The 205089-nt window shown below is 58.0% G+C and carries 198 protein-coding genes, 4 tRNA genes, 2 pseudogenes and 1 riboswitch; of the genes and pseudogenes, 137 read left to right on the forward strand and 67 right to left on the reverse strand.

Features of this window, described 5'->3' with window-relative positions; all coding sequences use genetic code 11:
• From tuf to VL130_RS10210, 40 genes and pseudogenes are all read left to right on the forward strand, one after another.
• Nucleotides 1–142, forward strand: a pseudogene (gene tuf / locus VL130_RS10015) (elongation factor Tu); the annotation flags it as partial.
• A 363-nt stretch (nucleotides 143–505) separates the two neighbouring features.
• Nucleotides 506–1147, forward strand: a complete 642-nt coding sequence (locus tag VL130_RS10020; RefSeq protein WP_325362738.1) for a glutathione S-transferase family protein — start codon at nucleotides 506–508, stop codon at nucleotides 1145–1147.
• Between the two features lie 82 nt (nucleotides 1148–1229).
• Nucleotides 1230–2396 (forward strand): GNAT family N-acetyltransferase, encoded by a 1167-nt coding sequence (locus tag VL130_RS10025; protein ID WP_325362739.1) that lies wholly within the window; start codon nucleotides 1230–1232, stop codon nucleotides 2394–2396.
• Nucleotides 2397–2791: 395 nt separating this feature from the next.
• The gene (rpsJ, locus tag VL130_RS10030) at nucleotides 2792–3100 is read left to right on the forward strand and encodes a 30S ribosomal protein S10 (protein WP_006273890.1); all 309 of its coding nucleotides are present in this window, start codon (nucleotides 2792–2794) and stop codon (nucleotides 3098–3100) included.
• A gap of 11 nt (nucleotides 3101–3111) precedes the next feature.
• Complete coding sequence (rplC, locus tag VL130_RS10035; RefSeq protein ID WP_325362741.1) at nucleotides 3112–3855, forward strand: 50S ribosomal protein L3; 744 nt, start codon at nucleotides 3112–3114, stop codon at nucleotides 3853–3855.
• A 2-nt stretch (nucleotides 3856–3857) separates the two neighbouring features.
• Nucleotides 3858–4490, forward strand: a complete 633-nt coding sequence (gene rplD, locus VL130_RS10040) for a 50S ribosomal protein L4 (RefSeq protein ID WP_325362742.1) — start codon at nucleotides 3858–3860, stop codon at nucleotides 4488–4490.
• Nucleotides 4491–4492: 2 nt separating this feature from the next.
• Complete coding sequence (locus VL130_RS10045; protein ID WP_325362743.1) at nucleotides 4493–4789, forward strand: 50S ribosomal protein L23; 297 nt, start codon at nucleotides 4493–4495, stop codon at nucleotides 4787–4789.
• Nucleotides 4790–4805: 16 nt separating this feature from the next.
• Nucleotides 4806–5642, forward strand: coding sequence for a 50S ribosomal protein L2 (gene rplB / locus VL130_RS10050; RefSeq protein ID WP_325362744.1), 837 nt, complete (start codon nucleotides 4806–4808; stop codon nucleotides 5640–5642).
• Nucleotides 5643–5644: 2 nt separating this feature from the next.
• On the forward strand, nucleotides 5645–5923 hold the full coding sequence (gene rpsS / locus VL130_RS10055) for a 30S ribosomal protein S19 (RefSeq protein ID WP_325362745.1): 279 nt from the start codon (nucleotides 5645–5647) through the stop codon (nucleotides 5921–5923).
• Between the two features lie 2 nt (nucleotides 5924–5925).
• Nucleotides 5926–6318: a 50S ribosomal protein L22 gene (gene rplV / locus VL130_RS10060; RefSeq protein WP_325362746.1), complete on the forward strand. Its 393-nt coding sequence runs from the start codon at nucleotides 5926–5928 to the stop codon at nucleotides 6316–6318.
• Nucleotides 6318–7073, forward strand: a complete 756-nt coding sequence (rpsC, locus tag VL130_RS10065) for a 30S ribosomal protein S3 (RefSeq protein WP_325362747.1) — start codon at nucleotides 6318–6320, stop codon at nucleotides 7071–7073. Before rplV ends, rpsC begins: the two co-directional genes overlap by 1 nt.
• A gap of 5 nt (nucleotides 7074–7078) precedes the next feature.
• Nucleotides 7079–7513, forward strand: a complete 435-nt coding sequence (gene rplP, locus VL130_RS10070) for a 50S ribosomal protein L16 (protein ID WP_018083969.1) — start codon at nucleotides 7079–7081, stop codon at nucleotides 7511–7513.
• A 5-nt stretch (nucleotides 7514–7518) separates the two neighbouring features.
• Nucleotides 7519–7728, forward strand: coding sequence for a 50S ribosomal protein L29 (gene rpmC, locus VL130_RS10075; RefSeq protein ID WP_325362748.1), 210 nt, complete (start codon nucleotides 7519–7521; stop codon nucleotides 7726–7728).
• A 12-nt stretch (nucleotides 7729–7740) separates the two neighbouring features.
• The gene (rpsQ, locus tag VL130_RS10080) at nucleotides 7741–7980 is read left to right on the forward strand and encodes a 30S ribosomal protein S17 (RefSeq protein ID WP_325362749.1); all 240 of its coding nucleotides are present in this window, start codon (nucleotides 7741–7743) and stop codon (nucleotides 7978–7980) included.
• A gap of 17 nt (nucleotides 7981–7997) precedes the next feature.
• A complete protein-coding gene (gene rplN / locus VL130_RS10085) occupies nucleotides 7998–8366 on the forward strand; it encodes a 50S ribosomal protein L14 (protein ID WP_325362750.1) in 369 nt (122 codons plus the stop codon).
• 2 nt (nucleotides 8367–8368) lie between these two features.
• A complete protein-coding gene (gene rplX / locus VL130_RS10090) occupies nucleotides 8369–8692 on the forward strand; it encodes a 50S ribosomal protein L24 (RefSeq protein ID WP_325362751.1) in 324 nt (107 codons plus the stop codon).
• Nucleotides 8685–9245 carry a 50S ribosomal protein L5 gene (gene rplE / locus VL130_RS10095; RefSeq protein WP_325362752.1) on the forward strand — a complete coding sequence of 187 codons (561 nt, stop codon included), beginning with the start codon at nucleotides 8685–8687 and terminating at the stop codon, nucleotides 9243–9245. Before rplX ends, rplE begins: the two co-directional genes overlap by 8 nt.
• Nucleotides 9246–9262: 17 nt before the next feature.
• Nucleotides 9263–9568: a 30S ribosomal protein S14 gene (gene rpsN, locus VL130_RS10100; protein ID WP_325362753.1), complete on the forward strand. Its 306-nt coding sequence runs from the start codon at nucleotides 9263–9265 to the stop codon at nucleotides 9566–9568.
• 16 nt (nucleotides 9569–9584) lie between these two features.
• Nucleotides 9585–9983, forward strand: coding sequence for a 30S ribosomal protein S8 (rpsH, locus tag VL130_RS10105; RefSeq protein WP_325362754.1), 399 nt, complete (start codon nucleotides 9585–9587; stop codon nucleotides 9981–9983).
• Nucleotides 9984–10027: 44 nt separating this feature from the next.
• Nucleotides 10028–10561, forward strand: coding sequence for a 50S ribosomal protein L6 (rplF, locus tag VL130_RS10110; protein WP_325362755.1), 534 nt, complete (start codon nucleotides 10028–10030; stop codon nucleotides 10559–10561).
• A gap of 3 nt (nucleotides 10562–10564) precedes the next feature.
• Complete coding sequence (gene rplR / locus VL130_RS10115; protein WP_325362757.1) at nucleotides 10565–10918, forward strand: 50S ribosomal protein L18; 354 nt, start codon at nucleotides 10565–10567, stop codon at nucleotides 10916–10918.
• Between the two features lie 11 nt (nucleotides 10919–10929).
• On the forward strand, nucleotides 10930–11499 hold the full coding sequence (rpsE, locus tag VL130_RS10120) for a 30S ribosomal protein S5 (RefSeq protein WP_325362758.1): 570 nt from the start codon (nucleotides 10930–10932) through the stop codon (nucleotides 11497–11499).
• 3 nt (nucleotides 11500–11502) lie between these two features.
• Nucleotides 11503–11706 (forward strand): 50S ribosomal protein L30, encoded by a 204-nt coding sequence (gene rpmD, locus VL130_RS10125; RefSeq protein ID WP_325362759.1) that lies wholly within the window; start codon nucleotides 11503–11505, stop codon nucleotides 11704–11706.
• Nucleotides 11707–11837: 131 nt separating this feature from the next.
• Nucleotides 11838–12368, forward strand: a complete 531-nt coding sequence (rplO, locus tag VL130_RS10130) for a 50S ribosomal protein L15 (RefSeq protein ID WP_325362760.1) — start codon at nucleotides 11838–11840, stop codon at nucleotides 12366–12368.
• Nucleotides 12369–12525: 157 nt separating this feature from the next.
• Nucleotides 12526–13911, forward strand: a complete 1386-nt coding sequence (gene secY, locus VL130_RS10135; RefSeq protein WP_325362761.1) for a preprotein translocase subunit SecY — start codon at nucleotides 12526–12528, stop codon at nucleotides 13909–13911.
• On the forward strand, nucleotides 13908–14468 hold the full coding sequence (locus tag VL130_RS10140; RefSeq protein ID WP_325362762.1) for an adenylate kinase: 561 nt from the start codon (nucleotides 13908–13910) through the stop codon (nucleotides 14466–14468). The genes secY and VL130_RS10140 overlap by 4 nt, the downstream gene beginning before the upstream one ends.
• 303 nt (nucleotides 14469–14771) lie before the next feature.
• The gene (gene rpsM, locus VL130_RS10145) at nucleotides 14772–15140 is read left to right on the forward strand and encodes a 30S ribosomal protein S13 (protein WP_325362763.1); all 369 of its coding nucleotides are present in this window, start codon (nucleotides 14772–14774) and stop codon (nucleotides 15138–15140) included.
• Between the two features lie 15 nt (nucleotides 15141–15155).
• Complete coding sequence (gene rpsK, locus VL130_RS10150; protein ID WP_023459532.1) at nucleotides 15156–15545, forward strand: 30S ribosomal protein S11; 390 nt, start codon at nucleotides 15156–15158, stop codon at nucleotides 15543–15545.
• 84 nt (nucleotides 15546–15629) lie between these two features.
• Entirely contained in the window at nucleotides 15630–16646 is a 1017-nt protein-coding gene (locus VL130_RS10155) for a DNA-directed RNA polymerase subunit alpha (RefSeq protein WP_325362764.1), read from the forward strand.
• A 243-nt stretch (nucleotides 16647–16889) separates the two neighbouring features.
• The gene (gene rplQ / locus VL130_RS10160) at nucleotides 16890–17306 is read left to right on the forward strand and encodes a 50S ribosomal protein L17 (RefSeq protein ID WP_325362766.1); all 417 of its coding nucleotides are present in this window, start codon (nucleotides 16890–16892) and stop codon (nucleotides 17304–17306) included.
• A 201-nt stretch (nucleotides 17307–17507) separates the two neighbouring features.
• Nucleotides 17508–17660, forward strand: a complete 153-nt coding sequence (locus VL130_RS10165) for a hypothetical protein (protein ID WP_325362767.1) — start codon at nucleotides 17508–17510, stop codon at nucleotides 17658–17660.
• Nucleotides 17661–17766: 106 nt separating this feature from the next.
• Complete coding sequence (locus VL130_RS10170) at nucleotides 17767–19026, forward strand: ectonucleotide pyrophosphatase/phosphodiesterase (RefSeq protein WP_325362768.1); 1260 nt, start codon at nucleotides 17767–17769, stop codon at nucleotides 19024–19026.
• 88 nt (nucleotides 19027–19114) lie between these two features.
• Nucleotides 19115–20395: a TCR/Tet family MFS transporter gene (locus VL130_RS10175; RefSeq protein WP_325362769.1), complete on the forward strand. Its 1281-nt coding sequence runs from the start codon at nucleotides 19115–19117 to the stop codon at nucleotides 20393–20395.
• Nucleotides 20396–20488: 93 nt separating this feature from the next.
• Nucleotides 20489–21913: a Do family serine endopeptidase gene (locus VL130_RS10180; protein WP_325362770.1), complete on the forward strand. Its 1425-nt coding sequence runs from the start codon at nucleotides 20489–20491 to the stop codon at nucleotides 21911–21913.
• Nucleotides 21914–21996: 83 nt separating this feature from the next.
• Entirely contained in the window at nucleotides 21997–23952 is a 1956-nt protein-coding gene (locus tag VL130_RS10185; protein WP_325362771.1) for a peptidase M61, read from the forward strand.
• A 160-nt stretch (nucleotides 23953–24112) separates the two neighbouring features.
• Complete coding sequence (locus VL130_RS10190; RefSeq protein WP_325362772.1) at nucleotides 24113–24250, forward strand: hypothetical protein; 138 nt, start codon at nucleotides 24113–24115, stop codon at nucleotides 24248–24250.
• A 102-nt stretch (nucleotides 24251–24352) separates the two neighbouring features.
• Entirely contained in the window at nucleotides 24353–25642 is a 1290-nt protein-coding gene (locus VL130_RS10195; RefSeq protein ID WP_325362773.1) for a replication-associated recombination protein A, read from the forward strand.
• 3 nt (nucleotides 25643–25645) lie between these two features.
• Nucleotides 25646–26134: a DUF805 domain-containing protein gene (locus VL130_RS10200; protein ID WP_325362774.1), complete on the forward strand. Its 489-nt coding sequence runs from the start codon at nucleotides 25646–25648 to the stop codon at nucleotides 26132–26134.
• A 36-nt stretch (nucleotides 26135–26170) separates the two neighbouring features.
• A complete protein-coding gene (locus tag VL130_RS10205) occupies nucleotides 26171–26989 on the forward strand; it encodes an RluA family pseudouridine synthase (RefSeq protein ID WP_325362775.1) in 819 nt (272 codons plus the stop codon).
• A 63-nt stretch (nucleotides 26990–27052) separates the two neighbouring features.
• Nucleotides 27053–27460 carry a DUF805 domain-containing protein gene (locus VL130_RS10210; protein WP_325362776.1) on the forward strand — a complete coding sequence of 136 codons (408 nt, stop codon included), beginning with the start codon at nucleotides 27053–27055 and terminating at the stop codon, nucleotides 27458–27460.
• Nucleotides 27461–27637: 177 nt separating this feature from the next.
• Here the strand turns inward: VL130_RS10210 and lipB are convergent, their stop codons facing one another.
• Nucleotides 27638–28342 (reverse strand): lipoyl(octanoyl) transferase LipB, encoded by a 705-nt coding sequence (gene lipB / locus VL130_RS10215; protein ID WP_325362777.1) that lies wholly within the window; start codon nucleotides 28340–28342, stop codon nucleotides 27638–27640.
• A gap of 62 nt (nucleotides 28343–28404) precedes the next feature.
• Here lipB and VL130_RS10220 point away from each other — a divergent pair, with 62 nt between their 5' ends.
• The 4 genes from VL130_RS10220 to VL130_RS10235 all read left to right on the forward strand — a co-directional run bounded on the left by VL130_RS10220 (nucleotide 28405) and on the right by VL130_RS10235 (nucleotide 32598).
• Nucleotides 28405–28686 carry a FliM/FliN family flagellar motor switch protein gene (locus VL130_RS10220; RefSeq protein ID WP_325362778.1) on the forward strand — a complete coding sequence of 94 codons (282 nt, stop codon included), beginning with the start codon at nucleotides 28405–28407 and terminating at the stop codon, nucleotides 28684–28686.
• Nucleotides 28687–28762: 76 nt separating this feature from the next.
• Nucleotides 28763–28847 (forward strand) — tRNA-Leu (locus VL130_RS10225).
• Between the two features lie 104 nt (nucleotides 28848–28951).
• A complete protein-coding gene (gene mgtE, locus VL130_RS10230) occupies nucleotides 28952–30445 on the forward strand; it encodes a magnesium transporter (RefSeq protein ID WP_325362779.1) in 1494 nt (497 codons plus the stop codon).
• Nucleotides 30446–30573: 128 nt separating this feature from the next.
• A complete protein-coding gene (locus VL130_RS10235; RefSeq protein ID WP_325362780.1) occupies nucleotides 30574–32598 on the forward strand; it encodes a glycoside hydrolase family protein in 2025 nt (674 codons plus the stop codon).
• On the opposite strand, the gene VL130_RS10240 is transcribed toward VL130_RS10235, so the two are convergent.
• Complete coding sequence (locus tag VL130_RS10240) at nucleotides 32595–34406, reverse strand: patatin-like phospholipase family protein (protein ID WP_325362781.1); 1812 nt, start codon at nucleotides 34404–34406, stop codon at nucleotides 32595–32597. The two genes, VL130_RS10235 and VL130_RS10240, sit on opposite strands and share 4 nt — an antisense overlap.
• Nucleotides 34407–34525: 119 nt before the next feature.
• On the opposite strand from VL130_RS10240, the gene VL130_RS10245 reads away from it, so the two are divergent.
• Nucleotides 34526–34915: a DUF1489 domain-containing protein gene (locus VL130_RS10245; RefSeq protein WP_325362782.1), complete on the forward strand. Its 390-nt coding sequence runs from the start codon at nucleotides 34526–34528 to the stop codon at nucleotides 34913–34915.
• Between the two features lie 86 nt (nucleotides 34916–35001).
• Here the strand turns inward: VL130_RS10245 and panC are convergent, their stop codons facing one another.
• Nucleotides 35002–35841, reverse strand: a complete 840-nt coding sequence (gene panC, locus VL130_RS10250) for a pantoate--beta-alanine ligase (protein ID WP_325362783.1) — start codon at nucleotides 35839–35841, stop codon at nucleotides 35002–35004.
• 251 nt (nucleotides 35842–36092) lie between these two features.
• On the opposite strand from panC, the gene VL130_RS10255 reads away from it, so the two are divergent.
• Together VL130_RS10255 and VL130_RS10260 are read left to right on the forward strand one after the other, a co-directional pair.
• Entirely contained in the window at nucleotides 36093–36683 is a 591-nt protein-coding gene (locus tag VL130_RS10255) for an SPOR domain-containing protein (protein ID WP_325362784.1), read from the forward strand.
• A gap of 33 nt (nucleotides 36684–36716) precedes the next feature.
• Complete coding sequence (locus VL130_RS10260) at nucleotides 36717–38345, forward strand: phosphatidylglycerol lysyltransferase domain-containing protein (protein WP_325362785.1); 1629 nt, start codon at nucleotides 36717–36719, stop codon at nucleotides 38343–38345.
• A 3-nt stretch (nucleotides 38346–38348) separates the two neighbouring features.
• On the opposite strand, the gene sfsA is transcribed toward VL130_RS10260, so the two are convergent.
• The gene (gene sfsA / locus VL130_RS10265) at nucleotides 38349–39065 is read right to left on the reverse strand and encodes a DNA/RNA nuclease SfsA (RefSeq protein WP_325362786.1); all 717 of its coding nucleotides are present in this window, start codon (nucleotides 39063–39065) and stop codon (nucleotides 38349–38351) included.
• A gap of 15 nt (nucleotides 39066–39080) precedes the next feature.
• Here sfsA and VL130_RS10270 point away from each other — a divergent pair, with 15 nt between their 5' ends.
• The 3 genes from VL130_RS10270 (at nucleotide 39081) to VL130_RS10280 (ending at nucleotide 41567) form a co-directional block, all read left to right on the forward strand.
• On the forward strand, nucleotides 39081–39872 hold the full coding sequence (locus tag VL130_RS10270) for a competence/damage-inducible protein A (RefSeq protein ID WP_325362787.1): 792 nt from the start codon (nucleotides 39081–39083) through the stop codon (nucleotides 39870–39872).
• A gap of 14 nt (nucleotides 39873–39886) precedes the next feature.
• Nucleotides 39887–41332 carry a M20/M25/M40 family metallo-hydrolase gene (locus VL130_RS10275; protein ID WP_325362788.1) on the forward strand — a complete coding sequence of 482 codons (1446 nt, stop codon included), beginning with the start codon at nucleotides 39887–39889 and terminating at the stop codon, nucleotides 41330–41332.
• A gap of 148 nt (nucleotides 41333–41480) precedes the next feature.
• Nucleotides 41481–41567: transfer RNA gene (locus VL130_RS10280), tRNA-Leu, on the forward strand.
• A gap of 56 nt (nucleotides 41568–41623) precedes the next feature.
• On the opposite strand, the gene VL130_RS10285 is transcribed toward VL130_RS10280, so the two are convergent.
• Nucleotides 41624–42400: a class II glutamine amidotransferase gene (locus VL130_RS10285; protein ID WP_325362789.1), complete on the reverse strand. Its 777-nt coding sequence runs from the start codon at nucleotides 42398–42400 to the stop codon at nucleotides 41624–41626.
• A 124-nt stretch (nucleotides 42401–42524) separates the two neighbouring features.
• Here VL130_RS10285 and VL130_RS10290 point away from each other — a divergent pair, with 124 nt between their 5' ends.
• Nucleotides 42525–43106 carry an alpha-ketoglutarate-dependent dioxygenase AlkB gene (locus VL130_RS10290; RefSeq protein WP_325362790.1) on the forward strand — a complete coding sequence of 194 codons (582 nt, stop codon included), beginning with the start codon at nucleotides 42525–42527 and terminating at the stop codon, nucleotides 43104–43106.
• On the opposite strand, the gene VL130_RS10295 is transcribed toward VL130_RS10290, so the two are convergent.
• Entirely contained in the window at nucleotides 43096–43857 is a 762-nt protein-coding gene (locus VL130_RS10295; RefSeq protein WP_325362791.1) for a pseudouridine synthase, read from the reverse strand. The two genes, VL130_RS10290 and VL130_RS10295, sit on opposite strands and share 11 nt — an antisense overlap.
• Nucleotides 43858–43913: 56 nt before the next feature.
• On the opposite strand from VL130_RS10295, the gene VL130_RS10300 reads away from it, so the two are divergent.
• From VL130_RS10300 to VL130_RS10310, 3 genes are all read left to right on the forward strand, one after another.
• Entirely contained in the window at nucleotides 43914–44567 is a 654-nt protein-coding gene (locus tag VL130_RS10300) for a peptidoglycan DD-metalloendopeptidase family protein (protein ID WP_325362792.1), read from the forward strand.
• Nucleotides 44564–46225 carry a PQQ-dependent sugar dehydrogenase gene (locus tag VL130_RS10305; RefSeq protein ID WP_325362793.1) on the forward strand — a complete coding sequence of 554 codons (1662 nt, stop codon included), beginning with the start codon at nucleotides 44564–44566 and terminating at the stop codon, nucleotides 46223–46225. Before VL130_RS10300 ends, VL130_RS10305 begins: the two co-directional genes overlap by 4 nt.
• Nucleotides 46226–46320: 95 nt before the next feature.
• Nucleotides 46321–46815, forward strand: coding sequence for an Hpt domain-containing protein (locus tag VL130_RS10310; protein ID WP_325362794.1), 495 nt, complete (start codon nucleotides 46321–46323; stop codon nucleotides 46813–46815).
• 73 nt (nucleotides 46816–46888) lie between these two features.
• Here the strand turns inward: VL130_RS10310 and VL130_RS10315 are convergent, their stop codons facing one another.
• Complete coding sequence (locus tag VL130_RS10315; RefSeq protein ID WP_325362796.1) at nucleotides 46889–48454, reverse strand: alpha-N-arabinofuranosidase; 1566 nt, start codon at nucleotides 48452–48454, stop codon at nucleotides 46889–46891.
• Between the two features lie 84 nt (nucleotides 48455–48538).
• A complete protein-coding gene (locus VL130_RS10320) occupies nucleotides 48539–48982 on the reverse strand; it encodes a MarR family transcriptional regulator (RefSeq protein WP_325362797.1) in 444 nt (147 codons plus the stop codon).
• A gap of 87 nt (nucleotides 48983–49069) precedes the next feature.
• Between VL130_RS10320 and VL130_RS10325 the strand changes: the two genes are divergently transcribed.
• A complete protein-coding gene (locus VL130_RS10325; protein WP_325362798.1) occupies nucleotides 49070–49492 on the forward strand; it encodes an organic hydroperoxide resistance protein in 423 nt (140 codons plus the stop codon).
• Nucleotides 49493–49544: 52 nt separating this feature from the next.
• Here the strand turns inward: VL130_RS10325 and VL130_RS10330 are convergent, their stop codons facing one another.
• From VL130_RS10330 to VL130_RS10350, 5 genes are all read right to left on the reverse strand, one after another.
• Nucleotides 49545–50435 (reverse strand): hypothetical protein, encoded by an 891-nt coding sequence (locus VL130_RS10330; protein ID WP_325362799.1) that lies wholly within the window; start codon nucleotides 50433–50435, stop codon nucleotides 49545–49547.
• 80 nt (nucleotides 50436–50515) lie between these two features.
• Nucleotides 50516–51406, reverse strand: a complete 891-nt coding sequence (locus tag VL130_RS10335; RefSeq protein ID WP_325362800.1) for a TIM barrel protein — start codon at nucleotides 51404–51406, stop codon at nucleotides 50516–50518.
• A gap of 85 nt (nucleotides 51407–51491) precedes the next feature.
• The gene (gene metB, locus VL130_RS10340; protein ID WP_325362801.1) at nucleotides 51492–52661 is read right to left on the reverse strand and encodes a cystathionine gamma-synthase; all 1170 of its coding nucleotides are present in this window, start codon (nucleotides 52659–52661) and stop codon (nucleotides 51492–51494) included.
• A gap of 1 nt (nucleotide 52662) precedes the next feature.
• Nucleotides 52663–53646 carry a homoserine O-succinyltransferase MetX gene (gene metX, locus VL130_RS10345; protein ID WP_325362802.1) on the reverse strand — a complete coding sequence of 328 codons (984 nt, stop codon included), beginning with the start codon at nucleotides 53644–53646 and terminating at the stop codon, nucleotides 52663–52665.
• An 85-nt stretch (nucleotides 53647–53731) separates the two neighbouring features.
• Nucleotides 53732–53838, reverse strand: a riboswitch (SAM riboswitch).
• 4 nt (nucleotides 53839–53842) lie between these two features.
• Nucleotides 53843–55246: a PLP-dependent aminotransferase family protein gene (locus VL130_RS10350; protein WP_325362804.1), complete on the reverse strand. Its 1404-nt coding sequence runs from the start codon at nucleotides 55244–55246 to the stop codon at nucleotides 53843–53845.
• Nucleotides 55247–55356: 110 nt separating this feature from the next.
• Here VL130_RS10350 and VL130_RS10355 point away from each other — a divergent pair, with 110 nt between their 5' ends.
• The gene (locus VL130_RS10355) at nucleotides 55357–56220 is read left to right on the forward strand and encodes a DMT family transporter (protein ID WP_325362805.1); all 864 of its coding nucleotides are present in this window, start codon (nucleotides 55357–55359) and stop codon (nucleotides 56218–56220) included.
• Here the strand turns inward: VL130_RS10355 and VL130_RS10360 are convergent.
• The gene (locus VL130_RS10360; RefSeq protein WP_325362806.1) at nucleotides 56217–57125 is read right to left on the reverse strand and encodes a DMT family transporter; all 909 of its coding nucleotides are present in this window, start codon (nucleotides 57123–57125) and stop codon (nucleotides 56217–56219) included. The genes VL130_RS10355 and VL130_RS10360 overlap by 4 nt on opposite strands.
• Before the next feature lie 155 nt (nucleotides 57126–57280).
• Between VL130_RS10360 and VL130_RS10365 the strand changes: the two genes are divergently transcribed.
• The 4 genes from VL130_RS10365 to VL130_RS10380 all read left to right on the forward strand — a co-directional run bounded on the left by VL130_RS10365 (nucleotide 57281) and on the right by VL130_RS10380 (nucleotide 60747).
• Nucleotides 57281–58951: a homoserine dehydrogenase gene (locus VL130_RS10365; protein WP_325362807.1), complete on the forward strand. Its 1671-nt coding sequence runs from the start codon at nucleotides 57281–57283 to the stop codon at nucleotides 58949–58951.
• A 1-nt stretch (nucleotide 58952) separates the two neighbouring features.
• Nucleotides 58953–59303 carry an MmcQ/YjbR family DNA-binding protein gene (locus tag VL130_RS10370; RefSeq protein WP_325362808.1) on the forward strand — a complete coding sequence of 117 codons (351 nt, stop codon included), beginning with the start codon at nucleotides 58953–58955 and terminating at the stop codon, nucleotides 59301–59303.
• Nucleotides 59300–60133 carry a 23S rRNA (adenine(2030)-N(6))-methyltransferase RlmJ gene (gene rlmJ / locus VL130_RS10375; protein WP_325362809.1) on the forward strand — a complete coding sequence of 278 codons (834 nt, stop codon included), beginning with the start codon at nucleotides 59300–59302 and terminating at the stop codon, nucleotides 60131–60133. The genes VL130_RS10370 and rlmJ overlap by 4 nt, the downstream gene beginning before the upstream one ends.
• 89 nt (nucleotides 60134–60222) lie before the next feature.
• Entirely contained in the window at nucleotides 60223–60747 is a 525-nt protein-coding gene (locus VL130_RS10380; RefSeq protein WP_325362810.1) for a hypothetical protein, read from the forward strand.
• Here the strand turns inward: VL130_RS10380 and VL130_RS10385 are convergent.
• Entirely contained in the window at nucleotides 60744–61670 is a 927-nt protein-coding gene (locus VL130_RS10385; protein ID WP_325362812.1) for an endonuclease/exonuclease/phosphatase family protein, read from the reverse strand. The two genes, VL130_RS10380 and VL130_RS10385, sit on opposite strands and share 4 nt — an antisense overlap.
• Before the next feature lie 105 nt (nucleotides 61671–61775).
• Here VL130_RS10385 and VL130_RS10390 point away from each other — a divergent pair, with 105 nt between their 5' ends.
• The 4 genes from VL130_RS10390 to VL130_RS10405 all read left to right on the forward strand — a co-directional run bounded on the left by VL130_RS10390 (nucleotide 61776) and on the right by VL130_RS10405 (nucleotide 65219).
• Complete coding sequence (locus tag VL130_RS10390; protein WP_325362813.1) at nucleotides 61776–62255, forward strand: DUF4112 domain-containing protein; 480 nt, start codon at nucleotides 61776–61778, stop codon at nucleotides 62253–62255.
• Nucleotides 62256–62321: 66 nt separating this feature from the next.
• Nucleotides 62322–63977 carry a DUF2793 domain-containing protein gene (locus tag VL130_RS10395; RefSeq protein WP_325362815.1) on the forward strand — a complete coding sequence of 552 codons (1656 nt, stop codon included), beginning with the start codon at nucleotides 62322–62324 and terminating at the stop codon, nucleotides 63975–63977.
• A gap of 4 nt (nucleotides 63978–63981) precedes the next feature.
• On the forward strand, nucleotides 63982–64191 hold the full coding sequence (locus VL130_RS10400) for a hypothetical protein (protein ID WP_325362816.1): 210 nt from the start codon (nucleotides 63982–63984) through the stop codon (nucleotides 64189–64191).
• A gap of 116 nt (nucleotides 64192–64307) precedes the next feature.
• On the forward strand, nucleotides 64308–65219 hold the full coding sequence (locus VL130_RS10405; RefSeq protein ID WP_325362817.1) for a toll/interleukin-1 receptor domain-containing protein: 912 nt from the start codon (nucleotides 64308–64310) through the stop codon (nucleotides 65217–65219).
• A gap of 305 nt (nucleotides 65220–65524) precedes the next feature.
• Here the strand turns inward: VL130_RS10405 and VL130_RS10410 are convergent.
• Nucleotides 65525–65599: transfer RNA gene (locus tag VL130_RS10410), tRNA-Thr, on the reverse strand.
• 141 nt (nucleotides 65600–65740) lie between these two features.
• Here VL130_RS10410 and VL130_RS10415 point away from each other — a divergent pair.
• The 13 genes from VL130_RS10415 (at nucleotide 65741) to VL130_RS10475 (ending at nucleotide 74948) form a co-directional block, all read left to right on the forward strand.
• Nucleotides 65741–65920 (forward strand): hypothetical protein, encoded by a 180-nt coding sequence (locus VL130_RS10415; RefSeq protein WP_325362819.1) that lies wholly within the window; start codon nucleotides 65741–65743, stop codon nucleotides 65918–65920.
• Between the two features lie 89 nt (nucleotides 65921–66009).
• Nucleotides 66010–67302 (forward strand): UDP-N-acetylglucosamine 1-carboxyvinyltransferase, encoded by a 1293-nt coding sequence (gene murA, locus VL130_RS10420; RefSeq protein ID WP_325362820.1) that lies wholly within the window; start codon nucleotides 66010–66012, stop codon nucleotides 67300–67302.
• Entirely contained in the window at nucleotides 67303–67758 is a 456-nt protein-coding gene (locus VL130_RS10425) for a DUF2948 family protein (RefSeq protein ID WP_325362821.1), read from the forward strand.
• 167 nt (nucleotides 67759–67925) lie between these two features.
• Nucleotides 67926–68384, forward strand: a complete 459-nt coding sequence (locus tag VL130_RS10430) for a UPF0262 family protein (protein WP_325362822.1) — start codon at nucleotides 67926–67928, stop codon at nucleotides 68382–68384.
• 288 nt (nucleotides 68385–68672) lie between these two features.
• The gene (locus VL130_RS10435; RefSeq protein WP_325362823.1) at nucleotides 68673–69194 is read left to right on the forward strand and encodes a porin family protein; all 522 of its coding nucleotides are present in this window, start codon (nucleotides 68673–68675) and stop codon (nucleotides 69192–69194) included.
• A gap of 255 nt (nucleotides 69195–69449) precedes the next feature.
• On the forward strand, nucleotides 69450–69671 hold the full coding sequence (gene infA, locus VL130_RS10440) for a translation initiation factor IF-1 (protein ID WP_023450735.1): 222 nt from the start codon (nucleotides 69450–69452) through the stop codon (nucleotides 69669–69671).
• Nucleotides 69672–69680: 9 nt separating this feature from the next.
• Nucleotides 69681–70259 carry a Maf family protein gene (locus tag VL130_RS10445; RefSeq protein ID WP_325362824.1) on the forward strand — a complete coding sequence of 193 codons (579 nt, stop codon included), beginning with the start codon at nucleotides 69681–69683 and terminating at the stop codon, nucleotides 70257–70259.
• Nucleotides 70256–71263: a ribonuclease E/G gene (locus VL130_RS10450; protein WP_325362825.1), complete on the forward strand. Its 1008-nt coding sequence runs from the start codon at nucleotides 70256–70258 to the stop codon at nucleotides 71261–71263. Before VL130_RS10445 ends, VL130_RS10450 begins: the two co-directional genes overlap by 4 nt.
• A complete protein-coding gene (locus tag VL130_RS10455) occupies nucleotides 71260–71496 on the forward strand; it encodes a DNA gyrase inhibitor YacG (RefSeq protein ID WP_325362826.1) in 237 nt (78 codons plus the stop codon). The genes VL130_RS10450 and VL130_RS10455 overlap by 4 nt, the downstream gene beginning before the upstream one ends.
• Nucleotides 71497–71615: 119 nt before the next feature.
• Nucleotides 71616–71691: transfer RNA gene (locus tag VL130_RS10460), tRNA-Phe, on the forward strand.
• A 150-nt stretch (nucleotides 71692–71841) separates the two neighbouring features.
• The gene (locus VL130_RS10465; protein ID WP_325362827.1) at nucleotides 71842–73068 is read left to right on the forward strand and encodes a tyrosine-type recombinase/integrase; all 1227 of its coding nucleotides are present in this window, start codon (nucleotides 71842–71844) and stop codon (nucleotides 73066–73068) included.
• 192 nt (nucleotides 73069–73260) lie between these two features.
• Nucleotides 73261–73620 (forward strand): helix-turn-helix domain-containing protein, encoded by a 360-nt coding sequence (locus tag VL130_RS10470; protein ID WP_325362828.1) that lies wholly within the window; start codon nucleotides 73261–73263, stop codon nucleotides 73618–73620.
• Nucleotides 73617–74948 carry a type II toxin-antitoxin system HipA family toxin gene (locus VL130_RS10475; protein ID WP_325362829.1) on the forward strand — a complete coding sequence of 444 codons (1332 nt, stop codon included), beginning with the start codon at nucleotides 73617–73619 and terminating at the stop codon, nucleotides 74946–74948. The genes VL130_RS10470 and VL130_RS10475 overlap by 4 nt, the downstream gene beginning before the upstream one ends.
• Nucleotides 74949–75123: 175 nt before the next feature.
• Here the strand turns inward: VL130_RS10475 and VL130_RS10480 are convergent, their stop codons facing one another.
• Both VL130_RS10480 and VL130_RS10485 read right to left on the reverse strand, forming a co-directional pair.
• Nucleotides 75124–76551, reverse strand: a complete 1428-nt coding sequence (locus VL130_RS10480; protein WP_325362831.1) for a mannitol dehydrogenase family protein — start codon at nucleotides 76549–76551, stop codon at nucleotides 75124–75126.
• A 73-nt stretch (nucleotides 76552–76624) separates the two neighbouring features.
• Nucleotides 76625–79024 (reverse strand): glycoside hydrolase family 3 N-terminal domain-containing protein, encoded by a 2400-nt coding sequence (locus VL130_RS10485; RefSeq protein WP_325362832.1) that lies wholly within the window; start codon nucleotides 79022–79024, stop codon nucleotides 76625–76627.
• A gap of 556 nt (nucleotides 79025–79580) precedes the next feature.
• Here VL130_RS10485 and VL130_RS10490 point away from each other — a divergent pair.
• From VL130_RS10490 to manD, 4 genes are all read left to right on the forward strand, one after another.
• Nucleotides 79581–82871, forward strand: a complete 3291-nt coding sequence (locus VL130_RS10490) for a TonB-dependent receptor (protein WP_325362834.1) — start codon at nucleotides 79581–79583, stop codon at nucleotides 82869–82871.
• A gap of 78 nt (nucleotides 82872–82949) precedes the next feature.
• Entirely contained in the window at nucleotides 82950–84569 is a 1620-nt protein-coding gene (locus tag VL130_RS10495) for a sodium:solute symporter (RefSeq protein ID WP_325362835.1), read from the forward strand.
• Nucleotides 84570–84573: 4 nt separating this feature from the next.
• A complete protein-coding gene (locus tag VL130_RS10500; protein WP_325362836.1) occupies nucleotides 84574–85413 on the forward strand; it encodes an amidohydrolase family protein in 840 nt (279 codons plus the stop codon).
• Nucleotides 85414–85433: 20 nt separating this feature from the next.
• Complete coding sequence (gene manD, locus VL130_RS10505; protein ID WP_325362837.1) at nucleotides 85434–86702, forward strand: D-mannonate dehydratase ManD; 1269 nt, start codon at nucleotides 85434–85436, stop codon at nucleotides 86700–86702.
• Nucleotides 86703–86813: 111 nt separating this feature from the next.
• On the opposite strand, the gene VL130_RS10510 is transcribed toward manD, so the two are convergent.
• Genes VL130_RS10510 through VL130_RS10520 form a run of 3 tightly spaced genes read right to left on the reverse strand, consistent with a single transcriptional unit; the run spans nucleotide 86814 to nucleotide 89774 of the window.
• Nucleotides 86814–87824 carry a zinc-binding alcohol dehydrogenase family protein gene (locus tag VL130_RS10510; protein ID WP_325362838.1) on the reverse strand — a complete coding sequence of 337 codons (1011 nt, stop codon included), beginning with the start codon at nucleotides 87822–87824 and terminating at the stop codon, nucleotides 86814–86816.
• A 16-nt stretch (nucleotides 87825–87840) separates the two neighbouring features.
• The gene (locus VL130_RS10515) at nucleotides 87841–88863 is read right to left on the reverse strand and encodes an aldo/keto reductase (protein WP_325362839.1); all 1023 of its coding nucleotides are present in this window, start codon (nucleotides 88861–88863) and stop codon (nucleotides 87841–87843) included.
• The gene (locus VL130_RS10520) at nucleotides 88860–89774 is read right to left on the reverse strand and encodes an SMP-30/gluconolactonase/LRE family protein (protein WP_325362840.1); all 915 of its coding nucleotides are present in this window, start codon (nucleotides 89772–89774) and stop codon (nucleotides 88860–88862) included. Before VL130_RS10520 ends, VL130_RS10515 begins: the two co-directional genes overlap by 4 nt.
• A 72-nt stretch (nucleotides 89775–89846) precedes the next feature.
• Here VL130_RS10520 and VL130_RS10525 point away from each other — a divergent pair, with 72 nt between their 5' ends.
• The 5 genes from VL130_RS10525 (at nucleotide 89847) to VL130_RS10545 (ending at nucleotide 95875) form a co-directional block, all read left to right on the forward strand.
• Nucleotides 89847–91061 carry a mandelate racemase/muconate lactonizing enzyme family protein gene (locus VL130_RS10525; RefSeq protein ID WP_325362841.1) on the forward strand — a complete coding sequence of 405 codons (1215 nt, stop codon included), beginning with the start codon at nucleotides 89847–89849 and terminating at the stop codon, nucleotides 91059–91061.
• Between the two features lie 4 nt (nucleotides 91062–91065).
• Complete coding sequence (locus VL130_RS10530) at nucleotides 91066–91827, forward strand: SDR family oxidoreductase (RefSeq protein WP_325362842.1); 762 nt, start codon at nucleotides 91066–91068, stop codon at nucleotides 91825–91827.
• Between the two features lie 78 nt (nucleotides 91828–91905).
• Nucleotides 91906–92634, forward strand: coding sequence for a FadR/GntR family transcriptional regulator (locus tag VL130_RS10535; RefSeq protein ID WP_325362843.1), 729 nt, complete (start codon nucleotides 91906–91908; stop codon nucleotides 92632–92634).
• 64 nt (nucleotides 92635–92698) lie between these two features.
• Complete coding sequence (locus VL130_RS10540; protein ID WP_325362844.1) at nucleotides 92699–95182, forward strand: hypothetical protein; 2484 nt, start codon at nucleotides 92699–92701, stop codon at nucleotides 95180–95182.
• 3 nt (nucleotides 95183–95185) lie between these two features.
• Complete coding sequence (locus VL130_RS10545) at nucleotides 95186–95875, forward strand: DUF6445 family protein (protein ID WP_325362845.1); 690 nt, start codon at nucleotides 95186–95188, stop codon at nucleotides 95873–95875.
• 159 nt (nucleotides 95876–96034) lie between these two features.
• Here the strand turns inward: VL130_RS10545 and VL130_RS10550 are convergent, their stop codons facing one another.
• Nucleotides 96035–98161: a LamG domain-containing protein gene (locus VL130_RS10550; RefSeq protein ID WP_325362846.1), complete on the reverse strand. Its 2127-nt coding sequence runs from the start codon at nucleotides 98159–98161 to the stop codon at nucleotides 96035–96037.
• Nucleotides 98162–98456: 295 nt separating this feature from the next.
• On the opposite strand from VL130_RS10550, the gene VL130_RS10555 reads away from it, so the two are divergent.
• Both VL130_RS10555 and VL130_RS10560 read left to right on the forward strand, forming a co-directional pair.
• Nucleotides 98457–100721 (forward strand): hypothetical protein, encoded by a 2265-nt coding sequence (locus VL130_RS10555; protein WP_325362847.1) that lies wholly within the window; start codon nucleotides 98457–98459, stop codon nucleotides 100719–100721.
• A 26-nt stretch (nucleotides 100722–100747) separates the two neighbouring features.
• Complete coding sequence (locus tag VL130_RS10560) at nucleotides 100748–101779, forward strand: LacI family DNA-binding transcriptional regulator (RefSeq protein ID WP_325362848.1); 1032 nt, start codon at nucleotides 100748–100750, stop codon at nucleotides 101777–101779.
• A gap of 1 nt (nucleotide 101780) precedes the next feature.
• Here VL130_RS10560 and VL130_RS10565 read toward each other — a convergent pair whose 3' ends face one another.
• From VL130_RS10565 to VL130_RS10605, 9 genes are all read right to left on the reverse strand, one after another.
• A complete protein-coding gene (locus VL130_RS10565; RefSeq protein ID WP_325362849.1) occupies nucleotides 101781–102551 on the reverse strand; it encodes an enoyl-CoA hydratase/isomerase family protein in 771 nt (256 codons plus the stop codon).
• Complete coding sequence (locus VL130_RS10570; protein WP_325362850.1) at nucleotides 102551–103642, reverse strand: carbohydrate ABC transporter substrate-binding protein; 1092 nt, start codon at nucleotides 103640–103642, stop codon at nucleotides 102551–102553. The genes VL130_RS10565 and VL130_RS10570 overlap by 1 nt, the downstream gene beginning before the upstream one ends.
• Nucleotides 103635–104828 carry a CoA transferase gene (locus tag VL130_RS10575; protein ID WP_325362851.1) on the reverse strand — a complete coding sequence of 398 codons (1194 nt, stop codon included), beginning with the start codon at nucleotides 104826–104828 and terminating at the stop codon, nucleotides 103635–103637. The genes VL130_RS10570 and VL130_RS10575 overlap by 8 nt, the downstream gene beginning before the upstream one ends.
• Nucleotides 104829–104855: 27 nt before the next feature.
• The gene (locus VL130_RS10580; protein ID WP_325362852.1) at nucleotides 104856–105602 is read right to left on the reverse strand and encodes an SDR family NAD(P)-dependent oxidoreductase; all 747 of its coding nucleotides are present in this window, start codon (nucleotides 105600–105602) and stop codon (nucleotides 104856–104858) included.
• Between the two features lie 4 nt (nucleotides 105603–105606).
• Nucleotides 105607–106782, reverse strand: a complete 1176-nt coding sequence (locus tag VL130_RS10585) for an aldose 1-epimerase family protein (RefSeq protein ID WP_325362853.1) — start codon at nucleotides 106780–106782, stop codon at nucleotides 105607–105609.
• Nucleotides 106779–108170 carry a sugar porter family MFS transporter gene (locus VL130_RS10590; protein ID WP_325362854.1) on the reverse strand — a complete coding sequence of 464 codons (1392 nt, stop codon included), beginning with the start codon at nucleotides 108168–108170 and terminating at the stop codon, nucleotides 106779–106781. Before VL130_RS10590 ends, VL130_RS10585 begins: the two co-directional genes overlap by 4 nt.
• A 626-nt stretch (nucleotides 108171–108796) precedes the next feature.
• Entirely contained in the window at nucleotides 108797–110320 is a 1524-nt protein-coding gene (locus VL130_RS10595; protein ID WP_325362937.1) for a tryptophan halogenase family protein, read from the reverse strand.
• A 5-nt stretch (nucleotides 110321–110325) separates the two neighbouring features.
• Nucleotides 110326–111834: a tryptophan halogenase family protein gene (locus tag VL130_RS10600; protein ID WP_325362855.1), complete on the reverse strand. Its 1509-nt coding sequence runs from the start codon at nucleotides 111832–111834 to the stop codon at nucleotides 110326–110328.
• A complete protein-coding gene (locus VL130_RS10605) occupies nucleotides 111831–113369 on the reverse strand; it encodes a tryptophan halogenase family protein (RefSeq protein ID WP_325362856.1) in 1539 nt (512 codons plus the stop codon). Before VL130_RS10605 ends, VL130_RS10600 begins: the two co-directional genes overlap by 4 nt.
• A gap of 325 nt (nucleotides 113370–113694) precedes the next feature.
• Here VL130_RS10605 and VL130_RS10610 point away from each other — a divergent pair, with 325 nt between their 5' ends.
• The 11 genes from VL130_RS10610 to VL130_RS10655 all read left to right on the forward strand — a co-directional run bounded on the left by VL130_RS10610 (nucleotide 113695) and on the right by VL130_RS10655 (nucleotide 125228).
• Complete coding sequence (locus tag VL130_RS10610) at nucleotides 113695–115236, forward strand: family 43 glycosylhydrolase (protein ID WP_325362857.1); 1542 nt, start codon at nucleotides 113695–113697, stop codon at nucleotides 115234–115236.
• 99 nt (nucleotides 115237–115335) lie between these two features.
• On the forward strand, nucleotides 115336–116775 hold the full coding sequence (locus tag VL130_RS10615; RefSeq protein ID WP_325362858.1) for a sugar porter family MFS transporter: 1440 nt from the start codon (nucleotides 115336–115338) through the stop codon (nucleotides 116773–116775).
• Nucleotides 116776–116959: 184 nt separating this feature from the next.
• The gene (gene dgoD, locus VL130_RS10620) at nucleotides 116960–118138 is read left to right on the forward strand and encodes a galactonate dehydratase (RefSeq protein ID WP_325362859.1); all 1179 of its coding nucleotides are present in this window, start codon (nucleotides 116960–116962) and stop codon (nucleotides 118136–118138) included.
• Between the two features lie 8 nt (nucleotides 118139–118146).
• Nucleotides 118147–118917, forward strand: a complete 771-nt coding sequence (locus VL130_RS10625) for an SDR family oxidoreductase (protein ID WP_325362860.1) — start codon at nucleotides 118147–118149, stop codon at nucleotides 118915–118917.
• A gap of 469 nt (nucleotides 118918–119386) precedes the next feature.
• On the forward strand, nucleotides 119387–120151 hold the full coding sequence (locus VL130_RS10630) for a helix-turn-helix transcriptional regulator (RefSeq protein ID WP_325362861.1): 765 nt from the start codon (nucleotides 119387–119389) through the stop codon (nucleotides 120149–120151).
• A 53-nt stretch (nucleotides 120152–120204) separates the two neighbouring features.
• The gene (locus VL130_RS10635; protein ID WP_325362862.1) at nucleotides 120205–120834 is read left to right on the forward strand and encodes an acyl-homoserine-lactone synthase; all 630 of its coding nucleotides are present in this window, start codon (nucleotides 120205–120207) and stop codon (nucleotides 120832–120834) included.
• Nucleotides 120827–121081, forward strand: a complete 255-nt coding sequence (locus VL130_RS10640; protein ID WP_325362863.1) for a hypothetical protein — start codon at nucleotides 120827–120829, stop codon at nucleotides 121079–121081. The genes VL130_RS10635 and VL130_RS10640 overlap by 8 nt, the downstream gene beginning before the upstream one ends.
• A gap of 127 nt (nucleotides 121082–121208) precedes the next feature.
• Nucleotides 121209–121436, forward strand: coding sequence for a transcriptional regulator domain-containing protein (locus tag VL130_RS19505; RefSeq protein WP_414636255.1), 228 nt, complete (start codon nucleotides 121209–121211; stop codon nucleotides 121434–121436).
• Entirely contained in the window at nucleotides 121400–122032 is a 633-nt protein-coding gene (locus VL130_RS10645) for a DUF2285 domain-containing protein (RefSeq protein ID WP_325362864.1), read from the forward strand. The genes VL130_RS19505 and VL130_RS10645 overlap by 37 nt, the downstream gene beginning before the upstream one ends.
• Complete coding sequence (locus VL130_RS10650) at nucleotides 122004–123764, forward strand: ABC transporter ATP-binding protein (protein WP_325362865.1); 1761 nt, start codon at nucleotides 122004–122006, stop codon at nucleotides 123762–123764. Before VL130_RS10645 ends, VL130_RS10650 begins: the two co-directional genes overlap by 29 nt.
• A 159-nt stretch (nucleotides 123765–123923) precedes the next feature.
• Entirely contained in the window at nucleotides 123924–125228 is a 1305-nt protein-coding gene (locus VL130_RS10655) for an SIR2 family protein (protein ID WP_325362866.1), read from the forward strand.
• Here VL130_RS10655 and VL130_RS10660 read toward each other — a convergent pair.
• The 3 genes from VL130_RS10660 to VL130_RS10670 form a co-directional block, all read right to left on the reverse strand.
• Complete coding sequence (locus VL130_RS10660; RefSeq protein ID WP_325362867.1) at nucleotides 125225–125557, reverse strand: hypothetical protein; 333 nt, start codon at nucleotides 125555–125557, stop codon at nucleotides 125225–125227. The genes VL130_RS10655 and VL130_RS10660 overlap by 4 nt on opposite strands.
• A 92-nt stretch (nucleotides 125558–125649) precedes the next feature.
• Nucleotides 125650–125985: a helix-turn-helix transcriptional regulator gene (locus VL130_RS10665; protein WP_325362868.1), complete on the reverse strand. Its 336-nt coding sequence runs from the start codon at nucleotides 125983–125985 to the stop codon at nucleotides 125650–125652.
• Nucleotides 125986–126133: 148 nt separating this feature from the next.
• The gene (locus tag VL130_RS10670; protein ID WP_325362869.1) at nucleotides 126134–126499 is read right to left on the reverse strand and encodes a helix-turn-helix transcriptional regulator; all 366 of its coding nucleotides are present in this window, start codon (nucleotides 126497–126499) and stop codon (nucleotides 126134–126136) included.
• A gap of 173 nt (nucleotides 126500–126672) precedes the next feature.
• On the opposite strand from VL130_RS10670, the gene VL130_RS10675 reads away from it, so the two are divergent.
• From VL130_RS10675 to VL130_RS10690, 4 genes are all read left to right on the forward strand, one after another.
• Nucleotides 126673–127512 (forward strand): RNA polymerase sigma factor, encoded by an 840-nt coding sequence (locus tag VL130_RS10675; protein WP_325362870.1) that lies wholly within the window; start codon nucleotides 126673–126675, stop codon nucleotides 127510–127512.
• Complete coding sequence (locus VL130_RS10680) at nucleotides 127509–128456, forward strand: FecR family protein (RefSeq protein ID WP_325362871.1); 948 nt, start codon at nucleotides 127509–127511, stop codon at nucleotides 128454–128456. Before VL130_RS10675 ends, VL130_RS10680 begins: the two co-directional genes overlap by 4 nt.
• Before the next feature lie 95 nt (nucleotides 128457–128551).
• A complete protein-coding gene (locus VL130_RS10685; protein WP_325362872.1) occupies nucleotides 128552–131098 on the forward strand; it encodes a TonB-dependent receptor in 2547 nt (848 codons plus the stop codon).
• A 3-nt stretch (nucleotides 131099–131101) separates the two neighbouring features.
• Complete coding sequence (locus tag VL130_RS10690) at nucleotides 131102–133198, forward strand: Atxe2 family lasso peptide isopeptidase (RefSeq protein ID WP_325362873.1); 2097 nt, start codon at nucleotides 131102–131104, stop codon at nucleotides 133196–133198.
• Nucleotides 133199–133276: 78 nt separating this feature from the next.
• Here the strand turns inward: VL130_RS10690 and VL130_RS10695 are convergent, their stop codons facing one another.
• The 6 genes from VL130_RS10695 to VL130_RS10720 form a co-directional block, all read right to left on the reverse strand.
• Nucleotides 133277–135022 (reverse strand): asparagine synthase-related protein, encoded by a 1746-nt coding sequence (locus tag VL130_RS10695; protein WP_325362874.1) that lies wholly within the window; start codon nucleotides 135020–135022, stop codon nucleotides 133277–133279.
• A gap of 3 nt (nucleotides 135023–135025) precedes the next feature.
• Nucleotides 135026–135688 (reverse strand): lasso peptide biosynthesis B2 protein, encoded by a 663-nt coding sequence (locus VL130_RS10700; protein ID WP_325362875.1) that lies wholly within the window; start codon nucleotides 135686–135688, stop codon nucleotides 135026–135028.
• Between the two features lie 69 nt (nucleotides 135689–135757).
• A complete protein-coding gene (locus VL130_RS10705) occupies nucleotides 135758–135901 on the reverse strand; it encodes a benenodin family lasso peptide (RefSeq protein ID WP_325362876.1) in 144 nt (47 codons plus the stop codon).
• A 187-nt stretch (nucleotides 135902–136088) separates the two neighbouring features.
• The gene (locus VL130_RS10710) at nucleotides 136089–136712 is read right to left on the reverse strand and encodes a GntR family transcriptional regulator (RefSeq protein ID WP_325362877.1); all 624 of its coding nucleotides are present in this window, start codon (nucleotides 136710–136712) and stop codon (nucleotides 136089–136091) included.
• Nucleotides 136713–136892: 180 nt separating this feature from the next.
• Nucleotides 136893–137225, reverse strand: a complete 333-nt coding sequence (locus VL130_RS10715; protein WP_325362878.1) for a hypothetical protein — start codon at nucleotides 137223–137225, stop codon at nucleotides 136893–136895.
• Between the two features lie 153 nt (nucleotides 137226–137378).
• Nucleotides 137379–138155 (reverse strand): hypothetical protein, encoded by a 777-nt coding sequence (locus VL130_RS10720; RefSeq protein WP_325362879.1) that lies wholly within the window; start codon nucleotides 138153–138155, stop codon nucleotides 137379–137381.
• Between the two features lie 417 nt (nucleotides 138156–138572).
• Between VL130_RS10720 and VL130_RS10725 the strand changes: the two genes are divergently transcribed.
• The gene (locus VL130_RS10725; protein WP_325362880.1) at nucleotides 138573–140600 is read left to right on the forward strand and encodes a ParB/RepB/Spo0J family partition protein; all 2028 of its coding nucleotides are present in this window, start codon (nucleotides 138573–138575) and stop codon (nucleotides 140598–140600) included.
• A gap of 64 nt (nucleotides 140601–140664) precedes the next feature.
• The gene (locus VL130_RS10730) at nucleotides 140665–141063 is read left to right on the forward strand and encodes a hypothetical protein (protein ID WP_325362881.1); all 399 of its coding nucleotides are present in this window, start codon (nucleotides 140665–140667) and stop codon (nucleotides 141061–141063) included.
• Between the two features lie 126 nt (nucleotides 141064–141189).
• Here the strand turns inward: VL130_RS10730 and VL130_RS19510 are convergent.
• Nucleotides 141190–141321 (reverse strand): annotated as a pseudogene (locus VL130_RS19510) (DUF736 family protein); the annotation flags it as partial.
• A gap of 377 nt (nucleotides 141322–141698) precedes the next feature.
• On the opposite strand from VL130_RS19510, the gene VL130_RS10735 reads away from it, so the two are divergent.
• The 6 genes from VL130_RS10735 to rlxS all read left to right on the forward strand — a co-directional run bounded on the left by VL130_RS10735 (nucleotide 141699) and on the right by rlxS (nucleotide 147402).
• Nucleotides 141699–142007 carry a DUF736 domain-containing protein gene (locus VL130_RS10735; protein ID WP_325362882.1) on the forward strand — a complete coding sequence of 103 codons (309 nt, stop codon included), beginning with the start codon at nucleotides 141699–141701 and terminating at the stop codon, nucleotides 142005–142007.
• A gap of 369 nt (nucleotides 142008–142376) precedes the next feature.
• Nucleotides 142377–143576 carry a DUF932 domain-containing protein gene (locus tag VL130_RS10740; protein WP_325362883.1) on the forward strand — a complete coding sequence of 400 codons (1200 nt, stop codon included), beginning with the start codon at nucleotides 142377–142379 and terminating at the stop codon, nucleotides 143574–143576.
• Between the two features lie 247 nt (nucleotides 143577–143823).
• Nucleotides 143824–144060, forward strand: coding sequence for a helix-turn-helix domain-containing protein (locus tag VL130_RS10745; protein WP_325362884.1), 237 nt, complete (start codon nucleotides 143824–143826; stop codon nucleotides 144058–144060).
• Entirely contained in the window at nucleotides 144057–144599 is a 543-nt protein-coding gene (locus VL130_RS10750) for a S26 family signal peptidase (RefSeq protein WP_325362885.1), read from the forward strand. Before VL130_RS10745 ends, VL130_RS10750 begins: the two co-directional genes overlap by 4 nt.
• Complete coding sequence (locus VL130_RS10755) at nucleotides 144596–145183, forward strand: lytic transglycosylase domain-containing protein (protein ID WP_325362886.1); 588 nt, start codon at nucleotides 144596–144598, stop codon at nucleotides 145181–145183. The genes VL130_RS10750 and VL130_RS10755 overlap by 4 nt, the downstream gene beginning before the upstream one ends.
• A gap of 224 nt (nucleotides 145184–145407) precedes the next feature.
• On the forward strand, nucleotides 145408–147402 hold the full coding sequence (rlxS, locus tag VL130_RS10760) for a relaxase/mobilization nuclease RlxS (protein WP_325362887.1): 1995 nt from the start codon (nucleotides 145408–145410) through the stop codon (nucleotides 147400–147402).
• A 134-nt stretch (nucleotides 147403–147536) separates the two neighbouring features.
• Here rlxS and VL130_RS10765 read toward each other — a convergent pair whose 3' ends face one another.
• Complete coding sequence (locus VL130_RS10765) at nucleotides 147537–147935, reverse strand: hypothetical protein (protein WP_325362888.1); 399 nt, start codon at nucleotides 147933–147935, stop codon at nucleotides 147537–147539.
• A 241-nt stretch (nucleotides 147936–148176) separates the two neighbouring features.
• Here VL130_RS10765 and VL130_RS10770 point away from each other — a divergent pair, with 241 nt between their 5' ends.
• Entirely contained in the window at nucleotides 148177–148353 is a 177-nt protein-coding gene (locus VL130_RS10770; RefSeq protein WP_325362889.1) for a hypothetical protein, read from the forward strand.
• Nucleotides 148354–148786: 433 nt separating this feature from the next.
• On the opposite strand, the gene VL130_RS10775 is transcribed toward VL130_RS10770, so the two are convergent.
• From VL130_RS10775 to VL130_RS10785, 3 genes are read right to left on the reverse strand one after another with little or no spacing between them, the layout of a single operon-like run.
• Nucleotides 148787–149383, reverse strand: a complete 597-nt coding sequence (locus tag VL130_RS10775) for a hypothetical protein (protein WP_325362890.1) — start codon at nucleotides 149381–149383, stop codon at nucleotides 148787–148789.
• Nucleotides 149384–149385: 2 nt separating this feature from the next.
• A complete protein-coding gene (locus VL130_RS10780; RefSeq protein WP_325362891.1) occupies nucleotides 149386–150069 on the reverse strand; it encodes a HupE/UreJ family protein in 684 nt (227 codons plus the stop codon).
• A gap of 11 nt (nucleotides 150070–150080) precedes the next feature.
• Nucleotides 150081–152114 carry a TonB-dependent receptor gene (locus VL130_RS10785; RefSeq protein ID WP_325362892.1) on the reverse strand — a complete coding sequence of 678 codons (2034 nt, stop codon included), beginning with the start codon at nucleotides 152112–152114 and terminating at the stop codon, nucleotides 150081–150083.
• Nucleotides 152115–152282: 168 nt separating this feature from the next.
• Between VL130_RS10785 and VL130_RS10790 the strand changes: the two genes are divergently transcribed.
• Complete coding sequence (locus VL130_RS10790; protein WP_325362893.1) at nucleotides 152283–153539, forward strand: hypothetical protein; 1257 nt, start codon at nucleotides 152283–152285, stop codon at nucleotides 153537–153539.
• A gap of 15 nt (nucleotides 153540–153554) precedes the next feature.
• On the opposite strand, the gene VL130_RS10795 is transcribed toward VL130_RS10790, so the two are convergent.
• The 14 genes from VL130_RS10795 to VL130_RS10860 form a co-directional block, all read right to left on the reverse strand.
• On the reverse strand, nucleotides 153555–154529 hold the full coding sequence (locus VL130_RS10795; RefSeq protein ID WP_325362894.1) for a 2-dehydropantoate 2-reductase: 975 nt from the start codon (nucleotides 154527–154529) through the stop codon (nucleotides 153555–153557).
• A gap of 34 nt (nucleotides 154530–154563) precedes the next feature.
• Nucleotides 154564–155040, reverse strand: a complete 477-nt coding sequence (locus tag VL130_RS10800; protein WP_325362895.1) for a MarR family winged helix-turn-helix transcriptional regulator — start codon at nucleotides 155038–155040, stop codon at nucleotides 154564–154566.
• Between the two features lie 11 nt (nucleotides 155041–155051).
• Nucleotides 155052–155414, reverse strand: a complete 363-nt coding sequence (locus VL130_RS10805) for a Rieske (2Fe-2S) protein (RefSeq protein WP_325362896.1) — start codon at nucleotides 155412–155414, stop codon at nucleotides 155052–155054.
• A 1-nt stretch (nucleotide 155415) separates the two neighbouring features.
• On the reverse strand, nucleotides 155416–156066 hold the full coding sequence (maiA, locus tag VL130_RS10810; protein WP_325362897.1) for a maleylacetoacetate isomerase: 651 nt from the start codon (nucleotides 156064–156066) through the stop codon (nucleotides 155416–155418).
• Nucleotides 156063–157367, reverse strand: a complete 1305-nt coding sequence (gene fahA, locus VL130_RS10815) for a fumarylacetoacetase (protein WP_325362898.1) — start codon at nucleotides 157365–157367, stop codon at nucleotides 156063–156065. Before fahA ends, maiA begins: the two co-directional genes overlap by 4 nt.
• On the reverse strand, nucleotides 157364–158656 hold the full coding sequence (hmgA, locus tag VL130_RS10820) for a homogentisate 1,2-dioxygenase (protein WP_414636258.1): 1293 nt from the start codon (nucleotides 158654–158656) through the stop codon (nucleotides 157364–157366). The genes fahA and hmgA overlap by 4 nt, the downstream gene beginning before the upstream one ends.
• A 53-nt stretch (nucleotides 158657–158709) precedes the next feature.
• The gene (gene hppD, locus VL130_RS10825; protein ID WP_325362899.1) at nucleotides 158710–159768 is read right to left on the reverse strand and encodes a 4-hydroxyphenylpyruvate dioxygenase; all 1059 of its coding nucleotides are present in this window, start codon (nucleotides 159766–159768) and stop codon (nucleotides 158710–158712) included.
• A gap of 78 nt (nucleotides 159769–159846) precedes the next feature.
• Complete coding sequence (locus VL130_RS10830; RefSeq protein WP_325362900.1) at nucleotides 159847–160350, reverse strand: DUF6644 family protein; 504 nt, start codon at nucleotides 160348–160350, stop codon at nucleotides 159847–159849.
• A 14-nt stretch (nucleotides 160351–160364) separates the two neighbouring features.
• Nucleotides 160365–160829, reverse strand: coding sequence for a hypothetical protein (locus tag VL130_RS10835; protein ID WP_325362901.1), 465 nt, complete (start codon nucleotides 160827–160829; stop codon nucleotides 160365–160367).
• A gap of 75 nt (nucleotides 160830–160904) precedes the next feature.
• A complete protein-coding gene (locus tag VL130_RS10840) occupies nucleotides 160905–162245 on the reverse strand; it encodes an MFS transporter (protein WP_325362902.1) in 1341 nt (446 codons plus the stop codon).
• A gap of 37 nt (nucleotides 162246–162282) precedes the next feature.
• On the reverse strand, nucleotides 162283–164325 hold the full coding sequence (locus tag VL130_RS10845) for a PHB depolymerase family esterase (RefSeq protein ID WP_325362903.1): 2043 nt from the start codon (nucleotides 164323–164325) through the stop codon (nucleotides 162283–162285).
• A 68-nt stretch (nucleotides 164326–164393) separates the two neighbouring features.
• The gene (locus VL130_RS10850) at nucleotides 164394–164687 is read right to left on the reverse strand and encodes a hypothetical protein (RefSeq protein WP_325362904.1); all 294 of its coding nucleotides are present in this window, start codon (nucleotides 164685–164687) and stop codon (nucleotides 164394–164396) included.
• Between the two features lie 23 nt (nucleotides 164688–164710).
• The gene (locus VL130_RS10855; protein ID WP_325362905.1) at nucleotides 164711–165457 is read right to left on the reverse strand and encodes a hypothetical protein; all 747 of its coding nucleotides are present in this window, start codon (nucleotides 165455–165457) and stop codon (nucleotides 164711–164713) included.
• A gap of 51 nt (nucleotides 165458–165508) precedes the next feature.
• Entirely contained in the window at nucleotides 165509–165946 is a 438-nt protein-coding gene (locus VL130_RS10860; protein ID WP_325362906.1) for a DUF6152 family protein, read from the reverse strand.
• A gap of 334 nt (nucleotides 165947–166280) precedes the next feature.
• On the opposite strand from VL130_RS10860, the gene VL130_RS10865 reads away from it, so the two are divergent.
• Both VL130_RS10865 and VL130_RS10870 read left to right on the forward strand, forming a co-directional pair.
• Nucleotides 166281–167012 carry a response regulator transcription factor gene (locus VL130_RS10865; RefSeq protein ID WP_325362907.1) on the forward strand — a complete coding sequence of 244 codons (732 nt, stop codon included), beginning with the start codon at nucleotides 166281–166283 and terminating at the stop codon, nucleotides 167010–167012.
• Nucleotides 167009–168382, forward strand: a complete 1374-nt coding sequence (locus VL130_RS10870; protein ID WP_325362908.1) for an ATP-binding protein — start codon at nucleotides 167009–167011, stop codon at nucleotides 168380–168382. Before VL130_RS10865 ends, VL130_RS10870 begins: the two co-directional genes overlap by 4 nt.
• Here VL130_RS10870 and VL130_RS10875 read toward each other — a convergent pair.
• The 4 genes from VL130_RS10875 to VL130_RS10890 form a co-directional block, all read right to left on the reverse strand.
• The gene (locus VL130_RS10875) at nucleotides 168379–169584 is read right to left on the reverse strand and encodes a HupE/UreJ family protein (RefSeq protein WP_325362909.1); all 1206 of its coding nucleotides are present in this window, start codon (nucleotides 169582–169584) and stop codon (nucleotides 168379–168381) included. The two genes, VL130_RS10870 and VL130_RS10875, sit on opposite strands and share 4 nt — an antisense overlap.
• Complete coding sequence (locus VL130_RS10880; RefSeq protein WP_325362910.1) at nucleotides 169584–170468, reverse strand: peptidylprolyl isomerase; 885 nt, start codon at nucleotides 170466–170468, stop codon at nucleotides 169584–169586. Before VL130_RS10880 ends, VL130_RS10875 begins: the two co-directional genes overlap by 1 nt.
• Nucleotides 170465–171124 carry a c-type cytochrome gene (locus tag VL130_RS10885; protein WP_325362911.1) on the reverse strand — a complete coding sequence of 220 codons (660 nt, stop codon included), beginning with the start codon at nucleotides 171122–171124 and terminating at the stop codon, nucleotides 170465–170467. Before VL130_RS10885 ends, VL130_RS10880 begins: the two co-directional genes overlap by 4 nt.
• A 198-nt stretch (nucleotides 171125–171322) precedes the next feature.
• The gene (locus VL130_RS10890) at nucleotides 171323–174136 is read right to left on the reverse strand and encodes a TonB-dependent receptor plug domain-containing protein (RefSeq protein WP_325362912.1); all 2814 of its coding nucleotides are present in this window, start codon (nucleotides 174134–174136) and stop codon (nucleotides 171323–171325) included.
• Nucleotides 174137–174754: 618 nt separating this feature from the next.
• Between VL130_RS10890 and VL130_RS10895 the strand changes: the two genes are divergently transcribed.
• Genes VL130_RS10895 through VL130_RS10910 form a run of 4 tightly spaced genes read left to right on the forward strand, consistent with a single transcriptional unit; the run spans nucleotide 174755 to nucleotide 177427 of the window.
• Complete coding sequence (locus VL130_RS10895; RefSeq protein ID WP_325362913.1) at nucleotides 174755–175198, forward strand: heme-binding protein; 444 nt, start codon at nucleotides 174755–174757, stop codon at nucleotides 175196–175198.
• Nucleotides 175199–175211: 13 nt separating this feature from the next.
• On the forward strand, nucleotides 175212–176075 hold the full coding sequence (locus VL130_RS10900) for a fumarylacetoacetate hydrolase family protein (protein WP_325362914.1): 864 nt from the start codon (nucleotides 175212–175214) through the stop codon (nucleotides 176073–176075).
• Between the two features lie 8 nt (nucleotides 176076–176083).
• Nucleotides 176084–176785 carry a CoA transferase subunit A gene (locus VL130_RS10905; protein WP_325362915.1) on the forward strand — a complete coding sequence of 234 codons (702 nt, stop codon included), beginning with the start codon at nucleotides 176084–176086 and terminating at the stop codon, nucleotides 176783–176785.
• On the forward strand, nucleotides 176786–177427 hold the full coding sequence (locus tag VL130_RS10910) for a 3-oxoacid CoA-transferase subunit B (RefSeq protein WP_325362916.1): 642 nt from the start codon (nucleotides 176786–176788) through the stop codon (nucleotides 177425–177427).
• Nucleotides 177428–177557: 130 nt separating this feature from the next.
• Here VL130_RS10910 and VL130_RS10915 read toward each other — a convergent pair whose 3' ends face one another.
• The 3 genes from VL130_RS10915 to VL130_RS10925 all read right to left on the reverse strand — a co-directional run bounded on the left by VL130_RS10915 (nucleotide 177558) and on the right by VL130_RS10925 (nucleotide 180248).
• Complete coding sequence (locus tag VL130_RS10915) at nucleotides 177558–178040, reverse strand: SRPBCC family protein (RefSeq protein ID WP_325362917.1); 483 nt, start codon at nucleotides 178038–178040, stop codon at nucleotides 177558–177560.
• Nucleotides 178041–178236: 196 nt separating this feature from the next.
• Nucleotides 178237–178755, reverse strand: a complete 519-nt coding sequence (locus tag VL130_RS10920) for a hypothetical protein (RefSeq protein WP_325362918.1) — start codon at nucleotides 178753–178755, stop codon at nucleotides 178237–178239.
• Nucleotides 178756–178886: 131 nt separating this feature from the next.
• Nucleotides 178887–180248, reverse strand: coding sequence for a hypothetical protein (locus VL130_RS10925; RefSeq protein WP_325362919.1), 1362 nt, complete (start codon nucleotides 180246–180248; stop codon nucleotides 178887–178889).
• A gap of 316 nt (nucleotides 180249–180564) precedes the next feature.
• Here VL130_RS10925 and VL130_RS10930 point away from each other — a divergent pair, with 316 nt between their 5' ends.
• The 13 genes from VL130_RS10930 (at nucleotide 180565) to VL130_RS10990 (ending at nucleotide 197610) form a co-directional block, all read left to right on the forward strand.
• On the forward strand, nucleotides 180565–182619 hold the full coding sequence (locus VL130_RS10930; RefSeq protein ID WP_325362920.1) for a conjugal transfer protein TraG: 2055 nt from the start codon (nucleotides 180565–180567) through the stop codon (nucleotides 182617–182619).
• 3 nt (nucleotides 182620–182622) lie between these two features.
• Nucleotides 182623–183045: a CopG family transcriptional regulator gene (locus VL130_RS10935; RefSeq protein ID WP_325362921.1), complete on the forward strand. Its 423-nt coding sequence runs from the start codon at nucleotides 182623–182625 to the stop codon at nucleotides 183043–183045.
• Nucleotides 183038–184030 (forward strand): P-type conjugative transfer ATPase TrbB, encoded by a 993-nt coding sequence (gene trbB, locus VL130_RS10940; RefSeq protein ID WP_325362922.1) that lies wholly within the window; start codon nucleotides 183038–183040, stop codon nucleotides 184028–184030. The genes VL130_RS10935 and trbB overlap by 8 nt, the downstream gene beginning before the upstream one ends.
• 29 nt (nucleotides 184031–184059) lie before the next feature.
• The gene (locus VL130_RS10945; RefSeq protein ID WP_414636257.1) at nucleotides 184060–184440 is read left to right on the forward strand and encodes a TrbC/VirB2 family protein; all 381 of its coding nucleotides are present in this window, start codon (nucleotides 184060–184062) and stop codon (nucleotides 184438–184440) included.
• The gene (locus VL130_RS10950) at nucleotides 184440–184703 is read left to right on the forward strand and encodes a VirB3 family type IV secretion system protein (protein WP_325362923.1); all 264 of its coding nucleotides are present in this window, start codon (nucleotides 184440–184442) and stop codon (nucleotides 184701–184703) included. The genes VL130_RS10945 and VL130_RS10950 overlap by 1 nt, the downstream gene beginning before the upstream one ends.
• Nucleotides 184697–187111 carry a conjugal transfer protein TrbE gene (gene trbE / locus VL130_RS10955; protein WP_325362924.1) on the forward strand — a complete coding sequence of 805 codons (2415 nt, stop codon included), beginning with the start codon at nucleotides 184697–184699 and terminating at the stop codon, nucleotides 187109–187111. The genes VL130_RS10950 and trbE overlap by 7 nt, the downstream gene beginning before the upstream one ends.
• 200 nt (nucleotides 187112–187311) lie before the next feature.
• Nucleotides 187312–188832, forward strand: coding sequence for an IS21 family transposase (gene istA / locus VL130_RS10960; RefSeq protein ID WP_325362925.1), 1521 nt, complete (start codon nucleotides 187312–187314; stop codon nucleotides 188830–188832).
• Nucleotides 188822–189601 (forward strand): IS21-like element helper ATPase IstB, encoded by a 780-nt coding sequence (gene istB / locus VL130_RS10965; protein ID WP_325362926.1) that lies wholly within the window; start codon nucleotides 188822–188824, stop codon nucleotides 189599–189601. The genes istA and istB overlap by 11 nt, the downstream gene beginning before the upstream one ends.
• Before the next feature lie 982 nt (nucleotides 189602–190583).
• Complete coding sequence (locus tag VL130_RS10970) at nucleotides 190584–193439, forward strand: TonB-dependent receptor (RefSeq protein ID WP_325362927.1); 2856 nt, start codon at nucleotides 190584–190586, stop codon at nucleotides 193437–193439.
• Nucleotides 193440–193811: 372 nt separating this feature from the next.
• On the forward strand, nucleotides 193812–195023 hold the full coding sequence (dgoD, locus tag VL130_RS10975; RefSeq protein ID WP_325362928.1) for a galactonate dehydratase: 1212 nt from the start codon (nucleotides 193812–193814) through the stop codon (nucleotides 195021–195023).
• A 6-nt stretch (nucleotides 195024–195029) separates the two neighbouring features.
• Entirely contained in the window at nucleotides 195030–195767 is a 738-nt protein-coding gene (locus VL130_RS10980) for an SDR family NAD(P)-dependent oxidoreductase (RefSeq protein ID WP_325362929.1), read from the forward strand.
• Nucleotides 195764–196771: an aldose epimerase family protein gene (locus VL130_RS10985; RefSeq protein WP_325362930.1), complete on the forward strand. Its 1008-nt coding sequence runs from the start codon at nucleotides 195764–195766 to the stop codon at nucleotides 196769–196771. The genes VL130_RS10980 and VL130_RS10985 overlap by 4 nt, the downstream gene beginning before the upstream one ends.
• A gap of 110 nt (nucleotides 196772–196881) precedes the next feature.
• Nucleotides 196882–197610 (forward strand): FadR/GntR family transcriptional regulator, encoded by a 729-nt coding sequence (locus tag VL130_RS10990; protein ID WP_325362931.1) that lies wholly within the window; start codon nucleotides 196882–196884, stop codon nucleotides 197608–197610.
• Between the two features lie 23 nt (nucleotides 197611–197633).
• On the opposite strand, the gene VL130_RS10995 is transcribed toward VL130_RS10990, so the two are convergent.
• Nucleotides 197634–199073: a sugar porter family MFS transporter gene (locus VL130_RS10995; RefSeq protein WP_325362932.1), complete on the reverse strand. Its 1440-nt coding sequence runs from the start codon at nucleotides 199071–199073 to the stop codon at nucleotides 197634–197636.
• 332 nt (nucleotides 199074–199405) lie between these two features.
• Here VL130_RS10995 and VL130_RS11000 point away from each other — a divergent pair, with 332 nt between their 5' ends.
• The 5 genes from VL130_RS11000 to VL130_RS11020 all read left to right on the forward strand — a co-directional run.
• Nucleotides 199406–201577, forward strand: coding sequence for an alpha-galactosidase (locus VL130_RS11000; protein WP_325362939.1), 2172 nt, complete (start codon nucleotides 199406–199408; stop codon nucleotides 201575–201577).
• A gap of 56 nt (nucleotides 201578–201633) precedes the next feature.
• Complete coding sequence (locus VL130_RS11005) at nucleotides 201634–202644, forward strand: SIS domain-containing protein (protein WP_325362933.1); 1011 nt, start codon at nucleotides 201634–201636, stop codon at nucleotides 202642–202644.
• A 98-nt stretch (nucleotides 202645–202742) separates the two neighbouring features.
• Nucleotides 202743–203276, forward strand: coding sequence for a sigma-70 family RNA polymerase sigma factor (locus tag VL130_RS11010; protein ID WP_325362934.1), 534 nt, complete (start codon nucleotides 202743–202745; stop codon nucleotides 203274–203276).
• A 3-nt stretch (nucleotides 203277–203279) separates the two neighbouring features.
• Complete coding sequence (locus VL130_RS11015) at nucleotides 203280–204287, forward strand: FecR family protein (protein ID WP_325362935.1); 1008 nt, start codon at nucleotides 203280–203282, stop codon at nucleotides 204285–204287.
• 160 nt (nucleotides 204288–204447) lie between these two features.
• Nucleotides 204448–205089: STN domain-containing protein (locus tag VL130_RS11020; protein ID WP_325362936.1), on the forward strand; the 642-nt coding region annotated here is incomplete at its 3' end.

Here is a 205089-nt window from a genome sequence, read left to right on the forward strand (position 1 = left end):
TGAAATGATCATGCCTGGCGACAACGCCGAGCTGGACGTCGAGCTGATCACCCCGATCGCCATGGAAGAGAAGCTGCGCTTCGCTATCCGTGAAGGCGGCCGCACCGTCGGCGCCGGCGTCGTCTCCAAGATCGTCGAGTAGGTTGAAGGCGAGGGGCCGCAGGCCCCTCGACCCCGATACGCGACCGTGGTTAGATAACGAACGATAAAACTAAAAAACCCTCCGGCCCAAAAGCCGGAGGGTTTTTTAGTTTTGCAGGCTGTCATTTAGCCACTTCCGAGTATGGTATCAAAGGGCCATGTTACGTATCTTGGGGTCCTTTGTCTTCAATCTTGCTTTGACAGCCTAACCTCTCGCGACCATCATGCCGTCGGCGGGCTGCCGGAGATAAGACATGCGGATAATAGTCATCCTGATCAGTGCACTCCTGTGTACAGCCTGCGCCAATATGTATGGCGGCGTGGGTGTCAGTAACGCCGTGCCAAAAAGCCAGGAGCCCGCGCGATGATCCTTATCGGCCAGTATGATTCCCCTTATGTCAGGCGCGTCGGCATTGCGCTCACGCTCTATGGTTATACCTTCGAGCATCGCCCGTGGTCGACCTTTGGTGACGGCGACAAGATCGCGCCTTTCAATCCGCTCCGCCGTGTGCCGACCCTGGTGCTTGATAATGGCGAGATTGTCCTGGAAAGCGCCTATGCACTCGATTGGCTGGATGAACGGGCAAGGGCGCTTGATGATATCGCGCCGCTCATCGCCGCTTCAGGCCCTGACCGGCAAAAAGCACTCTATTATATTGCTCTCAGCATGGGGTTTTCCGATAAGGCGATCGCCCTGTTTTATGAGCAGGTATTGCATAAGGAAAAGTCGCCGATCTGGCTGGAGCGTTGCCAGACACAGATCGCCGCTGTGCTGGACGTGCTGGAAAATATTCGCGCCGGCGCCAAATCGCAATGGCTGCTGGGAGGCGCCATGACCCATGCCGATATCGCTCTGGCGTGCAGTCTGCGTCACGCGCGTGAGGCGCATCCCGCGATCGATTTCGGTCAATGGCCGGCTCTGGCTTTCCATAGTGCGCAATGTGAACAGATGGACGTTTTCAAGCTGATTTCGCAGCCGTTTATCGGGCCGAAAACGGAGGATTAACGGGGCGCTAACCGTGACGCTTAGGGGGGTATAAACCCTGTCGTGGTAGGGTCTCGGCTCAAAACCGATATTGCGAGATCCCATGCCCCTGAAACGTTCGACCCAAGTCAGTACGCTGAACAGAATTGAGATCGTCCGGATCAGTGACCTGACGGCGCGTGACGCCAGCCAGTGGACGCAGTGGCGGGCGCAGCGTCCGGAACTGGTTGGGCCGTATTTTGATGTCCGCTATGTTCAGGCCATCGGCGCCGATGTGCCGGGCGCCCGCGTGGCCAGGCTTTATAATGAAGGCCGGGTCGTTGGCTATTTCGCCTATCAGATTCGCGCCGGCGTTCTCCAGCCGCTAGGCGCGCCGCTTAGCGATTATCACGCATTGATCAGCGCGCCGGGCTATGTGCCGGACCTCAATGCCCTGTTGAAAGCGACCAAGGCGAAGCGCCTCGATTTCCAGGGCTGGGTGGGGCCGATGGACGCCCAGGGGCAGATCGTGCCGCTACAACGTCGCGCCGCCCTGACGCCGGATGGCTTCGACGCCTGGTATGAAAAGCAGGACCACGAGCACCACAAGTTCTTCAAGAATGTCGGCCGTTGCGAGCGCAACATCGTCAAGGATTTCGGCGGTTTCGATTTTACCTGGGAGCGTGTGACGCCTGAGGTGATGGACTGGATTATCGATCTCAAACGCGAACAATATAAAAAGTCCGGCCTGCACGACATTTTTAACTGTGGCTGGACACGCGAGCTGCTGGTCAATCTCGCTAATCTGCACGACGAAGGCTACGGTTTGCGCGCCGGCGTCTTCCGTCATGAAGGCAAGCTGGTGGCGGCTGAGATCAGCCTGGTGGACAAGGAGAGTGTCCATCTATGGTTCCCGGCCTACGATCCGGCCTATTATCGCTATACGGTGGGGATCGTGCTGACCCTCGCGATCATCCGTCATCTGGCGCCGCTCGGTTACAAAAGCTTCGACTTTGGCACCGGCGGCGAGGATTACAAGTCGCCGATGACCACAGCCGGCGGGGAATGTCTTGAAGGCAGCGTGCAATACGCGCCGGCGCTTGGCAGCCGCATGATGGATATGGCTGTGGCTGTCCTGCCGGCGCGACGGAAGCTGGAGCAGGCGCGTCTGTCGCTGCGCCGCCGCGTCAATGTCATCCGTTCGACCGAGGTCAGCCTGGCGGGATGGAGCCGCGCCCTGATTCTGATGGCGCAGCGTGGCCTGATGCGTCTGAAGCCCGCGAAGGCCTGACTTTTACGGATATTGTGTGGTAAAGGTCGCCGATCCGGTAGTCGGAGCGGTGATATCCGCGCGTCTGGCGCAAAATAATCCCCGTCGCTTATTTTTTCACGCTTTGCGCCAATTGCCGCTTGACGAAAGCGAGTCGTTTAGGCATAAGCGCCACTCTGTTAGATCGGCTGTGGCGTCTTAGGCGCCAAACGCGGTCTGCAAGCATAAAGCAAGGCAGGTCTTGCATCCTCTTCTAAGAGGCTTTGACCTGCTTGTTCAACGGCCCGCGCTGGGAAACCTGCGAGGGCTTTGTTTTTGCGGATATCGCGTTCGTGCTCAGGTTACTGAGGACGAGTTGGTCTTTGAAATGGTTCACTGGACGCGTTAAACGCACCTTCTTTGGGAATACGAGCGATATGGATCGTCAAAATATCCGCATCCGCCTAAAGGCCTTCGATCACCGCGTCCTGGATCATTCCACACGCGAGATCGTCAATACGGCCAAGCGCACGGGTGCTACCGTCCGGGGACCGATCCCCTTGCCCACGCTGATCGAGCGTTTCACCGTCAACCGCTCGCCGCACGTCGATAAGAAGTCGCGCGAACAGTTTGAAATCCGCACGCACAAGCGTGTCCTCGATATCGTCGATCCGACCCCGCAAACCGTGGACGCGCTCATGAAGCTCGACCTGTCGGCCGGCGTCGACGTCGAAATCAAGATTTAAGGGCGCGGACAATGAGTCAGACTCAAAGAACAGGCCTTCTCGCCAAAAAGCTCGGCATGACCCGCTTCTTCGATGAAGCCGGCGTCCATGTGCCGGTGACTGTGCTTTCGCTCGAAGGCTGCCAGGTCGTCGCCCAGCGCACCAAGGACAAGGACGGCTATGTCGCCCTGCAACTCGGCGCCGGGACGCGCAAGGCCAAGAACGTTTCCAATCCCGAACGCGTCCGTTTCGCCAAGGCTCAGGTTGAGCCCAAGGCTATCCTGACCGAGTTCCGCGTCACGGAAGACGCCCTGATCGAAATTGGCGCCGAGCTTTCGGCCGACCACTTCCTCGAAGGTCAGCGCGTCGATATCCAGGGCACGACGATCGGTAAGGGTTTTGCCGGCGCCATGAAGCGCTGGAACTTCGGCGGTATGCGCGCCACTCACGGTGTTTCGGTCTCTCACCGTGCTCACGGTTCGACCGGTCAACGCCAGGATCCGGGCAAGGTCTTCAAGGGTAAGAAGATGGCCGGTCATCTGGGTGTCGAAACGGTCACCACGCTGAACCTCACTGTCGCTCGCATCGATGCCGAACGTGGCCTTGTCTTCATCCGTGGCGCTGTCCCCGGTGCGGAAGGTTCCTACGTCAAGATCCGCGACGCCGTTAAGAAGGCGGCTCCGGCTGGCCTGCCTTTCCCTGCTGGCATCAAGAAGGCGGCCTCGGCTGCTGTTGAAGCCGCTCCGGAAGCGCCGGCAGCAGAGGGAGCTGAATAATCATGAAACTCGCAGTCATTAAACTCGACGCCTCCAAGGCTGGTTCGGTTGATGTGTCCGATCTCGTTTTCGGGATTGAAGACATCCGCTCGGACATCCTGTCGCGCGTCGTCAACTGGCAGTTGGCTAAGCGCCGCGCCGGTACGCACAAGGTGCAGACCCGCAACGAGAATTCTCGTACGGGTAAGAAGATGTACAAGCAAAAAGGCTCCGGCGGCGCGCGTCACGGTTCGCGCCGTGCTCCGCAATTCGTCGGCGGTTCGCGCGCCTTCGGTCCGGTCGTTCGCTCACATGCGTTCGATCTGCCCAAGAAGGTTCGTGCGCTCGGTCTTCGCCATGCGCTGTCGTCCAAGATCAAGACTGGCTCGCTGATCGTTCTCGATCAGGCTGTGGTCGAAACCCCGAAGACGCAAACCTTGCTGGCTTCTTTCGAGAAGTTGGGCCTGAAGAACGCTCTGTTCATCACCGGCACTGAGGTTGACGCAAACTTCGCTCTCGCTTCGCGCAACATCCCCAATATCGACGTCCTGCCGACGGCCGGTCTGAATGTTTATGACATTCTGCGCCGCCATACGCTGGTACTGACGAAATCGGCGGTTGAGGCCATCGAAGCTCGCTTTGCAGTGGAGGCATAATCGTGGCCGCTACCATACGTAATTTCGACGTTCTGCTGTCGCCGCACATCACGGAAAAGGCCACTCTGCTCTCCGAGCAGAACAAGGTCGTTTTCAAGATCGCGCTCGACGCGTCCAAGGATGAAGTCGCCTCCGCCGTTGAAGCCATCTACAACGTCAAAGTCACCAAGGTGAACACTATGGTCACCAAGGGTAAGACCAAGCGTTTCAAGGGCATCATGGGGCGTCGCGTCGACGTCAAAAAAGCCATCGTGACCCTGGCCGAAGGCCAGACGATCGACATCACAACCGGTCTGTAAGGGAAGGGCATAGCAAATGGCATTAAAGCATTTTAATCCGACTTCGCCCGGCCGTCGTAGCCTGGTGCTCATCGACCGTTCGGAACTCTTCAAGGGCAAGCCGCAAAAGGCTCTGACCGAAGGTTTGACCAAATCGGGCGGTCGTGGTGCGCAAGGTCGCATCGCTGTTCGTTTCCGTGGCGGCGGCGCCAAGCGCCTCTATCGCATCGTCGATTTCAAGCGTCGCAAGTTCGACGTGCCGGCGACGGTCGATCACCTGGAATACGATCCGAACCGCACGGCGTTCATCGCGCTGATCACCTATGCTGACGGCGAAAAGGCCTATATCCTGGCCCCGCAACGCCTGAAGGCCGGTGATACGGTCATCGCGTCCGAAAAGGTCGATGTGAAGCCCGGCAACGCGGCGCCGCTGCGCTCGATGCCAATCGGCACGATCATCCACAACATTGAACTGAAGCCCCTCAAGGGCGGCCAACTGGCCCGCTCGGCCGGCGCCTATGCTCAACTGGTCGGTCGTGACAACGGCTACGCTCAGATCCGTCTGGGTTCGGGCGAACTTCGCATGGTTCTCGATGGCTGCATGGCTACGGTCGGCGCGGTTTCCAACCAGGACCACATGAACCAAAGCCTCGGCAAGGCCGGCCGCGTCCGTCACATGGGCTTCCGTCCGCACGTTCGCGGCGTCGCCATGAACCCGGTCGACCACCCGCACGGTGGTGGTGAAGGCAAGACCTCCGGTGGTCGTAACCCTGTGACACCTTGGGGCGTTCCCACCAAGGGCCGCAAGACTCGTACTAACAAAGCGACGGACAAGTACATCATCCGCTCGCGTCACGTTAAGAAGGCTCGCTAATTATGGCACGCTCCGTATGGAAAGGCCCCTTCGTGGATGGCCACCTTCTCAAGAAGGCGGAAACCGCGTTGAACAGTGGCCGCAAAGAGGTCATCAAGACCTGGTCGCGTCGTTCGACCATCATGCCGCAATTCGTGGGTATCACGTTCGGCGTCTACAATGGTCAGAAGCACGTGCCGGTGCTCGTGTCGGAAGACATGGTCGGCATGAAGTTCGGTGAATTTTCGCCTACGCGGAACTTCCCCGGCCACGCCGCCGACAAGAAGGCGAAGAAGAGGTAATCATGTCGCAGACTAAGAACCCTCGCCGCGTTAACGCCAATGAAGCCCGCGTGAAGCTGGTCTCGATCCGTATCAGCCCGCAAAAGCTGAACCTGGTCGCCGCCTCGATCCGTGGTCTGAAGGTGCAACGCGCGCTCAACGAACTGGAATTTTCGCGCAAGCGCATCGCCAAGGACGTCCGCAAGGCGCTCTATTCGGCGATCTCCAACGCGGAAAACAACCATAACCTCGACATCGACAACCTGATCGTTGCCGAATCGTACGTCGGCAAGGGCATTGTCATGAAGCGCTTCGCTTCACGTGCCCGCGGCCGTTCGTCGCGTATCATCAAGCCGTTCTCGGAACTGACCATCGTCGTCCGTGAACTCGGCGCAGAATCTCAAGAGGCTGCATAATGGGTCAGAAAGCTAATCCGATCGGTTTGCGCCTCGGCATCAACCGTACCTGGGACTCGCGCTGGTTCGCCGCGCGTCAGGAATACGCCAAGCTGCTTCATCAAGACCTGAAGATCCGCAAGGTTCTGAAGGAAAAGCTGAACGCTGCCGGCGTGTCGCGCATCATCATCGAGCGCCCCCACAAGAAGTGCCGCATCACCATTTACGCCGCCCGTCCGGGTGTCGTGATCGGTAAAAAGGGCCAGGACATCGACAAGCTGCGCAAGGATGTTTCCGTCCTGACCGAAGGCGAAGTCTTCCTGAACCTGGTTGAAGTGCGCAAGCCCGAAGTCGACGCCCAACTGGTCGCCGAATCGATCACGCAGCAGCTCGAACGCCGTATCGCGTTCCGCCGCGCCATGAAGCGTTCGATCCAGTCGGCCATGCGTCTCGGCGCCAAGGGCATCCGCATGAACCTGTCGGGTCGTCTCGGCGGCGCGGAAATCGCCCGTATGGAATGGTATCGTGAAGGCCGCGTGCCTTTGCACACCCTCCGTGCCGATATCGACACCGGCTTTGCTGAAGCCCTGACCACCTACGGCATCATCGGTGTCAAGGTGTGGATCTTCAAGGGTGAAGTGCTCGAACACGATCCGATGTCGCAAGACAAGCGCTGGGCCGCGGAAGCTGCCGGCCCTTCGTCGAACGAGCGTGCGGAACGTGGTGACCGTAACAACCGTGGCCCGCGCCGCGATCGCAACAATAAGGAGGCGTAACTCCAATGATGCTTCCCAAGCGTACAAAATACCGGAAGGCCTTCAAGGGCCGTATCCACGGTAACGCCAAGGGTGGTTACACACTGAACTTCGGTTCGTATGGTCTGAAGACCGTCGAGCCGGAGCGTCTGACCGCTCGCCAGATCGAAGCCGCCCGCCGGGCCATCACGCGTCAAATGAAGCGTCAAGGCCGCGTGTGGATCCGCATCTTCCCTGACCTGCCCGTCACGGGCAAGCCCGCCGAAGTCCGTATGGGTAAAGGCAAGGGCGCTGTTGACCATTGGGCTGCCCGCGTGGCTCCTGGCCGCATCCTGTTTGAAATCGACGGCGTGCCGGACGACATCGCGCGTGAAGCGCTCCGTCTCGGCGCCGCCAAGCTGCCTGTATCCACCCGCGTCGTTACCCGTATCGACGCCGGCGTGGCGATGGCGGCGGAGTAGGAATTATGAGCAAGATCGAATCCCTGCGGAGCCTCACCTCCGATCAACTGCACGAAGAGCTTCTGAAGCTCAAGAAAGAGCAGTTCAACCTGCGTTTCCAGAAGGCGACCGGCCAGTTTGAAAAGACACACCGCGTCTCGGAAATCCGCAAAACTGTCGCCCGCATCCAGACTTTGCTGACCGCGCAACGCGCCGCCAGCAAGTCGGCCGCTTAAAGGAAATAGACCATGCCCAAGCGCATACTTGAAGGTCTGGTTGTCTCCGATAAGGGTGACAAGACCGTGGTTGTGAAGGTGGAACGCACCGTTCTGCACCCCGTCATGAAAAAGACGATCCGGGTGTCGAAGCGTTACCACGCTCATGACGAAACCAATGATTTCAAGGCTGGCGAGAAGATTCGTATCATCGAATGTGCGCCCAAGTCGAAGCTGAAAACGTGGGAAGTCCTCCCGCGCGAAGCCAACTAACTAGGAAAGTTTGAACCATGATTCAGATGCAAACTAACCTGGAAGTGGCCGATAATTCCGGCGCACGTCGGGTCATGTGCATCAAGGTGTTGGGCGGCTCGAAGCGCCGCTACGCCTCGGTGGGTGACCTGATCGTCGTGTCGGTCAAGGAAGCCATTCCTCGTGGTCGCGTGAAGAAGGGTGACGTCTTGCGCGCCATCGTCGTCCGCACCGCCAAGGATATCCAGCGCAAAGACGGTTCGGTGATCCGTTTCGACACCAACGCCGCCGTCATCGTCAACAAGTCGAGCGAGCCGATCGGCACGCGTATCTTCGGTCCCGTGCCGCGCGAACTGCGCGCCAAGAACCACATGAAGATCATCTCGCTTGCTCCGGAGGTCATTTAATCATGGCTGCGAAGATTAAGAAGGGCGACTCGGTCGTTCTGCTGACCGGCAAGGACAAGGGCCGCAAGGGCACTGTCACCAAGGTTGTCACCAAGGATGGCCTGGCTGAGCGCGTGCTCGTCCAGGGCCTTAACATGGTTCAGCGCCACACCCGTCCGTCGCAGGGCAACCCGCAAGGCGGCATCATCAACAAGGAAGCGTCTGTACACGTTTCCAACGTGTCCCACGTTGACTCGAACGGCAAGCCGACCCGCGTCGGTTTCCGCATCGAGGCCGACAAGAAGGTCCGTTACGCCAAGACGACGGGAGATGTCATCAATGGCTAATGCTGAAAAATACGTCCCTCGCGCCAAGCAGGTCTACCTGGATACCATCCGGGACGCCCTGAAGGCCGAGTTCGGCTATACCAACGAAATGCAGGTTCCCAAGCTCGACAAGATCGTCGTGAACATGGGTATCGGTGAAGCGACCGCCGACTCCAAGAAGGTCAAGACGGCCATCAAGGATCTGGAAGCGATCACCGGCCAGAAGGCCGCCGAAACGCGCGCCCGCAATTCCATCGCCGGCTTCAAGCTGCGCGAAGGCATGGTGGTCGGCGCCAAGGTGACCCTGCGCAAGGATCGTATGTACGAATTCCTCGACCGCCTGATCACCATCGCCCTGCCGCGCGTGAAGGACTTCCGTGGTCTGAACGGCAACAGCTTCGATGGTCGTGGCAACTATGCCATGGGTCTGCGCGAACACATCGTGTTCCCGGAAATCAATTACGATCAGATCGATCAAATGTGGGGCATGGACATTGTTGTCTGCACCACGGCTCCGAATGACAAGGAAGCTAAGGCGCTTCTGAAGCATTTCCAATTCCCGTTCACGTCCTAAGCGGGTAGAGAGATAACATGGCAAAGAAAAGCGCTGTAAACCGCAACGAGATGGTCAAGAAGCTGGTGGCTCAATACGCCCCCAAGCGCGAAGCCCTCAAGGCGACCGCTAACAATGAAAGCCTGCCCCTGGAAGAGCGCTTCGCTGCGCGTCTCGCCCTGGCCAAGCTGCCCCGTAACTCGAACGCGACCCGCATTCGCAACCGCTGCGAAATCACCGGCCGTCCGCGTGCCTACTATCGCAAGCTTCACATGAGCCGGATCGCGCTCCGTGAACTGGCCAATAAAGGTCAGATTCCGGGCATGACCAAGGCCAGTTGGTAAGGGAGGATATACACAAATGTTCGTTAATGATCCTCTGAGCGATATGATCGCCCGCATCAAGAACGCCGCCATGCGCAAGCGTTCCAAGGTGCTCACCCCGGCCTCCAAGCTGCGTGCCCACGTGCTCGACGTCCTGAAGGACGAAGGCTATATCCGGGGTTACGAAGTGCTGGAAGTTCCCGGTGAATTCCCGCAGTTCGAAATCGAACTGAAGTATTTCGACGGCGCGCCGGTCATCGCGGAAATCTCCCGCGTGTCCAAGCCCGGTCGTCGTGTCTATTCGTCGATCAAGGACCTGAAGCCGGTAAAGAACGGCCTGGGTATCTCGATCCTGTCGACGCCGAAGGGCGTCATGTCTGACAACAACGCCCGCGACAATAACGTGGGTGGTGAAGTTCTCTGCCGCGTCTATTAATTTAGACACGGCCGAGGACACTTAAGGCATTAGAAAGTTTTAAAATGTCCCGGATTGGTAAAAAAGCCATCGCAGTCCCGGCCGGCGTGACCATCACGCTGAACGGGCAAGACATTTCGGTAAAGGGTCCCAAGGGGTCGCTGAACTGGACTGTCGTTGAAGAAATCGAAGTCAAGCACGAAGGTGCGAATCTCAATGTCACGCCCCGTGGCGAGACGGCCCGCCACAACTCGATGTGGGGCCTGTCGCGCACGCTGATCGCCAATATGGTGAAGGGCGTCACCGAGGGCTTCGAGCAGTCGCTCGAAATGGTCGGCGTTGGTTACCGCGCCGCCATGCAGGGCCAGAAGCTGGAGCTGCTGCTCGGTTTCTCGCACCCGGTCATCATCGATCCGCCTGCCGGCATCACTTTTGTGGTTCCCAAGCAGACGGAAGTGAAGATCCAGGGCATCGACAAGCAACTGGTCGGTGAACTGGCTGCCAAGATCCGCAAGATTCGTCCCCCTGAGCCTTATAAGGGCAAGGGCGTCAAATATGCCGGCGAAAAGGTTCGCCGCAAGGAAGGCAAGAAGAAGTAAGTCATGGCTCTGTCTCCTCGTGAACAATTGGCTCGTCGCGCGCAACGTAATCGTACGCGCCTCAAGAAGCTCTCCAACGGCCGCCCGCGTTTGTCGGTCTTCCGTTCGGACAAAAACATCTACGCCCAGGTCATTGATGACCTCAGCGGCGTGACCATCGTGTCGGCTTCGTCGCTGGAAGGCGACAAGAAGCAAGGCTCAACGGCTGCCGTCGCTTCGGAAGTCGGTAAGCTGGTCGCGCAACGCGCAATCGAAAAAGGCGTCAAGGACGTCGTGTTCGATCGCGGTGGCTACATCTATCACGGTCGGGTGAAGGCGCTGGCGGAAGCCGCGCGTGAAGCCGGTCTTAACTTCTAAGGGAATCGTTCATGGCCCGTCCTAGCGAAAACCGCTCCCGCGACCGCAACGAAGAACCTTCGGAATTCGTTGAAAAGCTGGTCGCTATCAACCGCGTCGCCGCCACCGTCAAGGGTGGCCGCCGCTTCTCGTTTGCAGCTCTGATGGTCGTTGGTGACCAAAAAGGCCGCGTCGGCTACGGTCATGGCAAGGCGCGTGAAGTGCCCGAAGCCATCCGTAAGGCGACTGAAGAAGCCAAGAAGCAACTGATCCGCGTGCCTTTGCGCGAATCCCGCACCCTGCACCACGACGGTTACGGCCGTTGGGGCGCCGGCAAGATTCAGATGCGCGCCGCCCCTCCGGGCACCGGCGTCATCGCGGGTGGTCCGATGCGCGCCGTTCTGGAAACCCTTGGGATTTCGGACGTCGTCGCCAAGTCGCTCGGTTCGTCGAACCCCTACAACATGGTGCGCGCCACCTTTGAAGCGCTGAAGGTGCAATCCTCGCCCCGTCAGATCGCTGCGAAGCGCGGCAAGAAGGTCGGCGATCTTCTGAAGTCGCGTGCCGATGGCGCTTCGTCGCCCGAATCTCTGGAGGGCTAACTCATGGCTAAGGCTCCTGCAAAAACGGAAGCGAAGACCGTCACGGTCAAGCAAACCGGTTCTCCGATCCGCCGCACCAAGGACCAGCGCGCCACGCTCGCCGGTCTGGGCCTGAACAAGATGGGCCGTGTCTCCGTACTGGAAGATACCCCTTCGGTTCGCGGCATGATCGCCAAGGTCGCCCACATGGTTGCGATCGTCGAGTAAGACATAAGCAAGCCCGCGAATTCCGGTTCGCGGGCTTGCTTATTTTAGAAGCGTGCTGTAACAGGCGCGCTTCATGTTTTTAGCCGAGTTGGTTGTATGACCAGCGCACCTGTCATTGAAAGGCATTACAAATGACCAAACTTAACGAACTTCGCGACAATCCCGGCGCCGTCAAGGAACGCATGCGCGTTGGCCGTGGTCCTGGCTCCGGCAAGGGCAAGACTGCCGGTCGCGGTGTCAAGGGCCAGAAGTCCCGTTCGGGCGTCTCGCTCCTGGGCTTTGAAGGCGGCCAGATGCCGCTGTACATGCGTATGCCCAAGCGCGGTTTCAACAATCCTTTCGCCCTCAAGCTCGCCGAAGTGAACCTGTGGCGCCTGCAACAGGCGATCGACGCTGGTAAGCTCGACGCCAAGGGTGATATCGACGCCGCTGCCCTGATCGCCGCCGGCGTCATCCGTCGTGAACTCGACGGCGTGCGCCTCCTCGGTGAAGGCGAACTGACCGCCAAGCTCAACCTCAAGGTCTGGTCGGCTTCGGCCGGCGCCATCAAGGCTGTCGAAGCCGCCGGTGGTTCGGTCGCTCAGGCGCGTATCGAAAAAGAAGCCAAGGTCGCCGCCCGCCAGGAAAAGATCGCCGCTGCCAAGGCTGCCCGCAAGGGTTAAGCCGACAGCCGGTATCACGCGCATTTGACGTTTCAATATGCGTACCCCATATGGGTTGGATTGGGTGAGGGTGCGGTCTTCGAATCGCGTATAAACCTAGTCCGCCCTTTGGGGGTGATCACAAGGGCGCCCGCGCCCGCGCGAATTTGAGGACTTTATGGCTTCTGCTGCTGAACAACTCGCCGCCAATATGAATTTCGGCGCCTTTGCCAAGGCGACCGATCTGCACAAGCGTCTGCTTTTTACGCTCGGCGCCCTGATCATTTACCGCCTCGGCACCTATGTGCCGTTGCCGGGCATCAACATGCTCGAATTTACCAGGGCCTTCTCGGGTCAGTCGAACGGTATCTTCGGCATGATGAACATGTTCGCCGGGGGCGCCGTCGAGCGCATGGCTGTGTTCGCGCTGAACCTGATGCCTTATATTTCGGCCTCGATCATCGTCCAGCTCATGGGGTCCGTCTACGCGCCGTGGGAAAAGCTGCGCAAGGAAGGCGGCGAGGCCGGCCGCAAGCAGCTTAACCAGTATACCCGTTACCTGACCGTCATTCTGGCCCTGATCCAGTCGTTCGGTATCTCCGCCGCCATGCAGTCTTCGGGCCTGGCCCTGCAATCCGGACCGTTTTTCATTATTTCCTCGATGGCGACGCTGACCGGTGGCACCCTGTTCCTGATGTGGCTGGGCGAGCAGATCACTTCGCGCGGCATCGGCAACGGCTCTTCCATGATCATTTTCGCCGGTATCGTGGCGGTTCTGCCGCGCACCGTCGGCACCCTGCTGTCGATGGGATCGACGGGCGACATCAATCCCGCCATGCTGATCATCATTGTGGGCGTGCTTATCGCCACTATTGTTTTCATCGTCTTCATGGAGCGGGCACAGCGCCGCCTGCTGGTGCAGTATCCCAAGCGCCAGGTGGGTAACCGCATCATGGGCGGCGAATCGTCGTTCATGCCGTTGAAGGTCAATACGGCCGGCGTTATTCCGCCGATCTTCGCGTCATCCCTTTTGCTGATGCCGACCTCGGTCCTGACATTTGTGGGGCAGAACCCGGACAAGATACCGAGCTGGCTGAACTGGCTGCCGATGCTCAGCACGCAACTGACTCACGGCCATCCGGTCTTCATGATCCTCTATGCGGGCATGATCATCTTCTTTACCTTCCTCTATACCTCGCTGGTCTTCAATCCGGACGAAACGGCGGAAAACCTGCGTAAGTATGGCGGCTTCCTGCCCGGTATTCGTCCTGGCAAGCGCACGGCGGAATATCTCGATTTCGTATTGACGCGCATCACGGTGCTCGGCGCGGCCTATATCACCATCGTCTGTCTGCTGCCGGAACTGCTGATCGCCCAGATGGGCAACAGCTTCTATTTCGGCGGCACCTCGATCCTGATCGTCGTGACCGTGACCATGGATACCGTGGCGCAGATCCAGTCGCACCTGCTGGCGCACCAGTATGACGGACTGATCAAGAAATCCAAACTCAAGACCGGCAGCAAGGGGGCTGCATCCACCACGCGCGGAAGGATCGGCCGATGAACATAATCCTGTTTGGACCCCCAGCGGCGGGCAAGGGTACACAGGCAAAGCGTCTGGTGACGACGCGCGGCATGGTTCAGCTCTCGACGGGCGACATGTTGCGGGCGGCCATCGCGGCGGGTTCTGAGCTGGGCCTCAAGGTCAAGGATATCCTGGCGACGGGCGGACTGGTTTCGGACGAGATCGTCATCGACCTGATCAAGGAAAACCTGCCGGCGGCGGAAGCGGCTGGCGGCGCTATTTTCGATGGTTTCCCGCGCACTGTAGCCCAGGCCGAGGCGCTCGACGCCATGCTGGGTGAGCGCGGCGCGAAGATCGACAAGGTGGTTCGCCTGAAGGTGGATGAAGCCGCTCTGGTGACGCGTATCGAAAAGCGTTTCGCCGAAGAGGGCCGGTCGGATGACAACCCGGAAGCCTACAAGGTGCGCCTGGCGGCCTACAATGCCCAGACCGCGCCGCTGCTGCCTTACTATGCGGCGCAGGGCAAGCTTTACGAAGTCGATGGCATGGGCGCGGTGGAAGATGTCGCCGCCCATATCGACAGCGCCCTGACTTAAACTATTCGCCGAAAACCGTGAAAGCGGTAACCGGCAAGGACATTTCGTCCGGATACCCCTGATGCGAAGTGCCTTTCAGTGCGGATCATCTGAGTAAACTTAAAAAAGCATTACCGAATTAATTTTGGCTTGCTTTTTTAAAACTAAACCATTGACGGAAGTTAAAAGCCTTCTATAAGGGCAGCTTCCGCGAAATCACGCGTACGGACCACGGCTGAAGGTCAAATCTTAGCCGTGTGGCGTACGTGTCACCTTTCGTTTTATGAATGCGTTCTTCGGGACGCGTCGCAGGAGATACCTCAAGTGGCCCGTATTGCTGGCGTCAACATACCGACCAACAAGCGCGTAGTGATCGCGCTCCAATATATTCACGGCATCGGCGCTCACCACGCCGTAGAGATTGTTAAGAAGGTCGGCATCGAAGATGCACGCCGCGTCAATCAGCTTTCGGATGCCGAAGTGTTGCAAATCCGCGAAACGATCGATCGTGACTATACGGTCGAGGGCGATCTGCGCCGTGAAGTTTCGATGAATATCAAGCGCCTTATGGACCTAGCCTGCTATCGCGGCCTGCGTCACCGTAAGGGTCTGCCTGTGCGCGGTCAGCGTACGCACACCAATGCGCGCACGCGCAAAGGCCCGGCGAAGCCTATCGCCGGCAAGAAGAAGTAAGGAATAGTCTGACCAATGGCTAAAGAACCTTCCCGCGTTAAAAAGCGCGAACGCAAGAACATCACTTCGGGTGTGGCGCACGTCAACGCCTCGTTTAACAACACCATGATCACGATCACCGACGCGCAGGGTAATGCCGTGTCGTGGTCGTCGGCCGGCGCTATGGGCTTCAAGGGTTCGCGCAAGTCGACCCCTTACGCCGCCCAGGTGGCTGCCGAAGACGCTGGCAAGAAGGCCATCGAACACGGTGTCAAGACTCTCGAAGTCAGCGTCGCCGGTCCGGGTTCGGGCCGTGAATCGGCCCTGCGCGCCCTGCAGGCGGTTGGCTTCACCATCACCACCATTCGTGATGTGACTCCGATCCCGCACAACGGCTGTCGTCCGCCGAAGCGTCGTCGCGTTTAATTTTATTTTCCCTATTTTTTCAGTCGCTCTGCCGGGCTTATTTGGTCTGGGGCAGGGCGACCTTTCCTGTCTTGAGGGACGTAAATGATCGAAAGAAACTGGCAACAGCTTATTCGTCCCGAGAAGCCACAAGTCGAAGCGGGTTCCGATCCTTCGCGCAAGATGCGTCTTGTCGCGGAGCCTTTGGAGCGCGGTTTCGGCGTGACCCTCGGTAACGCGCTGCGTCGCGTACTCCTGTCCTCGCTGCAAGGCGCGGCTGTCACCTCCGTCCAGATCGACGGTGTGGTGCACGAGTTTTCCTCTATCGAAGGCGTCCGCGAAGACGTCGTTGATATCATCCTGAACATCAAGCAACTGGCGTTGCGTATGCACGCCGAAGGCCCGAAGCGTATGGTTCTGCGCGCGTCGGGCGCCGGTCCGGTAACGGCTGGCCAGATTGATGCGCCTGCCGATATCGAAGTTCTCAACCCCGACCACGTGATCTGTACGCTGGACGAGGGCGCTTCTGTGCGCATGGAATTCACCATCCAGAACGGCAAGGGTTATGTCCCCGCCGATCAGAACCGTCCGGAAGACGCCCCGATCGGCCTGATCGCCGTCGATGCGCTCTATTCGCCGGTCAAGAAGGTGGCTTACCGCGTCGAACCGACCCGTCACGGTCAATGGCTCGACAAGGACAAGCTGATCCTTGATGTCGAAACCAATGCGGCCATCACGCCGGTTGACGCTGTCGCTTTCGCGGCGCGCATCCTGCAGGATCAACTGCAGATCTTCATCACCTTCGAAGAGCCGAAGGCCCCGGTCGTTGAAGAAGGCAAGCCTGAACTGCCGTTCAATCCGGCCCTGCTCAAGAAGGTCGACGAACTGGAACTCAGCGTCCGTTCGGCGAACTGCCTGAAGAACGACAACATCGTCTACATTGGCGACCTGATCCTGAAGACGGAATCCGAAATGCTGCGCACGCCGAACTTCGGCCGCAAGTCGCTGAACGAGATCAAGGAAGTGCTCGCTTCCATGAACCTCTCGCTTGGCATGGATATCCCGAACTGGCCACCGGAAAACGTTGAAGACCTGGCCAAGAAATTCGAAGACCAGATCTAGGATTTCTGCTATAAAAATGAGTGGCCCGGGTGAGCGATCATCCGGGCTTCCTATTTTTAGGAACTGTTTTTTCGGTTCTGCTTACCGCGAAAGACCAAAACCTTGTCGCGGTAATTTCCTTCCTGAACGGGAAGGACGTTTGAAACGGGCAGGGGCCATTCGGGCATCCCGCTTTTGTTTTCAGGCTCGCTTTTGGGAGATCGGTCTTGCCCGTGTGGCCGCCGGTCTTTTGGAGATTTTATTATGCGTCACGGTTCAGGCCATCGTAAACTCGGTCGTACTTCGGCACACCGTACCGCCATGTTCGCCAACATGGCCGCTTCCATCATCAAGCACGAACAGATCGTCACCACCCTGCCGAAGGCCAAGGAACTGCGTCCCTTCGTCGAAAAGCTGGTGACCCTGGCCAAGTCGGGCACCCTGCATGATCGCCGCATCGCCATCTCGCGCGTGCGTGACGTGACGCAGGTCGGCAAGCTGTTTGGCGTGCTTGGCCCGCGCTACAAGGACCGCGAAGGCGGCTATATCCGCATCATGAAGGCCGGCTTCCGCCACGGTGATAACGCCGCTATGGCCATCATCGAATTCGTTGACCGCGACGAAGCCGCCAAGGGCCTGGATTCGGGTCCGGTCTTCGAAACCGCCGGTGACGAAGAATAGGAACGGGCTTTATTGCCAATTCAAAAGCCGTCGGAGCGATCCGGCGGCTTTTTTAATGCTTTGGTGACATTGGTTAACGAAAGCGTGATCAAACGGCATGAAGCGTTATTTCGCATTTGCGGTATTTCCGGTTAATGTGCGCACCGTAGGCAAGGTCCTGTGCGCCGCGTCTGCATTCCATCGCAACATTAGGAGGGCAATATGATTGACGATCTTACCATCGCCGACCCAGCCGAAGAGACGCAGGAAGTGTCCGGCGATACAAGCTTCAACCTGTCGGAAGACAGTGGCGATACTGAGGCCGCGCAATTGTTCTGCGCACCCGTGCTGGATCGCATCCGCACCAGCGACTGATAGTAAACGTCATTTAGTAAAAGAAGCCCCCGGTCCACGCCGGGGGCTTCTTTTTTGTGTCACGTATGCTGGCTAGGGTAGTCACGATCAGTCGGTGGAGTGCGTGATGTTGCAAAAGCGTTTGAGTGTATTGGCCGCCCTGGCTGTTTTCGGTTTGGCGGCGTGCAGCCATATTCCAGCCAATCCGCCAATCGCCGAAAGCGCCGGCCCGTCAGAGGCGCCCCGGCTTATCCTGATCTCGATTGATGGTTTCCGTGCCGACTATCTCAAGACAGGCATCACGCCCAACTTGCAGGCCCTGGCCGATGGCGGCGCCCGTGCGGCGATGCGGCCATCCTTTCCCAGCCTGACTTTCCCTAATCATTACACGCTGGTCACTGGGTTGCGTCCCGATCATCATGGCATCGTCAACAACACCATGCGCGATCCGCAAAAGCCGGATGTCACCTTCAAGCTGTCTAACAGGGAAGCCGTGGCCGATGAGTTCTGGTGGGACGACGCCAAACCGTTGTGGGTGACGGCACAGGCGCAAGGCGTCAAGGTGGCGACCCTGTTCTGGCCGGGTTCGGAAGCGGTCAATCACGGCACGCGTCCGGCCTACTGGCTGCCTTATGATGAAGCGATGCCGGCGTCTGATCGTGTAAAACAGGTGCTGGACTGGATCGACCTGCCGGCGGCGGATCGCCCCGGCGCCATTACGCTCTATTACTCGACGGTCGATCACCAGGGCCATGATTTCGGTCCCGGCAGCCCGGAGGTTGATGCCGCCCTGCGCGATGTCGATGCCTCGATCGGCCAACTGGTCGATGGCCTCAAGGCGCGCGGTCTTTATGGCAAGGTCAATATCATCGTGGTGGCCGATCATGGCATGGCCAAACACAGGCCGGAGCGCTTTATCCGCCTGGCTGACCTGTTGCCGGCGGATAGCTATGATCTGGTGACGGGCGGACAGGTGGCCGGCCTCAAAGCCAAACCGGGACACGAAACGGAAGTGGACAAGGCCCTGATCGCTACGAAACACGACTATATGCAGTGCTGGCACAAGGCGAAGATCCCGGCGCGCTTCCATTATGGCCATCATCGCCGGGTGCCCGAAATCACCTGCCTGGCCGCTGTCGGCGGCTATATTGTCAGCCAGTCGAAGGATAACTGGATGCCGAAACCGAATGGCGGCAGCCACGGTTACGATCCGGCCGCCCCGGAAATGCAGGCGCTATTCATCGCCAATGGCCCGGCTATTCGCCCTGGCGTGAAACTGCCGGCTTTCGATAATGTCGATGTCTACTCGCTGGAAGCAAAGCTGCTCGGCATCAGGGGCGAACCGAACGATGGCAGCCTGCGCGCTTTGAAGCCGGCGCTCTACTGACAGAAACCGGCAACAGGTCTTATAGAGGCATGTCTGGCAGAACGCGGTAATTTCGCGTACAGACAGGCCATAACAAGAAAGACCGAACATGCCGGAAACGCCCGCTGCCCCTCGCAAAGCCGCCGCTGCTTTTATCCTGGTGACGGTCTTCCTCGACATGCTGTCGATCGGGGTCATCATCCCGGTCCTGCCAAACCTCATCAAGGCTTTCCTCGGCGGTTCGGTCTCCGAGGCCGGACTATGGACAGGGATATTCGGTGCTGCCTGGGGGCTGGCGCAATTCATTTTTTCGCCGATCCAGGGCGGCCTGTCCGATGCTATTGGCCGGCGACCGGTCGTGCTGGCGTCGAACTTCGGCACCGGCGTCGATTTCCTGTTCATGGCGCTGGCGCCGGGATTGTGGTGGCTGCTGATCGGACGGATCATCTCTGGCATGACCTCGGCCAGCATCTCGACTGCCTATGCCTATATGAGCGACGTGACCGCGCCGGAAAAGCGCGCCGGCGTCTATGGCCTGATGGGCGCAGCCTTCGGTGTCGGTTTTGTGGTCGGGCCAAGCCTCGGCGGCATTCTCGGCGGTGGGCTGCACTGGGGAATGATCCAGTTCAACGGCGACCACCACTATCCGTTCTTCTTCGCCGCGGGCTTAAGCCTGTGCAACTTCTTCTACGGCTTGTTCGTCCTGCCGGAATCGCTGCCGAAGGAAAAGCGCAAGCCGTTCAGCTTCCATACGTCCAATCCCCTCGGCGCCTTCAAATTCCTGGCGCGGTCGGCGCAGGTGCTGCGCCTGTCGTTCATGTACTTCCTGCTGATGTTCGGCCAGAGCGTATTCCCGACGACGATGGTGCTCTATGCCGGTTATCGCTTCGGCTGGGGACCGACCGAGGTCGGGCTGATGCTGGCCGTGGTCGGCATCCTGTCGGCGGTGGTTCAGGGCGGCCTGACCGGGGTGATCACCAAATGGATCGGTGAGCGCAAGGCCATGTATATCGGCGTGATCGCCTCCCTGATCGCCTATACCGCCTATGGGTTGGCGCCGAACTGGATGGTTTTTGTCGGCTTTATCTGCATCGGCTGTTTTGGCGGGCTGGCCATGCCCAACATCCAGTCGCTGATGAGCAGCAAGGTCGATCCGAAAGAGCAGGGCACCTTGCAGGGCGCCAATATGAGCCTGACCACCATGGGCAACATCGTCTCGCCGCTAATCTTCGGCTATGTGCTGTCCGTGGTTACCAAACCGGGCGTAGCTACGCTGTGGAGCGGCGCAGCCTTCCTGGTGGCGGCTTTCTGCACGTTGCTATGCCTGTGGCTGGCGACCGGCGTAACGCAATCGCTGAAAATCGAAAAGGCCTATGGCGGCGAGCATTGAGATTATGGCGCAATCTCGTCGCGGTACAGCCTTGATACCGCCGCAATAGTTTTTACATTTAAGGCCTTGAGATCAAAAAGCTGGGATTGCTAAATGAACCTGCGCGCACCTGTTTTAATATCCGCCGCCGCCCTGCTGATGGCCTGTTCGCCATCGCACTCACAGGACGCCCAGAAATACTCCGGCAGCTTCAACGACACCCTGACTCAGCCGTCGAAAGTGCCGGATAGCGCCATCGGCATGAAGGCCTCATTTGCGCCCGTGGTGAAAATGGTCGCGCCGGCCGTGGTCAATGTCTATGCGCGTGGCGTGGTGCGCCAGCAGGTCGATCCGTTCTGGCAGATGTTCGGCGCTGTGCCGCGGCAGCAGGTGCAGCAATCGCTGGGGTCCGGCGTTATCGTGCGCAAGGACGGCATCGTCGTCACCAACAACCACGTTGTGGCCGGCGGGCAGCAGTTCATGGTGGTGCTGAATGACCGCCGTGAATATCCTGCCAAGCTGTTGCTGGCTGATGAGCGCACCGACCTGGCCGTGTTGCAGATCGATTCCAAGGAAAGTTTCCCGACACTCGAAATGGACGACGATCGTAATCTGGAGGTTGGCGATCTGGTACTGGCCATCGGCAACCCCTTCGGCATTGGCCAGACCGTCACCAATGGCATCATCTCGGCGCTCAACCGCACCGAGGTTGGCCCCGGCGGTGGTTCCTATATCCAGACCGACGCCGCCATCAATCCCGGTAATTCCGGCGGCGCGCTGGTCGATATGAATGGCCGCCTGATCGGCGTCAATTCGATGATCGTCTCCGGCTCCGGCTCCTCCGCCGGTGTGGGCTTCGCCATCCCGTCTGCCCTGGTGCGCCGGGTGGTCGAAAGCGCTGCGGGCGGCGCCACCCATCTCCAGCGCCCGTGGCTCGGCGCCAAGGGTGATACAGTGACCAGCGATATCGCCAAGTCGCTTGGTATGGATCGCCCCGAAGGCGTGCTGGTGTCGGACGTCTATGCCGGTGGACCGGCGGATCAGGCCGGGCTGAAAACCGGCGATGTCATCCTGAATATAGATGGCCAGCCGATCAATGATGCCTCGTCCATGCGCTACCGTATCGATCTGATGACGCTTGGCGCATCGGCCAATGTGCAGGGGCTGCGCAATGGCAAGCCTTTCGCGCTTAAAATCAAGGCCCAGGCGCCATCGGCCTCGCCGGCGCGGGATGAACGCACCATCTCTGGCAATAATCCTTTTTCCGGCGCCAAGGTGGTCAATCTGTCGCCTGCCGTGGCCGAAGAGATTGGTGTCGATCCGTTTGACGCGCCAAAAGGGGTGATGGTCTATTCCATCGATTCCTCGCGCAGCTATGCGGCGGGGATCGGTCTGCGTCCGGGCGATATCATCCGGTCGGTCAACGGCAAGGCGATCGCCACCACCGCCGATCTCGACGCCGCCACCAAGGCCGGCGCTCGGCGCTGGCAGATCAGCATCATGCGCAATGGCCAACTGATAACGGCGACGTTTAGCTAGGTAGCTGCCAGGTATCTGGCGTAACCACTTTACAGGCCGCGATTCCCCGCCAATAGTGCCGCCTTCACTTCGGGAGGCGTATGATGTTGAAGGTATCCGGCCTGGCTTTGGCGCTGGCTTTGATGGCGAACGGAGCCGTCGCGCAACAGCCTTTACCGCTGCCCGCGGCGGAAACGCCTGCGCTGCCGGCGCCGCAGGATATCGACTATCCCGGCGCGATACAGCTTCATGTTGATGCCACCGATCTCGACCGGCATATCATCACTATCCGAGAAATTATTCCGGTCAGCAAGGCGGGGCGTCTGACCTTGCTGGTGCCGAAATGGCTTCCGGGCCACCATTCGCCGGGCGACAGCGACCTTACCAAGATCGCCGGTCTGCACATCACGGCCGGTGGAAAAGAGTTGCAGTGGCGGCGTGACGATGTGTCTGTCCATGCCTTCCATGTCGAGGTGCCGGAAGGCGTCAGCGAGGTCACGGCCGATTTCCAGTACCTGGCGCCGGTGCAGGAAAAGGACGGCGTCATCGTTCACACGCGCCATATGCTGGACATGCAGTGGGAGAAAGAAAGTCTTTACCCGGCTGGCTACTTTACCCGCCGCATCCCCATTCAACTGACCCTGACCCTGCCGCAGGGCTGGCAATATGGCTCGGCTCTGGAAACGGAAAAGCGCGAGGGCGATATCGTCACCTTCAAGCCGATTTCCTATGACAATTTCGTAGATTCACCGCTGATCGCGGGGCGGTATTTCAAGCGCTACGATATGGACCCCGGCGCGAAAGTGCCGGTATGGATGGACCTGGTGGCCGATGATCCGAAGGAACTGGAAGTATCGGACGACGTGCTGAAGATACATCGCAAGGTCGTGCAGGAAGCTTACAAACTATTCGGCGGCCAGCACTATGATCATTATAACTGGCTGGTGGCGGTCTCCGATGAGATGGGCGGTATCGGCCTTGAGCATCACCGCTCTTCGGAAATCGGTATCGAACCCGGTTATTTCGCTAATGTCGCCGGCAAGGGTTTCGGCCGCAATATCATCGCCCATGAATATATCCATTCCTGGGACGGCAAGTTCCGCCGTCCGGCCGGGCAATTCAACGCCACCTTTGAAGAACCGATGCGCAACGCGCTTCTGTGGGTTTATGAAGGCGGCACGACCTACTGGACCGATGTGCTGGAAAGCCGCGCCGGCCTCTACAATTTCGACCAGCGCCTGCAAATGCTGGCGGTGACGGCGGCGGGTTATGACATGTTGCCGGCGCGGCAATGGCGTGATTTGCAGGACACGACCTATGATCCGATTATCTCGAACCGCGGCCCGAAATCGTGGCCGACCTGGCAGCGCTCGGAGGACTATTACGCCGAGGGCGGGTTGATCTGGCTGGATGCCGATACCTTGATCCGCGAAAAGACCGGCGGGAAAAAGTCGCTCGATGGTTTCGCGCGCGGATTTTTCGGCGTGGATAATGGTTCGTATTTGCCGGCGCCCTATACCTTCGACGACGTGGTGAAGGCGCTGAATGACGTCTACGGCTACGACTGGGCGACTTTCCTCAATGCCCGCTTGAACCGGACCGGCAAAGGGGCGCCACTCGATGGGCTGGCGCGCGCGGGTTACAGGCTGGTTTATGACGATACGCCGTCGGACTATATCAAGAGCGGGGAAGCCCGGCGCGGCATTAGTTTCGGTTACAGCCTGGGCCTGAGCATCGCCAAGGATGGCACCCTGCGCGATGTGCTGTGGGATGGCCTGGGCTTCAAGGCCGGCCTGACGGCGGGCATGAAGGTGATCGCGGTCAATGACCGCGCCTATGACGGCGGTCGACTGAAGGATCTGATCATCGCCGCGCACAAGCCGGGCAACAGCGACAAGATCACCCTGCTGGTGCAGGCGGGAGACTATTTCCGCACCATCACCTTCGATTATCATGACGGCCTGCGCTATCCGCATCTGGAACGGATTGACGGCACGAAGGATTTGCTCCGGCCGATCTATGGCGGCGACGACAAGCCTGTGAAGAACGCCCGCAAATAGCTGGCGAAAAGTCTTAACGCGCGTTAACCTGTTCCGGAGCGGAGAGTCGGTCTCCGCCGCGGAGGTTCGGGTGTTATTTGCAGGCGCAGGACAGGTTGAGACAACGGCGAGCGCCTATTGGCGCCAGCGCGTTCAAGCCGTTGCGCCCGCGGCTGGCCGCATGACGCGTCAGGCTTTCCCGGAACAACACCATGAGCCGGTGCATGGCCCGGCTGTCTATGTCACTCTGTCACCGGCCGCGCAGGCCCGACTGGATGGCCTGCGCAGAGACCTGGCCGGACAACGGGTAAATCGTTAATTTCGCCTTCCCACGTCGGGAAGGATGTTCTATATTTGTTTCATGTCAAAAGCCCCTGTTGCCGACCTGTTTGGCGCTCCCGAAACCTCATTAAAGAATACAATGCCGCAGGTCGATGAGGCTTCAAAGCCGCTGGCCGACCGTTTGCGGCCGAAAACGCTCGCCGAAGTGGTGGGGCAGGATCATGTGCTGGGGGCGGAAGGGGCGATTGCCCGCGTCATCGAGCGCGGTTTTCTGCCGAGCCTGATCCTGTGGGGACCGCCGGGTGTCGGCAAGACCACGATCGCACGTTTGCTGGCCGAGGCCGCCGGTTATGAATTCCAGCAGATTTCGGCTGTGTTTTCCGGTGTCGCTGATCTGAAAAAGGCCTTCGAGCAGGCGCAGTTCCGCCATTCCCAGGGCGCACGTACCGTCCTGTTCGTCGATGAAATCCATCGTTTCAACCGGGCCCAGCAGGATAGCTTCCTGCCCTATGTCGAAGCCGGCGTGGTGACGCTGATCGGCGCCACCACCGAGAACCCGTCCTTTGAACTGAATGGCGCTTTGCTGTCACGCTGTCAGGTGTTCGTGCTCAAGCGACTGGATGACGCGGCGCTCGATCTGTTGATGGTGCGCGCCGAGGCACATCTGGGCCACGGCCTGCCACTGACGCCGGAAGCGCGCGACACGCTGAAACTGCTGAGCGATGGCGATGGCCGCTATATCCTCAGCCTGATCGAGTCGCTCGATCATATGGGCTTTGATGCCCCGATCGATTCCGACGGCCTGCTGGCGCATCTGCAAAAGCGCCGGCCCAATCACGACAAGGACCGGGAAGGGCACTACAACCTCATTTCGGCCCTGCACAAGTCGGTGCGCGGCTCCGATCCGGACGCGGCGCTGTACTGGCTGGCACGGATGCTCAATGGCGGCGACGACCCGCTATTTATCGCCCGCCGCATGATCCGCATGGCGTCGGAAGATATCGGTAATGCCGATCCGATGTCACTGTTGATGTGCCATGCCGCGCGCGACACCTACGAAGTGCTTGGCTCGCCGGAGGGGGAACTGGCTCTGGCGCAGGCCGTGGTCCATATGGCGTCGGCGCCGAAATCCAACAGCGTCTATACGGCCTTCAAGGCGGCGCAGAAGGCGGCCAAGGAAACCGGCCATCTCGATCCGCCGGCGGTCATCCTCAATGCGCCCACCAGACTGATGAAGGATATCGGCTATGGCGCCGGTTATATCTATGACCCGGACGATCCGGATGGCTTCTCCGGCCAGAACTATTTCCCCGACGGTATGAAACGCCCGAAATTCTACGATCCCAAGGGGGATGGCCACGAGGGCAAGACAAAGCAGCGGCTTGAATTCTTGAGCGAACTTCGGAAACAAAAGCAGAAAAAGGACTGATGAATGTTGCCGAGTGGTTACGCCGTTCCGGATGAATTTCTTTTCTTTATGGCGCTCGTTTATGGATTACCGCCTTTGTTGCTTATGGCCGGATTGGCCTTCAAGAAACCGGGTGCCCCCGGTCAGTTTGGACCTCCGCCCCAGGGAAAATCGATTGCCAGCGCTGTGCTGACAGTCCTGCGCAAAACGCCTGTGTGGCAGGGGCGAGCCACGCGTTCGGAGTTCTGGTGGTATTTTCTGTTTGGCATGACTGTAATTATGGCCTTGGTATCGATTGTCTTGGGGTGGAACAATACAGCCGGTTTGATCGTCTGGTTTATACTCTCCATTCCCGGCTTTGCTGTTGGTACGCGGCGGCTACATGATATTGGCCGTAGTGGATGGTGGCAGGTGTTTGGTGTGACTGGCACCGGCATAATAGTTCTGCTGGTCCTATGGATGCTGCCGTCTGTCCGGCAAGTCGAGGTTTCACAAGCAGACGTTTTCGAATGATTTGACCTTCGCGGTTCATCCGGTTAGGCATCGCCTATGTCCAAGCATTCCCATCATCATCAGAAAGCCCTTGAAAGCGGTCGCAGTCGTCCGCCGCAGAAAAGCAAGAGCGATAATCCGCGCAAGGCGCCAAAAGCCATTCCGGAAGCCGATCAGGCGTGGGTGAAGTCGATGATCGTCTATGAGGACGCCGATATCATGGGTTTCAACAAACCGTCGGGACTTTCCTCGCAGGGTGGTCGCGGCGGCGGCAATAATCTCGACGACATGATGTGGACCTTCGTCAAGCCGAGCGGCCGGCGGCCCATGCTGATCCATCGCCTTGACCGCGATACATCGGGTATACTGCTGGTGGCGAAAACCCAGCCGGCGACTTCGTATCTCGGCAAGGCGATGATCCGCCGCGCCTTCGCCAAGACCTACCTGGCCGTGGTTTCCAATCCGCAAAACCTGCCGGAGTCGGGCGTCATCACCTTTCCGCTTTGCCGTGAAGAGATCGGCCGGGAAGCCTATAGCCGTGTCTGTGCCGCGGATCATCCGGACGCCCAGAGCGCCGAGACGGCCTTCCAGGTATTGGGTCGCACCGATGACGCGGCGCTGGTGCGCTGTGAACCCCATACCGGCCGAATGCACCAGATTCGCGTTCATCTGGCGGAAATGGGTTCGCCGATTGCCGGTGATGTGCGTTATGGCGGGGCGTTGTCACTCGGTGGCGCGGCTGTGACACGGCTTATGCTGCATGCCCTGCGTCTGACCTTTCCGCATCCGGACGGGCGCGGCGAGTTTATGCTCGAAGCAACGGTGCCGGATGATATAGGCAAGCTCTGTCGTGAAATTGGCCTCGACCTGCCTTGAGCCTTTTTGCTTTTCGCCTGTGTTATCATGGTATAAGGGCAGGGAAACGGATTGGAGCCGCCTATGAATTCGAAGATCGACTGGAGCGAACTGTTTTTCTCGTCCACGGGCCGGGCCGGGCAGATGCCTTCGATCATCGCGGCGGCGGTGCTGTTGCTGTTCCTGGCGGTTTATGAGTCGGTGGTGACGGGCGCCTTGTCGTTTCTCAACTGGGTCGTCTATCCGGTCTTGTTCTATTGCGGCGCCTGCGTGCTGTCCAAGCGCCTGCATGACCGTGGCCGCTCCGGCTGGTGGGCGGCGGTGATCCTGCTGGCGGTGGTGATGGTGTGGCCACGTCCGCAGGGCTTTTTCGATTTTATTGCTGTGGTGGTGTTGGCCTGGGCGGTCATCGACCTGTGCGTCATGCCCGGTGAGCGCGGTGATAATCGCTATGGCCGGACATTGTTTCGCCTGACGCCGCGCGAAGGTTAAGGGCGAAAGTTAAGCAAGAACCCCCACCACCACGCCTCAAGCGAGGCGCGGTCCCCCTCCCAACCAGAGGTGGGAAGGTACGAGAAGAGCTACTCAGTTTGTACCTCCCTGGCTTTGCCGGGGGGGGGGGCGCACGAAGACAGCGCTTGCGCTGGCGAGATGTGGTGGTGGGGTTTCTTACTTTTCTTCCACCGGCCCGAAGATCGCTTCGAAGCTCGATTTCAGTGCATAATCCACCTCATCCATCGTCACCGGCAGACCGAGGTCGAGCAGGCTGGTGACGCCATGTTCAGTGATGCCGCACGGCACTATGCCGTCGAAATGTGACAGGTCGGGTTCGACGTTCAGGCTGATGCCGTGGAAGCTGATCCAGCGGCGCAGCTTGATGCCGATGGCGGCGATTTTATCTTCGGTCAGCGGCTCGTAACCCTTGTCCCTGCGCTCAACCCAGACACCGACGCGGCCGTTGCGGATATGTCCCTCGACATTGAAGCGCCATAGTGTAGCGATGATCCACTGTTCCAGCGCTTCCACAAAGGCGCGGACATCCTTGCGTCGCTGATTCAGGTCGAGCATGACATAGACGACGCGCTGGCCGGGACCATGATAGGTATATTGCCCGCCGCGTCCGGCATCGAAAACCTCAAAACGATCCGGCGCGATCAGGTCTTCCTTTTTCGCCGAAACGCCGGCGGTATAGAGCGGCGGATGCTCGACCAGCCAGACCATTTCGCGCGCCTCTCCGGCAGCAATGGCGGCCACACGCGCCTCCATAAAGGCCAGCGCCTCCGGATAAGGGACGGCTGAGGGCGCCACGATCCATTCGGGCGGCGCGCCGTCTTTTTTGGCAAAGGGCGGAGGGTTTAACGTCTCGGAAAGCATGTCGCTTCAATGTGTCATAAGTTGTTAAGAGGCAAGGGCCTAATATAGGGCTTCCCTCTGAGATGTGTGGGTTTAAGGGGCTTTTTTTCGTGTCAAATCAGGTGGGCGCTGTTCCCGTCGAAATTTCGGTTCTGCTCGGGCGTTCGGTTCTGCCGATGGCGCAACTGCTGCGCATGGGCCGGGGCGCGGTGATTCCGCTCGATGCCCACGAGCATGACGAGGTGTGGATTCTGGCCAATAACCATCCGGTGGCGCGCGGCGAAATCCAGATTTTCGAGGAGAAAATCTCGATCGTGGTGACCCGTCAGGCCAATGTTTATGATTTCATGGCGATCGGAAGCTAATATTTTGGGATAGTTGCGATTAAGGGCTTCCCAAAGCGCTCAAGTGTTGCTATCTGCGCCCCTCTCCGGATGGCTTGCGGTCATGGCGGAATTGGTAGACGCGCAGCGTTGAGGTCGCTGTGGGGCAACCCGTGGAAGTTCGAGTCTTCTTGACCGCACCAGCCTTCGCTCAGTGAGCTATATCAGGCCAATACCAGGGCCGGGTAGACGGACGGCAGGTTAAATTTTTGAGGTATGCGCATTCGCATTAAGGGGAGGCTGAGCCATGAGCCAGAAATCCGAAACCCCTCAAAAAGCATCCGACGCCCTGCAAAATGATATGGTCGTTTCTGAGGCGCCCCTGCGTGAAGCAGCGCGTGACCGCGATGCGGACCTCCTGACGCCGGAGCAGATCGAAGATTTCGCCCTAAAGGACGATTACGCCCTTAATCCGCAATATATCTCGTTGGTCATCGACGCCGCCGATCGCGGCGACGGCCTGCGCCTGCGCGAATTGCTCGACGCCCTGCATTACGCCGACATCGCCGACTTGCTCGGCTTCCTGTCGGAAGATTACCGCGAGGAGGTCATCCCGTGGATTCCCTCCGACGCCCTGGCCGATATCCTGCCGGAACTCGATGACGATATCCGCGAGGAAGTCATCGAGAGTATGCACACGGCGGACATCGCCGAGGTGTTGCAGGAACTCGATTCCGATGACGCCGCGGCGGTTTTTGAAGACCTTGAGGAAGACCAGCAAAGGGCTGTTCTGGCCGCCATGCCGGAAAGCGAACGCGAGGCCATCGTCACCTTTATGGCCTACGAAGAGGAATCCGCCGGCCGCCTGATGCAGCGCGAGGTTATGGCCGCGCCGGCGTTCTGGACGGTGGGCCATACCATCGACCATATGCGCGAAAACGGCGATGACCTGCCGGAGCTGTTCTTCGACATCTATGTCATTGACCCCAGCCACAAGCCGGTTGGCGCTGTGCCGGTATCGGTGCTGATGCGCACCAAGCGCGACCTGCCGCTGTCGCAACTCATGGAACCGATTACCGAAATAACGGTCGATCAGGACCAGGAAGAGGTCGCCTATGTCTTCGAAAAATATCACCTGATCTCGGCGCCGGTGGTCGATGCCTCTGGCCGTCTGGTCGGGCAGATCACGGTCGATGATATCGTGAATATCATCCAGGCAGAAAACCGCGAAGATATTCTGGCCCTCGGTGGTGTGTCGGATATCGAAGGCCGCGATACCGGCATCATGGGCATGGTCAAGTCGCGCCTGCCGTGGTTGCTGATTAATCTCGCTACCGCCTTCGCTTCGGTGACGGTGATCAACGCTTTCCAGACCGAGATTGTCAAGATGGTGGTTCTGGCCAGCCTGATGCCGGTGGTGGCCTCGATCGGCGGCAATTTCGGCACCCAGGCCCTGACCGTTTCGGTGCGGGCCTTGTCCGCCCGCGAACTGACGGCCGCCAATGCCACCCGCACCCTGTGGCGCGAAGTGGTCTCCGGCTGGCTGGTGGGCGCGTGCGTGGCGGCGGGCCTTGCGGCGGTGACCTTTATCTTCTGGCATGATCTCAAGCTGGCCGGCGTGATCGCCGGCGCCATACTGATCAACTTCACCATGGCGGCGCTGGCCGGTACACTGATCCCTATGGGCGCGGCGAAAATGGGGGTTGATCCGGCGGGGGCGTCGCCGATCTTCGTGACGCTCGTCACCGATTTTTGTGGCTTTTTCAGTTTCCTCGGCCTGGCGGCCATAATACTCTTGTAATGCTTAAATGGTCTGTGGTTTGCTAGAAAAGGACACAAGGCCCGAAAACTGTCTTGTTTTGGGGCAATCAGGCGTATTGCGCCTGTCGTGTTCGGCCTTGGGGCCAGGTTCAGGGACTGGGATTACGGATGAGAGCGCGTCAAAAAGTTTCCCGCGCGGGGGTCGAACTCATCAAGAGTTTTGAAGGGCTGCGCACCGCCGCTGCCCGTTTGCCCGATGGTCGCTGGACCCTGGGTTACGGCCATACGTTTTCCGCCCGTGAAGGGGCCAAAGTCACCCAGGAAGACGCCGACGCCCTGCTGCGTTTTGACCTGCTTCCGGTGGTGGATTCGATCAATAATCTGATCCTCGTGCCGCTGAACCAGAACCAGTTCGATGCGCTTGTGTCATTCTGCTTCAATATCGGGGCTGAGAATTTCGCTCACTCAACCGTGCTCAAGCGCATCAATGAAGGCCGTTTCGCCGAGGCGGCGCTGGCCATGGATAGCTGGCGCTCGGCTGAATTCAACGGCCAGACCTATGTGCTGGCCCCGCTGATCCGCCGCCGGGCCGCCGAAAAGAACCTGTTCCTGACACCAGAGGAGATCAGTCATCAGGCCGCTATGCTTGGGCGTCCGGTTGAGGATCTGGCGGGCAATGATCAGGTGGCTGAGGCTGCGCCTGACGCCGGCTACATCAATCCGTATGCGTCGGCGGCGAAGCGCCAGGTTATTGATTTGAATGCGCCGCAGGAAGCGGTTGTGGAAAGCTTGCCGCAAGGATTTGCCGCCGCGCAGGAGGCACAAAGACGGCTAGAAGACTCCCGCCGGGCAGAAGTCGAACGTCTTGACGCACAGCGGGAGGCCGAGGCGGCGCGTCTGCGCGAAGAGGCGCGCGTGCAGGAACAGCAACGTCTTGACGTTGAACGTCTTGAGCAGGCCAGACTAGAGCAGGCCAGACTAGAGCAGGCCAAATTAGAGCAGGCACGTATCGAGGCTGAGGCGGCCGAGGCGGCCCGTCTTGTCTCGATCCGTGCTGAAGCTGCCCGCCAGGAACAGATCCGTTTCGAGCAGGCCAGACTTGAGCAGGCCAGACTTGAGCAAGTGCGCATCGAAGCCGAACGCCTGGAGCGCGAGCGCCAGGCCGCCGAGAAGGCGCAGGCCGAACAGGCGCATCTGGAGCAGGTGCAACGCAAGCAGGAAGAGGCCGCGCCCTCTCAGGCGCCCCAGGCCGATGACGAAGCGGAAAAAACGCGTAAGGCCGAAGCGGCCGCTGCCTTGATGCGACTTTATTCACCCTATGGCGGCGGCAATCTCGGTCGCCCGCTGGGGGGGACTTTAAGCCGGAAAGCCGTGCCCGAACCGCAGCCAGCGCCTCCGGAAAATACCGTCTCGACGCCATCGCCCATAGCGCAGTCTGATCTCGAATTTACCAATCACAGCGTCATTTCACCTTCCACTGTCGAATCGACGCCGTTTGAGATTTCCTCGCGTGCGGAAGCCCTATCGCCAGAACCAGAACCCGAAACGGTCGTTGATTTCAGCCCGACCGGTTCGGCCTCGACCATGCCGGCGCCGGTGATCACGGCGCTGAACCCTTACGCGAAGCCAATCCCGGCGGCTACAATGGCTGCGGCGGAGACAGAGGCGCTCGTCGAAGTGCCGCGTCCCGCACCGGTCGATTTCTCTGCCCCCTCCAATGCGCCGATCGCGGCCGAAATCAGCGGCCTGCATTGGCGCGACCAACTCCAGCGTCCGCTACCGCAAGATTATCAAGCGCCACAAGCCGCCCGGCCTGAGCCGGAACAGCCTTTCCTGCGCGCCGGCCCGTCATCGAACTTCCAGACCGCGACCTATGAGGACGACAACGACACGTGGATGACGAATGGTGACCGCATCGCCCTGTCTTCGGAAAACACCGAAGAGGAACACGACAGCCTGTGGCAGATGATCGTCAAGACCCTATGGTGGATCATTATTAGCGCTATCGGACTGGGGTGTCTTGGCATCGCCACCGGCGCGTGGTGGCAGGCGACACATGATCAGACGGTGATCCGCAATGGCATGGTCGACAGCTATACCTTTATTTCCATTGGTACGGCTGCGCTCGGCATCCTGTTCGTGTCGATTTCGGTCTGGCTGATCATGAAGCGGCTGGGTGGTCTTAAAGACTAGGTTCGGCCCAACCTGTCCGGTGGTTCGACCGCGGTCGCCATATAGCTGTCGTCAGGCGTGAAGGCTGGAATGTTCGGATGGACGCTCTTGCCCATCTTGCGCAGGGTCGTCACCGGCGAATCGAGCTGGGCCAGGGTCGCCACTGTCGTCTGGTAACCGCTCTCCACCGCCTTGTCATAGGCCTTCCAGTCACGGATCTCGACACCTTCCGGCTCCGGAATGATCAAAAGATCCGTGGCCGCGCGTGACAGCGCCAGGTCGGCGGCGGTGGTGATGGTGGCCGAGCGCATCATGACTGAGACGATCGGCGGTCCGCGCCGCCATTCGCCCCGTGCGAACCATGAAGTCAGGCTTTTCGGCATACTCAGCGCCCGCGGATCAAGCCCACGCGCCCGCGTTACATCGACGCCGATGACGGTGCCGAGGTGGGTATTGCGCATCATGGTGGCCGGGAAGGAGCGCATCACCGCGCCATCGACCAGCACCTGGCCATCCTCCACCACCGGGGGCAGGACGCCGGGCAGGGAGATAGACGCCCGCAACGCCTGACGCAACACACCGGTCTTGTGGACCTTGAGCACACCGGTCGTCAGGTTGGACGACAGGCAGAAATAGGGGATCGGCATATCCTCGATCTGGATGTCGCCGAAATGCTTTTCCAGCCGCTTGTCGACCTTGGCGCCGGAAACCATCGAGATGAACGGCATGACCACATCATCGAGCGGCGATGTATTCACGAAGGCGTCGCGGATGCGCCAGTCGATCTCGGCCTCGTCCCAACCGAGCGCCAGACTGGCGGCGAGGATCGCCCCCATAGAGGAGCCGCAGACGAAATCGATCGGAATGTGGGCTTCGCGCAGGGCCTGGATAGCGCCGATTTCGGCGAAGGCGCGCGCCCCGCCACCGGAAAAGACAACACCGACGCTGTGACCGGTAACGATACGCGCCAGCCGGGCGGCGTCATTGACATTATCAGGATGGGTATGAAACCAGCGAGTCGGCTCGATGACATCGAGCCAGGCCTTTGTGCGGCCTGGGATGTGGGGCCTGATACTATCCGGATACATCAGCACCAGGTCGGGCGCGCGGTGAAGGAGCGATTTTTCCCAGCCACTGGCAATGGCGTCGGGCGGGCGCTCGGCATTGGCCAGCAGGAAGACGTGATCGACCTGGCGGGCGCTCAGCAGCCGCCAGTGGCTTTCGTGGCATTCGGCGACATGCAGCACATAGTCGTTTTCGGCCTCTATCCGGGTAAAGGCTTCCGGCGAGGTGCCGTGGAAGGTCTTGTCGATGACGGCGACCTTATAACCCAGCGCCCGCACCTGCACCGCCACGCGATCGACCAGCGGACGGATCGGCTGGTCGCAGATGGCGTAAAAGGCGAAGACGTTGGGCGTGACATTGGGCACTTCGCGCTTGGCGCGCTCGATCATCTTCTTGGCCAGGGCGAGGGTCAGTTCCGGGCGTGATTCCATGGCGGCGAAGAAGGCGTCACGCGGCATGGCCAGCAGATCGGAATCGCGCAGGGCCATGACGGTCGAGGTGTGCGAGGTGCCGGCGATCAACGACATTTCACCGACGGGTTCGCCGGGGCGGATAATGCCGATCAGGGACAGCTCGTCGTGGTCCTCGTCATGACGGAACGCGCCGAGGCGTCCGGAACTCAGCAGATAGAGGTGATCCGATTCATCGCCGGCGCTGAACAGGCGCGAGCCGCCGGGCAGGGAGATCAGGCTGGCGCTCTGGCCCAGGGCCGTGCCGAACAGGCTTTCCAATGTCGCTTGCAGGGAGGGGGTGTCTTTAGCCATACCTTTTATGCGAAACCGCTTCCTCATGACACAAAAGCACACTTTTGATATAGAAGTGCGCCTGATTTGCTTCTAAATATTTAAGCTTCTTTTTTAACGCTGTTAAGGCCTCAGTCCGTTTGAGTGATATTCATCTGGTAAAATTATGCGTTGGGGCGGACAGCCTCGATGACCTGCTGCGCTGGGAAAAGGCGCGCGGGGAGATTTCCTACATCCATACGCGCAATCGCCCGACGCGCTGGGAAGAACTGCTCGATGGCGGTTCGCTCTACTGGGTGATCAAGGGCGTGATCCTGTGCCGGCGCGAAATCGCTTCATTCGACGAAGAGGCCGATCACTGGCGGGTCGGCCTGCGGACGAAGAATATTCTGACCGAGGCCCAGCCGCGCCGCGCCTTCCAGGGCTGGCGTTACCTCAAGCCGGAAGACGCGCCGCGCGATATTATCGAAGGTGAGACCGACCTGCCGCCGGACATGATGAAGGCGCTGAAGGAGGCGGGCGTTTGGTGATTCTCCATTTGCATAAGATTGCAAATGGCAAGGCCAAAGGCCGTCGCGCCCGTTTGTGCGTCGAGCCATGCGGCGATTGAGCTAAATCAAGCTTGAATATTATCGATCAAACGAGTCTTGCCGAGCCATAGGGCGGCGAGCAGGCGGCGGGATTGGGTCTCTGGCGTGATGTCGCCCAGCGTATCGGCATCGCGCAGGGCGATATAGTCGATCTGGCCGAAACCGGCGCCTTGCAGATCGGTTTTCGCCTGTTCGATATCGGCACCATCGCGGATGGCCTCAAGCGCCTGGTGCAGCTTCGGCGCTATGGCGCGTTCTTCAGGCGTCAGATAGGCATTGCGCGAGGAGAGGGCGAGGCCGTCGGCTTCACGCACGGTCGGCATCCCCACAACGTCTATCCCCATGTCGAAATCGCGCACCAGGGCGCGAACGACGGCCAGTTGCTGGAAATCCTTCTCGCCGAAGACCGCCACATCCGGACGTACCTGGTTGAACAGCTTCGACACCACGGTGGCGACGCCGGAGAAGAACTGCGGGCGGAAGTTGGTTTCCAGGCCCAGCGCCGGACCGTTCATCTCGATGCGGCTGACGAAAGTTTTCGGATAGAGCACATCGACGGTCGGCAGATAGACAAGATCGCAGCCGACGCTTTGCAGGCGGGCGATATCACCGGCCTCATCGCGCGGGTAACGGTCGAGGTCCTCGGTCGGGGCGAATTGCAGCGGATTCACGAAGATCGACACCACCACCTTGTCGCACAACGATTTGGCGTGGCGGACCAGCGCCAGATGACCGTCGTGCAGGGCGCCCATTGTAGGGACGAAACCGACAGTGGCCCCGCCGGCGCGCAAGGCGACAAGCTCAGCCTTCAGGGCGGGCAGGGTGCGGACGCGGGCGGTTTCAAAGGGGTGGGCGGTATCCGGCATAAGCGCTTTCCGAAAAGTGTAATGTACCGCGCCGGCGATCCGGTTTTCGGACTAAAAAGCGCGTAAACTAAAAAGATTAGAGCGTTTCAGATATGGTGATCAGATAAGAAACGCTCTAATCAACTGTCCGTTATTAACCATGTTCGCTAACCCTATTTTTGCGGGTCTGGTGCATAATCGGCCTTATGACCGATCTTGCCCCCCTTCGTAAAGTCTTCATTTTGTGCGCTGCGGCGACGCTGGCGCTTAGCATGTCTTTGGGTCTGACCGCCTGCGATAATCAGAACCTCAAGGAATCCCTTGCCAGGATCAAGGAAATCCCCGTCGATGACAACGGTAAGCCGGCCGATCATGCAGATGCGAAAAGCCTCAATAGGGAAGACGTCGAACTGGTCGTCAATACGGCCAAGGAACTGACGGTCGGCAAGGGCGGCCTGCTGCGCGATGGCGACGGCCCGATTGCCCGTCCGAAATTCAAGATCGCCATTGTCGATCCGCTCAAGATGCCGACGGAAGTCAATGCGCCGCTCAAGACGGGCGTTGTAAATGCGGCCCCAGCTCCGGCAGCGATACCGGTGGCGACGACCATTACCCCCCGTAGCGATCGCCTGATCCAGGTCGGCTCATTCGGCTCGACCGATGCCGCGCAAAATGCCTGGCTGGGCTTGCAGGCCCGCTATCCCGGCGTCGAGCAGTACCATCCGGTCTATCAGAAAATCACCACCGCCGCCGGCAAGCCGATGGTGCGATTGAAGGTCGGCCCGGTCACTGGCGACGATCAGGCGCAGTCGCTATGCCTGCAACTGGATATCCGCGACAACTGGTGCAGCAAGTCCAGCTAGACCGCATCACCGAACTGTGGTGAATAGCCACATATGACGGCTAGGGTTAATCTCAATCATATTCTGTTCGATTTCGCCACGCGGATGATCCCGGCGGCGTTTGCGACCGTAATGTTCGCGGCCGGCACCCTGCTGCTGCTGTCGATCCTGACGCCTATCGATCCCGCTGTCATGCCGATGGTGCAGAAGTGGCTGCCCCTGGGTCTGGTTGAATTCTCGCATATTATTGGTCTTGTCATCGGGGTCATGATGATCTTCCTGGCGCGCGCGCTGTGGGAGCGCATCGAGACGGCGTGGTATATGGCGCTGATGCTTTTTTGTGCAGGCGCCGTGTTCTCGCTGACCCGTGAGCTGGCCCTGATCAACGCCGTATTGCTGACCATCTGCGCCCTGCTGCTGATTCCGTGCAAGAGCGCCTTCAACCGCCGGTCAAACCTGTTCAGCCTGTCGATCAACCCGTTATGGGGCCTGGTCAGTCTGTTCACCCTGGGCCTGGTCGTTTGGGGGGGCTTCTATGTCTACAAGCATCACCCGTACGCCCATTCGATGTGGGTCGATTTCTCCTATCGCGCCAATACCTCGCGCTTCCTGCGCGGCGTCGTCGTCATTATCGTCACCATCACCCTGATCACGCTTTACCGCCTGTTCGGCATCGCGCGTCAGACGCCGCCAATGCCGGATGTAGAGGATATGGAACCACTGAAAGCGGTTGTTTCCGGTGCGTCTAATCCCCAGGCCTGGCTGGCTCTGTTGCGTGACAAGCAGATACTATGGAATGACGCCCGCACCGCCTTCATCATGTATGGCGTATCCGGCAATCAGTGGGTGGTGATGGGCGAACCTGCCGGCCCGCAGGCAGAAGCGACGGCGCTTTGCTGGGCGTTAAAGGAAATGGCCGCTATGGCCAATGCCCGCCTCAGCTTCTACCAGGTCAGCCCGGCGCTGCTGCCGCTCGTGCTCGACCTTGGCCTGTGGCCCTATAAAATCGGCGAGGAGGCCCTGGTCGATGTCCGTTGCTTCGATCTGGCTGGCAAGAAGGGCTATGGCTTTCGTCAGACTCTCAAGCGCTTCGAGGGACTGAAGGCCACCTTCGAGGTCATCGCGCCGGCAGATCTGGAGCCGCATATGCCGCGGCTGAAAGCGGTCTCTGACGCCTGGCTGAAAACCAAATCGGCCAGGGAAAAAAGCTATTCGCTCGGCTCCTTCAAGGCCGATTACATGCGCCTGACGCCGGTGGCGGTGGTGCGGCTCGACGGCGAGATCATGGCCTTCGCCAACCTGTGGCCAACGCAAGATAAGGCGCTGCTGACGCTCGACCTGATGCGCTACGATCCGGCCTCACCGCCGAGCATCATGGAATATCTGTTCCTGCAACTGATCGCCTACAGCCGCGAACAGGGCTATGGTCATTTCTCGCTCGGCATGGCGCCGCTGGCCGGGCTGGAGGCCAAGCCCCTCAGCCGGGCCTGGTACAAGATCGCTTCGGTCATCTATCAGTTCGGCGGCGATTTTTACAATTTCGAGGGCCTGCGCGCCTACAAGGAAAAGTTCAAGCCGGACTGGCAGCCGCGCTATTTCGCCGTGCCCGGCCAGGAAGCCGCCTTGATGCCGGCCCTGCTGGCGGTGGTGGCACTCGGTTCCAAGCGGCCTAAAAAGGCGTAGATATCAGGCGATTTCCAGAACATGAGCCAGTCGCAGACCTTCCATTGAAAAACCAAAACTGACGGCGATAAATTCCACGCCGGCTTCGCGGGCGGCGTCATAGGCGCGGCCGAAGCCCGGATCGCAGTCGCGGGCGATATCGAAACGCTGGCAATCATCGCGCTGGACGCAGAAAACCACCACGGCGCGGTAGCCGACCCTCACCATCTCGATCAGTTCGTACAAATGCTTGGCGCCGCGTTCCGTCACGCAATCGGGAAACTCCGCCAGACCTTTTTGACGTGAGAAATGGACGTTCTTGATCTCGATATAGGCGTCGGCAAAGAAGGTGTGACCGCTGGCGTATAGGTCGATGCGCGAATTATGACCGTATTTTTTCTCCAGCTGGATCGCGCCGTAGCCCGTCAGTTCCGGCAGCAGATCCTGTGCAATGGCCTTATGGATCAGGCGGTTGGGCCATTGGGTATTGACGCCGACCCAGATGCCGTTTTCTTCCAGCGCTTCCAGCCGGTATTGCAGCTTCCTTTTCGGATCGTTGAAGTGCGTCACCAGGGCCGGCGTGCCGGAATCGAGCAGGCCCGGCATCTTGCCGGGGTTGGGACAGTGTGCTGTAATGGTTTCCCCGGTATCCAGTTCGATATCGGCGAAGAATCGCTTGTATCTGGTGACGAGCCGCCCTTTTATGAGGCCGCTAAAGCCGATAAGCGAGTCTGATACCACAGGAGTCCTTTCCTCATGACGACCAATCCAACCGCCGCTATCGTGATTATCGGTGATGAGATCCTGTCGGGGCGTACCACCGACAGCAATATCAACACAATCGCCAAATTCCTCGGCGCGCTCGGTATCGACCTGTGCGAAGTGCGCGTAGTCCATGACGATGAAGCGCAGATCGTCGCTACGGTCAACGCGGTGCGCAATACCTATGAATATGTCTTCACCACTGGCGGTATCGGCCCGACGCACGACGACATCACCGCCGACTGCATGGCGAAGGCCTTTGGCGTCGATATCAGCGAACATCCGGCGGCGCTGAAGCTGCTGACGGATCGGTCGGTCGTTATGGGCTGGACGCTCAACGAGAACAGCCGCCGCATGGCGCGCATTCCGCATGGCGCCGACCTCATCAAAAATCCGGTTTCAGCGGCACCCGGTTTCCAGATTGGCAATGTCTTCGTCATGGCCGGGGTGCCCAAGATCATGGAGGCCATGCTGGAAGACGTGGCGCCGCGTCTGCGCACCGGCGCCCGTGTGCTGTCACGTACGGTCAAGCTGTCCTATGTCGGGGAAAGCGCCGCGGCCGACGCGCTGCGCGAGATCAACGGGCGTTATCCCGACCTGTCGCTGGGCAGTTATCCTTACGGCCTGTCGCTCAATGGTGAATTCGGCACCCAACTGGTCGTGCGAGGACGGGATGCCGGGCAGGTCGATGCTGCCACGAACGAGCTAAAGGCCGCTTTAGTCTCTGTCGTTGAGGCCGGTAAGGCGCGCAACGCCCTGGCCAGTTTTGAAGAAATAACCGCGTAGTCTGAGGAATAATCATGAAATTTGCCGCTACGGGCCTTGCTGCCGTGCTCGCCCTGACTGCCGTGCCTGTTATGGCGAAACCAAAGCCGGCCCCTGTGGCGGCGGCCATGCCGGTGGAAGACCAGGCCGCGGCCTTGCGTGATGACGCGCTGAAATCCAATGTCGCCTATGACTTCCTTTCCGAACTGACGACGCGCTTCGGGCCGCGCCCGGCCGGCAGTGACCGCGAGAGGCAGGCGGCCGAATGGTCGGCGACGCAATTGAAAGCGCTGGGCTTCCAGAACGTCCATATCGAAACCTTCCCGCTGCATGTCTGGGCGCGCGGCGGCCCGGAAACCATCGCCATTACCGGTGAATTTGCCCAGCCGCTGGTCGGCGTGTCGCTCGGTGGCTCGACCGCTGGTTCGGTCGAAGGCGAGGCGGTGATGTATGATACCTGGCAGGCATTTCTCGATTCCAAGGCCGACGTAACCGGCAAGATTGTTGTCATCCTTCAGTCGATGGCCAAGGCCAGCAATGGCTCCGGCTATGGCCGCATGTCGGGCACGGTGCGTGCCAAGGGGCCGGTCGAGGCGCAGAAGCGGGGTGCAGTTGGGTTCGTCATGCGGTCATTGAGCACGGATGGGGATCGTTTCGCCCACGCCGGCGCTTCCATATGGTCAGATGGCAAGGGCATCCCTGCTATGGCGATCAGCGCGCCGGACGCCTCGCAGCTCGGCCGTATCGAGGCCTTGCAGAAGGCGGGAAAGGCCGGGCCGCTCCGCCTGCAAATGACGACTACAGGGCAGTTCCTCGGTCTCAGGACCTCCCAGAACGTGGTGGCCGATCTCGTTGGGACGGAAAAGCCGGAGGAGGTCATCGTCGTCGGCGGCCATCTCGATAGCTGGGACCAGGGCACCGGCGCTATCGATGACGGCGCGGGCATCGCCATCACCATGGCAGCGGCAAAGGTGATGATCGATCACAATTTCAAGCCAAAGCGCACCATCCGTGTCGTCTTCTGGGGGTCTGAAGAGGTGTCGCAACCGGCCGGCGATACGACGGAAACCGGCGGCGGCGCCTTCCGTGAGGCGCACAAGTCCGAGTTGGCCAATTATGTCGCCCACGCCGAATCCGATTTCGGTGCGGACAAGATCAATAATTTCTCACTGTCGCCGACCGATGATGCCGCCTTTGTCACCAAACTCGGCAACCTGCTCTATCCGCTCGGTATCTATAACGACGCCAAGGCGACGCCGGAAGGCGGCGAGGATTCCGGCGCCATGAACGGTTTCGTGCCGGCCTTCGACCTCAATCAGGATGGTTATCGTTACTTCGATACCCACCATACGCCCAATGACACGCTGGATCGGGTCGATCCGCAGCAGCTAAACCAGAACGTCGCCGCCTGGACGGCCACCCTGTGGCTGATGGCCAATACGGATATCCGCTTCAAACTGCCGCTAAAGGACGAGAAGTAGGGGACATCTTGTACCTCCCCACCTCTGGTGGGGAGTGGGACCGCCGGCCTCTGGCCGGTGGTGGTGGGGTTTCTTGCTTTCTTGAGCTTCTGCGTCTTTACGACTCCTTCCATTTCAGGCAGAAGCATCCCCCTGCCTGCCTGGACATGCGGCCATGGCGAAATTGGTAGACGCAGCAGACTTAAAATCTGCCAGGAGCAATCCTATGCCGGTTCGACCCCGGCTGGCCGCACCAGGGGGCAAGCCCCCTGGACCCTGATCGTTGAAAAGGTGTGGGGCAACGTCAGCGGTTTATCGCCGGAATGTTTTGACGATAGTTCCTTTGCGGGCCACCAGTGTCGTTTGTGGCGGCACATGGATCCATATCTCATTGCGTGTCAAAGGCGTTGACGCCACCACCACCACGCGATCGTCCGGCGTGGTTTCCTTGGCGAAATCGACCTCCATATCTTCATCGATAAGCGTAGCGGGGCCGAAAGGTGCGCGGCGCTCGACGTAGCACAGCTTGGTCGAGCAACTGGCATAGAGCGAACGGCCGTCACTCAGCAGGGCATTGAAAACCCCCAGGCCGCGCAGGTCCGCGAACAGGTCCGCTATGGCGCGGGCCAGGGTCTGGTCGGACGGTCGTTTCGGGTACAGGATGCGCAGGCGATCGAGCAGCCAGCAGAAAGCATGTTCGCTATCGGTGGTGCCGATTGGCGCATAGAAGGTCAGGGGCCGCTTCTTGATCCCCTTTAACTGGCCGTTGTGAGCGAAACTCCAGGCGCTGCCCCACAGTTCGCGGCTGAACGGATGCGTGTTTTCCAGCGCCACACGCCCGCGGTTGGCCTTGCGCACATGGGCAATGACGATCAGGCTCTTGATCGGATAGGATTTGATGAAGCGCGCCAGTTCCGAATGCGCGCTTGGATTGGGATCGTGGATGCTGCGGCAGCCCTTGTGCTCGTAAAAACTGATGCCCCAGCCGTCGGTATGTTTGCCGGTGGCGCCGCCACGCTGCGACAAAGCAGCGAAGCTGAAACGCACGTCGGTCGGGACATTGGCGCTCATCGCCAGAAGTTCGCACATAAGGTTTCTCGTTCGCTATATCTCACGACTGTAGAAGCATAAATGCGTCGCTTAGGCCACAAAAGCCCTGTTGATTCCGGCTTAAATAAATGTTCTTATTTTGTTCCGTAAATGAGATCGTAAAATGTCCGCAAGTCTGTCACTGTTTGAAGAAGAGGCCATCGATGGTTTGAGCTATCTGGACGACTATATCACTCCGGAAGAAGAGGCTGGGTTGATTGCGGAGATAGACAAACAACCGTGGTCGATGGAGCTTTTGCGCCGCCGGCAATGGTACGGCTGGTCGCCGGACGATACCACCTATGGCGCGCTGGGCGAATATAAACCGCAGCCGATGCCTGACTGGCTGTGCTGGTTGGGGGAGCGCTTGCACCGGGATGGTGTTTTCGCAGGTGTGCCAGCGCGGGCGCTGATCAACGAATATCATCCGGGGCAGGGGATTGGCGACCACAAGGACCGCGATACGGAGCGCATCAAGTCCGTGGCCATTATCAGCCTGGGTTCGCCGATCATGATGGAATTTACCCGCATGGATCATGCCACGCGCAGCCAGTATCTTTATCCCCGCAGTCGACTGATCATGCAGGGCGAGGCGCGCGACAAATGGATGCATGGTATTACCGGCCGCAAGACGGATAAGGTGGGTGGGCTGATCCTGCCGCGCCAGCGACGGTTGTCCGTCACTTTCCGTTATGTCAGCCCTTAACGAGTTCGGCGCGCTCTTCCGGAGTCATAAAGCGCCATTGGCCTTCGGGCAGGTTGCCGATGCGCAAACTACCGATGCGGACACGGTAAAGGTCGGTGACGCGCAGTTCGCACATATCGCACATGCGGCGGATCTGGCGGTTGCGGCCTTCTTTCAGGATGAAGGTCAGGGTCTGGTCGCCCGTCTGGACCACCTTGGCGGGCTTGAGCTTGCGGCCGTCGAGTTCGAGGCCGTGGCGCAGCCATTTCAGCTTTTCCTCGAAAATTGGCCCGCGCACGACGACGCGGTATTCCTTTTCTAGGTCGCTTTCCGGCCCGATAATCGCCTTGGCCAGCACGCCGTCTTCCGACAGGATCAGCAGGCCGCGCGAATCCTTGTCGAGCCGCCCGACCGGCGCCAGCCTGGTCTCGAAGCCGGGATAGACATCCGCCGGTCCGAAAACATTGGCGCGGCGGATCATGCGGATGGCCGGAGTTTCGCCCGGTTCCGGCTGGCCTGACACGATGCCGACTGGTTTGTGATAAAGGATGGTCATGCGGGCGTCGAGCGCCGCGGCGCCATCCTGATCGAGCGTCAGGGTCTGGCCGGGTTCGATCCTGTGGCCGGCCGAGGTCACGGTTTCGCCGTCGATGCGCACAAGGCCCTGTTCGATCAGGGCATCGGCCTCGCGCCGCGAACACACGCCGCTCTGCGCCAGCCATTTGTTGACCCGTACCGGCTCGTCGCCGTCATATGTTTTTGTTACACTCATGCGGGTGTCCTACAGCGTGATTGCCGGGCGGGCAAGTCTGCGATAGGCTCAACCAGATGACATATGATCTCTATTCCGACTGGCTGAAAACCGCCCCGCCGCGTGCCGAGATCATGGCTGGCCTGCATACGCATTTCGAGCCGATCCGTCTTGATGCCGAAGGGGCACAAGCCCTGGGTCTGAAAAATGGCCTGCCGGGGGATGCGGTTCTGGCGAAAGGTCTGCTTGTCGGCGGCTATGACGAAGAACGCGCCATCTATTCCGGGCCGGTTTTCGCGGCGCCGGACGGGGCTGAACCGCGCACCGTTCACCTTGGCATCGATCTTTTCGAGGCCGCCGGCGCGCCGGTTTTCGCGCCTCTGGCTGGGGTCGTGCACAGTTTTCAGGACAACGCTAACCCGAAGGACTATGGCCCGACGATTATTCTGGCGCACGCGGTTACCTCACAACTGACTTTTTACACGCTTTATGGTCACCTCAGCCGTGACAGCCTCTATGGCCTGGCTATTGGAAAGCCCGTGGCGGCGGGAGAAGAGGTTGCACGACTGGGCGCAGCGGCGGTAAATGGTGACTGGCCGCCACACCTGCATTTCCAGCTTATCCTCGATATGCAGGACAAGCGGGGCGATTATCCCGGGGTTTTCAAGAAGAGCGAGCGTGAACAATGGAAACGTATCTGTCCCGATCCCGCCCCCTTGCTGGGGATTTGATAAAGCCGTTATTTGCGGGCGTATGCCTGCTGCTGGCCCTGAGCCTGCCGGCCTGTTCCAGGGCGGCGTCGCCGGAGCAAATTGCGGCGGGTAAAGCGGTTTTCGCCGCCAATTGCGCCCTCTGCCATGACGCCAGCCCGGCGATGGGCGCCTTCCAGGGACCGCCCCTCTTCGGCGTGGCCGGGCGCAAGGTCGGCGGTGTGGCGGGCTTTGATTATTCGGATGCGCTGAAAACGGCCCACGACCGCGGCGAAACCTGGAACGACAGTAATCTCGACGCCTTCCTCGCCGATCCGCAACAGGCCATGCCGGGCACGCAGATGCCGGTCAATGTGCCGGACGCCACAGACCGCCGCAACCTGATCGCCTATCTGACAAGCCTGACCGGCAAGACGGCTGCTGCTGCCAAAACGGCTGAACCGGTGAGCGGACCCATAAGTGGAAATGACAATCTGGATTGGCGCAAGGACGCGCCGGGCGTGCTGCACCGGGTGACGGTGGCTGATCTGCCAAAGCCCTTCGCCACCGATTCGGCGGGCAACAGTGCACGTTATGTAGCGCCCGGCGATGATTTCCTGCCGCAGGCGCCGGCCGGCTTTACCGTGTCGCTGTTCTCGAAAGATCTCGATGGCCCGCGCAATATGCGCACGGGGCTGAACGGCGACCTCTATGTCGTTGAATCCGGCAAGGGGCGCATCAGCGTTTTCCGTAACCAGGGCGGCAAGCTCAGCGCCACGCGTGAAACCTTTGCAGAAGGGCTGAAAGAACCGTTCGGTATCGCCTTCCTGGGGCCATATGTCTATGTTGCCAATGTCGGATCGGTGGTGCGGATTCCCGTCGCCGGTGGCAAGGCCGAAACGGTGGTGGCCAATCTCTCGACCACCGGCGGGCATTCGACGCGCGATATCGCCTTTTCGGCCGATGGCCAATATATGTATGTCAGCGTGGGTTCGGCGAGCAATGTCGCGGAAGGCACAGGTAAACCGCCCGCCGGATTTGTGGCAGGTCACGCGCTCGGCGAAAGCTGGGGCAGCGAGGCAGGTCGGGCGCTGGTGTTGCGTTTCAAGCCTGACGGCAGCGACCGGCATGTCTTCGCCACCGGGATCCGCAACTGTGTCGGCCTGGCCTTCAAGCCGGGGACGAACGACCTCTATTGCACGACCAATGAGCGCGATATGCTGGGTGACAATCTTGTGCCCGACTATTTCACGCGCATAGCCGATGGCCAGTTCTACGGCTGGCCGTGGTATTATCTCGGCGACCACGAAGATCCACGCCAGGCCGGCGTTCGTCCTGATCTCAAGGGCAAGGTCAGTTTGCCGGACACGCTGTTCGTCTCGCATTCGGCGCCGCTCGGGTTCACCTTCTATCAGACGCCGGTGGGGGCGGCCTCGGCCTTTCCGGCGCAATATGCCGGCAATGCCTTCATTGCCCTGCATGGCTCGTGGAACCGCTCGGCACGGACCGGATCAAAGGTGGTCATCGCCCATATTAAAGACGGCAAACCCACGGGCGAATATGAGGATTTCCTGACCGGCTTCATCCTCGATGACAAGCGCGTTTCGGGGCGTCCGGTTGGCGTGGCGGTCGGGCCGGAAGGCGCCCTGTATGTGTCGGATGACGCGGGCAATCGCATCTGGCGGGTGGCGCCTGAGTAGGGTTATAATAATTTCGGCCGCATTAGCGCTTCTTAAATGACCTTCGTGTAATCTGGCTTCATTATATTTGCGTAGAAGGTTTCCCCAGAATGGCCATGCCGGAAAAAGCTCAAATTATTCAAGTGCCCAATACCCTGCGCGCCAAGGTCGGCGGACGGATGGCGGCTGTGGACCCGCAGGCCATCGCCAGGGCGGAAGCGGCGCTGGCTGATCTGTCGAGCCACTTCCAGGACTGGCTGATGGATGAAATCAAGAAGCTGGAAGACGTGCAGGCCCTGATCAAGGAAGAGGGCCTGAACATGGTCAACGCTGATCAGCTCTTCTATCGCGCCCATGACCTCAAGGGCCTGGGCACGACCTATGGGTTTCCGTTGATCACACGCGTCGCCGGTTCGCTGTGCAAGATGCTTGACGAAGATGAAAAGCGCATGATCGCGCCGTGGAAGCTGGTGGAGGCGCATCTTGATGCGATCCGCGCCATCGTCCGTGGCCAGATCAAGGCCGTGGATCACCCGACGGGCCTCATGCTGTCCGAAACGCTGGAAGCCCGCGTCAAGGAACACCTGGAAAAAGCCGGCCTGTATACCTGAACCTCGCCGCAACGGCCTAAAAATAAGCCCCCGCCGGCAAGACCGGCGGGGGCTTTTGTTCGTGTTGCCGGAGTTAATCCAGTGAGACGACCGTCACCGATTCCGGCGCAACCTTCAGAATCAGGCCACCATTTTTCGCGGTGGCGGAGATAGCTTTCGGTGCGACGGTATTCGGCTTGTCGAAGGTGTTGATGCTGTCGATCTTCGGCGCCGTCAGGGTTTGGCCAGAGGCAGATTTCGCTTTCAGGCCGAGCGCTGACAGATCGATTTCAAGCGGCTGGGTCGGGTCGATATTGGTGATCGAAACATAGACCTTGCCGTCCTTGGCTTTCGCGGCGGTGATATCGGCGCGTGGCAGGGTGACGCCGCCGTGGCTGTAGGCGCCGGCGTCATAGCTGACGGGGATGAAGGTCGCGTCCTGCCACGGCACGTACATCTTGAAGACGTGGTAGGTCGGAGTCAGCACCATCTTGTCGCCGTCGGTCAGGATCATGGCCTGGAGGACATTGATCATCTGGGCGATATTGGCCATGCGCACGCGATCGGCGTGGCGGGTGAAGATATTGATCGACACGGCGGCCAGCACGGCGTCACGCTGGGAATTCTGCTGGTAGAGAAAGCCCGGATTGGTGCCAGGTTCGTTCTTCAGCCAGGCGCCCCATTCATCGACCACGAGCGCGACCTTCTTTTCCGGGTCGTACTTGTCCATGATGGCCGAGTGCTTAGTGATCAGTTCGTCCATGCGCAGGGCGGTCTTGATCACCTTGGCGTACTCGGTTTCGTCAAAACCGGAGGCTGGTTGATAAGGCGGCCAGTTCTCAAAGCCCGAATAGTAGTGCAGTGACAGGCCATCGACATCGTTCGACTTGTTCTTCATGAACACTTCGGTCCAGTTGTAGTCGTCGACATTGGCGCCGGAAGCGATCTTGAGCATACGCTTGTCGCCCACCTGCTCCGGGTTGTAGTTCTTGGCGTAGGTGGAGAACTGGCGATATTCGTCGGTATAGTGTTCAGGCGTCATGTTGCCGCCGCAGCCCCAGCTTTCATTGCCGATGCCGAGGAAATGGACGGCGTAGGGGGCGGGGTGGCCGTTTTCGCGGCGCGCCTGGGCCAGGCTGGTTTCCTTTTCCGAGGTCATGTATTCCAGCCATTCGGCGGTTTCACGCGGATTGGACGAGCCGACATTGGCCGAAACATAGGCATCGGCGCCGACCTGGCTGAGGAAGTCCATATATTCATCGGTGCCGAAGGTGTTCGGCTCGATCACGCCGCCCCAGTTGGAATTGAGCGTGACGGGGCGCTTGCCTGTGCCGATGCCTTTTTCCCAGTGATATTCGTCGGCGAAGCAGCCGCCGGGCCAGCGCACGTTGGGCACCTTGATCGCTTTCAGGGCGGCGACGACATCATTGCGGATACCGCGGGTATTGGGGATGGGCGAATCCTTGCCGACCCAGATGCCGCCATAGACGCCGGTGCCGAGATGTTCGGCGAATTGTCCGAAGATTTGACGGCTGATTTCAGCGCCGGGCTTGGTGGTGTCGATCGTCGCCTTGGTGACCGGCGTGGCGGCGGCGGCCATAGCCGTCCAGCCGAAGGCCAGCAAACCGAGCGCGGTTAAAGAAATCGCGTAATGACGCATGAAAAGTCTCCCTGAAGTGTCCGGTATTATTGTTGACGGTATTTGTAGGACAATTGAAACGGACTGACAAGGCGTCTTTTTCGACTATTTTTCGCGCAGGTTCCGGCCGAGCGCCTTGACTTCTTCATGCAAAGCCATGAGGCCCTCCAGTTCCAGGCCTGAGGCGCACAGCATGGCCGGCGGGATGGCGCGGGCACGCTCGCGTAAGGCGCGGCCATGATCGGTCAGATGGATGCGCATGATGCGCTCGTCCTTCGCGTCGCGCTGGCGGGTGACCAGGCCGGCCTTTTCCATGCGCTTGAGCAGGGGGGTGAGGGTGCCGGAATCGAGATGCAGGGGCTGGCCCAGTGCGTTGACCGAGCGGCCGTCCTGTTCCCACAGCAACAGCATGACGAGATATTGCGGATAGGTCAGGCCCATCGGGTCAAGGTGCGGCTTGTAAGCCTGCGCGAAGGCGTGCGCCGCCGAATAGACGGCGAAGCAGATCTGGTTTTCGAGCAAAAGCTCAGGAGGCGATGAATTAGACATAAAAAATTATATAGCGCACAATTTAATTGACATCAAATTGTGCACAATATAATTGTGCATTATCGAACTTAACCAAGGAGACTAAAAATGACCGAAGTTGTAACCGTATTGTATACCGCCCACGGCAAGGCCACCGGCGGCCGCGAAGGCGCCGCCACGGCGGGCAATCAAAACCTCAAGCTGTCGACGCCGAAGGAACTGGGCGGCGCCGGTGGTGACGGCACCAATCCCGAAGAACTGTTCGCTATGGGCTATGCCGCCTGCTTCATCGGTGCGCTGAAGGCGGTGGGCGCCGGTCAGAAGATCGCCGTGCCGGCCGACACCAGCATCGAATCAAGCGTCGGCATCGGCAAGATCAGCCACGGTTTCGGCATCACGGTCGAGCTGAAAATCTCGCTGCCGGGCCTGGCTCCGGAAGTCGCCGACAAGCTGATCGCCGACGCGCACCAGGTCTGTCCATATTCAAACGCCACGCGCGGTAATATCGATGTGAAGCTGTCGCGGGTCTAGGTTTCGGCCCAGACGCCAGGATGAAGCCCTCCGGTTCGCCGGAGGGCTTTTCTTATGCGGCCGGTTTGGCCGCATGGTAGATATCGGCGATGATGTGCCAGTCGGAAGCGCTGGGCCCGTCCTTGCGCCAGACGCGGATATAGTAGCCCTGTACAATAGCATCGTGATTGTCGGTGGCGGCATGGCCCCAAGTATAGCCGAAATCACCGGCCTGCGAGATGCCCTGGCCTTCGGGTGCCCAAGTGAGGCCTTGGGGCCGAGCGTCGAGAATCGGCTGGCGGGCGTCCAGGGTCTGGGCCGGGGCGCCGTCGTCCTGCGTCACGATGGAGGGGGGAACGAGAAAGCCATTATAGGCCGTGGCGGCGGCTTGCAGGTTCAGCGCCTTGTTGAGCATGACATCGGCCGCCATCATTTCGCCGGCGGCGGTGCCGGGGCTGTCGCTTGTGCCATGCGGAATGAAATCGGTATAGGTCGGTGATTTCGCGGGCAGGGCGTCGACCGCTCCCTTGCCGGCGCGGGTATCGATCAGCCATTTCCATGTGCCATCGGCCCGTTTTTGCCAGACGGTGAAGAACCATCCGCCATCCGGGTTGTCGCCATAGGTCCAGCCGCCGAGGTCATAGGCGAGGTCGCCGGAGGACGAGATGCCAATACGTGACGGCCACCATCTGAGCAGTGAGGCTGTTTCGGAGGGATCGGCGGCGATGGCTGTGGCTGTCTTGCCGTGCGTGCGTTCAGGCGCGGGGGCGAAGGTCAGGGCATTGGGCGCCGAATATTCGTGAAAGCCCTTATTGAAGCCGTGTGCGAAGGTGAAGGCATCAAAGGCGCGTTCGGCAGCGATCACCTGCTCCGCAGGCGTCGGCACCGGCGGGGCCTTTTTGGCAAAGGCCGGCGCCGTCAGCGCCAAACCGGTGAACAGAAGACCCACGACAACGCGTTTCATGCCGACCCCCATCATAACCCATGCGGATTATAATGCGCCGCAATATGAATTTTGCAAGAGGCGCACACCTGAAAAGCGAATCAGGTCAATCCGGCGGCTACCGACAAGGCCACGGCTTCGCTGACGGCGCGGCTGTGGTCATTGTCGAGCGGGAAATATTCCAGCCCCATTGGCCCTTTATAGCCGGCGGCGCGGATGCCCTTGAGCAGGTTGACGTGATTGACCTCGCCGGTGCCGGGCTGGTGCCGGCCGGGCACGTCGCCCAACTGAACGTAGCCGACCTGATCGATCCCGGCGGTGAACTTTTCGATCAGGTCGCCGTCTTCGAGTTGCATATGGTAGAAATCCCATTGCAGCTTGATCATCGGTGAATTGACGGCGCGCAGCATGGCGGTGGCCGGTCGTGAGCCATTGAGCAGATGGCCCTGATGGTTGACGGTGTTGAACGGCTCGACCAGCGCCATCAGCCCGGCTTGCTCCAGCAACGGCGCAATGCGCATCAGTCCGGCGGTATAACCGGCTACCATGGCTTCGCGGCTCATACCATCGACCACATGGTGGCCGACCAGCGTGATCTGCTTGCAGCCGAGAATAGCCGAATCGGCGATGGCTTCGCGGATCATGACCACAAGCGCGTCATGATTGGCGGGATCGGAAAAATTGGGTGCGGCGGGCGCATACTGGGTGAGTGTCAGGCCATTGGCATCGAGCAGGGCGCGGGCCTTGCGGGCGTCCATGCTATCTCCATTATTGGCCCGCCGGACGGGCCAGAATTCCACGAAGGTAAAGCCGGCCTTGGCGGCGAGGGCAAAACGATCCGCGAACGCACTGCCCTGATACCAAGTATCGAGGTTACAGGCGAAGGGCTTGAGCGCCGCCTTGATATCCGTTTTCGCGGCGGCCGGCATGGCGCTTGCGGCCGTTGTTACACCGGCGGCCAGTAAAGCCATTCGTCTGGTCATTTGAGTCATTATGTTCTCTCCCTGTTTCGGAGGAGCATAATCACTTTCCAAAAACTGTAACCTGTTTTTGCTAAAAAGTGTGACAAATTGGCGATCAGGCGATCCGCGCCAGTCCGCGATCCAGTGCGGCGATCAGGTCGGGCGCGTCTTCCAGACCGATTGACAGGCGTATCAGGCCGTCGCTGATGCCGGCCGTGGCCAGGGCTTCCGGCGACATGGCGGCGTGAGTCATTGAGGCCGGATGGACGATCAGGCTCTCGATGCCGCCGAGCGATTCCGCCAGTGAAAACAAATCGATATGGTCAAAAAGCTGCTTTACAGCTTCAAGTCCGCCGGCCAGTTCAAAGCTCATCATGGCGCCGAAACCGGCCTGCTGCTTTTTCGCCAGTTCGTGCTGAGGATGCGAGAGCAGGCCGGGATAATGGACGGCGCTGACCTTCGGATGGGCGTATAGGTATTCAGCCACGGCTTGAGCCGATAGCTGCTGCTGGCGGACGCGAACGAACAGGGTGCGGACACCGCGCAGGGTCAGGTAGCTGTCGAACGGCGCGGCCGTGGCGCCAACGCAGTTGGCCCACCAGCGATAGAGCGTTACGTCCTCCGGCGTGGTGCAAACCAGCGCGCCGCCGATGACATCGGAATGGCCGTTGATATATTTGGTCGTCGAGTGGACGACGAAATCGGCGTCGAATTTGATCGGATTTTGCAGGGCAGGGGACAGGAAGGTGTTATCAACCGCCACTTTCGCGCCAGCCTTGTGACCCAGGGCGATCAGCTTTTCCAGATCGATCAGGCGCATCAGCGGATTGGACGGCGTCTCAAGCAGGAGCAGGGCGGTCGGCTCGGAAAGGGCTGTCGCGACGGCGGTATCATCACCCTGATCGACATAGATAACCTCAATCAGCCCCTGTTTGGCGCGGGCATTGAGCAGGCGCTGGGTGCCGCCGTAGCAATCGTGAGGCACTACCACGCGCTTATTGCCTTTAAGGTCCTGCCATAGCAGGTCAAGCGCCGCCAGACCTGACGCGGTCATGACCGCGCCAACGCCACCTTCCAGTTCGGCGATGACCTCAGCGATGATCTCGCGATTCGGATTGCCCGACCGGCCGTAATCATAGGTCCGCTTCTTGCCGAAGCCCTCGAAGGTGTAGTTGGTCGTCAGGTAGATCGGTGGCATGACCGCGCCATGCGCCGGATCGGAATCGATGCCGATATTGATGACCTTGGTGCCGAGGCCGGCGTTTTTTAGATAGTCTTTGGACATATTATTTCTTGAGTGAGGTGCGAACGATATCGGAAACGAGTTTGATTTCCTTGAGGAAAGCATCGTGCCCATAAAGTGAGGGGAAATCGATGAAGACGCTGTCGGTCAGGGCTTGGGAGAGTGCTTTCATGTCTTCGTAGGGCACCAGCCGGTCGGTCGGGACGGCGGCCAGGAACACCTTCGCCTTGATCTTTGACGGATCGACGCGGTGGCGATCAAGACTGTCGGACATCGATATCCAGCGGTTGACGTCGGTGGCGGAATAGGCGTCGCCGCGCGCGCGCAGATAGCTGCAGACGACATAGTTACCGCCGGCCGCTTCTGGTGGCGGGCCGTCGAAGCGCTCGGAAAACTCGGCATCGGAACGGTAGGTCGTCATGGCCAGTTGGCGGGCCAGGGAAATGCCCTCGGCGGGCTTGCCGTTCTCCTTACCGAAGACCAGCAGACGGCGCTGCAGACCACGAAAGGCGGTCGCCATCGGGTGGGCGCGATGCGCGGCCGAAATGACGCACAGGCGCTCGACGGCATCGGGATACAGTTCAGCGAAGGCCAGGCCGATCATGGCGCCGTAGGACGCGCCGATGAAACTGTAGATTTTGTCAACATTGATTTTATCGAGCAACAACTTCACCAGCCGCGCCTGATCATGGGTGGTGATGGTGTATATGTGCGAGGCCGGCAGGCGCGGGGCAAATTCGATGGAGAGCACGCGGTAGGTGTTGAGATCGAGCGCTTCGCCGGGACCGGCCACGCCTTCCCACCAGCCGGGCGCGGTGTCGGTGGTGTCTTCCTTGGCGAACAGCACGCGGCCGGCCGAAATGCCGCCGGCCGCCACGACGACGGGCGCATCCTTCGGGCCATAGAGCCGCGCCACCACATCCGTCTGTTCCAGCTTCATGCCGCTTTGCAGGCGGAAATCGGCGGGAATAGGGGCGGTAATATCGGTGCCGATCAGGTCGGGGGCGGTAAGGGTGAGGGCGTTCATGGTGTGTCCGGTCACGGTAAAATCGAATCATCGTGACCAGTCGAGAGCAGACACCGCACCGCGCTTTCGCACGGGGACTGTCATCCTCTCATCTGTCGGGGAAATGCGCCCCGTAGGAGTTGGCACCATACTGCGTTTGCAGCGGTTGCCCCAGCGTCGTCGGGCCTTTCCCTCGGCTGGTCTCGATGAGTAGGGTCTATATGCGCAAATGCTGCGCCTGCGTCAAGAGGGCGCGTTTCAGGACATCAAAGACTTCACCATCCGCCATCTGGGTAATATTGAAGCGCATGAAGCTGCGCGCGCCCTGCGACAGGCTGAAGGCGTTGCCCGGCGCCAGCACGACGCGTTCGGCAAGCGCCAGGCGCGCGACTTCGGAGGCATCGACGCCATCAGGCAGTTCGCACCACAGCAACATGCCGCCTTGAGGCACATGCCAAGGCTGGATGCCGAGCGCGGCCAGCTTCCTGATGATGACGGGACGCATAGCCGCCAGTTTTTCGCGCACATCGGCCATGTGCTTGCGGTAATGACCATTGCTCAGCAGATGGTACAACAATTCGGCCGACAAGGGATCGTGGGTGAAACTGGTGGCGATCTTCATGTCGATCAGCGGCGCGATCCACTCCGGGCGGGCCGCGATGAAACCGCAGCGCACGGCGGCAGAGAGGGTCTTGGAAAAGCTGCCGATGTGGATGACACGCTCCAGCCCGTCAAAGGCGGCCAGGCGCGGGGCGGGGCTGTGCTCGAAATCGGCATAGATATCGTCCTCGACGATCAGCAGATCGTGGGCCTGGGCCAGTCTGAGCAGGCGGTGGGCGGTGACTGGCGACAGCGTGGCGCCAGTCGGGTTATGCAGGGCGCTGTTGGTGATATAGAGGCGTGGCTTGTGCTGGATCAGCACGTCGGCGAAAGCATGGATATCCGGCCCCGTTGGGGTCATCGGTACGCTGACGACCGTGACGCGATGGGCGCGCAGCAGGGCCAGAAAATTGAAATAGCAGGGATCATCGACCAACACCGTATCGCCCGGATTAAGCAGGAAGCGGCAGATGAGGTCGATCGACTGAGTGCCGGAGCCGGTCAGCAGTATCTGCGCCGGCGCGGCGTCGATGCCGTGCTCGGACAGGCGGCGGGAGAGTAGCTGGCGCAAGGGCGCATAGCCCAGTGGCGTAGCATATTCGGTCAGGTTGGTGGCCTCGGCCCGCGCCAGGGTGCGCAGGGAACGGCGGATGTCGTCTTCCGGCAGCCAGGAAGAGGGCAGCCAGCCGCAGCCGGGCTTGAGATAATCGGCCTCGGTTTCCAGCGATTGTCGGGATATCCACAGCGGATCAACCTGCCGATCCAGCCTCGGCCCAATCTCGGCCAGCGACATCGGGGCATGGGGCGCGGCGACAAAATAGCCGGAGCCGCGCCGGGCCGAAATGACCCCCTCTGCATGAAGGCGGTCATAGGCCTCGACCACGGTTGATTTCGAGACCTTCTGCGCCTCGGACATGGCGCGGATCGAGGGCAGGCGCGCCCCTTGAGACAGGTGCTGGCGCGCGATGCGGTCACGGATCTGGTCCATGACCTGGGTGGTCAGGGTGGCGGCTGCGCTCATAACTGTACTGGTCTCCGTACCATAACGGTTTGATGGAATTTTACCGGACCATGCCTGTCAGGGCCAGCCTTTTGTTTGCATAGGAAGCGCCTGTTGCGATGGAGCGCGTTATGGACAAGAAGACAATCGGCTGGATCAATGGCGGCCTGGGCGTGCTGGCCTTCAGCGGTTCCCTGCCCGCGACCAAGGTGGCGGTGCAGGCGATGTCGCCGCTGTTCCTGACCAGTGCGCGGGCGGTGATCGCGGCGGTACTGGCCGCCGTGTGCCTGATCGTCTTCCGGGCCGCGCGGCCGGAAAAGCGCGATATCGTGTCGCTGGTTCTGGTGGCGCTGGGCGTGGTGGTTGGGTTTCCGCTGCTGTCCGGCATGGCATTGCAGCACATCAATTCGGTGCATTCGATCGTCTTTACCGGCCTGCTGCCGATCTCAACGGCGGTGTGCGCCAGCCTGCTGGGCGAAAAGCATCCGCCGCGCCTGTTCTGGCTGTTTTCCGGACTGGGCGGGAGTTGCATTGTTATCTATGCGTTGACGCAAGGGTTTTCGGTGTCGCCGGTGGGCGATCTGCTGATGCTGGCGGCCATTGCCGTTTGCGGATTCGGCTATGCGGAAGGGGCGCGTCTGTCCCGACGGCTGGGCGGCTGGCAGGTGATCTGCTGGGCGCTGCTGGTGGCGTCGCCGGTCATGCTGGCGCTGGGGGTGATGACGTGGCCGATGGATTTATCGGCCATACATTGGCCGGCCTGGCTGAGCCTGGGCTACGTGTCGCTGTTTTCCATGCTGATCGGTTTCATGTTCTGGTATCGCGGTCTGGCGATGGGCGGGATCGCCGCTGTCGGGCAGTTGCAGTTGGTTCAGCCGTTCATGGGGCTGATTCTGGCGGCCTGCCTGTTGAAGGAGCCGATCGGCTGGGCGGTGGTGGCGGTGATGATCGCCATCGTGGCCTGCGTGGCCGGGGCGCGGCGTTTCGCGTCCTAAGCTTTCGCCGGCCGAAATCGGCGCCATTCCGACAGGATTATGCCGGCGCTGACCAGGGCAAGGGCGATCAGGTGGTAAGTGTGCAGCGGTTCGCGCAGGATAATGACCGCCAGAAACACGCCGAAGATCGGCAGCAAATTGATGAACAGGCCGGCGCGATTGGCGCCGATCAACTCAATGCCGGCGATATAGGTGGCCGAAGCGAGCAGGGCGACGAACAGCGCGGCATAGACCACCACACCCCAGCCGGTGGCGTCGGGCGCCGGAAACGGATGCGTCAGGTGCCGCCAGATCAGAAAGGGCACGCAGGTTAAGGCCGCGCCGATACAGGGCACGGCCAGCAGGGTCTGCCAGTGCATGACCGGCTTCCATTTCAGGGCGACCGTGTAACCGCCATAAACGATAATCGCGCCGAGCATCATGGCGTCGCCGAGATTGAGCTTGAGGTGCAGCAACTGGCGCGGATCGCCATGCGTGGCCGTGAGGATCACGCCGGTGACGGTCAACACGAAGCCAATCAGTTGCGCCGTCGTCGCCTTGAGACGGAACAACACGAAATTGCCGAGGAAAATGATCAGCGGAATGCCGGCCTGTTCGATCATGACATTGACCGCCGCCGTTTGGGTCAGGGCGGAGTAGAGCAGGATATTGAACAGGGCAAAACCCGACGCCCCGTAGCCGAACAAAAGCAGCCAGTGGCGTTTGATCACCGGCCAGTCGGCTTTCAGGTGCTTGATCGACAGCGCCGTGATGATCAGGGCGGCGATGGACCAGCGCAGGGTGGTCAGCAGGATCGGATCAATATGACCGGCGGCGATCTTCCCGGCCACACTGTTGCCGGCCCAGATGAGGCTGGTCAGGATCAGGAGGCCATAGGCTTTCAGGAGAGTGGCGCGACTGTGCATGGCGCTGCTTTGCCGTATAGTCGGCCGGTATTCAAGTCGCTTGCCGGTTTCATCTGAAACGGAGCCAAAGAATCACAACGATTTGCACGTTTTTTCTTGGCTATGACGTCAAAGTCTTATAGCGACCGTGCAAATTGGTCTGAAACGGGTGAATTATGTCTGTCCTCGTCGTTAAATTCGGTGGTTCGGTGCTTACGAGCGAAAGCGCGCTGCAACGCGCCGTAGCGGAAATTTACCGCTATGTCCGTGACGCCCATAAGGTGATTGCCGTGGTGTCGGCCTTCAAGGGCCAGACCGACCAGCTTATGCGCCTGGCTGGCAGCTATACCCAGGCTTCGGTGTCCTCGGCCACGCCGCACCTGGTGGCGACTGGGGAAATGCGCGCCGCCACCTTGCTGGCGATGGCCTGTGAGCGGTCGGGCATCGTGACGCAGTTCCGTTCGGCCTATGAAATCGGTCTGGTGGCCGAGGGCGAGCACCTGAACGCCAATCCGGTGTCGATCAGGGCCGAGGTGCTGACGGACGACCTGCAAACCGTCGATCTGGTCGTGGTGCCGGGCTATGTCGCCGAAAACGCCGAGGGCGAACCGGTGCTGCTCGGCCGGGGCGGTTCGGATCTGACGGCGGTCTATATCGCTAAAGCGCTCGGCGTCACCGCCCGCCTGATCAAGGACGTGGACGCCGTCTATGACGCCGATCCGGCTAATGTTGGTGATTCCGCCAGGCCCTATGAGTCCCTGAGTTGGGAAGAGGCGCTCAAGATCGCCTTCCCGGTGGTGCAGGGCAAGGCCATGCGTTTCGCCGCCGATAACGGCCTGACGGTTCAAGTGGCGGGGCTGGCCAAGGGCTATGAAACCACGCTCGGCACGACAACCGCCTATCGCAAGACGGCTGTGCTCAAGCGCCCCATTCGCATCGCCGTCATGGGCGCCGGCGGGGTCGGCTCGAAATTCCTGGAGCGTTGCCTGGAATGGCCGGAACTGATCGAGGTCGACCGTATTCTGGTGCGCGATGCGAGCAAGCGCCGCGATCATCCGCTGGCGGCGAAATTCACCTCGGATGCGCGGTCGTTCGTGCGCAACGATGTCGATGTCTTCGTCGATATCGGCACCGGCGTATCGCCCTCGGCCGAACTGCTGGAAGGTTTCCTGAAAGCCGGCGTGTCGGTCACCAGCGCCAATAAGCAGGCGGTGGCCGCTTCGGCCGACAAGCTGCGCGCCGCCGCCAAAGCCTCCGGCGCCATGCTGACCTATTCGGCCTCCGTCGGTGGCGGTGCGCCGGTCATCGAGGCGCTGAAGCGCGCCGCGGCGGCGGGTCATAAAGTCGAGTCGCTGGCGGGCGTGCTCAATGGCACATCCAATTTCGTTATCGATCAGGTGGAATCAGGCAAGACCTTTGACGCCGCGATGGATGAAGCGCGCCGTCTGGGTTTCGCCGAGCCGGATTCGACCGCCGATCTCGATGGCACCGATGTCGGCGCCAAGCTGAAACTGCTGCGTGAAATCGCCTTCCCCGGCCAGATGCCGAAACATATCGAGGTCGGCCAGATCACCGAGGACTCGCTGGTCATTCCGAAGGGCAAGGGCCTGCGCTATGTGGCGCGCGCTTATCCGACGGCGGAGGGGCTGGAAGGCTCGATGAAGCTGGAAGTGCTCGATGCCGATCACTATCTCGTCGGGGCGCGGGGCGAACAGAACCGCGCCATTATCGAGTTAGATAATGGCGAGACCTGGTATGTCACCGGCAAGGGCGCCGGCGCCTGGCCGACATCGGAAGCGCTGCTGGCCGATACCCTGCAAATCGCCCGCGAGATGCCGCTGAAATAAGATGACACCTGAAGCCTTCAACGCCTTCTGCGCCACTTTGCCCCACACCACCCATGTGGTGCAGTGGGGCGGAGCGGATGTCTGGAAGGTGGGCGGTAAGGTCTTCGCCATTGCCGGCTGGCAGGAGGGTGGGGGGCTTGCGGTCAGTTTCAAAGTGACGCCGATTGGCTATGAAATCCTCAGTGATGCCGATGGCTGCCGGCCCGCGCCCTACCTCGCCTCACGCGGCATGAAGTGGATTCAGGTCAGGGGCATTACCGATAATGATCTGATGGACCATGTGCGCGGGTCTTATGATATGATCGTCGCGGCCCTGCCGAAGAAGACAAAGCGCGAATTGGGACTTTTATGAACTACAGACACGGCTTTCACGCCGGAAACTTCGCCGATCTCGCCAAGCACGCCGCTGTGCTGACCTTGCTGCGCCTGTTGCGCAACAACGAAAAGCCGCTGCTGGTAGTCGATACCCACGCCGGCGCGGGCTATTACGACCTGTCCAATCCCGATTTCTCGCGCTCGAAAGAGGCAGAGGCCGGCATCCAGTACCTGATGAGCCGCGACGTGCCGGATAGCCTCAAGCCGCTGGCCGATTATGTCCGGGCCAAGAACACCAAGGCGGGTTTCAAGGACCGGCTGGGCATTTATCCCGGTTCGCCGGTGCTGATTCTCGATCACCAGCGCGCCGGCGACCAGTATGTCGGCTGCGAACTGCGCGATGACGATGTGCGCCTGCTAGCCGAGCGCATCGAACCGCGCGGCCAGGCGATCAAGGCCGACGGTTACAAGGTGGCGCGGCAAACGACCGAAGGCGACGAGGATCTGCTCTATCTCATCGATCCGCCGTTCGAGAAACCGGACGATTACAGGCAGATCACCGAGACGGTACGCGATGTGCTGACCTTGAGGCCCGATGCGCGGTTTCTGATCTGGCTGCCGCTGAAAGATCTGGAGACGTTCGATGCCTGGCTGCGTCATATGGAGCGCGAAATCGGCGAGACGGCCGAGATGGTGGTGGCCGAACTGCGTTTGCGGCCTCTGTGGAACCCGATGAAGATGAACGGCTGCGCCCTGGTGACGGTCAATGCGCCGGATGATTTTGCGCCGCTGCTGACCGCCATCTGCGAGGATGTGGTGGCGACCTTCGGTGAAGCGGGCGGTCAGGCGCGTGTCCGGATTTTGTGATCGCGCGCCATATTGGCGATTTATCCCCAGCGTGTTATGTTGCGTCGCAATATGCCCTCCCCATAACCCCAGAGGCTGAGATGTTGAGCATGACCGATTATCCAACGCCGAAATTCCCCGCCACGCCTGAAGAGGTCAAGGCCGCTTCCGAAAAAGTGGTGAACTTCTGGGTCGGCGCGCTGTCGCCGATGTGGGTGCCTTTCTGGGCGGCCTCCAGCTTCGGCCTCGGTGCCTGGGCGATGACGCAGAGCCTCACCAAGAATGAAGGGCTGCTCAAGGACATGCCGCAGATGGCGGATATGGCTGGCAAATGGCCCGGTTTCACAGGCGTTTGGGGCGTAGCGGCGGCCAGGGCGGAAGCGGCGGTGAAGGCTGCTGAAGATACGGTGGAAAAGACGGCGGAGGCTTTGGTTGAAACGGTCGAAGCCGCACCGGAACCCAAGGTGGTCTTCGATCCGGTGATCGAGGCGCCGGTGGCGGTCAGTGGAGCGGTGGTCGAAGCGCCGGCGGTGCTTAAGGCGGCGGCCAAGCCGGTGAAAGCGGCGCTCAAGATCGAACCCAAACCGATCGCCAGGGCCGTTTCGGCTGTCAAGAAGCCGACAAAGAAGGCCTAGTTCCTGGCCGGGCGTACATCGACGACGATAGGCCGGTGATCGGACCCGTTATCCGGGCCGACCTTACGGCGGGACAGGCTGAAATGCTTGCCGGCGAAGGCGTTATCGATGGCGATACGCAAGACCCCCGGCAAGACCGATGGCCAGGTGCCAGTGGGCGCCGCGGCAGGTTTGAAATCCATGTCGTGCGCGAAGTCCTGCAACAGGTAGGCGCTCAGGCTTGAATTGAAATCTCCGACCATAACTGTGGTGGGGCGCTGATCTGTGGATATGTCAGCTTTCAGCCGCGCGATTTGCGAGGACTGGCAATCGTGCGTCTGGATTTTCGGCTGGCAGAGATGGACGACCGCCAGATGCATCAGCCCCTGCGGTGTCCGGATGTCGAGCGTATCGAAACTGTAATCCGTTTCACCCCGATGGCTCGACAGGATCGGGTAGCGGGAATAGACGACCGTATCGTGGTATTTATATTGGTAGGGATAGCGGCGATTGACCGTCGGCGTGTATTTGGGGTCGGTCAGGTTTTCAACCGTGGCGATGATGTCGGGCTTTTCCGCATCGACCCAATCGAGCAGACGTTCGGGCGTCTTGTTGTAAATATACAGATTGGCGAACATCAGGCGCACGGCCGGTGCAGTTTCGTCGGCTGGACGTTGTGGGGCGAAGGCCTGCGGCGACAGCGCCAACAGCCAGACGCCGCAGGCGACTGCGCCAAGCCGCCAGGCGGTTTTCTCGCGGATCAGCCAGAAGGCCACGGTCAGGCCGAGCGTCGCCGTCAGCAGGGGCAGGGTGAAGATATCGATAAGGTAGAGCAGGGGATGATGGAACGTCTTCAGGCAAACCAGTCCTGCCAGTAGCGCCACGCCCGACGCGCCAATGCACAGGCCTGACCAGACTGTTCTGAAGGCAGAGATCAGGCGCATCGGGTTCCAATCGGTATTGACAAAAGCGGCGTTCGCACCGCTATTTCGTTAACAGGGGTTAACGGCCTCAGTCTATATTTAGCGATCGATCGGGGGGCAAGGGCTATGTTCGCAAAAACCCAGGATGAGGTGCGGCGCATCTACGACTCGGTCGATACCATCAAGCGCCTGTCCGATCGCATCATCGGCATCGGGCCGATCAATATCATCGGGCTGGACGGCATATTGGCGTGGGTGCCGATTCCGGGCCTGGGTACGGCCTATTCCGTGCTGGCGGGGGCTTTTATCCTCTATCAGGGCCTGCGCGCCCGCTGTGACTCAACGACCCTGGCGGCTGCCTTCCTGGCTCTGCTGGTCGATGCCGGCGTCTCCCTCGGCGATACAGTCATTCCGATTATCGGCTCTACGGTCGATACCTTCTTCCAGGGGCATCTCTATGCCGCCCATATGATCCAGAAGGATATCGATAAGACGCTTTACATCGAAGGCAGCGCTTCGCAGGCGCATCGTGACGGCAGCCATCAGGATAATGTCGGTGAAATGCGCGCGACCAAGGGCAAGAAGCGGCTGGTCTATCTCGGATAACTAATCCCCGCACGCCTGGGCCGGCCCCATCCTTTCAGGAGCATATTCCTGAACAAAAGGTGAGGCGTGAGCGATACGACACCCCGATTACAACTGCCGCTGATTGGCGATCACAGCCAGAAGCGCATCGTCATGAACGCCGGCCTGATGCGGCTGGAAAGCCTGGTGCAGGCCCAGGCGATCAGCCGCACGATCAGTGCGCAACCGATAAGCCCCGGCGATAGCGACAGCTATACCCTGCCAGCGACACCCACCGGCGCCGTGTGGGGCGCGCTGGCGGCGGGCGCTTTCGTCCGTGCCGAGGGCGGCGCCTGGGAAACGGTCGATTTTCCGGAAGGGGCGATTGTCTACATCAAGGCCGAAGGCGTTTTCCTGCTGCGCACGGCATCGGGATGGACCGCGTTCGAGGACGCTATCAAGGCCCTCGCCAATCTCAGCCGCCTCGGCCTGGGAACGACCGCCGACGCCTACAATGTGTTGGCGGTCAAGGGTGCGGCGGCCCTGCTCAGTGGCAAGACCGTGGCCGAAGGCGGCAGCGGCGACATCTCCTTAAGCCTCAACAAGGAGGCTGATGGCAACAACGCGCAGATTCTTTTGCAAAAAGGCTACAGCACGCGCGCTGTTCTGGGTCTGCTGGGCGACAGCAATCTCAGCCTTAAGGTCTCGCCCGATGGCAGCAACTGGCGCACGGCTTTCACCGTCAATCGTTTCAGCGGCCGCGTTCGCTTCGGCAAAACGTTTTACAAGACTGTTGGGATACCGCAGCGGAATTATGTAACGGGCGCGGCCTGGCTGATCAGTTCCTCGGCGGCTGACAATAATTGGCAATCCCTTTGCTGGTCGGCGGAGCTGGGGCTGTTTTGCGCGGTAGGCGCGTCGGGCACAGGCAATCGCGTGATGACGTCGCCGGACGGCATCATCTGGACGGCCCGGATTTCGGCGGCCGATAATCAGTGGCTGTCGGTGTGCTGGTCGCCGGAACTGGGGCTGTTCTGCGCGGTTGCCAATACCGGCACGGGCAATCGGGTCATGACCTCACCGGATGGAATCACGTGGACAATCAGGACCAGCGCCGCCGATCAAGCGTGGTATGGCGTCTGCTGGTCGGCTGAGCTGGGCCTGTTCTGCGCCGTCTCTTCCGGGGCCTATGCCCAGACCTCGCCTGACGGGAACAACTGGACCTTGCGGACCCTGCCGGTCAGTCTGCAATGGCGCAGCGTTTGCTGGGCAGCCGAACTGGGCCTTTTCTGCGTCGTGGCCGCATCTGGAACCGGGAACCGCGTCATGACTTCACCGGATGGCGTGTCATGGACGACGCAGGTATCGCCGGCCGATAACAACTGGAACGCCGTGTGCTGGTCGGCTGAACTGGGCCTGTTCTGCGCCGCGGCCAGTACAGGTGCAGGCAACCGCGTGATGACCTCGCCGGACGGCACGGTATGGACGCTGCGGACCTCGGCGGCGGACAATAGCTGGATGACTGTCGCCTGGTCGCCGGAACTGGGGCTGTTCTGCGTCGTGGCCAATACCGGCACGGGCAATCGCGTCATGACCTCGCCGGATGGTGTGACGTGGGCGACGCGCACTTCCGCGGCCGACAATAACTGGACGAATGTCTGCTGGTCGCCGGAACTGGGCCTGTTCGCCGCGATCGGTAATTCGGGCGCCGGCGCGCGGGTCATGACGTCCGTTTCCATGTTCAAATATCCATACAGGAGCTAAACTCATGAAGTTGATCAATAACTGGCGCGAAACTCTGCGTGCCTATTCCACCTGGGCGCTCGGCGCAGTAGTGGCGATTCCCACGATCTGGCTGCAAGTGCCGGATGAACTGAAGGCGCTGATCCCGGCGCAGGGTATGGCGAAGATCACGGTGCTGGTGGCGGTGGCCGGCCTGATCGGGCGCTTCGTAGATCAGACGCCGTACAAGCCTTAGCCGTCTATCATTCTGCGAAAGTAAACATATTCAAGAGCCGCCATTCTTCGGGGTGGCGGCGCTTTTGTGTTTCAAGCCCTCTGTGGTAGCGTCAGCCACCTATATGGGAGGGCGCTGTGGCCATAAATGAAAATTTCAAAAAGAATTCCTTGGCGCATTTTCGCGGAAGGGTTCCTTCTGAAGGAAGTCATACGCTTGATGGCTTCGGCGAATTGGGGATGTATGAGTCCCCGCTATTGGGCAACTCCGACGATGATAAAGTGGACAGCATTGTCGTGTTTCATATGATGAGAACGATCCTATTGACGGGAGTTACTCACCACATGATAGCTTTTGAAGAATTAGATGCGAGGTCGGCAAAGATAATGTCAAATGATTGGCATTTGTTATTGGATGCCGCAAAAAGTGTAGTGAGGACCCAGTTTACAGAAACGAGGGGCGAGTCAACCAGAAAAACAAGCGCCGATGATTCAAGAGATGTTCCGAGGGTGCTTGTATATTGCTCAACAGTATTGGGCAACCTCGGGGAGATTTATAGAATATTCGAAGCGGGAAATCATTTCGTGGAAATTATAGATGAACGCAATTTGTATAAATCGGTCTACATAGCTTATGGCGGCCCGGATGAAGCAATAGCGGAGAGGGTACGCGACTTCCTGGTTTCAAAAGGCGTTTCCACTGCTTTTTTTTCACAAACCAGCCAAATTGGACAAAAGCTTCACCGTTTTATGTCCGACGGGATCAACACTGCAGATTATATGCTTCTTATCTGTTCAGAGAAATCATTGACGCGTAATGGGGTGTTGAATGAGATCGAAGAGATTATGTCAAAGCAAGCCAGTGAAGGCGGAAAGAATCTTCTTCTGCCGCTGGCTATAGATGAATTTTACAAAACCGATTGGTGCCCTGATCGGCCTGATTTTGCGAGAAATCTACGGCGTATCGTTGTTGGCAACTTACGCTTAGATTCAGATGATGCGTTTCAAGAGGATATGAACCGGGTGTTATCTGCCCTAGCGGTAGCTTAGCAAACATCACTCCGACTGATCTTGATCCGAGTGGTGGCCGACTTGCAAAGCTTCCTAACGATTTACGCGGAAGCGTTTGAGGCCACCAAGCATGGGTAGGCAAATCACGAATTATGGCGCAACAGACGAGTTGAATCAGGGAGAGGGATGTTAGAGGTAAGTGCGGAACGCCTGGAGAACAAACTGCACGGATTTTGCACGTAAATCCAGTGCGGTTTGCGTAATGTTCTGCTTCGAAACGTCAGTATCGGTGAGTATGTCCAAAAATGGCAAAGGCCCAAGTCCTTTAGGGACAAGGGCCTTCGTGGTGCCACGTGAGAGACTCGAACTCTCGACCTCAGCCTTACCAAGGATGCGCTCTACCACTGAGCTAACGCGGCGAACGGGGACGCGAACATCACCCGAGGCGGCGGCTATAGCCAAAGTTTGTGAAAAGACAAAGCGAAAAATAGCGACACTTGCATTTATTCCCCGGATTTCTTAAGCCCAAAGCCTCTCGTCATATTCCGAGCGGCTTTTTTATGTCTGATACCCCCAAAGCGCCAAAAGCCGCCAAGCGGCCCCTGACCCAGGCCGAAATGCGCGCCGTGCGTCTGCAATCGGCGCTGCGGGATAATCTGCGTCGTCGCAAAGCCGCGGGGCAGGCCGCTGACGAACAGCCAACCCCTGATAACGAAAAAGGGAAGCAAAACGAGTCCTAAAAGCGCAAGCATGTATTGCGCGCGTTTCAATGTCATGTAGAACCGCGTATTCGCCGCTTTGGCGCAGACCTTGAGTTACAGGCCGGTTTATGGATCGCATTGCTATCGAGGGCGGCAGCCCTCTCTTCGGAGACATCCCCGTTTCGGGCGCGAAGAATTCCGCCATCAAGCTGATGGCCGCCTCCCTGCTGACCTCCGAACCGGTGCGCCTGACCAATATGCCGCGCCTGGCCGATACCCGGCTCCTCGGCCGTCTGCTGACGCGCTTCGGCACCCAGATCACCGAATCGGACGGCCCTGACGGCCAGCAGACCCTGCTGCATACGCCCGAAATCACCTCGGCCTTCGCGCCTTATGATCTGGTGCGCCAGATGCGTGCCTCGTTCAATGTGCTGGGGCCGCTGATCGCCCGCACCGGCCACGCCAAGGTATCGCTGCCCGGCGGCTGCACCATCGGCGCGCGTCCGGTCGATCTGCACCTGAAGGCGCTTGAAGCCTTGGGCGCCCATATCGACATGCACGAAGGCTATGTCTTCGCCCAGGCGCCGCGCGGGCTGAAAGGCGCTGAGATCGACTTTCCGTTCGTCTCGGTTGGCGCGACCGAACACGCCCTTATGGCGGCGGTGCTGGCCCACGGCACCACGGTCATGACCAATTGCGCCTGTGAACCGGAAATCTCCGACCTCGCCGAGTGCCTCAACGCCATGGGCGCTAAGGTCTCCGGGCAGGGCACTACCACCATCGTTATCGAAGGTGTCGCCACACTGCACGGCGCCGACTGGTCGGTGATCTGCGATCGTATCGAAGCCGGCACCTATGCCGTTGCCGGCGCCATGGCCGGCGGTGAAGTGCGCCTGACCAAGGTGCGGCCCGAACTGATCTCCATCCTGCTCGACAAACTGGTCGAGGCCGGCTGCGAAGTCCATCGCGGCTTCGATACCGTGACCATCAAACGTTCCGGCGCCATCAAGCCGGTCGATGTGACCACGGATGTCTATCCCGGCTTCGCCACCGACCTGCAAGCGCAGTTCATGGCGCTAATGACGCTGGCCACGGGTGAGAGCGTCATCAAGGAAACCATTTTCGAGAACCGCTTCATGCACGTCCCGGAACTGAGCCGCCTCGGCGCTGATATCCGCGTCAGCGGCAGCGAAGCCCGCGTCTATGGTGTGTCTGAACTGCGCGGCGCTCAGGTGATGGCCACCGATCTGCGCGCCTCGGCCTGCCTGGTGATCGCCGGACTGGCGGCGCGCGGCGAAACCACGGTCAATCGCGTCTATCACCTCGATCGCGGGTTTGAGAATCTCGAAGGCAAGCTGTCGGCCTGTGGCGCGAATATCCGCCGCATCAAGGGCGATGAACCCATGATGGAAGACGAATAGATGGGATTGTTCGGGTTAGGGAAAGCGCCGGCAAAGCCCTTGCGCCTGATGGCGCAGGAAGCCGATGATCTGCCCGCCATCTCGGCCCTGGTGCAGGATGCCGCTCTGCGCGCGGGCGATCTCAGTTATGATCCGGCGGGCCGCCACTTCACCCTGCGGATGAACCGTTTTTGTCATGAGGCCGATAAGGGCGTGCCGCTGCGCGCGCCGAGCGTTCTGCGTATTTCGTGCGTGACGGCGGTGAAAATGCGCGGGTTGGATATCAAGCAGGAGAACCTGCCGTTGAGTCTGCTCGATATCTCGCTCGAAGCGCTGGAAGCGCCGGCCGTCGCCCTGACCCTGCGTTTCGCCGGCGCGACCAACCGCGATGTCCGTATCGAGGCCGAATGCGTCGATGTGCTGCTGCTTGACCTGGCCGCGCCGCGCCGCGCCAAGCGTATGCCTGAGCATTTTTAGGCGCTCAAGCCGCGGGGCTTGCCTCGCCCATGCGAAGCCCTACCGCTTCGCTGCTTGAGGGTCGCCCTTCCCAAATCAGCCAGCTGATTTGGACACTACAGGTGTCTCTTGCCAAACCAGGCGGAGTTATGCTCATCCTGCTTTGAGACTGAAAGTGAGGTTCCGCCATGCGTATCGCCCGAATCGACATCGATGAAGCGTCCTTAAGCGCGCCCTCTGATCAGGTGGAGCACGAGCGCAAGGTCGCCATGTTCGATCTGATCGAAAAGAACAGCTTCGTGCCGGATGGGGCGGCGGACGGGCAGGGGCCGTTCGATTTGCGGCTGGCGCTGGAAGACAACCGGCTGGTCTTCGATATCACTGGACCTGATTTCGCCCGCAAGATCATGCTGTCCCTGGCCCCTTTCAAGATGATGCTGCGCGATTATCGCCTGATCTGCGAGAGTTATTACGAAGCGTTGAAAAACGCCACGCCCACGCAGATAGAGTCGATCGACATGGGGCGCCGCGGCGTCCATAACGAAGGCGCCGAACTCCTGGCCGAACGTCTCAAGGGCAAGATCGCCATCGACCACGAAACGGCGCGTCGCCTGTTTACGCTGGTGAATGCGCTGGTGCGCGCCTGAGTCGGCAAATTTTTCCTATCTTTATGATTTAATTACATTTTTGTCATTCATCTCCATTCACCAATGGGGCGGGAATCCGGCCAAAAGCGGCCATATATGACGCGGTTCGCCTTAGTCGGGGCGAGAGGGTGTTCATATGGTCTTATTTGACCTTAAAGACCTCAAAAAGACCCCGCAAATGCCCCACGAAGGTCCGGTGGCGGCACCATATTGAACTCAGACGACAAGATGATCGTCCGGCCCGCATCCTCCCCGATGCGTGACCCGTCTAAATATGGAGCACATACTATGAAGAAGACCCTTTTGATCGCCGCGGCCGCCGTGGCCACCCTCGCTATCGGTACCGCCGCCACGGCCCAGGACGTGGGCAAGGTCTACGGTTCGCTCGGTTACCAGCAAACCGACAATGATACGACCAATACCAAGCTCGGCAGCGTCAATGCCCGCGTCGGCACCAAGATCACCCCCCATTTCGGCGTTGAAGGCGAGGCCGCTTTCGGCACCAATGACGACAACGGCGTCGGCGGTAACTACAAGCTGACCAATAAGGCCGCTGTCTACGGCGTCGGCTACCTGCCGGTCTCGCCGAGCTTCGACCTGATCGGCCGCGTCGGCGTCTCCGACACCAACCTGAAGGCCCCGGCCATCGCCGGCAAGGCTGAACAAGGCACGGCCCTCGATTACGGTGTCGGTGGCCAGTATCACATCAACCCGGCCTACGCCGTCCGCGCCGACTATACGCGTTCGGATTTTACCGGTGACAAGGGGAATGCCGATACGGCGACCCTCAGTCTGGTGAGAAAGTTCTAGTTTCCCCCGACAGAACTTCTTCCCCAAGGTGCGTTGAGCCTGGCTCAGCGCACCTTTTGCGTGCGACGGCACGCCGCCGCTGATGCGGCGAGCCTGCGCGGCCTCTGAGCGCATATTGACGCTCCCTGCTCACCGGCAGGGAGCGCTTTACCTTTTTGGGCTTTCCAGTGGCAGGCTTTGGGTATAAAGGGCGCAATCGAATATTTGAGCGATGTGAGTCCCGCTGAGGAGTCCATCCGCATCCAGAGGGGCCGTATGGCAAAAGAAGAACTTTTAGAATTTCCCGGCACTGTTGTTGAATTGCTTCCCAACGCGACCTTCCGCGTGAAGCTGGAAGAAAGCGGCCATGAAATTATCGCTCACACGGCGGGCAAAATGCGCAAGAACCGCATCCGCGTGCTGGCTGGCGACCGGATTCTGGTCGAGATGACCCCCTATGACCTGACCAAGGGTCGTATTACCTACCGCTTCAAGTAAAAGCGCCTGATGGCTGAGCGCGCCCCTTTGATATTGGCCAGCGCCAGCCCGCGCCGCCGTGACCTTCTGGCCCAGATCGGGCTTGTGCCTGATCATATCGCGGCGGCTGATCTCGACGAATCTCCTCTGAAAGATGAAACCCCGGCGCAACTGGCGCTGCGATTGGCTGTGTCGAAAGCGCAGGCTGTCGCGGCCGTGACGCCGGGCTACGTGCTGGCCGCCGATACGGTGGTCTGCGTTGGCCGTCGCGTGCTCGACAAGGCCGAAACCGAAGCCGATGTGGCGGCGTGTCTCAAACTACTCTCCGGGCGCGGCCATCGCGTCTATACCGGCGTGGCGGTGGTCAACCCGGCGGGCAAGCTATCCTCGCGCCTGGCCGAAACGCGCCTGACCTTCAAGCGTCTGAGCGATGCCGATGTGGCCGCCTATCTGGTCTGTGGCGAGGGCATCGGCAAGGCTGGCGGTTATGCCATCCAGGGCCTCGCTGGCAGCTATGTCACCCAACTGGTCGGCAGCTATACCGGCGTGATGGGGCTGCCGCTTTACGAAACCAAATGCCTGCTCAATGGCGCCGGATATGCGCAGTGATTACCCTTCACTATGACAGCCGGTTCGGTCTGGCGCGTGGTGCGGTCTGCATCGATGGCCAGCCGCATTTGTATGCTGAGGGATATGAATTCAATCAATCATTGACTATGGTTAATGTGCAGTCAGTGGCGCGCCTGAAAAGCAAGGCGGGCGGGGTGGCCTTCCTGACTTTGGCCGATGGCGCTGAAGCCGTTCTCGACGTGCCGCAGGAAGGCTTTGCTAAACTGGTCGAAGGCGCGACGCTGGAGATCGAGATCATCGCCGAACCGCGTCAGGAAAAATTGGCACGCGCCCGGCTGATTGCGTCGGCCACCGGCGAACCGCGCCGGATTTCCCCGGTTCAGTCTCTGAAAGATCGCCTCCTGGCACAGGTTAGCGATGGGGATGACATTGTAGAATCAACACTTGATTCGGATGCGCTGGATGGGGCGGAAGATGCCGCGTTAAATCCGTCCTCGCCTTTGCCCGAAGGTGGCTACCTCAGCATCGAACGTACCCGCGCCCTGATCGCCTGTGATATCGATTCGGCGGGCGGTGAGGGGAACGCCACGCCGAAAGCTTTCGCCAAGGCTTGCAACGAACGCGCCGTTTCCGACATCGGCCGGCGGTTGCGGCTTTCCGGTTTGGCCGGCCTGATCGTCATGGACCTGATCGGCAAACGCCACGACGCGGATCGCCTGCGCCATCTGTTGCAGGCGGGTTTCGGCTCTGAGGCCGACAAGCTGATCATCGGTCCGATCGGCAAGTTCGGCACACTGGAATTTGTCCGGCCGTGGGGCGCCACACCGCTGATGGATATGGCCCGGTCACCTGTCCGCGCGGCGCATCTGCTGCTGCGTAATGCCGTGAAGCGCGCCAAAGAGGAACCCGGACGCCTCCTGACCTTGCGTGCGCCGGCAGGCACCCTAGATATTATACGTCCGTTACTGGCGGCCTCCCATGATCCGTTATCGGCGATCATCCGCCTGGAAGCCGCCACCAAGTCCGAGGTTATCGTCACATGATCCGCAAATGCGCCCGCTGTCAAAAGCCCTATGGCGAGGCCCTGGAAGGCGTCGTCAATGCCGCGCCGAGCTTCGCGCCCTTCTGCTCGAAACGCTGCGCCGACATCGATCTGGTCCATTGGCTCAAGGGCGATTATGTCATCAATGGCGCCGGCGGCCTGTCGGTCAGCGAGGAAGATACAGATGCCGGACTGGCCCCGGCATCTTTGTCTGAAGATGATGGGGATGAATGACTATTTTTCAGAAATCCTTGCCTTTTTCGGCTGGACAAGGTGATTTAGCTCACCTATAGACCTGCCTCCGCCCGAAGCACCGTGAACTTACCGGTTTCTGGCTGGCGCTGGCTTTGAGGGCCTGGATAGCTCAGTTGGTAGAGCAGCGGATTGAAAATCCGCGTGTCGCTGGTTCGATTCCGGCTCCAGGCACCATCTTACCTTCCGCCGGTGTCCGGTGGTGTTGAAAAAACCCTTATATTATGGTAGTTTATAGCTCGTGACGTCCACGAGCGTCCTCACACGTCCGAGGACAGCCCCCACCTTTTGGGGGTCATTTGGGGGTCATTTTTTCAGCCTCAGGAAATGACCCCCAAAATGGCTCTTTCAGACACTGTAATCCGTAACGCTAAAGGGAAAGACGCCCCTTACAAGCTCTTCGATGACGGCGGTTTGTTTATGATCGTCTCACCCGCCGGGGGGAAGCTCTGGCGCCTCAAATATCGCTTCGCCGGAAAAGAACAGCAATTGACGGTTGGAAAGTACCCGGCTGTCGGGCTGAAGGACGCCAGAGGCAAGCGAGAGGAGGCCAAAGATCTTCTCGCCAAAGGTGTCGATCCAACCGTTCACAAAAAGAAGCGGGAGGTTGCTGAGCGCATTCAAGCCGGCAATACGTTCAAAGCCGTAATGGATGAGTACATTCAAAAGATTATAGATGATGGCATGGCCGATGCGACCAAGGTCAAGACGCTATGGCTGGCCAAGCAGCTAGAGCCGGCTTTGGGTAATTTTCCCATCGCGGAAATTGAGGCCTACCAAATTCTGGATGTGTTGCGAAAAGTTGAACGCAAGGGCAATCTGGAAACGGCCCATCGCATGAGATCGTTCGCCAGTCGCGTGTTCAAGTACGCCATCTGGACGACGCGCGCTAAAGCCGACCCGGCGGCCCTGCTTGCGGGGGCGCTTCGGACACCTAAGGTCACCCATCATGCCGCTATATTAGAGCCGAAGCGGGTTGGTGAGCTCCTACGCTCCCTCGACGCCTTTGAGGGGCATCTGACGACCAAGTACGCCCTTCAGCTATCTCCGCACGTATTTGTACGTCCCGCAGAGCTTCGAAAGGCTGAATGGCCCGAGTTCAATTTTGATGAGCGGTACTGGCGCATCCCCGCCCATAAAATGAAGATGGGTATCGAGCATTGGGTCCCGCTGTCGCGCCAGACGATCGAACTCCTTCTGGAACTGCGCGAGATCACCGGTGATCACCACTACCTGTTCCCGAGCGTGCGAACCTGGCTGCGTCCGATGTCAGAGAACACAATCAATGTAGTGCTACGACGTCTTGGATATACGAAAGATGAAATGACCGGCCACGGCTTCAGAAGCACGGCCAGCACTCTATTGAACGAGTCAGGCGCCTGGCGGCCCGACGTGATTGAGGCTGCCTTGGCGCACCAGGACAAAAATAAGGTCCGTAGGACGTATAATCGCGGCTTGTACTGGAATGAGCGGGTTGAGATGGCGCAATGGTGGTCGGATTACCTGGATGGACTTCGAGACAACGCAGCGTGCGGCATTGCCAATGCCGCTTAGGTCAGGGCGGTGCTTAAGTGTTGATCTTGCCTCATGTGCCTTGGTTAGCATTAAGGGCCATATTTGACCCCTTGAAGCTGATAACCTATGACTAGGGGCCAACTTTGTCCCTTTAATTGAAAATTTGCCTTCTTAATGTTAAGGGGACATATTAGGCACTTTAACGCCTAATATGTCTATAAGGTGCCAATTGTGTCCCCTAACGTATCAACATCTGTCGAGACTGTTAAGCAGTACCAAATTGAACTTGGAATTCAAGTGACAAGGATACGCCTCAGCAGGAACTTAACTCAGGCGCAACTGGCCGATGAGGCGGGAACCTCCGTTCGAACGATCAAACGACTAGAGGGCGGTGAGGGGGGCACTCTGGACAGTTTCATTCGCGTGCTCATGGCCTTACGCTTAGATGCTGGATTGCTGGCGTTTATGCCTGATCCAAACGTTCGTCCTATCGAACGTATAAAGCACAAAGGGCAGGAACGACAGCGAGCAAGTGGCGGGCAACCAACCGGGCCGACAACAGAGTGGGTATGGGGTGAGGACGAAGAATGACTGACGCGATCGTCCGCCTATGGGGCAGTGATGTTGGGGCTGTAAGTTGGGTGGAAGATCGCTCGATCGGCGTCTTCCAATATCAGCCGGAGTTCGCCGGCAGCCGTATTCAGTTGGCTCCCCTAACCATGCCCCTCAGTAGAGACCCATTCGAATTCTCCGGTTTGTCAAAAGAAGCGTTCAAAGGTTTACCCGGCTTGTTAGCCGACTCCCTTCCAGACAAATACGGCAACGCCCTGATCGATGTCTGGCTCGCAGGCCAAGGGCGTCCTGCCAACAGCTTCAATCCTGTCGAACGTCTTTGTTACATAGGCTCACGCGGCATGGGCGCACTCGAATTTCATCCGACCATAATCGGTGCGAATCCGCGCGCTAAACGTCTGGATATTGAAAACCTCGTAAACCTGGCGAATATGGTTTTGAATAACCGCTCTGAATTGGCCGGCGTTCTCACTGGCCACGATGACAGGGAAATGCTTCAGGAAATTTTGAGGGTTGGGACCTCTGCCGGAGGCGCCCGCGCCAAAGCGGTCCTGGCTTGGAATGCAGAAACCGGACAGTTTCGATCGGGTCAGGTCAGGGCTGGTGACGGATATACCTACTGGTTGATGAAATTCGATGGAATCAGTAATAATCGCGATAAAGAGCTGGCAGATCCACAAGGGTTCGGTGTGATCGAGTACGCTTTCTATTTGCTCGCTGTCGCCTCCGGCATAGATATGAGCGAAAGTCGTATACATGAGGAGGGTGGGCGTTCCCACTTTATGACACGAAGGTTCGATCGCACGCCGTCCGGACAAAAACTTCACATGCAGTCTCTTGCGGCCATGCGCCACTATGACTTCAATGCAGCGGGGGCTTATTCATACGAACAAGCCATCGAAACCATCCGTCTCCTCAACCTTCCTACTTATGACATTGAGCAACAATTCCGGCGCGCTGTTTTCAACATTCTCATTCGAAATCAGGATGACCATGTAAAGAACATCGCGTTCTTAATGAACAGGAAGGGCGAGTGGCGCCTATCGCCCGCCTTCGATGTCAGTTACGCCTACAACCCCTCCGGCTCCTGGACCAATAGTCACCAAATGAGCCTGAACGGCAAACGAGACCATTTCGAACTTGCAGACCTGCTTGCGTTCGGAGAATTTTGCGATTTGAAACCTCGCAAAGCGGAACGCATAATCCGAGAGATCCACGATCGCGTGGAAGCTTGGGGCGATTACGCCGAGGAGGCGGGCGTGAGCGGGCACGATGCCACGCGGATATATAAAGCCATGCGCAGAGAAATAGTTATTCCGAGAATTCGCCCAATCCTAGAGAGTTGACGGTGAAGAAAACATTCTGCCCGAGTGCCGTGTAAAAGAGTCGTGGTCCGAAAACGTAGAAATCTCGGATGCCGGCGAGACGGGGCAGTGGCCACCGAGCATGGCGGGGAAGTTCTGGGGGCTGCTTTGCCGCGAGAACGGCCTTCAGGCCTGTTTAAGGGCCTATCCATGGGTCTCACCGCCTGCGGGTGTATCCTTCCAGTGCGATATAGGCAGTCTCAATTTGCGAGACGACTGAAGGATGGTTCGCCAAATGTGCCGGAAAAATGCTGCGGATGGCGAGGAAGAGCGCCACGTCTGTTACATCATCCTGGCATATCTGACCGATAGCAAAGAGTTCGCGGCCCAGAGGGTCGGTGATCTCTTCGCCGGCGACAGCTTTCGTGCGAACGAACCGCATCCAGGCAGCCAGCGGCAGACACAGCCGAGAAATATCCCGCCCTTGGTCGAGGGCTTCGCCGAGGCTGCTTAAGATCCGGATTGGTAGCTTTATCGACCCATCCCAGGCTATCTGAGACAGCTTGTGCACAATTGCTGGGTTGTGGAACCGTTTCAGAATATCTTCGCTGTAAGCGATTAGGTCGAGGCCATCCGGAGCCTCAAGTAACGGCACGATATCCTCTATCATCAGTCGTCGGATGACATCCGCCAACTCTGCATCGTTCATCGCCTCGGACACGTTCGCGTACCCGCGGTTTAGGCCTAGATAGGCAAGAGCGGAGTGCGGTCCATTTAGTAGGCGCAGTTTGGCGCGTTCATATGCCGGGACATTGTCGGTGAGGGTGACGCCGACGCTTGTCCAATCCGGACCATCCTGGTGGGCGTGAGACTCTATGACCCATTGACTGAAAGCCTCTCGCTGGACCGGCCAGGCATCTTCCAGGGTAGTCGCCGCCGCAACGCGGCGGCGTAGATCATCGTCCGTGGCGGGGGTAATAGAGTCAACCATGGTGGACGGGCAGAGCAATTCGTCGCTAATCCATCGCGATAGTTTGACATCGAGCTGACTAGCAAATGTCACCACCGCCGCTTTCAGGCGCTCCCCATTTTTAGGTAGATTGTCGCACGGAATCAATATGAACGGTGGAAAGCCAGCCGCGCGGCGGCGGCGAAGGGCCTCCGTCACATAACCAATCACCGTTTTCGGGGTCCGCGGGTGCGCCAGGTCATGCGCGATCTCGGCGTGCTTGAGATTCAGAGAAAAGTCCGATGCCAGGCAGTACCCTTTCTCCGTTACTGTCGAAGTCACGATTTTTACCGAAGGCTGTCGCAGGCGCCTGAACACAGCTTCGATATCTTCAGGCGCCACCAGCACCTCACGCACGGCGCCGATAATCCGGTAACTAATTTCATCGTCAAGGATCCCCAATGTGTAGAGACCGTCCTGTGGGGCGAGGGCGTCGCGCACGCCAGTCGAATGCAGCGATACGCCGCAGATGCCCCACCGTTTGTCTGTGGCGACCAGCGCATCGAAATACGCTGCTTGATGCGCGCGATGGAAGGCGCCCGGGCCGAAATGAACGACGCCGATTTCCAAAGACGCCGGATCGTAGGCAGGCTTGATGGCGTTCGCCGTCGAAAAGGTAGCGAGAGAGAGGGGCATATCGAACAGACTCAGATTTGGTCGTGTCGCGCCGGATCAAGATTTCCTCGCCGGCGCGACGGGCTATTCACTGCTAGGCAACGGTCAGGATGGTCGATTTAAGATCCACGCTGTTTGGTCCGGCGTGGATTGTGAAGGTCCCTGGTTCGACCACACGCTCCATGTCCGTATTGTAGAACCAAAGGTCTGACGGTTTGATTTCAAAAGTTAGCGTGCGGCTTTCGCCGGGCTGCAAGGTAACACGGTCAAAATGTTTGAGTTCGAGAACAGGGCGGGTGACAGACGAAAAGTCGTCACGAATGTAGATTTGGACGACTTCGTCGCCGGAACGCGTCCCCGTGTTTTTGACGTCGACAGAGAGGGACACGCTGTCATTCACAGCAATGATTGTCTTGCTCAATCGCGGGGTGGAAATCTCGAAGGTTGTGTAGCTTAGTCCAAAACCAAACGGATAAAGGGGCTTGGTCTCGCCATCCAGGTAACCCCGGCGGGCTGTTGGCTTGTAGTTGTAGAAGATGGGCAGTTGGCCAACGTTGCGCGCTATGGATACGGGAAGCTTTGCGCCGGGGTTTGCGCGACCGAAAAGCAGGTCGGCAAACGCGTTGCCTGTCTCCTGTCCCATATACCATCCCTCGATCAGAGCGTCGGCACGTTCTGCCAGCAGGTTCACCGACATAGGGCGGCCATTTAGTAGAAGGACGACTGTCGGTTTGCCCAAGTCGAATATGGCCTTTGCGAGATCGTTCTGCTGGCCAATCAAATCAAGGGATTGTCTATCTCCCAGGTGAGCTTCCGCGTATGCCTCGCGGCTGGTTTGCTCATTGTCACCCAGCACCATGACTATCGTGTCGGCATTTTTCGCCGCCTCGACGGCCTCTGCGATCAGCTTGGCATTGGTTTCCGGCGGCGTGAGCGTAATCTTATCTTCCTGCCAAATGTGAGGCTCGGTAATACGGACGCCTTCCTTGTAAATTACGTCGAACCCAGAAGCCTTCCCTTCCGCCTTGAGGCCATCTAGAACGGACACCAGGTGACGGGGGACATCGGAGTAGCAGCCGAGCGGAACTTCCTGGGCGTAGTGTCCCAGCACAAGCATTTTCCCGACCTTTTTTCCATCCAGCGGTAGAAGGCTTTTTTCGTTTTTCAGAAGGACGGCTGTGCGTGTGGCCGCTTCGCGAGCAAGCGCCACCGATCCCGGCGTGGCCGTTAGCGCGTCGGCCAGTTCCGTATCGACAAACGGGTTTTCGAACAGACCTGCCAGAAACTTCAATTCTAGGAGGCGTCGAACGGGTGCGTCGATCTCAGCTTCAGAAATTCGTCCCGATTTTACGAGTTCGACCAGGTTGGGATAGGCGGCGCCATCGGGCAATTCGATATCGACGCCCGCTTTGATCGCGTACCATGCCGCTTCTTTGAAGTCGGGCGCAAGTTTATGACGCAGGTTGATTTCCTTGATACCAAAATAGTCGGAAACCGTCATTCCTTTATAGTCCCACTCACCACGCAGGATCGTCTTGAGCAACCAGGTATTTGCGTGAGATGGCACGCCGTCAATCTCATTGTAAGACGGCATGACTGACCGAAGGTTGGTCTCTTTCACGATCTTTTCAAACGGCGGCAAAATGTCCTCTCGTAAAATGCGCTCGGATATTTCCGCCGGGCCGGCGTTCGTGCCGTTTTCGGGCTGCCCGTGGCCGGCGAAATGCTTGAGGGTGGCGTAGACCTTGCCCTTGGCGAGGGGCAACTCAGTCCCCTGGAAACCAAGTACGGCGGCCTTGCCGATCTCGCCGCACAGGTGCGGATCTTCGCCGTACGTTTCCTCGATCCGACCCCATCGCGGATCGCGAGCAACATCAACTACGGGGGTGAGGGCGATATTGCCGCCGCGAGCCCGCATCTCGCCCGCCACTACAGAAAATATCCGTGTAACCAAGCCGGGGTCAAATGAAGACGCCAAGCCGATGGCTTGGGGAAAGCTGGTGGCGTCTCTGGCCAGGTAGCCGTGAAGACCCTCTTCATGCATAAAGACCGGTATGCCAAGGCGCGTCTCCTCTCTCGCCCACTTCTGAATAGCATTGGTTTGAAGCGCCGTCTGGCGCGCATTACGTGTAACCACGTGGCCGTCGATTGGCGCCGGTGCGTGTTCAGGCGCAACGCCGCGATAGTCATAGGGTAATGCGATCATACCAAAGCTGTGCGGATAAGCCTTGGAGGCCTTAGCCGATATGAAAGTGCCCTTGTCATCCTGGATCAGACTCTTGTTCTCCCACACTGATTGCATCTGCATGACCTTTTCTTCCAAGGTCATGCGACTGATCAGATCGTCTACACGCGCTACCACAGGCGCGCTGGCGTTCTTGTACAAAGCGGCGACCTTTGCCTGAGATCGGGTGGCCGCGCCCAGGACGAGTGCGAGGGAACTGATGCCCATTCCCAAAGTGAATGCGCGGCGTGTCGTTGTTATTGCGGTCATAGGCTTTGTCCCCTGTGATGCTCGGTGAAGAGTTCGGCATTTGCCGTAGATTATTTTGGGCGCCCATTCATAGGCTAGACCTGTTAGACAGGTTATTGTGTCGTTGTCAAAAATCAACCCGTTAAAACTGAACATTTCGACATTTTCGGTATGGGTATGAATCGAAATAACGTCTAATTGATTTAAAAATGATTGTTTTAGATGAATTTTGTAGCATTTTTGTTTCAATAAGATGGAATTGCGCCGATTTTTCGGTTTAAAGGCTGTTCAATTTGCAAATAGGTTGTTAGGTATCTTTCAGATAGGTCGCAAAGAACTTATCAGATGTGCCGGAGCGATGATGCCATGTCGCCCCAGTGCTGGAGATGAAATGGGAGTGAGAAACGTTCGGAACGCCACCTACGATTCGATCGGTTCTGCGACGCACTGGTGACGACGTTTCGGTTTTGGCCGTGCGTATGCCGGGCGTCGCCACCTTCCACAGATCTCCAAATGCTTTGCAGCAGCAGCCTTTATGGCGGGTATCCCGCCAAGAGGACACTCAAGGAGGACAGGGATGAAGAGTAAATTGAATTTGGCTCGAAAAGGGCCGACTATGTTAAATTCTGGCGTATCCATGTTAGCGCTAACTGCGTTGGTTGCTGGTTTCGCTTTACCGGCGAATGCGCAAGATGTTGTGCCAGTGCCAACGGATGCCGCCAGCGCGCCGCAAGAGGTTGTGGTCGTCGGCACCAAACGGTCTCTGAGGACCGCGCAGCAAACCAAGCGAGACGCCGACACAATCGTCGATTCAATCACAGCCACCGATATCGGGTCCTTCCCGGATAAATCGGTTGCTGAAGCTTTGCAACGCGTCGCGGGGATTACTGTTACGCGTTTCGCGGCAACGATGGATACGTCGCACTTCTCCGCGGAACCTTCGGGTGTTCTTGTTCGCGGTCTTCCGCAGGTGCGTTCCGAATTCAACGGTCGCGACACCTTCTCGGCAAATTCCTCACGCGGTCTGAGCTGGGGGGATATCTCCCCTGAACTGATGGCAGGCGTCGATACCTACAAGAACCAAACTGCCGACCTGATCGAGGGCGGAATCGCAGGATCGATTAATCTGCGCACGCGCCTGCCATTCGATTCCCGAGGTCAATTGATCTCCGTCTCGGCCGGCGCCTCCTACGGTGATATCTCTGACAGCGTAACGCCTGATTATTCTGGTATCTACACCAATCGCTGGCAGACCTCGGTCGGTGAGTTCGGTCTTATGGTGAACTATGCGCATTCCTATGTCGAAACCGCGACCAACGGGGTTCAGATGGGACGGTACGGCGCGTTCTGCTCCACCGCCCCCGCAACAAACCCGGATGGAACGGTCATTCTTGCCAGTGACGGCAGTGTGCCCTGTGCCAGCGGGTCGCCATATGGCACCGATAGCTGGGCATATATTCCGTCGCTGATAGCCTTCCGCGATAACAAATATGAGCGGACGCGCGACGGCGTGGCTTTAGCGGCGCAATGGCAGAACAATAGCCATACAATGCTGGCAACGCTCCAATACAATGATTCAAAATATCACAACGAATGGCATGAGCGCGTCGTGACAGCCAGTGCGTTCGACATATATGCGGCGCCTGGCTATAACACGCTGACGAGTAATCTGGCGCAGCCTCTGGACGGCACGCCCGCATTCACCTTCGACGACAATGGTCTTTTCCAAAGCGGTGTGATGGTCAGCCCGATCGGTTGGTGGGGTGCTGATAATGCGGCTTCGGCCCTGGTCGCCGCCAATGCATCGGGTCAGCAGATGGTCAACGCTTGCTACGGTTTGCCCGCGTGTGGGCCGGCTCAGCAAGGCGCCACTATCTTCACCGCCTCACGGATCAATAATACCCATGACCGGACCCGCGATCTGTCCTTCAACTTCCGTTGGGATGTCAACGATCACTTCCGCACAACCTTTGATGTTCAGTACATAAAGGCAGAGTTGACTAACACGGATGTTGAGGTGGACGCCAATAGCTTCACCAATATGATCCTGGATTTCTCGGGTAAGTATCCGACGATGGATTTGGGTAATCCCGTTAATGTCAATCAGTCCCCCGGCGGGCTGGCGAACGGAAACAACTACTATTATCGTTCCGTTCAGGACCACTTAGAAAACAGCGAGGGCCACGAGTTCGCCACACGCCTTGACGGTGAGTATAGATTCGATAACGGGGGATGGTTTGATACGCTGAAGGTGGGCGTGCGATATGCTGACCGTGAGCAGAAGATTCGCTGGTCCGTATATAACTGGGCAAACATTGCCAACACCTGGAGCAACAACGCTTCTTACTGGAATACTGACAGCCCCGTTTACCCTGCAGGGATGACGGAAGCGGCCGGTTTTGGCTCTGACTTCATGGACGGGAATGTCCTTCCGGCCAATGCTCAGTTCCTATTCGTCAAGGACAGCATTTTGGAAGACAAGGCAAAGGTCATCAATGGCTTTAGCATGAATTCCATAGGTGTCGGTAGCTGGGTGTCGGCCTGCGAGCGTGCAAACCTTGTCGATGGCTGTTTTAACCAATCCGAGCTCGATACCGTCGGCGAAAAAACGCAGGCAGCCTACGCCATGCTGAAATTCGGCGGGCGCGACAAGACCATCTTTAACGGAATTTCTGTTCAAGGTAATGTCGGTGTGCGTTGGGTCCAAACCGAGGACGTCTCTGACGGCTACGCCATAGCACCGACAAATGCATGGTTGCAAAGTGTCGCTGGAACTCCGTGCAATACGCCGCTTACCGGTAATAATGTCACGAATGCCAGTTGCTGGATCACCCCAGATGATATTGCCTTCAGTAATGGAGCAGGCTCGGCTTTGACGTCAAGCAAGACTCACATCAACTGGCTTCCGAGTTTCAACGTTAAGTTCGGTTTGTCTGATCAGTGGGTCCTACGATTCGCGGCGTCCAGGTCCATGTCGCGACCTGACATGGGCTCTCTGAAAAACTATGTGGCAATGAACTCGGGCGCCCTGAATACCGGCAGCGATAGCACGCAGGTGATATATAGCAGCCCTACGGCAGATCACATCCCGGCAAACGTGACCGGCTTTAACTTTCAATACACCGCCGCAGCAGGCAATCCCAATCTGAAGTCGATGACTGCGGATAACCTGGACTTGTCGGTTGAGAACTATTTCGCTTCTGTTGGGTCACTGACGTTCGATATTTTCTATAAGAAGTTCTACGATTACATCCAGAACGGGCAGTATAGCCAGGACTTCACCAACAATGGCGTCACGCGCACGGTTCAGGTGACAGGCCCGATAAATGCGGACGGTGCGTCCATTAAAGGCTTCGAAGTGGCTTACCAACGCTTCTTCGACTTCCTGCCGGCCCCATTCGATGGATTCGGTGTTCAGGCAAACTATACGCATGTTGTCGATTCCGGAATTAGCAGTGCTTACAATGGTCAGGCCCAGGCAAGTAAGCTCATAAATCCTCATGCGCTCGAAGGGCTTTCCGAAGATGCCTACAACCTTGTCGGCATGTACGAAAAAGGGCCCTGGGCGCTCAGGCTGGCGTATAACTGGCGTTCCAAATTCCTAGTCACGGCGCTTGACTGCTGCATAATGATCCCGATCTGGCAGGACGATTATGGCCAACTCGACGGATCAATTCGGTACAAGGTCAACGACCACATCGAATTGAATCTCTCGGGTAGCAATCTGAGCGGTTCGGACACTGTCCTGGAAGGTCAGGTCTTTGGCGACATCCCAGGTGTAACGCCAAACGCCAAACCTGTGTTCACACCGAACGCATGGTTCAAGAATGATCGACGTGTGCAGGTCGGTATCAGACTGCGTTACTAAACAACTAAACAAGCGAGCGGGTAGGCGCACCCCTGCGCCTGCCCGCTTCTACGATCTTTTGTGAATTGTGAGGACGGTATGACACCATCCATGAGGGTACCCGCACTCGATCTGGGCATTATCATCGCGTATATTATTGCTATTTTGCTCGTCGGTATTCTGGCCGCACGCAGCAAAACGGTGACCGGTAAAGTCTTCTTCCTGGCCGGACGTTCGCTGCCTTGGGGGATTGTCGGCACGGCGCTGTTTGCCTCCAATATATCCACCATCCATCTCGTCGGTCTGAGTGCGTCAGGCTATAAAGATGGCCTCGTGTGGGGCAATTTCGAGTGGATGGCGGCCTTTACGCTGATCTTGCTTTCGCTGATATTCGCGCCGTTCTATTTCCGGAGCGGCATCTCCACGTTGCCAGAATTCCTCGAGCGAAGGTATTCCTCCGCATCGCGTTCCGTTCTTGCGATCATGGCTATCATGGCTGCTCTGTTCATTCATATCGGCATGTCGCTTTATGCCGGCGCGATCGTCTTTGAACAGTTCTTTGGCATCCGGGTGGAAATCTCCATCATTATCGTGTCGGTCATCATTTCGATTTACACAATTCTCGGAGGCCTGAAGGCGGTGGTGGTTACAGAAACCTTCAATACAGCGGTCTTACTAGCGGGCGTCTTCCTAATTACCGGTTTCGCCATTATGGCGCTTCCGTCCCATGGCATCCATACCCTCGCTGACTTCAAGGCGGCGGTTAAACCGGATCAACTGCACGTGATCCAGACCCACAGCACGGCCGGGTTGAATTGGTACGCCGTATTTCTCGGCTATCCGATCCTCGGTATCTGGTACTGGTGTACGGACCAAACCATTGTACAGCGCGTTTTGGGCGCGAAGTCCGAGCGCGACGCGCAATTGGGTCCTTTGCTCGCAGGTTTTCTGAAACTCCTGCCCATGTTTGTTCTCATTCTGCCGGGCGTAATCGCCTATGTCCTTTTCAAGGATAAAATCGGCGAAAACGCCAATGACACTTTGCCGGTCCTGATTAACACCCTTATCCCGACTGGGTTGCGCGGCCTGATTTGCGCGGCTGTGCTTGCAGCGCTTATGAGCGCGGTTTCGGCCGCGCTCAACAGTTGCGGTACTTTGGTCGCCGTCGATATCGTCAAGCGTCTGAAGCCGGATATCTCGGACCGTCGCCTGGTGAACACGGGGCGCGTCGCGTCGGCTGTCGTCATGGTTCTGGCCATTTTGTGGTCGACGCAAGGGGGGCGGTTCTCAAGTATTTTCGAGGCGATCAATGTCATTGCTTCAGATCTGGCGCCCCCGATCACCACGGTCTTCCTGTTCGGCGTTTTCTGGAAACGCGGCACGAAGGAGGCCTCGCTGGTAACTCTCCTTGCCGGCATGGCCATGGGCATTACAGCCTTCCTATTCGACCTGCCGGTGATCGGCACTACGCGCGTGCTAACGGACGAATGGGGCATTCCCTTCCTGATGCAAGCCTGGTGGATGTTCTGCATCTGCAGCGTGATCTTCATCATCGTCAGTCTGGTGACGCCAAAACCCGAAGCCCGAAATATTGAAGGACTGACCTGGACCAATCCGTGGGCGGTGCTCAGTGGGCCTGTCTCCAGCGTCACCGATCCCCGGTGCATTGCCGGATTGCTGTTCGCCACCATGATCGTTTTCTATGTTATCTTTCGTTAGTGAGATGACCGATTGGATAGATGCGCATCATCATCTTTGGAAGTACGATCCTGACCAGTATCCCTGGATGTCCGATCGTATGTCCGGGCTTCGCCAGGATCATGGGCTCGATATGTTCAAAGGCGTCGCTCAGCCCTTGGGAGTAACGGGATCCGTCGCTGTCCAGGCGCGTCAGATAGTGGAAGAGACCGACTATCTGATGCATATCGCCGAACATGACGACTTCGTGCGCGGGGTCGTAGGCTGGCTTCCCTTGATCGCTCCGGATGTCGAAGAGTACATAGACCGTTTCGCGCACCGGCCCAAACTCAAGGGGTTACGACACGTCCTCCATGACGAACCCGACGCCTTCTATATGCTGCGGGATGACTTCAATAACGGAGTGACAAAGCTCAAGCACCATGGCCTGACCTACGACCTGCTGATCTTTCCCGATCATTTGCCTCAGGCGTTGATCTTTGTCGATCGCCATCCTGAACAGGTTTTCATAGTCGATCATATCGCCAAACCCTCCATCACAACCGGCGCTATGGAGCCCTGGAAAACCGGGCTGCGCGATCTGGCCAAACGGGAAAACGTCATCTGCAAGATTTCGGGAATGATGACCGAAGCTCGGTGGGACGGATGGTCCGATGACGATTTCACTCCCTATCTCGACGCGGTGCTTGAAGCTTTCAGACCGGAGCGGCTGATGTTTGGATCCGACTGGCCGGTGATGACGATGGCGGGCCATTACGCTGATTGGATGCGGATTGTTCGATCCTGGTCGGCGCGCCTGAGCGGGTCCGAAATGAACGCAATACGAATATCGACCGCAACCCGAATCTACAGTTTGGGCGATTAGATTATTTATTTGAGGAACCTATGTCAGCAATAGACAGAAAAATATCTCCGGCTCTGGGCGATCACATCCACGCCGGCGCGGCAATCATTCGCTCAGCCCGCGTCATCGTCACCTCGCCGGGGCGCAATTTCGTCACCCTGAAGATCGAGACCGATCAGGGCGTCTACGGTATCGGTGACGCCACCCTCAATGGCCGCGAGCTTTCGGTCGTGTCCTATCTCGAAGATCACGTCATCCCCAACCTGATCGGCAAGGACGCTCAGCGCATCGAGGATATCTGGCAGTTTCTGTATCGCGGCGCCTACTGGCGGCGCGGGCCGATCACCATGTCGGCGATAGCAGCGGTCGATACCGCCCTGTGGGACATCAAGGCCAAGCTGGCCGGCATGCCGCTCTATCAACTGCTCGGCGGCCGCTCGCGTGACGGGGTGCTGGTTTATGGCCACGCCAATGGTTCCGATATCGAGCATACGGTTGATGAGGTCGGGCGCTATATGAGTCTGGGCTACAAGGCGATCCGCGCGCAGTCGGGCATTCCCGGTGTCAAGGGCGCATATGGTGTTGGCCGCGGCGACATGTATTACGAGCCCGCCGATGGCACCCTGCCGACCGAAACCCTGTGGAACACCAGTTCCTATCTGAATTTCGCGCCGAAACTGTTCGAGAAACTGCGCGATGTCCACGGCTTCGGCATTGAACTGCTGCACGACGTTCACCATCGCCTGACGCCGATCGAGGCGGGGCGACTGGGCAAGGATCTGGAGCCTTACCGCCTGTTCTGGATGGAAGACGCGACGCCCGCCGAAAACCAGGAAGCCTTCCGGCTGATCCGCCAGAACACCACGACGCCGTTGGCCGTTGGTGAGATTTTCAACACCATTTGGGACTGCAAGGATCTGATCCAGAACCAGTTGATCGATTATATCCGCACGACGGTGGTCCATGCCGGTGGCATCACCCACCTGCGCCGCATCGCCGACCTGGCCTCGATGTACCAGGTGCGGACCGGTTCGCACGGCGCTACCGATTTGTCGCCGGTCTGCATGGGCGCAGCGCTGCATTTCGACACCTGGGTGCCTAATTTCGGCATTCAGGAATATATGCGCCACACGCCGGAGACCGATGACGTTTTCCCGCATGATTACAGCTTCGATGATGGTTACCTCAAGGTCGGCGATACGCCGGGCCATGGCGTCGATATCGATGAGGCCCTGGCGGCGAAATATCCTTACCAGCCCATGCAGCTGCCCGTCGCGCGCTTGCAGGACGGGACCATGTGGAACTGGTAATCTTTCCGACAGCGATCCAATTCTTCTCCCCCGAGGATCGTTTGTCAGGCTGGCCAGCAACCGGACGCCTCCTACCGGTTGCTGGCCTTTTTTATTAGCGGATCGTGATCTCTAGCACTCAACGATCGCCTTGATGACACCTGCAGAAGGTTCCATCCATTTGGGCAGCGTGTAGGGGAGCTCCCGAAGTTTGGCCCGGTGGGTATTGAGTGCAGCGCTTGGCACCTTTCCGGCTTTCATAGCCGCGAGAACGCCCTCGAAATCCTCAACCGTTGCATTTCGGCTGCTTTTCAAAGTCGTTTCGCGCTTTTGGAATTCCGGGTCATTGAACGTGATATCTGCGGCCACGACGGATATGAAAACGTAGGTTCCGCCGTGAGCCACATAGCCAAAGCCGGTTTCCATAGCCTTGGGCGCCCCAGTGGCGTCAAATGTTGTATCGAAGAAGTTGTTATTTGTAATTGCGGCCAATTCGTCGCGGGTTGTCGAACTGAGCGGCACGGCATGATCAACCTTCAAAATATTTTGACAAAAATCCAGACGAGATTGGCGACCATCAACGACCGTGACTTCAGCACCCGCAATTTTTGCAAAAAGTGCTGCGGCCATACCAATTGGGCCTACGCCCACAACCAGTGCTTGGTCTCCCGGCTTAACCTCTGACCGGCGGACGGCGTGGTGTCCGATAGAGAGGAACTCCAACATCGCCGCTTCATCGAGGGAGATGCCATCGCACTTGAACGCGAACGCCTCTGGGATAGCGATGAACTCTGTTAGGCCTCCGTCGCGATGCACGCCGAGTACCTGAATATTCATGCAACAATTCGTCTTGCCGCGCTGACACGCATGGCAATGGCCGCAAGCAATATAGGGCATGACATAAACCACGTCACCCGTCTGGAAATCGCTGCCGGGCGCAGCCTCGGCGACCTCGCCGGAGAGCTCATGACCCATGACGCGGGGATAGCTAAGGTAGGGTTGTGTGCCGTTGAATATGTGCATGTCCGTGCCGCAGATACCGACTCGACGAATACGCAGGAGAATCTCTCCCTCGCCACGCAAGGGTTTGGGTTGCTCGATTAAAGCCAGCTTGCCGGGGGCTTCACAAATAACAGTGTCCATGGATTGTACTTTCTGATTAGGCTTGGGGAAGGGGAGCAGAAGGGTGCAGCAGGCCGGCGGCCTTGAGGTCGGACCAAAGGCTGGAAGGAATTTTCATCGAAAACAGGTCGACATTGCTGATGACCTGTTCGGACGAGGCCATGCCGGGAATGACACAGGTGACCGTGGGATGCGCGAGCGGAAATTGCAGGGCGGCCGCGGCAAGGGGTATCCTGTGGTCGGCGCAAATGGATTGTAATCCAGCGACGCGGCGAATGATGTCCGCGGGCGCAGGTTCGTAATTATAGTGGGTGACGCCGCCAGGCTTTATGCCTTCAATTAGGATGCCCGAATTGTAGGGACCTCCGACAATAATGCTGATGTTACGCCGTTGGCATTCTGGCAAAAAGCTATCGAGCGCAGTCTGTTCCAGGAGGGTGTAGCGGCCGGCAAGAAGAAAGACGTCTAAATCCGTGTAGGGCAGAACGTCGGCGCAAACTTGCCATTCGTTCACCCCGAGGCCAATTGCGCCGACGAGACCCCCATCTTTAAGTGACCGCATGGCTTTGTAACCACCGTCAAGAAAATCTCTCAAGTGGCGGCCATGATCTGCGCCGTGTGTCTCGCGCCCGAGATCATGCGCCAAAAGCACGTCCACGCGATCCCGTCCCAAGCGCAGCAAGCTATCTTTGAAGGCGCGCATCACCCCATCATAGGTGTAATCGAAAACGGGCTCGAACGCGTCGCCGTCCACAAATCCATGGCGCATAAAGCCAGCCGCCGGCGGGGCGATGGCTTCGAGACGACGGCCTACTTTGGTAGAGATCTTGCCGCGCCAATCCGACAGACCAATCCGGCGTTCAGAAAGACCTTGTCCGTAATGTGGGGCGGTGTCGAGGTAGGTAATGCCGGCCTGACGCGCGGTGTCTATGGCAGCAAGAGCCACTTCATCACCAATGGCGCGATAGAGATTACCGAGCGCGCCGGCGCCGTATCCCAAAAGAGGAAGATCGACAGGCGTCGTTCCCACTGGCCGGGTGGTTGAAAGAAGGTAGGTCAAGGTTGTACTCCTGTCCTAGTGCGCGATATGCCAAATAGATTGGGCGCGAGGCCTGGAATGTCGGTTGTAATGGCGTAGAGCGCCCCTTCGCGGGGATGACTTTCTTGCGCTGCGGGTAGGCCGAAACGGGCTGAGGTCACGTAGAGCGTTTTCAGATCAGGACCGCCGAAAGCGCAACTCGTTGGCAATTGGCACGGGACGTCAACGATGCGGTCGACCGATCCATCAGGTGCGAACCGAACGATACAGCCACCGCCGACCCGGGCATTCCAAATGAAGCCATCAAAATCTTGGGCGGAGCCATCCGGCAGGCCGCGGGCGAAAGTGGCAAACGACTTTTTCGTCTCAAGGCCATCCTCTCCAAAGCGATATCGATACAACTGGTTTTCTAGCGTATCAGCACAGATAAACGTTCGGTCATCCGGCCATATCATGGTGTTGCAAATGCCAAATTCGGCCGGTGTCAAGGATTCGACTTGACCGTCCATTTGGACGCGGTGGAACGCGCCAGAATGCTTCGATATTTCGGTAGGCGCGTTGTTCGGGCCAATATTGTTCTGCATGGTACCCACCCAGAATGCGCCATCCGGGCCAACCGCGCCTTCATTCAGGCGGTTGTCCAACAGGTCGGGCTCCGGTGTCGCCAAATGTATAAAAGGGCCGCCAAACTCCCACAGGGCGACAGTTCGGCGTAGCGCGACGACCGCACCACCATCTACCCTCAATCCAATGGCGGTCACTAAGTCGGGCGTATCCCACTTTTCAAAAACGCCAGTCGTCGGCGTGAATGCATGGATCGTCTTGCCGCAAATATCAACCCATTGAAGGCGTTGTCGTTTTTGGCACCAAACTGGACTTTCGCCCACGATGTTGCCGATGGCGTTGATGAGGTGCACCCTGTGGTTCGACATAAAATTCTTCTTGCTTCATTTCAAAGTCAACTATAGACAAACCTGTACTACAGGTCAATGTGAAGGTGTAAAATGATAATTCGCGGTATCGAAACCATTAGGATCGCGGAACAGCCGAATGTCCTGTGGGTGCAGATCCACTCCGATGAAGGCCTGATTGGTCTGGGAGAAACTTTTTTCGGAGCCGAAGCCGTCGAAGCCTATATCCATGAGACAGCGGGTCCGAAGCTTATCGGTAGGGATGCCTTAGCGATTGACGCCATATCGCGCGACCTGGTTGGCTACCTGGGTATCCGGTCTTCTGGTGCTGAGACCCGCGGTAATTCTGCTATCGACATTGCGCTTTGGGATCTATTCGGCAAGGCGATGAACCAGCCGATCACACAGTTGCTTGGCGGGTTTACCCGCAGACGTATCCGAACATACAACACCTGTGCCGGCCCCGTTTATATGAACGGAACCAAAGGTCAGACCAGCGCCAACTGGGGTATCGGTGAAAGTCTGCATCAGCTTGACGACCTTCATAGCTTCCTTCATCGCCCGGCTGAATTGGCCCAGTCGCTCCTGGAAGAAGGCATCACGGCGATGAAGATCTGGCCGTTCGACTTGGCAGCTGAAAAAAGCAATGGACAACACATTGACGCCGATCAGATGCGTCAGGCCTTGCGACCGTTCGAGGCAATTCGGGCAGCGGTAGGCGACAAGATCGATATCATGGTCGAGTTCCATTCGCTTTGGCGTTTGACCCCCGCGATAAAGATCGCCAAGGCGCTTGCACCATTCAATACGTATTGGCACGAAGACCCTATCCGCATGGATAGTCTGGCCAGTCTCAAGGTTTATGCCGACCAATCACCGGCGCCACTTTGCGCATCCGAAACCCTCGCCGGGCGTGGGGCGTTCCGTGATCTGCTTATGCTCGACGCCGCCGGCATTATCATGCTCGACCTGTCCTGGTGCGGCGGTATTTCGGAAGCGAGGAAGATTGCGTCGATGGCCGAAGCCTGGCAATTGTCAGTCGCGCCTCACGACTGCACCGGGCCTGTGGTGCTGTGTGCGTCGACTCATCTCGGCCTGAATGCGCCAAATGCATTAATTCAGGAGAGCGTACGCGCCTATCTGCGCGGTTGGTATGCTGAAGCGGTCACAGCCTTGCCTGTGGTGGCGGATGGGCACATTACGGTGCCTGAAGGGCCTGGCCTCGGACTGGAGCTTATGCCGGACTTGGATCGTCGCTTCACAGTTAGCCGGCGACTCAGTGGCGCCAGTGTCAGTCGAGGGGCCTAAAGAGATGACGAGTTTGAAATTGCATGGGCGAAACGTCCTTCTAACTGGGGCGCTAGGTTCTTTGGGACGGGCGCAGGCCACGCACTTTTTGGAGGCCGGCGCGCAGTTATATCTTCTGGATCGCCCGAATCATCCGGACGCCGAGACTTTCGTTGCCGAGCTTCAAAAGAGTGCGGCCGGTCGAGCAGCCTATATCGGCTTAGACCTTGAGGATGTTGAAAATGCCGCGCAAGAGATTGCTGAATTGGCGATCGAAATCGGCGGCTTCGACATCCTGGTCAACAACGCAGCGCTGATCGTGAACAAGCCGTTCGAGACGTTTAAAGTCGCGGAGTATGAAGCTCAGATGCGTGTCAACGCCGGGGCGCCATTCGCCTTGTCACAAGCGGTCGCACCTGCCATGAAAGCCAACAAAAGAGGGGTCATTATCAACTTTTGCTCCGTTACTCTGAATGGTGAGTGGAATGGCTACGTCCCTTATGTCGCTTCCAAGGGGGCGATGCTGGGGTTAACAAAATCACTCGCGCGCGAATTAGGGCCATTTGGCGTGCGAGTGAATGCGATTGCACCCGGCGCTGTGACCTCCGAAGCGGAGGCCCGGGTTTTTGGAGATCGCGCCGAGGATTACGAAACTTGGGTGCTGACGCGACAGTCTCTGAAAACGCGAATTATTCCCGATGATATCGCGCGAGCCGTGCTTTTTCTGGTGAGCGATGACGCGAACATGATCAGTGGCCATGTCCTTGATGTCGACGGTGGCTGGTAATCGCACCGCTCCATCACAGCGTTTGCATGTGCCGCCACGAGCGATTAAGCTAACGATTATCGTAAATAGGAGTCGCAGTTGATCGCTGACAAAGATGATATGCTGGAAGTGGGTACGACGGGCGAAGGCATGGTGGATCGAGTTGTGCGGTCGGTAATCGCCATGATTCGCAGCGATGATTTACGCGTCGGTGATGCGCTCCCCGGCGAGAACACTTTGGCCACGCGTTTCGGGGTGTCGCGCGCTGTCGTTCGCGAGGCCTTTCGCTCGCTGTCTGCCTTGCGTATTTTAGATATTGGAAACGGACGAAACGCCCGTATCGCGGTGCCAGACTCAGACACTTTTGGCCTGTTGTTCGACCACGTGGTTCACACGCGGCACGTCACCGTCCAACAGGTTTTGGATGTGCGTCGCTCGATTGAGGTCCGTACCGTTGTCCTCGCTGCAGTGCGCCGCACTGAACGTGAAGCGCAAACGATTCTGCAATGTGCGGCTGGCATGCGGGACAATTTTGAAGACCCGGCTCTAGTTTTGGAGCACGACCTGCAGATGCATGCCGCCATCGCCGAGGCCGCGAGAAATCCAATGTTTACAATCATGGTCAAGTCTTTTGAGGCTGTCACCAGAAACAATTGGACTGTCGGTTGGAAAAGCCGTGAATCGGAACAGGAACGCATGAAAATGATTTCCGTGCACGAAGCGATTGCTCAGGCCGTCGCCGATCAGGATGTCGAAGGTGCCCGCACGGCTATGTCCGCACACTTTGATGAAACCATTCGAGCTCTTGCCATCGCAGGCTTCAATTAAGTCTCAGATTAGTCGTCTGGCGTGAAGATAGCTGTTGCAATACCTGTCCTACAGGTGTCATGATGTGGAAAAACCGCTTCAGGAGACAGGGATGAATCGTAGGCACTTCTTGGGCGCAGCCGTTGCTGGATCTGTAATGCTCGTCGGTAGTCGGGTTGTCGCATACACAAGTCGTCCGCTCCGTATCACCATTGCCAGGGACTGTCCTGATACGCCGAAAACGAGGCTGGCCGTCCAGGAGCTTCGTGCCGGCTTGCTCTCTCTTCGATTGGCTGACGAGATATCGGAGGGGAATGCCAAGGGTAGCCTGGTGCTTACCTTGCGTCTCGATTCCCGCCTTGTGGGGGAAGCCTACGAAATCGCGGCGGCCGAAAATGGAGCCATTATCAGCGGGGGACAGGAGCAGGCGCTGCTCTACGGCGTTTTTGACTTCTTGGAACAGCAGGGTATTTTATATGGCATCGATGGCACGGTTGTGCCGGTAGATTTGCCGCAAACACTGAATCTGCCGACGCTTGGCGCAGCTTGGAAGATGCGGCCGGAATTCGCAACCCGTGGTTTGATTCCCTGGCCCGACTTTCTCAACTGTATCAGCATTTACAACGACGAAGACTTCAAAGCCTATTTCGCGGCGATGCTTCGCATGCGGATGAATATGTTCGGCATGCATGTTTATACCGGCGGTGCGCCCGTGGAATCCTATTTGTCGTTTGATTTTGCCGGTGCGGGCCATCAAGCCGAACTGGAAAACACCACGACAACGGGCTGGGGGTATCTGCCGCAACGTACTTCCACATATAAGCAGGGCGCGGCCCAGTATTTCGCTGGCGAGACATTCGGCGCGGACGCCCAAATTCAATCGCGCGACATGTGGGAAGTGGCGGATCGCACCACTGCGATGCTCCGGTCCGGTTTTGAATTCGCCAGAAGCCTGGGTATCAAGACCGGGATCGGGTTTGAGCCCTATGTAAATCCGCCGGGGATTACATCCGCATTGCCGCCGGAAGCTGCAAAAGCAAAAGGTGGCTTAATAGAATCCCGCACTGGCCGGCTCCTGCTCGAACGCCGACTGGCTGATCTGCTGGAGCGCTATCCCAGTGTCGATAATGTTTGGCTATGGGAGGACGAAACGACCAACTGGAACAGCCGCAACAGCAATATTCCATTGTCGGTCACGCCCTTCATGCAAGCCTATGAGTTCCTCAAACGCCATGCCCCGGAGAAACGTCTGGTGTTGGGCGGGTGGGGTGGTATCACGCGGAATTTCAAGTCTCTGCACGAGCGCCTACCAGAAGATATCATCTTTTCGGCGCTCAACGATTCATTGGGTTGGGATCCTGTTCACGAGGCCTTCGGTGACCTCGGGGGCCGCGAACGTTGGCCGATCCCCTGGCTTGAAGATGATCCCTCGATGTGGCTTCCGCAGTTTCGGGCATCGCAGGTCGAGGTCGACATGAAGCAGGCCAGTGCGCTCGGTTGCCAGGGGATGCTAGGCATTCACTGGAGGCACCGGATCGTTGATCCAACGGCGACCTACTTTTCTCGCCGGGCCTGGAGTCCAGGTTTGTCTCCGGTTGAACATTATGGGCATTATGCATCCACCCAGGCATCCGGCAAACGCGTTGCGGAATTGACCACGCTGTTAAACGACTGCGATACGGGCCGCGCCATTGTCTCGACCTTTACAGGCGATCGGGACAAGGAGGGGTTCGCGGTTGTCAACGGCTTAACGCCGGACTATGAGGAGGGATTCGTCTACTGGAAATATCGACCAGACGCTAAGGCGCTGCCGATCCAGCGCGATACGGCCGCGCGCTTCAAGGCGTTGGCCGACACGGCCGAAACGCCGCTCGAAACGGAGCGTTTGGGTTACTTTTCAGGCTTTGTCGCTTTAATGGTTCCGTACTGCGATGCGGCGGAACAGGCCTGGCAGCTCGACGCAGTGCTCAAAAAAGCAATCGAACTCAGGGAAGCGGACAAAGAGCCCGAAGCCAAGAGGCTGGTATTGCAAAAAGGTGTACCGTTGTGGCTGCATATCGCACCTGAGATACGTCAAACTCTGCTCGATTATCAAAGTATTGTTTCCACGCGCAACGACCTTGGGCAATTGGCGTCCATGCAAAACAAGGCCGTGCGCATGGCGCTCGAACGGTTGCGGTTGTCTGTGCAGGAGTTTGCCGGGGAACTGCCAGAAATGGACCGGGCCTACGCGGCCGCGATAGCGCCAGCGCAGAATCCCGCGCCTCGGCTATTTCTTCCTACCCGGCTGAGTTTGCTGACCCAGAACGAAAAAATGCGTCTGTTCATTATGGCGCCTGACAGTCCGGCCGAAAGCGCGATAAGTCTGAATTGGCGGGTGCAGGGTGCCAGGGGATGGAACCGCGTACGCGCGCGGCACGAGGGGCGAAGTGTGTATAGCGCTGAACTCGGGCCTTTCACAGCGAAGCAAAAGGCGATTGAATACACGGTCTCAATGACGGCTGGTGCGCAAACCTTGACGAGCCCGCCCCAAGTTGATCGGGCCTATCAGGCGACTATCCTCGGGTGATGCATGGTCGATCTGAGCTTGAATCCAGCGGCCAGGCTGTCACTGCGCCATGTCGGCGGCGAGCGTAATCCTCTACTCATCATCGACGAGGTCCTGAAGGTGCCGAAAGACCTTGTCGATATAGCTTGCGATGGCCGATTTATTCGACCGGAAAATACGGTTTATCCCGGGCTTAACGGCAGCTTGCCGGAATCGTACAGTCAAGACCTCATCCTCTCCCTCCGTCCTGTTCTTGAACGTGCGTTTGGGTTGCCTAGCTTGCCTTTGAGTTATTTTGGATTCTTTGGCATGGCTACGGCGCCGCCGTCAGATCTTGTGGCTGGGCAGAGGGTGCCGCACTTTGATTCTACCGATCCGTTCCGACTGGCGCTGGTCCATTATCTGTGTCGGGGACCTTTCGGTGGTACGGGCTTTTTTCGTCACAAATCGACGGGGTATGAAGGCGTAGATCGTAATCGCTTAAAGGCATACCAGGAGGCGAGCCATATGGATCTTGCGAGCGCCCCGGCGGAACATGTCGGAGCCGATACGGCCGGGTACGAAATGATCGAGTCGGTAGATTTGATGTTCAATCGTTTGATCGTCTATCGAAGCCATGTGCTTCACTCTCCATTGCTTCGCAGCCAAATGCTCACCTCGGATCCGCAGTCGGGCCGGCTGACGGCCAATAGTTTCGTTTATGTCAGCGGATAGACCTAAAGCTATGGCGTACGTGATTGATGAAAAGCGATAAATGGTCGCCACATAAATTTGAAATCGCGCGCCATAGAGCGAATAGGACTTGATCAGGCGGCAGATGAGCCACCTGACCATTCCTGGCATTAGAAACATGCAAGACCCGCTTTTTTTCCTTCAGGGGACAGGGGTGATCGTCACTGTGCTTGGCTTCGTTATTTGTATAGGCAGGTAGACCACCAACCGCGTCGATGTCAGCCCCTGCACGTACCCTAGTTTTAAGCCGTCGACATCGTGCCCATCGACAGTCACTTTTGCCGCTCCTTTCCAGTCTTCAATAACAAAGGCGGGATCGAAGAGGGGAGACGCATCGCTTGCGGCAAGCTGCAAGGTGAGAGGTCCAACCACAGGGGGCTCACTTTGAATGGTAAAGGCGCGTTGGGCGGGATCGTAACTTGCGGTTACTGTCGACGGACCGGAGATGGTTGGCGGAGATATCCATGAGCGCGCCAGCGGAAGCAGGGCAGTCGCCGCTTTCGTCGTCATCCCGGTCATCAATAGTTTCGTCTCCGTCAACGCGTCACGCGCGTAAGAGTCCCAGTAAATATGGGACAACGAGCTATGCGACGGCCGATCAGCAGCTACTGCCGGGCGTCCGCTGGAGGCCAGTTGACCGACCGGCCAATGGTTCCACCACTCGAACATCGAATAACTTTTTTCGCCGTTATATGTGCTAAAGGATACGTTTTTTGGAAACACGACTTGGAAGGGTTTCTCCACCGCTTTCAGGTTAACGACCTGAATGTTGGCGGCGGCGGGGAGGTCCAATTTGTCCGGGCCACGTGGGTAGTCAAAGCTGTCGTCAGGTTTCGGGCGCCACGTGTAGGTATGTGTCTCCCCTGCCATATTGGCCAGAGTCAGGGCGTCCGGGGCTATGTTGTCCTCCGGCTTTTGTCCGGGGCCGTTGATTACAATGGATTCCTGCCACTCGTGGGGGGCGCCCACCTTGTGGTCGAGATTACTACTCCAAAGGGTTTGCTTCCGAATCGCCGCACCATCGGGATAAACGTACCAGTATTCTTCCGCCCAATCGAACCAACCCGTGTCGGGATCTTCATTCGCGCCTTTTTGGTAACGACTTTCGACCAAGGCGTATCGCCAGCGTAGGACGACGCGCGCCGGGGTGGATTCCATAATTGTGACCTTGGAGAGATCTGCATGTTTATCGGACATGGGTTCACAGTCGCCGCCTTCGAGACAGCCCGGGGGCGCCCAGGCCTCGGTGAATTGATCAGTGTACCATTTACCATTGCCGGTTACCCAAGCCGGGACGAAGTTTGTGCCTTGCCAGAAAACCAGCCGCATCGGTGATTGTTCGAAACGAACCACAACATCCGAGTCCGGACCGTATCGGCGCAGACCATCCCAGGCCGGGTCCCATTTCAATGAGGTATAGTAGGCGCCGAAGTCCCCCACCCCGCCAGGACCTGCGGGTAGGGCATAATTGGGGATGACATCTCCGGCAGGCGCCTTAGCCGACGTGAAACGCGTTTTCTCTTCTTTTGCCGATACGGCGTAGTCAAGCACCTCAACATTATCAAGCAGGCCGTCCAGTGAATAGCCGACTTTATCGTGGGGGTGAATTAGCCACGAGGGGTAAGGTAATTGGGGCTCACGTACGCGACCAATATAGATATCAGCCTTATCTGCCTGGTCGAAGGGCCCCTGAATGGGTGCCGTCACTTCGGCCTTTCCGTTGATATAGATGGTTACGCTTTTCCTGTCGAAAGTCGCCGTTACCATCGACAGGCGCTTCAAAGGCAATTTGGACTCGGTTGTCAATTGGCGCCAAATCCCGTTTGACGCATAGCTGAATGTTATATGACCGAACGCATCCACACTGAGCGAGTAACCTAATTGATTGTCGACACTCTGATCTATCAGAGGCAAGGCATTCCAAGGATAGGTATTAAATGCGACCCATGTGGACACAGTGAAGTTATCACCTAACGATGGGGTGTCGGCCGCTGCGCGCACAATGCGGGTTGTATATCCGTCGAAAACGAGACCGTTTCCCTGAACGCCGGCTGCGTATCGCACGTTGCCGGTTACGCCAGGTGTGGCGCCGTCCTCAAATGTCAGATCAATCACCTTGGAAGGGTCTTGCGCATGCACGTTTGCAATGCCACAGGCAAAAGCGAGTAGCGCGGCCCCGCATCCAGCAGCCAGCAATATGGTATGACGTGGTCTTTTCGGGCGGATCCCAGAGAAAGCGGCATCAACCATAATCGTGCGATTCGACATAGATATTATCATCCCTGATTTTTGAAAAAACGGTCGCGTTTTTATCGAACCTGTTATACAGGTTAAATGGAACGTGTCAAAATACAAGTGCAGTTGACGGATTGGGCTTTCTATTATCGTGGTAGTTCTAGCCCGCGCCTGTGTTCAAATTAGCTGTTTAGCAACGTTGGCAGGCGCTACGCCCCCGCGAGCTTGCAGCTGGTGATCAGGCCGGCGACTGAACGCAATTTTCTTTTGGCGACAAGGCAATCCCTTTCGAAGATTACTTTTTCCCGCTAGGACAGGATATTCGCCAATGTACCGTCATCTATTTCTGATCCTCGCGCTCCTGAGCATGCCGGGCGCCGCTTGTGCTATCGAGGGCGACGCACATGTAAACGTCACACTTGATGGAACAGCTTCTGGCCGTGTGTTTGATGGAATCGGCGCAGCGAGCGCAGGAGGTTCGTCGCGTCTGTTGATCAACTATCCCGAGACGCAGCGCGCAGCGATACTTGATTACCTCTTCAAGCCAAATTACGGCGCAGCCTTGCAGATGCTTAAGGTCGAGATTGGTTCAGACGCCAATTCAACGGATGGAGCCGAACCCAGCCATCGCCGGTCGGCATCTGACGAGAACTACGGTCGCGGTTATGAGTGGTGGCTTATGACTGAGGCAAAAAAGAGAAACCCGGATATAAAATTGGCAGCGCTGGTATGGAATTTTCCGGCATGGGTTGGACCGCCGAACTCTCAGCGCGCAGCGGATTACATCGTGAGTTTCATTGAAGGCGCTAAGCGTGAACACCACCTGACGATTGATGACGTCGGCATTTGGAATGAAACCCGCACCGACTACAATTTCATCAAGATTCTCCGGCGGACCCTCAACGCGCATCACCTGACAACCCGCATCATTGCCGACGATACGGTCGATAACTGGAATATCGTATCCGCAATGGAGGATGATCCCGAGCTTCGCAAAGCCATTGATGTCATTTCCACGCACTATCCGAAATACGTTGGCGGCGGCACGGAGACGCCAAAATGGCCGTTAGCTCAGGCGCGATCTGAGGAGTGGGGAAAACCGCTCTGGGCATCCGAGGACGGTCCATGGAACGATAGTTGGGGCGCCGATGGCCAACTTTCCCATGCGTATGCTGAGCTACTGAACCGCAATTATGTCCAGGGGCGGATGACCTCAACTCAACTTTGGTCACCGGTCACCGCCTATTATGATAGACTTGATCTTGCGTATTCAGGATTGATGCGCGCCATGTCGCCCTGGTCGGGCCACTTCGACGTCATGTCGCCATTGTGGGTCGTTGCTCATACCACTCAGTTTGCAAAACCCGGCTGGCGCTACATAGATCAGGCAAGTGGTTTGCTGCCTGATGGCGGTAGCTATGTCTCGCTCCACTTAAACGCCGAATATAGTGTTGTCATCGAGACTCTCAAGGCGACGCGTCCACAGACTGTGAGCTTCAGCCTGACGGGAGGACTGTCAAATGAAGACGTTCATATCTGGCGCACGACACGTAGAGACGCGTTCCGAGAAGTTGCCACCTTAACACCCGTCAAGGGGCAATACAGCTTCGTGTTTGAACCCGATGCCGTTTACAGTTTGACCACAACTAGTGGCCAGGCAAAAGGACAGGCTTCATCGCCGCCAGACCGCCCGTTTCCGTTCCCTTACAGCGATGATTTCGAATCTTATCTGGTGGGGGACACGAATACGCGGTATTTTGTTGAACAGAATGGCGCCTTCGAAATTTCGACGTGTCCACTGCGCCCCGGTCAGTGCCTTCATCAGGTAGCAGAGAAGTCTCCCGTTCCCTGGCTTTACTACGGGCGATGGGGCGATACGGGTGTGCCAAGCGTTATCGGTGACGGCAATTGGCGAAACTATTCGGTCAGTGCTGACGTCCTGTTGGAAGAAGGCGGATATGCCATGGTCGTCGGGCGAATGGACCGCCAGAGCGCGGACGGAGCCTTCTCGGCGTATCAGTTCCGGCTCTACGCGGATGGCCGTTGGGAGCTCCTGGCAAGTGAAAAGGGCGTGCCTGTCACCAAGGGGCAGATTGCAATTCGCCAAACCAGTTGGCATCATCTTGCCTTGATTATGAGGGGGAATGTTCTGGTGGGCGAGATCGATGGTAAATCGGTGCTCAAACAATCTGACGATAGGCATCTCAGCGGTCTGGCAGGTCTCGGGAGCGGCTGGAACAAAGTGCAGTTCGACAACTTTCGAATTGGGTCTGTAGCTGACTTCCCGTTGTATGAAGTCCCTCCGCCGCCTGCTTTTCCACCTCAAGTCGCGCCCGTCCTTCTAGTGCCGCTTACAGATACAGATAGTTACACCGTGCGTTGGGCGAGGGTTCGGGACGCGGATCGATATCGGGTACGGATTGCACTGTCCGAAACGGGGCCCTTTCTTCAGGATGTTGCCGTAGGAAATCAGCTCGACCATCATTTCGACGGACTGAAGAGCGGTGTAAAATACTATGTCGATGTGACCGCAGGAAATGAAGCGGGAGAGGGGCCTGCCGCAAAACAATTGGCCATTCCTGGGTTGCCTTGAGGTAAAAAAGATGTATTTCAGATGGTATGAAGAAGCTCAGCGCGCTAAAGCCAAATATTGTTGATGTCGCCCGTCAGGCGGGCGTTTCTACGGCGACGGTTGACAGGGTCCTGAATAATCGTCCTGGTGTGCATCCACGCACCCAGACGCACGTATTTCAGATTGCCGAAGAACTGGGATACATCGCCCACGCACCTGGGGGCGGTCAGTTCGAATTGACCTTCGACTTCATCATGCCAGGCGAAAACAATGCGTTTATGCAGCGACTTGGCGAAGAATTGCTGCAACTTAGCTTACGGCACGCACGGCTGCCTAAGATCCGGCTTCATTGGCTTGACGATTATGCTCCGGAGAAGGTAACGGCGCGCATCGAAAAAGTGCGTCACGATACGCAGGGGATCGGGCTCATAGCCCTAGACAATATCGGCGTGCGGGAAAACCTCCTCACCCTTATCGCCAGCAAGATTCCGGTTATAACTTTAGCCACCGATATTTCTGGCATACCCCATCAAGGATATGTCGGCACCGACAATCGAATGAATGGTCGGTTGGCCGGTCACCTGATCGGTCGATTTCTGGATAAATCCCCGCATAACATTGCTTTGTTTAGCGGCGCATTGGCCTATCGGGGACATGAGGAGCGAGAGATGGGGTTTCGGCATATTTTGGCCGACGAGTATCCTCACCTGACGCTTCTGAGAACACAGGAAGTGCGTGAGAATGATGATATGGCATTCCAAATATTGAGCGACATGGTGCGTAGCGAAGCGAAGTTTTCCGCCGTCTACAGTATTGGTTACGGATCAATGGGCATCGCACGAGCCTTGGTTGAAATGGGCCTAGCCAGGGATGTGGTTTTCGTCGCGCACGAACTTCATCCGGAATCGCGAAAGTACCTGATCGATGGAACGATCGACGCGTTGATTGACGCTCATCCTAGAATTATGGCCGAGCAGGCGATAGAGCGACTTGTCGCAGCCGCGACATCACAGCCGCTGGCCCCCCTGATGCCGACAGATACACGAATTATTCTGAAAGAAAACGTTCCGGCGAAATAGCCTAACGCCGTCCGAAGACAGGCACACGCTTTTCCTTGAAAGCGGCGCGGCCTTCGTGGGCATCTGCGGTGGCGAAGCAGATGGTTTGCAGGTCGCGCTCGTATTCCACGGCCTTTTCATAGGGCATGGTGTGGGCGGCGCGCAGGTTGAGCTTGCCAGTTTCGGCAGCGATCGGCGCACGGCTGGAAATGGTTTCGGCAATGGCGCTGGCGCGGGTCATAAGTTCCGATTGCTCGCAAACTTCACTGACCAGACCCCACTGTTCGGCCTTCTGGGCGGTGATGGCATCGCCGGTCAGGATCATCAGTGAGGCGTTCGACGCGCCGATCGAATGGACCAGCCCCGCCGCCATGCCGCCGCCGCCGATCCAGCCGAGCTTGATCTCCGGCGCGGCGAATTGCGCATTTGACGAGGCGATGCGGATATCGCAACTCATGGCGGTTTCCAGCCCGCCGCCGAAGGCATAGCCGTTGACCGCCGCGATGGTAGGCTTGAGGCACAGGCGGATGGCGTCGCAATAATCACCGCGATTACGAAAGTCCCACGGCGTGGCGTAATCGTCGAGCGTGCGGATATCCGAACCGGCGCAGAAGGCCCGCTCGCCGGCGCCGGTGACAATGACGCAGCGGATGGTGTTGCTTTTGTTGCACTCGGCTACGGCGGCTTCGAGGGCATAGGCCATTTCCGGCGTCATTGAATTGAGCTTGGCCGGGCGGTTGATGGTGATGACGGCGACGTGGCCATCCACTTCAAAGAGGAGTTCTTCAGACATTAACGTTCCGATCCCGGAGTTCGTGTTTCGGCATAGAGGGTTTGCAATTGAATCAACAGTTGATCGTGCGAGCGCTGCCGATAGAGCGTGTCGCGGATGGCCTGTGAAGCGGCCGTCTGGAAGGCGATGGCGCGGTTGTGGCGCGGCCGGACATAGGCGGCTTCCAGGGTGTCGAAGGTGTTGCGGTAGAAATTGCCCCAGCGCGCATTGACGGCCGCGTCCTGCCAGGCAGCGCGCAAGGACGGCTGGCCGTCATTCGCCGGGATAAAGCCGGTCTGCGCCTGCGGCGACATCAGCCAGCGCAGATGATCGAGCAATTGTGGCGTGATCTGGCAGCGCTTCGAGATACCGATCCCCGTGCCGCCGAGCGTGCTTCCGATACCACCAATGCCACGCGGCGCATTGGCGAAGGTCAGATCATTGGCGTAATTAACATAGCCATAGATCAATGGACACAGGGCGACATCGCGGTAGTCAACCATATGCTGAAGGATGCCAATCGGGTTTTTCTCGCGCACGCTGAGGGGCGATTTATCCGTCAGGCGCTGCATGATATCGAGCGCGTTCAGGCTCACGGCTTTGCTGATTAGTACGTCGGGATCAGCCGTTGCTGGCCGTTCGCCAAGCGCGGCGCAGATCGACTGGAAACTGAGCGCGGCGTGCGGCCCGGCCAGCGACAACGCCACCGGCCCGTCAAAGACCAACACCTCATCCCAGGTCTGTGGAATATCGAATCCGGGTCTGACGGCCATCACCTGCGTGGCGGCATCGAGCGGCAGCGCCCAATGCTTTCCGGCGAACCGGTAGCTGGCCAGCGAAGGTCCGATGCAATCCCGCGCCCAGCCGGCGATTTCATCCGGCGTGAAGATGTCTTCCAGCGGCCGCAGGCAATCACCCGCCACCGCTTCGCCGACATGCGGATGATCGAGCACGATCAGATCGAAGTTCGTGCACAGGTCAGCAATAGGGTGCGTCTCGAAACCTTCCAACGCGTGCATGGCCCACGACAAGCCAAGCTCAGGCGCGGCCTTGGCGGCGGCATCCAGCGCATTGAAGCCGCGCGGATGATCCCATGTAAGTCCCCTAAACATTAGCCTGTTTCACCGCGCCGCTCGCCAGGAGGGCGTCGATCTCCGCTTCGGACTTGCCAGCGGCGGCCAGGATTTCCCGCGTATGTTCACCGATGCGCGGCGCCCCGCGATCAACGGTTGATGGCGTTTTGGAAAACTTGATCGGAAAGCCCGGCGTCTTCACGCGGCCTTCGGTCGGATGATCGTATTCGACGAAGGTGCCGTTATGCTTGATCTGCGGATCGTTGACGACATCCTCATAGCCATAGACCGGTCCGCACCAGATATCGACCGGACGGAACAGATCGAGCCATTCCTGCGTTGTCTTTTCTTCCAGCTTGATGCGCGTCATGGCGTAGATTTCATCGCGGTAGGTCCACGAATCCGTCTGGTCTTCGAGATCGAGGAAGAAGGGTTCGCCGATCAGTTCGCCGAGCTTCTTCAGGTTGGCCATGGCGATGGTGATATAGCTGTCTTTGGTCTTGAAGACACCGTAGGGGGCACGAATATAGCTGTGGGCGTGCGGCTCGGATGAGCGCGTCTGCGGCTTCTTGCCGACGGTGAAGACCGACAATTCCTGCATCTGGATCGTGGTGATGGCATCTAACATATTGACCTCGACCTTCTGCCCCTCGCCCGTCCGTTCGCGGTGGAACAGCGCCGCCAGCGCGCCCTCGAAGGCCGTATAGGCGGTGATGGCATCGACCAGATACTGACCGGCCGGTGACGGCGGTGTGTCCTTCGAGCCGGCCGACATCATGGCGCCGGACATCGATTGCAGCAGCAGGTCCTGTCCGGGATAGTTCTTGTAAGGCCCGTCCTCGCCATAGCCAGACATCGAGACATAGATCAGCTTCGGATTGATGGCCGAAAGCGTCTCGTAATCGACGCCGAGGCGCGCCGCCACGCCGGGCCGGTAATTCTGCAAAAAGACATCGGATGACTTGACCAGATCGAGCAGCAATGCCTTGCCGTCGGCCGACTTCAGATCAACCGCCAGCGAGCGCTTGTTGCGGTTCAGCGACAGAAAAGAGACGTTGATCTCATTGCCCCAGGCGCCGCCGGCCGGCGCGTGACGCTGCCATTCGCCAGTCACAGGCTCAACCTTGATAACGTCCGCGCCCATATCGCCCATGCGCTGCGCCGCGAACGGTCCCGCCATGGCGATGGAGCAATCGAGAACGCGAATGCCGCTTAAGATACCCATTTTAATTCAATTCCTTATCGTGAATTTTTAATCCATCACCCAGCCGCCATTGACGTTCAGCGTCTGGCCGGTGATGAAGCCGGTTTCCTCGGCGGCTAAGAAGGCGATGGCATTGGCGATATCACCGACATGGCCGCGGCGCTTGATCGCCTGCTGGGCCAGGACGTGGCGGTTATAGCCTTCGGGATCGGGATTGATGGCCTCGGCGTCGGTCGGAAAAGCGCCGGGCGAAATGGCGTTGACCGTCACGCCGTAAGGGCCGAATTCGCGCGCCCAGGCACGGGTCAGGCCGATCAGCGCGCCCTTGGAGGCGACATACGGATAGATGTTCGGCCAGCCGCCGGAAAGGGTGATCGAGGCGATATTGATGATGCGCCCGAAGCCCCTGGCCTTCATGCCCGGCAAGGCTTCCTGCACGGCGACGATGCCGGCGTCAACATTGACGCGCTGAACCTTCTGATGGTCCTCGATAGTGAATTCTTCAAACGGTTTCGAGGGATAGATGGCGGCGTTATTGATCACCACATCATAGCCACCGGTCTCTTCCAGGCGCGCGCGTATATCGGCGCGGAAGCCTTCGAGATCGGACATATCCGAGCGCGTCACCAGCAGTCGGCCGGTAGGGATCGCGGCAGCGGCTGAGGTCAGGGCGGCAACCTTGGCGTCGTCATGATCGACCGCCACGACGGTCGCGCCGCGCGTCAGGAAGTTCAGCGTGGTTTGCAGGCCCAGGCCGCCCGCCGCGCCGGTATAGAGGATAGTCTTTCCGTCCATGATCCTATGTTCTTTTTATCGGGGGAAAAGAGCCGGAGGGGACCGGATAGTCCGCCTCCGGCTGAGTTGCGACGGTCGCAATGCGGGCAGTGCATTCTGTGACCGCCGCCGCATCGGGGAGGATGCGTAGCTGTGTCTCGTAATTCCGCTCGTCGCCATGTTCGAGCCAGATCAACTCGTCGCGCTCCCTAGCAAAGGGCTTGCCGAAGACGTGATTAGTGGAGGGTTCTATACCGAGCGCGTAGTGGCCGGCTTGTAGGTTCTGCCATTCATACATGGCCGGGAACTGGCTCTTTCTGGTTACGATCTCGATGCCGAAACCGAGCTTATCGTTTACCAGGGCCACGCAGACGCGATCCGCATTATCCGGTTGCATGTCGTGCTGCCAAACCTGCTCATGGAAGTTCAGTTTCGGTTCGGACAAGGTGCGATAGCCAACGCCCTGCTTCCGGTAATCGTCGGCATGGGCGGCCCAGACCACATCGCGGATCGGCGCCACGTAGCGGGAGCCCTCACCCAGAATGGGATGGCCGACATTGATATGGTAGCAGTACATATGCGGCGTGCGATAGAATCCGTGGTTGACCACGCGATCATGCAAATGGATCTCGTTTGAACCGACCTTCGCTTCGATACGCCGGATCAGATGCAGATCCTCGCCGAACACGGTCGATTGCTGGACAACGCCCTCGGCCCACAGGGTGCACTCGTCGCCATCCCAGCTTTCGCCATAACCCGTCAGCCGCGCCGGAATCGTACCGATCCGGCCATGCAGGGAAGAGGACACAGTTTTGCGGGCGCTGTAATGATACTGGCTGGCATCGTCCTCATCCATGAACAGGATGTGATCGAGGCCGCAGGTCACCATCAGGCCGGAGAAGGAGCGAAACCAGCCTAAACCGCTCTCGCCTTCGTAGTCATGCAGGCCGGGATGCCTGAAACCGGATGGTGAATGCCAGCCGACAGCGCGCCCATTATGCTCGCAATCGGCAATATCCATCGCGCGATCGACCAGCACAGTGAAGCGCAAGCCAGAGCCGGTGCGGAACTCCAGCATCCGCACGCCGCGCTCGACGCCGTCACCCAAGGTCATCAGACGCACACCGGCGAATTGCGACAACTGTCCGGTGTGCGCCGCCAGAGCGCGGCGCGAATATTCTTTGCCGAAAAGACTGATCATTTTACCGGACCATTCCAAGCGTTTGCGATGTCCTCCAGAGAACGGTTGCGCGTTTCCGGGACGAAGAAATGGAAGAATAATGCCTGAGCAATACAGGCCGCTGCGAGCAGGCTGAAAGTTCCTGCCTGGCCGAGCCTATGAAAGACAACGGGGAAGAAGAGCACGACGACAGCGTTCGCTACCCATTGTGTCAAGACGGGTACGATCAACGCTTTACCCCGTCCCGCATTAGGGAAAATCTCAGGCAACAGGGTCCAGAAGACAGGACCGATACATGCGCTGAAAAACATTATGTAGATCACAATGAAAGTCAGAACGAACATGCCGCTGAAATGGCCGGTCAGCACTGCGCCTACCATGACGATCAGGGAAATCGCCATACCGAGCGATCCCCATACGTAGAGTGGGCGACGCCCAAAACGATCGATGGTGAAAAATGAAACGATGGTGAACGCGAAGATAGCGATACCGACCACGAAGGTTGAGAGGAGGGCGGCGTCGAGTTCGAAGCCCGCGGATTTGAAAATGCTTGGCGCATAATCGATGATCGTATTGATCCCGCTTAGATGGATCAGGATGGCAAGGAAAAAACTGACGGTGAGGGCGCGGACCAACCCAGATTTACTCGCTGGAGTCCTGTCGGTTTTGACCTCCGCTAGATCCTTTTCGATAGCATTGAGTTCCTCATCGGCGGCCTCGCCAGCAATGCGGTTCAAAACCAGACGCGCCTTGTCATGCAAGCCTTTCAGGACAAGGTAACGAGGTGTTTCCGGGTTGATTAGCATTAAAAAGAAGAAAAGGGCGGACGGTACGACACCCGTGTAAAACATATAACGCCATGCATCGGGGCCAGTGTCGCGCAATGCATAGTTTATGAAATAAGAACCCAGAATTCCGGTCACCACTGCCATTTGATAGGATGCGCCCAAACGCCCACGTAACCTGGCCGGCGCCACCTCAGCGACGTACATCGGGGCCACGAGCGAGACGGCGCCGACCGCGAGGCCGCCCAGAAACCGTGCGATTAAAAAGCTTGGGAAATCATTCGCCATTCCCGTCGCTACAGTCGTGGCCGCGAATACTAGAGCGACGGCGAGCATAATCGCCCGCCGACCAAGCAAATCAGCTAATGTCCCCGCTACGGCGCACCCTATGACGCACCCGAATAACAAGGAACTGAAAGCAAGGCCGAGTTGGAGGTGATCAAGTTGGAAGGCCTGTTCAATAAATGGGCCGGCGCCGGTTATAATCGCGACGTCAAAACCAAACATCAATCCGCCAAGGGCGGCTGTCGCGGCCACGCCAACGACATATAGCGGATTGTGCGCCGCCGGGTTTCTCTGGCTCATTTGGCTTCCCTGTACTGCGCAGGTTGCGACCTGCTGCATTATGCTTGACCTGTCTGATAGGTCGCATTGGTTTTAAGCGCCTATTGTGATGTAATGTCAAGCATTTGAATGATGTAAAAATGATGAAAATAGTTATGCCGTCAATGACATTGTAGTGGGTTATGTGTGTCGAATATTGATAATATAATGTATTTAAACAATTATATTTCGTAAAATTTACACAGTGGTAGCCGTGTTGTTTAGGGAAAGTCCTTTCAATGCCTCAAAAACAATCAATATTTTTCCCGGATGATATTCATTCGCGAAGGCCTGAAATTATGATGTTCTCCAATCCATGCTTCAGCTAACGCACTTGTGCGCCGAGAGATTCGCCATGTTGCGTCGGCTGAGCTCGCCCTGCAGATGCAGGAATGGCAATTGGCCTCGAGGCAAATGCAAAAACCATCCTTTCGCCATCGAACGGGTAATCTGTCGCGATAGCGAAGCTGGGCGTGCATTTGAACGGAATGGCTCCTCAAGCGCGATAGACTGCCCAAAACGCCTAGGACGCCGAGCACCGGTCCACCGGCGCCAAGGGCCATTTAGTTGCCTTCATTCACGTTCTTCTGTCGACGCAAGTCTTCGGGATTTCTCGGGATTTCTCGGGGTTTTCGTACAGTCTTCGCCTAATTGGTTCGCGTCATCGCGGAGCAGTGCTGTGCAATAAAGGCGTCGTGACTGGGCAGGGTCATTATCCGGTCCTGTACGCCTGTTCGTATTTGCGATAGCCGCTGTTTGAGTTCGCTTTCTGTGATTGTGTCGGCTACCGGATGATAAGTGGCAGGCAATAGGCCTTGACCGATCAGTATGGCGAACCAACTCGGTTCCTTGAACAGTTCGGTTTGTTGAACTGCCGCCTGACCTGTCTCAGTAAAGATATTGAGGCGGGCCCGTAGGCTCTCGGGGATGCCCATATACTTACAGTGTCTCCAGAACGGCGTATCCTCGCGTTGCGTGATGTGATAGTGCGCAATCAGAAAATCCTTTACGTTTTCGTATTCGGCGAGCATTTCGCGGTTATATTGCTCGGCCACATAGCTATTGATGAACCTCGGCAAATAGCCCAGCAGTTTTGCCAGGCCGATCTGCACCAGATGGATCGAGGTCGATTCCAGAGGCTCCAGAAAGCCCGACGCCAGGCCAAGCGCTACGACATTCTTATTCCACATCTTGCGACGATGGCCGGTGACGAAACGCAAGACCTTCGGGTCTTTCAGCGGCCTTGCATCTAGCCGCGTCAGCAGCTTTGAAACCGCCTCGTCTTCGCTAATAAATTCGTTGCAGAATACATAGCCGTTGCCGGTGCGGTGTTGTAGTGGAATACGCCACTGCCAGCCGGCTTCCCGCGCCGTCGACCGTGTATAGGGAGTGATTGGCCCTTCCGGTTTTTCGGTAGGCACGGCCGCCGCTCGATTACACGGTAGCCATTCGCTCCAATCATGATATCCGCTTTTTAAGGTTTCTTCGATAAGGAGGCCGCGAAAACCGGAGCAATCGAGGAAGAAATCTCCATCAATTCCCTTGCCGTTGTCTAGTTCCAGTGACGTCACAAAACCGGTTTCAGGCTGCTGATTGATCTTGACGATCTTGCCCTCCTGACGGATCACGCCACGTGCCTCGGCGTATCGGCGCAGAAAGGCCGCGTATAGATTGGCGTCGAACTGGAAGGCATAGTTGATCTTCGGCATAGTACTTAGATCGGTTTTGGGCGTGCGGCCGAACCGATTATCGCGCGCCGCCATTGTTTCAGCATTATAGCGGCCATAGTCAGGGTTCCCGCCCGACCGCGCCATCCTCTGCCAGAAATGCATAAAATTAATACCGTCCATGTCGACGCCGAAGGTCCCGAACGGATGGAAATAGGACTGGCCGACAGCTTTCCAGTCAACGAAATGGATGCCCAACTTGAAGGTGGCGTGCGTTTCGCGGATGAATTCATCTTCGTCGAGGCCCAACACACTATTGAACATTAAAATCATTGGAATAGTGGCTTCGCCTACGCCCACCGTGCCGATTTCCTCAGATTCAATAAGAGTGATTTTATGGTTCGTCTTGCCGAGTACTTTTGACAGGACAGCGGCGCTCATCCAGCCAGCGGCGCCGCCGCCGACAATGGTGATATTGCGAATGGGGGAGGGTATGTCTGGCATCTTCGTCAAGCGTAATTTTTTGAAGCATGAAGTTCGAGGTATGCGTCATGCGACGTCATGTCCTGGACCTGGTCCTTGATATAGCCGAGCATACGCTGGAAAAGCGGGATCAGTTGATCATCGGGCAACATCTCGACAAGTGGATCATACGCCTCCGGTGTCAGGCCGTGACCCAAAAAGCTGGAGAGCCAACTGTCGATTTCGAAAGTTTCGTCATCATACATGGGCATCAGGGCCCGCGCCTTGAACATCTCGATCTTATGAGCCAGGTGGGACGGCGGTGGTTCGGTGCGGGCGGCGTCCCAGAATGCGTCGCCAACCTTTTGGTTCAGCTTGAAATGACTAATCTGGAAATCCCGCAGGCGTTCGAAATGGCTCGCCATGATGCGGTTGTATTCATCGCGTTCTGTTCCTTCACTGCCGTTGACGGGGAATAGGCCGATTAAGTGGACCAGGCTCTGGTGAATGGCGTGCAAGCCGAGGCTGTCTATTGGATCGAAGTTCGCTGCGGACTCGCCGATCGCTACGACATTGCCGGCCCATGCGACGGAACGTCGGCCCGGTTCCAGCGTGTCTGCGACTGCGTCAGCGCGTAGGCGCAGCTGGCTGGCCATAGCTGCAATGTTCAGAGCTTCGTCGTCACTCGCCAGCGTCGAGTCAAATGCGAAAGTTAGCCCTGTCATGTCCTGCAACGGCGCAATGTGCAGGCAGCCCGACTTCAGAGCGCGGACCTGGGAATAGGGCGGTAGGGGACGGAGCGCGGCGGCCGATGCTGTGATAATACGATTGCAGCCGAACCATGTGCGCCAGCTTTCCACGCCGACGTTTTGCGCTCCGCCTAGCAACAGGCTGTCAGGGCCAGTCGCGTCGATAAAGAGGTCGCCGCTCACCTGTGAACCGTCGCTCAGGTTCAAAGCGGCGATCTCTCCTGTCTGGTCGTTTCTTATCGCCTCAATGTGGCGGCTGGTTCGTACGCTTGCACCCCGGCGCAGTGCCGTGCTTTTCAGGCTTTGAACATATGGTGCGGCCTTTAGGTGATAGGCATAATCGCTGCGAGCGAACATATCTGTCTGATCGTTAGGAATGAAGAAGCGCCCTAGCTTTGCAGCGGCGGCGTTAAACGAGAAGTCTTCGAAATCGACTTTCATTCCACTGTGATGCGCCCTCAGCCACAACTGGATGAAGGGTAGGCGATCCAGCGCCTTACCGTGCGCGCCATAGGGATGAAAAAAAGCCGGCCCCGAAGGCGAGAAATTGGCAAAGCTCTGGCCCAAGCTGTAGGCGCCTGAAGCCGTCTTCATGATCTCATACTCGTTGAGGCCTAGCATGCTATGGAACGCTTCCAATGCCGGCAGCGTGGCGTAAACGTCATGAGGGCTTAGGCGACTTGGCAATTCTACGACTTCAACCGCAAGTCCAGTCGGACCGAAAGCCTGTAGGAGGGCGTTGGCGGTCAGCCAGCAGGCGGCGTCCCGGCCAGCGATAACGACTTTATTTACGAACTGGGGCGTCATTGTGTGGCTCCAAGCATGATGGATTCGGCCTTTCGGGACGCGGCCAGGAAGCAATAGTCGCGCACCAATTCGTCGTGGCGCGGCATTTCGCTGACATTTGCCGCAATTCGCGCAGACAGCTCATCCATCTTTGCGTGGATTGCGCTCTCATCGAGATTGTCGGCCAGGCGATCATACCCTTGCGGTATGATGTCCTGGCCGGTGAGAACCGCCAACCAACTGGCTGGATTGAACAGGCCGTCTTTATGACGCAGGATCTGGCCGCGGTGGCGGAACTGGTCGATCTTGTAAGTCAGGCTGTCGGGCACGGACATATTTCGTGTATATTCCCATAGTGCTTCGTCACGCTGATTGGCGTGATAGTGCAGGATCAAGAAGTCACGAATGCGCTCATATTCGACGTCGATCAGGCGATTAAATTCCTTGGCAAGGCGCGAATCCATCGACCTGGTTGGGAAGAGTTGAATCAGGTTAGCGACAGCGATCTGCACCAAATAGATGCTCGTCGATTCCAACGGCTCAAGAAAGCCGGAAGCCAGTCCCAGCCCTATGCAGTTTTTAAACCACGAGTGTTTGCGCCGCCCCGCCTGGAAACGTACCTGCCGAGGCTCGGCCATTGCTGTAGCATCAAGATTGCCCATCAGACGGTCGCTAGCGGCCTGGTCGTTTATGAACCCGCTGGAATAAACATACCCATTTCCGGTACGGTGCTGAAGAGGTACGCGCCATTGCCAGCCTGCTTCCAACGAGCTCGACCGGGTGCAGGGCATAAAGTCGTCGCTTCGCTCGGTTGGAACGGCGTAAGCGCGGTCACAGGGAAGCCAATGCGCCCAACTTTCCCAACCGGCGTGCAGCTGTTCCTCGATCAGGAGACCACGGAAGCCGGAGCAATCGATGAAGAGATCGCCCTGGACGATCTCTCCTGATTGAAGGGTCAGGCTCGCGATATGGCCATTTTCCGGTTTCAAGGCCACCCCGATTACCTTGCCCTCGGTGCGGCTAAGGCCTCGATCTTGGGCAAACTCACGCAGGAAGGCGGCATAGAGGGAGGCGTCAAAATGATAGGCGTAGGAAAAAGTGGATTTGATCGAGTCCCTGTCCTCAGACGGGAAGTCAAATCTCATATTTCTGGCGGCCGCAATGGCGTAGGAATAGACTTCTAATGGCCTGGAGATTCCCAGCCGTTTGGACTTGGTCCAGAAATGGCGGAATTCGACACCGGCGATTGGTTGGCCGAAATCCCCGAAGGGATGAATGTAATTATTGCCAAGCTTGCCCCAGTCGCGAAACTCGATGCCCAGCTTGAAACTGGCTTGGGTCTTGCGCATGAAATCGGCTTCATCGATGCCGAGACTGTCGTTGAATTCTTTGATATGCGGCAGTGTGGCTTCGCCTACACCGACGGTGCCAATCTCCGCCGATTCGATCAGCCGAACCTGAGCCAGGGAAGGACTCACCAGACCTGTGAGAGCTGCCGCGGCCATATATCCAGACGTGCCTCCGCCTACTATGACGATTTTAATGGGAGATATCATAAATCCTCACCTGCGTTTATTTTATGTCTTACAAGAATGGCTATACATGTATGATAGGTTTGTGTCGATCTTTCCAGTGGGGATTGATAAGTGACGGTGTATCTGGATGAGTAGTGATATTTGTGCGAAGAGCCGCCTGAACGGGCGTACGGAAAGAACGCGAACCCTATAAGATTGACACTTGGAGAATGATAGGTTTAGTTGCTGGTATAATACAGGTTGTGTGAACTAAGAGGAAATCAATGTTTTTTGAAACGTCGAAAGACGGTTGTGGTGAGCCTGCCAGGTATCTGAGTGCAAGCGGCCTATTAGAAGAAGCTCTTGGATGTCACCCGCAGTCGCGTGGGGCGGTGCTCAAATGAAGAAATGTTCCGTTACCCGTGCTCTGCTCGCGGCAGCCGCCTTGCTGGCGACGCCTGCTGTCGCGCAGAAACTCATCACACCCGGCTACCTTTTCAATTCAGACCCGACCTGCCGCCAGATTGGTGACACCCTTTACGTCTTCACGACGCAAGACCCATTCACGGCGGTTTTCCAACGGGGAAACGATTACTTCAAGGGCATGTTTGCCTATCATGCTTATAGTACGAAGGACTACGATCACTGGGTCGACCACGGATCGATTCTGACAGGACGCGACATCTCTTGGAACACGGGCGGCGCGCTCTGGGACGGCGACGCTGGGATTCCAGCCAACGGCCACTACTACGCCTATGCGCCGTTCCGGGTGAATTCGTCGTCAGAGGCGAATTATGGACGCTTCGACATTGGCGTTTTTACCGCTGACAATTTAGCGGGGCCATACCGAGATGTCTTCGATGGGCCTATGCGCAACGTTGATGGAAAGCCATTAGAAGGCTTGAGTCCCTCCGTGATATATGGAGATGATGGCGACAAATACTTGATATTTGGCTCCGGCGACTCGGATAAACAATCCGTCTGGATCGCCAAGTTGAAACCGAGCATGGTCGAGTTGGCCGAGGCGCCGCGTCAGATACAAGTGCCGATTACGGACGCCTGCGACCAAAAGGAATATTTCGAGAGTCCCATCCTGCTCAAGTCTCATGGTCGTTGGGTCCTGACATGGGTTGCGTATAAGGAAGTAAGCGGCCCTGAAAAGGGCGGCCATTGCGACGCCAAGGGCTCCTTGGTTCGCTACGCGAGTTCGGACAGCATGTTTGGCCCATTCGACCAAGAGCCGGCGCGCACACTGATATATCCTTGGCCAGGCGGACATGAGTCCAACCAGCAAGGTATGTGTACCTATAAAGGCCGCGACCTGCTCGCCTATCACCTGCCTTACGATGATGTGATCCCGTATACGGAACATCACCGGCAAGTTGCCCTCACCGAGTTGGTCACCGAGCCCGACGGGACCTTTCGTCCGGTTCACCCCGAAATCGATAAGGGCCTGGGTACGCCTGGATTTTCCGTGCTGACGCTCGATGCGTTTGCGCCTCGGCGCGAAGCTGCCGAATTTCATGTCCGTACCGGTGCTACAGGTGAGCCAGGTCTCTCTGGCGAATATCAGATGAAAATGAAGCCTGGCGGATACCTACTGTTCCATCAAATGGACTTTGCGACCGGCGCAAATGGGTTCCATGTCGAGGTGAGTTCGGAAAACGTGGGGTTGCGCAGTGCTGTGTTGGAGGTCCACCTCGATAACCCGGGCGGGCCGATGGTAGGTAGCGTGCCGATCGAATTCACCGGCGGACCGACCAGTTACCGTACGCTAATGGCAAGTATCGCTCCGAACGCACGGGGCATACACGATCTGGCGCTCGTTGCGCGCGGGACGGGCGGCGACGTAAACGGCCATCTCTTTAATGTAACCTCCTTTGGCTTCGAGCCAGCCCCGGGGAAGTGAAGGAGTGAACGGCGCAGACAATCTCGGTTGCCGGGCATCGGATAATTTTGCCGCGGCTTAAAACTCAACCAAAGGTAATCAAAGGTATGAATGCCTCATATGCACACGGTTTCTGACCGCGCGACGGGCGCGAATAACAGCACATCCAATTACAAGTTCAATATGGGCTATGTTTGGATGATTTCGGCGGTCGCGGCATTAGGAGGGCTCCTTTTTGGCTATGACTGGGTCGTCATAGGTGGCGCAAAGCCTTTTTACGAGCCATATTTCAACCTAACAACGGAGCAACAAATCGGCTGGGCGAACAGCTGCGCCCTGATGGGTTGCCTGATCGGCTCAATTGTTTCGGGTTTGCTGAGCGACGGCATCGGCCGAAAAAAGCTCTTGATCATTGCCGCTTTCCTTTTCGGCGTGTCATCGGTCGCTACCGGCTGGGCCCATAATTTCGATGTCTTTGTAATTTGGCGGATCGCCGGAGGTGTAGCAATCGGCATCGCCTCGAACGTCTCACCCACCTACATTGCGGAAGTCGCGCCCGCCCAATGGCGTGGACGTCTAGTGACTCTCAATCAGTTGACGATCGTTATTGGGATCCTCGGAGCGCAGGTGGTCAATATGGTCATCGCCGGTCAGCACATTGACGGTTCCTCTGCTGAGACGATCCGAGCGTCTTGGCAGGGGCAGTTTGGTTGGCGCTGGATGTTCACAGCTGTCGCCGTTCCGTCTCTCATCTTTTTTGTGTGTGCGTTTCTTGTCCCGGAAAGCCCGCGTTGGCTCAGCAAAAATGGTGAGAAAGACAAGGCAACCGCTATTCTGCAACGTATCGGCGGCGCTCAGTATGCTGAGGATGAGCTGAAGAATGTGGAGGTCGCTCTTCGAAACGAGCGGCAAGGTCGTAGCTCGTGGTCAGAACTACTTCATCCTGCCATGCTCAGTGTCCTACTTTTGGGTATTGGTCTGGCCACGCTTCAACAATGCAGTGGAACCAACGTTATATTTAACTACGCCGAGGAGATATATCGAAGCGCTGGGTATGATCTTAGCGGCGTCATGTTCAACATTGTTATCACGGGCGCGATCAACCTAATTTTCACGCTCTTCGCCACTGTGACAGTAGACCGCTTGGGCCGTCGTGCTCTCATGATGATTGGCACCACCGCGATTGCCATTCTGCATTGCCTCCTTGGCGGCGCCTTCTTCTTAGGTATCACCGGCCCGATCGTGCTTCTTCTAACTCTTGGTGTTATTGGCGCTTATGGCATGTCCTTGGCACCAGTAACCTGGGTTCTTCTTTCGGAAATCTTCCCGAATCGCATTCGGGGGTTAGCCATGTCAATCGCAGTCTCGACTCTCTGGATAGCCTGTTTTGCGGTTACCTATACTTTCCCGATCCTGAACAACCGCCTCGGCGCGGCGGGCACTTTCTGGTGTTATGGCGCGTTCTGTTTCATCGGCCTGCTCTTTATCGCGAAATATGTGCCCGAGACCAAGAATAGGTCGCTTGAAGAGATCGAAGCACAGCTCACGGCCAAAAAATAATCTGCTCTGATAAAACGTATCTGGCTTTTCGAAAAAATCACAAAGATCAAAAATGGAACGGTTTAGTCGCCCTAAATAGAATTATTGAGACCTATTCAAAACAACGGACAAGAAATATTTTTGGACCGCATTATCCATTTGTCTTGGGTGGCCAGCCCAAATATCTAGTAAGTAAGGTTTGTCTATGAAAATCACCGACATCTCGACGACCATTGTAAACGCGGGAATGCGCAATTGGGTTTTCGTTCGGGTGGATACCAGCGAACCCGGCCTTTATGGCCTGGGTGAAGCGACGCTGGAATGGAAGACAAGATCTGTCGCTGCGGCTATTGAAGACCTAAAGCCGCTTCTGATCGGGAAAGACCCTCGCGATATCGAGCGCAACTTCCAAATTCTGACCAAGCATTCCTTCTGGCGTCTCGGCGCGATCGGAATGTCGGCGATCAGCGGGATCGACATCGCGCTGTGGGATATAATGGGCAAGGATTTGAATGTCCCCGTATGGCGACTCTTGGGCGGTCGCACGCGCGATGAGGTGAAGGTCTATACGCATTTGGGCATGGGTGACATGAAGTCGGTTTACCGATCGCTGTCATCAGAAGCCGTAGTGGAGCAGGCAAAAAAAGTAGTCGAAAACGGCTACAAAGCATTCAAAATCGTCTGCGTGCCCTACACTCATTATTCTGCGGCGACTAAAGACATCGATATGCTCGGCCGGATCATGAGAGACGTCCGTTCGGCCGTGGGTGAGGATATCGAGATCATGGTTGATTTCCATGGCCGACCCGCTTCCGGCGCGGCGGCACTTGCCTATATTGATGCTATCGCGGCCCAAAGGCCACTGTTTGTTGAAGAGCCTGTTCCTCCGGGCGACACTGTCGCTATGAAGATGGTGTCGAGCCGATCTCCTGTGGCAATAGCCAGTGGGGAGCGTCTGGTCGATATCCGTGAATTCGAAAACCTGCTTAGCGAGCGTGCCGTGGCGATCGCCCAGCCGGATCTTTGCCACGCCGGCGGTTTTACGGCTGGCCGGAAGATTGCCGCCATGGCGGAAGCGGTCGGCATCGGTCTAGCACCGCATAATCCCTTGGGTCCTCTTGCTAGTGTCGCCGCGCTTCACTTTGCAGTAGCCACCCAAAACTTTGTTATTCAAGAAGAGATGTCTGGGTCCGTTCCCTGGTTCGGTGACATCCTTGATTCACCGATTGAACGGAAAAACGGCAATTGGCAGGTTCCGGAGCGGCCGGGTCTCGGAGTCACGCTTAACGAAGCCTTAGCGGTCAAACACCCATTCCAGCAGGAGCCTTTGGATGTCATAGCCGGCGACGCAGTGCTTTCCGATGGCACGGTTGTAGACTGGTGAGCGGAACAATGCGTTTACGTGGCAAAAGGACGATCATAACCGGCGCAGGCCAAGGGATTGGGGCGGCGATTGCACAAGCCTACGTTTCTCAGGGCGCATCAGTCTGCGTTGCGGAAATCGACGTTAGGCAAGGAGAGTTGATTGCAGCCCAATTGCGGGCCGCAGGCGGCGACGCCTTCTTCGTCAAATGTGACGTGAGTAAAAAGGAAGACGTCGGGATCACGATCGCTGCCGCTCGCGAACGCTTCGGTCGCATTGACGTTCTCGTCAATAATGCGGGTGTAAACGTATTCCGGGACCCGCTCAAGATGACTGAAGAAGACTGGCGGCGTTGCCTTGCAATTGACCTAGACGGCGCCATGTATGCGAGCTGCGCCGTATTGCCCGCAATGTTGGAGCAGAATGGAGGAGCGATAATAAATATCGCGTCGACCCATTCCTTTTCGATTATCCCCGGTTGCTTTCCCTATCCAGTTGCAAAACACGCACTTCTTGGACTGACGCGATCACTAGGTATTGAGTATGCCGCTCGCGGCATTCGTGTGAACGCGATCGCGCCAGGTTATGTCGACACGCCTATTGCTGACGCCTATTTTAAGACTTTTCCGGACCCGGCTATCGAGCGCCGAAAGGCCGAGAACCTGCATCCACCGAAGCGCATGGCACGTCCTGATGAGGTTGCAATGACCGCAGTATTTTTAGGATCCGATGAAGCGCCCTTTATTAACGCGAGCGTCATTACCATCGACGGTGGACGTTCAGTTGTTTATCACGATTGAACGGACACAAGTCGAGGGAATCGATGCGCCGGCCGGCATTCTGGAAAGCAGTCATTTCTCTTGGTGCCTCTTTCATGCATTTGGCCACGAGGCATTTGGCGAAGCTTTTTAAGCCGGCTTCAAACCGGGAGAGACCTAACAAAGCTGAACTATACGACATGGCTGGAGCAGCGCGGTAACACCCGCTCGGACACTTATGCCTGGAGCGCACATCCGACCGCCGAGCGTCTTGGTATTGTTGCGAGCATTCATCCAGACTCACCTGATTTCGCCACGGTAAGAGTCGAACCGCATCCTGGGAGCGAAAATCTTTGCGACGCCGGTCAGGCACCACTGAAAGGCATTGTGAAGGCCACATGCAAGTCGAAGCCTATCTCCATAAAATTGCGTAAGTGTCGCCTTCCGGTTGTTGCTTCGGGATGCTAAGGTCCTAACGTTAAGGTCAGGTGCAACTCACTGTGGAAATGATATGCCATTTTCATCCCGGTACGGATTTGAGGACTTTGTTGACGCGACACACGGCGCCGCCTCGCGCGAGCGCCTGTACGAGCTATTGACCCTCGCCGTCGGCTCCTATGGCTTCGACGGGCTCAATGTTTCGATCATGCAGGACTGGCAACTCGCGCCGTCGAATACAGGGTTTGGCCTCGTCAACACCTATCCTCTCGTCTGGCAAGAGGAATACGTCGAGAAAAAGCTATACCGTCTCGATCCAGTCGCTCAATGTGCAATTGGGACATTCGGCGCCTTCCAATGGCGCGATCTCAACCGCCTCATAGGGCTCCAGGCTAATCAGCACGCGTTCCTGCGGCGTGCTGATCGAGCCGGTTTGCATCATGGTATCGGCCTGCCATTTTCTGGGCCCGGTTCTCAAATCGGAGGGATCGCACTGGCGACCTCTGAAACCAAACTGAAGCGTCCCGTGAACCTTGGGCTCCTCATGGCATTCGCAAACCAATTTTATCGTGAGTACAAGCGAATCGCCGGGATCGTCGCAATCGACCGGCCTCTAAGGGTTTCATTGTCTGAGCGAGAACGGCAGGTCCTCACGCGCATCGGTCATGGTCGAACCAACCACGAAATCGGTCTATTTTTGAATATGAAGCCGCGCACGGTCGAGTTCCATGTCCGAAACATTTTCGACAAGCTGGAAGTCACCTCCAGGGCGGAAGCGGTATATGTAGCCCTCGCGTACGGGCTGATTCAGCCCGAACCCCGCGTGTTTACGCGGTAGTATAAGGTTAATTGTTCTGTTGAAGTAGAGTCTCTGCAAAAGGGGACTGTACGATGTTAATATTGATCTCTTTTAAAACTATTCGAAAACATGCCGACTTGTATTCAAGTATGCTTCGGCTCCGGAACCGAGAATTCATGGTGCGTCAGCATTACGAAGTGAAAACCTTCGACGGCATGGAGTTCGACAGCTACGACAACCTTACTTCCAATTATATCGTATTTTCCGAAGGTGGAAAACGGGTGCTGGGGGCAAGCCGCCTGACTCCTATAAGTTACGGCTGCATGTTGGCGGATCATTTCCCGGACCTGGTCGACGATCACAAAGTCTTTGCCGACGATCGAGTTTGGGAAAGCACGCGCTTTGTTGTCGATAGCAGCCTCTCATCGGCCGACCGTGTCAATATCTCGCGACATATGGTCTGTGGGAATATCGAGTTCGGCCTGGCCAACGGCGTTACCCAGATTATTGGCGTGATGCCGACGCTTATTCTCAGATCAGTGTTTGAGCGCGCCGGTGTTCATCTGGATCGGCTGGGCGTCATCCGCCAGATCGGTGAGCATTCCAAAGTGCAGGCGGCGTCGATCAGGATCAACCGGGGGCAACTTGACCGGGTGCGAGACCAAACAGGCCTGCACGATGTCCTTGGACTTGAAACCGAGGCCACCGCCGACCATGGCTAAGCCTAAAGTGCCAAAGAATGGCGACAGTGAGCCAGAAGGACCTGCGGCCATTGAACGCGCAATACAGAGGGCCGTCGATGCCCTCGATTTGTTACGGATTTTGATGCGTGAGGCGGGAATGACGGCATGCGCGGATGCGCTGGACGACGCCTTCGCCAAATGTGTGAAGGAATATATCGAGCGCAAAGATGATGGAACTGTAGGCCATCGCCCGCGGCGGCGTCGGTCTGGAAAGAAGTTGAATTGATCCGGTCGGGTGAGGCCGGGGAATTGTCGCCGGAGATGGGAGGGCTGCGAAGGTGTGACCGACACTCTTTGTAACCCTTTGCCTGTGGCGGGGAAGGCAAGCAGAACGCATGCCGGGAGTACGTACAATGCGCCGAACGCTGAGGGGAGCGTCAGAGGTTCAGCCCGATTGGTTGGACGACGCCTATTACGAATACGCACGAACGCTGGACCGCCGGCATTGGGCCTGGCTCTGGCTGAAACGCAATCCCAGTTACCAGGCCGCGGCCGCCGATGCTGCAGCCCGGGTTGACTGGATTTCTGTAGGACCTGGCAAGCTATGTTTGCGACGACAGGACCTGAACAGCCTTTTTTAGACGGGGTATTTGTACATCTCGGTCGCTCAGGCGATGGCGATCAGGATGCCAGGCTTTTTTGGCAGCCGGGGTGGGACCCAACTGCCATCACAATCGACGCCGAACCTGTACCCCCGACGCATCAAGATGCTTTTGACATCGCTCGCTACCCGGACATGGCCGGACTTCTAATGGATGATAACGGGCATGAGGTCCTTCTCCTTTGCGACGGCCCGCGCCAAATTCAGCTGGAGGTCGCCAACGGCACATTGACAGCTGGTCCCGTGCGTCTACACGCGATGATCACCGGCTTCGATCACATGCCTTCGAAAGCGCAGACATTGCTCCGTCTCGATGCTTTCCAACGTCTCGGACGGTTTCCCAAGACCCTATTTCCACCTGAGCGCGGTGCCGTCAAATGGGCAAAAGCGTTACGCGCTTTCGACGGCGCGCAGACCGGCGCCAACCATAAGGAGATCGCGACGCAAGTTTTTGGCGCGGGGATCGTCCAGGACGAATGGAATGGGCGCTCAGATTTTCTCAGGGCGCGGGTTCAGCGCCTCATCAAATACGCAAGGAAGATGGTCGATGGCGGATATAAGCAACTCCTCGGATAGGGGCGAAGGCCTCGCCATCATAGTTGACTTGACGAAAGACATGCTCGCCAAAGCAAGTGGCGTCAGGTTGGACGTGTTGATCGGCGCCAGCATTGAACTGGTCACTGTCGGATTAGGCATCGCCGGCCCGTACATGCTCAAGGTGCTGGTGGATCTCCTGACGGCGCGGACCGCCTCGCCAGCTGCAATCCTCGGATGCGTCGCGCTGTTCGTGTTCACATGGGCAGGGGCGAACATCATATCAACTTGGCGCATGGTCTACTCTACGCGTGTCGTAGACGGGCTATCCGCACGGTATGTTGCTGAAGTGATCCGCCAGCGATTACCGGCGGCCGCGGGGGCCAGAACCGGAGACAGCGGTTACACCTTGGATCTTATTGAGCGGCTGCCTTATAGTCTCATGGTGGTTGTCGACGGGTTGATCTGGCGTTCCGTACCTTTGTTTCTTCAGGTCGTCGGCAGCATGTGGGTGATCGCGGGTCTAATACCCGTTCACTACGCCGCTATCATGGCCGTTATCCTTTTGGGTTATGTCGTGACAACATGGTTTGGTGCTGTTCAGCATCAGACGCGCTCAGCCGGCGCCAACAGCGCGGCCGGCGCCGTGTCCCAAAGTACGGGCGACGTCCTGCGTAATGCCCGCCGGGTCGTGCTAAATGGTGCCTTGGAGTCTGAGGTCGTCCACATAAGCGACCGGTTCAGGGCAAAGGCAGCGGCAAACGAGCGCATGATGTGGTCTCTGGCCCTGATGGCGCTCTGCCAATACGGGCTCGTAGGGGTAGGGTTGTTGGCGCTGATGGGACTGGGTAGTCTCGACGTCTTGGCGCACCACATGACGGTGGGCGATTTCGTGCTCTTACAGGGATATGCGTTCCGACTTGTCGGTCCCCTAAGCGGTTTCGGATTTATTCTAAGCCAGGCCAGTCTATCTATCGCCTGCATCCGCGACGTTCGACAAATGATGCAGCCGATCGAAGAGCAGGGCAGCGAAAGCGACGGTCCTGACAATGCTGCCGAAATCAGTCTGACCAACCTCAGCTTCAGCTACGGGCCAGGGCTGCCGGGCCTGGCCGACATAACAGCTCACATCGCCCCGGGGAGTTTCGTGGTCATTGTCGGGCCCAACGGCTCGGGCAAATCCACCTTGGCCCAGGTAATGGCTGGACTGATGCCTCCATCGTCTGGCTCGGTCCGTATCGATGGGAAGGATCTTGCGACGATCCGTCGGGCTGATCGCCACAGATACATCCTTTACGTGCCACAGTTTATTGGGCTGTTCAATCGGACCCTTGCCGCCAATGCGCTTTACCCGCCGACAACACAAACCGAGGCGAGTTTGGCACAATTGCTGGCAGAATGGCACTTCTACGAGACGGGCCAGGACATCGACTTCGCCGCCGCAGTAGGCGAGCAGGGCGAGCGGCTCTCGGGGGGGCAAATACAGAAGCTGGAACTGGCACGAATTGCCGGGGTCCAGGTGCCAGCGATTATCCTCGACGAGAGCACGTCGGCGCTAGATTCCGTAAGCGAGGCGGCGATTATAGGCAGCCTGCGGAAGCGGTTCGGTGCGCAGACGACGCTGATTCTTATCAGCCACCATGTTCAAATGGCTGAATTGGCCGACCAAGTTTGGTTTATGAAGGCTGGATGTCTGGTACGAAAGGGAAGGCATGAGGAGTTGCTCGCAGATTCGGCAGCGTATCAATTCCAATGGTCGGGCGGCGTGAGATAAATATGTGATCGTGTAAGGCCGCGCTCGAACCCACGATGCAGCGCAGTGAGAGGCTGTTGCAACCAGAAGCAGTTGCAGGTAACCAGCTAAACAACCTCGTACTTTTTTAACTAAGTCGGCTTACTCATGTCCCTCGACGCAACCAGAGGGGGAGAGTAAATGAGCGAGTACTTCGAGATTGCATATGCAGCTGTGTCCAAACGGCTGTGCTTTTTTACGGGCACGGGATTCTCAAAGGCCATTTCAGCCAATACCGCACCCAGTTGGCAGGGCCTCTTGGAGACGATTTGCGACAAATGCGACAATCCCGGTGCCCTAAAGGCTGCTTTATTTCCTATTGGGAAGATCAACCCACTGAGTCTTGAAGAAGCCGCACAGGTTTTGGCAATCGAATTACAGACGAATGATCTTGGCATTCATGATGAGATCGCAGCGTTGATCGAAGCCGTGAAATTAGGCGGCGATAACACGTCGATTGAAGAGTTTTGCAGTCTTCAATCATTTCGTGTAATCACAACCAACTATGATAAATTGATGGAAAAGTTGATTGGCGAAAATGATTGTCTATCCATCACTCCTGGCTTGCCAATTCCCAGATCTACGGCTCGTGTAAAAGTCTACCATGTACATGGTTCAGTCGATTCACCAGTCAATATGGTAGTAACGTCTGACGACTATTTTAAATTTATCAACGGTGAATCTTACTTTTCACGCAAGTTGAGCACAGTATTGCACGAAAATACTATCGTTATCCTGGGATATTCCTTAGGTGATACGAACTTGAAAGCAATATTAAGTGACTATAAGAATTTTTCAAGAAACCATGTAATTGGCGGGAATATTTTCCTGGTATCTAGATCGGCCGTAGATAAAACCGTCAAGGACTACTATGCGCATTGTTACGGCATTCGAGTCCTAGATGGCGTAGATGTTCACACATTCTTTAAAGATTTAAATTCCAGCCTGCCGATTGCTCAAAAATGTATCAATTATTCTGTAAAAAATATACAGAAAATTGTTTCCGGAAAGCATTTTTTCTCCGAAGAATACCTTAGGGTCGAGAATTCCTTCTTCGAGATAGTAGTTGGCATTTCTGCGCTTGGCCTTAGCATTGATAGCAAGGAGGTTGTTTTATTGCTTGATGAAGTAATCAAGGCCAAAATAACCCTAACGGGTGCAGATGGCGCCTGGGACCAGTACGAGCATCTTGCAAAATGGCTGATATATTTAGCGACAATTCTTGAACTGAAGGGGACGTCTATTGAGAAGACGTTCTTGCGGGCCGCAAAAAAATCAATGGAATCAATGAGAAGTGAGAAGTACGTTGGTTATTCCTGGCATGCATTCAATTCATGGAATTTCAAATGGGATGGGATAATTGCGGCAAACCGATCACTAATTCGAAAATATATAACCGAGCAATCCAATTGGGCTGACGCGTTGTTGATCGTCAATCGGAATTAAAAGCGATTTGGGTGGCGACCATAAGCCCTGGCGACCGCTCTCCTGAGATCTAAGCCTTCTTCTTCAGTCAGGGGAGGTAAAGCAAGCTGTTCGGTCATCCAGTTTTCCTCCGCGTATGTGGCGTGAGTAGTCAGTTCATCAAGATAGCGTAGTGCTTCTTCTTCGTGTCTGGCGATAAGGAACAGGTAGCGCCAGGAAGTACCGAGGACTGGAAGTTCTAAGGGGGTGTCGACATCATATGGTGAGTAGCCGCTCATGTAGCGATAAAAAGGATCGGCCGCGCCAGTTCCTGCGTCGTCCAGAATGCGTCTGGCTAAAGTCCGGTCCACACCTATCTCCGTATCTGCCGAGTAAGATTTTACAGCAGATTTGTAGATGGAATACTGTGGAAATACGCGAGGTAGGTTGCAGGCCGGCGGCGCTATCGCTTTTTCAATAGGCTATCTAACATTCCAGCCAACCAGTCTAAGTCAGCGTCGGACTCTTTGGAAAGGCGGCGAGTGATCGCGGAAAGTTTGGGGCGAGCCAATGCAGATGAAGGTATATCGGCGGTGAAAAGTTCGGCCGGGTCAACTTTGAGGGCTGCTGCCAACTTTTCAACCGTTTGAAATCGCGCGCCGGAAGAGCCCCCCTCGATCCTTGCAACCATATCTGTGCTAATTTCGGCTGCCTCGCCTAACTGAGCTTGCGTCATGCCGCGACGCTTGCGGTGCGCCGCGACGAGGTATCCAAACCGCTGTTTTAGTTGAAGAGCCATCCGCAATCGTTAGGTTTTAACAACCGACGCTTACATGCATTTCAACTTCGTAAATCCCAATTTATGACCTCTAATTCTTAGCGAGAACACAAAAGTGCGTAATTCTCACAATTATGAATTGAAGTGGGGCAACATCTGAAAGCGATGTTCAATTATTGGTGGGAGGTGGCCTCAGTTGGGACTTAGGTTTCGCCTGAAAACGGTCGGCAATTTGGAGCATCAATTCTAAGTCTGTCTTTGGAAGTTTATCCAGCTTCAAGACCAACTCGGAGACGCGGGGGTTGTTGGACGGTTCACTCGGTGTTGAGCTGAAAAACATTTCCGCTTCAACGTTTAGCTTGGAGCATATCAGCTCGATTGTGGAAAATTTCGGAGCGCTTTTCCCAAGCTCGATATTCTGCAATGCCTTCCGCGAAATACCCAGATGACCCGCTAACTCGTCTTGGGTCATTTCGCGCTTTCCTCGTAGGAACGCCAACTGATCGCCGAAGCGGGTTTTTAGGTAATTGGGCATGCCTAGGCGTACCCAGAAAGCTATGGCGTGGAAACGAAGTGGGACTTCTCTTTTTCGCCAAAGAGAATTTAGCTTGCTAGTTTTTCAGTAAAAGTTATGATTTTAACAAAGTCGAACTTCAATTCGGGGTGCCGGTGGTGGCTTCTTCAGACGAGCCCAGTGCTGAAATACCTTTGAACGCTATCGACGCTCATGTTGGCGCCCGTCTTCGCGCGCGCCGTCTGCTGATCCAAATGTCGGATAGCTGGCTGGCTGGCCAATTGGAAGTGACGGCCTCAGATATCAAGGCGATGGAGGAGGGGCGTTTACGTATTACCCACGATCACCTTCTGCAGTTGATCGACTTGCTCGATGTGCCAGAACGATACTTTTACCAGGACTTCGGCAAGCCGCCGTCGAATGCAGAAACCAAATCATCTTGGGTGAGGGACGTGGACCGTTGGTTTCGCGATCACGTTTCACCGCACGAACGGCTGTTTTTGAAAGTCGCCCATCATCTCACCGGCAATTTGGAGGCGGCCCGCGACCTGGTTCATGATGCCTATGCCAAAGTACTGGCCGGGGACCGCTGGCGCACGGTCGAGAATCCCAGAGCCTATGTCCGAAAGGCTGTCACCACTCTGGCGCTCGACCTGATCAAGCGCAAAAAGATCGTGCCTATGGAGCAGTATGCTGAAGCTGAAATTATCGGATTTGCCGATTTGTCGCCAGACGCGTTTGAAACTGTGTCGGATCGTGAGCGCTTGCGGATAGTGATGGAAGCTCTCGACAAGCTACCGACGCAGTGCCGGCGCGTGTTCATCATGCGCAGGATCGAGGATATTCAGCCCCGTGATATAGCAAAGCGCCTGGGCATTGGCGTAGGCACGGTCGAAGGCCATTTGACACGCGGCATGCTCGAATTGAACAAACACCTTGAAAATCAGCGTAAGGGTGCAGAACTGAAAACCTGGATTGCCAAGCGGGCGCATGAGGAGCAGGTCGTTTTGACCGATAAGGAACGTCGGCGGTGATTTCCGATAACAACATCTCGCTTGACGCCCTAATGGAACAGGCAGCCCGCTGGCACGCTCGTATGGACTGCGGCACGGCCGACCACGAGGACTTTGAAGCCTGGCGTTCGGCCGATCCCCGCAACGCGGCCGCGTTCGCGCGCATCATTGGGACGGCGGATCAGGTTCATCACCTGAAGCCGTTCCTGAAACGCTCCGTCGAATCGCCGTCTCGGCGGGGTTTCTTCCAGGCTGCCGTCGCTGCCTCCGCTGCGGTCGCGTTCGGTGGTGGCGCCATAGCCATCATGCGCGGCAAGCGCGTCAATGCGGAAACACCGATAGGCGATCATCAGTCTCGGACCCTCCCGGACGGTGGACGGATTGACCTGAACACAGACTCCAAAGTCGAGTGGCGCTTCGACAAAGACGAGCGGTCTGTTTGGTTGAAGCGCGGAGAGGTGGCCGTTTCGATCCCGGAAGACCCACGTCCATTCTGTCTATATGCCAATGGTCAAAAGGTGATAGCCACGGCTGGGCGGATAAACGCGCGCCTGCGCAACAGCGCTCTCGACTTGCTGGTGCTCGATGGCAAGTTTGCCGTGGCGCCGATAAAAGGGCAGGGGGGCGCCAAAAAGGCGTCTATCATCGTTACAACTGGCAATGCCGTGCTGGCGGGGGCGAGCACCATGCGGATGCGTTCCATGACGCCCGATGACGTGCAGTTTGTGTCCGCCTGGCAAGACGGAGAACTGTATTTTAACGGCGAGACCTTGGGCGCCGCCGTGGAAGAGTACAATCGCTACCTGCCTAAAAAGATATCCATTGGCGATCCATCTCTTCAGGGAATTCGCCTCGGCGGACGGTTCAGTAGCCGGGATCCGGCCGATTTTATTGCCTCACTTCACGATGCGTTCGCAATAGCAGCCAACCGAACCGAAGATGGTTCGATCATCCTCACAAGATAATTTCGATATTTTGTAAAATAGTTTCGTCAGGATCGAATTGATAGATCGTCTCGTTTAAGCAAGTCATAAAATTGTCATGCATAAATAGGGGATTTATGAAAATGCGTAACTGCAAAACGAACAGTCGTGCCTGCAATATTTCTATGATAGCGCTTGTAATTGGAGCATCTATATTTTGTTCCACCGATACTTATGCGGATGACGGAAAAATAAAGTTCAATATACCTGCCGAGAGCACGGCGAAAGCTCTCAACGACTTTTCGACCCAAGCGTCGATCCAAATCCTGTTTCCTTACGAAGTAGCGGCACGGACAACGGTGTTGGCCCTGAAAGGCGAGTATTCTCGGCAGGAAGCTTTGGCGCAGCTGCTGGCCAGTTCAGGCCTGGAGGTTGCCAGCCAAACCGACAAAACGATCACCTTACGGGTGTCTGAGAGGCAAGGTCAAACTGCCAACGACGTCGCCCCAACCGAAGTCATTGTGACAGGCTCGCACATTCGCGGCGGTAATCCGACGTCTCCGGTCCATTCAATTTCCCAGAAGGAAATCCAGCAGTCTGGATATTCCCAGGTTGGGGATCTCATCCGCAGTTTGCCCGAGTCTTTTGGCGGAGGTCAGAATCCCGGCGTGATTGGGGCTGACTTCGCCAATATTGGCAATTCCAACAGCTCCGGCGCATCAACCGCTAACTTGCGTGGCTTGGGCACCGACGCTACTCTGGTGCTGGTCAATGGTCATAGGCTGACCGGCGATGTGGCCTCTCAAGGGGTTGATATTTCGCCCATTCCGATAGGCGCTATTCAACGGGTGGAAGTTGTCACCGACGGCGCATCGTCACTCTACGGCGCTGATGCGGTGGCCGGCGTGGTGAATTTCATACTTCGCAAAAATTATGACGGTCTTGAGGTGGCTGGCAATGTCGGTGTTGCGACAAGGGGCGGCACCACGACCAGAACAGTCAGCGTGCTGGCTGGCCGTAGCGGAGCCAAAGGCCGAGTCCTGGCGAACCTCGAATATGCAAAAATCGACGGCCTTACGACCGAAGATCGGGATTACACTTCGGCTGCCACAACGGTTTCGGATCTAATCCAACCCATCAAGCGACGTTCGCTGTTCGTCAGCGGCGGCTACGACTTCAGCGATAGAGTTGCGCTTTCCGGAGATGTGCTCGTCGCCGATCGAGTAATGACGGGGCAACTTCAACAATTTGCCTCGTCTCCGCGACTCCTCCAGGAAATCTACACCCCGAGTTATAGCGCCGCGACGACACTGGACGTGACGCTATCGCGGGGCTGGAAAGGCCGCGTTATCGCCGTTGCAAGCGGCAGCCGGAACGCTATGTTCAGCGCCTATCCTGACTACGGCGTCACGAACAATATCTCATACGCAAACTCTGGGCGATACCTGGAAGTCAACGCAGATGGCACGGCAGTTCGGTTGCCGTCAGGCGACGTCAAGCTGGCGGTCGGAGCGGGGTATCGCACAGAAGCCTGGCGAAACTCGGATGGAACCGCGCCGACACGCGATGTGACTTACGCCTTCGCTGAGGTTCTCGCCCCATTGGTGTTGCCCTCCGCGACACGCACTGGCCTCCACGCCCTTGACCTCAGCCTGTCGGGACGTGCGGAACGATACAGCGACTTCGGTTCGAGTGGCAGCCCGAAAATAGGCCTTCGCTACGTTCCCTTTGCCGATCTGACGGTTCGGGCCACTTGGGGCAAATCGTTTAAGGCGCCGTCTTTCCAGCAAATGTATAGCCCGTCCATAGTCTATCTCTGGAATGCCAGTGATGTCGGCGGGACGGGCTCAGGCGCAGCGCTGATGACTTACGGCGGCAATCCCAACCTCAAACCCGAGAAATCAACGTCCAAGACCTTGGGCATAGACTACGCACCTTCAACAAGCATCAAGTTTTCGGCGACCTGGTTTGATATCGACTATACAGATCGCGTCGTGGCGCCGGTCTCGCGGTATTATCTTGGACTGAGTGATCCTACCTATGCGCCTTTCATCGAACTAGCGCCTACCAAGGTCAGGCAAGATCAAGTCATCGCCGCCGCGGATACCTTCTATAATTTCTCAGCGGGAGCCTATGATCCCACGAATGTCGTCGCCATTATCAATGATGCGAACGCCAACGCTAACGCTCAAACGGTTCAAGGGCTTGACGTCGCCTATCGCCAATCTTTCGATGCGTTTGGCGGCATACTTTCCACTTTTGCCAACGCCACCGCGCTAAAATTACGTCAGCAAACCAGTGCCGCGGCCCCAAATCTCACCCTCTCAGGAACGGTGCTTAATGTCCCAAGCTTCAAGGCAAGGGCCGGCGCAACCTGGCTTAAGGGCGGCTTGTCAGCGACAGCTTTTGCCAACTATATCGCCTCTGAGACCGATGACCTTGCAACACCGATCCGCACAGTGGCGCCGTGGACCACCATCGACACTACGATCAGCTATCAGTTCGGCGGAAGCAGTGGCTTTGCGCGAGGGCTGACTGTCGCAATATCTATTGCCAATTTCTTCGATAAGATGCCCCCATACGCGTTTGGCGTCGGCTTGAATTATCCGGGTATCGATTTCGATTCTACAAATACGTCTGTGGTTGGTCGCTTCGCGAGCATTGCGATCAAAAAGGCGTGGTAGGTCATGGCCAGGTCTAAATATGCACTACTTGTCGGGGTGGCTTGCGCCTGTTTCGGTGTGGCGTCCGTCCGGGCCGAGATCTGCACGAACGTCCTGCCGTCACAGTCTGTCGTGCCGGCGCCGACCGCGGGGGCCGTTACCCCGCGTGATCTGGTTGAGTTGCGCGACATCGGCCCGAATATGATCGACAATTCAACCGCCGAAATGTTTTCTATCTCGCCGGATGGCAGCCGCGTCGCCTTTCAGATGCAACAGGGCAAAGCCGATGCAAACACCTACTGCTTCAGCCTTGCCGTCAAACCTTTGAAAGGCGGGCAAGCGAAGGTGCTTGACCGAGGCGGTGAGTTCATCAAGCGCACCTTTACCTCCGACGGTTACGCCCTAGGCGTACCCGGTGGCATCGGGCTGGAAACCCAGCCCCTTTGGTCTCCGGACGGGAGCAAAATCGCATTTCTCCGTCGCGACGCCGGCGTCACCCAGGTATGGTTGGTGGAGAGCGATGGGAGCAACGCCAAACCACTCACCAAGGGAGAGGTGAACGTTGATGCATTTGCCTGGACGAGGAATGGGAAAGCCGTAGTCATCGCGAGCCGGCCCGGCCTCAATGCGTTTCAGGAGGCGCTGGAGGCAGAGGGCAGGCAGGGGCTTCTATATGACGAGCGCTGGGTGCCCGGTGCCTACAATCGCCCATTGGCGCGAGAGCCCATTCCAACGGTGTACACAGTGGTCGATCTAATGTCGGGTAGTTCAATGGCCGCGATCGCGGAAGAGCGCGAACAGTTGGAACCGTCCCCTGATCCCCGTAGACCGGCCAACGCGATTCAGTTTGCCGCGAAGGAAGACGGGATGGTGGCCTGGACGACACCGATCGAGGATACCATCGTACGCCCGCGGACCATGTTAACGGTCGTTCGGGGAGGAAAGACGGAACAGTGTCGCGAGACCTTTTGCTCCGGGATTGTCGCGCTGTGGTGGACGAAGGACCATACGCTTTTATTTCTTCGCAACGAAGGTGTTCCATCGGGGAAGATGGCGATTTATCACTGGGGGAAAGAGGAGGGGCCTAAGCTCGTATTGGCCACAAGGAGCTATTTGACAGGATGTCAATTGCGGGACATTTACCTGTACTGCAGGGAGGAGAGTTCCCTTCAACCGGGACGAATTGTGTCGATCAGCCTGACCGACGGCCGTGTTGATCCGATCTACGACCCGAACCCCGAATTCTCGGCCTTGAAACTTGGGCCCGTCGAACGCCTGCATTGGACAAATAATGTCGGCATTGAGACTTGGGGCGACCTGGTCCTGCCTCCGCACCGAACACTCGGTGAAAAATTGCCGCTGATCATTGTGCAGTACACAAGCAATGGCTTTCTGCGTGGCGGGACTGGAGACGAATTTCCCATTCAGGTGCTCGCCGCACACGGCTTTGCAGTATTGAGCGTCCAACGGCCTCTATATCTTGGCATGAAACTGGGCGCCAAGACCTGGGACGAGGTGAACCGCCTGGATATGGCTGATTGGGGGGACCGGAAAAGCGTACTCTCATCATTTGAGACGGTTGTGAATTTGCTGGCGGCACGCGGAGAGATCGATCCGGCCCGTGTGGGCATCACAGGATTAAGCGACGGCGCCTCAAGTGCACAGTTTGCCATTCTAAACAGTCACCTGTTTCGGGCAGCGGCGATGGCGCAATGTTGCGAAGAGGAAAGCTCTCCATCCCTCCTGGCCGGCTCGGTTTTTGGCGCCTGGTTTCACGGCATGGGCTATCCGAAACTCACGGAGGAGGGGAAGTCTTTCTGGGCGCCAATGTCCATTCGCGCAAACGCGGCCAGACTGAACACACCCATCCTGATGCAGGTGTCGGATATCGAATATCTCGGAGTGCTGGAGGGGTATGTGGCCCTGAAAGAGCAGAATAAACCCGTCGAACTCTACGTCTTTCCTGACGACAATCATGTCAAATGGCAACCGGCGCATCGCTTGGCCGCCTACACCCGATACGTCGATTGGTTCGATTTTTGGCTCCGTGACGTCGAAGATCCTGATCCGGCCAAGGCAGCTCAATACCAACGCTGGCGACAGATGAAAACGACGCATTAGAATCCTGGCCGCATCTCTCCGGGTGCCACAGGTGCGGCCCTGCTACGCGCAATTGGGCAGGGCCGCCTCGTATCTCTCCTAACCGTATCGGCGGCTCCAGGCCTCCGCTTCCAACAACATGGCGAGGCGCATATGGTCAAACCCCTTGAGGACCACATTGTCGGCCAAGACCCGTGAAACCTGATCGACATTAATCAGACCGTGTTGAGCCAATTGGCCGTCTAGCAACTGATCACGGGCAATAGGCCGGTTCTTGTCGACAACATCGAACGCAAAGCTGTTCGGGGTGCCTTTCGATCGCCGATCCAGCACCGCTCGCGGCAGCTTGTCAGAGAACGCGCGCCGCGCGGGGGCGCGATTACGTCCACTTTCGATCCAGCGCCAGGATGGTACGCTGAGGCAGAATTCGACCAGAGGCTGGGACAATAAGGGCAGAACCATAGGCGGGCTTGAGAAACGGGAAAAACCGTCAATCGTGCCTTGTATTCGGGTCAGCATGGCAATGTGTGCAAGTTTTCCCGGAGGCACGGCCGGCCCCTTGGTCAGCCAGGGATGGGTTAAAGGGGGATGGGGCGCCGGTGACGGCAGCAGGAAATCGGTTTCGACCTGCCACCGGTATCGGTTACCCTGTCCGGCTTTTTTGGCTGCCGCGATCAGCAGCTCAAAAATGCTGCAACCGGTTAGGCGGCAAATGTCTCTGGCCGTCTGCCATGTTCCCAAGCTGATCCCTTCTATGTACAGGCGGTCGAGGAAAGGCGAAGCCGACATCAGGTTGCAGAAGACGTTGTCGCCGCCGACGCCCAGAAAGAACGCATCGAGATTCCGTTCGCTCGCCAGGGCCAGTTTTTGTGTGTGCTCACTTTGGCCAAAGGCACATAGCAATGGCCGAGGAAGATGTGCCGAGGTCGGTTTCGTTATGTCGACCTGCCGAAGCTGATAAAACCATTCAAGGACGTCGATCCCGAGCCCGGTTGCGAGCGCGCGTGTGTACACCCGTTCATCGCCATCGGCGTCGGTAGTCGCCATGGTGAAGTAGGAAACACGCGCGTCGCTGCCGGCGAGGACGGCCGCCAGGATCGATGAATCCAGTCCGCCTGAGACCCCGAGGAGAGGGTGTTGGTAAGCACCCTGCCAGGCCCGAATGACCTCGGTACCAATCTCAGCGATCTGGCCTGAAATATCCTCAAGGTCACCACCAATAGGTTTTGCCGCGAAAGTTTTTGGCAGCCAGCAATGTTTAGACAGGTCATCTACGCCCCCGATGCTCAGCCGGCATCCCGCTGTCAGTTCCAGGAGACCGTCAATGCAGGTTTCGGCTGATCGAAACTCATAAGCGACGAGATGCCGGTGCAAGGCAGGCCAATTCGGTTTAGGGACATGTAGTCCGGCCGCTACAAGCGTTTCCATGTCAGAGGCGATAACTCTGACGCCCTCGATAGGGGCCGACAGATAATAGCATGGCATCGCCCCTGAAGGATCGCGGAGGATTTCCACACTGGGTTCGCCGGGCGCATCGAGTACAGCAACATAGCCGCCCCAATAGTGATCGATCAAAGCCTGGCCACGGGAATCCCGAATATCCTTGGCCATGTCGTCGGTAAAATTCCAAAGGCGGCGCGCTGGAAGAGCCTTCGAAAATACATGACCGATGATGATACCGGAACTGTCCGAGAAGGTGATGGCAGGGGCATCATCGGTGATCAGAACCACAAACCCTTTACCTGCGAGGGCGATGTGAAGATGCGCTTTTGAGCAAATCCGATCAACGAGCTCAGGGCTTGGCGCATCATGTGGATTGACGATGGTAATAAATCGAGGCGCCATCTTCTAAATGACCAGGATGGGGGCGAAAGCTCTGACGCGGTCGGCTTCGTCATTTAAGACCAAAATTCCCTTTTGGACCCAGGCGTGCGCCGCCCAGGGCGCTGTCTTCACACCCAGGACCAGATCGGGGAAATGTCCCAGTTTTGCGAGGAAGAGAGTCAATGCCACGGACGTTTGCAGGCATCGGTCGCTCGACCTTAACAGGCGCGTGGTCAGGGCAAAGGTCGCGGCGGCGCGATCTAACTCCCAGCGGATGGACACGTGTTGCCTGGTTTGTTTCCGGTCATGTAGCCGACGCATAAGCGAAGAGAAGGGAGCCATTTTCAGCCCGATCCGGGCCATCCCGTGACAAACAAATGCCATTGGAACCAACCAAGGGTACGGAGAGGCTGCTGGAAAATCGCAAGAACTACTGACCGGTGACGGGAAATGGGTAGGGGGCTGCAACTGTTGTCGCCAATCATTTTTAGGCATGGGGCGGTCGGTAATGATCATGGAGAGCGTATCTACCTCTTCAGCAGATAATGTCTCGCCCGCGCACCATTTCTCGAAACTGGTCGCCTGAACGGGTTGCAGCATGAAGTACCGCTGGTTAGTCAGATTCAAAAATACCGCTCGATCGTTTGCGCGGCACCAAAGCAGATTGGGCTGTATTTGAATATTCATTCGCCTTCCCAATGAAGCGACCATGGAAAAAGGCATGCGCCTGATCAAACCGGCGCATGCCTGAAGCTGTCAGTCGTTGGACAGGCCAGCCTGGAAGCTCTTCTGGTTTTGCGGGCTGTCGGGAATCAGTACGGTGCCGCCGGCTTTGGTTTCGACGGCGACGTCGCCCAGGTCGATCAGGTCTTCAGTTTCGCGTTCATTGAGCTTGGTCATGGTGCTCTCCATAGTGTTTGAGGTTAAACAGCGATCATTCGCTGCAAGCTCAAAATATCACCTGGAGGCGAGTATCTATTATCGATACTTCTGGGGTTGAACGAAAGTCGATCATCGACTTTATGAAAATTTAAGGGCCAGTATTTCTTTAAAAATAAGAGCAGTAGGTCGCTTTTACTCTTTAGGCTTAGTGACCCGATGTCGGTTGATATGCGTATGCAACGATCTGGGAAATGTGGGCAAGACGGCGGTCATGGTACGCCAATACTTCCTGACGCAGTGCCGTGATGTCGCCTGATGACCAGGCGGCGGTGAAAGCTGAGACTTCACCAGAACGGTCGAACAATGTTGCAGGTTTCTGGCGGCGCAAGGCACGAAGCTGGTCATTCGAGGCGACCATCTCGTCGACGGTCTTACGGCTGTCGGAAAGCCCGGCCACGGCCGTGAAAACCTGTTCGATCGCCGCGACTGCGTCCTCGGTTGTAATTGTCAAGGGCGGCAATGGCTTCTGAACAGGCGCGGTATCGGCGCTGTCCAGTGCAAGCAACATGATCGACCGGTTCCAGCTATATTGTTCGCGGACCACCTGCTCGGTGACAACGGGACGATAGAAACCGTCGTTTGGATGGACCTCAAGAAGCCCTTCGCCAACAAGTCGGTTCAAGACATTTCTGACAGGAGACGGGCTGGCGCTGTATCGGTTTCCAAGCCCGGCCATATCTACGCGATGCCCAGGCAAAAGCTGGCCGCTACAAATCTCTGCCTTGATTGCGGTGTACAAATCCGCCTGACGGGGGTTTCTGTTGGGCATGGGCGTCTCTCCGGCTTCCGCAGGGTAAGGAGCCACGGGACTCGGCGCTGCCTTATAAGGGAATGACAGCTGGCATAGCCATGGCGGCCAATGCGAGAAGACCGGTATAGGTGTAATACGGTCAGTTATTCAAATCAAGGTTGCCATCTCCGCCGCTGCCCGGTTAAACCCGATCTCATCCTAATTTGGATTGTTGATCAGGCTCACCAACTGCGGCGTTATATCCTGCCGGCGTTCGAAATAAACCATAATGAGGCGCCGCAGCTCAGGCATATCCCTTGAGGCCCAACTGGACGAAAGCGCCTCGAACTCAGCCTGGCGATCTGAAATAAATGCGGCTTCGTAGGGCCTGATTGAATGCATTTGCTCATTGATCGTCAGAATGGCTTGGCGGACCGCTTCATTGCCTGCGGCCTCAGCGATCTCTAGGAACAGCCTTTCCGTCGCCTCGACGATGTCATCTGCGGCGAGGGCGGACGGGGGAAAAGGCGAGGGCGGCGCAGCCGATGTCATTTAAGTTCCCACACATTGCATGGCAACGATCATGTCACCAAAGCGGTGACGCTTCAACAGTACAACCGGAAATTTAAATCCACCGCAACTGGTCAGTGGTCTCAACGGGAGGAAGGTGCGCGCCCATATTTGAGGTGCCGAAGACACCTGAAGCTAAGGAGCAGATTTGGAACTCCAATAATCATAGGTGGCGGCCGCACCTTCAAGCGACCGTAAACTGGGCTTTGCTTTTAGTTCGGCTACCTTTTTTGCCTTTTTCTGGAGATCGGCGGCCATGTTCGGATGCCACCCGTGCTTCACTGCCCAGAGCTTGATGTTGTCAGGCTCAAGAAGGTGATTCTTGGCTCGCAGAATACGTAATGTGCGCTCAGCTTGGTCAGCGTAGTGACCGTGTAGGCCTGTGTTTGAGAGGTTTACGCAAGTCGTTAGCGATGTGAGGGCGGCTACGATCACCGGATCACTTAACAGCGGCGGTGAGGGCGTCTGAACCTGCCCGTGAATGTGAGGAGCCCAGATTTTGATCCACTTATCTATGCCGTCTTCGAGCCACGGGTAAGCAACCACGGCTGAAATTCCGGTCATTCCATCCACTTTCTCCATCATGTTCTCGTCAACCCAAAAACCGAGGACTAAGGTGCCGTTCGATGCGAAGGGCAGGGTTGCAAGGGTTTCCGCGCGCATCGAAATGCCACAAGACAGGGTGACACGGCCCTTATCATGCAAGGTCTTTGCGACGCGTTCGCCGGCCACCCGCCCCAGCGCACCCTTTTCCAACTGCCGCTTTGAGGAAACAAACAACAAGACCTCTTTGATTCCATTCGCAGGATCGGTGGCGATCTTGTCGGCATAGGCAATCGCCAGATTCCAGTCATCGCTTTCGGCTTCCGAGGTTGGAATAACCACTCTAATGAGATTCGTATTTTTCCTCATGATCGCTCCTGGTTCGTTGTCGGCCGAAGTTTGATTGCTGAACCGCTTTGGCTTGTTGCTTGCCCTGATTCTGAAGTTGTGAATGCGGTCCCGGTAATTTATTTAAGATGCGTCGATGTTTGTTTCAGAAAAAAAATGGCGCCCCAATAAATAGGAGGCTCGATAGTACGAGACCAACAAGGCTCAGGGCTCCGCCCTCGCGCGTTCAAGGGGGCGTCCTGACGGACCCGGCGCGGCGGTATCCCCAACCTTCCGCGCGCCGCGACGTGCCGATAAACCGACAGATTCAACGCTTGTGCAGGCCGGGTGATCCCCCACCGCCGCGCCGGCCCTTGAACTTGCTACCCCGCTCTCGGCGAGGGCCAGGGTTGCAGCGCGATTTGCGCTGTAACCCATAGCCCAAAAGGAGCTAAAACTATGAATAAGCAAGTCTCAAAAGCCGCGCTTGTTGCCGGTGCTGCCGTCATGCTGCCGTTAAACTGTCTGATGGCATCCCCCCGTAATGCCCGTAAAACGAAGCATAGTGGTGAGTCGATTGCGGCCAAGGCCGGTAGCATCGCGGCCAAAGGCATTCTGCAAAACCTCGTGGTTGAACCGGAACTGGACCCGGCTGATCAACCGACCGGCAAGTACCTTGTCACCATAGGCGAGGGCCGTCGGCTGGCTCAGATGCTGCGCGTTGAGCGTGGCGAGATCGCCGAGACCGAACTGATCCCGTGCGTTATCGACACTATTAATGACCCGCACGAAATCAGCCTGGATGAAAATGTCACCCGCGAGGATATGCACCCCGCCGACCAGTTCGAAGCGTTCCGTTTCCAGAACGAAGTGCGCGGCTTAAGCGCCGAAGACATCGCGGCCCGTTTCGGTGTCACGGCCCGCACGGTTCAACAACGCTTGCGTCTCGGCGCTGTATCACCCCGCCTGATGCAGGCCTATCGCGACGAAGGCCTAACCCTCGACCAGTTAATGGCCTTCGGCATTACCGAGGACCACACCCGTCAGGAAGCCGTCTATGACAGCCTCAGTTATCAGCGCGAACCCTATCATATCCGCCGCCTCCTGACGGCCAAGCAGGTTCGGGCGGATGACCGCCGCGCCCGCTTTGTCGGCGCAGAAACCTATATCAATGCCGGTGGTCATATCGAACGCGATCTCTTCACTGAAGATGGCGATGGCTATTTCACTGATCCGGTCCTGCTTGACCAGATCGCGGTGCAGCGCCTGACGGCCATCGCGGTCGGTATTCAAAACGCGGAAGGCTGGAAATGGGGCGAGGGGCATATCGACTTTCCCTATAGCGCCGCCTACCGCCGCGCCTTCCCGAAGACCCGCGAATTATCGGAAGGCGATGCCGCCGCGCTGGCAACGGCCCAATCCAATCTGATGATGCTGTCAGACGAATGGTGCGAGGTGGAAGACCTGCCGGATGAGATCGACGCCCGCATGACCGAACTGGAAACGGCCATTGCCGAATTCCAAGCCAAGACCACCGGCTTCGATCCGGATGATGTCGCCCGTGGGGGTGTGATTGTCAGCCTGACCTCGGATGGCACGGCTAAGGTCGAGCGCGGTCTAATCCGTCTTGAAGACCTCAGGCCCGATCCGCAACCGGAGCCGGATAGCGAGGACGGCGATGGGACGGATAGGGATGACGCCGACGAGCGCCGCGTCACCCCGCTCAATGTCGCGCCACCTGTTGAAACTGAGCCGGAAGACCTGCCCTTGTCCGACACGTTGATCCGCGAACTGACGGCGCAACGCACTCTGGCCTTGCGTCTGGTCATGGGCGAACGGCCGGAATTTGCGCTCCGCGCCTTGGCCCATTCGCTTGTTTTGCAGTTGTTTTACAACACGTCCGATGTCGCCTGTCTGGAAATCGACATCACCAATCGCGATGTCAGTGACTTCATCGATGGTGTGGACGATAAACCTACGGCTCAGGCGATCCAGTCGCGACACGACGCTTGGCATTCCCAAATGCCGGATGAGCCTGTCGATCTGTGGCCGTACATTATGGCCATGGAGCCGGAAGACCTTGGCGGGCTAGTCGCCCACTGCGTCGGCCAGATCGTAGATGCGGTCCGATATCCCTATGATCGAGGATATAGCATCCGCATACCGGCTGATCGTCTTGCCACCGGCGTGTCCCTTGACATGACAGAGCATTGGCGGCCCACTGCCCGGAGTTACTTCGGGCGGATTACCAAGGCGCGGATCGTTGAAGGGATACGTGAAGCGGTGAGCGACGAAGCCGCCGAGCGCATTACCAATCTGCAAAAGCAGCCCATGGCCGAAGCCGCCGAACAATTGGTGGTCGGCACCGGATGGCTCCCGGCGATCCTGCGAACGCCACCTGCGCCGGAACCGGAAGCGCCGAACATTGATCAGCCGGACCTGTTAGGCAAACCTGAAACGGAAACCCTGCCAGAAGCGGCGGAATAGCAAAAGGGCCGCGGCCGCGGTGCGGCTTCGGCCTCTTTTCGTTTATAGAAAGGGGAGAATGAGCATGAGTGATCCCATCGGGAAGTGCCGGTCCAACTATTTTAAAGTGAAGGACAAGAGCGCATTTGAAGCATGGATTTTAGAATTTGACGTGGACCTCGTGTGGTCCGAGGACCGGGTTGCTTTCCTCGGCAACGCCGACGATGGCGGTATTCCAGACCGCTTCGCGTCGGAAGATGATCTCGAAACCGTAAGTCTTGAGGAAGACCTGCACCAATATCTCGAAGATGGCGAGGTTTGCGTTGTCTTCAATGTCGGCTCCGAACGGTTGCGGGTCCTATGGGGCGGGGCCGTGGCTATCCATAGCTCAGGCGCGACCGTATCCGTCCGGCTTGACGACATCTACGAACTGGCCAGGACGACGTTTGAGATGGCCAATCGTCCATCACCCGCTGAATATTGAACGGCGGACGATTATGCCGACCAACCGGATGGGGGCAAGGCCCGGCAATCGAGGCCTTGCCGGAGGCGGCGGAATTAAAAGGACATTTGCCCCGCAATCTTAGTTGTGGGGCTAGACTTTGGTGGCTCAGCTGGCCTTCGGTCGAGACCAGATCAGATTGTAGGTATCGGGTTCATCCGCCGGGGAGAGGCTGGCGAAGATGGGATGTGCCAGGGAGGGATCGCCGGGTTTCCGCGACACATATTCGCGCTGGCCATTGCCGGTCCTCTTCGTGTTGGCCCGACCTCAACAGAGGCGGAATAGACACGGAGTCCGGGGATTGCTCGGAGCCGCCTCAGGTTGGATGACGCCTGGCTCCGACAGTCAGGGCAGGGCACTGACCGCACCCGCGTAGGTGTCGCCCCCTTTTACGCCAGCACCAATAATCGCCATGAATTCCACCCTTTCCAAAAAAGAGGTTCGCGCCAAAGCAACCTCTCTGATTGGGGTCTGAACGCGATCCGCCCCTATGCCCGCAACAGCTTCGCTGTCCTTCTCTGCGTTACGGCCCTGCGGGTGCGGGCGGTGCGGTCCCGTTCTTACGACCGCCATCGAGGTCGCGATTGGCGCGCCCCGATGTGAAAAGGACGAAATCCATGTCAATCATCGGTACTTTTGTAAAAGCGGGCGACACCTACGCGGGTTCGGTCAAGGCCCTCACCCTGAACGTCAAAGCCAAGCTGGTGGCGACCGAAGGCGGCTCCGAGCAATCCCCGGACTTCCGCGTCTACGCCGGCACCGTCGAAATCGGGGCGGGCTGGAAGAAGATCAGCGATAGCCAGCGCGAATATGTGTCGCTGAAACTCGACGATCCCTCCCTGCCACATCCCATCTTCGCCAGCCTGTTCCCGGCGGATGAACCTGATACCTACAATCTGATCTGGTCTCGACCAAAGGCCAGTTGAGCCGCCACAGCCAAGCCCCGCAACCCAGGTTGCGGGGCTAATGTTATGCGAGCTGAGGAAAGGAGGCGGGTGTCCGAGGGGGGCAAGGACACCCGCGCGCCGTCAAATTCGGGGGGGATTGAAGGTGACGGCGAATTCCCCGTGTAGGCGAAGAATGGGGCGTGACTATGACGGGTTCGCAAAGACAGGGCTTAGGGCTCCGCCCTCAGCGCACTTCGGAGTGCCTTCCGCCCAGCTTCGGGCGCAAGGGCGCCCTGCAGCCGGTTCCCCGCGAAGGCACCCGCTCCGTTTGCACACCCGGTCTCGCCGACGGGCAGGGTTTCAGCGCCGCTTAAGCGCTGTAACCCAAGCCCAATAGGAGAGATCAAAATGAACCAACAAACCCTTATTGCCACTCCGGACTCCGTCACCGGAGCCTTTGCCGTCGATGTCTCGCGTGGCAGCCGCGACGGTCGCGTATCGTCACAGTGGTTTTCCCGCCCGGATGACGAGCGCTATCTCAACCTCGATGACCTGTATGAAGCCACCCGGAAGCGCGCCAATCTGGCGCGCGTCCGGACTGTGGCCAGCAATCTGGTCAGGGTGGAAGCCAGCCGAGAAGACACGGAAAATCTGAGCCTGATTTTACCCGGCCGGGACGATCAGGTCGCGCCGACCCACTGGAGTTTCGGCCAACTGTGCGGACTGGTCTCAGCCCCCGCCAGCTATATGCGCCAGCTTCCCGCACCGCTTGCCGGAATCAATCTGCAACATGGCCTGCTGAACCATCGCGCCGAACTCATCAAGACTATGGAAACCGAAGATGGACGCACCGAGCTGCGCGCCGCGACCGGCCCGGACTATGGCCGCATCTGGGATCATGAATTGGTCAAGGCGGTGCAAAAGATCGCCGGGAATGGTCTGGGAGATACTCGGTGGAAGGTGCCCGGCGTGCTGGATTGGGGCACGATGATGCACAATCCCTATGTTGACGTGACCAAGGAAACCACCACCCTTTACGCCAGTGATCGCGACATTTTTTTGTTTCTGGTCGATGACACCCACCCAATCGAAGCGGGCCTTTTACCCAATGGCGAACCGGATTTATATTTCCGGGGCTTCTATGCATGGAACTCGGAAGTTGGATCGAAAACTCTTGGCATCGCCTCGTTTTACCTGCGCGCCGTTTGCCAGAACCGGAACCTTTGGGGCGTGGAAAGCTTCGAGGAAATCACCATCCGTCATTCAAAGCTGGCCGCCAATCGTTTCGCCCATGAGGCTACCCCCGCCCTCAACAGTTTTGCCAATTCGTCACCGGCGGGCTTTATCGCGGGCATTAAAGCGGCGCGTGACCACGTTGTCGCCAAGACCGACGACGAGCGCGAAACCTTCCTGCGCAAGCGCGGCTTCTCAAAGCCGGAAACGAACAAAATCATTGAAACCGTGCTGAATGAGGAAGGCAAAAAGCCCGAAAGTATTTTCGATTTTGTGCAAGGGATTACGGCCTTGGCCCGCTCGAAGTCCCATCAGGACAGCCGACTGGACCTCGAAACCAAGGCAAAAAAATTGATGTCGGCAGTAGCTGGCTAATCACCGCCGCGCGATTTTAGGATCGCGCGGCACATCTATTTTTGCGCTGGGAGCACCCAGCTCGGCGCTCGCCATGCCTTCGGCCTGGCTCGCGGCGGTCGATAATAACAGGATCGCACGGGTGCGAATAGGGAGTCGATTTTGCCCCTTAAGCCCTGTTTTCGAATGACCCGTTCAAACCCGTTCACGTCCATTCTCACGCGGTGGCAATCAGTTCCTCAGCCTGCTCGTAGCGTGGAGTTTCTCAATGGAAGATGTGAACATTCGGGCGGCAAAGGCCCGCAAAGGCTCGCCATTTCTCAATACCGCTCAGGCAGCCTTCTATATGAGCATGGCCCTCAAAACCCTTGAGCAAATGCGGTCCGAAGGGCGTGGTCCACCCTATCGCCGCCATGGCCGCCATATCCGATATCACATCGATGATCTCGATACCTGGTCGGCGGGCGAACGCAAAGGGCCAGGTGAAAAGGATCGTTTGCAATGATCCAACTGCCCCCAAAACGCAATATGAAAGCTGGAAAGAGGCGCGCCACCTTCCTAGTCTATATCGGCCTGTCCGTTTGTGCCGTCAGTTTTATGGTCGCTCCGCCGCACAAGGGTGACGAACCGATCATCGTCTACAATGCAAGCGCAAGTGTGCCCGTCGGCTGGTATAGAATATTACCCTCAACAGATTTGGCCGTCGGGGACCTGGTCCTCTTACGCACGCCGCAAACGGTCCGCGAACTGGCCGACCAACGACATTATTTGCCCAGAACAGTCCCGATGTTGAAGCACCTGGCCGCTATCTCCGGAGATCAGGTTTGCGCGGACGGCGGCATTATTCGGATCAACGGAAAACGCGTCGTTACGCGGCAGAGCCACGACCACTTAGGGCGTCTTATGCCATCATGGCAAGGCTGCCACACGCTCGGTTCCGACGACGTTTTCGTCCTCAATGCCAACGCGCCATATTCGTTCGACAGCCGTTATTTCGGACCTGTGAGTGCAGGGCTGATCAAAGGCAGGGCGGTGCCGTTATGAAGCGCGAGCTTTACCTTTGCCTTCTATTGTCGTCGGCCGGTTTTGTAAACTGCGGAATGGCCCAGGCGCCAAATACTGAAGAAATTCTCGATCCGCGTCTATCGAACTTCTCGGCTTACATCACTGAGGCGTCTGCCCGATTTGATGTGCCTGTCGCCTGGATTCAGCGCGTAATATTGGCCGAAAGCAACGGGCAGACGCGTGTGAATGGCCAGCCAATACGGTCGCGAGTCGGGGCCATTGGGCTAATGCAACTCATGCCGGGCACCTACCGCGACATGCAATTGGCCTACGGTTTGGGCGACAACCCGGACGATCCCCACGACAACATTCTGGCCGGAACGGCTTACCTGAAACGTATGTACGATAGCTTCGGCTATCCCGGTCTTTTCGGCGCCTACAATGCGGGGCCTGTACGCTTCGCCGATAGTCTCCTCGGTAAACCTCTGCCTGAAGAAACGCGCCTTTACTTGACCAAACTCACCGCCATCGTGCGCGAAAAGCCACCGGTGCCGGGTCTATTTGTGACGTCAGCCGAGGGGCTATTCATCACCCGAAACAGGCCGACAGTCGACGAAAACTGAGACGGTTCCCGATCTAACGCGATTTCCCGGCTAAAGGCGTACCGGGGTTTGGCAGGGTGTGAGCGGGTGGCTGAAAAGGAAAGGCGTATGGCAAGATAAAGCTTACCTCTGGTTTCGCGTAAGTCTTTGTCTGCACATCTATTTTTCGCGAGACACCTGTCTCGCCGATAGAGATTGTCACCTTGTAACACATTGAATTCATTGAATCAGGGGGAGACAGCCGAATGGCGACTGACGATCAATTTGAGCCCAAACTCGGCAAAATTCGAGCCCAGGCGCCAAAACCGCCGAAATCCTTCCGATCGAAGGTACTGCACGCAACGGCCAGGGAAGGCGGTTCCTCCCGGCCGAAAATTGCAGGGAAACCATCTCGCGGAGGTGCCTCGAAACGCGGTCGCGGCGCAGGAGTGGGGCGTGTGCTCTCATCTGCGTCAGGGCGCCCCGCCGGCCAGCGCCGCGTAGTGGTCAAAGCGCGCTATATCAAGCTCGCTGGCAAGGGCCTGGGGGCGGCGGCCGCGCATTTGAAATATATACAGCGGGATGGCGTGACACGTGAGGGTCAAGCAGGCCAACTCTACGGACCGGAAACGGAGCAGGCGGACGGTAAAGCCTTCATGGAGCGTAGCGCCTCCGACACGAACCAGTTCCGCTTCATTGTGGCGCCGGAGGATGGGCAGCAGTATGACGACCTGAAGCCTGTAACCCGTAAGCTGATGACCCAGATGGAAGCGGATCTGGAGACCAAGTTGGATTGGGTGGCTGTGGACCACTACAACACAGGCCATCCGCATACACATATCGTAATACGAGGTATAGACGATCGAGGCCAGCCCCTGGTAATTGGGCGCGAATATATCAGCCAGGCGATCCGTGCGCGGGCGGAGGCGCAGGTGACGCTCGATCTTGGGCCGCGCTCCGATCTGGAAATATCAGCCCGTTTAAAAGAGGAAATCGACAAGCCGGCTTTCACCTCTATCGATCGTCAGTTGGTCCATGATGCCGGTTCTGATGGGCGGGTTACTCCCGGCCATCAGAACCCGGAGATCAGTGCGCTTCGTATGGGGCGGCTGGCGAAGCTGAAAGAGATGGGCTTTGCCGAAAATGTCGGGCAGGGGATATGGTCTTTGCGGGGGGATATGGAGGCAACATTGCGGCGCCTGGGTGAACGCGGCGATATCATCAAAGCCATGCACCGTGATCTGCAAGAGCGCGGCTTGGGACAGGCCCTTGCCGAGACGGTAATCCATACATCAGTCGATGCGCGCTCGTCGGCGGCAAGGCCCATCACCGGCCGGTTGATTAAGCGGGGCCTGGCGGATGAGCTGAATGATCGTCACTACCTCTTGGTGGACGGCACGGATGGGCGGATCCATTATGTCGATATTGGCGTGGGAGACCGGACGCCGATGCTAGTGTCGCAGGCCATCGTTCTCGTGCAGCCCAAAGCGCCGGAGGTCAGACAAGCCGACCGAACCATACTGGACGTCGCCAATCGCAATGACGGCATTTATGATGTTGCAGCCCATCTGAAAACCGATCCAACGGCGCAGCAGATGTTTGCAGAAACACATATCCGACGATTGGAAGCCATACGCCGGAGCACTGGAAGTCTCGAACGCAATGCCGACGGTGGCTTTCCCATTAGCGCGAATTATCTTGATAAAGCCTTGGCCTATGAGCGTCGTGAAGCAAAGGTCCAGCCGGCAACGGTTTCGGTTCTGTCAGACCAGTCACTCGACGCGCAGACACGTCGCATCGGCGTCACGTGGCTAGATCAGGAACTGACACAGGGTGGTGGCGCGGGATTTTCTGACACCGGGTTCGGCCGAGAGGCTACCGATGCGCTGACCATGAGGCGGCAATGGTTGGTGAGCCAGGGCTTAGCATCGCAAGATGCGGCGGGCAATATCTCAGTGAAACCGGACGTTCTGACTGTTCTTCATCGCCGCGAGTTAGCGAATGTTGCTGAAACACTGTCTCTGGAGAAAGGGCTGGCTTATGTCGGGGTTCAATCGGGTCAGGTCGTCGAGGGGAAGCTCACCGGCAGCGTGACCCTGGGTATCGGGAAATTCGGCGTGGTAGAACGGGCCAAAGATTTCACTCTGGTGCCGTGGCGCCCTGTCTTGGAAAAACATATCGACAAGACCGTCTCCGGACTCATGCGCGAGGGCGGCATTAATTGGACGATCGGGCGGAGCCGTGGGCCGTCTGTTGAGTGACGTGACTAGCTCAGAGTCCCTCGAAGAAAGCGGTACTGTCCGTGAAACGTTAAACGTTTGAAATGTATCCTCCGATGCGTTGAGAAGCGAAATGCTTTCTGAGGCTCTTGAGAGGCCTTTCGGGTAGGGTGGGCCTAAGTGAGTACCGTTTCCTTTAGAGCGCGTGAAAGCATTCTCATCGCTGCGTCGTATCCGGTCTGGCCGACGATACCTATGTCGTCATAATCATTCGCGAACGCCGTCTGGATCAAGGTCAGCTCGACGCCTTTGAAGTCGCGCGTGACATAATCGTCAGTACTCAGCCAGGTGAGGATGGAGACCGTCCGCGTCAGTTCGGCTTGGTCCTTGTCCGTAACGTCCCGACTTTCCAAACCCTCAGCCATGAGTCTGAGTACGCTCAGTTGGGAGGTAAGCGTGCCCTTAACGCAAGCAATGCCTGATTTACCTTTCGGCACATCGTAATCGTCAAGCGCGCTGTGAAACGCCGCTAATACTTCAACAAATTGATCGACCGTGTGTTTGGTAACCGGCAATTTGAACTCCCCAGACTGAATTTTGATCGGGCTAAAGCGACTCGACGCGGCGCATAAGTGCTGAACAGGGGAAATGTGATTTTCCCTACCGGAATTTACAGTTCCCGCAGGACTCAGGGTGCTGACCTGAGATAACAAATGTGGTAGTACCGACGGCATGTTAGACAGCAATGCCTTCGAATTTGAACACCTTCCGTAGATCGACCAACTGGCAAAGTCACTTGGCGGGATCGCCGAGTGCATGCGGCTAGGCTTCGTTTACGAAAACGAGCAAGGCGTCATCGCATTGTCGTCGGCAGGACTGGGATTCCTGGTCTACGTCAGGGCTCGGGATATCACGTCGGTGGCCGAAGCCTTTGCAGCTGGTTACCAAGCCGCCGCGGAAGAAATTCTGGACTCTGTCGAAGATGCGGATTGAGTGGCATTACGCAGGCATAGATAAAACCGGACAGGGCGCGACCATACAAAGTCGACCAGATCGCGCACGGACACATAGGCCAGCCCGTCAAAAGCCTGAATGAGGGGGCATGATATCAGAATATGATTGGCGCCGAAACGACCTCCAAAAACGCCAAAGGCAACCCGACCGCCCAGGCCCGCTAAGCCTTCAATGATATAGATCGAAACGACGGCAATTATGGGGATGCCAGAGCGGACGGAATAGCGGACTGTGTGGAAAATTGCTCCGGAACAAATGATGACGTTCTCCCTGCCGGCTTCGGACGGCGGAATTGAAGGCGAGTCGATTCGAGTTGTCCGGTAATTCTGATCTGCGTATCTTCCGTATGCAGTCGTTGTCGTTCAAATGGAATTTTGGGGAGGTGCGATATACAAGTTCAGGCGTGACTCAGTCACTTTGCGGAAAGGCTCGCTTCATTACCTGTCAGTCCTGCCGGAATAAGTGCGTAAAAACCGCTGATGCGCAGATGAATGGTTACGGGTCTGGCGGAACTGTTCTGAAAATACCAGCCGTGAACGCCATCGAACGGGGCGATAAGCGCGCCGTTATCGGCGCTGCCGGCTGACTTGCGGTAATAGGCGACAGTCACTGTCTGGCCGAGCGTATGGCCGTGGAATTCACTGTATATATCATCGGGGGTGACGTTTTCCGTTACGCTCCAGCTATAGACCAGGGCTTCACCCTTTCGCATGGCGACCTTGTATTCGACCTCGGAGGCATTGCCGGATTCGTACGTATCAAGTGGAATATCAATGACGTTGCTGCGATAGGGGGGCGTGTAGCTTTGGACGTTGGGCGCTGTCGACTTGTCGGCCGGCTGCGTTTTTTCCGGAACGGCATGCAGTTTGATGGTCCCCGTGGCGCGGCCAATGCCGAGGGGGTCGATGCCGTATTCCGCGGGCAGGACGCCACCGGTCAGGACGACGGCGGCGATAAACAAGGCTCCGGCCGAGAACAGGATGTTCTTTCGTGAAAACAGTATTGTCATGTTTATGCTCCTGAAAAATAACCTGTGAGCTGGGCGCCCGTCAGCACGAGGCCACAGACACAAAGGGTGCCATTGATCCAGCCGGAGAGCCGGTTAGTACCCCGGCCACGCCAAGCTGTGAGGACTGCCAACACCAGTGACAGGGCCAGAAGCTGGCCCAATTCAACGCCCAAGTTGAACGACAGGAGGTTGATGATCAATCCGTCAGCATGTGGGCGCAGCTTTTCGACGCTGGCGGCGAGACCCAGGCCGTGAAACAGGCCGAAGCCAAAAACCACGAGCCGGTTGTCCGGCTGACGACCTAAAAGCGCCTTTACAGCTCCCAGGTTGTCGAGTCCCTTGTAGAGCACAGAAAGGCCGATCACGGCATCCACCAGGAACGGATTGACGCCGGTATGGGTGAGCACGCCGAATAGGAGGGTCAGACTGTGGCCGAGCGAAAAGAGCGACACCAGTACGGCTATGTCGCGGAATCGTTTCAGGTAGAAGACGACGCCCAGCAGGAAAAGCAGATGATCGTACCCGGTGATCATATGTTTGGCGCCAAGATAGAGGAAGGGGAAGGGCGCTGGTCCGACCTGCGCGCGCACAAATGCGGCGTCCGCCCCGCCCACGGCATGCGCCAGAGCGGAGCCAGGCAGGGTGGCCAACAAGATAAGCAGCGCGCAAAGCAGGCCTTTTTTCACTTCGGGTTTCCTCAGAAGGTTATCTTGACGCCGGCCCGCATCATGCGCGGCTCGACCGCGCGGCTATGGATGTCGTCGACACCTTCCGGCGGCTCGCCAGGCAGGCGTGAGGTGTAATAATATTCGACATCCTTGCCATCGGAATCGAGTGCGTTGAGGAGCTCGACGTAGAATTCGTAGCGCCCCGGCGTAAGGGCGGCGCGAAGATTGAGGATCTTGGTCGACTCGGCACGGACGAGATTGTCGTCGGTCAGCGGATGCGGGCCGAGATAACGGTAGCGTGCGCTGGCATTCCATTTGGCGAAAACCGCCGAAACGCCGACCTCGCCGGAGCTTTCGATCGCGCCCGGCACATATTCGTGTCCGGGACTGTCGACATAGCGGGCATGGTTGCGGCTATAGGTGGCGTCGATGGCCAGCCATGGCTTTGGCCGCAGGAAGGCGGTGAATTCGTCGCCGTAACGTGTGCTGGCGACGGAGGGTTCGACCGAACCGGAATCGCCGACATAAAGCAGCTCGCTGTCAACATCCATCCACCAGTGATTGGCGGTCAGGACGAGCTTGCCACGCTCGAAGCGAACGCCCAGTTCCTTGCCGGTTCCCTTGACCAGACCAGGGGCGGGGCTGTCTGGATTGGTTACACCGCGCGCGTCATTGGAGTGGAAGCCCTGGCCCCAGTTGCCATAGAAGGCGAGATATTTCAGCGGCTTGTAAGTCACGTCCAGGCTAGGCGACATGATGGAGTCGTGGGTCTCACCACTCCACGAATCAGGTGACCGGCCCTTAACGGTGAAACCGTAGGCATCGCCGCGCAACCCGCCATAGGCTGAGAACTTCGAGGAGGGAGTCCATTTCACCTCGCTATACAGGGCGCCGGACACTTCTTCGACGGCGAACAGGGTACGGGCTTCATCTCGCACGCCGTCTATCGCGTGATAAAGCCCGACGCGGTTGATATTGTCCCAGCGTCCTTCGGTGCCCACCTTGAGAGTGACGGTATCGCTGAGCGTGAAATCCTTTTCGGCCCGTCCGCCATAGGTCCACAATTTTTCCATCTGGTCGAGTTCGTCGCCATTGACCGGATCATCGAGGAAAAAGGTGAAATTGGACACCATGTCCCAGTCATAGTGCTGGGCATAGGTCATGACGCGGAAACCGGGCCGCTCATAGGCGAGGGTAAATATCTGCCGGTCTGTCCGGCCGCGCAAATTCATATCGAGCGCGCCATAGGTGTCTGCGATCTCATTTCCGATGGCGCGTTCGGGGATCTGCTCAGTCGGCTGCCAGGTAGCGTGGTAGATGGTGGCTGTGGCGCGCAAGGTGCCTTCGCCTAGCGGTTTGACCCATTTGCCGAACAAAGTCAGGTGCCTCAGCTTTTCGGGCAGTTGCCACGGGCCATCATAGGTCTGGGCCTGACCGACCAGGGTAATCGTACTGTCTCCGGCTTTGAATGAACCGCCACCGGCCAGTCGCTTCCAGTCGAAGGCGCCGACGCCGACCGACAGGAAGGGCGTCAGGGAATCGACGGTCGTGGCGCGTGCTTGGCCCACCAGGGCGAAATCCCCTGAATCGGCGCGGTAAGGCCCTTTGCGGTAATCGACCTGTTTGACGGTTTCCGGGATGAGGCTGTTGATGTCGAGATAGCCTTGTCCGTGACCATGGGTGCGGAAGTTCATCGGCACGCCGTCGAGTTCAAAGGAAAAGTCAGTGCCGTGGTCGAGGTTGAAGCCGCGCAGGTAATACTGATTAGCCTTGCCGCTACCGGAATGCTGGGTGACGATCATGCCAGGGACGGATTCCAACAGTTCACCGATGCGCAAAAGCGGCCGGACGGTCAGGTCAGCGCCGGCGATAGTCCCTTCGGAAGCCGCGGTGGCGGTGTTGATCCGGCTTTTGCCGCGCCCGAAAATAATGATGGTCGTGACGGGCGCATCAGCGGCGATGGCAGGCGCCGGAGCCGGAGCCGGAGTCTCTGCAAAGGCGTAACCGGCGAGCGCAAGGCTGGAGACGCTTAAAAGGGCGGCGGTGAGTGTTCTGGACGGCATTATCATCTTCCCTGTTGTCTGTTGAACAAGGCATAGGGCGCCATGAAAGCCGCCGTTAGCGGTTTACGGTGATGTGACGGTTATGTGGGGTTACACGGGGGTTACACACGGATTGCCAGCGACTGATAACTGGCTTATAAAATAAGAAAAAACAGGAAATGCCGCCAGATGACCCCGCCCAGTCCCATGCCGGATTTGACCGAGCGCATGAACGCCGAAATCGCGCGTCTGGAAGCGGCCGCCGTGTTTGGTCGTAGCGGCCGGATGTATGAGCTTTTTCGTTACCTTGCCGACCGCTCAGCCCAGGGCGATCCACCCAAGGAGACGGAGGTGACGCTCGACGTCTTTGGCCGTGATCATCGCGCCGATGGACAGGACGGCATCGCCCGCGTCTATATTCACCGGTTGCGCAAGAAGCTGGAAAGCTATTACGCCGCGCACGACAGTATCGATGACTATACCCTGAGCCTGCCGAAGGGCGAGTATCGCTTCGTGATAGAACGCGTCAATCGGCCTGCACCCGCATTACCGGCGCATGAGTGGTTTCCGGTTCGAAAACTGGCGGAGGTCTGGCCGTGGCTGGCGGGTCTGCTGGTTATCAACCTGTTGATCTGGGGCGCGGTCTGGTATGTCTGGCCGAAAGGCGAGCCGGCGATTGTGGCGGCGCGGCAGAGCGAGGTCTGGCGGCCTATGCTGACAAAAAATCGGCCCCTGTTGATCGTGGTCGGCGACTATTACATGTTCGGCGACTACCAGGGCGGCATGGAACTCAAGCGGCTTGTGCGTGATTTCAGCATCGACTCGAAGAGTGACCTGCTCGACTACCTGACCCAGTACCCCGAAAAGGCCGGCGACTATGCCGATGTGGGCCTGAGCTATTTGCCGACATCGGAAGCCCTGGCCCTGCGCAGTGTCCTGCCTTTGGTGCCGGCCGACCTGCGCATGCATGTTGTGCCATCTTCGGCCCTGACGTCGAACATGATGCAGTACAATAATGTCCTCTACATCGGTCTGACCGGCAGCCTTGGTAAACTGAAAGACAGTGTGTTCAGTCATGGCCGGTTTTCGCTGGGCGAGAACTATGACGAAATCATCGATGGCCAGACGCAAAAACACTATTTCGCTCAAAATCCGTTCGATGAGAAGACTGGCAACCAGACCGGTTATGGGCTGGTTTCGGCGTATCAGGGACCGTCAGGCAGCCGGATTATGGTGGTTGCCGGCACGAATGACGCCGCGTTGACCGCCCTCAGCCGTTTCATTGCCGAGGTTGGCCGCAAGGATATTTTCAGCCGTCAAATCGCGGATAAACCGAACTATGAGGCTCTGTTCGAAGTCAACAGCCGCGATGCCCTGGCGGGGCAGCCGCGCCTGATCGCTCTCAGTCGGCGCGATACCCGCACGATCTGGACAGACAGGAATTGAGCCGTAAATAGCCTGCTATGCAAGGCCATGCGTTCGGGCATAAAGGCGTGTCAGGCCAAGAATCGCGTCGATATTTGGCGTGGCGACGCCCAGGCGCTGACCAATTTCCCGGATGGCGCCTACCAGAGCGTCCAGTTCGAGAGGCCGGCCGGCCTCGGCGTCTTGCAGCATGGAGGTCTTGAATGCACCGAGCCTGGCCGTGACGGCATAGCGGTCTTCGGGTGTCTGCCGGATCGGGCAGTCGATATGTGCGCCGACCGACTTCACCTCCTCCATCATGGCGGAGCAAAAGGTGCGCACCAAGTCATCGCCCATAACGGCGTCCACCGTGGCGCCGGTAAGTGCGGACACCGGGTTGAGGGTGGCGTTACCCCAGAGTTTATACCAGATGTCCTGACGGATTTTATCTGACGCGGTGACATCGAAACCGGCGGAACCGAGTAGACCTGCGACTTGGCTGACCCGGCCTGAAACACTGCCGTCCGGTTCGCCGATAATGAGACCGCTGCCCATCTTGTGCCTTACCAGACCTGGTTCTGAAGTGGCGGCGGTGACATGGACCACGCATCCCAAGACGTTGAGAAACGGGATGAGGTTATCAAGCATGGCGTCAGGATCAACCGATCGCAATGATACGCCGGCGAACCCTGGAACGTCGCGGCAGAACCACCACGGTACGCCGTTCATGGCGGGGAGGACGATCGTGTCCGGCTTCAGGAGCGGCTTGATGGACGCGGCCACCGCAGGCAATGAACCTCCCTTTACGGCGATGACGATCAAATCCTGCGGACCCAGATCCTCGGGCCTGTCGGTGGCGTGGGCTTCGGCCTGAATGAGTTGGTCGTTCTCGATCAGCCGCCAGCCGCAGGTCTGCAAGGCGGTGAGCGTATCACCGCGGGCGAGCGCACTTACATGGCATTTGCCGGCGATGGCCAGGCGGGCGCCCAGGAAGCCGCCGATTGCGCCGGCGCCGATGATCGTGACCTTCATGTCTTAACTCCCAATATTGCCGTTTCACCGATACTTAATGTGTTACGAGAGGGGCAGCATCGCTCCCGAATTGCGCATTGTGCGTGGCGGCTTCCAGTTTGCCCAGCAGGCGCCCAAACAGTTTGATTTCCTCATCCGTCAGGCTTTGCAGAACCAGCGCCTGGAGTTCCCTGGCGCGGGCGGCGATGACCGTGGCCAGTGCTTCGCCATCCGCAGTCAGGATGAGATTATGGGAGCGTCCGTCACTTTCATGTGCAGCACGCTGAATTAGCCGGTGTTTCGCCAGGGTCTGCGCATTGCGCGATACCGTCACCTTGCCGACCCGTATGAGATCGACGAGCGACCTCTGGGTCAGGGGGCCGTGGTGTCTTAAGGCCAGCACGATCCAGATGCTGGCCGGCGACAGGCCTGGCAGATCGGCGAAGTAAAGCGATATCAGCCTGTGGGCAGCGGTATTGGCCAGTTCTATCCGGAATGGCATATAGTCGTCCAGTATCACTTTTGCGGACATGGCTGGGCTCCTTAAGCGGTTACGATGAAGCCGTCGCGGATGGCGACAGGCCATGAATGCAGATGGCTGCCGGCGCAGGGACCCCCGACGCAGTGGCCATTATCGATAGCGAACAATGCGCCGTGCCAGCCGCAGGCGATCAGGTCGCCGCCGGGGGTGAGGTAGTCGTCGAGCGTCCGGGCCAGAGGCAGGCCCATGTGCGGGCAGCGGTCGAGATAGCCCGCCATCCGGCCGTCTCTGTGGACGACAAAGCCATGGAAGTAGCGGCCGCCGATTTCCAGAACGAAATTGCGCGCACCCGGATCGCTGATCTCTTCGACAGGGCACAGGCGGACGCCTGGCGGGGTTTCGGTGAGTTTTTCACTTTCCGCCATCTCAATCGGCGTCCGGCTGGAGGTCGGGATGGGCGGCGGTGAAAGCCGGCAGGGCGCGTGCGTGCGCGGCGGCGGCGCATAGTCTGGGAAAGGCGGTGAGATCGAGGCCGAAGCGTTCCGCCGAGTAAACCTGCGGCACCAGGCAGCAATCGGCGAGCGTCACCGTATCGCCGTAGATGAAAGTGCGGCCATGCTGTTCGATCATCGTTTCAAGAGCGGCGAAGCCGGCGCCTATCCAACGAGCGATCCACGCACTAATCTGTTCAGGTGTTGCGTAAAAATCGTCACGCAAGGCATTCAAAATACGCAGATTATTCAGTGGATGGGTATCGCAGGTGATCACGGCCGCCATGGCGCGAACGACCGCCCGTCCGGCCGCCGATGCGGGTAAAAGCGCCGGCGCGGGGTAGATTTCGTCCAGCCATTCGATGATGGCGGTGCTCTGCGTCAGGATCATCCCGTCGCTCTCCAGAGACGGCACCAGGCCTTGCGGATTGAGGCGCAGGAATGCCTTCGTGTGGTGCATGGCCGTGCGCAGATCAAGCGGTCTTTGCCGGTAGGATACGGCCTTGATATTGAGGGCGATACGCACGCGATAGGAGGCCGTCGATCGCCAGTACCCGTATAGAACAGGATCAAGCGTGTCGGTCATGTGGCGGTTACCGTGCCCTGGCAGTCGCCGAAGCCGATGGATACGAAGCCTGCTGCATGGGCGACACCTGTAATCCGCACCTCGTCGCCGTCTTCGAGAAAGGTACGTGTTTCGCCATTGACCAATGCCACCGACTTTTTACCGCCTTCGCTGATTTCAAGCAGGCTGCCGTAACCGTCCGGGGTCGCCGCCGACAGGGTGCCTGTGCCGAGCAGGTCTCCCGGCTGAAGGTTGCAGCCATTGCTCGTGTGGTGGGTGACGATCTGCGCCGCCGTCCAGTACATATTGTCACGAACCGAATTCCGGCTCAGGCGATGCGGCGGCAGACCTGCGGCGCGCATTTTCGCCGTCGTCAGGGTCAGTTCCAACTCGATGGCGTAAGCGCCAGAGGTTTCGTCGCCGGCGTCCCGCAGGTAATCGAGGGGAGGGGGATCACCTGCAGGACGCGGCGCCTGCGCCAGCCTGAACGGCGCAAGAGCATCAGCCGTGACGATCCACGGCGAGACCGTGCTCATGAAGTTTTTGGACAGGAAAGGACCGAGCGGCTGGTATTCCCAGGCCTGAATATCCCGCGCTGACCAGTCGTTGAGCAGGCACAACCCGGCGATATACCGATCAGCTTCGGCTATGGGGATGGATTCTCCTAGCCCGTTGCCGCCGCCGATCCAGACGCCCAGTTCAAGCTCGTAATCGAGCCGCCGCGACGGACCAAACACGGGCGTCTCGGCGTCCGGCGCCTTTTGCTGGCCATGCGGGCGGCGTACGGGCGCACCGGAAGTGCGAATGGACGACGCTCGGCCATGATAGCCGATCGGGACGTATTTGTAGTTCGGCAGCAAAGGATTGTCGGGCCGGAACAGCTTGCCGACATTGGTGGCGTGATGGATGCCGACATAGAAGTCGGTGTAGTCGCCGATCCGGGCTGGCAGGTGCAGGATGCAGTCGCTGGCGTGGTGCAGGAAAGGCGTCAGGGCCGGGCGATAGGTGCGTCCGGAGAGCAGTTTTGACAACTGACGCCGCAGGACGGTTCGACACTCTGGCGTCAGGGCCAGAAGGGCGTTGAGCGCGCCCTCTGAAAGCGCCTTACTGGCGGGCCCTGCCTCTTCAAGGAGGCCGGCAGCGGCCAGGGCGGTGAGATCGAGCACGTAATCGCCGATGGCGGTGGCGCATCGGCGCGGACCGTCGGGCAGGCTGAAGACGCCGAGCGGCAGGTTCTGGATGGGAAAATTACGATGTCCCTGCGCCGATACAGCCCAGCTTGTCAGGGCGGGATCATGGGTCTCATCAATTGCGGTTGTCATTTAGTGAGGTCGGCTTTCCTGAAGCCTGACCAGCAGGCGTCATAATCGTCTTGAAGCAAGGGGGTTTCCAGCGCCCAGCGCGTTGGGCGGATGACGTGGCGGCTTTCGAACATGAAGGCCATCGTACCTTCGATTTTGTGAGGCTTGAGGTCGGCGGTGATGGCGGCGTCGTAGCTGGCCTGGTCGGGACCGTGGCCGTTCATGCAGTTGTGCAAGCTGGCGCCGCCGGGCGCGAAGCCGCCGGCTTTGGCGTCGTAAGCGCCCTCAATCAGGCCCATGAACTCGCTCATAACATTGCGGTGGAACCACGGCGGGCGAAAGGTGTGCTCGGCCACCATCCAGCGCGGCGGGAAAATGACGAAATCGCAGTTGGCGGTACCGGGCGTGTCAGTCGGGGAGGTCAGGACGGTGAAGATGGACGGATCGGGATGGTCAAAACTAACCGTATTGATGGTGTTGAAGCGCCGCATATCGTAGCGGTAAGGCGACAGGTTGCCATGCCAGGCCACGACGTCGAGCGGCGAATGATCGAGCATCGTCGTCCACAGTCCGCCCTGGAACTTCTGGATCAGTTCGGTAGGCGTGTCCTTGTCTTCAAACCAGGCGACCGGTGTCTCGAAGTCGCGCGGATTGGCCAGGCCGTTGGAGCCGATCGGCCCCAGTTCCGGCAGGCGGAACAGGGCGCCGTAGTTTTCCAGCACATAGCCGCGCGCTGTCCTGTCGAGGAGCTCCACACGGAATTTCACGCCGCGCGGGATGACGGCGATCTGAAGCGGTCCGACGTCGATCATGCCCAGTTCGGTCCACAGCCTCAGGCGTCCATCCTGCGGCACGATCAGCAATTCGCCGTCCGCCGAGAAGAAGACGCGTCCTTCCATCGACCGGTTGGCGGCGTAGGCATGGATGCCAATGCCCGCGTCGGCGCCGACATCGCCGTTGCCGCCGTAGGTGATCAGGCCGTCGACAAAGTCAACCGGTGTCTGCGGCATCTGCACCGGATTCCAACGTAGCCGATTGGGTGAGGGCGGCGCATCGATGAATGGGCCTGACCGCAATAGGCTGTCACGAATATAGGGCGTAAAGGCGCCGTGATTGGCGGCGGGGCGCAGCCGGTAAAGCCAGCTACGCTTGTTCTCGCTGCGGGGCGCCGTGAAAGCCGCGCCGGACAGTTGCTCGGCATAGAGGCCGAACGGCGTCTGTTGCGGACTGTTCTGGCCCACCGGCAGGGCGCCGGTCACGGCCTCGGTAGCGGCGTGCTGGCCGAAGCCTGGCATATAGCCGGCCGGAATCATTTGCGAGCGGACGGCATCGGGGGGGCTGTGCAGAGTCATGGGGGGCCTCCCTAGGACGCAACAGAGATAACGCCACGGCGGATCTGGTCGAGTTCGATCGACTCGAACAGGGCCTGGAAGTTGCCGTTGCCGAAGCCTTCATTGCCCTTGCGCTGGATAATCTCGAAGAAGATCGGCCCGAACAGGTTCTCAGTGAAGATTTGCAACAGGATGCCTTCGTTTTCGACATCGCCGTCGATCAGGATACGGTTGGCCTTCAGGCGGGCGAGGTCTTCGCCATGGCCGGGTACGCGCTTGTCGACCAGCTCGTAGTAGGTCTCAATGGTATCCTGCAAGGCCACGCCGCGAGCCCGTAGTTTCTCCACGGTCGTGAAGATGTCGGGGGTGCTGAGCGCCAGGTGCTGAATGCCTTCGCCCTTATATTCGCGCAGGAACTCCTCGATCTGGCTCTTGTCATCCTGGCTCTCGTTGAGCGGGATGCGGATCGCCCGGTCGGGCGCGATCATGGCCTGCGAGAAAAGACCGGTTGCCTGGCCCTTGATGTCGAAATACTTCTGCTCCTCGAAGCCGAAGATATTGCCGTAGAAGTTGGACCAGGTACGCATCTCACCACGACGCACATTATGTGTCAGGTGATCGAGCAGGTCGAGGCCGACATTCTGGATATCGGATTCAGCCTGCCAGCCCGGAACCTCTTCCCAACTCGCGAAGGAATCATTATCGACGAGATAGAGCAGCGAACCGCCGATGCCCTGAATGACATGAGCGTCCGCGCCGAGTGCGCCACTCGCCGCATCGGCGGGCACGGCGCCCTGAGACAGAGCGTAGGCATAGGCTGCACCGGCATCGGCGACACGAAACGCCATGCCGTTGGCCGAGGGACCGTGAAGCGCGGCAAAATCCGCGCCTTGCCCGGTCGTGCCGGCATTGAGGATGATATTGATACGGCCTTGGCGATAGAGCGTCAGTTGCCGGGCCGGCAGGCGCGCGGCGGCCACGAAGCCGAACTGTTCGAATTGGGCCGCCATGCCTGCCGGATCGGGCGAGGTAAATTCGGCAAATGCAAAACCATTCAGTCCGAGCGGATTTTTATCGGGGATGTGGGTCATGGTTTTTGCCTTTCGTCTGAATGGCTCCTGCGAAGGCAGGCGCCTGTCTTGAGTTTGAAAATGGTGGTTTGCGTTGGGTCACAACATCAGGAAGCCGGCCAGGCGGCCCATGAATACGACCGAGACCCAGAGGAGGAGGGACAGGCCCCCCGCGACGCGCGCCGGCATCGGCGGGGGCAGGGTGCGGTCCCATTGCGCGGCCTTGGAATAGATAAAGAAGTGAAAGATCATCATGTTCAGCCCGGCCAGCGCGATCAGGCAGAACTTGAGCTGGAAGGCCCAGATCACGGCATAGGCGGTGGCCCGGCTCATGAACATGCCGAAGCCGGTGATGGCGGCGATGACGAAGGCGATCCAGGTCCAAGGCACCAGTTCGTCGGCCAAAACGGTGACGGAACGGATCTTCGACGACAGGTCGAGTAGCCGCAGGTCGACCATCATGATGGTGCCGACGACTGTGGTGATGGCGAGGACATGGGTGGTTTCAAGCGCCGGGAACAGCCAAGTGGAAGAACCGATGGTCTGCGACAGGCCGGTGTTTTCAAGCCAGGTCCACAGGTCGCCCAGATTTTTTGTTAGCATGATGTCTACCCCTGTTAAAGATAAGCGATCCAACGGCCGCAGATGGTGATCAGCGCCCAGAGGAAGACGAGAAGAAAACCGAAAATCCGGCCGCCTGTTGACAGTGGTGTCTGACGTTTGAGCAGGATGAGGAAAACGCCGGATAATCCGGTAGCGACAAGAACCAGCGCCATCTTGGTCAGGTAGATGGGATTGCCGAATTCACGCTCCGGCTCGGCCAGGGTCTGGACGCTGCCGGTTAGAACAAGGCCTATCAGCGCGGCGAAAACCCAGACGGCCCGCGCTTTTGCAAAGTCCGCCAGCGGCTGATCGCGGCCCATCACCCCGACCATGCGGGCGCTGATGGCGGCCGCCGAAGCGATGACGATGGCCACGCAAAGAATATGGATTGTTTGCGAAACGGGTATGATCCAGAATTCCGTGCGCAAATAGGTGCTGAACGGACTGGTATAGAGCCTTTCGGAAAAGCCTTGTAACATGAGACCTCCTGAGCGCCCTGAGACGGTGCCTGTATTCCGGAACCGGTCTGCGAGCGTCGTTTATGTAATTTATGGCTATTCGGTTTCGACAGCCGAAGCGGGCGGAGTGATGGCCCTTCGCGGTTTGCGCAGCACGAACACGCCCATGGCGAAGGCCCCCAGCGCCGCGAGAAGCGACACGCCCCCGGCCACCAGGAACAATTGCGAGGCGGTGACGCCCCGTGCGATCAGCAGGCCGCCCAGGATCGGACCGAGAATGGCGCCGATACGTCCGGTGCCGAGCAGCCAGCCCACGCCGGTGGCCCGGATCTCGGTGTCGTAGAAGATGGCGCCGAGCGCGACGAGGCACATCTGGGCGCCGATGGCGAGCGCACCGGCGACGAAGCAGGTCACCAGAAGCAAGGGGGTTGAGTGGGCGCTCAGGCCGACCAGAGCGATAGCGAGCGCGCCGATGGCATAGCCCCAGCCAATCGGACCTGCCGGGCCGTGGCGGTCGGCGAGCCGGCCGATCACCAGGCAGCCGAGGATGGCGCCGAGGTTGAGCGCGGCCACGCCGAGAACGGCGCCCTGCATGCCGACGCCGGCCTGGCGGGCCAGGATCGGCAGCCAGTTGACCAGGAAATAGGCCAGCATCAGGCTGAGCAGGAAGGTAAGCGTGAGGATGAACGTACCCAGCGCCTTATGGCCACGAAACAGGCTCATGATGGACGCCTTGCCGGAGCCGGATGCGCTGTCTTCCTGCGGGTCGGCGTTCATGCGGCGGCGCAGCTTTTCGACACGCGCGTGGTCACCGCGCAGGGCGAGGAAGCGCACGGATTCCGGAATAAGCAGGGCGATGACCGGCAATAACATGAGTGGGACGATACCGCCGAGGTAAAAGAGAATTTCCCAGCCGTGAGCAGGCATCATTTGGGCCGCGACTACACCGCCGATGACCGCGCCCAGCGGAAAGCCGCAGAACATCAATCCCACAATAGTGGCACGGCGATTGGCCGGTGCATATTCCGACGTGACCGCGATCACGCCGGGCAGGGCCCCGCCGAGGCCAAGGCCGGTAATGAAGCGCACCAGCATCAGTTCGTCGAGGTTCGTCGCATATGGTGTGGCGAGGTTGACCACGCCGAACAGCAGGATAGCGACAAGCAGGCTGGGCTTGCGGCCGAAACGATCCGCCGCCGTGCCAAAGATCAACGCGCCGAACAGCGCCCCGAGCAGGCCGCTGGCGAAGACGCCGCCGAACTGCGCGGGTGCGATATTCCAGGCGGCGGCGATATCCGGTGCGGCGAGCGCGACGGATTGTGTGTCGAATCCGTCGATCATCGCCACCACGGCACAAAGCGCAAATGTCGTAATCTGGAAGGCGTTCAGGCGTGCGCCCTGAGCCTTCGCCGTTGTGCCTTGTGTTGACTGTGCCATCATTTCCTCTTGGTTATTCTTGTGATCGATGACAATTTCAGCGCGCGGTGAAGGTCAGGGTGCCGTCTGGATTACGTTGCCACTGCTTGAAGTAATCCCATTCCATCTGGGCCGTGCGCGGATCGCCGCCGTGCGACAGGTCGGTAACCCAGACGAGGTTCAGCAGGTTGAGCGGCTTGGGATCTGCACTCTGATAGGCGCTGATCTGGAAACGGCCATTGGGATAGCGCTTGTCGACACCGGCGCGCACGAGTTTGGCGCCGGGCACGAGCACGTCATAAGACAGGGTGTTGGGGCTGTTGTAAGTGACAATCCCGTCGGCCGTGGTGATGTTGTTGTACGTCTTCATCTCGTTGATCGCGCCGCGCAGCACACCGAGGGCCGGGATTTTGGCGTCGGTGGAACCGCCGCTGTCGACATCGCCGTAGACGATCATCATCGGCAGGCGAATATCGCCCTTGGCCTTGATTTCGGCGACGCGGGCGGTTACCGCGGGCGTCATCGGGCCGATACCGTTATTGGGCGAGACGGCGGCGAAAAGCTGCGGATGGGTGATGCCCATCATATAGCTCATACCGCTGCCGAGCGAAAAGCCCTGCATGTAGACATGGCTCTTGTCGGCGCCGTAGCTTGTCACCATGTCGCCGGCCACCTGTTCGATGAACTGGGCGTCAGGGCCGTCCGGCGTGGTGAAGTCCCAGCGGTTTTGCTGGCCGTTGACATAGACCGTTATGAAGCCTTCCTTTTCGCCGACCTCGTGCATCTTGATCTGGCTCAGATACAGCCATGCGGGGAAAAAGGCGCCGTGGGCCGAGATGACGACCGGGAGGGACTGGCCTTTTTTATAGGTCGAAGGCGTCTTGACGTAATAGGTGTAGGTCTTGCCGGTGATATCGAGCGTGCGCACATCGAAGCTGGCCTTGACCTCGGCCTCGGTCAGCATGGTGCCGAGATCGCCGTTTGGCGAAGAGGTCCAGCGCGCCGTATGGGCGAAGAAGTCGCTCCAGATGGCCGAAGCCATCGTCTTGTCGTACTTGGCGAATTCGGCGACCGCAGTGGTGCGGACCTGTTGCGCCGGATTGGCTGCGTTGCGATAGGTGGTTACCTGGAAGCCGCCTATCGCATTGGTCTGCGGCGTCGCCGCCACCGCATCGCTGCGTTTCCAGTAATCGATAGGTTTGGTTTCGGCCGGATTTGGCGCGCCCGTGGTAAACAGCCAGGCGGCGACCGGAACGTCCTTCTTCAGTTGCTTCCACACCGGAGCGGCATTCTTGCCGCCGCGTAAATTCATGAAATAGCCTTGAGCCGGTTCGTCGCCCTTCGCATAGGCGGCGTCAAAGGGCGCCCCGTCGAGGGTGGCGATGGCAGCGAACACGCCTGGCTGGTCGACGACGAATTCCTGGGCGATAGTCGCACCGGCGCCGGCACCGGTGATGAACTGGAACGGCGCCCAGGTCTGTGCGCGGGGCGCGCGGGGCGCGCCGCCGCCCATGCCGCCCGCCATGCCGGCAGCGGGCACAGCCGGCGCAGCGTTCGGTGCACCTGCGGCCGGACCTGCATTCGGGCCCGCGCCCTGGCCTTCACCGCCACCACGCTGACCGCCGCCCGCACCGCCGGCTGGTCGGCCACCGATCATCAGGTGCGTGATGGCGTGATCGCAGACGGCCTTGACATAGGCCTCTTCGCCGCCGCTGTTGGCCGCCCAGTGTTCACCGTCCGGCTGGAGGAAGACGACGACGAAACCGTTGTCGTCAGCCAGCTTGATCCAGTCGGTCTGACGGGCGAAATCTTCCGCTGTCTGGCCGTCATCCGGCAGGACATAAACGACGAAGTTGAAGGCGTCCGGACGATATTTGGCGGAGACGTGATAGACATAGCTCCGGTCGCGGCCATTGACACTGATCATATTGTGCAACAGGGCCGGGGTCTCGGCGCCGGCCTCAGCCGCCATTATTGGCCCCGATGAAACAAGCGCCAGTGGTGCGGAGATGGAAAGCCCCAACAGGGCCGCCATGGCGATGCGCGAGATGCGGGACGCACCGCTTGATGTTTTGCCTTGACGGCCGCTGAAGTAACGCATGTGAGTCTTCCCAGTAGCAATTGGCCAGTAAGAATTGGCCGGTAAAATATGATCGTTTGCGGGTGTTGTTATGGGCGGTCGCAGAAGGGATCGTCCCCGTTCAACTGCGCCTTGCAGGCGTAACTGATCGAGCGGGTCTTGCCGGTCCACGTGATTTCGGTCTTGGTTTTTCGGATATCGATAATGGTGACGCTTTCCCAGGCCAGGTTGCCGACCGCCAGGCTGGTGGCCTTTTGCAAAACCTCGGTTTCGCTGGGGGTATAGGGCTTAAAGAACATCAGCCGGCTGGTCGTTGCGGACGGCGCGAGTGCGACGGCCACCGCCAGGGTCAGGGCTGTGACGCCAAAACGTTTGGTGTTCATGATCATCTCCTGTTGCGCGGCCATTATTCGCCACCATTACGGGCACCGGCATTGGCCGGGCGGTCGCGGTCATTTTCCTCGCGGTCGTATTCGATGGGTTCCCAGTCGGCGCGTCGGAACCAGACCTTTTCGGTCGTCCACGAACCGGTGAAGGCCTTGGGGTCTTGCACCGTTATTTCATCGACCAGGGTCTTGTAGTCGCGCATGTAGAAGCGCTCTGTGATGTGCAGGGCATCGCTGTGCGGTCCGTTGCCCGGGAGGCGCGTGTCGTCGCGGATACAGCAGGTGTCGACGATGAGCGCGCCATTATCCCAGTGACCGGCCGAATGTCCCTCGGAGCTGGGCAGGGTATCTTCGGTGTGGTCACGGCCGTCGATATAGATGCGGCGGGCCGGCTTGTTCTCCGACATGATGGTCACCTGCATTCGGCTGACCTGTATTTCCATCGGGAACAACATGCTCATATAACCGGGCATGGAATTGAAGGCCGATCCACGCGGTCCCGGCGGGCCGTTCTTGGCGAGATCGGCGTATTCCGCATTATAGGGCGGCACCTGCGGCTGTCCCACGGGAATACGATTGTCCCAGACATTGTCCTGGTCGCGCTCCCAGAGACCATCCCAGTCTGGCAGGCTGGAAAGCTCGGGAATATCGGGCTGACCCTTCGGATAATGGGCTGTTTGCGCCAGGGCGGCACCAGACAGGCTGAGCGCGGCTGACAGGCCCAGCAGGCCGCCGGCGACGGCGCAAATACGGACGCTTCGCTTCACTATAAACTCCTCTCGATTACATCAGGTCGGTCAGGACCGGCACGGGCCTGATCAGTTGGGCGTAATGCCGGAACTGATCGACTTGCCATTCGGTAAAGTGGCGGTCAGGAAAGCGCCGGACTTCTGCCCCGATATCGACGGATATATCGTCACCGAGACCTGATCGCCGACCTTGAAGGTGCTCCGGCCCCAGCCGCGGCGGGCGAGGGTATTCACGCTCGGTCCTTCGATGCTGTATTCAACGTCGCGGCCGCTTTCCTGCACGACAACCTGGAGCCAGCTATGTGGGTTGGTGAATTGCCATTGCTTGACCACACCCTTGACCGTTACTTTCCGCGACTTGTCGAAACCGGCGAAAGAATGGTGCGCGAGCGCCGGAACCGGAGCGAGGCCCGCGACGGCCGTCGCTACGCTGGCCATGGCGATGATCGCCACCGCCGCCATGCGCCGCATACGGGTTTGTGACTTCTTGAGATTATACGCCACCATTTATCCTCCACTGGTGTTGATACGTCTGATCTTAGTCAGGACGATTCAAGTAATTAATTTGAGGATATATTGTATCTGCAATGATCTGAAAACATATTTATTTATATATATTGACATATCAAATGATATCTAAGAATTTATATTTTGATATACTTTGACACATTACGACACAAAGTGCGATTCGATGATTTCGGCGGGATGCCACCTTCCAAAGTCGTTACGTTTGTGCTATTCGTAATGCAAGCACTGCTCAAGACAGTCAAACCAACAAGGAGGACAGGCTACGAACCTTCAGCATTTGGGCGCCGCCGATTTTGCGCCATCAATTGGCCCCTTGCGCCAACAGACAATCCTGATCGTCGACGATGATGTCGACATTTCAACCCTGGTTGCCGAACAACTGCGGCAGGCGGGTTACGCCGTCGTACTTGCCGGTGACGGCCGGGCCATGCGCGCTGCCATCGCCGCCCATGATATCGATCTTATCATTCTTGATCTCAACCTGCCGGGGGAGGACGGGTTGTCGCTTTGCCGCGAAACCCGCAGCCGGCGCGACATTCCGATCATCATGCTGACCGCCCGTGGCGAAGCCATCGATCGCGTCATCGGTCTGGAAGTCGGCGCCGATGATTATATCGCCAAGCCGTTCGAGCCGCGCGAACTGACGGCGCGTGTACGCAGCGTTATCCGCCGCACCTGTTCGCCGCGGAAAGCGGCGGAATTTCCACGGGTAAAACGCGCGATCTTTCGCAACTGGACGCTCGATTTCGAGAACCGCAGGCTGGTAACGGGCAACGGACAGGCCGTCCTGTTGTCAGGGAGCGAATACAGTCTGCTCAAATTCATGCTGGAGCACGCCAATGAGGTGCTGACCCGCGAGCAAATTCTCACCCTGACCTCCGACCCCGAAGACGAGGAAATGGCCACGCACTCTCTGCAACGGGTCGCCGATTTGCAAATCAGCCGCTTGCGACAGAAGCTCAACGATAACGCCAGGGCCTCCGAACTCATTATGACGATTCGCGGGCAGGGTTACGTCCTTGCGGCGGCGGTCGTTTTTGAATGAAATTTCGCGGCTATTTCGACACGATGGCGGGGCGGCTTTTCGTCTTTCTGCTCATCAGCGTTGTCGGGGCTGCGGCCCTGGCTTTTTCGCTGGCGGATGTCCAGCGCCAAAAGGATCTGTATCGCGTTCGCTTTGAACGCCTGACCGATCGCATGAGCGACTTTCTGCTGCTGGCCGATCGTGCGTCGGTGCCTCTGAGAAAAGAACTGTTGTCAAATGGCGTGACCGGGATACGGCAGGCGAGCGGCACGGAGCGTATCGAGACAGTTGATGCCGAGTTGACCACCGGCCTGACAGCGCGTACCGCAAAAGCTGTGCGCGCGGAGCGGGCGATTCCGAAGTCATGTTTTACGCCACCGAACTTATCACCTGCCAAGGATGAGTTTGCGTGCTGGATCGTTTCCACGCAACTGACGGATGGGCATATGATCCGGTTACAGGTGCGGGCGCATATTAAGGGCGACCCATATAATCTGAATCCGTTCTTTGCCCTGATCGTTGTTGCCACGCTTGCGGTGCTCGCCTTCATAGCGGCGCGCATGGCGGCCGAACCGCTGGGCAATCTGGCCCGGGCCGCGCAAGCGCTAGGCAGTGACCTTGATCGCAGCCCTCTGCCCGAACATGGACCCTATGAGGTGCGTGAAGCGGCCCGCGCCTTCAATTCCATGCAGACCAAGCTACGCATCTATCTTGTCGATCGCACGCAACTGCTCGCCTCGATTACGCACGATCTCCAGACACCGATGACGCGGCTGCGGCTGCGGCTGGAAAAAGTCTCCGACGCCGCTTTGCGCAGCCGTCTGGTTGATGATCTCGGTACGATGCAGGCCTTGATCCGTGAGGGACTCGATTATGCCCGCAGCGTCGAAACCAATGAGTTGCCTGTCAGTTTCTCGCTGGACCAGTTGCTTGATCTTGTTGTTGAGGATGCGGCCGAAGGCGGCCAGGCGGTTACCTTTATCAGGCGCTGTAACTGTACGGTCGAGGCGCGGCCGCGCGCCTTGCAGCGTTGCCTGGCCAATCTGCTCGATAATGCCGTCAAATACGGCGGCAGCGTTCAGGTGTCGGCGCAGAAAGCAGGGCAGGCCATCGAGATTCGTATCCGGGACAACGGGCCCGGCATCCCCGCCGAAAAACTGGAGCAGGCGTTCGAGCCCTTCGTGCGCTTGCAGACCGGCGAAGGAGCGCCGGTGGAAGGGATCGGCCTCGGCCTGGCCATCGCCCGGATGCTCGCCCAGAAGAATGGCGCGACCCTTACGTTGACCAATCATCCGGAGGGTGGTCTTGAGGCGTGCCTGAGACTGCCCAAGGGACACGAACAAAAGATGGCAAAGCCGAAAACTGCTGCGGTAAAGGCAGTAAGCGTCTAGCCGCTGATAAAGCTGCGGCCGATGAACCAGAACATGCCGATGCCGACGAGGCCGCTGGCCACAAGGTCAACGGTGATTGGGCGCGGCGTGGCGAGTTTCAGCCGGCGCAGCAGCGCCACCAGGCCGACAATGCATAGCACCACGCTGATCTGGCCGATTTCGACGCCGAGATTGAAGCCCACCAGTATTTCAGCCAGCTTTTCCACGGGGAGGCGGTCTTTCAGCAGGTCGCTGGCAAAGCCGAAGCCGTGGACGAGGCCGAAGATCAACGTAACGACAAGCCGCAGACGGCCCATGTCATGCACGACGCCTGAAATCATCAGATAGCAGACGGTAAACAGGGCCGCGCCCAACAGCAGCAGCGGCGGCAGCATACCTATGCCCATCATTCGCAAGATCCATATCGCCATCAGGACCGCGCCCGCGGCCAGCGCCACGCGGACGGGATTTTTCTGGGTCAGGACGATGCTCTCAACCCCGACAAGGGCGATGGTGAGAGCCACCAGAGCGTCGATGAATTCGGCATGGGGGCGTATCACGCCTGTCACGGCCAGGGCCAGGGTCAGGCTGTGACCGATGGTAAAGCCGGTGACGATGAACAGCAGGTCTTTCAGGCGGCGCGCCAGCAGGACCAGTCCCAGCAGAAAGGACATATGATCGACACCGGTAAAGATGTGCATGATCCCCATGCCGATGAACTGTACGAAACCGGCGGCACGAAATTCGTTGCCACTCTGGGCATCGGCGTTGATCGACCGCACGTCAGAAGTGAACAGTTGTTCGACAAAATCGCCGTTAGCCAACTGTATTTCGGCAAAATCGACATGGGTCGGGATATGCTCGAAAAGGCCGGAAAAGTGCAGGTTCAGCGCTTTTGTGGTCGGACAGTCGAAAATATACTCGGCGCGCAGGAAACCGGGATTGGCGGCGACCATGCGCGGCGTGACGGCTGCCGGGCAAGGCGTCTCGCCGATGGTGGCGCCGAGGTGATGTGCGAAATAGTCGAGGAAAAAGGCCTTCGACGGCAGTTCACCATGCACGGTCAGGCGTCTGGCTTCCAGTTCAGGCACGTCCACATCCACCTGGATCATCGCGCCGTTGATGGTCCAGTTCGTGTGGGATTCGCTGCGTGTGTGTGCGGCGGCGGGACCGGCGAGCGCCGCCAGCAACAGCCCGAAGGCGATCATCCAGCGGGTCAGCATTATTCGGCCCCTTTGGCGTAGAGGATGTCCGCCCGCTTGCGCAGGAAGCCTTCGGCGGCGGTATGCAGCCGTGCGGCCTTGTCCTCGCGGACATCCTGTAAAACCTTGTCCTTGAGCGTATCGTAAGGGCGCTCGACCGGCGGGCTGTTCCGGCGCATGACCAGGACGTGCCAGCCGTCTTCGGCCTGGACGGGATCGGAGACTTGGCCGTCCTTCAGGTCGCGGGCCACAGTGAACAGGGGCTTGCCGAGATGCGCTTCCGCCGCGAAATAGTATTCGCTTCCATCGGTCATGCGGCTGCCCGGTTTGAGACCCATGGCGATGATTGCCTGAGAGGGCTGGCCGGCGCGCAGGGCGGTGGTGGCGGCCTGTGCTTTCGAAGCATCCGGCGCGACATAATCGTCGAGGTCGATCGTGCCTTCGGAAGAGTATTTATCGGGATGCGCTTTATAGAAGGCCAGGAGTTCGCTGCTATCGACGGGGGCGGCGATGGCGTTTACGGTCTGCTGCCCCTCGACCGCTGCGACCAGGGCCGACCGCACTTCGATGACATCATTCTGCATCCCCAGTTCGACACCGCGCTGGACATAGATTTCCTCGCGGATCATGCTGGCCAACACACCCTTGCGTTGCTGCCGTGACGTCTGGGACAGTGACACGCCATACAGGTCACGTACCTGGGTTTCGTAATCGCTGACCAGGATCGGCACGCCGTTCACCAGCGCGATATCTTCCGGCGGCACGTGCGACGTTCGTGTGCCCTGCGCCGTAAACAGGCCCATTCCGGCGAGACCAAGCCCGGCAACGGCGCCGATAGCGCAGAGGATAAGCGAGCGCCTGGAATCTGGCGCAAGCGCGGATGAGGGAGACTGAGCCGGTTTCATTGTGTGTTCTTCTCTCCCGCACGTGACAGCGAAGCGACGTAGAGCGCTACGGTCCGCGTTTCCAGGGGTGTCAGTTGGGTATTGAAGGCCGGCATCTGACCGCCACGTCCGTAACTGATTGAATTTTTGATGGATTGAGCACTGCCATCGCCATGCAGCCAGATGCCGTCGGTCAGGTTTGGGGCGCCGATGGCGCTGTCGCCGCCGGCATCCATGGTGTGGCAGTCCCAGCAGCCTTTGTCGCGGTACGTGGCCCGTCCGCGTTCCGCGGCGGCCAGTTCCGCATCCTGATGGCTGATGCGGCGGATATAGGCGGTCAGGTCATCGATATCGCCGGGCGACAAGGAGGGGATTTCATATTTGCTGTAGGGATGCGGCGTTGCATAGGCGGGCATCGAGGCCAAATCCCAGCCGCGACTGTTACCGGAACGGATACCGTAGCGGATGGTCTGCTCGATTTCGATGACATGGCCGTCGCCGTAAAGGAAGTCCCTATCGGTCAGGTTGGGTGCCCCGATGGCCGGTTCGCCGTGCGCATTGGCCCCGTGGCAGGCAGCGCAGTTTTTGCGGAATACCGCCTGGCCGCTGCGGATGGCGCTCGCCGACACGTCCGGCAGGTTCTCCAGGTTTTCGGGGTCGGTTTGAAACAAGGCCACGCTCAGCTCATGCCGGGACCAAAAAAAAGCGGCGGCGCTGAAAAGGCACGCCGCCGCAAGCAGTACGAGAAACGCAATGGCAAACGGTTTCTTCAAGATAGAAAACGAGTTTACCATTTTTACGGTTTCTCCCCTTAAAGGGTATTTGTCTCTGTAGTCAGGCAGGCGCAACCGGGATCGCGCCTGCCTGACTCACGCTTAGTAATTGTAACGCAGGGCCAGGGTGTAGGTGCGGCCCATGACTTCATCGCCGGCCACGGCCGGGTTTCCGGTTCCGGGGGTGCCGACCCGCGTGGTCGATGGCGATATGCGCGGGTCCTGGTTGAACATATTGCTGATATTGAACGTCACCTGATACTTCTTGAAGTCCTTGGTGAGGTTCAGGTCGGCATAGACGGTCGACTTGAGCGGCGGGTCGGCGAACACCAGAAACTCATTTTCGCTGCGGGCCTGTTCGCTATAGTAGCGCGCCTGAACCGTGGCGGAGAAGGTATTCGCCTTGTAGCCCACGAAAAGCGTGGCGCGTGATTTTGACAGGCCGACGGCTCCGGCATAGTTGACTAGTGACGAGTTCGGGAAGGTGCGGGCCTTCAGGATCGGCTGGTAAGTATAGAGCAGTCTGAAATCAAGTTTACCCGGAAGCTTTTCCACAATATCCGCAAGTTTGATATTATAGCTGGCTTCCATATCAACGCCGCGCGTGTAGGTCTGGGCCAGATTGAGATTGCCGTTGAGAATAAGCGTCGGATAGTTTGCCGGAGATGTATCCGAGAACGGCAAGGGCCTGATGATCGAGGCGCAAACGGGGGACGTGCCGTTCGACGATTCACATTCCTGCAGGACCGAGGCGTCGGCGCCGTTGATCGTTCCGATCGCATTGTCGATTTTCACATCGTAATAATCGATCGAAAGGGCGAAGCGCGGTAATTGTGAAGGCTGGTAAAGGAAGCCGACAGTGGCGGTTTTGGCGACCTCCGGAACCAGATCGGGATTGCCGGTCCGTTCGACATTGACGGTTGAACTGACGCCGGTATGGGGATCGATAAAGCGCGAGAAGGTAATGCTTGGGCCGGCAAAGAGATCCGAGAGCGTGGGCGCGCGAATATCCTGGGAGATCGAGCCGCGGAAGCGAATGTCGGTCACAGGCTGGTATACCGCGCCCAGTTTCCAGGTCGTCGCCCCGCCACTGGTGCTGTAATCGGTGTAGCGAAGGGCGGCATTGACCGCCAGACGCTCAGCGAAAGGCTTGCCCTCAAGCAGGGGAACCAAAATTTCACTGCCGACTTCCCAGACACGGTTCGATCCGCGCATCGCTGATTCGGTCGGGTAAGCCCAGACGAGCGTCGGCGGACTGGACGTCCGGATGCCGGTATAGTCCGGCACCGAAAGGGCATCGGCCGTTGTCGTCTCCACCTGGCTTTCCTGCCGGTATTCGACGTTCGCCGACAGGGAAACCGGGCCTGCCCACGTACTGAAAGGAGTGCCGGAAATACTGGCGCCGAAATCGTGCATCTTGCGGGTGGCGGCCCAGGCGGTGTCCTCGTAAACATAGTCCTTGGCGGCGTCGCTTTGGTTGCCGGTGCCGAACATATTGATGGGGACGCAACCTGGATAGAGGCCGGGATTGGTAAGATCGACGCGGCAGACGGTATTCCCGTTCGTATCTTTCACCGCATCAAGCGCCGCGAAGAAGTGCGGATAGTTGATGTTGTTGTGGTTCAGGGAATCCACATTGACCTGGCCGTAGGTGTAGTAGGCTTCCCAGCGATAGCTGCCGGCGACACGCCCGGTCAGACCGGTTGTAAAGCGCGTCGATTGCGTACGCTGGTCGATCGAGGCATCGGCGGAAAGGTCGTTGTTGAGGCGTCCCAACTGGAAGCTGGCGGTATTGCCGCTGGTGAGCAGGGCCTGCTCATCGGCCGTTAGGAAGGCGTTGCCGCTGTAAATCCGATAGCTGTTCGGCCGCTCATTCGAGTTATGCATATCATCGGTATGGGCATCAGCGTAACTGGCCTGGGCGTAGAAGCTGACGGAATCATTGAAATCATAGTCGAAACGGCCAAAAAACTGATCCGTTCTCAACGGCGGAACCATCGTCACGCCCTGGTAGTAGGAGCCATCGCCGCCGATCGAAACGCCCGCTGTTGACGTGGGCGAACCGGGATTGAAGGCAACGAGCGTACCATCTGAGGCGAACTGCTTGCCGCTGAATGGGCCACTGGTCGCCAGGCCGCCATCGGAAACGGTCGACATACGGGAATTGTTGACCAGGACGAACGGTGAACTCGCGGTGCCTGTGCCGGTATAGGTCGGCACTGTCTTGCTCCAGTCGCGGTCCGATGTCGATTCGATGCCGTCGCTCTCAAAGTGCTCGGCACTCCAGGTCAGGTGACCGCGCTGGAGGATATCGAAGCCGCCAGCCAGACCGATCTTCTGAGTGGCGCCGTCGCCGTTTTCGGTGATGCCGGTCTGAACCAGCGCCTTGAAGCCGGTATAGTTCTTCTTGAGTACGAAGTTAACGACCCCGGTAACGGCGTCGGAACCATATACGGCCGAGGCGCCGCCGGTGACGATGTCCACCCGTTCGACAAGCATCTGCGGAATGGTATTGGTATCGACCTGGCCGTTCAGGGCGGTTGCGGGCACGCGGCGACCGTCCTGAAGGATCAGGGTACGGATAGCGCCAAAAGACCGCAGGTTGATGAAGTTGCCGTTGAAGATGTTCGAGCGGCCGCTGCCGGACCCGTTGCCTGCACCGACATTGTTGGTAGAGCCGGCGAACTGTGGCAGCTTGTTGAGCGCTTCGGGTATATTGGTTGGGGTGAGCGCCAGTTGTTCGATGGTCTCGACCGTCATCGGCGTCGGTGCGTTCCGGCCATCGCGGATAACGCGTGAGCCGGTAACGGTGACGATGGTGGCGTCTTCGGCCGCCGGCGTGGTTTGCGCCCATGCGGCCGGCGCCAGTGCCATGACACAGACCCCCGCGTTAAGCGCTACAATCAATTTTCTCATTGTTTCCTCCTGCCAATTCTATTTTCTTTTTTCATTGCCTGGTATCGGCGTGCCTTATATGGGCTTGCATTACCGATCAGCGATACAGTGCGTCCCATTGCTGTTACATTTGAAAGCAGATCGCAATATATATTTTTATTTAGTGCATTGTATCGTAGTGTGTCGATTTTTATATTTATGAAATAAAATACATATACTTTGATTACATTTGAATTTCGATGAATTAAATCGTTTAATACTTGACAGTGCTTTGCGCTGGCGGGAGTATCCGTGCCTGTTTTCGGCCCCGGTTTCGGAGCCGATCTTGGCTGAATGATGGACGCGGCTATGCATCCGTCAGGTGCGGGGAGAACGACCTTGGAACGCCTGATTTGGCTGAACAGCGCAAGTCTTTTTGCCCTGCCGGCGCCATCGATCAGAACGTTTGGGGGACTCTTAGTTGCCGAAGTGTGGTGGCGAATGGGTAACGGCAACTGTCTGCTCTGGCTCGGATTCATCGTCGGCCTCGCTTTGGCGATCTGGCTTTTGGCACGGAAACGACCGTTCGGACAAAACGTAAAATCCCGCATGGTGGCCGAGGCCGCAAGCCCTGCTGTAACAATATTGAGGACTTATAACATGAACAAACTCACCCTGGAGAGGGCCGCTCAAATCGTCGATGCGGCGCTCGAACATGCGGCCGGACTCAAGCTTAATCCGCTAACCGTCGCCGTGCTCGATGCCGGCGGGCATCTCGTAGCCTTCAAGCGGCAGGATCGTTCCGGCATTCTTCGTCCTGAAATTGCGGTCGGCAAGGCCTGGGGAACGCTGGGCATGGGGCACGGCGGCCGCGCACTGGCGCAACGCGCCGAGATCGCTCCGGCCTTCTTCAACGCGCTCGTCGGCGCGTCTGACGGGCGGGTGATCCCCGTACCCGGCGGTGTTCTGATTCGTGACACGGATGGCGATATCATCGGCGCGGTCGGCATCAGCGGCGACATGCCGGACAATGACGAAGCCTGCGCGGTTCAGGGCATTCAACGGGCCGGTTTCACGGCTGATCCGGGTGCGGCACACGCGTAAGAGGACTGTATCCATGAAATTTGCACAATATTTTGACGGTCAAACGCAACGCCTGGGGCTCGTGGAAGGGGAGGAGATCGTCGATCTCGCCACGGGAAACGCGCGACTACCCACCACCCTGGCGCAGTTGCTTGCGGCGGGTAACGAAGCGATGGAGGCTGCCCGGGACGCCGCCGGATCGGCGCGCCGCTTGCCGTTGACGAGCGTGCGGCTCGGCCCGCCGGTTTACCCGCGTAAATTCCTGGGCCTGGGCCTGGGCTATCGCTCCCATGTCGAGGAGATGCGCAAGACGGGCATGACGATTCCGGAGCACCAGGTCTGGTTCTCCAAACTGGTCACATGCCTGAATGGTCCATATGATCCGATTCATGTGCCTCAGGTGTCGCCGCAACTGGATTACGAAGGCGAACTGGCGATCGTCATCGGCAAGCGCGCCCGTCACGTAAAGGCGGCGGATGCGAAGGCGGTTATCGCGGGCTATATGGTCTGCAATGACGTGACCGTACGCGACTGGCAAAAGCGTTCCCCGACGGCCATGCTTGGCAAATCGTTCGATACCCACGGACCTGTGGGGCCGTGGATGACCACGGCCGATGAAGTGCCGAATCCCGATGATCTATATCTCAAGACCTGGGTGGATGGCGAGCTCCGCCAGGATGGACGCACAAGCGACATGGCCTGGACCTTTGGCGCCATGATCGAGGAACTGTCTTCCGTTTTCACGCTGGAGCCCGGCGATATTCTCTCGACCGGGACACCGGGCGGCGTGGGGGTCGGGTTTAATCCGCCGCGTTTCCTGACACCGGGGCAAGTGGTCCGCGTCGAGATCGAGGGGCTCGGCTATATTGAAAACCGGGTTATCGCGGAGCCGCAATGAAGTCAGACATGAAAGTCTATCCTGACGCCAAAACCGCACTTGAAGGCCTGGCCTTCGACGGTATGACTGTCATGTCCGGCGGCTTTGGCCTGTGCGGCATTCCCGAAAACCTGATCGCCGCCCTACGCGATTCCAGTATCAAAGGGATCACCGTCATCTCCAACAATGCCGGTGTCGATGGCTTCGGCCTCGGCCAGTTGCTGGAAACCCGCCAGATCAAAAAGATGATCTCGTCCTATGTCGGCGAAAACAAGGAATTCGAGCGGCAATATCTCGCTGGCGAACTGGAGCTTGAATTCAATCCGCAAGGAACCCTGGCCGAGCGCATCCGCGCGGGCGGCGCGGGTATTCCCGGCTTCTACACGGCCACCGGCGTTGGCACGATTGTCGCCGAAGGCAAGGAAATAAAGCGTTTCGGCGATCGCGATTACGTGCTGGAAACCGGCCTGGTCGCCGATCTTTCCATCATCAAGGCCTGGAAGGGCGACGCGCGCGGCAATCTAATCTTCCGCAAGACGGCGCGCAATTTCAACCCGATGATGGCCACGGCCGGCAAGGTCTGCATCGCCGAGGTCGAGGAAATCGTGCCGGTCGGATCACTCGACCCGGACAGCATCCACACCCCAGGCATCTATGTCGACCGCATCGTGCAGGCCACGTTTGAAAAGCGCATCGAACAACGCACCATCCGCGCTAAAGAGGAGGCATAAATGCCCTGGACCCGCGATGATCTCGCCGCCCGCGCCGCAAAAGAACTGAAAGACGGTTTCTACGTCAATCTCGGCATCGGCATCCCGACCCTGGTGGCCAACCATATCCCCGCCGGCATCACCGTCACCCTGCAATCGGAAAACGGCATGTTGGGCATGGGCCCCTTCCCGACCGAGGATGAAATCGACGCCGACCTGATCAATGCCGGCAAGCAGACTATCACCGAACTGCCGGAGACGTCCTTCTTCTCCTCGTCGGATTCATTCGCCATGATTCGCGGCGGCCATATCAACCTGACCATCCTCGGCGCCATGGAAGTGGCCGAAAATGGCGACATCGCCAACTGGATGATCCCCGGCAAGTTGGTCAAGGGCATGGGCGGCGCCATGGACCTGGTGGCCGGCGTCAAGCGGGTGGTTGTGGTCATGGATCACGCCAACAAGCACGGCGAATCCAAGGTGTTGAAGGCCTGCACCCTGCCGCTGACCGGCACGAAGGTGGTCAATCTGATCATTACCAATCTCGGCGTCTTCGAGGTCAAGCCGGATGGGTCTGGCCTGAAACTGATCGAACTGGCGCCGGATGTGACCCTGGAAGAGATCGCCGAAAAAACCGAGGCCTCCTACGAAGTAGCCTTATAAACGTGTGTTCTACTTAAAGTTTCGGGAATCTCTGATTATTTGATTACAGGGGCGAGATCCCTGGCATGCCCGACAAACCGTCGAACGTCACGTTGGCGCTATGACTCAGGCACCGCTACTAGCGGCGAGCTTATACAGACCGATACTGGTCTTGTTCGACGACGACGTCAATATCGTCGACGGTGCGATCAGCCCCCTTGGTGGTCACCGACCTGCTTTCCAGTAGCGCTTTCAGTGTCTGCAGATCCTGCTCCACATGATGCGTGTCGGTCTCAAAAGCCGCATCGTCCATGTCCGGTCGGCGCAATAACGTGAACATCACCTCAGCGCCGTCGCCATTAGGTACGACGCGCAAGGCATTCTCGACCACCTGGCCATTTTCCATCGTCACTGTATGATCAATGACGCCAAGACCGTTGGATGGTGTAAAGCGCACGCGCACCTGGCCGATCGGGCCACCGTCGGCGATCCAATCCTGGCCGTCCGGCTTCAACCCCGAAGCGAGACCAGATGGCCATAGCGGCATCTTCTCTGGTTTGGATACGAAGGCATAGACGTCGGCCCAATGGCGGGCGATGGCGATATGGACGATGCGTGCGGGCAGAGTGGTCATATGAGGCTCCGTTTGTCGCTCTCGGCGAGAATTCCGGCACCTGCGATTGGACCTGCGCGGCAGCGCCAAATCCCGGTCACATGACCAGTGCTGGAAATGGTTTCATTTTAAGCTCGGTGGCGAAGCGGTCGTGAAGAGACACGTTACCGTGTTTTCCTGAATAGCCAAGTCTGTGCTTGGGGATTCTGTGGCGCGCCTAGGTAAGCGTTTTTGCCAAGTCCCGAAGATTTCCCGCAACATTCACTTCGATTGGCTCACCATGGGACATGATAATCCGCCTGAGATCGGGTTCGTCGGCCCAAGTCAACAACTGATCGCGTAGGAGTTCTTTTTCCTTTAAGCCCATTTTGATCGGCAGTGGGATGTGGGGTTCGTCGCCGGCAAATCCCATGATTCGAAGTACGAAGCCCGACTCATTGGGCATGTTACCAATGACGTCATTGACGATCAGGGTGGTGCCGGTTGACCGACCTACGAGCAGGGCCGCCTCATGGCCCGACATGCCCTTGATGGTTACAAAGCGTACTGAGGCATCGGCAAAATCTACTTCCGTGGCGTCGACTTGGACCGCCTTATCCGCGGCCTTCTGAGCACCGGCCGGCGCGACAATTTTCATGTCCGGATAACGCTCCTTCCATACTTTAGAATCCATGCGGTGACGGTCGCCAGGCACGATCAAATAGGCGGGGCGTCCGGTCGCCTCTATTTCTTTCATCTGGGGCTCGTCGAGCGCGATGGCGCTGTAGATAAGCGCGCCGCTTTTCAGAAGCCGACCGCGTGTGCCAAGGGATTATCAAGCACAGCTTCAACACCCGTCCCGAGATTTCAGATAAGCAAGGACATGCCCTATTCTAACCGTTCACAAATAGCGGTTATTGCTCGGGCGCTTACGTAAGCGGCGTAGTGCCTAATCTTATCCCCTTTGTCTATGTCTGCGAAATCAGATACGCCTTTTAAGACAAAGCAATCAGGCTGAGGAAACGGCAACTCTCGAGCAGCTGAAACAACCCCGTAAGCTTCCATATCAAGACCCAACAATTTTCGATGCTGTTGAGCTTGAATAGTCGCAAAGAGTGCTTTGTTAGCAACCACAGCGGCACCTGAAGCAAACGGACCAACATGTACACTCGGCCGTCCCATAGGTTTTTTCGCGGGAAACGCCTTCCAAATGCTCTCCAAAAAGTCCTGATCCTCCGCCAAGCGTTCAATTGCTCCCCTCAACGAGGACGACAATGTGTGCTGATAAGGCGCCGGCTCAAAAAGGTCAGATTTTTCGTCGCCGGTATTGCCGGATAAAAGCGCTTCGCGATTGCTAATACCAAGATGTGAAATTTCTAACGTGCGGCACTTGCCAAACAAAAACAGCAATTTGTTCAACCTGGCATCGTCAATTGCTTCCGCGAGTTGGGCAATCCCCTCATGAAAATGGTGGGACGTAGAGCGTTGCTCAGAAACAGCGATCGTGGCCGCGCCAATGAACATTTCGTAGGTATCAACTATACTGCCCGACGTTCCGCTTGCGAGAAGTAAGTTTTCATCGCCAACTGGAGGATATTCATTCAACAGGTAATAATGGAGTTGGGCTCTAACTTCGGGATCGAGCTCCCAGGTCTGTAACCGGCGCCGTATGTCCCTACTGAAATGCTCGGCGGTACTGCCATCTTCCGCGCGCACACTGAACCAGAAGCAATAGAATAATGGCATCGGGGCGATATTCTTAGAGCGAAGCTCCGAAATCAACTCCTTCTGTGCCTCAAGTCCTTTCGAGACCTGTTCAAGGGCGATCCTGGTGGACAAGACATGGAGCGAAAAACCTAACGCTTCATCCATTTGGCCTAATATTTGAACTGAAAGATCAAGTGAGCCCCCTAATAAACTAGCCTCAAGAGACGCCTTCAGTTGGAGGTACTGATTGATATTTTGAGCTTCTCTTTTGACAGTTGCTGTAATCCATTCAACGTCACGACGGAGACCAATTGACCTTAACGGGTTGACTGCGTTCAGATCAGAAAGGCGTTTAGGGGTTAATTTTCCCAGGATTCCGAGTGATGGCAGCCAAGCGTAGCTCCATTTGGCCAGCAGCTGCAAAGAACTCAAGTCTAATTCATGGCGAAGCTCAGAGAAGACGCCAAACTTATCAACGGCTCCACGTACCCTGTTTTTTGCGCGACTTAGTCTGACATTCCGCTTTATCTGTTTTTGTGACATTTCTTGCTCAGAATCGCGCCTACCTAACAATACCATGGCGCGATAGCACGCAAAGTTCTACCGAATTCCATTCGGCGAGCAAAAACCTGCGAGTACCAGAAGCCAGCGTCATCAATACCACCACGCTAACACTAAGCGGAGGGGCGACATTGAAGGCACATTTCCCCCCAAAAAAGCACTATGTGAAAGATAGAGCCGCAAGCGAACTCGGGTAGGGCAGGGTATGAGCGGGTGATGGGGGGATATGAGATTTAGCTTTGACGACTGATTCTCGCGTGCATCAGCGGTGTTGTGCCGCGTAGCTAGAGTGTCCGTCGTGACCCCCACCAAACTACTTATTGGCCAAATCCTGATCGTGCTGTTGATCATGGTTCTGGGCATCTGGGCTGCCACCCAATGGGCGGCTGCGATGCTTGGCTATCAGGCGGGCCTCGGCGCACCATGGGTTTTGATTTTTGGCTGGCCAGTCTATCGGCCTTGGCAGCTATTCCTTTGGTGGTATCATTTCGACGCCTACGCCCCAGCCGTCTTCTTCCGTGCCGGATGCCTGGCCGCCTGCAGTGGTTTCATGGGCTGCATTGCCGCTGTCGCCGGCTCGCTGTGGCGTGCCCGTCAAACGCATTTGGTGACCACCTACGGCTCGGCGAGGTGGGCGCGATCGGCTGAAGTTGAGGCCGCCGGACTGTTGCGCGATCGTGGCGTCTTTTTGGGGCGCCTCGGTGCAGACTACCTGCGTCATGACGGTCCCGAACACGTCATGGCGTTCGCCCCGACCCGGAGCGGAAAGGGAGTAGGTCTTGTTGTGCCGACCCTTCTGTCTTGGACAGGCTCTGTCATCGTCCATGATATCAAGGGCGAAAACTGGGACCTGACTGCCGGCTGGCGTGCGCAATTCTCTCATTGCATCCTGTTCAATCCGACCGATCTGACATCGGCCCGCTATAATCCCTTGCTCGAAGTGCGTGCCGGACCGAACGAGGTCCGCGACGTCCAAAACATCGCCGACATCCTCGTCGATCCTGAAGGTGCCCTGGAGCATCGCTCCCATTGGGAAAAGACCAGCCATTCCATCTTGGTCGGTGCCATCCTCCACGTTCTCTACGCCGAAGAAGATAAGACGTTAGCCCGCGTCGCCACCTTCCTGGCCGATCCGCAACGTAGCCTGGCCGAAACTCTGCACCTCATGATGACGACCAACCATCTCGGCGACAAGGAGAGGCCTGTGGTCCATCCTGTGATCGCGTCGGCTGCCCGTGAGCTGCTGAACAAATCACCCAACGAACGGTCCGGCGTCCTGTCTACGGCGATGTCGTTCCTCGGACTGTACCGCGATCCGGTGGTGGCTGCCGCCACAGCGACCTGCGACTGGCGGATAGCCGATCTGGTAAATGCCGAACATCCGACCTCCCTGTACCTCGTCATACCGCCGTCGGATATTTCGCGCACGAAGCCTCTGGTCCGGCTGGTCCTCAACCAGATCGGCCGCCGCTTGACCGAGCGTCTCGAAGGCGATCCGACCAAGCGCAATCGTCACCAACTCCTGATGATGCTGGATGAGTTCCCCGCCCTTGGCCGCCTGGACTTTTTCGAGACGGCGCTCGCCTTCATGGCCGGGTATGGCATCCACGCCTACCTGATCGCCCAGAGCCTGAACCAGATTTCCAAAACCTATGGCGAATTCAACTCTATCCTGGACAACTGCCATGTTCGCATCGCCTTTTCGTCAAACGATGAACGCACGGCCAAACGCATTTCAGATGCGCTGGGCACAGCGACCGAGCAGCGCGCCCAACGTAACTATGCCGGCCACCGCCTGGCGCCTTGGCTATCGCATGTCATGGTCTCCCGCCAGGAAACCGCCCGGCCGCTACTGACACCCGGCGAAGTTATGCAACTGCCGGCAACCGACGAACTGGTTTTGGTCTCTGGACTAGCTCCAATCCGTGCCAAGAAACTGCGCTACTACGAAGACCGCAACTTCCAGGACCGTCGTTTGACCGCGCCTGCTGTGCACGGTGGTGAGCGGCCGGATATGCCGGCGCCAAGGCCTAATGACTGGGAGGGGCGTATTCGCGGCGTGGATCAACGCCTGCTGGAGGCCCTCGCAGAAGTCGCTAGCGATGAAGGCGATGGGGAAGGCCAGACGCTCCAGCGCCACCCGGCTCTACCCGACGCGCCAAAGCCTATGCCGGAGCCGGCAGCGCCCCTGTCGGAATTACTCGCCGACGACGACAGTGACGCTGCCAGCGACAAGCGGACGATGGATCGCCTCCGCGGACTCACGGCCGTCGGACGGGCCGACCTGTTGAATGTCGAAAGCCACGAGACCGCCAAGCCCGGCCAGACACGCGACCTGTTTTTGGGGTTCTAGACCATGCCAATTAACCAACGTAAAGTCCGCCATCAGCTGTTTCTCGATGCCGCAACCACCCGCAGGCTGGAAGCCTTGGCCGAAAAGCCAGGCATGAACAAGTCGGCCGTCCTGGCCGAAGCGCTAGTAGCTTGGCTGAACCGCCGCGCGACCACCGAGCTGGACGATCAATTCGCCCACCGCCTCAACCGGATATCCGCCCAGTTGAACCGGATCGAGCGTGACCAACACATCCTCCTGGAAAGCCTGGCCCTGTTTGTCCGTCTGACCCTGCTGCGTGATGCGCACATGCCCGAGCCTGATGCTGCAACCTTAGCCCTGGCCCGCGCCCGCTTCGAACAGTTCGTGGCGCAAGTCGGGCGCCATCTCGCCAAAGGCGATCAGTCCCTCAATCCCAACGTCAAAGAGGAGGCAATCAATGGATGATCTGTCTATTCCCGTTCAGCGCCTGCGTGGGATGTTGCGGACGGCCATGGGCGACGGCCTGACCGAAGCCCTGGCCAACCCGGACGTTTTCGAGATCATGGTCAATCCAGATGGCGGCGTTCGTCTCGATCTCGCTGGAGAAGGACGCATCGACACTGGCGTGGTCATGTCCGCCTCAGCAGTCGAGCGTGTCATTCGCCTGGTCGCTAGCCATGTTCGCCTCGAAATCCAGCCCGATAGTCCCATTGTTAGCGCGGAACTCCCAATGGCTTCTGACGGTAGCGGTGGTGAACGCTTTGAAGGCCTGCTGCCGCCCATTGTGTCGAGCCCATGTTTTGCCATTCGCAAGCCGGCTTATCGTTTATTTGGCCTGGAAGATTATGTCCGCAGCCAAGTCATGACGCGGGCGCAGGCGCAGGCGCTCGTCAGCGCCGTCCGCGATCGCCAGAATATCCTGGTTGTCGGCGGCACGAGCTCTGGCAAGACCACCCTGACCAATGCCTTGCTGGCCCAGGTCGCGGAACTGAATGAGCGTGTCATCCTCATTGAAGATACCCGCGAACTGCGCTGTGCGGCACCCGACGTCGTAGCGCTCAGGACTCGGCCGGGGTTTGTCACCATGGCCCACCTGGTGCGGTCGACGCTCCGTCTGCGCCCAGACCGCATCATCGTCGGCGAGGTGAGGGGCGCCGAGGCTCTCGATATGCTCAAGGCGTGGAACACAGGTCACCCGGGCGGAATTGCTACTCTCCACGCCAATTCAGCTAAGGGGGCGCTGCTCCGGCTGGAACAATTGGTCCAGGAAGCCGTCACGAACGTGCCGCGTCCGCTGATCGCCGAGGCCATCGACCTGATCGTCTTCATTTGCGCCGCCAACGCTCATACTGGCACGCCCCGACATATCGCTGAAATCGCCCGGCTTCACGGGCTCGATCAACACGGCGACTACGACCTTCAACCGCTCGTCCCAGACGGTGAAGACTGAAACCAACCTCAATCAATCAGGAGATTTTAATGTTTAATACATTTGCACGTTCTACCTTCGCCACAACCGGTCGTCTAAGCTCTGGCCCGCGTCGGCGAGACCTTCCCCGTAGCATTATCGTGCCCGCGATCATTGGACTTGCGATCGGTCTGGCGACCAGTGCCGGCGCCGCCGGATCGGGCATGCCCTGGGAAGCCCCCCTTCAGCAGATCCTCGACAGTGTTGAAGGGCCGGTCGCCAAAATCGTCGCCGTTATGGTGATTGTCGTCACCGGTCTAACCCTGGCCTTTGGTGAGACCTCGGGCGGCTTCCGCAAGTTGATCCAGATCGTCTTCGGCCTCTCGATCGCCTTCGCCGCGTCGAGCTTCTTCCTGACCTTCTTCTCCTTCGGCGGCGGAGCACTGATCTGATGGACGACCGCGTTGAGGGCTTTGAAGTGCCCCTCCATCAATCCCTCACGCAACCCTTACTCCTGGGCGGAGCCCCTCGCGGGTTGGCCATCATCAACGGCACGATTGCCGCCGCCCTTGGCCTGGGGCTGCAAATGTGGATCGCCGGACTGGCAGGCTTTGTCATCGGGCACACCCTGGCCGTTTTCGCCGCCAGGTACGACCCTGATTTTCTCCCCATCCTCCTAAGACATCTCCGCCAGAAAGGATTTTTCGGATGCTAAACCTCCGCCAATATAGGCCCGTTGCCGAACAGCTGGCCGACCATCTGCCCTGGGCAGCTCTGGTTGCGCCCGGCGTTATCCTGAACAAGGATGGCAGTTTTCAGCGCACCCTTCGCTATTATGGGCCGGACCTGGACAGTGCGACGTCGTCGGAGCTTGTCGGGATCGGCGCGCGCGTCAACAACATCCTGCGCCGCTTTGGTGAGGGCTGGGCCCTGTTCTTTGAAGCGCGAAGGCGCGAGGCCCTGGGTTATCCGTCCCCCGGCGCGGAGGATGGAATCGCCCGGCTGGTCGACGAGGAGCGTCGCGCTGCCTTCGAAGGACAAACCGGACGGCACTTCGAAACCCATTTCTTTGTGACCCTGGTTTTCATGCCGGCGCCTGACACTGTGGCCTCGGCTGGCTCAGCTCTGCTCGAGACAACCGAACCTGGCGATCAAACCCGCGACTGGAAGCGGGAACTGCTGGCCTTCGTAGACCGGACCGACAGCCTGATAGAGATGCTCGCCGGTATCATGCCCTTCGTGACCGGACTGGATGACGCTGAAACCCTGAGCTACCTGCACAGCACCATCTCGACCAAGTCACACACCCTGGTCGCCACGGATACGCCAATCTATCTTGATGCCGTGCTGGCCGACACCCCTTTGCTAGGTGGACTGGCGCCCATGCTCGGCGATCAGCATTTGCGTAGCCTGACCGTGCTTGGCTTCCCCAATCACACCCAGCCGGGACTCCTCGATGGCCTAAACCACCTCGATAGCAGCTACCGCTGGACCTCGCGCTTCATCGCCTTGGACAAGGAGGAAGCGACGAAGACTTTGACAAAAATCCGTCGTCAGTGGTTCAACAAGCGGAAGTCGGTCACTGCCCTGCTGCGCGAAGTCATGTACAGCCAGCAGACGGCGCTGACAGACAGCGATGCAGACAACAAGGTCGCCGACGCCGATCAGGCCCTACAGGCCTTGGGCGGAGACCACGTCAGCTTCGGCTATCTCACCACCACAATCACAGTAATGGACGCAGACGCGCGTGTCGCAGACGAAAAGCTGCGCCAGATCGCGCAGGTCATCAATGGTCTGGGCTTCACCACAAAGGCGGAAAGCCTGAACGCCGTCGAAGCCTGGCTTGGCTCCTTGCCCGGACATGTTTACGCCAATGTCCGCCAGCCCTTGGTCCATTCCCTGAACCTCGTCCACCTCATGCCCCTGTCGGCGGTCTGGGCGGGACCGGAACGCAACGACCATCTTGCCGGGCCACCATTGCTGCATGCGCTCAGTTCCGGATCGACGCCGTTTCGGCTTTCCACCCATGTCGGCGACGTTGGCCACATGTTGATCCTGGGGCCGACCGGGGCAGGCAAGTCTGTCTTGCTCGCCTTCCTGGCGCTCCAGTTCCAACGCTATCCGTCCGCACAGACCTTCATCTTTGACAAGGGTTACTCAGCGCGAGCCGTCACCCTGGCTATGGGGGGCAGCCATCATGTGCTTGGCCGCAAAGCCGACCTGGCCTTCCAGCCGCTCAGCCGAATCGACGATGTTCCCGAGCGAATCTGGGCCCTGGAATGGCTTATTCTCATCCTGGAGAACGAACACTGTCCCGTCACCCCTGAGGTCAAGGAAGCGCTCTGGTCAGCTCTGGATTCCCTTGCCGCGGCGCCTGCCCAGGAGCGGACCTTGACCGGACTATCCGTCCTTCTGTCGTCGAACAGCCTGAAATCAGCCCTCCGTCCATTTACTTTGGACGGGGCATTCGGACACACGCTCGACGCTGAAGAAAACGGCCTGGACCTGGCGCCAGTCCATTGCTTCGAAACAGAGGATCTGATGGGGGAGGCAGGCCTTGTCTTGCCTGTCCTGACCTATTTGTTTCATCGCCTGGAGGAACGCTTCGACGGCCGGCCAACCCTTCTGATCCTCGACGAAGCCTGGGTGTTCCTCGACAACCCTCTGTTCGCCGCCCGCATTCGGGAATGGCTGAAGACATTACGCAAGAAGAACGTCAGCGTCATCTTCGCCACGCAGTCCCTGGCCGACATCGCCGATAGCTCGATCGCGCCGGCCATCATCGAGTCCTGCCCCCAGCGGCTTTTTCTGCCGAATGAACGGGCACGCGAACCGCAGTCCCGCGACACCTATGCCCGGATGGGCCTGAATAGCCGGCAGATCGATCTGATTGGTCAGGCTATCCCTAAGCGCCAATATTATCTTCAGTCCCGGCGCGGCAACCGCTTGTTCGACCTGGCCCTAGGGCCGATTGCGCTTGCGGTTTGCTCTGCGGCATCTCCTGAAGATCAACAGTTGATTGATGCTGTGCTCGAGCACGATAGCGATCCATCGTTTGCCACCGGCTTTCTACGCAAGCGCGGATTGGACTTGGCGGCTGAACTCTTGACGCCGCCGCCCTGACGATCAGTCCACCGACCACGGTAGCACCATCGACCGCATCACGCAGCCCACCCAGCGCCAGGCCTTCCTGGCGACAGTCACCCTTTGCCTGTTGAATATCACTCAAAACTGACCCAGTAGGCGGCATAATTATCATCGAGAAATGACCCATGTGAAACTCCCCTCGTTGTCAGACAGCGAGGGCCCTCGGAGTGATAGACATGGCATTATTGAGCGTCATCAGACGCTGGGCATTTCGGGATCGCATACCGATCCGTGAGATATGTCGAAAAACTGGTCTTTCGCGGAACACGATCCGCAAATACCTTAGGTCTGATGTTGTTGAGCCGGCGTTCCAAACGCCCGGCAGGCCTACCAAGTTGGATGCTTATGCCGACAAGCTGGTACACTGGCTGAAGATCGAATCCGGTAGGTCTCGGAAGCAAAAACGGACCGTCAAACAGCTTCACGCGGATCTGGTGGCCCTCGGCTATGACGGTTCTTATCCGCGCGTTGCCACGTTCGCGCGGGAATGGAAAGCCAATCGCCTGCGCGAGCAGCAGATGAGTGGGCGCGGGACATTCGTGCCGCTGGCCTTCGAGGCCGGGGAAGCCTTCCAGTTCGACTGGAGTGAAGACTGGGCTGTTATAGGTGGCGAGCGGACCAAGCTTCAGGTGGCTCACTTCAAACTATCCCACAGCCGGGCCTTCATCGTGCGAGCCTATCCTCTGCAGACGCACGAGATGCTGTTCGATGCCCATGTCGAAGCCTTCCGCGTACTCGGCGGTGTGCCGCGGCGGGGTATCTATGACAATATGAGGACGGCGGTCGATAAGATCGGGGTTGGCAAGGCGCGGCAAGTGAACCTGCGCTTCCAGGCGATGGCCAGCCATTATCTCTTCGACGCCGAGTTCTGCAATCCGGCGTCAGGCTGGGAGAAAGGACAGGTCGAGAAGAACGTCCAGGATGCCCGTCACCGGCTATGGATACCGATACCCAGCTTCCCGAACCTGGCGGCTTTGAACGTCTGGCTGGAAGAGCGGTGTATCTCTTACTGGCGGGAGATTCCGCATGGCGAACTGCCGGGAACGATTGCGGATGTCTGGGCGGAAGAGCAAGACTACTTAATGGCGCCCACGCGGCCGTTCGACGGTTTTGTCGAGCATACCAAGCGCGTGACGCCGACGTGCCTCGTCCATCTGGAGCGTAATCGCTACAGCGTACCGGCCTCGTTCGCCAACCGCCCGGTCAGCGTGCGCGTCTACCCTGAGCGGGTCGTGGTGGCGGCGGAAGGCCAGATTCTATGCGAGCATCCACGGATTATAGATCGCTCACATAGCAACCCAGGTCGCACCGTCTACGACTGGCGTCACTATCTGGCGGTGATCCAGCGCAAACCCGGCGCGCTACGTAATGGTGCCCCGTTCACTGAGCTGCCGGAATCCTTCCGACGTCTTCAGGGGCATCTCCTCAAACGGCTTGGCGGCGACCGGGAAATGGTCGAGATCCTGGCCCTTGTCCTCCAGCATGACGAGCAGGTCGTGTTGCAGGCTGTCGAGCTGGCGCTGGCCGGTGGCGTGCCGACCAAGACGCATATCCTGAACCTCTTGCATCGCCTAATCGACGGCACAACGCCGCCGGATACGATCGATGCGCCACAGGCGCTTCGGTTGAGGCAAGAACCCTTGGCCAATGTTGAGCGCTACGATGCCTTGCGCGCGGAGGGCCGTCATGCGTCATGATCCTGCTAGCGCCGCCATCATCATCATGCTGCGTGCCCTGAAAATGTACGGCATGGCCCAGGCTGTCGGCGAACTAACCGAACAGGGCTCGCCCGCGTTTGAAAGCGCGATGCCGATCCTGTCCCAGCTTCTGAAGGCGGAAACGGCCGAGCGTGAGGTCAGGTCCATTGCCTATCAGATCAAGTCGGCCCGCTTCCCCGCATACAAGGACCTGTCCGGCTATGACTTCGCTTCTGGCGAGGTCAACGAAGCCCTGGTCCGCCAACTGCATCGCTGCGAGTTTATGGACGGTGCGCACAACGTTGTCCTGATCGGCGGTCCTGGCACCGGCAAAACACATGTCGCCACAGCGCTGGGCGTGCAGGCTGTTGAGCATCACCGAAAGAAGGTTCGCTTCTTCTCGACCATCGAACTGGTCAACCTGCTCGAACAGGAAAAGGCCCAGGGCAAGGTTGGACAGATGGCGGATCGACTCCTGAAGCTCGACATGGTCATCCTCGATGAGCTGGGCTACCTGCCGTTCAGCGCGTCCGGCGGAGCCTTGCTGTTCCACATGCTTTGCCGGCTCTACGAACAGACCAGCGTCGTCATCACGACCAATCTCAGCTTCAGCGAATGGGCGGGGGTGTTCGGCGACGCCAAAATGACCACGGCATTGCTCGACCGGCTCACCCACCACTGCCACATCTTAGAGACTGGTAACGACAGCTTCCGCTTCAAGGCAAGCACGGCAACAGTGAAATCGAGGAGGGAGAAAACTGTGACTTGACCAAACACTGACCCATAGGATTATACCTTAAAGGTGGGTCACTTCTCGGTGAGAAACCTGGGTCAGTTTTAGGTGATAATCAACAAGGAAGCCCTTGGCGCGTCCGTGGATCCCCCCAGCGCTTGGGCCTTTGCTATGGCAGGCAGGCAGGGCAAGCCAAGTACGAAAGTTCGGCGGGATATTCTTGGCATTTCAACTCTCCTCGTCTCGGGCAATTTCATTGAACTTGGCACGCTTAGAAATGAACCAGTTTCGCTTGAGGCGGATTGGTTGCCTAGTTGCGCCCTCTGATTCGAGCGTTGAGCACATTCAAACGACGTTAGCCGTGATATCGCGCTTGTCTAGGGAGTTTCCTCCGTGAGGGTACGTGCTTCGTGCGGCAACACAGTCAATTGGACAGCGAAACGAGACCACGCCTTCAAATTGGTAGTAGGACTCCGTACGGGCGAGGTCTCTGTCGAGTTTTTCAACAGCATCGGCCCCAAGGAGACATTGCATCCAAAAGCTCCGCGATAAAAGCGGACATTAGGATTGCTAAATTCATCTTCCCGATGAGGGCCAATCGAGGTCACCAATATCGACGACGGGGTTATTATCTTTTTATGGCCAGCGCGCTCTTCAGTTCGGGGCTTACGCGCTTCAGCTGCGGTTGGGGCGCATGTTGCAGATATAAGTTGGCGCGCCAATCGTATCCGCGACGGGCTAAGGGTGAGCGGCGCTGTTCAGGCCCGTCGCGAGGTCGCGCAATAGGCGGCTGCCGAAATGAAAAACATTCTGCCAACTAACCGCCTCGATCTTCGATTTTAACCCGACCTGTCATGGCCGTTGACACTCGTTAAATATTATATATATATTACATATGTCAGGAGCGAAGTCAGTGGCCTTCCGTCGCCAATTCGCATTTCCGCTAGCGGCGGAACAATAAAAATAAGCTAAAAGCTAAATATAGACAAAACAGGATAGAGAAATGAACAGGGAAAAAATGATTCGTTCAGCTGTATTGCTGAGCTCAACCGCAATTGTATTTGCATTATTTACTTCTACATCGGCATTCGCCCAAACGACCGCATCGCCGGCCGCCACAGCCGCGCCATCGGACGAGATTACGGAAGTTGTTGTAACCGGTATCCGGGGCAGCTTGACCGCCTCGGCCCGTAACAAGCGTAACTCCACCGTTATCCTTGACTCGATCACCTCGGAAGACCTGGGCAAATTCCCGGACGCGAACGTGGCCGAGTCGCTGCAACGCGTGCCCGGCGTGTCCATCGACCGCAGCTTGGGCGAAGGTAGCAGCGTCACGGTTCGCGGTTTCGGTCCGCAATTTAACAACGTCCTGCTTAACGGCCGAAACATGGCCAATGACAACAGCGGACGCGGCTTTTCGTTCGATAATATCGCTGCCGAACTGATCAGTGGCGCCGATGTTTATAAAAGTTCGCGCGCCTCACTGCCCGAAGGCGGCATCGGCTCAACGATCAATCTAAAGACGCCCCGGCCGCTCGATATAGGCAAGACCAAGGGCATCATCAGCGTCAAGGCCCACTATGAAACCCTGAGCAAGGAAACCACGCCGGACGCCTTCGCCCTCTACAGCACCGTCTTCGACGACGGAAAGATGGGCCTCATGGTCTCGGCCTCGTACCAATTGCGCGACGCCCGCGAAGATTCCTTCACCGTCAGCGGCTATGTGCCGAACGACACGATCGGCACCCAGGCTGGCGTGACGGACGGCTATGGTCCCAATCTCGATCCCAACGTCCCGCTCTATTCCAATGTCCGCTTCCCCCGGAACTACAACCTGCTGCAAAGCACGCACCAGAGTGAGCGCACGGGCTTTACCGGAACGTTCCAGTACCGTCCGGAAGATAACCTGACCTTCACAATCGATGGCATGTATAGCCGCTACAATATCAACCGTCACATCGCCGAAGGCGCCTTCTTCTTCCTTGAGAACCAGGTCACCACGGCGTCCATCGATTCCAATCGTGACGTCATTGCCCAGACCGAGAACGGCAACTGGGACATGGTCATGCAGTCCCTGCCGCGCCGCTCACTCACCAAGGCCATCGGCTTTAATATGGACTGGAAGCTTAGCGACAAGCTGAGCATTGTCGCTGACCTGTCAACCTCCGAAGCGCGTAATCTGGGTGGCTCCGGTTCCTACTTCACCGTCATCGGCATCCCAACCAACATCAGTTGGACGCAGCCCGCCGGCGGCAGCCTGCCCACCTTGCAGATCCTCGGCGCGCCGATCACCAGTGCTTCCAATGCTCGGGCGCACTACGCCACGGCTGGCGGCGAAAACACCGTCGCGACGGTGTCAGATGCCCGCCTTGATGGCACCTATTACGCAGATCGTGGCATCTGGGAGGCCCTTCGTTTCGGTATCTCGGTCAACCAGACCCGCAAGGCCAGCAAGGTCTATGGCATTGGGCCCGCCTATTGCCAGTATTGCGGTTATGCAGCTGTCGTCGATCCGACCCTCCTGACGCCGCTGGATCTGGGCAGCGACTTCCTGGGGGGTGGCCTGGGCGCCAATGCACCGCTCAATTTCTTCTCGTATGACGGCCAGGCCTATCTCGACTATCTGGGCTCGCCTGCCGCGGCCAATGCGCTTGACGCCGCCAATGGCGCGCCCGCCGGCACGACATTGGCGGCGCTCGCAGCGAATGGCGGCTACAATGTCGTGCTTCAGCCGAGCTCCTACCGTATCGGCGAAGTGACCTCGGCCGCGTATGTAGAAGCCGATTTCCATGGTGACTTTGGATCAATGCCGTGGAGCCTGAACATTGGCGGCCGTTATATCAGCACCGAAGTCACGGCCACCGGCCAAGACCGTGCGTTGCAGGACATCACCTGGGTTTCGGAAGGCAATCAATCGCCCATCTACGCCTCGAGCACGCCTGCCTCCCACACAATCACCTCGAGCTATCATGAGTTCTTGCCCAGCGCGAACTTCAAGCTCAATATCAACAGCAAGCTGCTGGCCCGCCTGTCGGCTTCTAAGACCCTCACACGCCCGAACCCGAGCGATATGCGTCCGAACACGACGATCGACGATACCCGCCCCGGCAACATGTTGGCCAGCGGTGGCAATCCGAACCTGACACCCTACCTGTCGAGCAATGTCGACATCTCGGTTGAATGGTATCCCAAAAAGAATATGAACTTCTCGGCTGCCCTGTTCCATAAGGATGTGACGAACTTCATCGACTACGGCGTCCTGCCCGAAGCCTTCACGATCACCAATGCCCAACAACTGCAGAATACGAGTGTCATCAACGGACATACCCATCTGGCCGATCCGAACTTCACGGCGACTACGGCGACCTTCCTGACGTCTCGTCCGCGTAACCTGGCCCAGACCTATGCGGAAGGCGTCGAACTGGCCGGCACCTATATGTTCGATTACCTGCCGGGCTGGATGAGCGGATTTGGCGTGACCGCCAATGCCACCATCGTCAACAGCGATGCCAAAGTCGCGGATAGCTCCCATGTGTCAGGTCGCGCCTTCGCGCTGCCGGGCCTCGGGAATTCCTACAACCTCATCGCCTTCTACGAAAAAGGCCCGCTGTCCTTCCGCGTCGCTTACAACAAGCGCGATGCCTTCCTGGCCAGCCTTTCCGGCGACGGCTCGGGTGGGCCTCTGTTTACGCAAGACTATAGCCAGGTCGATCTGCGCGCCTCCTATCAGATTACACCTCGCGTCAATGTCTTCTTCGAAGGCACTAACGTCGGCGAGACTCATCTGACGCAAAAGGGCCTCTACCAAAACGAACTGCTCGGAGATTTCTTCGATGGCGCCTTCTATAATGTTGGCCTGCGGATGGATTTCTAGCGAACGAGATAGATGGCTTTGGCTTTTGCCAAAGCCATCTATACCGGCAAATTCCATATTCATTCCATGGTGTTTTTGCCCTCCTGACTTGTGCCGTACCCGTGACGGGTACGGCATTTTTTCTCTAATCTTGACGTCCATCGTTCTGGTTAGAGATTCAATTTCCTAAAATTACTTGATGTATACTTAAGGTCGTTGCAAATTTTGTGTCCGCAGGCGGGTGTAAAGATTGTTGGAAAAACATCTAAAGCATACATATAATACATAAAGTTCTTCGTTCTTCTTCGTCGCGCGTGGTCAAGGTTAACTGGACCGACCATGACAAGCTTCGCGCCGCTCACGACACGGCCACTCCAGGATATGTAATTCTCAATGCAAACCTCGCCGCCAAAAATCAGTGCCGACGTTTCAGGTATCGCACTGCCCGTCAGCCCGCACGCCTCCAAAATCCTCAGGATCGAAACCTTTCCCGTCCCCCCCCGCTGGCTGTTTGTTCGCGTTGAAACGAGCGACGGTTTGGTAGGGTGGGGTGAGGCCAGTCTTGAAGGGCATTCGGAGGCCGTAGCTGGCGCCTATGCCTCCCTTCGCGATCGCTTTCTGGATTTTGACGCCGATCGGATTGAGGATGTCTGGCAGACGGCCTATCGCCTTGGCTTTTATCGAGGCGGCCCTGTTCTGATGTCGGCGCTCTCCGGACTTGATCAAGCCCTTTGGGACATCAAGGGCAAACGTTACGGCGTTCCCATTCACCAATTGCTGGGCGGTCGGGTTCGCGATCGTGTGGGTGTCTATGCCTGGGTCGGCGGTGATCGGCCATCAGACGTGCTCGATGCCGCGAAGGTCCGTATTAGCCAGGGCTTTAAGTCTGTGAAGATGAATGCGACCGAAGATTCTGGTTGGCTAGACAGCCCGAGGAGCCTTGATGCGGTCGCCCAACGCCTAGCCGACGTTCAGTCTCTCGGCATCGACGCAGGTCTCGACTTCCATGGGCGTTTGCACAAACCAATGGCCAAGCAATTGGCCCATATTCTGGAACCCTTGCGACCGCTGTTCATCGAGGAGCCCTTGCTGAGTGAGCACCCGGAAGCGATCAAGCAGCTGTCTCTACTCACCAATATTCCGATCGCCATGGGTGAGCGGATGTACTCACGCTGGGATCTGAAGCCCTTTCTCGAGGCCGCGTCGATTGACATCCTTCAGCCGGATTTAAGTCATGCCGGCGGGATATCCGAAGTCAAGCGCATGGCCGCCATGGCGGAAGCGTATGATGTCGCACTGGCGCCGCACTGTCCGCTGGGGCCTATCGCCCTCAGCGCCTGTATCCAATTAGGGCTGGCGACGCCCAATTTTGCCATTCAGGAAATGTCCCTGGGAATCCACTACAATACCGACGGCCACGATCTGCTGGCCTACGTGAAAAATCCCTCCGTCTTCGACGTCAAAGACGGTATGATCGAAGCCATTACGGGGCCGGGTCTAGGTATTATCGTGGACGAAGACAAGGTGCGAGAATTAAGCCGTGACTGTCCGCCTTGGCGCAACCCCGCCTGGCGAGGTCCCGATGGTTATGTGCGTGAGTGGTAAGGACAGATGCGGTTTTTAAATAAGACAGCCCTGGTGACAGGTGGACTGGGCGGTATCGGTCTGGCCTGCGCCAGGCAATTGGCCAGTGAGGGCGCATCGCTGGTCCTGGCCGACCTTGTCGCCGACAGGGCGGAGGCCATTTCCGACGAACTACGGAGTTTGGGGGCAACTACGGTCTTGTTTGCGCGCTGCGACGTCTCGTCTGAGGCAGATGTCGTGGCGGCCTGTGACGTGGCGACGAACCAGACGGGCCGGTTCGATGTCCTGGTCAATGTCGCCGGCATGATGATCTATAAGCCGATCGAGGATCTGACGGGCGACGATTGGCACAAGCTCCTGGGGGTCAATCTAATCGGTGCGGCGCTCTTCACACGGGAGGCCTTCCGCCGGATGTCTTCTGGCGGTGCGGTCGTCAATGTCTCAAGCATTCATACGGTGCAGACCTCACCGCTGGTCGCCCCTTATGCGGCGGCCAAGGCGGCGCTGGGATCGCTTACCCGGTCCACCTCCATCGAAGGCGTTGCGAAAGGGATCAGGGCGAACGCCGTACTGCCAGGGGCGATCGACACGCCTATGCTCTGGGCCAGCCCCAACCTGAAGTCAGGCGCAGAAAAACTCGAGGCTGCCGACGTCGGTCAACCCGAGAACGTCGCCAAGGCAGTCGCCTTTCTCGCCAGTGACGATGCGACCTTCATAACGGGCGCCAGCCTGAACGTCGACGGCGGCCGGTTGGCGAAGCTGTGAGTTCAGAGCGTCTTTTCGGGTATCTGGCAGACGGGCGCGCCGTGCATGCCTTGCCCCTGACTGCAACCGGCGGGCTTGAGGTCGAGATTCTGACCTACGGCGCCATCGTTCGCAGCCTCCGGGTGCCGTCGCGCGGTCAACGAAACGAGACGGTCGTTGGTTTTGACACGATCGAAGCCTATGAAAACGATCGCACCTATCAAGGGTGCATCGTGGGGCGGACGGTCAACCGAATGCGCAGTGGCCGGTTCGAACGCGATGGGCAAATCTACCAAGTGACTCAGAATGAAGGCGAAAACCATCTTCACGGCGGCAGTCTTGGTCTGACGCGTCGCATCTGGCAGGCCGGCGAACGTATGGACGACAGTGACCCGGTGGTCCTAAGCTATGTCTCGCCTGCGGGGGAGGAGGGATACCCAGGTGTCCTGCACGCGACGATACGGTTTTCCTTGCCGACACCTCGAAGCCTCGAGATTTCTTATGAAGCAGATGTCGACGCTCCCTGTCCGGTAGACCTGACGCACCACCTCTATTTCAACCTCGGACAAGACGCCGGCGAGGATATTCGCGATCACGTCCTTGGCGTATCGGGGGATCAGATTGTCGAAGTCGACTCCGCGTCTCTGGCGACAGGCCGTCTTCTGTCAGTTGACGACACCCCGTTCGATTTGCGTGCACCGAGACGGCTTGGGGATGCCTTATCCGAGGTCCACCCTCAACTCACGGCAATCGGGTTAAATCAGAGTTGGGTCACCAATGGCCGCGGCGACACTGTCGTTAATCTGTTGTCGCCCAAAACGGGCTTGTGCATGAAGCAGATGTCAGACCAGCCATGCCTTCAGGTCTGGTCTGGATTGTCGCGTGACGTCACGTGGGCCGGCGCTGTCGCCCTCGAGCCACAAGGATTTACGGATGCAGTCAATGTACGCGCTTTTCCTAGCGCCTGGCTTGAGCCCGGTGACAGGTATCGACGAACCACCACTTACAGTTTTGAGGCCGTCTGACAGCATCGCGTTAGACGTATGCCTTGTATGTGATCGCGCAATGTGTGCTATAAACCGTTGAAGAAACAAAAAATGATTCAACCGGCGGGAAGAGAGCCAAGAGAACACATATGCGGTCGCCTACAAGCTCGAAGAACCTCACACAGTCAATTGTTCAGGATCTGGGCGTCGCGATTGTCACTGGCCAATATTACGATGTGCCGTTCCCCAAAGAAATCGAACTGTCGGAAAAGTATGGCGCCGCCCGCACGGTAACGCGGGAAGCGGTCAAGATGCTGACATCCAAGGGGCTGTTATCAGCAAGAAAACGTCAAGGCACGCGTGTAGAGCGTGAGGATAACTGGAATTTGCTGGATCCTGACGTCCTGCGCTGGCTCCTGGAACGCAACTTCTCGCTCGAACTGCTGATCGAATTCACTCAGATACGTCTAAGCGTCGAGCCTGGGGCGGCCGCCCTGGCCGCACAAGTGGCGACCGGCGACGAACGCGCCGCCATCGCGCACGCGATTTCACGCATGCAGGAGGCCGAGCTGGGCAGGGACGATCCGCTAAATGCAGATATCGCGTTCCATGTCTCGGTTCTGCAGGCTAGCGGCAACCGTTTCTATCGCCAGATGCGTGAGATGATCGAAACCGCCCTGCGGTTTTCGATCCGCAAGACCAATGATTTCAAGGGACGGCTGGCAAGCGTGGCAGACCACAAGGTCGTTGCCGATGCCATCCTCGTTGGCGACAGCGCCGGCGCCGAAACGCGTATGCGGGACCTCATCCAGGGCGCGCTTGACCTGATGCTCAAGGTCAAGGCGCAGGAAGAAAATCGCCGGGCTCAGGGCCGCTAAGGCCGACCGCGCCCGGCTCGTGTCTAGGCCTTCCGGGTTAGTTTAGCTTCGATCTCTTCGAGCGTCTTGCCCTTTGTCTCGGGCACGCAAAGCGCAATGAACAGAAACCCGATGAAGCAAATCGCGCCATAGCACCAGAATGTGCCCGCCGCACCCAACACCCGGTTCAGGATCGGGAAAGTGTAGGTAACGGCGAAGCAGGCAATCCACAACGAAGACACGGCGATCGAAACCGCCAGGCCGCGAATGCGGTTTGGGAAGATCTCTGACAGCAGCACCCAGGTTACCGGCGCCAGAGACGTTGCATAGGCGGCGATGACGCCCAAGGTCAGACCAAGCACCAATGGGCCCTTGATCCCGAAAAAGAAGGCGGCGCCGAGGAGAACGTGCATGATGGTGATGGCGGCTGTGCCCCACAACATCAGGGCGCGCCGGCCCAGGCGATCAACCGTGAAGGTCGCCACCAGCGTGAAGAGCAGGTTGATGGCGCCTGTAATGACAATATTGAACATGACGCCACTGAGGTCATAGCCCGCGCCCTGATAAATCTCCTCAGCGTAGTTGAAGATGACATTGGTGCCACTCCATTGCTGCAAGACGGCCAAGCCTATGCCCATGAGTATCAGGCCAAAGATGCCGGGACGCAGCAACTCTGTCCACGATGCCCCTTGGCCGCGCTCCTGAGAAAGCGCGCCATTTACGTCCCGCATCTCGGCCTCGGCATAATCAGCGCCACCGATCCGTTGAAGGACGGCTCTGGCCTTATCCGTCGCGCCCTTCTTGATCAGCCAGCGCGGGCTTTCCGGAACGATGAAGGCGCAGATGAAGAAGACGATGGAAGGTATCGCCACGGCTGTGAACATCCAGCGCCAGCCCAATTGCCCCTGCCAGGAGGCGCGGATCATTTCGGGCGTCGATCCGTCAGGAATGTGTCCGGCAATCAAAAGATTGATGACCTGGGCCGCCAGGATACCGACGACGACGGTCAATTGGTTTAGCGTGACCAGCCGCCCGCGCCACTGTGCCGGCGCTATCTCCGCAATATAGGTTGGCGACACATTGGAGGCGATGCCGATGGCGACGCCACCGAGGATGCGCCAGACAATAAAGGCGTCAAAACTATGCGACCAGCCGGTCGCGATCGAGGAAACACCGAACAGGAAGGCGGCGACGATCAAAAGCTTCTTGCGTCCGATCCAATCGCTCAGGATGCCCGAACAGACTGACCCGATCAGGCAGCCCAGAAGCGCACAACTGTTGGTCCAACCGATCTGGGCTTCAGACGTAAGATTGAAGTAAGGCTCGTAAAAAGGCTTTGCGCCGCCGATGACCACCCAGTCGTAGCCGAACAAAAGCCCGCCAAGCGCCGCGACTGTTGAAATCATCCAGATGTAGCCGAGTTTGAACGGATAGTTCGCTGGCGTTCCCGATGCCGCGTTGTCGCCGTTGGACGTCATATGCATTTGCGCTTACCCCTGTTGAAGGCGTCTTTTATTTGTTTGATTGGACCTCGCATTGCGGGCCCTCATGTTCGTACACAATAGGAGACCACAAAGGCAATCGTCAATATATATATTACATATATTGTCGAGGCGAGTGGCAAACGCAATTTCCTGCATGGGTTGGTGTTTTGACCATTTAGACCGCATATGCGAACAAAAATGAGATATTTGCGGGTCTTGACCACGCCTGATGTCTCTGTATTGTGTGGCTTATATAATATAAATGAGGAAACCACTCTATGAACGCATCCGTTATGAACCGTCGCTCCGCGTGTCTGGGCATGCTCGTTGGAATGGCCGCCTTGGCAGTTCCTTTCCGCTCCAGTGCGAGCGCGGTTTTCGATAGTGCCGCCAAGGTGTTCCGCCTGGACGGTGACGGTGTGACCTATGCTTTCGGGGTGGACAGTGCAGGTCAACTCCAATCCCTGCATTGGGGCGGTGCGCTTCAGGCAGACGATGTGCTGCCCGCGGCACCTAAGGCTGCGGATTATTCGGGATTTGATCGCGCCAACTCAGTGACCCCGCTGGAATATGTCGGCTTCGGGGGCGGGCTGGCGATAGAACCGTCTCTGAAGGTAAGCTACCCAAACGGCGTACGGGATCTGGTTCTCAAATATGCGAGCCACACGGTTAGCGCCGATGGCATTGTCGTGCGCATGAAGGATGTCAGCACCGAGGTCTATGTCGACCTCCGCTATGCCATGGACAAGGCGACCGGCATACTGGCACGCTCGGCCGTGGTGGAAAACAAGACCCGCAGTTGGATAAGAGTCGATCAAATGGCGGCGGCGACCCTAAATCTGCCGTTCGCTGAAGACTACGAACTGCAATACCTGACCGGACGCTGGGCCGCTGAATGGACCCTGCAAAAGCGGCCGCTGGAAGTCGGAGAAACCGTGCTTGAGAGCCGCATGGGTATGACCGGCTCTCAGAATAATCCTTGGCTAGCCATAAGCCGTGAGGGTTTGACCGATGAAGAGGATGGCCCGGTCTGGTTCGGCGCCCTGGCCTGGAGCGGCTCCTGGCGCATCACGGTCGACAAGGACATTGTCGGTCACCCTCGCGTCACGGCCGGTTATAACCCGTTCGACTTCGGCTATCGGCTCAAGCCGGGCGAAACTTTGGAGACACCCGTCTTCTACGCAGGCTACAGCGATAAGGGCATGGGGGGCGCATCGCGTCTAATGCATCGGTTCCAGCGCTCGGTCATATTGCCAAATGCACCGACGCCGAAGCTGCGTCCCGTCCTTTATAATTCCTGGGAAGCCACCGAGTTTGCCGTTGATGAGGCCGGGCAGATCGCGCTGGCGGAAAAGGCGGCCACTCTGGGCGTCGAGCGCTTCGTCATGGATGACGGCTGGTTCGGCAAGCGCAACAATGATCGCGCCGGTCTGGGCGACTGGGTCGTCAATACGGAAAAATTCCCCAAGGGACTTGGTCCGCTCATTAGCAAGGTGAGGGGCCTTGGCATGGAGTTCGGTCTATGGGTCGAGCCGGAAATGGTCAATGCCGACAGTGACCTTTACCGTGCCCATCCCGACTGGGTGATCAACTTCAAGGACCGCCCGCGCAGCGAAGGCCGCAACCAGATGGTTCTCAATCTGGCGCGCAAGGATGTCCGCGATTACATTCTGAAATCGCTGGATCTATTGCTTCGTGAAAACGATATCGCCTTCCTGAAATGGGATCACAATCGCAGTTGGTCCGAGCCGGGCTGGCCCGAGATGGCCGCTGAAGATCAGCAGAAGATCTATGTCGACTATACCAAGAACCTGTACTGGATCTTCGCGGAACTGCGCCGCCGCTATCCGAAACTGGAAATTGAATCCTGCGCCGGCGGTGGCGGACGCGTTGATCTGGGGATCATGCACTTGACCGATCAGATCTGGCCGACAGACAATACCGATCCGCTGGATCGGCTCAAAATGCAGGACGGCTTTTCGCATGCCTACATGCCGGGCGTCATGATGGCCTGGGTGACGGCATCGCCCAATTGGGTCAACAAGCGATCGACTTCTCTGGAATACCGCTTCCTGTCGTCCATGCAGGGCTGTCTCGGCGTCGGCGACAATCTCAATCACTGGGTGCCGGAAGACTTCGCCACGGCAAAACGCATGATCGAGGCCTATAAGTCCATTCGCCAAACCGTCCAGCGCGGCGACCTCTATCGCCTGGTCTCACCTCAGGGTGGCTCCGAGCGCTCGGTTACCTTGTCTGTTTCCGAAGACAAGCGCCAGGCGGCGCTGTTCACCTTCCTGCACTCCAGTTCGACCTTCGATGCGACCCCCATCATCCAGTTGCGCGGGCTTGACCCTGAGCTTCGCTATGGTTTCCGGGAGATCGCCGGCAAGGCCGATACGGACACGCCGGCCACCGCCAGCGGCGCCTACTGGATGAATCACGGCATCCGCGTGCCGTTGCGCGGTGATTTCCAGGCCGCTGGCATCGTTTTCGAGGCGGTCTGACGCGTTTGGGCTTTTGCCGTCTGTTCAACACCACTTAAGACAGGATTTTAGACATCGTGACGCCGTTTGACGCAGAGCGTTTTGAGCGATCGCTGGACGGTGCGGTTGCGCAACTCGATCGCGCGGTCGAATACGGGCTCGCGATCGCCGGCACGATAGACCGAATCTATTTCATAGCGCCGGGCGCGCCTAACCGCATCATGCAAGGCCTGCGCTACTGGTTAGAGACCTACAGTTCAAAGCTAGAAGTGCGTTGCTATTATCCGGCCGAATTCATAGCTATGAATCCGCCGCGGCTGGATGACAGAACCCTGGTAGTGCTGGCCTCGAAATCCGGCAAGACGATGGAATCGGTTGCCGTCGCCCAGTTCCTGCAGTCCAAGCCTTGTCAGAGGGTCGTGGTAACACAAAGTGCTGATCGGCCCATTGCCCAGTTTGTCGATATCCAATTCCTGATCGGTGAAACGCCTGAGCCGTTCTACGGTGTCTTCATGATCCTGCAGGCCTTGGTCGGCGGAATCCTGGCCGGTCGCGATGACTGGCCACTGATGTCACAGCTGTTGGCGTCGTTGAAGGCGTTGCCCAGGGTGCTTGCACAGGCCGTTGTGTCTAATGACGCAAGAGGCGCGTCAGTGGCTGCGGATTACCAAAACGATCGCATCCTCTATCTTCTGGGGTCAGGGCCCATGTTCACCCTGACCTATTATGTCGGGGTGTGCATACTGCAGGAAAGCCAATGGATGCACTGCCTGCCCATTGAGGCGGCGGAACTCTTCCATGGTCCCTTCGAGGCGATCGATGAAAAATTGCCAGTCGTCCTCATGCTGGGCGAAGACGCCAGCCGTCCGCTCATGGAACGTGCCCTGGCCTTTTGTCAGCGCTATACCGAACGCACGATTGTCTACGACTCGAAGACTATTGCCATGCCAGGGATTGATCCCGCGGTGCGACCGATACTGGCTCCCTATGTCCTTGGGATTGCTGTGGAGCGGATCGCCGCCCATTTGGCGGAGCTTCACGATCAGCCGCTGACAACCACGCGTTACATGGGAAAGGTCGCCTATTGACGTCGTTGAAATTGGTCCTATAACCGGGTTATAAATAATATATATGCGGGCGAGGCCGGTCAGACGGTAAACGCCTTTGCAATCAGGCGGAGGCCGATATGCGAGAAAAGACGGGGGAGGCGAACCAGCACGAGGCGCTGCTTCACGCCTTGACCGGTCGTTATCGTGAATCCTTCCGGCGCTATTTTTATCGCCACGTCCGCGACCACGCCGAAGCGGAAGATCTGACCCAGGAATTGTTTTTCAGGGTCGTGCGCAAGGCGGATCTCGATGATGTCGCCAATCCGGAAGGCTTTTTATTCCGGGCGGCCGCCAATCTTTTGCGTGATCGTGGGCGCCGAAATCGTACCTCAAACGCCTTCATTTCTGAAATTACAGCGTCGTCCGCCGAAAATGTTGAGGTACTCTCCCCGGAGCGCGTCTTAAATAGTAAGCAGTCACTTGAGATTGTGCTGAAAGCGCTGAACAGTTTCGACACGCGATCCAAGGATATTTTCATTCTTCACCGTATGGAGGGCATGAAATATTCGGAAATCGCCGCCTATCTAGGCATATCGGTCAGTTCTGTCGAAAAGCATATGATCAAATGCATCGCCAGGCTCACCCAGTTCGCAAACATCTGTCAGGAATAACGCGTGCCCGAAGTCACTCTTGATGACGAACGGATAATCGAAGACGCCGCCTTTTGGTCCCAAAGACTGAAAGGTGCGGGCGACTTTGACCAAACGGCGTTTGACCAATGGCTTGCCGCGGATGAGCGTCATGCGGAAGCCTTGATGCAGGTCGATACCGCCAATGCCTATGTCGAAGAGAACCTAAACGCACCTGAGCTGTTGCTGATGCGCAGCGAGGCCCTGCAAAGGGCGCACCGCGCCGGGGCCAGCCGCTGGAGGACCGGTGGTGAGGCTTTGACAAGGCGGGTCATCCTGTCCGGAGCAGCGGCCTCAGTTGCGGCAGCCGTGGGCGCCGGTTTCTTGTTCTGGCGCCCGACCACATCTTACGCCACGGGAGTAGGCGAGCAACGCACGGTGACGCTTGCTGACAATTCCCGCGTCTTCCTCGATGCGAACTCGCATTTGCGGATAGCGATGTCAGACGAGGCACGGCGGATAGATCTTCTTTCCGGCCGCGCGCATTTTGAGGTCGCCAAAGACCCGACGCGGCCATTCAGCGTTCATGCCGATGATAAGATCGTCACCGCGGTTGGTACGGCCTTCACGGTCGAATATAGACAGCAAAAGGTCGCTGTCACCCTGATCGAAGGACGGATACTCGTCAAAGAGCAGTCAGCCGGCAGGTCGGCAAAGGTCCTGACCGCCGATATCAAACCGTCCCAGCAATTGGTGATGGTTGCCGGCGCTGATACGCCCGAACTCGTCGATAAGGTCGATATCCAGCGCACGATGGGCTGGCGTGACGGCACGCTCAATTTCGATGATGAGCGGCTGGATGAGGTCGCCGGCCGTATGAATGATTATTCTAAAACACGCATAGTCGTTGACGGTGCGGCCGCAAAAGGCCTCAGGATCAGCGGCACTTTCCGCGCGGGGGAGACGGGCGCTTTCGTCGAAGCGATCGAAAGCTATTACCCCGTGCATGCGGAAACCGACGGTGATACCGTTATCATTCGGGCACGGACGTAATTCTCAAAAAAACTTGTGAGGTCTTTGCCGGAACCCGCGTCTATCTTTTTAGCACACCAAAAAAGGTGGCAAGCAGAAGACAGGAACAGGGAAGGCCATGTTGAGGTCGGGGCGTCACAAGGGCAAATGGAGGACACGGCACGGCGTAGCCACGTTCGCTATGCTGATGCTGTTGTCCACATCGGCAATTGCTGAGACCACACTGCACGCTTTCAATATCCCCTCTCAGGACATGGCTAAGTCCCTGCGTTTGCTGGCTATGGAATCCGGGACGCAGGTCCTCTTTGACCCTGGCCTGGTGCGCAATCTGAAAAGCCCCTCCGTTAAAGGGTCGCTTGAAACGACGGATGCGCTTGAGCGCCTCCTTCGCGGCTCCGGCCTGACATTCCGGACTACGCCCTCTGGTGTTGTCCTGGTCGTCCCGGTGACGTCGCCGCCGATAAAACCCGCCAAGACTGCCAATTTTACATTTGATCCCCCAGAGCCTGCACCGGCCTCAACCTCTGAGCCCCCTACGACCGTTATTGTTACCGGCACGCGGGCGTCGTTGGCCAAAGCCCTGGATTTCAAGCGGCGGACGCGCGGCATCATGGATTCGATCGCAGCCGAGGACATTGGCAAGTTCCCCGATCAGAATGTGGCTGAGTCTTTGCAGCGGATTCCGGGGGTATCGATCAATCGTCAGCAGGGGGAGGGGCGGTTCGTCACGGTGCGTGGCTTTGGCCCTGAGTTCAACACCGTCCTGCTCAATGGACGGGTGCTGGCCACCGATAACGATGGCCGCGAGTTCAGCTTCGACGTC

It is taken from the genome of Asticcacaulis sp. (assembly GCF_035497195.1).
GTDB lineage: Bacteria > Pseudomonadota > Alphaproteobacteria > Caulobacterales > Caulobacteraceae > Asticcacaulis.

Coding starts and splice junctions, on each gene's coding strand:
- VL130_RS10860 (WP_325362906.1), bottom strand. CDS start 165,946: ATGGTGGCGTATAATCTCAAGAAGTCACAAACCCGTATGCGGCGCATG.
- VL130_RS10260 (WP_325362785.1), top strand. CDS start 36,717: ATGACGGCTAGGGTTAATCTCAATCATATTCTGTTCGATTTCGCCACG.
- VL130_RS10350 (WP_325362804.1), bottom strand. CDS start 55,246: ATGAGCGCAGCCGCCACCCTGACCACCCAGGTCATGGACCAGATCCGT.
- rplP (WP_018083969.1), top strand. CDS start 7,079: ATGATGCTTCCCAAGCGTACAAAATACCGGAAGGCCTTCAAGGGCCGT.
- manD (WP_325362837.1), top strand. CDS start 85,434: ATGTCAGCAATAGACAGAAAAATATCTCCGGCTCTGGGCGATCACATC.
- rpsN (WP_325362753.1), top strand. CDS start 9,263: ATGGCAAAGAAAAGCGCTGTAAACCGCAACGAGATGGTCAAGAAGCTG.
- VL130_RS10880 (WP_325362910.1), bottom strand. CDS start 170,468: ATGAAACCGGCTCAGTCTCCCTCATCCGCGCTTGCGCCAGATTCCAGG.
- VL130_RS10925 (WP_325362919.1), bottom strand. CDS start 180,248: ATGTCACAAAAACAGATAAAGCGGAATGTCAGACTAAGTCGCGCAAAA.
- VL130_RS10455 (WP_325362826.1), top strand. CDS start 71,260: ATGATCCGCAAATGCGCCCGCTGTCAAAAGCCCTATGGCGAGGCCCTG.
- secY (WP_325362761.1), top strand. CDS start 12,526: ATGGCTTCTGCTGCTGAACAACTCGCCGCCAATATGAATTTCGGCGCC.
- VL130_RS10945 (WP_414636257.1), top strand. CDS start 184,060: ATGTTTAATACATTTGCACGTTCTACCTTCGCCACAACCGGTCGTCTA.
- VL130_RS10445 (WP_325362824.1), top strand. CDS start 69,681: ATGGCTGAGCGCGCCCCTTTGATATTGGCCAGCGCCAGCCCGCGCCGC.
- VL130_RS10385 (WP_325362812.1), bottom strand. CDS start 61,670: ATGCGCCTGATCTCTGCCTTCAGAACAGTCTGGTCAGGCCTGTGCATT.
- VL130_RS10025 (WP_325362739.1), top strand. CDS start 1,230: ATGCCCCTGAAACGTTCGACCCAAGTCAGTACGCTGAACAGAATTGAG.
- rpsC (WP_325362747.1), top strand. CDS start 6,318: ATGGGTCAGAAAGCTAATCCGATCGGTTTGCGCCTCGGCATCAACCGT.
- VL130_RS10575 (WP_325362851.1), bottom strand. CDS start 104,828: ATGGGTATCTTAAGCGGCATTCGCGTTCTCGATTGCTCCATCGCCATG.
- VL130_RS10560 (WP_325362848.1), top strand. CDS start 100,748: ATGAAGAAGCTCAGCGCGCTAAAGCCAAATATTGTTGATGTCGCCCGT.
- VL130_RS10830 (WP_325362900.1), bottom strand. CDS start 160,350: ATGCTAACAAAAAATCTGGGCGACCTGTGGACCTGGCTTGAAAACACC.
- VL130_RS10240 (WP_325362781.1), bottom strand. CDS start 34,406: ATGGCTAAAGACACCCCCTCCCTGCAAGCGACATTGGAAAGCCTGTTC.
- VL130_RS10495 (WP_325362835.1), top strand. CDS start 82,950: ATGACACCATCCATGAGGGTACCCGCACTCGATCTGGGCATTATCATC.
- rplO (WP_325362760.1), top strand. CDS start 11,838: ATGACCAAACTTAACGAACTTCGCGACAATCCCGGCGCCGTCAAGGAA.
- VL130_RS10335 (WP_325362800.1), bottom strand. CDS start 51,406: ATGACTCAAATGACCAGACGAATGGCTTTACTGGCCGCCGGTGTAACA.
- VL130_RS10425 (WP_325362821.1), top strand. CDS start 67,303: ATGGGATTGTTCGGGTTAGGGAAAGCGCCGGCAAAGCCCTTGCGCCTG.
- istB (WP_325362926.1), top strand. CDS start 188,822: ATGCGTCATGATCCTGCTAGCGCCGCCATCATCATCATGCTGCGTGCC.
- VL130_RS10850 (WP_325362904.1), bottom strand. CDS start 164,687: ATGAACACCAAACGTTTTGGCGTCACAGCCCTGACCCTGGCGGTGGCC.
- VL130_RS10235 (WP_325362780.1), top strand. CDS start 30,574: ATGAGAGCGCGTCAAAAAGTTTCCCGCGCGGGGGTCGAACTCATCAAG.
- VL130_RS10220 (WP_325362778.1), top strand. CDS start 28,405: ATGTGTGGGTTTAAGGGGCTTTTTTTCGTGTCAAATCAGGTGGGCGCT.
- VL130_RS10795 (WP_325362894.1), bottom strand. CDS start 154,529: ATGAAGGTCACGATCATCGGCGCCGGCGCAATCGGCGGCTTCCTGGGC.
- VL130_RS10705 (WP_325362876.1), bottom strand. CDS start 135,901: ATGACCAAGCTCAATGAACGCGAAACTGAAGACCTGATCGACCTGGGC.
- VL130_RS10430 (WP_325362822.1), top strand. CDS start 67,926: ATGCGTATCGCCCGAATCGACATCGATGAAGCGTCCTTAAGCGCGCCC.
- VL130_RS10670 (WP_325362869.1), bottom strand. CDS start 126,499: ATGCCCAATTACCTAAAAACCCGCTTCGGCGATCAGTTGGCGTTCCTA.
- metB (WP_325362801.1), bottom strand. CDS start 52,661: ATGTCCAAAGACTATCTAAAAAACGCCGGCCTCGGCACCAAGGTCATC.
- VL130_RS19505 (WP_414636255.1), top strand. CDS start 121,209: ATGCGCCGAACGCTGAGGGGAGCGTCAGAGGTTCAGCCCGATTGGTTG.
- VL130_RS10835 (WP_325362901.1), bottom strand. CDS start 160,829: ATGTTACAAGGCTTTTCCGAAAGGCTCTATACCAGTCCGTTCAGCACC.
- VL130_RS10775 (WP_325362890.1), bottom strand. CDS start 149,383: ATGACAATACTGTTTTCACGAAAGAACATCCTGTTCTCGGCCGGAGCC.
- VL130_RS10655 (WP_325362866.1), top strand. CDS start 123,924: ATGAGCGAGTACTTCGAGATTGCATATGCAGCTGTGTCCAAACGGCTG.
- VL130_RS10320 (WP_325362797.1), bottom strand. CDS start 48,982: ATGTCTAATTCATCGCCTCCTGAGCTTTTGCTCGAAAACCAGATCTGC.
- VL130_RS10605 (WP_325362856.1), bottom strand. CDS start 113,369: ATGATATCTCCCATTAAAATCGTCATAGTAGGCGGAGGCACGTCTGGA.
- VL130_RS10530 (WP_325362842.1), top strand. CDS start 91,066: ATGACGAGTTTGAAATTGCATGGGCGAAACGTCCTTCTAACTGGGGCG.
- VL130_RS10710 (WP_325362877.1), bottom strand. CDS start 136,712: ATGCCCAACAGAAACCCCCGTCAGGCGGATTTGTACACCGCAATCAAG.
- VL130_RS10175 (WP_325362769.1), top strand. CDS start 19,115: ATGCCGGAAACGCCCGCTGCCCCTCGCAAAGCCGCCGCTGCTTTTATC.
- metX (WP_325362802.1), bottom strand. CDS start 53,646: ATGAACGCCCTCACCCTTACCGCCCCCGACCTGATCGGCACCGATATT.
- rlxS (WP_325362887.1), top strand. CDS start 145,408: ATGGCGACTGACGATCAATTTGAGCCCAAACTCGGCAAAATTCGAGCC.
- VL130_RS10900 (WP_325362914.1), top strand. CDS start 175,212: ATGAAATTTGCACAATATTTTGACGGTCAAACGCAACGCCTGGGGCTC.
- VL130_RS10745 (WP_325362884.1), top strand. CDS start 143,824: ATGGAAGATGTGAACATTCGGGCGGCAAAGGCCCGCAAAGGCTCGCCA.
- VL130_RS10170 (WP_325362768.1), top strand. CDS start 17,767: ATGTTGCAAAAGCGTTTGAGTGTATTGGCCGCCCTGGCTGTTTTCGGT.
- VL130_RS10995 (WP_325362932.1), bottom strand. CDS start 199,073: ATGCATATGACGTCCAACGGCGACAACGCGGCATCGGGAACGCCAGCG.
- VL130_RS10480 (WP_325362831.1), bottom strand. CDS start 76,551: ATGCCCCTCTCTCTCGCTACCTTTTCGACGGCGAACGCCATCAAGCCT.
- VL130_RS10645 (WP_325362864.1), top strand. CDS start 121,400: ATGTTTGCGACGACAGGACCTGAACAGCCTTTTTTAGACGGGGTATTT.
- VL130_RS10595 (WP_325362937.1), bottom strand. CDS start 110,320: ATGCCAGACATACCCTCCCCCATTCGCAATATCACCATTGTCGGCGGC.
- VL130_RS10785 (WP_325362892.1), bottom strand. CDS start 152,114: ATGCCGTCCAGAACACTCACCGCCGCCCTTTTAAGCGTCTCCAGCCTT.
- VL130_RS10195 (WP_325362773.1), top strand. CDS start 24,353: ATGCCGCAGGTCGATGAGGCTTCAAAGCCGCTGGCCGACCGTTTGCGG.
- VL130_RS11010 (WP_325362934.1), top strand. CDS start 202,743: ATGCGAGAAAAGACGGGGGAGGCGAACCAGCACGAGGCGCTGCTTCAC.
- VL130_RS10205 (WP_325362775.1), top strand. CDS start 26,171: ATGTCCAAGCATTCCCATCATCATCAGAAAGCCCTTGAAAGCGGTCGC.
- VL130_RS10950 (WP_325362923.1), top strand. CDS start 184,440: ATGGACGACCGCGTTGAGGGCTTTGAAGTGCCCCTCCATCAATCCCTC.
- VL130_RS10520 (WP_325362840.1), bottom strand. CDS start 89,774: ATGTCGAACCACAGGGTGCACCTCATCAACGCCATCGGCAACATCGTG.
- istA (WP_325362925.1), top strand. CDS start 187,312: ATGGCATTATTGAGCGTCATCAGACGCTGGGCATTTCGGGATCGCATA.
- VL130_RS10585 (WP_325362853.1), bottom strand. CDS start 106,782: ATGATCAGTCTTTTCGGCAAAGAATATTCGCGCCGCGCTCTGGCGGCG.
- VL130_RS10740 (WP_325362883.1), top strand. CDS start 142,377: ATGAACCAACAAACCCTTATTGCCACTCCGGACTCCGTCACCGGAGCC.
- VL130_RS10275 (WP_325362788.1), top strand. CDS start 39,887: ATGAAATTTGCCGCTACGGGCCTTGCTGCCGTGCTCGCCCTGACTGCC.
- VL130_RS10755 (WP_325362886.1), top strand. CDS start 144,596: ATGAAGCGCGAGCTTTACCTTTGCCTTCTATTGTCGTCGGCCGGTTTT.
- rpsH (WP_325362754.1), top strand. CDS start 9,585: ATGTTCGTTAATGATCCTCTGAGCGATATGATCGCCCGCATCAAGAAC.
- VL130_RS10545 (WP_325362845.1), top strand. CDS start 95,186: ATGGTCGATCTGAGCTTGAATCCAGCGGCCAGGCTGTCACTGCGCCAT.
- VL130_RS10255 (WP_325362784.1), top strand. CDS start 36,093: ATGTCTTTGGGTCTGACCGCCTGCGATAATCAGAACCTCAAGGAATCC.
- VL130_RS10165 (WP_325362767.1), top strand. CDS start 17,508: ATGATTGACGATCTTACCATCGCCGACCCAGCCGAAGAGACGCAGGAA.
- lipB (WP_325362777.1), bottom strand. CDS start 28,342: ATGCTTTCCGAGACGTTAAACCCTCCGCCCTTTGCCAAAAAAGACGGC.
- VL130_RS10310 (WP_325362794.1), top strand. CDS start 46,321: ATGCCGGAAAAAGCTCAAATTATTCAAGTGCCCAATACCCTGCGCGCC.
- VL130_RS10970 (WP_325362927.1), top strand. CDS start 190,584: ATGATTCGTTCAGCTGTATTGCTGAGCTCAACCGCAATTGTATTTGCA.
- VL130_RS10155 (WP_325362764.1), top strand. CDS start 15,630: ATGATCGAAAGAAACTGGCAACAGCTTATTCGTCCCGAGAAGCCACAA.
- VL130_RS10700 (WP_325362875.1), bottom strand. CDS start 135,688: ATGAATATTCAAATACAGCCCAATCTGCTTTGGTGCCGCGCAAACGAT.
- rlmJ (WP_325362809.1), top strand. CDS start 59,300: ATGAACTACAGACACGGCTTTCACGCCGGAAACTTCGCCGATCTCGCC.
- VL130_RS10910 (WP_325362916.1), top strand. CDS start 176,786: ATGCCCTGGACCCGCGATGATCTCGCCGCCCGCGCCGCAAAAGAACTG.
- dgoD (WP_325362859.1), top strand. CDS start 116,960: ATGAAAATCACCGACATCTCGACGACCATTGTAAACGCGGGAATGCGC.
- rpsK (WP_023459532.1), top strand. CDS start 15,156: ATGGCTAAAGAACCTTCCCGCGTTAAAAAGCGCGAACGCAAGAACATC.
- rplV (WP_325362746.1), top strand. CDS start 5,926: ATGTCGCAGACTAAGAACCCTCGCCGCGTTAACGCCAATGAAGCCCGC.
- VL130_RS10905 (WP_325362915.1), top strand. CDS start 176,084: ATGAAAGTCTATCCTGACGCCAAAACCGCACTTGAAGGCCTGGCCTTC.
- infA (WP_023450735.1), top strand. CDS start 69,450: ATGGCAAAAGAAGAACTTTTAGAATTTCCCGGCACTGTTGTTGAATTG.
- VL130_RS10300 (WP_325362792.1), top strand. CDS start 43,914: ATGACATATGATCTCTATTCCGACTGGCTGAAAACCGCCCCGCCGCGT.
- fahA (WP_325362898.1), bottom strand. CDS start 157,367: ATGACAACCGCAATTGATGAGACCCATGATCCCGCCCTGACAAGCTGG.
- VL130_RS10140 (WP_325362762.1), top strand. CDS start 13,908: ATGAACATAATCCTGTTTGGACCCCCAGCGGCGGGCAAGGGTACACAG.
- VL130_RS10610 (WP_325362857.1), top strand. CDS start 113,695: ATGTCACCCGCAGTCGCGTGGGGCGGTGCTCAAATGAAGAAATGTTCC.
- VL130_RS10355 (WP_325362805.1), top strand. CDS start 55,357: ATGGACAAGAAGACAATCGGCTGGATCAATGGCGGCCTGGGCGTGCTG.
- VL130_RS10685 (WP_325362872.1), top strand. CDS start 128,552: ATGAAAATGCGTAACTGCAAAACGAACAGTCGTGCCTGCAATATTTCT.
- VL130_RS10485 (WP_325362832.1), bottom strand. CDS start 79,024: ATGACCGCAATAACAACGACACGCCGCGCATTCACTTTGGGAATGGGC.
- rpsE (WP_325362758.1), top strand. CDS start 10,930: ATGGCCCGTCCTAGCGAAAACCGCTCCCGCGACCGCAACGAAGAACCT.
- mgtE (WP_325362779.1), top strand. CDS start 28,952: ATGAGCCAGAAATCCGAAACCCCTCAAAAAGCATCCGACGCCCTGCAA.
- hppD (WP_325362899.1), bottom strand. CDS start 159,768: ATGACCCACATCCCCGATAAAAATCCGCTCGGACTGAATGGTTTTGCA.
- VL130_RS10800 (WP_325362895.1), bottom strand. CDS start 155,040: ATGTCCGCAAAAGTGATACTGGACGACTATATGCCATTCCGGATAGAA.
- VL130_RS10750 (WP_325362885.1), top strand. CDS start 144,057: ATGATCCAACTGCCCCCAAAACGCAATATGAAAGCTGGAAAGAGGCGC.
- trbE (WP_325362924.1), top strand. CDS start 184,697: ATGCTAAACCTCCGCCAATATAGGCCCGTTGCCGAACAGCTGGCCGAC.
- VL130_RS10295 (WP_325362791.1), bottom strand. CDS start 43,857: ATGAGTGTAACAAAAACATATGACGGCGACGAGCCGGTACGGGTCAAC.
- VL130_RS10500 (WP_325362836.1), top strand. CDS start 84,574: ATGACCGATTGGATAGATGCGCATCATCATCTTTGGAAGTACGATCCT.
- rplQ (WP_325362766.1), top strand. CDS start 16,890: ATGCGTCACGGTTCAGGCCATCGTAAACTCGGTCGTACTTCGGCACAC.
- VL130_RS10690 (WP_325362873.1), top strand. CDS start 131,102: ATGGCCAGGTCTAAATATGCACTACTTGTCGGGGTGGCTTGCGCCTGT.
- VL130_RS10290 (WP_325362790.1), top strand. CDS start 42,525: ATGTCCGCAAGTCTGTCACTGTTTGAAGAAGAGGCCATCGATGGTTTG.
- rpsJ (WP_006273890.1), top strand. CDS start 2,792: ATGGATCGTCAAAATATCCGCATCCGCCTAAAGGCCTTCGATCACCGC.
- VL130_RS10580 (WP_325362852.1), bottom strand. CDS start 105,602: ATGGACGGAAAGACTATCCTCTATACCGGCGCGGCGGGCGGCCTGGGC.
- VL130_RS10730 (WP_325362881.1), top strand. CDS start 140,665: ATGAGTGATCCCATCGGGAAGTGCCGGTCCAACTATTTTAAAGTGAAG.
- VL130_RS10890 (WP_325362912.1), bottom strand. CDS start 174,136: ATGAGAAAATTGATTGTAGCGCTTAACGCGGGGGTCTGTGTCATGGCA.
- VL130_RS10180 (WP_325362770.1), top strand. CDS start 20,489: ATGAACCTGCGCGCACCTGTTTTAATATCCGCCGCCGCCCTGCTGATG.
- VL130_RS10615 (WP_325362858.1), top strand. CDS start 115,336: ATGCACACGGTTTCTGACCGCGCGACGGGCGCGAATAACAGCACATCC.
- murA (WP_325362820.1), top strand. CDS start 66,010: ATGGATCGCATTGCTATCGAGGGCGGCAGCCCTCTCTTCGGAGACATC.
- VL130_RS10875 (WP_325362909.1), bottom strand. CDS start 169,584: ATGCTGACCCGCTGGATGATCGCCTTCGGGCTGTTGCTGGCGGCGCTC.
- rpmD (WP_325362759.1), top strand. CDS start 11,503: ATGGCTAAGGCTCCTGCAAAAACGGAAGCGAAGACCGTCACGGTCAAG.
- VL130_RS10590 (WP_325362854.1), bottom strand. CDS start 108,170: ATGCAGCAGGTCGCAACCTGCGCAGTACAGGGAAGCCAAATGAGCCAG.
- VL130_RS10870 (WP_325362908.1), top strand. CDS start 167,009: ATGAAATTTCGCGGCTATTTCGACACGATGGCGGGGCGGCTTTTCGTC.
- VL130_RS10435 (WP_325362823.1), top strand. CDS start 68,673: ATGAAGAAGACCCTTTTGATCGCCGCGGCCGCCGTGGCCACCCTCGCT.
- VL130_RS10190 (WP_325362772.1), top strand. CDS start 24,113: ATGACGCGTCAGGCTTTCCCGGAACAACACCATGAGCCGGTGCATGGC.
- VL130_RS10020 (WP_325362738.1), top strand. CDS start 506: ATGATCCTTATCGGCCAGTATGATTCCCCTTATGTCAGGCGCGTCGGC.
- VL130_RS10980 (WP_325362929.1), top strand. CDS start 195,030: ATGCGGTTTTTAAATAAGACAGCCCTGGTGACAGGTGGACTGGGCGGT.
- VL130_RS10555 (WP_325362847.1), top strand. CDS start 98,457: ATGTACCGTCATCTATTTCTGATCCTCGCGCTCCTGAGCATGCCGGGC.
- VL130_RS10790 (WP_325362893.1), top strand. CDS start 152,283: ATGACCCCGCCCAGTCCCATGCCGGATTTGACCGAGCGCATGAACGCC.
- VL130_RS10330 (WP_325362799.1), bottom strand. CDS start 50,435: ATGAAACGCGTTGTCGTGGGTCTTCTGTTCACCGGTTTGGCGCTGACG.
- VL130_RS10570 (WP_325362850.1), bottom strand. CDS start 103,642: ATGTTTAGGGGACTTACATGGGATCATCCGCGCGGCTTCAATGCGCTG.
- VL130_RS10770 (WP_325362889.1), top strand. CDS start 148,177: ATGCGGCTAGGCTTCGTTTACGAAAACGAGCAAGGCGTCATCGCATTG.
- rpmC (WP_325362748.1), top strand. CDS start 7,519: ATGAGCAAGATCGAATCCCTGCGGAGCCTCACCTCCGATCAACTGCAC.
- VL130_RS10845 (WP_325362903.1), bottom strand. CDS start 164,325: ATGCGTTACTTCAGCGGCCGTCAAGGCAAAACATCAAGCGGTGCGTCC.
- VL130_RS10525 (WP_325362841.1), top strand. CDS start 89,847: ATGATAATTCGCGGTATCGAAACCATTAGGATCGCGGAACAGCCGAAT.
- rplN (WP_325362750.1), top strand. CDS start 7,998: ATGATTCAGATGCAAACTAACCTGGAAGTGGCCGATAATTCCGGCGCA.
- VL130_RS10565 (WP_325362849.1), bottom strand. CDS start 102,551: ATGTCTGAAGAACTCCTCTTTGAAGTGGATGGCCACGTCGCCGTCATC.
- rplE (WP_325362752.1), top strand. CDS start 8,685: ATGGCTAATGCTGAAAAATACGTCCCTCGCGCCAAGCAGGTCTACCTG.
- VL130_RS10720 (WP_325362879.1), bottom strand. CDS start 138,155: ATGAGGAAAAATACGAATCTCATTAGAGTGGTTATTCCAACCTCGGAA.
- VL130_RS10185 (WP_325362771.1), top strand. CDS start 21,997: ATGTTGAAGGTATCCGGCCTGGCTTTGGCGCTGGCTTTGATGGCGAAC.
- rpsQ (WP_325362749.1), top strand. CDS start 7,741: ATGCCCAAGCGCATACTTGAAGGTCTGGTTGTCTCCGATAAGGGTGAC.
- VL130_RS10510 (WP_325362838.1), bottom strand. CDS start 87,824: ATGGACACTGTTATTTGTGAAGCCCCCGGCAAGCTGGCTTTAATCGAG.
- VL130_RS10365 (WP_325362807.1), top strand. CDS start 57,281: ATGTCTGTCCTCGTCGTTAAATTCGGTGGTTCGGTGCTTACGAGCGAA.
- rpsS (WP_325362745.1), top strand. CDS start 5,645: ATGGCACGCTCCGTATGGAAAGGCCCCTTCGTGGATGGCCACCTTCTC.
- trbB (WP_325362922.1), top strand. CDS start 183,038: ATGGATGATCTGTCTATTCCCGTTCAGCGCCTGCGTGGGATGTTGCGG.
- VL130_RS10370 (WP_325362808.1), top strand. CDS start 58,953: ATGACACCTGAAGCCTTCAACGCCTTCTGCGCCACTTTGCCCCACACC.
- VL130_RS10695 (WP_325362874.1), bottom strand. CDS start 135,022: ATGGCGCCTCGATTTATTACCATCGTCAATCCACATGATGCGCCAAGC.
- VL130_RS10475 (WP_325362829.1), top strand. CDS start 73,617: ATGACTGACGCGATCGTCCGCCTATGGGGCAGTGATGTTGGGGCTGTA.
- VL130_RS10490 (WP_325362834.1), top strand. CDS start 79,581: ATGAAGAGTAAATTGAATTTGGCTCGAAAAGGGCCGACTATGTTAAAT.
- VL130_RS10210 (WP_325362776.1), top strand. CDS start 27,053: ATGAATTCGAAGATCGACTGGAGCGAACTGTTTTTCTCGTCCACGGGC.
- VL130_RS10380 (WP_325362810.1), top strand. CDS start 60,223: ATGACCGATTATCCAACGCCGAAATTCCCCGCCACGCCTGAAGAGGTC.
- VL130_RS10465 (WP_325362827.1), top strand. CDS start 71,842: ATGACCCCCAAAATGGCTCTTTCAGACACTGTAATCCGTAACGCTAAA.
- VL130_RS10935 (WP_325362921.1), top strand. CDS start 182,623: ATGCCAATTAACCAACGTAAAGTCCGCCATCAGCTGTTTCTCGATGCC.
- rplC (WP_325362741.1), top strand. CDS start 3,112: ATGAGTCAGACTCAAAGAACAGGCCTTCTCGCCAAAAAGCTCGGCATG.
- rplF (WP_325362755.1), top strand. CDS start 10,028: ATGTCCCGGATTGGTAAAAAAGCCATCGCAGTCCCGGCCGGCGTGACC.
- VL130_RS10625 (WP_325362860.1), top strand. CDS start 118,147: ATGCGTTTACGTGGCAAAAGGACGATCATAACCGGCGCAGGCCAAGGG.
- rplX (WP_325362751.1), top strand. CDS start 8,369: ATGGCTGCGAAGATTAAGAAGGGCGACTCGGTCGTTCTGCTGACCGGC.
- VL130_RS10920 (WP_325362918.1), bottom strand. CDS start 178,755: ATGAAAGAAATAGAGGCGACCGGACGCCCCGCCTATTTGATCGTGCCT.
- VL130_RS10550 (WP_325362846.1), bottom strand. CDS start 98,161: ATGTCGAATCGCACGATTATGGTTGATGCCGCTTTCTCTGGGATCCGC.
- VL130_RS10725 (WP_325362880.1), top strand. CDS start 138,573: ATGAATAAGCAAGTCTCAAAAGCCGCGCTTGTTGCCGGTGCTGCCGTC.
- VL130_RS10325 (WP_325362798.1), top strand. CDS start 49,070: ATGACCGAAGTTGTAACCGTATTGTATACCGCCCACGGCAAGGCCACC.
- VL130_RS10990 (WP_325362931.1), top strand. CDS start 196,882: ATGCGGTCGCCTACAAGCTCGAAGAACCTCACACAGTCAATTGTTCAG.
- VL130_RS10915 (WP_325362917.1), bottom strand. CDS start 178,040: ATGACCACTCTGCCCGCACGCATCGTCCATATCGCCATCGCCCGCCAT.
- VL130_RS10840 (WP_325362902.1), bottom strand. CDS start 162,245: ATGGCACAGTCAACACAAGGCACAACGGCGAAGGCTCAGGGCGCACGC.
- VL130_RS10600 (WP_325362855.1), bottom strand. CDS start 111,834: ATGACGCCCCAGTTCGTAAATAAAGTCGTTATCGCTGGCCGGGACGCC.
- dgoD (WP_325362928.1), top strand. CDS start 193,812: ATGCAAACCTCGCCGCCAAAAATCAGTGCCGACGTTTCAGGTATCGCA.
- VL130_RS10315 (WP_325362796.1), bottom strand. CDS start 48,454: ATGCGTCATTACGCGATTTCTTTAACCGCGCTCGGTTTGCTGGCCTTC.
- VL130_RS10805 (WP_325362896.1), bottom strand. CDS start 155,414: ATGGCGGAAAGTGAAAAACTCACCGAAACCCCGCCAGGCGTCCGCCTG.
- VL130_RS10665 (WP_325362868.1), bottom strand. CDS start 125,985: ATGGCTCTTCAACTAAAACAGCGGTTTGGATACCTCGTCGCGGCGCAC.
- VL130_RS10285 (WP_325362789.1), bottom strand. CDS start 42,400: ATGTGCGAACTTCTGGCGATGAGCGCCAATGTCCCGACCGACGTGCGT.
- panC (WP_325362783.1), bottom strand. CDS start 35,841: ATGCCGGATACCGCCCACCCCTTTGAAACCGCCCGCGTCCGCACCCTG.
- VL130_RS10415 (WP_325362819.1), top strand. CDS start 65,741: ATGTCTGATACCCCCAAAGCGCCAAAAGCCGCCAAGCGGCCCCTGACC.
- maiA (WP_325362897.1), bottom strand. CDS start 156,066: ATGACCGACACGCTTGATCCTGTTCTATACGGGTACTGGCGATCGACG.
- rplD (WP_325362742.1), top strand. CDS start 3,858: ATGAAACTCGCAGTCATTAAACTCGACGCCTCCAAGGCTGGTTCGGTT.
- VL130_RS10735 (WP_325362882.1), top strand. CDS start 141,699: ATGTCAATCATCGGTACTTTTGTAAAAGCGGGCGACACCTACGCGGGT.
- VL130_RS10715 (WP_325362878.1), bottom strand. CDS start 137,225: ATGACATCGGCTGCGCCGCCCTCGCCTTTTCCCCCGTCCGCCCTCGCC.
- VL130_RS10360 (WP_325362806.1), bottom strand. CDS start 57,125: ATGCACAGTCGCGCCACTCTCCTGAAAGCCTATGGCCTCCTGATCCTG.
- VL130_RS11000 (WP_325362939.1), top strand. CDS start 199,406: ATGGCCGCCTTGGCAGTTCCTTTCCGCTCCAGTGCGAGCGCGGTTTTC.
- VL130_RS10650 (WP_325362865.1), top strand. CDS start 122,004: ATGGCGGATATAAGCAACTCCTCGGATAGGGGCGAAGGCCTCGCCATC.
- VL130_RS10630 (WP_325362861.1), top strand. CDS start 119,387: ATGCCATTTTCATCCCGGTACGGATTTGAGGACTTTGTTGACGCGACA.
- VL130_RS10640 (WP_325362863.1), top strand. CDS start 120,827: ATGGCTAAGCCTAAAGTGCCAAAGAATGGCGACAGTGAGCCAGAAGGA.
- VL130_RS10635 (WP_325362862.1), top strand. CDS start 120,205: ATGTTAATATTGATCTCTTTTAAAACTATTCGAAAACATGCCGACTTG.
- VL130_RS10895 (WP_325362913.1), top strand. CDS start 174,755: ATGAACAAACTCACCCTGGAGAGGGCCGCTCAAATCGTCGATGCGGCG.
- rplB (WP_325362744.1), top strand. CDS start 4,806: ATGGCATTAAAGCATTTTAATCCGACTTCGCCCGGCCGTCGTAGCCTG.
- VL130_RS10270 (WP_325362787.1), top strand. CDS start 39,081: ATGACGACCAATCCAACCGCCGCTATCGTGATTATCGGTGATGAGATC.
- rplR (WP_325362757.1), top strand. CDS start 10,565: ATGGCTCTGTCTCCTCGTGAACAATTGGCTCGTCGCGCGCAACGTAAT.
- VL130_RS10390 (WP_325362813.1), top strand. CDS start 61,776: ATGTTCGCAAAAACCCAGGATGAGGTGCGGCGCATCTACGACTCGGTC.
- VL130_RS10200 (WP_325362774.1), top strand. CDS start 25,646: ATGTTGCCGAGTGGTTACGCCGTTCCGGATGAATTTCTTTTCTTTATG.
- VL130_RS10400 (WP_325362816.1), top strand. CDS start 63,982: ATGAAGTTGATCAATAACTGGCGCGAAACTCTGCGTGCCTATTCCACC.